Here is a 230,009-nt window from a genome sequence, read left to right on the forward strand (position 1 = left end):
CGCAGAGCGACATCGACGCGCACCTGCCGCTGGCGCCGATCGCCGATAACCGGCTGACGCACTGGCAAAAACTGTTTTACCGTTACGACGCCTGGGGCAACCTGATCAGCCGGCGCAACGGCCTGTACGAACAGCACTACCGCTACGACGCCGACAATCGGCTGGTGCAGGCGCACGGCCGCGGCCCGCAGGGCGAGTTCGAGGCGCAGTATCATTACGACGCGCTGGGCCGCCGCAGCCGCAAGGCGGTGCGCTACAAGGGCAAAACCGAACAGACGACCCGTTTCCTGTGGCAGGGTTACCGGTTGCTGCAGGAGCAGCGCGACGACGGCAGCCGCCGCAGCTGGAGCTACGATCCGGCCAGCCCGTGGAGCCCGCTGGCGGCGCTGGAGCAGGCGGGCGACAGCCGCTCGGCGGATATTTACTGGTATCACACCGATCTGAACAGCGCGCCGCTGGAGGTGACCGACGCGGCGGGCAACCTGTGTTGGTCCGGGCAATACGACACCTTCGGCAAGCTGCAGGGCCAGACGGTGGCCGGCGCGGCGAAGCGGCAGGGCGCGCAATACCAGCAGCCGCTGCGCTACGCCGGGCAATATCAGGACGACGAAAGCGGCCTGCACTACAACCTGTTCCGCTACTACGAACCCGAGGTGGGGCGTTTCACCACGCAGGATCCGATAGGGTTGGAAGGCGGGTTGAACCTTTATCAGTATGCGCCGAACCCGCTGATGTGGGTGGATCCGCTGGGGTTATCTGGAACTCGAATTCCGAGGACAAATGGCCATTGGGATGGCGTTCCTGGTGAAAGTAATTGGTATTCTTATAAGCCAGCGGTAAATGCCGTTACAAATAATCAGCCAATACCATTCTCTAATGGGCGGCCAGATTTTTCTCCATGGTCAAAAGGAAGCATAACTTTTGAAAATGGTGTTCTGGATGGTACTGAAAAAGATTTCCCTAAAGTATACAAAGCAATAGCTAAAGAGAAGGGCATTACGCAAAGTGCTGCCCAAAAATTATTGCGTAAAAATAAACTAACTCCACACCATCTTAGTAATACAGAGATAATATTGGTACCTCGTGGGTTGCATGGAAATGTACCACATATAGGCTCTGCATCAGATATGAGGAATGGAAAAAAATGTTGAAAAAGCTAGAAAAACTTGGTGCTGCTCTGAGTAAACTATCGAATGGGGTAGATGACCCTTTATTCAAGAAACTTGAAAATTACTCTGGTGCTTTACCGAGTGAATATTGTGATTTTTTGGTTAACTTTAGCCAGGGAGCTGAGTTTGACTCTTTAATCGTTTATAAAGGAGTTGAAGCCTCTCCTTGGGCAAGTAAAGATGGATATGATTCACTGGAGTATTTCTATGGATTAAGTAATTCAGAGGGAGAGGGGGATGTCTTTGAGTTCATTGAAATGTATAAGGATGATCTTGGGAGCCAATGGTTACCCATAGCATCATCAGATGGTGGTAATCAAATATGTCTTTGCCTAACGGGGAAAATGGTTGGACAAATCTGGTTCTGGGATCATGAGGCAGACCCTTTATATGATGAAAATCAAGTAATATCAGGGTTGTCACTAGCTGCTTACGATTTGAAAGATTTCATTTTCCGCCTTGAAATTGATAAGGAAGAACCTGATATATCAGGGGTAAAGAAAGTCGTTTTAGATTTTTGAATATATTTATGCTCTTTAAAAATAAACTAAAAGAGCAATAACGAAACTGGTCCTCAGGGTGTTTTTACCTAAGCCCACAGAACGACATCAACGCGTACCTGCCGTTGGTGCCGATCGCCGACAACCGGCAGGTGCAGGCGCACGGCCGCGGCCCGCAGGGCGAATTCGAGGCGCAGTACCATTACGACGCGCTGGGCCGCCGCAGCCGCAAGGCGGTGCGCTACAAGGGCAAAACCGAACAGACGACCCGTTTCCTGTGGCAGGGCTACCGGTTGCTGCAGGAGCAGCGCGACGACGGCAGCCGCCGCAGCTGGAGCTACGATCCGGCCAGCCCGTGGAGCCCGCTGGCGGCGCTGGAGCAGGCGGGTGATAGCCACTCGGCAGATATTTACTGGTATCACACCGATCTGAACAGCGCGCCGCTGGAAGTGACCGACGCAGCGGGCAACCTGTGCTGGTCCGGGCAATACGACACCTTCGGCAAGCTGCAGGGCCAGACGGTGGCCGGTGCGGCGAAGCGGCAGGGCGCGCAGTATCAGCAGCCGCTGCGCTACGCCGGGCAATATCAGGACGAGGAAAGCGGCCTGCACTACAACCTGTTCCGCTACTACGAACCCGAGGTGGGGCGTTTCACCACGCAGGATCCGATAGGGTTGGAAGGTGGGCTGAATTTATATGCTTATGGGCCAAATCCTTTAACTTGGATAGATCCATTTGGGCTGAGCTTCCTTGAGATCGTAGGTGATGCTGCTACGACAACCGGGAAAAAGTTCCAAGGTGCTGAGATTTATAAGATAACTAGTAAAGTTAAAGTTGGGGATGTGACCTTTAAAAAAGGTGATTACTTCTATTTGGATAATCTCCATAAAGATCACTATGAAACCTTCTCATCGTTGGATAAATCCAAAGGAGTGTTTAATTTGGATGGTTCTTATAATGAGGAAAAGTCAATTAAAGCTGCAAAAAGAAAAGGTCCGGGGTGTTAAAGTGGATGATAATTTAAAATATGATATTTTAAAAAACAAAGATGATTTGATTGAAGGTACATTTTGTTACTCTCTATTTGAGGATGCTTTTTTTGATGAGCGGTTACTAATTGATTTAATAGAAAAGTCAGAGTTGTTTGTTAAGGAAAATAATCGAGATGAAGATGTTTTAAATTTGCTGTCATGGGTTGTTAATGGTGTTGATCAGTGTTTCACATCCCACAATGATAAAGATGACTATTATTCAATTGAAAACTATTCTGTGAATTTGGAGAAAAAATGGTGGGAGGTGTGGCGACCTGAAGTTAATAAGATAGTCAATGGTGATAAAGATTGTTAGAGTTTTACAACAAATTTGAGCAACATTGAATATGAGATGTAAGGTAGAGGCTTGAAAAGGAGATATTAGGTTCTTTAAAAATAAAAAAAGGAAGAGTAAAAACATTAGATTGTTAGTTGCATCAAAGGCCGCTTGCTGCAACACCGCGAACCCAATCAGGGCAAACCGGGCGCGCGGCTGGTGTACGATCTGGCGGATAACCTGCTGGGCGAGCGCAGCCCGCAGAGCGACATCGACGCGCACCTGCCGCTGGCGCCGATCGCCGATAACCGGCTGACGCACTGGCAAAAACTGTTTTACCGTTACGACGCCTGGGGCAACCTGATCAGCCGGCGCAACGGCCTGTACGAACAGCACTACCGCTACGACGCCGACAATCGGCTGGTGCAGGCGCACGGCCGCGGCCCGCAGGGCGAGTTCGAGGCGCAGTATCATTACGACGCGCTGGGCCGCCGCAGCCGCAAGGCGGTACGCTATAAGGGCAAAACCGAACAGACGACCCGTTTCCTGTGGCAGGGTTACCGGTTGCTGCAGGAGCAGCGCGACGACGGCAGCCGCCGCAGCTGGAGCTACGATCCGGCCAGCCCGTGGAGCCCGCTGGCGGCGCTGGAGCAGGCGGGCGACAGCCGCTCGGCGGATATTTACTGGTATCACACCGATCTGAACAGCGCGCCGCTGGAGGTGACCGACGCGGCGGGCAACCTGTGCTGGTCCGGGCAATACGACACCTTCGGCAAGCTGCAGGGCCAGACGGTGGCCGGCGCGGCGAAGCGGCAGGGCGCGCAGTATCAGCAGCCGCTGCGCTACGCCGGGCAATATCAGGACGACGAAAGCGGCCTGCACTACAACCTGTTCCGCTACTACGAACCCGAGGTGGGGCGTTTCACCACGCAGGATCCGATAGGGTTGCGCGGTGGGTTGAACCTTTATAGATATGCTCCAAATCCTTTGGGATGGATAGATCCTCTAGGACTTAGTGGCTTAAATAGCCTTCAGCAACAAATAGATGAGATTCTATTGGAACATCTTCCTGCTATACAGAAGATAGATCCAAACGCAACCGTTGGATATAGAGGTAGCGCTGCAAGTGGAATAAGTAAGTCCCATGATCCTGCTATTGCTCGACCTATTAACATGAATGATTTCGATGTTGATGGATTTATTAAGTCGGATTACTTAGCGAGTTCACCTGAGTTTAGGAACAGACGCCGGGACGCATCTAAGCTTGAGGGGATGAAATCAATAGAGGAGTCTATCGATTCGAAGTTAAGACAGAAATTCCCAGGGTTAAGAAATGAACCATTTGGGTTTAGAGTGTTCTACACCCATGAGTTAGATGATCTGGCTAGAAAAGGCGACGTCCAAAGAAGGTTAGGGCGTTTCGGATGTTCATGAAATGGAGAGTGGCTGTGAACGAGAATAGGCAATTAGGTATTTTATTATTGGAAGATATTCCATTTGATGAGCTGCTTATTAAACTGGAAAGGGCGTTTGGTGTTTCACTTCCTTGTGAAGATGATAAGGGGCGGTATGTGGCAAAAGCAGAACTAGAAGATTATAATATAGAGGTTATAGATAGAGTTGATAGGTTGGGGGATGTTCTTTGTGATGATAACCACGTGATCGACGTGAAAATAAAATCTAATGATTTTTTTAATCCAGACTTTGAGAGAAAAATAAAAAAAATACTAAGAGATGGAGATGTGAAGTGGAAGGATGGAATTTGGACTAAGCTTCATAGGGATGAGGATTATAGAGTCGTCTATCCTGACTCTTAATATTCACGTTAACAATATAACCATTTCTAAATCTGCGTTAGAGCCGGCAATTCTCAGTCGGTTCTAAATGTCTAGAATGAAAACTATCTAAAAGAGCAGGTTTGATAATTTTGAAATATCCATCCGTACACATTGATAAATCATTTAATATTACGGTGTCTAACATGATTGATTTTAACGCGAGGATTGTGTCGGGTGTTTCTATAGGGAATGTCGTTACAAATGAAAATATTTCATTATATATTAATGAAATGCACTCCAGATTTAGCGTTAAGATTAAAAACTACTTCCTACCTGACGGGAGTGAGCGAAAGTCATATGCAGTCGATAATACCTTAACCGTCATAACTGATAAAGACGGTGTCATTTTGTCACTTGGATGTAATGCTCATTATCAAGGAGGCTACGATGGAATCATATTCCCCGGAATGAAAATAATAGATATAATCAAACTGACGACATCACAGAAAATATACAATGGTTCAATCATTATTAATGATGACTTTGGTGTTTCGTTTATCCTCCCACCTCCATATGATGAGATCGCCGATGCGGTAAACTATATTCCTGCTGGGGTGATAATAAACGAAATTTTCGTGTCTGATTTTTCATTCTGGCGTTAAATTATGGAGTATATGAGTAAGTTTAGTGGGCATGTAATTAAATTTGGGGTGAGTGATATAGTTGTCACTGGCTACTTAGATTCGGATACAGCGCCGGTTTTTCACCCGATGTATGACAGGGTTTACTTTATATCAGGTGAGACTATACTTGAATTTTACATTCATGATGATGGGGTTGTTAATCCACATTTAGTTGAAAACATCGCTCCGTGGTTTGAAGTGGATGTGGATGATCAATTTTCCATGATGTCAATCTATTTACAAGCTTTTAAAACTGAACGGGAAGTTAAAATAATTGCAGTGAATTATAGTGAAGAACCGTTCCAGTGTTCATCGTCAGGTATAAAGATGGTGACAATGAAAATTCACTGTATTTAGAGCCAAAGAGTTTTTTTGGCTTTTTGATTTCATAGAAAAAACCACGGAATGATTAGGAGTTCAATGTGAGCAAGGAATTAAAGCTTGATGTTATGAATAACAAAAATGACTTGATTGAAGGGACTTTTTGCTACTCGCTTTTTGAGAGGTCGTTCTTTGATGAAAAGCTATTAAGTGACTTAATAAATAATTCAGAGACGTGTTTAAAAGAAAACGAATATGATAAGGATGTTTTAAATTTGCTATCATGGATTGTCAATGGTGTTGATCAGTGTTTTATATCCCATAATGATGAAAATGACTATTATTCAATTGAAAACTACTCTGTGGTGTTGGAAAATAGGTGGGTGATTTTGTGGCGGTCAAAAATTGATAAAATAATTGGTGGGGCGTAAAATGAGCATCAAGAAAATACAAGAGAAATAGGAGGGCAGTCAGTTAATTGGACTGATTCTCATTACAAGTAAAAACAATACAACAAGAGAAATAAATATTTACTCTGAAGAAAGTGATGGTTTCAAAAATACTTTTAATAAGGAGTATAAAATTTCATATGGGAGTGTTATTTAGTTAAGTTCACTCATTAAGAAACGTGATTATTTGTGGTCTGAAATTCAAATAAACAACAAAGTATTGTTTCCAGATGGTGACGTTTTATTTTGCGGGGAGGGCGAAATGGGGAGTGATGGTTTTATTGTCAGAGCAGATAAGTATAATAAATTGAAATGGTTCATGTACTCTACGATCTCTAACCCATTTGTTGATGTTATCAGGGTAAACGGTCGGCTGCATATAAAATCCACGTTGGGTTTTTATCTTGACTTCGGGATCGCTGACAATGATATTTTTCTAATTGACATTATTAGTGTCAAACCTAATGATCAATGAGTTTTTAATGTGATGGAGGTTACCAATGATTAACAAAGCTAGTATGGCTGATGGTATCCTTTTTCGAGATGAGAATGACTCGGATGAAACTGTAATTTTCAATTTTTATACTTGGGTGGAAATGCTTAAAGCGATCATTGTTAAATATGCACAAAATTCTGAAAGTGACGCGGAGTTATTGGTTTTATCACCGAGTTTAGTGTGCAAGCCTATCAGAAGTTATATGGCTGTCTGTCTCAGGATCCATGAAATTGAATATCATTGGGCAATGCTGATAGCTTATGGTGAACAGTATTGGCTGAAAGGTGTAGAATCCAAACAGCCTGATGGCTACTTTGACTGGGATGTGCAACATAGGAAAGAACATAACTTGGCAGAGGAAAGCTTTGTTTTTAGCAATTCATGAATTGCGACCCGATAGGGTCAAACATCCCTCCAAATGTCCAACGCCTTCCTTATCCTACATCCCCCAAACTAAATACCCAATGTCCCATCAATCAGGGTGCGGCAGTGCCCGCCGATCCAGGGTTCGCCGTCAATAAAGCGCACGCTCACGCGGCCATCTCGATTCAGTTGGGTGCCCTGGCGCACCTGGTAGCCCTGTGCGGTCTGGCCGCCGTCGGGAAAGCGGCTGGCCTTCAATAAGCGCGCCAGGCAGGCGTTGGCGCTGCCGGTCACCGGATCTTCAATCAAGGCGCCGCATTCCACCATAAATGCGCGCATTTCGTAATCTGCCGGTTCGGCCGCAGAACAGGCGCCATAGATCACCACGCCATCCACATCGCAAGCCGTTTGCAGGCGTTTAATCGTGGCCTGATCCGGCGTCACCGCCAGGCAGGATTGTGCGTCCGGCAGGCGTACCATCAGCCAGCGAATGCCCATCTCGGCAATCACCGGCAGGGAGCATCCTTCAATCCGCGCGGGCCGTAAAGCGGCCATCAGCCGTTCTGTTTCCTCAGCCGCCATTGGGCGGAGCTCAACTTCGGGTGCGGCGAACGCCAATGTGCCTTCCGGCTGGATATCGACCGCCACCAGGCCGACGCCGCATTCCTGCATCACCGTCCCAGGCCGTTTAGGCGTCAATCCGGCCTCCAGCAGGGCGTGGGCGGTGCCCAGCGTCGGGTGGCCGGCGAAGGGCAGCTCTTTTTCGGTGGTGAAAATGCGCACCTTATAATCCGCCGCCGGGTGCGTCGGTTTAAGCACAAAGGTGGTTTCCGAAAGGTTGGTCCAACGGGCCAATGCCAGCATTTGCGCGCTGCTCAGCCCCTCGGCCTCCAGCACCACCGCCACGGGGTTGCCCTGCAGCGGCGTACGGGTAAACACGTCCACCTGTTTGTAGGCGCGGGGTGTCACATCATCACTTCTGAGCATTGGCCATCATCCGTTATCAACAAAACCTGATGATAACGATATTCGCCAATGGCTTCAAAGGGTTGAGTTTTTTTTTGGGATACCCGCCCGTCGCCATTTCAGCCCCGGCTTGGCGAACATCACCAGGTTGCCCAGCAGGATCAGGCACAGGCCCAGCACGGCGTTGAAGTGCCACTGATAGCCTTCGTAGATCGTTGAGATGGTCAGCGCCACCAGCGGGAATAGCAGGGTGCTGTAGGCCGCCGCGCCGGCGCCGATGCGGCCGAGCAGGCTGAAGTAAGCGGCGAAGGCGATCACCGATCCGAAGATCGCCAGGTACAGCAGGGAGCCGATATAGCGGCTGCTGTATTCCATCTGGAACGATGCGCCCTGCGCCAAGGCGATCAGCGCCATCAACAGCGCGCCGTAGGTCATGGCGTAGGTGTTGGTGGAAAAGATATCCAGCCCGCGGCGCTGATGGCGCGTGCTGATCATGTTGCCCAGCGAGAAGCCGTAGGTGCCGAGCGCGCTCAGGCCGATGCCTTTGAGCAGCTCCGGCGCCATGCGGGTGGCGGCCAGATCTTGCCAGAACAGCGCCACGATGCCGGTCAACCCCAGCAGCGCCGCCGGCAGCAGGTTGGGGCTGGGGCGCTGGCGGAAAAACAGCAGGCTGTTGAGGGCGTTGAACAGCACCGCCATCGAGAAAATCACCGATTCCAGCCCGCTGCTGATATAGGCCGCCGCGTGGTAGAAGCAGAAGAAGTTGAAACCGAACACGCAGCAGCCCTGCAGCACGCAGAACAGATGATCGCGCGGGGCGAGGCGGCGCAGGCGGCGCGTTAGCAACAGCACGGCGAACATCACCGCGGCGGAAATGGCGAAGCGGTAAGCGATCGAGACGGGAATGGCCACCGGGCCTTCCTGTTGCAGGGTGATCGCAATCCAGGTGGTGCCCCAAATCAGCACCACGGCGAGGTACAACAGCGCATTCATTCTATTTGTTACTCCGAAAAAACCGATGGCGCAGTATCCGCTTTGGCGCGCGGCGGCGCTTGCAGCGCTTTGCGCCCAGTTGCATATTCTTGCGTTTTTTTTGCCAAAAGCGCGGGGCGGCGGCTGGTATGCGGCGGCGCCACTCTTTACACTGTCGGCATGTCGAACAACGGGGCCGGCGATGTCCAACTATCAGGCGTTTGAAACACTGCGTGAGCACAAGGCGCGGCTGCACGGCAGCGTGCTGCTGGGCACCTGCGTGGAGCTGGCCGCCTGGTCCAACTGCAACGATCGCGTCACGCAGGAAAGCGCCGATCACCATACCCTGAGCCTGTACGTCGCCGACGGCTATGAGTGCTACCAGCAGGTGCCGGGCGGCTGGCGCAACGGCGGCGGGCCGGATCGGTTCTGCATCATGCCGCGCCAATACGCCTCCACCTGGGACGTGCGCAGCGATCTGTCGTTCGTGCACCTGTATTGCACCGACGGGCATCTGCGGCAGCTGGCGGAGCAGACCTGGGATCGCAGCCCGGCGGCGATCAACGTAGAGCCGCGCAGCTTCGGCGAAGATCCGCAGATCACGCTGCTGTATCGCCAATTTTTGCTCAACTGCGACTGGCGGGACAGCGCCAATCTGCTGGCGCTCAGCAGCGCGTCTAACCTGCTGATGTCGCATCTGATCCAGCGTTACAGCCAGCTGCAGTGGAAGCTGCCGCCGGTGCGCGGCGGCCTGGCGCCTGCGGTGGCCAGGCGGGTGCGGGAATATATCGAAAATCACCTCGATCGGCCTTTGCTGTTGGCGGATCTGGCGGCGCAGGCCGGGTTGAGCGAATACCATTTCGCCCGCATGTTCAAGCACGTCACCGGGCTGGCGCCGCACCAGTTTGTGATGCGCGCCCGGCTGCAGCGGGCGGAACGGCTGCTGCGGCACAGCCAACAGCCGATCACCGAGATCGCGCTGGCGTGCGGCTTCAGCTCCGCCAGCCATTTCAGCAACCGCTTCAAGGCGGCCTATGGATTTGCTCCGCTGCAGGTGCGGCAGGGGCGCTAACCGGGAGGGAGTGCAGCATGGATCAACAGTTTGTCGGGCTGGGCGTGTTGTTTGTCGCCGGATTTGGGCCCATTACGCGTGAGAGCGACGAGAGCAAGGCGTTTTATGTCGAGGCGCTGGGGTTGCCGCTCAAGCCGATGCCGGGCAACGAAACCTATCTGCTATCGGAGCAAGGCGCGCTGGAAGGCGTGAAGCATTTCGCCCTGTGGCCGCTGGCGCAGGCGGCGCAGTCCTGCTTTGGCGACGATCGCTGGCCGGCGGATCTCGCGCTGCCGCAGGCGTGGATCGAGTTCGACGTGGCCGACATGGCGGCCGCCACCCAGGGGCTAGTCGATCGCGGTTATCGGCTGTTGGTCGCCAACCGCGAAGAGCCGTGGGGGCAGAGCGTTACCCGTTTGCTCAGCCCGGAAGGGTTGCTGGTCGGCGTCACCCATACGCCCTGGCTGCGTTAAACGCCACGCCGTTCGCCGCCGCCTTTCGGGGGTGGGCGGCTTAAGAACAAATACGCATTAGCTTAAAGCGATCTGCGCTATAGGCCCATCAAATCTCCGAGCAGTTTCCCTTCCTGAAAGCAGAAATTCCGTTCATTGCGTAAAAACCAATGGCCAGAACGCGCTATTGCCATGCCATTCCGCGGCGATTTTTCGCCGTCTTTTTTCGCCGCCAGGTGCCTGATAGGAATAGAGATTATTCTTATATTTCTGGCCATCGCCAAGTGATGATAATGATTCTCGTTTTCAACCACGGAAAGGAGAAGGAACGATGAAAACAGTGAAGAGAACGGGCATCTCGCTGGCGATAGCCCTGACTTTCCCCCTCGCATTACCCGCCGCTACGGCGGCGCAACCCTCCCTGACAAACAGTAAGGCGGCAACGATGACGGAAAAACACGGGCAGTTCATTGCGGTCGGTAAAGTGGTGCAGGTGACCTTCGGCGATTTCGCCTTCAAGCTGGATTTTACCGATGACAAGACCATGACCTTCACCGGTATCGGCGAGGCGTCGCAGGGCATCACCGACACCGTGCAGTACACCGCGGTGGAGATCCGGCCAAAGGTCTATATGGTCTATTGGCACGAACCGCAGTCCGGCGACAACGTGACGCATATCGAGGACTTTGAGCGCGGCGAGGTGTACACCAACATCGCCGCCAAGGACGGCAGCTTCACCCATCTGAAAGGGCAGCTGAAAATCGTAGATCACTCAGGAAAATAAGGAGCAGTTATGAAAAAGGCATTGATCACCTGTGCGATCGTCGGCGGCTTGCTGGCGAGTTACCCGGCGCTGTCAACGGATCAGGCGGCGTCTGACAAATCGGCCGGCAAAGGCGGTTATCATCATGCCCAGCAGAAGCTGAAGGTGGTGGAAGATCTGTACGCGGGCTTCTTCAACCGCCACGACATCGGCGTGGCGCAGAGGCTGATTGTGGAAAACTACAAGCAGCATAACCCGTTCGTCGGCGATGGCATCAAGCCGTTCCTGGATTTCTTCAGCCAGACCTTTAAAGACAATCCGCAGTACAGCGCCAAAATATACCGCAGCGCGGTCAACGGCGATTTAGTCTATGTTCACGTCAAATACCAAAATAACCCGCAGGATCGCGGCACCGCCAGCGTGGATATTTACCGGGTGAACGATCAGGGGAAAATCACCGAGCATTGGGACGTCAATCAGGATGTGCCGGAAAAATCGGCCAACGACAATACCATGTTCTGATCCGCAAGGGCCGCTGCGGCGGCCCTCAACACGCCCGCAACACTTTATTTACTTACATAAATATTAAATGACCGCCGCGTCGAGTAGGCTACGGCCGCCTTTGGCAGTGGTGGCACGGTTGATGGGCGTCATTGTCCCACCACTGCTTGAGGCGTTTCCCCGCATTCCCCGTTATCCCGCGCGTTGATTCTCCACTTTTTTGAACTGATGGCGCAGCTGCAGCGCATTGCAAAGCACCAACACCGCCGTCACCGCGAACACCCAGCGGAACCCCATCATCGCCGAAATGCCCGACCCCAGCAGCGGGCCAACTACGTTGCCCAGGTACATAAAGGATTGGTTATAGCCGAAGATGCGCCCGGTCACCTGATCGGAGGAATACTTCAGCAGCAGCGCCTGCACCGCCGGCATCAGCGCGCCGTCGGCGAAGCCGAGCAGGAAGCGCAGAATGCCCAGCTGCAGCGGCGTATTGACCCAGGCCATCACGGCGAACAGCCCGGTGGTGAACAGCAGCGCGGCGATCAGGATGCGCGCGGTGCCGATGCGATCGCCGAGCCGCCCGAGGCGCGGCGCCGAGATCAGCGCTGCAATGCCGGGCACGGCGGCGATCATGCCGCTGACAAAGGCGATATTGCCGACGTCGCCGGACAGCTCGCGAATGAACAACGTCAGGATCGGGCTGATGGACGAGTTGGCCAACTGGATCATCAGGGTGCAAACGAACAGGGTGAGGATCAGCGTCGGATAGGGCAGCGAACGGAACACCGCCTTGCCGCTCAGCTGATCCGCTTTTTTCACCGTGATGCGCCGCTCTTTAATCAGAAACAGCGTCACCAGGAAGCTGACGAACATCAGCCCGGCGGTGACGAAAAACACTACCCGCAGCCCCAGATGGTCGGCCATCAGCCCGCCCAGCAGCGGCCCGGCGATCACGCCGGAGATCTGCCCGGTAGAAAGCGTGCCCAGCGCCCAGCCGCTTTTATCGCGCGGCACCTGCGAGGCGACCAGCGCCATGGCGTTGGGAATATAGCCAGACGTCAGCCCCATCAGGGCGCGCAGTGCGAACAGCTGCCAGACGTTGGTGGCCAGCCCCTGCAGCGCGATGACGATCGCCATGCCCAGCGAGGCGCGCAGCAGCATCAGCTTGCGGCCTTTGCGGTCGGCCAGGCTGCCCCACAGCGGCGACACCACCGCCGAGACCAAAAAGGTGCCGCTGAACACCAGCCCGGACCACAGGCTGAGGGATTGGTGATCGTTGACGCCGAGCTGTTCGACGTACAGCGGCAGAAAAGGGAGGATTTGGCTCATCGCCAGCCCGGTGAAGAAACACCCGAGCCAGACCGAGATCAGATTGACTTTCCACGCTTCCATCGGCTTACCGTACCACGTTGAATAAGGAGGGATTTATTAAGCAAAATAATAATAACACTGCAAATTAATCGGCGAGGGGCAAATGCGTGAGCAAACGTAACCCTGCCGATGCAGTGTCTTTTTTGCTATATATTAATAGCTATATTATCATAGGTAATTGGGTTAAGCCAGAGCCGCGCGATCCGGCGGTGTGAAAGCAGAGATAAACTGAACGCTAGATTGATGCCAATGAAAAAAGATCATCCTGAAGACGTGACGCTGCTGCGCACGCAGTTAATGTCGCTGGTGCGCCGTTTACGGCGCGAATCGCGCAGCGACGAAAAATCCTGGGCCCAGCTGATGCTGTTGGGGGCTATCGATCGCCACGGCGGCGAGGCGACGCCGTCGCTGCTGGCGGAATCGGAGCGCATGCGTTCCTCTAACCTGGCGGCCGCCTTGCGTGAGCTGGAGGCCGATGGGCTGCTGGTGCGCACGCCGGATGCCGAAGACAAACGCCGGGTGCGGGTGCGCCTGACGCCCGCCGGGCTGGGCCTGCTGCAGCAAAGCCGCAGCCGGCGCGAGGCGTGGCTGCTGGCGGCGATGGAGAGCTGTTTAACGGAGCAGGAGCAGGCGCTGTTGATTGAGGCGGGGGCCTTGATGGCGCGGCTGGCGGCGGCGCCGTCAGCGGAAACGGAATAATCGGCGGGGCGGCCGGTGCGCCGCCCCCGCGACGAGGTTACGGCATCGGCCAATCGACCGGCATGGTGCTGACCACGTCCACATAGCGATCCCAGGCCGATGACCAGAATTGGGTGAAAGCTTCCAGGGTGAGGTGGATGCCCATCAGGCCCATCACGAACCAGCAGGCGGTAAACAGGCCCAGGCTGCTGAACATGAACGCCATGCCGTTGCGGCTGGTTTTACGGCAAACGACGTTTAACTGGCTGGCGAAGAACATCATCACGGCGCTCAGCAACTCCCAGCGCATCATGATTAAACCGGTGGCAATGGTACTCATCGAACTCGATCCTATATAACAAAAATCCGCATCCGGCAGGGCGCCGACAGGGAAATGCGGGGGGAATATCGGGAATAGTGTGATTCAGATCACATTGTAGCATTGGGGCGAACGGCGGCTCAATGAGAAGCGCGGTGAAAAAAACGCCGACGGTAACATTCCAATATGCTGAAACAGTTATGCCATTTCATTAGCAACCTTTTCATGGGGCGGTGCGCCCGATAACGCTATGCTTGCCGGCTTTTCAGTTCCCTGATTTTGCGGGGAAATGTGACGCAAAAGGTATCGGCACCGCATGGCCCTGTTAAAAGAAACAATTCGCGACCACTCTGCGGAAGAGAGGCTGTTTATCCGCCGGGCAGGCGTGGCGCTGGCGCTGGTGGTGGTCTGTTTCGGCGCGCTGATCGTCAACCTCTACCGGCTGCAAATCCGCCAGCACGGCTTTTACCAGACGCGCTCCAACCAGAACGACATCAAAATGCTGCCGATCGCCCCCAGCCGGGGGCTGATCTTCGATCGCAACGGCACGCCTTTGGTGCGAAACGTGACACTGTATCGTATCGAGATCACGCCCAGTAAAATCAGCGACATGGCGGCGCTGCTGCAGGCGCTGACGCCGATCGTCGACCTGACGCCGGAAGACATCAGCGCGTTTCGCGACGACATGCACCACAACAGCCGCTACAAACCGGTGACGCTCAAAGCCGGGCTGAGCGACACCGAGGTGGCGCGCTTTGCCGTCAATCAATACCGTTTCGACGGAGTGACGATCGATACCTATCAACAGCGTGAATATCCTTACGGCGCCCAGCTGGCGCACGTGCTGGGCTATGTGTCGAAGATCAACGACAGCGATCTCAAACGCCTGGACAAGGCCGGGCTGAGCGAGAACTATGCCGCCGATCGCAACATCGGCAAACAGGGCATCGAGGCCTATTACGAGGCCGAACTGCACGGCACCACCGGCTATCAGGAGGTGGAGGTGGATAACCACGGGCGGGTGATCCGCCTGCTGAAGGAGCAGCCGCCGAAGGCCGGCAAGAACATCTACCTGACGCTGGATTTGCCGCTGCAGCAGTACATTGAATCGGTGCTGAAGGGGCAGCGCGCCGCGGTGGTGGTGGAAGATCCGCGCGACGGCGGCATCCTGGCGATGGTTTCCAGCCCCAGCTACGATCCCAATCCTTTCGTCAAAGGCATCGGCTATCAGGCCTATAAGGCGCTGCTGACCAACCCGGATTTGCCGCTGATCAACCGCGTCACCCAGGGCTTATACCCGCCGGCGTCGACGGTAAAGCCCTACATGGCCGTTTCGGCGCTGTTCGCCGGGGTGATCACGCCCACCACCACCTTTTTCGGCGCGCCGACCTGGACGCTGCCCGGCACCGAGCGCCGCTACCGCGACTGGCTGAAAACCGGCCACGGCATGCTCAACGTCACCAAAGCGATCGAGGAATCCGCCGACACCTTCTTTTATCAGGTGGCGTATGAAATGGGCATCGATCGTATCCACCACTGGCTGAGCCAGTTCGGCTACGGCCAGTCCACCGGCATCGATCTGAACGAAGAGTACCGCGGCGTGCTGCCGAGCCGCGACTGGAAGCTGAAGGTGCACAAAAAAGGGTGGTATCAGGGGGATACGGTTTCGGTGGGCATCGGCCAGGGGTATTGGGTGGCGACGCCGATCCAGATGGTGAAAGCGCTGACCACGCTGATCAACAACGGCCAGGTGAAAACGCCGCACCTGCTGTATTCGCTGCAGCAGGGCGACCGGGTGACGCGCTACCCGCCGCCGGCGAAAACGGCGCAGATCGGCGATCCCAATTCGCCTTACTGGGGCATCGTGCGCAACGGCATGTACGGCATGGCCAATCTGCCGAACGGCACCGGGTACAAGCTGTTCCACACCGCGCCGTATCAGATCGCCGCCAAATCCGGCACTTCGCAGGTGTTCAGCCTGAAGCAAAACCAGACCTACAACGCCAAAATGATCCCGGTGCGGCTGCGCGATCACATCTTCTATACGCTGTTCGCGCCTTACAAAAACCCACGGGTGGCGATGGCGCTGATCCTGGAAAACGGCGGCGGCGACGGCGTGGTGGCGGGGCCGACCGCGCGCGCCATCCTCGACCATATTTTTGACCCGGCCAACGCGCCGCAGCCCGGCGATGCGGGGCAAAGTAAACCGCAGTTAAACGACAGTGCCGATGTGCAACGGTGAGGCGGTTTGTTTTTACTTTCTTACAAACTGCAATCTCCTGACCATTTCCGGCAAGGTAGACTGAAATAACACCATAAACCGAATAAAAACGCAGGGTTAACACAACAGTGGCGCCATCGACCAAAAAAAGCGGTAAAACCTATTCCACAGTTCGTTTCGGCTGGATTTGCGCCGGCATGCTGGTCTGTTTTTTTCTGTTGGCGTTCAGGGTCGGTTACCTGCAGCTGCTGGAGCACCAGCAGCTGGCGGATCAGGCCGATCAGCGTTCGATCCGCACCCAGGTGGTGCCGACCAACCGCGCCATGATCACCGATCGCAACGATGAGGCGCTGGCGGTCAGCGTGTCGTCCAAAGACATCGTACTGGATCCGAAGCATATTCTCGATTCCCAGACCGACACCGGCAACGAGCGCTGGCAGAGCATGGCCAACGTGCTGAAGATCCCGCTGGCGGACGTGCAGCATCTGATCCAGAGCAACGCGCACAAGCGTTTCGTCTATCTGGCGCGCAAGGTGGAGGACGACAACGCTGCCTACATCAGCAAACTGCACCTGACCGGCGTCAGCACCGAGCAGGATTTCAGCCGCTTTTATCCGATGGGCCAGGACGCCGCCGGGCTGATCGGCATCGTCGGCCAGGACAACCAGGGGCTGGAGGGCATCGAGCTGGGCTTCAACCCGCTGTTGCAGGGCAAAAACGGCCTGCGGGTCTATCAGAAGGACGGCAGCGGCGCGGTGATCGGCGTGCTTAAAAGCGTGGATCCGGTGCCGCCGCCAAACGTGACGCTCAGCATCGACAAATTTATCCAGTACGTACTCTATGCGCAGATCCGCGACGGCGTGGTGGCCAACCAGGCCGACTCCGGCTGTGCGGTGCTGGTCAAGATCGACACCGGCGAGATCCTCGGCATGGCCAGCTACCCGTCGTTCAACCCCAACAACTATGCCGGCACCCCGGCGAAAGACATTCGCAACGTGTGCAGCAGCGACAGCTTCGAGCCGGGCTCGACGGTGAAACCGGTGGTGGTGATGGTGGGGCTGGAGCATAAGCTGATCCGGCCGGATACGGTGCTGGACACCACGCCGTATCGGGTGAACGGTCACCTGATCAAAGACGTCGGCCACTGGTCGAAGTTGACCATCACCGGCGTGCTGCAAAAATCGAGCGACATCGCGGTATCGCACATTGCGCTGGCGCTGCCGGCCACGGTGCTGCCGGCGGTCTACCGTAGCTTTGGCCTGGGGCGGCCGACCGAGCTCGGCATCGGCAACGAGAGCAGCGGCTATCTGCCACAGCATCGCGAACGCTGGGCCGATATCGAACGCGCTACCTTCTCCTTCGGCTATGGGCTGCGCGTGACGCCGCTGCAGATGGCGCGCGAGTACGCCGCTATCGGTTCCTTCGGCATTTATCGGCCGCTGTCGATCACCAAGGTGACGCCGCCGGTGATGGGGCAACGCATTTTGCCGGCGGATACGGTACGCTCCGTGGTGCATATGATGGAGAGCGACGCCTTGCCGGGCGGCAGCGGGGTGAGCGCCGCGGTGCCGGGCTACCGGCTGGCGATCAAAACCGGTACCGCCGAGAAAATGGGCCCGAGCGGCAAATACGACGGCGGCTACATCAACTACACCGCCGGCGTGGCGCCGGCCAGCGATCCGCAGGTGGCGCTGGTGGTGATGGTCAACAACCCGAAAGCCGGCAAGCACTTCGGCGGTTCGGTGGCCGGGCCGGTGTTCGGCAAGATCATGGCCCAGGTGCTGGAGCACATGAATATTCTGCCGGATGCCCAGCCGCTTAACGTGGTGTCGTCGGTCAAGGGGTAACCGAGGGCGAGCGAGATTCCAGCAGGCGCTTCAGCGCCTGCAGATCGGCGTTCACCAGCCCGGCGTCGCAGGCGAACAGCGCGTCGACCATGCCCGGCTGGCGGCGATGCTTCAGTGTAGATCCCGCCGCGTTCAGAAGTAGTAACCGATGTTCACGTTGGTGCGAAAATACCATTTATTGCTGCCGGAGGATTGGGTGCCGGTCCAGCCGGTGGCGTTTTCCACGCCGCCCCACGGGTTGGCGTTCTGCGCCCAGGTCAGATCCACCCACAGCATCACCGGCATGGCGAACACCTGAACCCCCAGCGTGTTCATTTTAGAATCTGAGCCGCCGTGCCTGTCTTTCCAGAGCACGCTGTAGTCGTTGTAGAACCGCAGCTTTTTCACCGGCCCCCAGGGTACGTCGACGTCGCGCGCCAGGTTGATGGCGGCGGTGGTGGCCTGCGACGGGATCAGATAGGCCGGCGTCAGGCCGTTGCCCCCCATCAGGATCACCGAATTGTTGGCCCCGGCCGGGCCTTTGGCGTCGTAACCGTAGCGGATCACCTGGCCGGACAAATGCCAGGGATCGTAATTCACCAGCGTATGCAGGCCCGCCGCCCAGAAGCTGCCGTTATCGCCGGTCGCCTGGTTATAGAGCCGCGAGGCCGCCAGCGAACCGCCAAACTCATTGTCCCAGCCGCCCTGGTGGAAAGCGCGCGTCAGCCGCAGGTTTACCTGATCGCGTTTTTCGTTGCGCTGCAGGTGCTGCGACGCATAGTTGGTGTTTTTCAGATCGTCGTAGCTGGCGACGTCGGGGGCGTAACGCACGCCGGTCGGCATCATGCGCGGGTAGTAGGCGGCGTCGAAGGCCCAATCGTCATGCTGATATTGGTATTTGGCGCCCAGCCCGGTGTTGACGCCAAAGCCGAGGTAAAACGGAATACCGTACGACCAGCCGAACTGCGGGTAGGGCATCAGGCCGAACGGTTTGAACGGCGCGCCAAGCTGCACGGCGGAACGTTCAGACAGGTGGTAACCGACATAGGCGCGGTCGATGGCGTATTTGCGCCGATCCTGAAACCAGAATCCGCTATCGAAAAACGCGTCGTTTATCTGGCCGGCGGCATCGATGCGAAAGGCGTCAAAGCGTAAATGCGGCGGATTCCGATAATTGCTGCTGTGCCAGTCTTCATAGCGATAATTGGCGCGCAGCGCGCCGCCGATATCAATATTCTTTTTACTATCCTCGCTTTGCCAATGAATATGCGGCAATGCCGGACGGCTTTTTTTTACCGGTGCCGCGGTGGCGGCAGCGTCGTTGGGCAATGCGGCGGTGGCCGCATAACTCACTGGTGAAACAAGGAAAAAACAAAGCGTGATCGTGCGCATGCCTGGCCCCTGATGAAAGTAGACTGTTTATTAAGGCGAGCGAGTTTCACCTGTGAACAGGGCATTCACGCTCATTGGTTTTATATTTGAGACGATTTTATTGTGCGTTTCATATATTAAATTCAGCGTCGGTTAATATATGAAACTTTGTTTCTTGTTTAATGAAAAAACTATAAATCCGGTATTGAACAAGTCAAGAAATAAAAATGAGAGTTGACGGGCAATACCGATTATTGGGGTGCCTTGGTCTCGGGGGCGACGCAAAGCAGGCTGAAATATTAGTGTCATCAATGCCCGTTAGACTCGCGGCATCCTGGTATTACTGACTAAAAATCATGAACATAAAACTGACACTGGGCCGCAGGGTAAAATCTGCGGCAGCGCTGCCGCGCGCGTTTGGCTTCGGCAAGAGCATGGGCTTATTAAGCGGCGTAATTTGCGTTATCGCGCTATTTTCTCTGCTGCAATTGTTTTCCACCGTATTTATTTCCAATATTCTGCGCGACGCCAAGGTTAACCTGGTGACGGGCGACGCCTTGCATCGCCAGCAGGCGACGATGGATCGCGCCAGGCTGTCGCTACTGACGGCCAGCGACACCCTGAACCGTGCGGGCATCTATTATCTGCAGGACAAAGCCACCGGTTCCGACGGCAGCTGGCACAGCCTGCTGGATGAGTCGTTGGCGGCGCTGCAGGCTTCAGAGCAGGCCTTTGCCCGGTTCGAGCGCTTGAGCGCGGATGCGCCGGAAGCGCCGGGTGCCCTGCAAGACAGCTATCGCCTGTTCTATGACGGCCTGAAAGAGCAGGCGCAAGGATTGCAGGGCAACAGCATCGATGCGTTTTTCGCCGTGCCGATCCAGGCGTTTCAGGCGGATTTCAACGAGAAGTATCTCGCTTACCAGGCGCTGAATGAACGGCGTGGCGATGACGTCAACGTGCGGCAGTTGGCGGCGCTGGAGCAGGCCAGAACCTTTGCGCTTGGCGCGTTGGCCGCGCTGGCGCTGATCGCCGTGGGCGTTTGGTTAGGCGTCTCTCGCTGGGTGATCGCACCGCTGCGGCAGGCGATCGCGCACCTCAACGTGCTGGCCGCCGGCGATCTTTCGCGGCCGCTGCCGCCTGGGCGCGCGTTCAACCGTGAGATGCGTCAGCTGCAGACCAGCATTGGCCATATGCAGGGCGGCCTGCAGCGCCTGGTGAGCGAGGTGCGCGATGCGGCGGGCGGGATCCTGAACGGCGTCGGGCGGCTGGCGGACGGCAATCGACAATTGACGGCGCAGTCGGCGAAGCAGGACGGCGAATTGCAGTTGGCGACCGAGCACGTGCGGCAACTGGCGGCGCGGGTGGAAGAAAACGGCCAATATGCGCAGCAGGCCAGCCAACGAACCGAACAGGCCCGGCAGTGCGCCGGCGCCGGTGAGCGGATGATGCAAACCGTCAATGTTTCGATGCAAGGGATCGTCAACCAATCGGCCGAGATGCGCGGCATCGTCGCGCTGATCGACAGCGTGGCATTCCAGACCAATATTCTGGCGCTGAATGCGGCGATCGAGGCCGCGCACGCCGGGGGTCACGGCCGCGGCTTTGCCATCGTGGCCAAAGAGGTGGGCCTGTTGGCGCAAAAGAGCAGCCATTCGACACGCGATATTCAGCAGTTGATCAACCGTTCCCTGCAGCAAATCGATCAAGGCTCGCAGGCGGTCGATCTACTGACGGGCAACCTGCGCCAAATTATCGATCTGGTGAACAAATGCAGTGCGCTGATGGGGGACATTTCCCTGGCGTCGCTCAATCAGGGGGAGAGCATTCAGGACGTGACGGCGCGCATCGCGGCGCTGAATCAGGTGGCGCAGCAAACCGGCACGGTGGTGAACGCGGTGACCGAGGCTTCGCAGCGGTTACAGAGCGAGTCGGAACGGTTAGAAAAAGCGATGGCGCGTTTCAGGCTGCCGGCGCAATAAATACTTCCGATGCAGGTTAATGAATAATAAAGCTGCGCTTAACGTTATTTATTATTTTCGTGCTCTGAGAAAGTTCAGCGGTTAAATAAAAGAACAGGCCGGCGCTTATGGGTTAAAAAAGCGCCGGCCTGCAGAGATTATTTTAACCGGATGATTAACGGCTGGTCTGGTGGCCGATAATGCCGCCCAGCGCTGCGCCGCCCAGGGTGCCCAGCGTACTGCCGTCGGTCAGCACCGCGCCGCCGACGGCGCCCACGCCCGCGCCGATCGCCGTGTTGCGATCGCGATTGGACATATGCCCGCATGCGGTAACGGAAAGCGTTGCCATGACCACCACCAACACACCTGCGGCACGTTTAATATTCATAATGAGTTCCTGGTAAATTGGCTGATTAATGGATTAAAAATAATCCGATTAACCTGCCGGTAGAAGTTGAGATGAATGTATTCCTCCGTAAGAAAATCGAACAGGTAAAAATTCTTAATTTTGCGGCGCTGAAAAGCGATTGCTCGCCGAATGCGCGGCCGCGGGTAAAATCGTGGGTCTATACTGGAAAGACGCCTCGCGGGGTGCGGGGCGTACACTCTGGAGGCCGCCATGTCCGATCTCGTTTCCGCATCCGGCAAACCGGTGAAAATCCCCGGCCCTGATCACCCGATCGCCTTGACCCGCCATCCGACGCGGGTCGTGGTGCGTGCCGGCGGTCAGACCCTGGCCGACAGCCACAACGCGCTCATTCTGCAGGAAGCCAGCTATCCGCCGGTGTTTTACTTTCCGCGTGAGGACGTGAATATGGCGCTGTTGCAGAAAAACGAGCACGTCAGCTACTGCCCTTATAAGGGCGACTGCAGTTATTTCTCCCTGGCGCTTAACGGTGGGCAGGGCGCCAATACGGCCTGGAGCTATGAAATGCCCTACAACGCCGTGGTGGCGATCAAGGGTCATTTGGCATTTTATCCCGACAAAGTGGCGGAAATCCGTGCCGAAGCCTGAGCCCCGCCGCATCCGGGCGTGGGCAGGTTGACATTCTTCTTATCCCTACTCATTATGTGTATTACCGGAAATTGATACGTTTTCCTTATGTTTTAGTCCGACATAAACGAAGCTCTGAGCAGGTGCCAAGGTGTCTACCTCTACGCGATTTGCCGTTGCCATCCATATTCTGACCAATATCACGCTGTGCCGTGGCCAGACGGTGCGTTCCGAAGATATCGCGCGCAGCGTCAACACCAACCCGACGGTGGTGCGGCGCCTCCTCGGCGCGCTGGCGGAGGCGGGGCTGACCTATTCACAGATGGGGCAAGGCGGCGGGGCGCTGCTGGCGCGGCCGGCGGAAGCGATCTCGTTGCTGGACGTGTATCGCGCGGTGGAAGATCAACCGTATTTCATGCTGCACCGTACCCGGCCTAATGATGCGTGCTATATCGGCCACGCCATTACCCCGGTGCTGGAGCAAGAGTTTGCGCGCGTCGGTCTCGCGCTGGAAGCCAGCCTGGCGCAAACCAGCATCGCCGAAATGGCCGGGCAGGTCGAGCGGCGCGCAGGCTATCCTTTTGTCCCTTGTTCGCCGCAATATCAAGCGGATACGCAATAAAAACCCGCGCCAATTCCTTCTTCGCGCAGAGCATTTTTTGCATTGCGTTAATGTAATTGTGTAAGTTACATTAGCTCGCATCAAGTGTGATGTAGCTCACGTTTTAGACTGCCTCCCCACGATACTCAACCGATTGGCCGGAAACCTTTTCTTCCGGCACAGATTCGCTGTGCTTATAAACCAGGAGAGAACGATGTTAGAAATGATTGAAAGCTTGGCCACCGTGGTGGTCCTGGTGCCGGTAATGGTGGCCGTTTTGCTCGGCGCGATTTACGGCCTGGGTGAAGTGTTCAACGTCTTTTCCGCTATCGGCCGCAAAAAAGGCTGATCGGCACGCCAGGGGGCGGTTCTCGTCCTCCGGTCCCCGCATTTTCCTTCCCATCATTACTCCATCGCGTATACCGTCTCTAGTCCCGAAAAAGCCGGGCGCTCAGCGTATCGATAAACACCCTGAGTTTTGGCGTCAGGTGTTTGCTGGAAGGCCAGAGGACTTTAAAGCTGCCGGTGTGGTGGCAATGCTCAGACAAGATCGGTTGCAATCGCCCCTGTTCCCGTGCGCGCTTTACGGCAAAATCCGGCAAACAGGCGATGCCCTGGCCGCTTTCCGCCAGGTAAATCAGGGTATCGACGGTATTGCAGACCAGCCGGGCGTTGATCCCCTCGGCGAGCAGCTTTTCCCATCCGGCGATCGGCCAGGGTTCCACTTTGCCGGTCGAGGGAAATTTGTACAGCAGGCAGGCATGGCCTTGCAGTTCCGCCGGTTGATGCGGGATCCCCATCTGGCGCAAATAATCCGGCGAGGCCACCAGCTGCAGATGAAACGTGCCCAGCTGGCGGCTCATCAGCCGTGAGTCTTCGGTCTCGCCGACGCGAACCACGGCATCAAAACCTTCTTCGATGACATCGACCCGACGGTCGGAAAAATCGGTTTCCAGCTCAATTTCCGGGTAACGCCGAACAAATTCCGCCAGCACCGGATTCAACAGGCCGCCCACCAGCGGCAAACTGACACGCAGCTTGCCGCGCGGCGCGCTGTGCGTATCGCTGATTTCCCGTTCCGCCGCCGCCAATTCCCCGAGAATGCGCTGACAGCGGTGCAGAAACAGCCGGCCTTCGGCGGTCAGCGTCATGCTGCGCGTGCTGCGGTGAAACAGGCGCGCGCCCAGCCGGTTTTCCAGGCGGGCGATGCTTTTCCCCACCGCGGAAGCGGAAATGCCGAGCACGCGCCCGGCCTCAACGAAACTCAGCGTCTCCGCGGCCTGCACAAAGACGCTTACCCCAGACAGATTATCCATTGCTTACCCCATTGCGGACGTGAATGTCCGCTATGAAAGGAAATCTAGCCTGTTTTTCCGTTAATCACCACGCTCTATGCTCGGTGGCGACAGCATGGGCTGACTACCTGGAGCAATAAAGATGAGTGAATACGGATCCTCCACCAACGCGATCGACGGCGCGCTAGAGAAAGCTTTGCGCGAAAAACGCTTGGTTGGCGCGGTCGTTTTGGTGGCGCAGGGCGGTGAGATCGTTTATCGACGCGCGGCGGGCATGGCGGATCGCGAAGCGGGCAAGCCGATGGTGTGCAATACGCTGTTTCGGCTGGCTTCGGTGTCCAAACCGATCGTGTCCACGGCGGCGTTGGCGCTGATGGCGCAAGGCGGCATGCGGTTAGACGATCCGATCACGCGTTGGCTGCCGAATTTTCGCCCGCGGCTGGCGGACGGCACCCAACCGTTGATGACGCTATGGCATTTGATGACCCACACCGCCGGATTAAGCTACCGTTTTTTCCAGCCGGAAGGGGGATTCTACGCTCAGTCGGCGGTCTCCGACGGCATGGATGAGGCGGCGGTAAGCCTGCAGGAAAATGTGCGGCGTATCGCTTCCGCGCCGTTGCTGGCTCCGCCCGGCGCGGCGTGGCGTTATTCCATCGCCACCGATGTGTTGGGCGCGGTTATTGAACAGGCGAGCGGCCTGCCGCTGGCGCAGGCGGTCAAAAAATGGGTGACCGGGCCGCTGGCGATGACGGATACCGATTTCCTGGCGGTGGACGCCGCGCGTTTGGCGGCCGCATACGCCGATCATGCCGGCGAGCCACGCCGCCTGCGCCAGCCGGATCGTTTACCGTTCATCGACGGCAGCGCCGGTTTTCATCTGTCGCCGGCGCGTGCGCTGGATCCGCAGGCGTACGCCTCCGGCGGCGCCGGCATGGTCGGTTCGGCGGAGGATTTCCTGCGCCTGCTGGAAACGTTGCGCCAGGGGGGCGGGCAGGTGCTGCCGGCTGATTGGGTGGCGGCGCTGACCACCAACCAAATCGGCGATCTGCCGATGCCGTTTTGGCCTGGGCGTGGGTTTGGCCTGGGCATCACCGTGCTGAAAGATCCCGTCGCCGCGCAAACGCCGGAGTCCGTTGGCAGCTGGCGGATGGGCGGCACCTATGGCCACTCGTGGTTTGTCGATCCTGCCCGGCAGCTCAGCGTGGTGGCGTTTACCAACACGGCGCTGGAGGGGATGTCCGGCGCCTTTGTCGGCGAGATTTGTCAGGCGGTTTATACCGCGACGGGAGCGATGTGATGGGCCTGTTGCCACCGATTTTCTTCATCGCGCTGGGGCTGTTCGGCGTTTACTGCATCGAGTTTGGCGTAGTGGGTATCTTGCCGCAGATCATCGCGCGCTATGGCATCTCCACGGCGCAGGCCGGCTGGCTGGTCGGGGTCTTCGCCCTGACCATTGCGCTGTTCGGGCCGCTGTTGGTGCTGCTGGCGTCGCGGTTTAATCGCAAACGCATGCTGTTGATCGCGTTGGCTGTGTTTGCGGCAGCCAGCGCGCTGGCCGCTCAGGCGGACAGCTTTGCCATGCTCATGCTGCTGCGCATTTTGCCGGCGTTGTTTCACCCGATCTACTTTTCACTGGCGATGGTGGCGGCCGCGGCGCTTTATCCGCCGCATCTGGCCACCAAAGCAACCGCTTATGCGTTTATCGGCACCAGCATGGGCATGGTGTTGGGGATACCGTTGACGCAATGGATCGCCGGGCAGTTCAGCTACGAGGCGTCGTTCCGATTTTGCGCGCTGGTCAACCTGCTGGCGGCGCTGGGATTGCTGTGGCGCTTGCCTGATGCGGCCGTGCAGCGCCTCAGCTATGGCAAGCAGTTGGCCATCCTGCGCAGCGGCACGCTGTGGCTGAATATCACCACCTGCGTGCTGATCTTTGCCGCCATGTTTGCCGTCTACGCTTACGCGGCCGAGTACCTCAGCCGTGAAATCGGCCTCAGCGGCGGCGCCATCGGCTTGCTTCTGGTGGCGTTCGGTGTGGGCGGTGTCGCGGGCAACCTGTTGGCCGGCAAGTGGTTGAGCCGTCATCGTGCGGTGACGGTGTTGCTGCACCCGATGGCCTTGATGGCGGCCTATGCGCTGCTGTATTGCTACGGCAGCGCGAATATCGGTTCAATGACGGCGCTTTGTCTGTACTGGGGAGCGGCGCACACCAGCGGTTTGATCGTGACGCAGATCTGGCTGACCTCCGAAGCGCCGCAGGCGCCGGCGTTCGCCACCGGGCTGTATATCGCCTTTATCAATCTGGGCGTGGCGGTGGGGTCGCTGGTGGGCGGCTGGTTTATCGCTGCCTGGGGGCTGCCGGGCAGCCTGCTGTGCGGGGCCATGTTTGCCGCACTGGCGGCGATCGCGATCGCCGCCAGGCTGTGGCTGCAACGGCAGGCTACGGTTGCGTTGCGTCAATCATCGCTATCACCTGCCGAAACATCGCGCTTTCCGCATCGGCCAGTTCGTTGACCAGCGTAAAGTGATTGCAGTGGCGATCGGCCAGCAGCTGGACGTCGAGGCCGCGCGCCAGGCAGGCGTCATAATAGGCCTGCGTCTGGTTTTTGAAGCCTTGGGTTTCCCGCTGGCCGACGTCGAGCAGGATCTGCGGCGCATGTTCTTTCGCCGGCAGCAAAAACAGCGGGCTGAGGGCTTGCGCCTGTTCGGGCGTCAGGTGCAGCCAGTCGTTGATATAGATATCGCACAGCGGCCGCAGATCGTAGAGGCCGCTCAGCGCCAGCGCGCCTTTGATCGCGTCGGGCGGCAGGCGATAGCGTTGCTGCCAGCCGTCGGCGATCAGCATGCCGCACAGGTGGCCGCCGGCTGAACTGCCGCTGACGAAAATGCGCGCCGGATCGATGCCGAAGGGCGCCCCGTGATGATAGAGCCAGGCGACGGCGCTGCGCACCTCGTGCACGATCTCCGCCAGCGTCGCTTCCGGCGCCAGCGTATATTCCAGCGTGGCGACCGCCACGCCGCGGCGGGCAAACGCGGCGGCCATCGAGCAGGCTTCCTCTTTACGCTGTGAATGCCAGTAGCCGCCATGAATAAAGATCAGCAGCGGGGCGGGCTGTGCGCTGGCCGGGAACAGATCGAGGCGCTCGGCGGCGCTCATGCCGTAGCGCAGATCGTAAATGCCCGGTGTCTGCGCCCTGGCACGCTGGGCCAGCGCGGCGTATTCCGCCATGCAGGCGTCAAAATCTTCCACCGAAGCGCGGGCGTTGTATTGCACGGCGCGCACGCTCAGGTCTGTAAACGTCAGATCGATGCTCATCACCTCTCCTGATTGTTATGCGTTATGCCCTCATCGTCGTCCCGCAGGCGAAAAGATGTTTGATCTTCGGTGCGCATCATTGCGGCTTCTCTGATGCTGTTTTCTGCTGTATATTGCTGTTTTATGCTTTTTACTGCGGAATAAACCCATGCACAAAGCGGCACGACAGCGCCATTTATTGGATTTGCTCAGCGAACGCGGGCAGGCGGCGGTGGCGGAATTGGCCGGCGCCATCGGCGTTTCGGTCGATACCGTGCGCCGCGATCTGGCCGATCTCGAGCGGCAAGGGTTGGCGCAGAAACATCACGGCGGGGCGATCGCGCTCGAACCGTCCGGCATGCCGCGCCAGGCGCGCGCGGCGCTGTTGCCGCAGGTCAAGCAGCGGCTCGGCCGCGCGGTGGCCGCGCAGATCCCGCCCGGCAGCACCCTGATGCTGGATGCGGGCAGCACGCTGCTGGCGGTGGCGCAGGCGCTGCGCGGGCCGGCCACGGTGATCACCGCTTCGCTGGATATCGCGCAGTGCCTGAGCGACAGGCCGGAGATCAACCTGATTCTGCTCGGCGGCCAGTGGGATGCGCGCCAGCGGCTGTTCGCCGGCAGCGCCACCCTGGCGTTGCTGGAACGCTACCGCGCGGATATCGCCTTGCTGGGCGCCTGTGCGGTGCATGCGCAGCTGGGGCTGAGCGCCGGCGACGAGGCCGATGCAGAGGTCAAACGCGCCATGCTGGCCAACAGCGGCGAGCGCTGGCTGGTGGCCGACCATATGAAGCTGGATCGCTGCGAACCGCATCACGTTGCGGATCTGGCGCAGATCCAACGGCTGTTTACCGATCGCCCGTGGGACAACCTGGACGAACAGTCACTGATTGAACTTTGTGTCGTCGCCGACGACCGCTAGAGGAGAACACTGATGAACGATACCGCTCGACCGTTGCAGGTGGCGCTGATTGGCTACGGCTTTGTCGGCAAGGCGTTTCACGCGCCGCTGATTAACGCGGTGCCGGGGCTGGAACTGAGCGTGGTGGCTTCGCGCGATGCCGCCAAGGTGCATGCCGATCTGCCGCACGCGCAGGTGATCGCCGATCCGCTGGAGGCCATCCGCCGGCCGGAGGTGGATTTGGTGGTGATCGCGTCGCCGAATGACACCCATGCGCCGCTGGCGCTGGCCGCGCTGGAGGCGGGCAAGCACGTGGTGGTGGATAAGCCCTTTACGCTGGACTTGGCGCAGGCGCGCACGCTGATTGCGGCGGCGGAAAAACACGATCGCCTGCTGTCGGTGTTCCAGAACCGCCGCTGGGACAGCGACTACCTGGGGGTGAAGCAGGTGATCGAACAGGGGCTGATCGGCAAGGTGACGCACTTTGAGTCGCACATCGATCGTTACCGCCCCGAAGTGCGGGTGCGCTGGCGCGAGCAGAACCTGCCGGGCAGCGGGCTGTGGTTCGATCTGGGGCCGCACATGGTCGATCAGGCGCTGCAGCTGTTCGGTTTGCCGCACAGCGTGCAGGCCAACATCGTCACGCTGCGCCCCAACGCGCAGGTTAACGACTGGGCCCACGTGGTGCTCAACTACCCGACGCACCGCGTGATCCTGCATGGCAGCATGCTGGTGGCGGGAGGTGTGTCGCGCTTTACCGTGCACGGCGAGAAAGGCAGCGTGGTCAAAACGCGCGCCGACGGGCAGGAGAGCCAACTGCTGGCCGGCGTGACGCCGGGCTCGGCGGAGTGGGGCAAAGACGACGACGCGATGAGCCTGTTTATCGGCACGGAGCCGGTGCGCACGCTGCCGACGCCGGATGGCGATCAGCGCCAGTATTACTTCCAGGTACGCGACGCCCTGCGCGGCGCCGGCAGCAATCCGGTTACCGCTGCGCAGGCGCTGGCGGTGATGGCGGTGCTGGAGGCGGCCACCCTGGCGGCGGAAACCGGCGTCACCCAAACCCTGCCGCTCACCGAGGCGGAGATCGCCGCCTGGTAACGGCTCGCGTCAGATAAGGCGTCAGACGCATGGATACAGTGCATGCCGTGCGTCTTCCGCCATTCCAACCCCTGACATAGGCTAATCCTCAGTCTATGTCAGGAGTGTTTACCATGTTATCCCATCCTTCGCCGCAGGGCGTCCGCGGCATACTGGCCGCACTGTCTCTGAGCATGCTGCTGTCATCGCTCGGCATCAGCATCGCCAACGTTGGGCTACCGGCGCTCGCCGCCGCGTTCCATGCTTCGTTCCAGGCGGTGCAGTGGGTATTGCTCTGTTATTTACTGGCCGTCACCACCTGCATCATCGGCATCGGCCGCCTCGGCGACAGCCTTAATCGCCGCCGCCTGCTGCTGGCGGGCATCGCGCTGTTTACCGCCGCTTCGCTCGCTTGTGCGCTGGCCCCGCAGCTTTGGCTGCTGCTGGCGGCGCGCATGGCGCAGGGGCTGGGGGGCGCGGTCATGATGTCGATCGCCATGGCGCTGGCGGGCGAGGCGCTGGGCACGGATAAAATCGGCCGCGCGATGGGGCTGCTCGGTACCCTGTCGGCAGTGGGCACCGCGCTGGGGCCGTCGTTGGGCGGCGCGCTGATCGCCGGTTTCGGCTGGCGGGCGATGTTTCTTATCAATCTGCCGCTGGGGCTGCTGGCGCTGTGGCTTGCCTGGCGATACCTGCCGAATGGGCCGCGCCCGGCAGCGCGCCAGGAACCGTTCGATCGCGCCGGTACGCTGCTGCTGGGCGGCGCATTGCTCTGCTATTCGCTGGCGATGACCCTTGGGCGCGGCAACTTCGGTGCGCTCAACCTGGCGTTGATGCTGGGGGCGCTGTTGGCGGGGGCGCTGTTCATCGGCGTGGAACGCCGCGCCGCATCGCCGCTGTTGGCGCCGGCGATGTTCCGCCACCCGGCCCTGACGGCGGGGCTGGCGGCCAGCGCGCTGGTGATGACGGTCATGACCGCCACGCTGGTGGTCGGGCCGTTCTACCTGTCGCGCGCGCTGGGGCTAAGCGCAGCGCAGGTCGGGCTGGTGATGTCGGCGGGGCCGGCGGTGGCGATCCTGACCGGCATTCCGGCCGGTTATCTGGTGGATCGTTTTGGATCGCAGCGCATTGGCCAGTTTGGGCTGGCGGCAGTGGCCGCCGGGGCCGCGTTGCTGTCGCTGCTTAACCGCTGGGGCGTGCTCGGCTATGTTGGCCCCATCGCGCTGCTGACCGCCGGCTATGCGCTGTTTCAGGTGGCCAACAACACCATGCTGATGAAGGATCTGTTTCCCGAACGGCGCGGGCTGGTCGCCGGCATGGTGAACCTGGCGCGCAATCTTGGGGCGATCACTGGCGCTTCGGCGCTGGGGGCGCTGTTTTATCTGGCTTCGCAGCGGGTGGTGGGCGCCGCCGCCGCCGCGGCTTACGGCATGCAGGTGACCTACGGCGTGGCGGCGCTGTTGGCGTTAGCGGCGCTGCTCATCGCCTTCGGCGGCCGCCGCCCGCGTCGGCGATGAATCCGTCTACGCCGGTGGCGATATGAACCGAACATTTCATCAGGCGAGATCGCCCCGGTACACCACATGGACCTTGTTGCCGTCGGGGTCGCGCAGGTAAGCGCCGAAATAGCCCTTGCCGTAATGCGCGCGTTCGCCGGGCTCGCCTTCACCGCTGCCGCCCGCCAGCAGGCCGGCGGCGTAAGCGCGTTTGACCTCCAGCTCATCGGCGGCGAGAAACGCCAGCATGCTGCCGTTGCCGGCGCTGGCGGGTTGCCCGTCGAAGGGTTGGTAAGCATAGAAACGCGGCAGCGTTTGGCCCGGCATCACCCAGCAGCGGGCGGCGGGGCCGCCGTCCGGCGTCACTTCCCGCCGCTGTAATCCCAGCGGCAACAGGATGGCGTCGTAGAAGGCGGCGGCGGCGTCCAGATCGCTGACGCCGACGGTAATATGGCTGAACATGGCGCTTCCTTTCCGAAGAGAGAGTATGAACGCATAAAACAGTAGCAGCGATATTGCCGAATGGACAGACCGCAACGGAGGATTCGGATTAGAGACGCGCGCAGGGGCAAAGCGCGCTTCACGGTGTGCGGGGCAGGCCGCCGCTCAATTGCTTTCGACGCGAGGATTGGCGTGAGTCGGTTGGCTGGGATAGTCCACCTGATGCTTGTGCAGATAATCGCGGATCAGCTGGCGCACCACCTGGGAAGGGGTGACGTCCTGTTGCAGGCACAGTTCCTCCAGGGCTTTCTTCTTGTCCGGGTCAATCAGCACCGTTAGCCGCGCCGTTTTCTTTTCCATCAGGATCCTCCAGAGAATGATAACTGAATGATAATACCATGTGGGCGAAGCGGCCAGCCAGACCGCGTCGCCGCCCGTCTTTAGCGGAAATGCAACCGCTCTATTTTGCGTGACAGGTAGCCGAGTTCGCAGTTGAACAGCTCGCCGCTGCTGGCGGCCAGGCTGCGCAGCGCGCTCAGCGGCAGCGTCACCTGGGCCGGCGTGGCGTAAATGATCACGTTGCCGCTGGGGGCGACGCAAAACAGTACGGTGCCGAATATTCGCTGCAGGCTGTGGTACAGCAGGCTGTTTTCGTCAGGCAGATCGTGGTAATTGAGCACCAGCCAGCCCCCGTCGTTCAGCCGCGCGGCGCAGTTTTCCAGGAAGGTCTGGGTGCCTTGCTGCGGATCCATGGCGAACGCCGAATAGAGATCGGAGAAGATCAGATCGTAGCGCGTCTCGACGGGCGGGCGCACGAAGTCCATGGCGTCGGCGGTGCGCAGGCTGATGGTGTCGGTGGCCGGCAGCGTAAAATAGCGGCGCGCGACGGCGATCACCGCAGCGCGCAGCTCGACGACGTCGAGGCGCATGGCCGGATCGAGCGCGTGCAACGCGCGCAGCAGACTGCCGCCGCCCAACCCCAAAATCAACGCCGAGGCCGGCGGTTGCCAGGCTACCGCCATCAGCATCGCTTTGATGTAGTTGTGGATCGGCTGCTCGGGGTTGCTGAGGCTCATCTTGCTCTGTTCGCAGATGCCGTCAAACCGCAGCGTGCGGTAGTCCTTGTGATCGGAAACGATGATTTCGCCCCAGGCGTCGGCTTCGCGAGCGATCACCTGGCCGCGCGGAGAGAAATCGAGGGTTCTGAGTAAGCTGTCAACCAGAGACATGGTATTCGCAGGGCTCCTTTGGCAAGCGGCCTATTTACGGGCGCACATGAAATCGGCGGTGCAAATGCGCCGGCCATCGATGCTGGCGCGGCCGGTAAAGCGGGCGATCGCCCCGCGCCGACGAACAAAAGCGACCTCCATCAGCACCTGGTCCCCGGGGCGGGCGGCGCGATAAAACCGCGCGCGCTGAATGGCGGCGAAATAGTAATGCTCCCCCTCATTCAGCGCCCCGAGATAGTAGTGGGCCAGCAGACCGGTGCTTTGCGCCAGCGCTTCCACCAACAGCACGCCGGGAAATCCGGCGAAGTGCGTGTGGCCGTTCCAGAACGTCGGCTCATTGGCGGTGATGTTCTTGATGGCGCTCAGCCGCCCTTCGGCAATGCAGGTGCCGGCGGGCAGCACGCGATCGACCAGCAGGCAGGGATAACGATGAGGCAAAATCGCCTGAATATCGTTGAATTGCAGGGGGTGACCAGTCAATGGCATGGGGGGCGTGATCCTGTCTGCGGCGAAACCGGTGCGAGCGCCGGCGTTCAGTCCATGATGAGTGTAATAACATTATAATAAAATTATCATCAGATGTGCCAGATGAAAAAAACGACGGCGCAGAAACAGGCGAAGAGAGGAGCGAGAGGGAGGCACCCGATCCTGGCGATCGGGTGTGGCAGCGCGTTTAGTGCTTGGAGCGGGTCACTTTATCCAGGTAGCCCATCACGAAGGCGGACAGCACAAAGGTAAGGTGGATGATCACATACCACATCAGCTTGTTGTCCGGCACGTTCTTGGCGTCCATAAACACCCGCAGCAGGTGAATGGAGGAGATGGCGACGATAGACGCAGCAACTTTGTTTTTCAGCGAGGTGGCATCCATTTTGCCCAGCCAGCTCAGCTTTTCTTTCCCTTCGGTGATATCCAACTGCGAGACGAAGTTTTCATAACCGGAGAACATCACCATCACCAACAGCCCGCCCACCAGCGCCATGTCGACCAGCGACAGCAGGGTCAGGATCAGATCGGCTTCGGCGACAGAAAAGATGTTGGGCAGGACGTGCAGGATTTCCTGAAAAAATTTGATCGACAGGGCGATCAGAGCCAGTGAAAGGCCGAAATAAACCGGCGCGAGCAACCAGCGGGAGGCGTACATCGCGTTTTCTAGCAAACGTTCCATCATAAAATTGTGTCAAATGCGTGGCCAAAAGAGCGCTCAGTATAACGCAGGTGGCCCGGGCGAAATCAACTGGTTGCCAATGGCTTGGAGAAATTTGCGAATGGACGCTCGCTGTGAACGGGTTCATGACAATGAGAACGCATGGGGATAAACTGCCGCGATATCTCACCTTGCTACTGTTTCGTCAAGGGCTGCTCAAAACTAAGGATGGTTATATGGTCGACAATGCGTTTATCGCGAGAACGCGAGCCGTCAACGGCTGCTTTTCCATGTTTTTGCTGATGTTCCTGATTACATTTATTCCGCTGTTCCTTGAGAACAGAGCCGCCTTGATGCGACAAGGGCTATTGCTGCCGCTGCTGTATGGAATGGAGTTCATCGCTATCTTTTCGTTATACCTGCTCTTTTTCCGCCGCAGAGAAGGATTGGGCAAAGGCGAGGTTAAACGCAACGATTTTGCACTGCTGCTGTTCGCGCTGTTGGTGATTCAGTTTATTTTCCCGCGTTTGATGGGCGTGGAGAAAACGGAAACCTGGGTGACGGAGCAGGTGACATTGCCCGGCGAGATTTTGGCGCTCAATGCCGCTTTGTTGGTTTTCGTCGTCCCCGTCTATGAAGAGATCGTATTTCGCGGCTGTCTGTTTAACGCACTGATGTATTGGTTTAACGATAAGGTGATTTGGGCCGCGTTAACCGTGTCTGTCATCTTTGCCGTTTTGCATACCCAGTACACCGATTGGCGCACATTGGCAGCCCTGGTGCTCATCTCGCTGGTGTTAACGGCCGCCCGAGTAAGATCCAAAGGGATCTATTTGCCCATTGGGCTGCATATGACCATGAATGGCGTCGTGATGGCGGTCAGCTATGCGTTAAATTGAAGCTGTGCTTGCCGCCGGATGTTCAGTGCCTGGCTTTCTTCCCGTCGCTGTGGCCGAGAGAACGATCGGGGAAGCTGTGATCGCGCAGCCGCTGCTTCAGCTGCGCCGCATCGGGGAAGCCGCCGTCAATTTTGCGATCCCAAATCATCACGCCATCGACGCTGATTTGATAGACCCCGCCGGAGCCCGGCATCAGCGTGACGGAGGCGAGATCGTCGCCGAAGGTATTGAGCAGCTCTTGCGCCATCCAGCCGGCGCGCAGCAGCCAGTTGCATTGTGAACAGTAGTGGATCGTCACTGCGGGGGCATTTTTCATCGATGATCGACCGGTAGTGGTAACGGCTTGCAATCAGCCTGAGGAACCTGCAAACGATGGTGGCCTCGTCTCGCCAAATAGTCAAGCGTCTGCAGCGGCAGGAATGAGAGGGGGGCCGAGCGCGCGTCACGGCCGCTTGCTGCCGGCAAACCATTCAACCCCACGCAGCATGCCCGCCCAATAAAATCGGGGTAAAAACCAGGCTTTCAGCCACCAGGCCAGACGGCTGGGCTGGGTGGCGTCGAGCAGCGGAAACGTGGGCAGCAATTTACCGTCATAGCCAAACTCCGCCAGCACAACTTTGCCTTTCTCAACCGTCAATGGACAGGAACCATAACCATCATAATGGGCAGTGAGAGGCGCGCCCTGAATCAGCGCCGCGACGTTTTCAGCCACCACCACCACCTGCTTGCGGGCTGCCGCCAGGGTTTTGGCATTTGGCGTCGAGCAACAGTCGCCTACCGCAAAAATATCCGGCCAATGCTTATGCTGCAGCGTCGATTTATCCACATCGCACCAGCCGGCACCATCAGCGAGGCCGCTTTGCGAAATAAACGCCGGGGCCGATTGGGGCGGCACCACGTGGAGCATATCGAAGGGCAGAGTTAACTCGCGTTTTCCTTCTTCATTTGTCTCTACGGCAAATGTCGCTTGCCGCTTCTCGCCATCAACGCGGATCAAATGATGATTGAAATTGACCTGTGCTCGGTATTTTTCCAAATACTCGGTCAGCGGGGGAACAAATTGCGGAATGCCGAAAACCGCCGCGCCCGCAAGGCAGAAATTGACGTTAATATTATTCAGGATGCCTTGGCGACGCCAGTAATCGCATGACAGATACAAGGCTTTTTGCGGTGCGCCGGCGCACTTGATGGGGAGCGGTGGCTGAGAAAATATCGCCTGGCCGCCTTTCATTTCGCGGACCAGTTGCCAGGTATATTCGGCAAGATCAAAGCGATAATTAGAGGTGACGCCATTTAATCCCAGGGTTTCTTTAAGGCCCTCTATTTTATCCCAGCGTAAAATCAGTCCGCATGCAACAATAAGAAAGTCATAGTTTATTTTCCGCTCCTGGCGGGTCTCGATGTATTTTTGACTGGGCTCAACCCTGACCACGCTATCCTGTATCCATGCGGTGCCTGAGGGCAGAACGGCATGCATGGAGCGCCGTGTTTTCGTGATATCAAAGAGCCCGCCACCCACCAGAGTCCATGCCGGTTGATAATAATGACAATCGTTAGGCTCCACTATCGTTATATCGATGTCTTTAACTCGCTTCCTTATGCTTGCCGCGATACCTATTCCGGATGAGCCGCCGCCAATAATAACGACGCTTTTCTGGGGGGTTATTTTTTCTGGTTTCATGCAGGCCTCCTTTCATAAGAAAGTAGGGGGTTGTCGCCCAGATTAAAAGCGAATTCATAGAACTTGTGGTTATATAAAAAATCACATATTCCATTTAGCTATATGTAATAACAAATCGAAATAAGTTATTTGACATTGCCGGTGAACTGATCGTTAATAAATGGCATGAGCATCATTAAGGGATTAACGCAGTGGATTTTTTCCATTTCAGTTTTTATATCGTGATGCTGTTAGTGGTCACCGGGGGAATTGTGGGATTTCTCCTGGCTCTGACCGGCGGCGGCGGCTCAATCGTCTGCGTGCCATTATTGCTGTATATGGTGAAAGTGCCGGATACGCATTTGATTATAGGGACCAGCGCCATGTCTGTGGCCATTAACGCGCTGATCAACCTGGCCGCGCACGCCTCCAAAGGCAACGTCAGGTGGCAGACCGGGCTTGTCGTTTCGCTGCTCGCCGTCATGGGGGCTCTGGCCGGCTCTCAGATGGGAAAAATCACGGACGGACACTACATAACCCTGCCTTTCTCCCTGTTGATGCTGGTGGTCGCCGGATTGACGCTGAAAAGAAATCCCCTTGCCGGCAACCCCTTGCCGTCCTCCCATGCTGCCGTTCATCCCGCCATCATATGGCCCAGCGTTCTCGCGCTGGGCGGGCTGGCGGGCTTTCTGGGCATTGGCGGCGGATTTTTGGTTGTGCCGGCGCTGGTCTGGTTTTTTCGCTTCTCGATGGTTGAGGCGGTGGCAACCTCACTGGTGGTCGTGGCGGCCATGGGGCTGTCGACCAGCGCCAGCTACGCCATGTCCGGAAAGGTGTCGCTCGCCATTACGTGTTGGCTCATCGTCGGCGGCGTTCTGGGGGGCGTGGTGGGGGTGGCGCTCGCCGAGCGCCTGAAAAAACGCGAGGGCATTATCAACGTGCTCTATGCCCTCATGCTCCTGGCGCTGGCCCTGTATATGTTATTTAAAAGCCTATGAAACGGAAGGAAACAAACATGCGCATCCGCACTTACCACCCTCAGCTCTCCTTTTCGGGCGCGCCCGAAGCGAGTGATTTCAAGGCGCTGTCTCAACAGGGCTACTGCCTTATCGTCAACAATCGGCCGGATGAGGAGCCGGGGGAGTATCTTGACCATCAGCAAGAGAAAGCGTTGGCTGAACAAGGGGGAATGCGCTACGTCTATCTCCCTTATACGTTCGATACGCTGACCTGGGAGACCGTTTACACCTTCCAGTTTCTGTTGCGGCAAGGCAAGAAAACCCTGGCGCACTGCAGAAGCGGAGCTCGCTCTGCCTGCCTTTCCCTGCTGTATGCGCTGCGCGAAGGTCAGATAGATGAAGCGCAATTTCGCCGCCAATGCGACGAATACGGCGCGGACGCCGATAAGGCGCTCAGCTGGTACTACAAGCATCGATCCGTGCGGGCCACGGCGGAAGTTCACGCGTTTTATGAGCCGGAAAGCGGCAGCCTGCAGTATGTGGTTGCCGATCCCGAGGCGCGCCGCTGTGCGATTATCGACCCGGTGCTGGATTTTGACCGCCGATCGGGCACGGTCTCGCATCAACAGGCCAACGATATCCTGAATTTTATCCATCAACGGGGGTGGGGAGTGGCCTGGGTGCTGGATACGCACCCGCACGCCGATCATTTTTCGGCCGCCACCTGGCTGGCGCAGAAAACCGGCGCCTTCACCGGCATCGGTGAAAAAATTACCGCCGTTCAGGGGCTGTGGGAAGAGATCTATAACTTAAAAGACCTGCCTGCGGCCAATACCGTCTGGGATGCGCTGTTCGCGGACGGCGACGTCTTTTTTATCGGCAACCTGCGCGCTGAAGTCCTGCTGTCTCCCGGGCACACGCTGGCGTCCGTCACTTATTACATTGCGGATGCGGCGTTTATCCACGATACGTTCTTCATGCCGGACAGCGGTACCGCAAGGGCCGATTTTCCTGGCGGCAATGCGGAAGCCTTGTGGGAGTCATTGCAGCGGATCTTGAGCCTGCCGGCGGATACCCGCCTGTTTACCGGCCATGATTACCGCCCGGCGGGGCGTGAGGCCCGCTGGGAAAGCACCGTGAGAGAGCAGCGCGAGAACAATCCCTGGGTGGTCAACATGGATAAATCCCGCTTTATTGCGCAAAGAAAGCAGCGGGACGCCACGCTGCCGCACCCGGAACTCATGCTGATGGCGCTGCAGGTCAATATTCGCGGTGGCGTGTTGCCTGACTGCGAAGACGATGGGCAACGCTACCTGAAAATTCCCGTGAATCGATTTAAGCGGTGAATCAAGCCAGAGGTGCGAGATCGTTCGCCGCCGCTGCGGTCAATGCGAATGAGATCGCGCCGTCTGTTAATTGTTTTTTATGAAATAATCATGCTGGTTCATATTTAATTATTTGTTTTTACACAAATCATGCGGCGCTTGCCCTCACCGAATACAGTCACTACATTAACAACTGTACTTCCCACTCTGCTAAGGAAAACACCATGAAAGCTGCCGTAGTGACGAAAAACCATACCGTAGACATTCAGGATAAAGTGCTGCGCCCGCTGAAGCACGGCGAAGCGGCGTTGAAAATGGAGTGTTGCGGGGTGTGCCACACCGATTTACACGTGAAAAACGGCGATTTCGGCGAGGTGCCGGGCATTACGTTGGGGCATGAGGGCATCGGCGTGGTCTCCGCCGTCGGTGAGGGCGTCACCTCGCTAAAAGTGGGTGACCGCGCCAGCGTCGCCTGGTTTTACCAGGGTTGCGGCCATTGCGAATACTGCGTCAGCGGCAACGAAACCCTGTGCCGTTCGGTGAAAAACGCCGGCTACAGCGTTGACGGCGGCATGGCGGAAGAGTGCATCGTGGTGGCGGACTACGCGGTGAAAGTGCCGGACGGGCTCGATTCTTTCGCCGCCAGCAGCATCACCTGCGCCGGCGTCACCACCTACAAGGCGGTGAAAATTTCCGATATCAAGCCGGGGCAGTGGATCGCCATCTATGGCCTGGGCGGGCTGGGCAACCTGGCGCTGCAGTACGCCAAGAACGTGTTTAACGCCAAGGTGATCGCCATCGACGTCAACGACGGCCAGTTGGAGTTCGCCAAACAGATCGGCGCCGATCTGGCCATCAATTCCAAAACGCAAAACGCCGAGGAGATCATTCAACAGCAAACCGGCGGCGCTCACGCGGCGGTGGTGACGGCGGTGGCGAAAGCGGCCTTCAACTCGGCGGTCAATGCGGTGCGCGCCGGCGGTAAAGTGGTGGCGGTGGGGCTGCCGCCGGAGAGCATGGATCTGAGCATTCCGCGCCTGGTGCTGGACGGCATTCAGGTGGTGGGTTCGCTGGTGGGCACGCGCGAAGATCTGAAAGAGGCGTTCCAGTTCGCCGCCGAAGGCAAAGTGACGCCGAAAGTGACCAAGCGGCCGCTGGGCGATATCAACGCCATCTTCGACGAGATGAAGGCGGGCACCATTCGCGGTCGCATGGTGATCGATCTCGGCATGGCGAAGTAAGCGTTGCTAAACTAAAAAGGAAGGCCACCTGCGGGTGGCCTTCTGGTTGTTACGCCCGGCTCAGAACAGGCCCAGCGGTTTGGCGTCGTAGCTGACCAGCAGGTTTTTCACCTGTTGATAGTGCGACAGCGCCGCCTTGTGGGTTTCGCGCCCGATGCCGGAGTTCTTGTAGCCGCCGAACGCGGCGTGCGCCGGATACAGGTGGTAACAGTTGGTCCACACGCGCCCGGCCTTGATCGCGCGGCCCATGCGGTAGGCGCGGTTGATGTCGCGGGTCCACAGCCCGGCGCCCAGCCCGAACTCGGTGTCGTTGGCCAGCGCCAGCGCTTCGGCTTCATCTTTAAAGGTGGCGACGCCGATCACCGGCCCGAAGATCTCCTCGCGGAAGAAGCGCATGCTGTTGTTGCCGGTAATCAACGTCGGCTGCAGGTAGAAACCGTTTTGCAATTCATCTCCATGCTGCGTGCGTTTGCCGCCGGCGAGGATGTTGCCGCCCTCATTCTTGGCGATGTCGATGTAGGACAGGATCTTATCGTACTGTTCTTGCGACGCTTGCGCGCCGAGCATGGTGTCGGTGTCGAAGGGATCGCCCTGGCGGATGGTGGCGATGCGCGCCAGCACTTTCTCCATAAACTGCGGATAGATAGATTCTTCGATCAGCGCACGTGAAGGGCAGGTGCAGACCTCCCCCTGGTTGAAGAAACCGAGCACCAGCCCCTCAACCGCCTTGTCGATGAATTCCGGCTCCGCCTGCATGATGTCGGCGAAATAGATGTTGGGCGATTTACCGCCCAGCTCGACGGTGCTGGGGATGATGTTTTCCGCCGCGCAGGCGAGGATGTGGCGGCCGATCGGCGTGGAGCCGGTGAACGCGATCTTCTCGATGCGTTTGCTGCGAGCCAGCGCTTCGCCGGCCTCGGCGCCGAAGCCTTGCACCACGTTGAGCACGCCCGGCGGCAGCAGATCGCCGATCTCTTCCATCAGCACGCTGATGCCGAGCGGGGTCTGTTCCGCCGGTTTCAGCACCACGCAGTTACCGCCCGCCAGCGCCGGCGCCAGTTTCCAGGCGGCCATCAGCAGCGGGAAATTCCACGGGATGATCTGGCCGACTACGCCCAGCGGTTCATAGATATGGTAGGCCACGGTGTTCTGGTCGATCTCCGCCGCGGTGCCTTCCTGCGCGCGCAGGCAGCCGGCGAAGTAACGGAAATGGTCGACCGCCAGCGGCAGATCGGCATTCAGGGTTTCGCGGATCGGTTTGCCGTTGTCCCAGGTTTCGGTCAGCGCCAGCATCTCCAGCCGCGATTCGATGCGATCGGCGATCGCCAATAGCACGTTGGAACGCGCCTGCACGCTGGTTTTGCCCCAGGCGTCCGCCGCCGCGTGCGCCGCGTCGAGCGCCAGCTCGATGTCCTTGGCGTCGGAACGCGGGAATTCGGCGATCGGCTGGCCGGTCACCGGCGAGGTGTTGGTGAAGTAGTTGCCGGATACCGGTTCGACGAATTTGCCGCCAATGTAGTTGCCATAGCGTTTGCGGAACGAAACCAGCGAGCCAGGCAAACCGGGGTGGACATATTTCATGTTAAGCACCTCTCTGCAGATGAAAATCAGCGCTATTGGGCTGCGCCTGTGAATGCGGCATGCCGCCGCAGCACAGAGAAGCACGGCGCGTGCCAGATTAACAAAAGGTGAGAGTGATGATAAAAAGGGCTTATTTATTAGCGTGTTAAAAAATGATGTGGCTTAGCGAATCGGGCGATTCCGCCGCCGTCGGTGTTTTTTTGTGTCCCGTGTCGCAACGCTTGGTACACATCTGTGATACATATTTGCAACACTCGCAAACGGGGGAGAAACGCATGTTGCCTGACGACCGCTTGCCCACCGAGGGCGCCAGTCCGCTGGCGGAATCCTGGCAGCGCAGCCGGGGCTACGGCCTGACGCGCGCCGATCGCCATATCCCGTTTATCAAAGCCGGACTGCTCGAAGAGCTGCGCAGCCGCAACGACTGGGTGCCGCAACGGGTACAGCCGCTGATCGAGCAGCTGGGCGCGCAAATTACGCGCCAGCCCGCCATTGTGGTGATCGCCGACGCCGACGGGCTGGTGCTGGAAACCCGCGGCAATACCGACTTTTTGCACAAGGCGTCGCGCTTTGCGCTGGCGCCGGGCAACCAGTGGGGAGAAGCGGAGCGGGGCACCAACGCCATCGGCACCGCGCTGGCGCTGGGCGCGTTCTGCGAAGTGCGCGGCGACCAGCATTTCCTCAACCAAAACGCCGGGTTGAACTGCACCGCCGCGCCGATCTATCGGCCGGATGGCCGCATTGCCGGCATACTGGATCTCTCCGCCCCCGCGCAGCGGCCGTATCGCGATGCGCAGCGCCTGATCATGCAGACGGTGCGGCATATTGAACACCGCTGGGTCAGAAGCGCGATCGCCGATCGTCACTGGACGCTGCGCCTGCACGCCGATGCCGGTCGTCTGGGCAGCGCGCAGGAGCTGCTGCTGGTGTTTCACGACGAAGTGCTGGTCGCCGCCAATCGGCTGGCGATGATGGAGTTTCAGCTCTCGCCGGCCGCATTCGGCTCCGTCGAGTTCGCCCAGCTGTTCCCCGATCTGTTGCGACAGCCCTCCGGCGCGCCGCGCCAGACGCTGGCCGGCAATCAACGGCACTATTATTCTTTGCTCGAGGCGCCGCAGCGCCGCGTCAGCGCCCTGCGTTCCACGCCGCCGGCGGAACGGCATGACGAGCAGCATCAGAAAGCGCTGCGGATCCTCAACGCCGGCCTTTCGCTGTGCGTGACCGGCGAAACCGGCTGCGGTAAAGAGCACTTCAGCCGACGCCTGTTTCAAGATAGCCGCTGGCGCAACGGCAACTTCGTGGCGATCAACTGTGCGGCGCTGCCCGAGCCGCTGATCGAATCCGAGCTGTTCGGCTATGCGCCGGGGGCGTTTACCGGCGCCAACCCGAAAGGCTATATCGGCAAGATCCGCGAGGCGGACGGCGGCGTGCTGTTCCTCGATGAAATCGGCGACATGCCGGCGGGCCTGCAGACGCGCCTGCTGCGGGTGTTACAGGAAAAAACGGTCACGCCGCTCGGCAGCCGCAGCGCTTATCCGGTCGATTTCGCGCTGGTCTGCGCCACGCACCACGATCTGCATCGGCAGGTAGAGGCGGGGGCGTTTCGCGAGGATTTGCTGTACCGCATACAGGAATACAGCCTGTGCATTCCGCCGCTCCGAGAGCGGGCGCAGCTGGAGGCCTTTATTATGCAGCTGTGGCGAGAGCTGGGCGGTGAGCGGCGCGACATTCGCCTGCTACCGGAAGCGTTGGCGATGCTGGCGCGCTACCCGTGGCCCGGCAACGTGCGGCAGCTGTTGAGTACGCTCAAGGTGCTGCTGGCGCTGGCGGACGATCATGCGGTGCTCACTCTGGACGATCTGCCGCAGTCCATCGCGGTGCTGGCGCCGCGCCAGGAGAGCGCCGATACCGGCCTGGAGGCGCTGCAGTCGGCGATCGACAGGGCGGGCGGCAACCTCAGCCGGGCGGCCAAGGCGCTCGGCGTTTCGCGCAGCACGCTATACCGCAAGCTGGGAAGGCAGAAAGCGGCGGCGGAATGACACTTCTCGATTGAGCGGCGATAAGGCCCCGCTGCGCGGAGCCTGTTGCTCTCTCAATCCCCCAGCCCCGGCGGGTTAATCTCCGAATGGGCGATCTTCTCGTCGCTCTCCGCCCAGCGATCCAGCACCTGCAGATAGCTGCCGTTGGCGATGGCGCTGTTGAGCGATGCCTGCACCGCATCCACCAGGCCATTGCCTTTCTTCAGCGTGACGGCGATGTTGGCGGTCTTCGGCCAGCCGCCAGGCACGATGCCTACCAGCCGGGTTTTGCCGGTCAGCCGCGCCTGATAAGCGCCGGAGACGTTGGGGCCGAAGGTGGCATCGGCGCGGCCGGACTGAATGGCCAGCGTGGAGGCGGCCTTGTCGGTGACATACACCGGCTGCAGCGGTGCCAGTCCCTTGGCGCGGTTCTCCTTGTCCCAGGCCAGCAGCACCGCTTCCTGATTGGTGCCGGAATCGACGATGATCTTTTTACCGGCGATATCCGGCGCGATGTTGATCTGGGTGATTTTACTGTCGGATTTGACGTAGAACCCTAGCGTATCCTGGCGATAGGTGGCGAAATCGAATTTGGTCTTGCGTTCGTTGGTTACGGTGATGTTGTAAACCGCGGCGTCATATTTGCCGGAGGCCACCCCCAGCGGCCAGTCTTCCCACGAGGTGGGCACCAGCTTGAGTTTCAATCCCAAGCCGTCGGCCACCAGGCGCGCGATGTCCGCCTCGCTGCCGATCACCGTTTTATTGTCGCGGGCGTACAGGCCGAACGGCGGGCCGCTGCCCAGCAGGGAAATGGCCACCGTCAGCGTGCCGGGTTCCACGAACCGGAAGCCGGCGGGGATTTTGGCCACGGCTTCGGCGCTCTTCACCGTGTGGATCGGCGTTTCGTTGGCGACGAGATCCACCCCTGGCGCGGCCGCGGCGGAAAAGCTCAGCAGCGCCGCCATCACAATCATCTTTTTGCTATATATCATTATGTTAATTACCTTCATTATTATGGGTGTCACAAGGTCGTTGCACTATCTCTAAAGGCGGCAGATCTGTGAACGAACAAAATCAACTATCCAATCTTGGAAATGTCATGAAGCGCCGCCGGTGGCGCTGAATCTCTCGAGGATGAACCATGCTGTCGCGTTTCGCTACGTTGGGCCGCATACCGCGCGGCGTGTGGGTATTGGGTGGGGTGAGTCTGTTGATGGACGTCTCCTCGGAAATGATCCACAGCCTGCTGCCGCTGTTTATGGCGACGACGCTCGGCGCCAGCGTGATCGTCATCGGGCTGATCGAAGGGCTGGCGGAGGCGACGGCATTGATCGTCAAGGTGTTCTCCGGCGTGCTGAGCGACTATCTCGGCAAGCGCAAAGGGTTGGCGCTGCTGGGCTACGGGCTGGGCGCCATCAGCAAACCGTTTTTCGCCATCGCGTCGTCGTCCGGCATGGTGATGAGCGCGCGCCTGCTGGATCGCGTGGGCAAAGGCATCCGCGGGGCGCCGCGCGATGCCCTGGTGGCCGACGTGACGCCGCCGGAGATTCGCGGTGCGGCCTTCGGGCTGCGCCAGTCGCTGGATACCGTCGGTGCCTTTTTAGGGCCGCTGCTGGCCGTCGGCCTGATGCTGCTGTGGCACAACGATTTTCGCGCCATCTTTTGGGTGGCGGCGATCCCGGCGGCGCTGGCGATTGCGCTGCTGTTTTTTGGCCTGAAAGAGCCGGCCGCCGCGATAACCCACAAGCGCACCAACCCGATCACCCGCGCCAATCTGCGGCTGCTGGGGCGCGGCTATTGGTGGGTGGTGGGTATCGGCGCCGTCTTCACGCTGGCGCGCTTCAGCGAAGCGTTCCTGGTGCTGAAGGCGCAGCAGGGCGGCACGCCGCTGGCGTTGATCCCGCTGGTGATGGTCGCCATGAATCTGGTCTACGCCTGCTCGGCCTATCCGTTCGGTAAACTGTCCGATCGCATGAGCCATGAAGGATTGCTGAAAGCCGGGCTGCTGGTGCTGATCGCCGCCGATGTGGTGTTGGCGCTGAGCGATCATTGGGGCGGGGTGCTGTTTGGCGTGGCGCTGTGGGGCGTGCACATGGGCATGACGCAGGGACTGTTGGCGGCGATGGTGGCGCATACCGCGCCGGCGCACCTGCGCGGCACCGCGTTCGGCATGTTCAATCTGATCAGCGGCGTGGCGCTGCTGCTGGCGAGTCTCGGGGCCGGAACCCTGTGGGAGCTGTTCGGTTCCGCCTCCACCTTCTACGCCGGGGCGCTCATCTGCGTGGTGACGCTGGTCGGCATGCAGCTGGCGCCGTTCGGCGAACGGCGGGGCACTTAACGGCCGTCGACAAGTTGCGGCATCGCCTGCAGCAGCTCGGGCACCTGCTGGGATCCCACCGCCGGGCTGAACAAAAACCCTTGGCCGATATGGAAACCGGCTTCGCACAGCGTTTGGCGCTGCTGCTCGGTTTCCACGCCTTCGGCGATGATATCGATCGACAGCTTTTGGCCGAGGATGCCGATGCTTTCCACGATCGCCAGGATCGCCGGTTCGGTATTCATCCGTTGAACGAAGTCGCAGTCCAGCTTAATGCAGTCCAGCGGGTAATCCATGATATGGCTGAAGGAGGAGTGGCCGGTGCCGAAATCGTCCAGCGCGATGCGGATGCCCATCTCCTTGAGCATTTGCAGCGCGCGCAGCACGTACTTCGAGCCGTGCTTGTTGAACGCGTGTTCGGTCACTTCCAGTTCGATCAGATGGTGGGGAATGTGGAACTTCAGCAGGCGCTGCAGGAAGGTTTCGGCGTAGTTGTCGCGTAAAAACTCGATCGGCGACACGTTCAGCGAGATGGGCCGCACCGCCACGCCGGCCGCGCGCCAGCGGGCGATATCGGCGAAGACCTTCAGCTGCATGGCCTCGCTGATCTTGGTCGCCAGTTCGTAGTCGTTGAACGCCTCGCTTACCGTTGCCGGCAGCTGCACGCCGTTGATCGGGCAGTGCCAGCGCAGCAGCGCTTCAAAGCCGACGATGCTGCCGTCGGTCAGGCAGACCTTCGGCTGGTAGCTGGGACGGATGCAGTTGTCGCGCACGATCTGGCGTGCGTAGTTGAGCTGGCTGGCGCGGGCGCGCGCTTTGTCCATCATTTTGCGGTCGAACATATAGACACCGCCGCGGCCGCCGTCTTTCAGCTCATACAGCGCGGTATCGGCGCATTTCATCAGTTCCGAAGCGTCGCGCGCGTCTTTGGGGTAGATGGCGCCGCCGAGGCTCATGCCGCAATGCAGCGTCTTGCCGCCGTGGGTGATCGGCGTCTCCAGCTGCAGCAGAAACTTGTTGGCGATGCGGAAAATATCCTGCTCGTTTTCGACGTCGCTGATCACCACGGCAAACTCGTCGCCGCCGAGGCGGGAGACGAACGAGTGCGCATTCATGCAGGCGCTGAGTCTTTTACCCAAGATCCGCAGCAGATGGTCGCCCGCCGCGTGGCCCAGCGTGTCGTTCACCAGCTTGAAGTGGTCAAGATCCAACAGCATCAGCCCGAGGGACTTGTTGCCGTGCAGGGCGCGCTTCATCTCTTGCTTCAGCTTTTTCTTGAAGAGGCGTCGGTTGGGCAGGCCGGTCAATTCGTCATATTCGCTGGCGAGCAACAGACGTTGTTCCATCACGCGCTGCGAAGTCACGTCGCGCGAGACGCACAAGATCTCGGCCACGGCCCCGTGCTCATCGCTGACCGGCGTGAGAATGTTGTCCCAATGCTGTTTTTTACCCTGCGGCGTCACGCTCAATCCGGTGAAGCGCGCATTCTTTCCGGCTCTGACGCTGCGCAGCGCCTTACTGCCGCGGCGCCGGATCTCGGGCGACAGCAGCCCCAGCCAGGGCATGCCAAACTCTTTTTGCGCCGGATCAAGGCCAAGGGCCAGGCTGCCGGAGCGGTTCATGTGGCGCAGCGTGCCGTCGTGATTGATCACTTTGATGCAGTCGACGCTGGCGTCCAGCATGTCTTGCTGGATAGAGAGCGCCTGAACGTTTTGCTGGCGCTGCAGCATTTGCGGATGGATGTCGGTCGCCGTGAGGTACCAGCTGAGCTCCAGCGCCATGCCGTCCTGCCGGGCGTTGAACGCCAGCATAAACCAACGGTAGGCGCCGCTGCGATCGCGCAGGCGGGCTTCGCCGGCGAACGAGGAAAGGGCCACGATCGCCTGGCGCCATTGCGCGGCCAGCCGCTCGCGATCGTCGGGGTGCAGGGCATCGAGCCAGTCGGCGGCGCCGTGTTCACCGGCGATGGCGCCGGTATAGTCGCGCCACTGTTTATTGAAGTAACCGCCAAGGCGGTTGCCGAAGCAAATCAGGCCGGGCAAGTCGTCAACGATTTCGCCATAGAGATCAATCGGATTTTTGTTATTGCTCTGCTTGGGCAACAGGGTCATGCGGTATTTCCTCGGAAAATTACCCATATTCTCGCTCTAGGGCAGAGCTTCTTTCAATATAGTCTTGCCAATTAAAATGGGAATAGCCAGCGGGCGCGGCTAAAAATCGGCCCGCCAGCATGGAATACATCCCGCGTGAACGCATTAGGAATACTCCTGTTATTTATAAGCATCCCTTATATTGCAGCGAAAAATAAGTAATCGGACCACGCCGCGTTATTGCCGTGAAAATTAATCATTCCTGATGTTTCTCTGTGGCCAAATGTTCAGTCGCCATGATGTACTTCCGAACGGTATTCTGCCTGCTCTATGCGGTAATACTGACAAAAACCGCAGTCCAGACGGTGATAAACGCCATTTTATGCACTCTGCAACGCCCGTCATCGCCCGTTCACTGGGGCTTAGCGAAAAAATCATGATGCAAATCAAGAAATGTTTTGTTTCATCTGTTGACACTTTACTTACGTGTGAGATAGCCTCGCGAATGATAATCATTAGCAAAACTGGATGGTGGCGCAAATGCATTCACGTAATTTTCTTCGGGTAACGGTTCGGATAACAGGCAACGGTCACAACACGAGACCACGTCTGCTGTGGTCTCTGGCAACGAGACAAGGTATCGAACGGCCGTTGTCATCCGCCCCTTTGAGCGGCATCTCAACTTAGCCTCAACGCGCAAACTCTGGAATCAAACCCTTGCCGGATCAATGCGCCTATTATTTCCGTGCATTTTGCACGGACATATCGCGATCTCACGCAGTTGCATCAGTTCTCAATCATGGGTAAGGAGGCATCGGGTAGTTAAAAGTCAATTGTAAAGGGATAGGCAAAAAGAGTGGGGCGTATCGGGTGATCGCTATTCTCAGGATCTTGATTATCCCCAAGGGACATTTCGGATGTCATAGCAATACTAGCTACTTTGTGGAGAAAGTTATGGGTAATACCATGAATGGAAACGAAACGGGTTGGGACAGTGTTAACGATCTTATTCACTACCATGAGCGCGGGAATGGCCTGACGATAAATAACAAACCGTCTTATGACATAAATGAGGCGGGGTTGCAGATCGCGCGCAGCGATAAAACCTGGAATGGCGTTCACGTCACGGGAAAAGAGGCGACGGTGACCTATTCCTTCCCGGATTGGGACTATAACGAACTGAACCTGGGCCACCGCTCCCCGGAACGTGATACGGGGCTGAGCGCGTTCACGCAACAGCAACAAGAACAGGCGAAGCTGTCTTTGCAATCCTGGGCCGATGTTGCCAACATCAAATTTGTCGAAGTGGCTTCAGGTCAACCCTCCAATATTACCTTTGGCAATTATGAGGGGACGGGACAAGCGTATGCTTTGAAACCGTTCTCATATAATGGCAATGATTACAGGGGGTTCAATTCTGATGGACAAAGTTGGTACAACATTAAGAATCACTCCGAAAATTTGCATCCTGAGCTAGGTAATTACGGCCGCTTAACCATTACCCATGAAGTTGGCCATACTCTCGGGTTAGATCACCCGGGCACTTATAATGCGGGGCAAGGCAGCCCAAATTATACCAAGGCAGTTTACGCCGAAGATACCCGGCAGTTTAGCGTAATGAGTTACTGGAATGAATCCATTACCAATGCGGATCATGGCCATTACTATGCCGCTGCGCCGCTGGTTGATGATATCGCGGCCATCCAGCATCTTTACGGTGCCAATATGACCACCCGAACCGGCGACACCGTTTACGGGTTTAATTCAAATACAGGCCGAGACTTCTATACGCTCAACGACAGCCACGACAAACTGGTGATGTCTGTTTGGGATGCAGGCGGTAATGACACCCTTGATTTCTCGGGGTATAGCCAAAATCAACGTATCAACTTGAACGAAGGCGCTTTCTCCGACGTCGGGGGATTAAAAGGGAATGTTTCCATCGCCGCTGGCGTCACCATCGAAAACGCGATAGGAGGCTCAGGTAATGACGTCATTGTTGGGAATCACGCAGACAATACGCTCAAAGGCGGCGCCGGCAACGATGTCATTTACGGTGGAGCGGGCCAGGATCAATTATGGGGAGGGCAAGGCAACGACATTTTTGTCTTCTCTGATGTGAATGACTCGCCTGTTCGGGCTCCTGATACCATTTGGGACTTTGAGTCAGGCAAGGACAAGATCGATCTGTCCTTCTTCAACCAGGGCGCTAAAGGCAGTGATTTCATTCAGTTTGTCGATCATTTCAGCGGGCAGGCCGGTGAGGCGCTGGTATCCTATGATACCCAGAGCAATCTGAGTGAATTGGCCTTCAATATCCATGGCGGTGCAAATCCAGACTTCCTGGTGCACATCGTCGGGCAGGCCGACGTCGCTGTTGACTTTATCGTGTAAAACGGCAACGGTGGGCGATGATGCCCACCGTTTCGCATGGGCCAGCTATGTGCAAATTTATTCTTGTCGGAATAATTTTCTTGTTTTCAGGAGCCTCTATGGCAAGCAGTCTGGTGTTACCTTCCGCCGAAACGCTATCCGGGCAGTGGACGGTCAGTGATAAATCAAAGTCTTGTGTTGTGCAGCTCAACGCGGAGCGTGTGGAATCGGCCGGCGGCTATAGCCTGAAATTTTTATCTGATTGCACGCCCGACGTCTTGCCGCAAGAGCCTGTGGCGTGGCGTCCTGCTCCCGATGGCATTGCGCTGTTGGACAAGGATGGGCTGACCGTACTTTTCTTCTCTCAGGAAGACGATCATTATCGCAGCCAGATCTGGGCTGAAACTGGGAAGATCCTGAAGAGAAATAACTAGCGGAAAACGCCGGCCTGACCCGGCGCTTCTGAATGCGGTTATCACGCTTAACGTCACTCAGCCTCCGCGTAACGGTGGGGGCTTTTTAATGGGCGGGCGGCAAGCCGTCGACGATGGTAATTTCTCCGGCCCTTACGCCAATCAGATCCCGGGCGCAGACATTTCCTGGGTGATCAGCATGGCGCTGACCGGCATCGCCTACCCATTGTGTTGTTCGCGACGGGCTAACTGGGCGGTGCAATTATAATTCTCCTGCATCCCGGCCAGCATAAAAGGCCGGTTTGAGTGATATGATAAAGTAATTTTTAGAACAGGATGTTTCTAATTTTTTAATTTATTAAATTAGATAATAATCATATGAAATGGCTAAATGGATTTGGGCTAACTTATGATTGTTATATTAATGTTGCTGCTCATGGTGTTTTATATATCGCTAGCTTATGAGTTTAAAAGAATGAAAAAGCGAAGAATATATGCCTGGCATAAAAGGAAAAGGAGGGTGTCGGTTAGGCGATTAATCAACATGCTGTTATTCAAGTAATTTCCCGAAGTGGTTCTTACAGGAGGGAACACGATTATTGAGATATATCTCCCCCCCCGGTTATCAGTTGTTTCGCTACGTTTATATTGCGTCGGGTTGGCTCCGACGCAACATCAGCCTGTGGCGAATAGCCGCTGCTGCCAATAGGTCAGTTGCGTCAATGTCATGGGCTCGGCGGCAATGATTGCGTGATTTTCCAGGGCGATGTCGCGGGCGCGTTGCAATGGCTCGGCGCTGAGGCGCTGCACGCTTTGCCGCAGCGCCTGTTGCGCCAGCTCCAGTTCGCCGGCGCCGAGGTGCGCCAGTTCATGGCGCATCTGCAGCAAGAATTCGTCGGTTAACTGCCGCAGCTGCGCAACGGCGAACGTCGGGGATTGCAGCGCAAACAGCAGGCCTTCGGCATCGGCGCAGCGGTGGAAGGCGCATTGCACCACGTAGCCCACGTTGCGATCCACGCGCAACCGCTGAAAATAGCGCGGCGCGTAAAGCTGGGCCAGCACGCGCAGCGCCCAACGGCCTGCCGCTTCACCGTTCGGCAGCGGGTAAAACTGCAGCAAGGCGCTTTCGGCGCCGCTTTCCGTCAGCGTGACGGGGCGATGATGCTGATATATAGGCAGCGGCGGCTCGGCGGCCACGGGATAGGGGAAGTCGTACAGCAGGTGCGACAGCTGCCGTTTTAACTCGCCATCGCCGCCGACTAAGGTGGCATGCCACTGCACCGCTGTTGCTGTCGGCGCGCTGAGCGCCGCGGGCAATTGGGCCAGCAGGCGACGAATGGCGATGTCGTTTTGCTCTTGCAACTGCGTATGGCGCAGGTTTCTCGCCGCCTCGTTGAGAATGGCCGACGGCAACGCCGCCAGCGCCCGGTTCACCTCGCTCATCCCGTGGCAAAGCAGCGCGGGGCTGCCCGCCAGCTGCAGCAGCCACGCACCCTGGTGGCGTTCGAAGCTTAAATGTCCTTCTCGATGCGCCAGTTCGGCCGCCCCGGCGCGCAGCGCCGCCTGTAAGCCGTAGGCCTGTGCATCACTGAAGGGGCTGGACGGCGTCGGCCGCAGCAGCAGCACCGGCTGCGCTTCGCCAGGGAGCAGATGCCGCAGCAGCGCCAGGCCGGCAGGCAATGTCGGACTCGGCAGCGCCGCCGAGGCGGCGAAAAAGCGGAAAGGTTCCGCTGTAGACGTCAGCGCGGCAACGGCGAAGGGGCCAAGCGCTAGCGGCAGCCCTTGAATTTCACGGGTTTCACCGCCGCCTTCGGGCCGCACGGCCAGGCGACGGCGCGGCGCGCTAATCAACGCCGCAATATGCCGTGGCCAATCGTCGTTCGGCTCCGCCGGCGGCAGCCCAAACGCTCTGGCACGCAGCTGGTCGAGCGGTGCCAAACGGTGGAAATCGCGATTTGCCAGCCGCTCGTAATGCGCAAGCTGGGCCGGTGTCAGCACCTGCAGCGCCTGCAGCCACGCCAACAACGCGCTTTCGATGCAGGCAGCCTCAGCGGTTGAACCGTGATTGACGGTAAAGATAAAACTCAGCAGCGCGTTGTTCTCGCTGCAGCGCGAATAATCGAGCCGAACGGCGTCGCACCACGCCTGAGCGCGCAGCCGGGCCAGCAGCCCGCCGGGGGCTTCGTCCAGCAGCAGGCGCTCCAGCCGCCGCAGCCAGCCGCGCGAATGGGAGCGCGGCAGGGCAAACACCAGTCTCAACTGCGGCGTGCCGGGCAGCGTCAGGGTGTAATCTTCCGCAGCGGTCAGCGGCGGAGAGCTCTCGTGCGGTGAGCCGTTGCCCGCCGGAAGCCGGCTGCCGTAGCGCTGGGCCAGCGCATGCAGCTGCGCCAGCGATTGCGGGCCTTGCAGCCACAGCGTCAGGTTTGGCGCGCGAAAATAGCGCTGATGAAACTGCCGCAGCGCCAGCTGCAACGCGGAAATATCGCGGCCGAAGGCGGCGCGGCTGCCAATATGAAAGCGATGCATTGCGTCAAGGCCGCTGAACATCTGCCGCTGCGCGGCTTCGCAGCGGGTTTCCACATCGGCGCGCAGCAGGCGATATTCAGCGTCGATGACCTCAATCTCCTGAGCGATCGCCTCGGCCGCCAGCTGCGGGGCGGCGAGCATATCGCTCAGCCGCGCCAGCCCCGGCGCCAAATGGTCTGCGCTTACTTCGAAGAAGAAGGCGGTTTGCGTGGCCTGGGTGGTGGCGTTCAGCCGGCCTCCCACCGAGGCGACCCAGGCCATCAGACCATCTTGCGCGCCGTAGTTCGCGCTGCCGCGAAACAACATATGCTCCAGCAGATGCGCCAGGCCCGGCCAGGCGACGGGCGCCTGAAAACTGCCCGCTTCAATGCGCATCAGCGCGGCGGCGCCCGCGGCGGCAGGATCGCTTATCGCCTTGACGGCCAAACCGTTGTCGAGCTGCCACGAGGCGGCGGCGGGTGTCATCGTCAACCCTTGAAGATCAGACGGGAGTTGGCCTGATTGCGAAAACGCAGCTGATCGATACCGATCTGCGAGCGATTCGCCGCTTCCCGCGCCGCCAGAATGGTGCCGTGGTGGGGCGATTTGCCACACACCGGGTCGGCGTTGTCGGCGTTGCCGGTCAGCATGAACGCCTGGCAGCGGCAGCCGCCGTAGTCTTGTTCTTTCTCCGAGCAGGAACGGCACGGCTCCGGCATCCAGTCATAGCCGCGATAGCGGTTAAAGCCGAACGAGTGGTACCAGATATGCTGCAGATCGTGCTCCAGCACCGACGGGAAGGCGATCGGTAACTGACGAGCGCTGTGACAGGGTAACGCCATGCCTTCCGGCGTCACGCTCATGAAGATGGCACCCCAGCCGCCCATGCAGCCTTTGGGGCGCTCCTCGTAGTAGTCCGGCGTGACGAACAGCAGGTTGGCCAGCTTGCCGTCGATGGCCATGCGCTCGCGGTAGCGTTTCACCACCGCTTCCGCGTCGGCGATCTGCTCGCGGGTCGGCAGCAGGCCCTCGCGGTTGAGGTGCGCCCAGCCGTAGAACTGGCAGGTCGCCAGCTCGACGTCGTCGGCGTCCAGCTGGATCGCCAGTTCGATAATGCGGTCGATCTGGCCGATATTATGGCGATGCAGCACGAAGTTGAGCACCATCGGATAGCCGAGCGCCTTGACCGCCCTGGCCATGGCCAGCTTCTGCTGAAACGCCTTGGCGGAGCCCGCCAGCGCGGCGTTCAGCGTTTCATCGCTGGCCTGAAAACTGATCTGGATATGATCCAGCCCGGCGTCGGCGAAGGTCTGCAGTTTCTTCTCGGTCAGGCCGATGCCGGAGGTGATCAGGTTGGTATAAAAGCCGAGCTCGCGCGCGGCGGCGATCAGCTCGGGCAGGTCTTTACGCACCAGCGGCTCGCCGCCGGAAAAACCGAGCTGCACGCTGCCCATCGCCCGCGCCTGGCGAAACACCTCGATCCACTGCGCGGTGGTCAGCTCTTTTTCCTGCGCGGCGAAATCGAGCGGGTTGGAGCAATACGGACACTGCAGCGGGCAGCGGTAGGTCAGCTCCGCCAGCAGCCAGAGCGGCGGGTTCACCGCCGGCGCGCGTGCTTCAGTCACGGAAGGTCACCCATTTTTGTTCGTAGGCGCGCTGGAAAAACTCCAGCACGTCTTCCGCCAGCCCTTCGGCGCCGGGGAAGCGGGCGTTCAACTGGGCGATGATGCCGTTCAGCGTGGTGTTGCCGTCGACCAGCTGCAAGATGGCGGCGGCGCTGTCGTTCAGCTTGGCCATGCCTTCCGGGTAGAGGATCACGTGGCTGTTTTGCACTTGCTCCCATTGCAGGCGGTAGCCGCGACGGAAGACGGGGGTATGTTCAGGGTTCAGCGTCATTACACCAGCCTCTGGTTGTGCCATACCCGCGCGGTGGTCACGCTGTGGTAAGGCGGGCGGTTCAGGGTATAGGCCATGCTCATGGCGTCCAGCATGCTCCACAGAATGTCCAGCTTGAACTGCAGGATCTCCAGCATGCGCTGCTGTTTTTCTACGGTGTCGCAATAGTCCAGCGCCAGCGCCAGGCCGTGTTCCACATCGCGGTTGGCCTGGCCGAGGCGGCTGCGGAAATAGTCGTAGCCGGCGGCGTCGATCCACGGGTAGTGCTGCGGCCAGCTGTCGAGGCGCGATTGGTGGATTTGCGGCGCGAACAGTTCGGTCAGCGAGCTGCAGGCCGCTTCCTGCCAGCAGGCGCGGCGCGCGAAATTGACGTAGGCGTCCACCGCGAAGCGCACGCCCGGCAGCACCAATTCTTCAGAGAGCAGGGCGTCGCGCTGCAGCCCGACGGCTTCGCCCAGGCGCAGCCAGGCTTCGATGCCGCCTTCGCTGCCGCCGTAGCCATCGTGATCCAGGATGCGCTGCACCCATTTGCGGCGGGTTTCCGGCTGTGGGCAGTTGGCCATGATCGCCGCGTCTTTGATCGGAATGCTGGTCTGGTAGTAGAACCGGTTGGCCACCCAGCCCTGGATCTGTTCGCGGGTCGCTTCGCCGTTGTGCATCGCGATGTGGTACGGGTGGTGGATATGGTAATAAGCGCCCTTGGCGCGCAGCGCCGCTTCAAATGCCGGCGGAGTCAGGGGCAGTGGTTGCGTCATGGCGGTTCCCTACAGTTCGATATTCATGCCGTCCCAGCTCACTTCAATGCCGGCGGCGGTCAGGCTTTGCCGCTCTACCGAGTCTTCATTGAGGATAGGGTTGGTATTGTTTATGTGGATCAGGATTTTGCGCCTGGCGGGCAAGGTGGCGAGCAGGGCCGCCAGCCCGTGTTCTTCCGCCAGCGCCAGATGCCCCATGTCCTTGCCGGTATTGCGGCCCACGCCGGCGTTGGCCAGCTCGTTGTCGCGCCACAGCGTGCCGTCGATCAGCAGGCAGTCCGCGCGGCGCAGCCACGGCAGTAGCGCCTCGTCCGGCTCACCCAGGCCCGGCGCGTACAGCAGCCCGACCCCGCGCGCGGTATCTTCGATAAACAGCGCCACGTTGTGGCCCGGCAGCGGGCGATCGCGGTACGGCGAATAGGGCGGCGCGTTGCTGAGCAGCGGAATGGCGGTAAAGCGCACGTTCGGGCAGACCGCCGTGCGGAACGGCTTGCCGGGCGTCACCGGGTGGTGAATCAGGCCGCCGTTCCAGTGTGAGAGCATGGGAAACACCGGGAAACCGGTGCTGAGATCGTCATGCACTTCAGGGGTGCACCAGACGTGATGCGGGCAGCCCTCGCGCAAATTGAGCAAGCCCGCGCTGTGATCGATCTGGCTGTCGGTCAACACGATCGCGCCGATGCCGGTGCCGCGCAGCACCTCGGGATTATTCAATTCGGGCGAGGCCAGCAGCTGATGGCAAATGTCCGGGGAAACGTTGCACAGTACCCAGTTTTTACCGTCGTCGCTGACGGCGATGGAGGACTGGGTGCGGCGCGTGGCGCTGATGCTGTGGTCGCGAACGCCCCGACAGTTGTCGCAGTTGCAATTCCACTGGGGAAAGCCGCCGCCCGCCGCCGAGCCGAGAACTTTTATCTGCATGTCTAAACCAGAAAAGAAGGAAAGAAATGCCCGCGCGAAAGGCGGGCAGACGGGCGATTAACGGTTGGAAATGTACAGCGTCACTTCCAGCCCCAGACGCAGATCAACAAACTCAGGTTTAGTCCAGGTAGTCATAGCGGTGCTCCTTTGCATGCATCGTAATAAGTCGAACCCAATGAGAAACGTTCGCATTCGGCCGACCCAATGTTGGCGAAATGTGACGGAGATCGCAACCTTTAAAGCGTAACCGGGTTATTCACCCCAGGCGGCAGTGAGCGCGTTCAGCCAGTTGCGCCAGGTCAGCTTCTCCAGCAACCGGTTATCGAACCCGGCCTGCGCCAGCGCTTGCGTCAGGCGCGGCAGGCCAGCGGCGTCCTCCAGCGGTTGCGGTACGTTGACCCCGTCAAAATCAGAGCCAAATCCCACGCGATCTTCACCAAGTTTAGCGATCAAATACTCAACGTGTTTAACAATTTCTGTTAAGCTGGTTGTTGCACTGTCACGTTTACCGTCCGCACGCAGGAAGGCGGTGCCGAAATTGACGCCGACCATCCCGCCGCTCTGGACGATGGCGCCCAGCTGTGCGTCGGTCAGGTTGCGCGGCTGGGGGCAGAGGGCGTGGGCGTTGGAGTGGGTGGCGACCAGCGGCGCGTTGCTCAGCGCGGCGGTTTGCCAGAAGGTTTTCTCGTTCATGTGCGAGACGTCGATCATGATGCGGCGGCGGTTGCAGGCGCGGATCAGCGCCTCGCCGGCCGGCGTCAGGCCGGGGCCGGTATCGGGTGAGCCGGGGAACGGCCCGCTGACGCCGGTGCCGAAGGCGTTCGGCAGATTCCAGAATGGCCCGATGCTGCGCACGCCCAGCCGGTAAAAGGCCTCCAGCTGCGTCAGCTCCGCGTCGATCATGCCGGCGCCTTCGATATGCAGCACCGCGGCAATTTGCCGGTTGAGGCGGCACTGTTCTATCTCGGTGGCGGTGCGGCAGATGCGCAGCCGCCCCTGAGAAGCCTGCTCCAACTGCTGCAGGATGGCGATCTGCCGTTCGGCGATCGCCAGCGGATCGAAGGCGGCCTGCGCCTCGTCCTGCGTTTGGTTGCGCATCTGGGCGATATAGCTGACCGGGGGAATAAATACCGCGAACAGTCCGCCGAAAAATCCGCCGCGCCGCATGCGGGAGAAATCGAGGTGGCCCGGCGTGACGCGGGAATAGAAGGCGGCGGCCGGATCGTCGTCGTGCTGCAGCCACAGGTTGAGCAGCAGGTCGTTATGGCCGTCGAATACCGGCCAGAGAGGGGGAAGCGTCATGAGCGTTTCACTGAGTCAGGCATCGTGAACGCTATGTTCTCCCATCGCGCGAGGGGGAACAACCCCCCCGCAGCGGGGAGATTCTGAATGCAGTGGACATACGGAGATTAACCTGAACGAAATTATTTTCGGCCAGTGGCCAAGGAAGTTTAAACGTGCGAATCAGCGTTGATTAGGCCAATTAAATTGATGATTCTGTAATATTTTAGACATTGATTCTTGAATCAAATTTTATTTATGGCAATATCGTCATCGCGTGTGTGTTGGGCACGATTCCTCCCCTAACTCACTGTTTGAAAATGAATTTATCCACCATCAATATAATAACTGTTAGTTATTTTCAATGTGATAATTAAATGTTCACAGTGTATTAAGCGTTGTTCCTTGCTTCATTTTTATACCGAAGGATTTTTCATGACCAAAAGACTACTCCTCTGCGCCTCACTGGCGAGCGCATTATTGTTAAGCGGGTGTGCAAGCATCCCCCTCGCAACAGATCAAGAATCAGCGCACGCTAAAAGCTTCCCGGCGCTGGATGAAAACAAAGCGGGCCTCTATATTTATCGTGACAGCTTTGTCGGCAAGGCGCTGAAGAAAGATGTTTATCTTGACGGCAAATGCGTGGGGGAGACCGCGGATAAAACGTTTTTCTATACCCAGGTTGACGGCGGACAACAGCATAAAATCTCTACCGAATCTGAATTTTCTCCTAACGATCTTTCCATCTATACCGAAGCGGGGAAGAATTACTTCGTAAGACAATACATTAAGATGGGGGTATTCGTCGGTGGTGCCGGTCTGAGTCAATCGACAGAAGACGAAGGCAAACGTGTTATCTCTAAAGCTGCGGTAAAACTTGCCAAGGGCGGCCATTGCAATAACTAATGCGCAGTGACCGTGGAGTTTCAGGGATATTCCTCCTGAAATTCCCATTATCTGTTTAAACCTTCGCTGTTTACTTTACGATTATGAACGGAGTGACGATGTCACTCCGTTTTTCTTTAACGACAAACGCCCAACACCAGCTGCCGCAGCCAGCGGTGATCCGCCTCGGCGTCCAAGCGCGGGTGCCACATTTGCGACACGGTAATGGGCGGCGTTTTCACCGGCAGCTCAAAGACGCGCAGCGGGCCGTCGGCCGGTTGAGCGTGCAGGAAGGAGGCGGGCAACAGCGCCAGCAGGTTCGAGGCCTGCGCCACCGCCAGCGCGGCCGGAAAACTCGGCACCACGGCGGCAATCTGGCGCGTCAGCCCCAGTTCCGCCAGCGCGGCGTCTACCGGCCCGAGAATGCGCCCGCTGCGCGAGGCCACCACGTGGCCGCAGGCGATGTAGTCGGCGGCGCCGATCTCCGGCTGCTGCGCAAGCGGGTGTGAGGTTCTCATCACGCCGACGAAGCGATCGCGAAACAGCGCCTGCAGGCGGATTTCCGGGCCCATGTCACCCAGCACGCCTATCTCCAGATCGACCAGCCCTTCACGCAGCGGGCGGTCGCTTTTCTCCGGCTTGGGCGCAAAGCGCAGCCGCACCCGCGGCGCCTGTTCGGCAGCGGCGGCGATCAGCGCCGGGCCGAAGGCTTCGACGAAGCCGTCGTTGGCGCGCAGCGTGAAGGTACGATCCAGCTCGGCAGGATCTAATGCTCCCTGCGCTGGGCGCAGCAGCGCCCGCGCTTCGAATGCCGTATTTCGCGTCCGCTCGCGCAGCGTTTCGGCATAGGGCGTCAGCACCATATGACGGCCGGCGCGAACCAGCAGGGGATCGCCGGTGGCCGCGCGCAATCGGTTGAGGGTGCGGCTCATCGCCGAAGCGCTTAAACCGAGACGCCGTGCGGCGCCGACGACACTGCCCGCCGTCAGCAGCGCATCGAGCGCGATCAACAGGTTGAAATCAGGGTCGGTCATGCGTGCGTATCCTGTGGGCTGGAAAGAGAGAAGGCGTTTGATGCAGTATATCAGCGTAAACGCTGCGTCTCCTGCGATCTGATGAGCAATAAAAAAGCCGATAACGGAGGTTATCGGCTTGAGTGGCAGACTGCGCGACGTTACGCCGGCAGCTGCTGCGCGGTTTTCTCGACCAGCGCCAGCAACAGCTTGATGTCTTCCAGCGTCACGATCGGGTTCAGCAACGTCATCTTCAGGCAGGTTACGCCATCGAACTCGGTCACGCCGACGTTGGCGCGGCCCGATTCCAGCAGGGCGTCGCCGATGCGCTGGTTGAACAGGGCGACGGCCGCGTCGCCGTTCGCCGCCAGCTGCGCCGGACGGTAGCGGAACAGCACGCTGGCCAGCTGCGGCTGCATCACCAGTTCCAGCGATTCCTGATCGGCGATGTAACGCGCCACCTGTTGCGCCAGCGTCACGCCATGATCGATGATCTCGGCGTATTGCTTCTGCCCCAGCGCTTCCAGCCCCATCCACAGCTTCAACGCATCGAAGCGGCGGGTGGTCTGCAGCGACTTGGACACCAGGTTCGGCACGCCTTGCGCTTCGTCGAACTCGGAGTTCAGGTAGGCTGCCTGATAGCGCATCAGCTCATAGTGACGCTCGTCTTTCAGCAAGAAGGCCCCGCAGCTGATGGTCTGGAAGAACTGCTTGTGGAAGTCCAGGGTAATGGAGTCCACCAGTTCCAGGCCGTTCAGGTAGTCGCGGTACTGCTCGGAAAGCAGCAGCGCGCCGCCCCAGGCCGCATCCACGTGCACCCAAATCTGCTGCTCCGCCGCCAGCCGAGCGATGTCGCGCAGCGGGTCAATGGCACCGGCGTCGGTGGTGCCGGCGGTGGCGACAATCGCCATCACCTGCTCGCCGTTGGCCTTGGCCTGCGCCAGTTTTTCCGCCAGGTCGTTCACGTCCATACGGGCGAAGCGATCGGTTTTCACCAGGGTGACGGACTGATAGCCGAGGCCCATCAGCGCCATGTTCTTCTGCACCGAGAAGTGGGCGTTTTCAGAACAGAACACCTTCAGCTTGCTCAGATCGCCCACCAGGCCGTCCTGCTGCACGGAGTGGCCCTGACGCGCGAAGAACGCATCGCGCGCCAGCATCAGCCCCATCAGGTTGCTCTGGGTGCCGCCGCTGGTGAACACCCCGGCGTCGCCGGGCGGGTAACCGACCTGGGCACGCAGCCACTCGATCAGCTTCATTTCGATCAGCGTGGCCGACGGGCTTTGATCCCAGGAATCCATGCTCTGGTTGGTGGCGTTGATCAGCACTTCGGCGGCCTGGCTAATCACCAGGCTCGGGCAGTGCAGGTGCGCCACGCACTGCGGGTGGTGCACCGACAGGCTGTCTTTCAAAAAGTACTCGATGGCACGATCGATCGCCGCCTGGTTGCCCAGGCCTTGCGGGGTGAAGTCGAGCTTGATGCGCTCGCGCAGTTCGGCCACGCTTTTGCCCTGATACATCTCGGGCTGTTGCAGCCACTGCACGACGGCTTCACTGCTCTGCGCGATCGCCTGGCGGTAAGCCTCGGCGCTGTGCGCCGAGGAAGCCAGAATCGGGTTTAACTTGGACATCGCGGTCATTCGCTCCAATCAGACTGGCTTGACGCCGGCGGCCAACAGCGCCTGCTCAAATTTATCCAGGAAAATACCCAGCTCATCGTTGGTGATCAGCAGCGAAGGCAGCAGACGCAGCACGCAGCCGTTGCGCCCGCCGCGCTCCAGGATCAGGCCGGATTCGAAGCATTTCTTCTGCAGCAGCGCAGACAGTTCGCCATCGGCCGGGTAGCAGCCCATGTGATCCTGCGCTTCGTTCGGCTTGACGATCTCGATGCCGATCATCAGGCCCAGGCCGCGGACGTGACCGATCACCGGATACCGTTTCTGCAGCTCGGCCAGTTTGCCTTTCAGCCATTCGCCCTGCGCGGCCACTTTGTCGGCGACCTTGTGCTCTTTCAGGTATTGCAGGGTGGTCAGGCCGGTGGCCATCGCCAGCTGGTTGCCGCGGAAGGTGCCGGTGTGATGACCCGGTTCCCAGGCGTCAAACTCTTTCTTGATGCCCAGTACCGCGAGCGGCAAGCCGCCGCCGACCGCTTTCGACATCACGATGATGTCCGGCTCGATGCCTGCGTGTTCGAAGGCGAACAGCTTGCCCGTACGGGCGAAACCGGCCTGAACTTCGTCGATGATCAGCAGAATGCCATGCTCCTGCGTCACTTTGCGGATGCGCTGCAGCCACTCGGCCGGGGCCGGGTTAACGCCGCCTTCGCCCTGAACGGCTTCCAGGATCACCGCCGCCGGTTTACGCACGCCGCTTTCCACGTCGTTGATCAGGTTGTCGAAGTAGTAGGTCAGCGCCTTGACGCCGGCTTCGCCGCCGATGCCCAGCGGGCAGCGGTATTCATGCGGATAAGGCATGAACTGCACTTCCGGCATCATGCCGTTGATCGCCGCCTTCGGCGACAGGTTGCCGGTGACCGACAGCGCGCCGTGGGTCATGCCGTGATAACCGCCGGAGAAGCTGATCACGCCGGAACGGCCGGTGTGCTTTTTCGCCAGCTTCAGCGCGGCTTCCACCGCATCGGCACCGGACGGGCCGCAGAACTGCAGGCAATACTGTTTGCCTTCACCCGGCAACAGAGAGAGCAGGTAATCGGAGAAACGATCTTTTAACGGGGTCGTAAGATCGAGAGTATGTAACGGCAAGCCGCTGGTAATGACATTTTGGATGCTTTGCAGGACGTCGGGGTGATTATGTCCAAGAGCCAACGTTCCCGCCCCGGCCAGGCAATCAAGATATTGATTATTCTCAACATCAGTGATCCAAACGCCCTGGGCTTTCGCAATTGCCAACGGCAATTTGCGCGGATAACTCCTAACATTCGACTCAAATTCGGCTTGGCGCGCCAAATAGGTTTCATTGTTTTCGTTTAATGAGTTTGCAACTAAAGTATCAATACGGACTTTATCCGTCATCATATCTCTCCTACAACCGAAGGTCTCAACACGCTCCGATTGAATTAATGAATTAGAAAAGTAACTGCCTTGTGAAAAGCGCGACCAATATATGGCTTTTTCGCCCGGGACTCAATAGCCGATTTTGTTTTGAATTGTTTGGTTTTTTCTTAGGCTCATCAATATGTTGTTGATTTGTTGACCGTTGGTTTGCCGGTAAAAAAACAACATATCGTTAACATGGCACAAAAATCCTTTCCGTCGCCAACCTGCAGGCAGCTTTAATACGCTTATTAATAAGGTGAATTTCCGATTAATAACATAAATAGGAAATAGCGGCTTATTTTTATCTATTCACCACCTTAAGTCCTATAGCGTTTATATACACAAAATTTGTGATGAATATAAATGGCCAACCGTTAAATTCGCAGCATCCAGATCGGTGATTTCTCTCAGATTTCACGTAGCGCGATCAAAAAAGCGCGATTTTTACGCAGCGCCGGCCGGTTCGCCGGCGCCGTTGTCGTTAACGTTGCCGTAACCAGGCGTGGTAGCGCTGCAGGATACGGCGGGTGCGCCACTGATCGACGATCAGCGTGAACAGCGGAGAATAGCGCACGCTGCGCGGCCGATTGTCACTCAGCGCGCGCATCCGGCGCTTGACCAACGCCATGCGGGCGAGCGACGCCATCGCTTTGCTGCGCCAGGTGACCGGGGCAGGCAGCGCATGGGGAGCCGCGCCGGTTTGCCAGCGCCGCGGCAGATCGGGCACTTCCGCCATGGCGGTGGCGATGCCGGCAACCGCAACGCCGCTGTCCAGCACCCGCTGCGCCACCGACGGGCGGGCGATGCCGCCGGTGGTCATCACCGGCATGCGAGCCACCGCGGCAAGATCGCGGGCGAAGGACAGAAAATAGGCTTCTCGCGCCAGGGTGCGGCCGTCCGCCGTTTCGCCTTGCATCGCCGGGCTTTCGTAGCTGCCGCCCGACAGTTCGATCAGATCGACCGGCAGATCGTTCAGCATCAGCACCACCTGGCGGGCATCGTCCGATGAAAAACCGCCGCGCTGGAAATCGGCGGAGTTCAGTTTGACCGCCACGCAAAAGCCCGGCGAGACGCGCTCGCGCACCGCACGCACTACCTCCAGCAGCAACCGGGCGCGGTTCGCCAACTCGCCGCCCCAGCGATCGTTGCGCTGGTTGGTCAGCGGCGAGAGAAACTGGGAAATCAGATAGCCGTGCGCCGCGTGGATCTCCACGCCGGTAAAACCGGCCTGTTCGGCGGCGTGCGCGCTGGCGGCGAAGCGCGCGATCACCTCGGCGATCTGCGTTTCATCCATCGCCTGCGGCTGGGCGAACAGCTTGCTGTGCTTGCCCATCGCCAGCGGGATGGCGGAGGGTGCCCACGCGTTACCGCCCATGTTCGCCATCACCTGCCGGCCCGGGTGGTTAAGCTGCATCCACACCTGCGCGCCGCCCTGGCGCGCGGCCTTGGCCCAGGTTTCGAACGGGGCGAGCGGCGTGTCCTGTTCCAGCACCACGCCGCCGGGGCCGGTCATGGCGCGGCCGTCGATCATCACGTTGCCGGTGATGATCAAGCCGGCGCCGCCTTCGGCCCAGTAGCGGTATAAGCGCCACAGCGCCGGGCCGGGCAATTGGCCCGGGGCGGCCAGATTTTCTTCCATCGCCGCCTTGGCCAGACGGTTGGATAAACGGCTGCCGTTGGGCAGTGTCAGTGGGGTAAACATCGGTTTGCGCTCCTGTCGTACGGGGAATGGCGCTATACTAGGTTTAAAGTTAACTTTAAGGTCAATAGGGCATGAAGATCGGAGAATTGGCGCAGCGCGCCGGCATGGCCGCCTCGGCGATACGCTACTACGAGCAGTTGGGGTTGTTGCCGAAGCCGGTACGCGGCGTCAACGGCTATCGGGTGTACGGCGACAGCGCGCTGGAGCGTTTGCACCTGATCCAAATCGGCCAGAATCTGGGTTTTTCGCTGCAGGCGATCCAACGGGTGCTGGCGCTGCAGGGCAGCGCTTATGAGGATGGGTTGATACGCGGCGTCGATGAACGGCTGGCGGAGATCGAGCTGATGATGGCCACGCTGAATGAACAACGAGAAACCTTGTTGACGACCCGGCTGACCCTATTGGCGTCCGGTGTGGCAGGGCTGTGCCAAGCCAAGGGCGAAAAACAGGCCGACGCATCGCCGGCCCGGCCGGCAAAGCTGGCGAGAATGCGCAATCGGATTGATACTGAGTGAGTCTATGATGGACAAGGATATTTGTCGCTGACCGACGGATAGGGCGAACGGACTCACGCCGGCTGGCTGCGCCGGATCCGTGGGTGACACAATGGGAGAGAACATGCTCGAACCCTGCTTCCCCGAAAACGAAGCCGAACGCCTGTCGGTATTGAATTCGCTGAACGTGCTGGATTCAAACTCGGTGGAAAAACTGGATCGCATCACGCGGCTGGCGGCGAAATACTTTGGCGTAACCATTGCGCTGGTGTCGCTGATCGACCGGGATCGCCAATGGTTTTTATCGCGCTACGGTCTGGATGCCCGGGAAACGCCGCGCAACATCTCGTTTTGCGGCCATGCGATCTTGCAACGCGAAGCGCTGGTGGTGCCCGATACCGCCAACGACCCGCGATTTTTCGATAATCCGCTGGTGATCGGCGGGCCGAGGATCGGTTTCTACGTCGGGCAGCCGCTGCTGTCGCTCGACGGGCTGCCGCTCGGCACCCTGTGCATTATCGACAGCCACCCGCAGCCGTTTTCCCCGGAACAACTGGCCGATCTGCATGATTTCGCCGCCGTGGTGGAGGAGTATCTGCAAAGTATTGAGCGCCACGTCTATACCGAAAACCTGAAGTCCGACCTGCAGCGCACGGAGGCCCTGTTCGAACAGACCTTCGCCCAGGCGGCGGTAGGGATGGCGCTGGTTTCGCTGCAGGGGTATTGGCTGCGGGTGAACCCGCGCATCTGCGAAATGCTGCACTATTCCGAGCGCGAACTGATGGATCGCACCTTCCAGGACATTACCTATCCGCTCGATCTCAATACCGACCTGGAAAAGCTACAACAGCTGTTGAAAAATGAAATCAGCACCTACTCGATGGAAAAACGCTATTTCCGCGCCGACGGCTCGATCGTTTGGGTGCAGCTGACGGTGGCGCTCAATCGCTTGCCGAACGGCAAACCGGACCATTTCATCTCGGTTATCGTCGATATCAGCGAGCGCAAGGCGGCCGAGGCCGATCTGTTTGCGTTGCAGCATGAGCTGGAGGAACGCGTCGAAACCCGCACGCGGGAGCTGAACGTGGTGGTCAAAAAACTCAACGAAGAGATTGAAACCCGCGTGCTCGCCGAATATCAGCTCAGTGCGGAGAAAGAGCGTCTGCGCGCCATTACCGACAACATGCCGGCCTTAATCAGCCAGATCGACGGCAATGAACGCTACCTGTTCGCCAACAGCGCCTACAAAACCTGGTTCGGTCTGGAGGAGTCCAGCCTCAGGGGGATGACGGTGCGTGATTTCATGGGGGAAAGCGTTTATCGGATAGCAAAACCGATGATCGAACGGGCCCTCGCGGGCGAAATGGTGAGTTTTGAGAATGAGCTGCAGACCCTGCAGGGACTGCTGATGATCCACACCACGCTGGTGCCGTGCGAAGCGCAGGGCTTTTACATTCTCGCCATGGACATCACCGAACTGAAGCGGCTGCAGCAGCGGCTGGAATATGACGCGACCCACGACATGCTGACCGGATTGACCAACCGCCGCGCGTTTCTGCGCCGGTTGTCGGGCACGCTGCAGGCCTGTTGCCATCAGCGGCAGATGGCGCTGCTGTTTATCGATCTCGACGGCTTCAAAACCCTTAACGACAGCTATGGCCATGACTTCGGCGACGCGATCCTGAAAACCTTCGCCACGTTGCTCAGCGCCTGCGCCGGCGAGCGCCACAGCGTCTCGCGTCTGGCCGGTGACGAGTTCACGGTGATCCTGTGGCCGTTGACGGATCCGCGGCGCGAGGTCAGCGATTTTTGCGAAAACGTGTTGGCGCAACTGGCCACAATTACGCAGATCGGGCCGCAGAAGGTACGGCTTTCCGCCAGCATCGGCGCGGCCATTTCCCCACGCGGCGATGTGACGGAGGAGATGCTGCTGACCCGCGCCGACGGCGCGATGTATCAGGCGAAATCGGCCGGAAAGGGCACTTACGCCATCTGCGAGCTGTGAGCGTGCAACCGCGGCGGTCTCAGGGTAAGCTGTTTTTCCTTTTCCTGTGAGCAGAACTCCGGACTGATTGCATGGCGTCAAATCATCAACATAAAGACTGGCTCGAACTGCGACGCGATGACGAAACCGGTATTGAGAGCGTCAACGCTCACTTTCAGGGGCATGCCTACGATCCTCACGATCATGATGAAATGCTGGTGGGCGTCACGCAGCAGGGCTTGCAGCGTTTCCATTGCCACCGCTCGCTGCATACCAGCCGGCCGGGGCGCGCCATGCTGATCGAGCCGGGCGCGGTGCACGATGGCCATGCGCCGCAGGCCGAGGGGTTTACCTATGCGATGCTTTATCTGCCGCAGCGCTGGGTCTCCGACGCGATGAGCCGCCGCGGATTGGGGGACGCTTCGGTGCTGGAAGGCGCCTTCCACAGCACGTTGACCGACGATCCGATGCTGGCGACCGCGATCCACCAGGCGTTTTTTGCGTTGCATCAGGGGGAGGGCCGGCTGGCGCGCGATCAAAGCCTGGATCAACTGCTGACGCTTTTGGCACGGCATATTCGCGTTCGGCCAACTTCCCAAAGCGATGACGCTTTAATTGAGATGAATCGCTTGCGGGACTACTTGCACGAGCACATGGCGGATAACCCCAGCCTGGATGAACTTGCTCTTCAGTGCGGCCTGGATCGTTTCCGCCTGACTCGCCAGTTCACCCGGGCTTTCGGCCAGTCGCCGCACGCTTATTTGGTTAGGTTGAGGCTGCGGGCCGCACGCTTGCTGTTGGCGCAGGGGGAAGAACCGGCGCAGGTCGCCATGCAGGTGGGCTTTGCCGATCAGAGCCATTTGGGCCGCTGGTTCCAGCGCGCCTACCGATTATCGCCGGCGGCCTATCAACGCCAGTGCACAAACGTTCTATACCGCTAACTCGCTCATCGCCGATGATGCACTTTTAATAGCACAACGGAGTAGAGCGGAAGATGTTTGATACCAAGATAGCGTTTATCGTGCGTGACGATCTGCCAACCTGGCAGCGGCTGAACGTAGTGGCCTTTCTGGCGACGGGCATCGCCGCCGCGGCCCCGGAAATCATCGGTGAGCGTTACGTGGATGCGCAGGGCAGACGCTACGGCGCCATTTCCGGGCAGCCGATGCTGATTTTCGCCGCGGATCTGCCGGGCCTGCAAAATGTGCATCGCAAAGGATTGGAGCGGGAATTAACGCTGATCCCCTATGTGCACGCCATGTTCGCGACCGGGCACGATGAAGCCAACCGCCAGGTTTTTCGCGCTGAAGACGCGGACAATCTGGATTTGGTCGGCCTGGCGCTGCGCGGGCCGAAGAAAGCGGTGGATAAGGCGATAAAAGGCCTGGCGCTCCACGGCTAGGGCTGGAAAGTGCGCCGCCCGGCGGCGAAAGCAGGGGGCCAGCCCCATGCCGTCTGAATGGCGGCATGGTGGCTTTGGCGGCAACACTTGAAATGAGGTTCGGGCATCATTAAATGATAAGAACCGCGGTTTTTTGCGCCGTCGGCGAGGCTCTTATATATTTAGTAGCATGCCTGAGGCAGGTTAGGCATGAAACGGCGGTCGGTCGGGCCGCTGCAAGTACGACAGTTAATCCGTTCGCCAAGAGGCTGCGAGCCTGTGCTTTCGGTAGGGACAGCCGCCAATCGTTTTTACGGCGACCGAAGGCGGAGCAGCTACTCACAGGTCACGAGGACACTTACCATGCATAAGAGAACACTGGCGTCACTGCATTACGAAAACATGCCTTACGATGGGGTACACTTTCATATTTTGAAACGGGAAACGCCTGGCCATACGGCGTTGCTGAAGCTGGATGCGGGCAGCCGACAACCGGCGCGTTTTCATCCGGGCTGGGTGAAACTGATGGTGCTGAGCGGTGAACTGAAGGTTGACGATCAGACGTTGCAACCCCATGAGATGTTAATCATTCCTGCCAATACCGCCTATACGGTACAGGCCATTACGGAAGTGATTTGTCTGGCGATTTCCGAGCTGGACGGTGCCGAGCTGGCCCGTTGATGAAATAACAACTCTGGATGGAGGAGAGCCTAGGCGCTCTCCCTATCCCTTCAGCATTAAGCCGCCCCCCCGGGCTGAGCTGCCTGCTGATTGATGCGTATACCTCCTGATTATGCCACCGCGCTTTCCCTATCCATCACTTTCGACCACGTCGCCCCCGCAACGAGCCGCCATTGCGCAGCGCATGCGCAACGCCTGCGTTTTACGCAGAACGATGAAATTTTGGTGTAAATAGTGAGTTTCTTCGCATAAGGCCCCTGGTGTGGCTTGCGACAGTGTCACTATATGGAGGATCATGCGGCCTCTCTATCAAATAAAAGACATTCGCGTTATCAAAAGGGACAAACGACCATGGGATTCGAAGTCGACAATGCCGAAACGAAACGCATCGACCTCAGTAGCCACGAAAACTCCTCGTTCGAGGTGACGGGGCTGGTGAAACACTATCCGGCGGGCTTTGTCATTCCTTACCACTCGCATAAACGCTGCCATTTGCTCTATTCGCAGCAGGGCGTTATGGCGGTCGAGGCGAGCAGCGGGCGCTGGATCGTGCCGCCCACCACCGCAGTTTGGTTGCGGCCGGGGGTAGAGCATCAGATCGTCATGCAGAGCAACATCTGCGTTTACGGGATTTTGGTCGATGAAATCACCGCCGCGCGTTTGCCGCTGCGCGACGGCGTCTTGCAAGTCTCACCGCTGCTGCGAGAGCTGATCGCTCAGTTGGCAACGCTGGCGCCCGAGGGGGCGGAGACCAAACGCAATACGCTGCTCAGAGCGTTGTTCCTTGAGGAGTTGAGCCTCCAGCCGCAGCTGGCGCTGCATTTGCCTTGGCCGGCAGAGGCGAGAATGGCCGAGATTTGCCGGCAGTTGGTCATCACGCCGGCCGACGATCGCGGCATTGAAGCCTGGGCCGATTCACTGTCGATCAGCGCAAAGACTTTTCAACGCCATTTCAGCCAACAAACCGGCATCACCTTCGGCCAGTGGAAACAGCGTCTGCGGCTGCTGTCGTCCATTCCGCTGCTGTTGGCCGGCAACTCGATCATCCACGCCGCCTTCGAAAGCGGTTACGAGAGCCACAGCGCCTATTCGGTGGCGTTCAAAAAACTGTTTGGCGTTTCGCCTTCGCGCTTTACGCTATAGCCTTATGGCAGGGATCTGCTTGGAAATCGATGCTGCTTGCACTCAAGTGAGCATCGACTGCTGAGCGAAGATACCCGCCATCGCGCCTTGCCATATCGCCGTGGTGACTGAGGGGATGGCGGGATTGGCCAGGTCACCGGCGGCATAGATGCCAGGCATACTGGTTTCGTGGCGTTCGTCGGTCTTGAGGACGATGCCGGTTGACGTATTGAGCGTGGCGAGGCCCAGTGCGTCATGGAGGCTTGTGGACGGCCTGGTGCGCGGATGCGCGAAGAGGATATCGACTGCGACATCGGGGCCGGTATCGATCTTGAGGGTGGCACTATGGCTCCCGTAACAGGCGATTTCGGTGATCCGCCCATCAACGAGAGGCACCTGTCGGGCCGCCAGATCGGCCCGTATGCCAGGGGGGATGTCGTGACCATTGCTGAAGACAGTCAACCTGTCGGTCCAGTCGTGAAACAGCCTGACCTGATTCATCGACTGCGCTCCAGACCAGACGAGGCCCCAATGCTGGTCAGCAACTTCGAATCCATCGCAATAAGGGCATGGGATGACGGATGTGCCCCAGCCTTCAGAAAATCCCGGAATATCAGGCATCTGGTCAACAACGCCATAGCTCAGTATCAGGCGGCGCGCACGAAGGATTTCACTATCGCCCGTGAAGACGGAAAAATTGTCGATAGTACCGGAGATGCTGTCCGCGCGGGCATTAACCATCTTGATAGCAGGGTAGCGCGCGAGTTGCTGCCGCGCCGTGGCCAGAATGTCGGATGGTGACTTGTCATCGTGGCCGAGCACACCGTGTGAGCGGCTAGCGAAGCGGTTGCGCTGAAGGCCGGTATCGAGAACAGTGACCGTGCGACGGGCACGGCCAAGCTGCAGGGCGGCGGCAAGGCCGGCAAAGCTGCCGCCGATGATGATGACATCATTGTTCATGGTGAGATGCTCCGTTTTGTTGATTAAGCGGAGTGCTCGGGGTCTCTGTATCATCCGGTGAAAAGCCTGCCAGAGTGCAGACACTCATAATGACTGTAAGTGTATTTAGGGTAAACATGAAGAGTCCTTGAGTCGAACTTGAATTGTGACCATATTACGATATGGTCACTCGTTGTCAATCAGACGTCATTGCGCTAAGATGGAAAAATGACTAAACAAATGAATGAAACCCCTTCCAGGGGACCTTCCGACCATAACGTCCGCGAGCAGGTCGTTGACGCAGCCACCGAGCATTTCGGTCACTTTGGCTACGAAAAAACAACTGTATCCGACCTCGCCAAAGCAATTGGTTTTTCAAAGGCCTATATCTACAAGTTTTTCGATTCCAAACAGGCGATCGGAGAAGTGATCTGCGCTAACCGGTTGGCGATTATAAGGGATATTGTCAACGCAGCGATTGTGGATGCTCCAACAGCCGCAGAAAAAATAAGGCGGTTATTCAGGGCTTTATCAGAATCCGGATGCGATTTATTTTTTCATGACCGTAAGTTACATGACATCGCGGCCGTTGCTGTGCGTGACAAATGGCCCTCAGCACAAGCTCATGAGCAGCAGTTACGGCAGCTCATTGAGCAGATCATTGTTGAAGGGCGCCAGGCTGGTGAGTTTGAAAGAAAAACCCCACTGGACGAGACTGCGGATGCGATTTTTATGGTTATGCGTCCCTATATCAGCCCGGTACAGCTGCAATATAATTTGGAAACCGCCCAGGCAGCGGCGGTGTTGCTACCATCACTGATCCTGAGAAGTTTGTCACCCTGATGTTGTGACCATTGACAAAATTGGTCACAAGTATAAGTATGGGTTCCTGTCCTGTTTAATTCATTAAGGGAACCCATGCTCGGGCTTAAACCTGTCACCTTTGCTGTCTGCCTGTTGCCGTTTGCCCTTGTGGCTTGCGGTGATGCTTCCGATAACAGCGATCCACGCAGCCTGCCACCTCTGGTCAGATCTGCTGAAGCGATCAATGCAACCGACTTTTCCCGCGCTTTTACGGGGGTGGTTGTAGCACGAATTCAGAGCGACCTTGGTTTCAGGGTTCAAGGCAAAATCCTGGAACGTCTCGTTGATACCGGTCAGACAGTGAGGCGTGGTCAGCCGTTAATGCGTCTGGACCCGGTTGATCTGAGCCTGCAGGTCCAGGCTCAGCAGCAGGCTGTCGCCGCCGCAAAAGCGCGTGCCAGACAGACAGCGAATGATGAATCGCGTTATCGCGGTCTGGTTACCACAGGTGCTGTGTCGGCATCCGCTTACGATCAGATTAAGGCTGCCGCAGATACGGCCAGAGCTGACCTCAGTGCCGCCCAGGCGCAGGCGAATGTGGCGCAAAACGCCATGGGCTATGCGGTCCTGGTGGCTGATGCCGACGGGGTGGTGATGGATACGCTGGCCGAGCCAGGTCAGGTGGTCAGTGCCGGACAGCCGGTTATCCGGCTTGCCAGGGCTGGACAACGTGAAGCTGTCGTCCAGTTGCCTGAGACGCTGCGCCCGGTTGTTGGAAGTGCGGCACAGGCCTCACTGTACGGCAGTGAGGCACAATCTGTTTCCGCGACACTGCGGTTACTCTCTGATGCAGCCGACCCGCTGACGCGCACGTTTGAGGCAAGGTACGTGCTCGACGGCCCATTGTCTGGTGCCCCCTTGGGATCCACTGTCACCATCCATATTGCGCAGAGCAGAGCATCGCAGCCGTTGCTGCAGGTGCCTTTGGCGGCCGTTTTTGACGCGGGCAAAGGTCCGGGCGTCTGGCGCATTTCAGGCAATCCCGCCAGAGTGACATGGCGGCCCGTACACGTCGTCAGCCTCGGGGATGATGCGGCAAGCGTGACCGGCAGCCTTAAGCCTGGCGAACAGGTCGTGGCGCTTGGCGCTCATCTGCTGCATGACGGTGAGACAGTACGACTGGCGAAGCAGAACGATGTCAGTGTCGCCGGGAGTCGGCCATGAGTAGTGGACGTTTCAATCTTTCCGCGCTCGCCGTGCGCGAGCGTTCCGTTACGCTGTTTCTTATCCTGTTGATCACCGTTGCCGGTATTCTCTCGTTCCTTGGACTGGGGCGTGCAGAAGACCCGCCTTTTACGGTCAAGCAGATGACCATCATTACGGCCTGGCCCGGCGCAACGGCTCAGGAAATGCAGGATCAGGTGGCCGAACCGCTGGAGAAGCGTCTCCAGGAGCTCAAGTGGTATGACCGCACCGAGACCTACACGCGTCCCGGTCTGGCTTTTACCATGCTCTCATTACTGGACAGTACCCCCCCTTCAGAAGTCCAGGAAGCGTTCTATCAGGCACGCAAAAAACTCAGCGATGAGGCTAAAAATCTGCCGGCAGGGGTGTCTGGACCGATGGTCAACGATGAGTTTTCGGATGTCACGTTTGCGCTCTTTGCGCTGAAGGCAAAAGGAGAGCCACAGCGGCTACTGGTGCGCGATGCCGAGTCATTACGCCAGCGCTTATTACATGTTCCCGGGGTGAAAAAAGTCAATATTATCGGTGAGCAAGCCGAGCGGATATTTGTCTCATTTTCCCATGACCGTCTGGCAACCCTGGGCGTCTCTGCTCAGGATATCTTTGCTGCCCTGAACAACCAGAACGTGCTGACACCTGCGGGCTCGATAGACACCCGTGGGCCACAGGTTTTTATCCGTCTGGATGGGGCGTTTGACAAGCTGGAGAAAATTCGTGAAACGCCGGTTGTGGCGCAGGGAAGGACGCTGAAGCTTTCCGATGTGGCGACGGTCGAGCGCGGCTACGAAGATCCGGCGACCTTTATGGTGCGTAACCAGGGTGAGCCTGCGCTGTTGCTGGGTATCGTGATGCGTGAGGGCTGGAACGGTCTGGAGCTGGGTAAAGCGCTGGATAAGGAAGCCGCCAGTATCAATGCGGACATGCCACTCGGCATGACATTCGCGAAAGTCACCGATCAGTCAGTTAACATCAGCTCCGCCGTAGACGAGTTCATGATCAAATTTTTCGTCGCGTTGCTGGTTGTGATGGTGGTCTGCTTTCTCAGTATGGGCTGGCGCGTGGGGGTGGTGGTCGCCGCTGCTGTGCCCCTGACGCTGGCTGTCGTCTTTGTGGTCATGGAGGCGTCCGGTAAAAACTTCGACCGTATTACCCTGGGCTCGCTTATCCTGGCGCTCGGGTTGCTGGTGGATGACGCCATCATTGCCATCGAAATGATGGTGGTGAAAATGGAGGAGGGCTACGACCGAATCAAAGCGTCAGCCTATGCCTGGAGCCACACCGCTGCGCCTATGCTGGCTGGTACGCTGGTCACGGCCGTCGGCTTTATGCCCAACGGTTTTGCGCAATCCACAGCGGGTGAATACACCAGCAACATGTTCTGGATTGTGGGAATTGCCTTAATCGCCTCCTGGGTGGTGGCGGTGGTGTTTACGCCGTATCTCGGGGTGAAAATGCTGCCGGACATCAAAACGGTTAAAGGGGGGCACGATGCTATCTACAACACCCGACGCTATAACCGTTTTCGTCAGTTGCTGACGCGGGTCATCGCGCGAAAATGGCTGGTCGCGGGTTCTGTCGTCGCAGTATTCACCGTTGCTATTCTCGGTATGGCGCTGGTGAAAAAACAGTTTTTCCCGACGTCTGATCGGCCAGAGGTCCTCGTGGAAGTACAGATGCCTTATGGCACTTCCATTGAACAGACCAGCGCCGTCGTGACGAAAGTTGAGGACTGGCTGAAGCGCCAGCAAGAAGCAAAAATCGTGACGGCTTATATCGGGCAAGGGGCGCCCCGCTTTTATCTGGCCATGGCACCGGAGCTACCAGATCCCTCTTTTGCGAAAATTGTTATCCTGACGGACAGTGAGGGATCCCGTGAGGCGCTCAAGTTCCGTCTTCGCCAGGCCGCAGCTGATGGACTGGCTCCTGAGGCGCGAGTTCGCGTGACCCAACTGGTGTTCGGCCCCTATTCACCCTATCCGGTTGCCTTCCGTGTGACAGGGCCTGATCCGATTGTACTACGAGACATCGCGGACAAGGTGAAAACGCTGATGCAGGCCAGCCCGCTGATGAGAACGGTCAACACGGACTGGGGCTCACGCGTGCCAACACTGCATTTCACCCTGAATCAGGATCGCCTGCAGGCGGTGGGGCTGACGTCAAATGCAGTGGCCCAGCAGCTTCAGTTCCTGCTTTCGGGTGTTCCGCTCACCGCGGTGCGCGAAGATATCCGTTCGGTGCAGGTCGTGGGACGCGCTGCCGGCGATATCAGGTTTGATCCGGCAAAAATAGAGGGTTTCACCCTGGTCGGTTCTGCAGGGCAGCGAATCCCGTTATCGCAGGTTGGCGAGGTCGAAGTGCGCATGGAAGATCCGGTCCTGCGACGTCGAGACCGTACGCCAACCATTACCGTACGGGGCGATATTGCGGAATCACTTCAGCCGCCGGATGTCTCCGCTGCGATTATGAAGCAGCTGCAGCCCATCATCACAACGCTTCCGGATGGATATCGGATTGAGGAGGCTGGCTCTATTGAGGAGTCAGGGAAAGCTACCCAGGCGATGGTACCGTTATTCCCTATCATGATAGCCATGACATTGCTGATCATTATCCTTCAGGTACGCTCGATGTCGGCGATGGTGATGGTCTTTATGACCGCACCTCTGGGGCTGGTCGGTGTGGTGCCAACCTTGCTGCTCTTCAACCAGCCCTTTGGCATCAATGCGCTGGTTGGTTTGATTGCCCTGTCAGGGATTTTAATGCGTAACACGTTGATCCTCATCGGGCAGATCCATCATAACGAGCAGGAAGGGCTTGAACCCTTTCATGCGGTCATTGAGGCAACGGTGCAGCGCTCCAGGCCTGTACTGCTGACGGCGATGGCGGCCATTCTGGCCTTTATCCCGTTAACACATTCGGTATTCTGGGGAACCCTGGCCTATACCCTGATAGGCGGGACCCTGGGAGGGACCATCATTACGCTGGTATTCCTGCCCGCCATGTATGCCATCTGGTTCCGGATAAAGAGCCCGGCTTCAACTTCGTCAGCGGAAAATCCATCCACTTCTGAAGGATTAAAAAATGTCTGAACATAAAGTCGTTCTGATTACCGGTGTTTCATCAGGCATTGGCAGGGCTGCCGCCTTGGCTTTTAAAGCCAGAGGTTTTCAGGTAATGGGTACCGTCAGAGATATCAATAGCGCTTCCCCGATGAATGGTGTTGCGCTGACAGAAATGGATATACGCAATGAACATTCGGTACAACAGGCAATTGAAAAAGTGGTAGCCAAAGCCGGACGCATAGATGTTCTGGTTAACAGTGCGGGTGTGTCCCTGACTGGCGCTATTGAGGAGTCATCCGTGGAGGAGGCCTACCATAGCGCGCTTCTCCTATAGATTGAAGCAACCTAATGACGTATAAAGCAAAGCAGTCAACCTTCGAGGCCGCTTCCCGTGATAAAAATTGTCGTGTATCTGATTCTCGCCGTGACGATCGCCATTATTGCGGCCAGAGTCATCTTTCGCTTGCCGAATATCTCCCAGCGTCTGCCGCAGGCAGCATTGCCGGCGGATCCTGCCGCCCAGCTGCCGGCGCGCGCCGCCGAACTGATGGCGGCGCATCCGGGCCTGAGCGGCGTGGTGCCGCTGGCCAGCGGGCACGATGCGTTCGCCAGCCGCCTGGCGCTGGCGCGGATGGCGGAAAGGTCGATCGACGCCCAGTACTACATCTGGCATAACGACACCTCCGGGCAGATCCTGCTGAAAACCCTGTATGACGCGGCTCAACGCGGCGTGCGCGTGCGGCTGCTGCTGGACGATAACGGCGTCGCCATGGACGAGACCCTGGCGGCGCTGAACGCCCAGGAAAACGTCGAGATCCGCCTGTTTAACCCGTCTACCGTGCGCACGCCGAAGCTGGCCGGCTACGCCTTTGACTTTATGCGCATGAACCGGCGCATGCATAACAAGTCTTACATCGTCGACGGCGCCGTGGCGATCATCGGCGGCCGCAATATCGGCGACGAGTATTTCCAGGTCGGCGACGAAAACTATTTCCTCGATCTCGACGTGCTGAGCGTCGGCAACGTGGTGGCGGAGACCGCCGAGGTCTTCGATCGCTACTGGAACAGCGCGTCGGTGTTTGGCGTTGAGCAAATTATCCGGGGCAAAGGCGACCTTTCCGCCTTCCTGGCGCAGGCCACCGCGACCGAAAGCAGCGAACGGGCCCGCAAACTGGCGGTGCAGCTTGAAACCAGCGCGGTGCGCTTTCGCGATGGCGTCGTCCAGCCGGAATTCACCCAGGTAGAGCTGGTGGCCGACGATCCGGCGAAAGGGCTGGGCAAGGCTTCGCGCGATCGTTTGATGGTGACGCAGCTGAGCAAGATTATCGGCGGCGTCGGCCGGCAACTGGATCTGGTTTCCGCCTATTTCGTGCCGGGCCGGGAAGGGGCGAGCTTTTTTGAATCGCTCGCCAAACAGGGAAAATCCATTCGCGTGCTGACCAACGCGATGAACACCACCGACGTGCTGGTGGTGCATGCCGGCTACGCCAAATACCGGCGTGAACTGCTGCAGGCGGGCGTGGAGCTGTTTGAGCTGAAGCTGCGCGCCGGCCAGCCGACGGGGCGGCAGGAACTCAAACCGCTGGGGCTGTCCGGTGCGGCGCTGCACGCGAAAACCTTCGCCATCGACGATAAACGGGTATTTATCGGCTCGTTCAATTTCGATCCGCGATCGGCGCACCTGAACTGCGAAATGGGCTTCTTGATCGACAGCCCGACGCTGGCGGCCGACACCCGCCAGCTGTTTGATGGCCCGCTCGAATACGCCGCCTACCGCCCGGCGCTGACGCCCGCGGGCAAAATGGTCTGGAACGAAGCCTTCGAAGACGGCCACACCGAGATACATCAGCAAGAGCCCGGCGCCGGCTGGGTAAAACGCATCGTTCTCATCGTGGCCGGCTGGCTGCCGATCGAATGGATGCTGTAACGGCGCGGCGGTAGGGAAAAGTGCCCCTGTCTCAGGCACGTTTCTTGCTTTATCCAGGAGTCTCCTCTTATCAGCAGGTTACTCCATGGCCCTTTCTGCTCTGAGCTTTGTACAGGCGTCGAAAAAAAGCGAAATCGCGGGTTTGCAACAGCTGTTGCAGCTGGGTGAACTGGTTGGTGCGGTCAGCCTGATGATCCACGCACTGCAACGGGAACGAGGCACCTCGAACATCTTCTTATGTTCTCATGGGAACACCTGGGGAAAGCAACTGAGTGAGCGGGCACTGGAGGTCCGGAAGGCAGAGGAGGCCGTCAGTCAGTGGCTTGCGTCTCAGGATCTTACCGGCCCCAACCTGGCGAATGCACCGCGATTACTCAGCCGCATTGCCTCGGTGTTGCATAGCCTCAGTACGTTACCGCAACTGCGTCAGCAGGTTCTTGGACTGTCTATCAGTCAGCCTGATGCCATGAATGCCTACAACGAGGTGATTCGCTCGCATTTGTCACTGGTCTTCGAAACGGCGGATATCTCCGGCGATCCGTCAATTTCACGGGCATTGCTGGCGATGTTCAGTTTTATGCAGGGAAAAGAGCTGGCCGCACAGGAGCGGGCCACGGCCGCCGCCGGTTTTGCGGCAGGGCATTTTGATGTCATCGCGCAACAGCAATTCACAGGCTTAATCGAGAGCCAGGAGCGCTGCTTTCAGACCTTCATGGAATTCGCGGCTCCCCGCTGTCTGGCAATGTGGCGGCAGCAGATGAACCAGGACAGCAGTGAATTTGAACGTTTCAGGCGAATTGCCTGCACGCGCGTCAGGCCTGGCGGTGAGACGACGGATACCGCATTACGCTGGTTTGACGTTGCGACGGCGCGAATCGATGGAATGAAAGTGGTGGAGGATGAGCTGCAAGCTGCTCTGATGGCCTCCTGCCGCCAGCGTATCCGTGAAGCACAGGCCGCCCTTGCGCTTCAGCAGCAGAATATTGACCAAATCCCACAGTCTGAAAGCCATTACGCCGCGCTACTCTCGCCGCAGCTTAGTCGTTCGGTTCTTGAGCTTGTTGAACAGCAGTCCCGCCAGCTGCAGGCGCTCGATGCCGAACTTTCTCAACTTCGCGTCACGCTGACCGAGCGCAAGCTGGTTGAGCGGGCAAAGGGCCTGCTGATGCAGCATCAGGGCTTAACGGAACCCCAGGCGCATAAGGCACTGCTTGAGATGGCAATGAATCAGAATAAGAAACTTTCGGAAATTGCTGACGCGATGCTTGCCGTGTCTGCGCTGTTAGGCAAAAACGGGCACAAACCGGGCCAATAACTGCACCTTCTGTGTGCAATTACGCTGTGCAGGATGTGCAGTTCCGGTGCACCAGAAAGGGCGTCAAAGCGACAGAATAAGGCTAACCCTCTGATTTTTTTTTGATACCGCAGGTTGGCACACAAGCTGCATTCTTTTTAATAGCAACAGCACTAAACCAATGGCGGTTTAGTCAGCATTACGGATAAAGGCGTCCGTTAGCGTTCAGGGAACTGAACGCTAACTGGACGCTTTTTTTTTTCCATTTTTCAACCTAACGGGAAGCCCTGATGACACAAGACGACAAAAAGACTCCGGGACAACTCTCCCGCCGCTGCTTTCTTGCGGGGAGTGCGGTGCTCGGCGGCAGCATGTTGATGTCAGGACTCATGAACCGGGTCTGGGCTGCCGGTTCCGACACGCCAGAGAAGAAAGAGATTCGCGTCGGGTTCATTCCCCTGACCGACTGCTCCTCAGTGGTGATGGCGGCGGTAAAGAAATTTGATGAGAAGTACGGCATTAAAATCATCCCGAGCAAGGAGTCGAGCTGGGCGTCAGTACGCGACAAACTGGTGTCTGGCGAGCTGGATGCGGCGCATGTTCTGTATGGGATGCTCTATGGCCTGCAGCTTGGCGTGTCCGGCCCGCAGCATGAGATGGCGATGCTGATGTCTCTCAACCAGAACGGGCAGGCCATTACGCTCTCTGAGCAGTTAAAGCAGGCGGGCGTCACGGATGCTGCATCGCTACAAAAAGTGGTCCAGGCCAGCGCGAAGGGGACCTATACCTTTGCGCAGACGTTCCCGACCGGCACGCACGCGATGTGGCTTTACTACTGGCTGGCAAACGCCGGTATCCATCCCTTTAACGACGTGCGCAATGTCGTGGTGCCTCCGCCGCAAATGGTCATGAACATGAAAATCGGCAATATGAGCGGTTTTTGCGTGGGGGAACCCTGGAACCAGCGCGCGATTCAGGACGGCATTGGTTTCACTGCGGTCACCTCACAGGAAATCTGGCCGGATCATCCGGAAAAAGTGCTCGGCACAACCTCTGCCTGGGTGACTGAAAACCCGAATGCGGCTCGCGCGCTGACCGCCGCGGTGCTGGATGCCTCCCGCTGGATAGACACCTCTGATGCCAATCGTAGTGAAACCGCTCAGGTCGTTGCGGCGCGGGCGTACATCAACACGCCACTCAAGACGATTCAGGGGCGGATGCTCGGCGACTACGAAAATGGGCTGGGGAAAACGTGGAAAGATGCCCACCGTATGCGCTTCTTCAACGATGGCGCGGTCAATTATCCGTATCTCTCCGATGGCATGTGGTTCCTGACTCAGCAGAAGCGCTGGGGATTGCTGGACAGCGATCCTGACTACCTCGGTATCGCCCAAAAAATTAACCGCATTGACGTCTACAAACAAGCTGCCGCCGCGGTTGGCGGGATCAATTTGCCATCCAGCGACATGCGAAGCAGCACGTTGATTGACGGCAAAGTCTGGGACGGCAGCAACCCTGCTGACTACGCCAACAGTTTTGCAATGAAACGCTAAGTGAGGCCACAGATGTCCGTAAATTTGAAAACCAATGTCGTCACGTTGACGGAGCCTGCCGCGGTCAGCGTTGAATCGCCCGCCAGCGCAGAAGTGATCACGATCGAGAGAGCCGCTCCGGTAGCCAGAACGGATACCTTTATTGTCCGGCTTCGCGCGAGCGTTCGCCGCTTCATGCAGAAAATGATCCCCGCCATTCTCGGGGCCGTCGTGCTGCTGCTCCTGTGGCAAATCGCCGCCAGTAGCAGTAAAGGCTTCCCGACGCCCGCTCAGACCTGGGAGGCGGCGAAGGTGATTTTTGCCGATCCGTTCTATATCAACGGGCCAAACGACATGGGCATTGGCTGGAATGTCCTGGCCTCGCTACAGCGAGTTGCGATTGGTTTCGGGCTTGCCGCGCTGGTCGGCATCCCGGCCGGGTTCCTGATTGGCCGCTTCAGCTTCATCGCCAGCATGTTCAACGCCATTATCTCGCTACTGCGCCCGGTCAGCCCGCTGGCGTGGTTGCCGATTGGATTGCTGTTGTTCCAGCGCGCGGAGCCCGCCTCGTCCTGGACCATTTTCATCTGTTCTATCTGGCCGATGATCCTCAATACCGCAGAAGGGGTGATGCGCATTCCGCAGGACTATCTCAACGTTGCGCGGGTGCTGAAACTCAGCGAATTCACCGTAATGCGCAAGATCCTGTTTCCTGCCGTGCTGCCGTACATTCTGACCGGGGTACGGTTGTCCATCGGTATCGCCTGGCTGGTGATTGTTGCGGCTGAAATGCTGACCGGCGGCGTGGGCATCGGTTTTTGGATCTGGAACGAATGGAACAACCTCAACGTGGAAAACATTATCGTCGCCATTCTGCTGATTGGTGCCGTGGGGATGTTACTGGAGCAGGGGCTGATGGTCGTTGCCCGTCGCTTAAGTTACGACAATCACTAGGAGCCCGCGATGAAAAAAGAAAAATCGATTATCAGCGTCCAGAGCGTCACTCAACGTTTTCCTTCAGCGAAAACCACCTTTCTGGCGCTCGATAACGTCAGCTTTGATATCGCAGAAGGCGAAACGGTCAGCCTGATTGGCCACTCAGGCTGCGGAAAATCGACCCTGCTGAATTTGATTGCCGGGCTGAGTCGCCCGACGGAAGGCGTGCTGCTGTGCGACAACAAAGAGATTACCGGGCCGGGGCCAGAGCGCGGGGTCGTCTTCCAGAACCATTCGCTGCTGCCATGGTTAACCGCTTTTGAGAATGTCGAACTGGCGGTGCGGCAGGTCTTTAAAGACCAGATGAACAAAAGCGAAATGCACGACTGGATTTTGCACAATCTCGAACTGGTGCACATGGAGCATGCGGCCGATAAGCGCCCGGGCGCCATTTCAGGCGGCATGAAGCAGCGTGTCGGTATCGCCCGTGCCTTGGCGATGAAACCGAAAGTTTTGCTGATGGATGAACCTTTCGGGGCGCTGGATGCGCTGACGCGGGCGCATCTTCAGGACGCCGTTATGGACATTCAGGCGCGTCTGAAAACCACCATTTTGCTGATCACCCACGACGTTGATGAAGCGGTGCTGCTGTCTGACCGCGTGATGATGATGACTAATGGTCCGGCGGCGAAAGTCGGTGAAGTGTTACAGGTTGAGCTGTCACGCCCCCGCAGTCGACTGGCTTTGTCGAACGAGCCTCTGTTCCACCAGTATCGCCAGCAGGTGCTGCATTTTCTCTATGCAAAACACCGGGCAGTGGCCTGATTCCATGAGGGGAGTTGTGCAATGGCTAAACCGACTCTAATCGTTATCGGCAATGGTATGGCAGGCGTGCGACTGGTGGAATATCTCTGTGAGCTCGCACCAGATCGCTACCGTATCATGATCATCGGCGATGAAAAGCACAGTGCGTACAACCGTATCCAGCTGACGCCGGTGCTTTCCGGTGAGAAAGATTTTGGCCAGATAGTCACGCATGACGCGCAGTGGTATGAGCATCACAACATCACATTGATCTCAGGCACGGCGGCGACGGCAATCGACCGTCACGCTTGCACCGTCACGGCCGCCGGGCAGATCTATTCATACGATCATTTGGTTCTGGCCACTGGCTCACGGCCATTTCTGCCCCCCCTGCCTGGGGTCGAATTGCCGGGTATCCACGGGTTCCGCACTCAGCAGGATGTCGAAAATATTCTGCAGGGAGCCTACGCAGGCCAACCGGTTGCGGTGATCGGCGGCGGCGTGCTGGGCGTGGAGGCGGCGGCGGCCCTGGCGCGGCGTGGAATGCGGGTGAGCCTGCTACATCGCGGCACACATCTGATGGATCAGCAGCTGGATGAACACGCCGGAAAACTGTTGCACGAGGGGCTCTCATTACGCGGCATCAACGTCATTTTGCAGGCTGAAACGGTGTCATTCAGCGCTGATGCCGCTGGCAGCGTCAGCAGGGTGAATCTTAATGATGGGCGCGGAATAGCGGCGGAGCGGGTCGTGCTCTCTGTGGGCGTGCGGCCGAACATCGCGCTGGCACAACGGTCCGGCTTGCCGTGCGATCGCGGTATTCTGGTGAACCCGCAGCTGCAAACCGCTGACCCGCACATCTCGGCAATTGGAGAATGTTGCCAGTGGGGCGAACTCACTTTTGGCCTGGTGGCCCCGTGCTGGCAGCAGGCTGAAACGCTGGCCTCGCGGCTGGCGGGGGGCGACAAAGCCACTTCATTCGAGGTGCAGAATGTCCCGCTGCGCCTCAAGGTCACAGGCCTGAATTTGTTCTGCGCCGGTGAATTACACAGCCGCGATGGCGCTCAGACCCATACCACCTTTGACCCGTTTGACGGGCATTATCGCCGGCTGGTGCTCTGCGACAACCAACTGAAAGGGGTGTTGCTGTGGGGCGATATCAGCGATGGCCCGCAATACCTCCAGCGGATCGGCACGCCCATTGGTCAATCGTTGCCCTTCAGCGTCTTCAGTCCCGGTAATGAGCCGGATGCCTCTGGCTTACAGCCTGTTAAATCAGAACCGTTACCCGTTGAGGTGGCGAGGAGTCATTCAATGTCGAAACCCGTATTGGTTATGGCCGGACACGGCATGGTGGGCCATCATTTTTTAGAGCAGTTGGTTGCGCGTGAGCTGCATCTGCAATACCAGGTGATTGTGTTTGCCGAAGAGGCCTCGCCCGCCTACGACCGTGTGCATTTGTCCGAATACTTCTCTGGCCGCACGGCGGAATCCCTCTCAATGGTTGAAAAGGGATTTTTCGAATCGACCGGGATTGAACTGCGTCTGGGGCACAGCATCGGGCTCGTTGATACAAAACACCGTTTTGTGGTCGATCACCAGGGGCGGCAGACGGCTTACGATTTACTGGTGCTGGCAACAGGATCCTATCCGTTTGTGCCGCCGATCCCTGGCAATGATGCGCCGGGCTGCCTGGTTTACCGCACGCTTGACGATCTTGCGGCCATTCAGGCCTGCGCGGCAAACGGCAAAACGGGCGTGGTTGTCGGCGGGGGATTACTGGGGCTGGAGGCGGCCAACGCGCTGAAACAGCTCGGGCTGGATACGCACGTGGTGGAGTTTGCCCCGCGGCTGATGGGGGTTCAGCTCGACGACGGCGGTGCCGCGATGCTGCGCCGTAAAATTGAAGCGCTGGACGTGAAGGTGCATACCGGGAAAGAAACCCAGGCCATTACTGCGGGCGAGGAGAGCCATTACCGGATGGTGTTTGCCGATGGCAGCTATCTGGAAACCGATCTGGTGCTATTTTCCGCAGGGATCCGCCCACGCGATCAGCTTGCGAGAGCGTGCGGGCTTGAAGTGGGGCCGCGCGGCGGCATTGTGATTGACGATCGCTGCCAGACGTCCGACCCGGCTATTTATGCGATCGGCGAATGTGCGCTGTGGAACGGGCAGATCTTCGGCCTGGTGGCGCCGGGTTATCAGATGGCCCGCGCGCTGGCGGATACCCTGACGGGCGGCGACGCCGTCTTTAGGGGCGCGGACATGAGCACCAAACTTAAGCTTCTTGGTGTTGAGGTGGCATCGATTGGTGACGCGCATGGGCGTACTCCCGGTAGCCAGAACTACAGTTGGGTAGACGGTCCGGCGGAAGTGTATAAGAAAATCGTGGTATCGCAGGATCGCAAACGGCTGCTGGGGGCGGTGCTGGTGGGCGACAGCGCGGAATACAGCACGTTGCTGCAAATGATGCTCAACGATATGTCGCTGCCAGCCAAACCTGAATCCCTCATTTTGCCTGCCGGGTCGGGTGCAGACAAACCTGTGCTGGGCATCGCAGCCCTGCCCGATAGCGCGCAAATTTGTTCCTGCCACAACGTCAGTAAAGGCGATGTCCGTAACGCCGTGAAGAACGGCTGCCACGATATGACGGCGATAAAAGCCTGCACCAAAGCGGCGACGGGCTGTGGGGGCTGCGCCGCACTCACCAAGCAGGTGATGGAATATGCGCTGTCCGACATGGGCGTCGAGGTGAAAAAAGACATCTGTGAGCATTTCGCGTATTCGCGCCAGGAGATTTATCACCTGGTTCGGGTGGGCAATATCCGCACGTTCGGGGAACTGATTGAAAAGCACGGCCACGGCAGCGGGTGTGAAATCTGCAAGCCGCTGGTCGGATCGATACTGGCATCATGCTGGAACGACTACCTGTTGAAACCGCAGCATTTGCCACTGCAGGACACCAACGATCGTTATTTCGCCAATATCCAGAAGGACGGGACCTATTCCGTCGTGCCGCGCGTTCCGGCGGGAGAGATAACCCCCGAAGGGCTTATCGCCATCGGCGAAGTCGCCAGGCGTTACAAGCTCTACACCAAAATTACCGGAGGGCAGCGAATCGACCTGTTCGGCGCGCGTCTGGAGCAACTGCCGGAGATCTGGCAGCAACTGGTTGATGCCGGTTTTGAAACCGGTCATGCCTACGGCAAATCTCTGCGTACGGTGAAATCCTGCGTCGGGTCGAGCTGGTGTCGCTACGGCGTACAGGACTCCACCTCGCTCGCGCTGCAATTAGAGCACCGCTACAAAGGGCTGCGTTCGCCTCACAAAATCAAAATGGCCGTCTCGGGTTGTACCCGCGAGTGTGCCGAAGCCCAAAGTAAAGATGTGGGGGTAATTGCCACGGATAAGGGCTGGAACCTGTATGTCTGCGGCAACGGGGGAATGAAGCCCCGCCATGCTGATTTGCTGGCGCAGGACATGAGCACAGAGCAGCTCATTCGTACCGTTGACCGCTTACTGATGTTCTACATCCGCACCGCTGACCGGCTGCAGCGCACCAGCACCTGGATGGATAACCTCGAAGGGGGCATCGACTACCTGCGCCAGGTGATTCTGGACGACAGCCTGCAAATTGCGGATGAACTGGATCGTGAAATGTCTGCGGTGGTGGCGACGTACCAGTGTGAATGGCAGACCACTCTGGCCTCGCCGGATCGCCTGGCGCTGTTCAGACCGTTTGTAAACAGCGAGGTCCCTGACGAAGGGGTCGTGATGGTGAGCGAACGTCAACAACTGCGGCCTGCAACGCATGAGGAGCGCAGCATGCTCGCCGTGCCTGCCGCAGAAAATACGCAGGAGCCCGCACCGGGCTGGGTGGAAGTGTGCAGCCTGAGCGCCATCCCGGCGAATGCGGGAATGGCGGCGCGCCTGGCGAGCCAGCAGATTGCGCTGTTCTATCTGCCCGGTCATCCACAGCAGGTTTTTGCGCTGAGCAATCATGAACCAGACAGCGACGCCAATGTGCTGGCGCGCGGGCTCGTGGGCGATGTCAAAGGCGAACCGGTGGTGATTTCCCCGCTCTATAAACAGCGCTTCAGCTTACGGGACGGCCGCAGCCTGGACAATTCGCCGCATGCGCTGCGAAGCTGGGCGGTGAAAGTGGAAGATGGCCGCGTCTGGGTTCAGGCACGAACGCAGGGCGTTGCGTCCACCAAAATCATTGAAACGGTCAACCTATGAAAACAGCGTCTCCGGTCGTGAAAACCACCTGCGCCTATTGCGGCGTGGGCTGCGGCGTCAGTATGCAGCCACAGGCTGATGGCTTCGCCGCCAGCGGCGACCCGGCACATCCAGCGAATCGCGGAAGGCTGTGCGTGAAGGGCAGCGCGCTGGGTGAAACGCTGGGCTTACAGGGGCGTCTGCTCCAGCCTGAAATCCATCATCAACCCGTGAGCTGGCCGCAGGCGTTAGACGCTGTCGCACAAGGGCTACAGGCGACGATTGACGAGCATGGACCGCAGTCGGTCGCGTTTTATGGCTCGGGCCAGCTGCTGACGGAGGATTACTACGTCGCCAACAAGCTGATGAAAGGGTTTATCGGGGCGGGCAACATGGATACCAACTCCAGGTTGTGCATGGCCTCCGCCGTGGTGGGCTACAAGCGGGCGTTCGGCGCCGATGCCGTCCCCTGCAATTATGATGATCTGGAGCAGGCAGACTGCGTTATTCTGGTAGGATCGAACACCGCCTGGGCGCATCCGGTGGTGTATCAGCGGCTGGCGAAAGCCAAAGCGGAGAGGCCGGAGATGCAGATTATCGTCGTTGATCCGCGTAAGACCGCCACCTGTGATATTGCCGATCTGCATCTGGCACTGCGTCCGAGCAGCGATGCGGCGCTGTTCTGCGGCGCACTGAACGAGATGGCAGCGCGCGGAAAACTGGATACCGCTTTTCTGCAGCACCACACGAACGGGGCAGAAGAAACCTTACAGACAGCAAAAGCGTGGAGCCTGGAGAAGACGGCGGACTATTGCGGGATCGCCTCCTCGCAATTACAGGCGTTTTATCAACGGATAGCCCGGAGCCAGCGGCTGGTCACGCTGTATTCGATGGGGATCAACCAGTCCAGTTCGGGCGTCGACAAATGCAACGCGATAATTAACCTGCATCTGGCAACCGGCCAGATTGGACACGCTGGCAGCGGGCCATTTTCGATAACGGGCCAGCCGAATGCGATGGGCGGACGTGAGGTCGGCGGGCTGGCAAACCAGCTGGCCTGCCATATGGGATTTACCGCCGAAGAGATTACACGGGTCGGGCGTTTCTGGCACAGCGATAACGTCGCGCAGAGCCCTGGACTCAATGCCATCGATCTCTTCCGCGCTATCGAGAAGGGAGAGATAAAAGCCGTCTGGATCATGGGCACCAATCCGCTGGTGTCACTTCCGGATGCCGATCGCGTGCGGGCCGGTCTGGCGCGTTGTCCTCTGGTTATTGTGTCCGACATTCTGCGTGACACGGACACCACCCGCGCCGCGCATATCCTGCTGCCCGCCCTGGGCTGGGGGGAGAAAAATGGCACGGTGACCAATTCGGAACGCTGTATCTCCCGGCAACGCGCGTTTCTGGCTGCACCTGGCGAGGCCAAACCTGACTGGTGGATCCTCAGCCAGGTTGCGCAGCGGCTGGGGTTTGCGGAGGCCTTTGCCTGGCAGCATCCGGCAGATATTTTCCGCGAACATGCGGCCTTGTCCGGCTTTGAAAATGCAGGCACTCGGGCGTTTGACATCAGCGGGCTGGCGCAGTTGTCCAATGAAGAATGGGATACCCTGCAGCCGATCCAGTGGCCGGTTAATGCCGCACGGCCGCAGGGTACGCCGCGACTATTTACAGATAAAACCTTTTTTCACCCTGACGGTAAAGCGCGGTTGATCGCCGTCACCCCGGCGCTGCCCGCCAGCCAGCCCACTGCGGCTTATCCGCTGATCATGAACACCGGAAGGGTGCGCGACCAGTGGCACACCATGACGCGAACCGGCAAGTCTGCTCGCCTGATGCAGCATATCAGCGAGCCGTACTGTCAGTTTCATCCGGATGATGCGCCGGGCATTCAGGCGGGTGAGTTGCTGCGTGTAACCTCATCCCATGGCTGGCTGCTGTTACGCGCGCAACCCGATCATCTTCAGCCTCGCGGCAGTATTTTCGTGCCGATCCATTGGAACAGCCATTTTAGCCGGCAGGCCCGGGTCGATGCGCTGATAGCTCCCGTTACCGATCCTCTTTCCGGGCAACCGGAAAGTAAGCATATGCCGGTCAATCTGACGAAATGGAAAGCGGCTTGGTATGCAGAGCTGTTTATTCGGGGAGAGGGGATCGCCGCGCCTGCCACCGCCTACTGGAGCCGCATCACCCAACCGGGCGTCACGCATTTTACGTTAGCGGATTCTTCGCTCCAGGAGGAGTGGATGGCGTGGCTGAATGAACATTATCCGCTGGAGGGGAAAACCTGCCAGAGCGCCCGGATGGGGGATGAGGGCTTCAACCTGCTGGTGTGGGCGCAGGGCGAACTGCAGTTGGCATTTTACGCGTGCCGAAGCCCACTGCTGCCGGACAGGCAAGCGATACTGTCTGCCTTTATCACCCCGCCGGACACGGCACCGCAGCGGCTGGCGTTACTGGCGGGCCAGGCCGGCAGCCATAAGGCCGCCACCGGCAAAATGATTTGCAGCTGTTTTTCTGTTGGCGAAGCGCAGATTGTCGACGCCGTGCGGCAGGGATGCCACAGCGTGCAACAGCTCGGCTCAAAGCTGAAATGTGGCACTAACTGCGGCTCCTGCGTGCCGGAGCTGAAAACGTTTATTGCCGGCCAGCTGGCCGCCCTGACGATGGAAGAACGCCCATGAAAACTAGCAACATGTTGCCGATAGCGCAGATTATGGCCCTGGCAGACCAACGCAGCCCGGTGCGCCGGGGTGACGTCTGGCTGGTGGGCGCAGGGCCGGGTGATACTGAACTGCTGACCCTGAAAGCGCTGCGCGTTATCCGGCAGGCCGATGTCGTGGTCTTTGACCGGCTGGTGTCCGATGCGGTGCTGGCGCTGACGCCGGACACTGCACTGCGGATCGATGTCGGCAAATCCCCGCGCAATCATCGCCTTGAACAGCATGAAATCAATATGTTGCTGGTTGATCTGGCGCTGGCGGGGCACCGTGTAGTGCGCCTGAAGGGCGGCGACCCGTTCATCTTTGGCCGGGGTGGGGAAGAAATGGCCTGCTGCCAGCAGAAGGGGATTGTGTGCAATGTTGTGCCCGGTATCACGGCGGCAATGGGCTGTGCCGCAGCCAGCGGGATCCCGCTGACGCACCGAAACCTGGCACAGTCCGTCAGGTTTGTCACCGGACATGGCTCGGAAGGGGAACCGGACGTTGACTGGTCCGTACTGGCCGCCGCGCGCCAGACGCTGGTCTTCTATATGGGGATTGCCAACAGCTCTGTTATCAGCCAGCGCTTGATTGCCCATGGCTTACCCGGCTCAACGCCCGTGGCGGTGATTGAACGCGGCACTCAGCCTCAGCAGCGCGTGCTGGTGGGCACTCTGGATGCATTAGGAAAGATCGTTGCAGAGGAGCAGGTCGAATCACCAGCCCTGGTAATTATTGGTGAGGTGGTGGGAATGTACCGGCCGATTGCCGAACTGCCTGAGAATATATTTCCGCAGATGGGCCGTTCTGAACCGGCTTTGCCAGCCAGTCTGAAGTGGCCGGCGAAAATGGACAGCATAAGCGTTATTCTGGAATCATCCTATGACCATATCTGGCACGCAAGAGACGGTCACAATAGCTAAAACATCTAATCGAACCAAGGACACGGGGATGGTTAATCCCCGTGTTTGTGGTGAGAAAGAGGCGCAGCGGCCATGGCCGCCGCGCAGGGTGTTATTGGCTAATCGATTGCTGCAGCGCCTGAACGGAAGAAACGATGCCGGCATCGACCGACATGGTCAGGTCTTCCATTTCCAGCGACACCCAGTCGTTGTAGCCCATCATGCGCACCACCGAGAAGAATTCCTTCCACCACTGCAGATCCCGCCCGCAGCCGACGGCGACATAGTTCCAGGCGCGGCCGGCCACGTCATCGATCGGTTTGGTCTCCAGCAGCCCGTTAACCTCGACGACGCCGCGCTCAAGGCGCACGTCTTTGCCATGCACATGATGAATGGCGGGGCCAAGGGCGCGAGCCACCGCGATGGGATCTGCCCCCATCCAGAGCAAGTGACTGGGATCGAGGTTCAGGCCCACCATCGGGCCAACGGCCTCGCGCAGCCGGAACAGCGTTTCCGGGTTCCACACCAGCATGGCGCTGAAGTTTTCCAGCGCAAAGCGCTCGACGCCGCACGCTTTGGCTCGGGCGACCAGCGCCTGCCAATAGGGGATCGCCACGTCATTCCATTGATAGTCCAGGCAGTTTTTCACCGTCGGCGGCCAGCTGACGGTATAGGTGATCCAGTTGGGAATGGTGTCATGCGGGCTGGCCGGCGGCAGGCCGCTCATCATGACGATCTTTTTCACTCCCAGCAGCCCGGCCAGCTCCAGCGTATTGTCGGTTTGGCGCTGATGGCATTGCCCCAGCTCGCCGGGATCGAGCGGATTGCCGGAGACGTTGAGCGCGGCGATCTCCATGCCGCGGCTGGCCAGCGCCTGCAGCAGCTGCCGGCGTTTGGCGGGGTTGGCCAGCAGATCGTCGGCATCCAGATGGGGCGCCGGAGACCAGCCGCCGGTGGTCATTTCCACGCCGCGCACCCCCAGCTCCAGCAGCCGGTCCAGCATCTGCTCGAAGGGTAAATGGCCCAGGCTATCGGTACAGAATGAAAGTTTCATGGTGCTTTCCTTATTGGTAATTAACCCAGGTGGCGCCGTTGTCGGCGGAACGAACGCAGTTTTCAATCCAGCGCACGCCTTCCAGCCCGGCGTCAATATCCGGGTAGATTAGCGTGGCCAGCGTCTGCCGATCGCCGCGCTGGCTGGCGCTGATGGCGATGGCGAACTTGAGGTAAATATTGGCCCAGGATTCGGCCAGGCCTTCGGTGTGCAGCGCGCCGAGCCGCTCTTCGGCCAGGGCGCTGTCGTCCAGATAGGGCATGCCGTGGTGCAGGATCTGGTTGGGCCGCCCCTGGATCTCATAGCGCAATTCGCCGGGCGCAGCGTCGCTCCACTGCAGGCTGGCGAGCGAACCCACCACGCGGATGCTTTGGCTGTCCATCGCGCCGGCGTTGACGGCGGAGGCCCACATGCGGCCGACGGCGCCGTTTTCGTAGTGCATCAGCACCATGGCGTTGTCTTCCAGCGGGGCGCGGGAAGGAATAAAGCTCTGGCGATCGCACAGCAGGGAGGCAATCTTCATGTCGGGCATCACCAGCTGCGAGATGTAGAAGGTGTGGGTGGAGATGTCGCCCAGCACAAAAGAGGGGCCGGCGATTTTCGGATCGACGCGCCACTTTTGCGCCTCGAACTTGTCTGCGCTTTCGTTGGCATTGAAGCCGTGGGTGTACTGCAATTCGACCATGCGTATTTCGCCGATGTCGCCGTTCGCGATCATGGCGCGCATCTGCATCAGCAGCGGATGGCCGGAGAAGCCGTAGGTTACGCCGACGACCAGGCCTTTCTCCGCCGCCAACGCCTTGATTTTTCTCGCCTCCGCCGTGGTGAAGAACAGCGGCTTTTCGCAGATGACATGCAGGCCGGCATTCAGCGCGGCGCGCGTAATTTCATAGTGGGTGCCGTTAGGGGTGGCGATGGTCACCACCTCAACGCCATCTTCGCGGTTGGCTTCTTGCTCCAGCAGCTGTTGATAGCTGTCATAGCAGCGTTCGGCGGGCACGCCGAGGTTGACGCCAAACTCGCGTCCGCGCGCCGCGTCGATATCAAAGGCGCCGGCAACCAGCCGATAGGCGGTGTTGTCGCGCAGTGCGCCGGAACGGTGCTTGTAGCCCACCTGGCTGAGGCGGCCGCCGCCGATCATCGCCCAACGCAGTGGGCGAGGGATGCTTCTTTCACCATTTAACATGCTGACTCCTGATATTGTGGCTTTGCACTCGGGTGCAAAATAGGTTGAAAAAGAGAGTGGCAACGGTTTATTTCTGATTCATCTGCGCAAATTGCGGGTAGTTTTCTCGCGTTACGGTGGCGTAAGGCACCCAGTTGTAAGGCTCGGTTTTGGCGTGATCCAACAGGGCGCGAGTCACTTGCACCGCGCCGATCGCCTGGGCTTTGGCATCCTGGAAAATGGTCACCGCCAGGTCGCCGGTTTTGATAAATTGCAGGCCGTCGGGCGTGCCGTCGATACCGGCAACCAGCACGCCATTCTTTTTGGCCTGCTTCAGCGCCATGATTGCACCGATAGCCATCTCATCGTTGTTGGCGGCGATCGCATCGATCGCTACGCCGTTCAGCAACCAGCCGGAAACCACATCGACCGCTTCATTGCGCTGCCATTTTGCGGTCTGTTTCTCTACCACTTTCAGGTCCTTGTGTTTGGCGATCACCGCTTCAACCGCGCGGGTGCGTTCGCGGGTTTCTTCGTTGGAGAGGGCGCCCATCAGGATCGCCACGTTGCCGCGGTAATTCATTTTTTTCGCCAGAGCCTCCATCTGCAGGCGGCCGCTGAGCGCCGAATCGGAGCCGACGTAGGCCGTCGCGCCGCTCAGCGGCACTTCGGGTTTGCGGTTGACGAAGATCAGGGGGATCGCGGCGCGTTTGGCGGCCGCTATCATCGGCTGGACGCCTTGCGTATCAACCGGGTTGAGGATAATGGCGTCCACGCCCTGATTAATCAGATCGTCCACCTGTTGCACCTGCAGGGCGACATCACCTTTGGCATCGACGAACTGGCCTTGCAGCTGCTGCGCAGCCAGTTCCCGCGCCATTTGGCTGCGCAGGATAGAGACGAAGTTGAGATCGAAGTTGGCCAGCGCCACGCCGACCTGGTAGGTCTTGGCCTGGGCGGTCACCACAAACAGCGAGCAGGCTAACATCAACAACAGTCTGGTTTTTTTCATTACGGTTTCCTGTTGAGAAGAGAGGCGTTGTGTAAAAACAGTGTATTTGCAACCGGGTGCAAAGCAGGAGGCAAAACGGCGATGCGTCTCTGAATGCCACCGTGAATGTCGGCCATGAATAAAATTTGGTCAACAGGGGAAAGGTGAAAACAGCGCTGGCGATCACAAACTGTTTACGTTTTGCACCCGGTTGCATAACGATTTGCAATCGGGTGCAAAAACGGGACATAATTGCAGCAGGAATGCCGGCGGGCGCTTAGGGGATCTGAGCGGGCAGGGTATAGTTTGACTTCACCGAAGCAGGGATCGACGCAACCATGATGAAACACCACAAAGCCACCGCCAGCGACGTCGCCGAAAAGGCCGGCGTCTCTAAATGGACGGTATCGCGCGCCTTTACGCCCGGCGCTTCGATCTCGGACAGCGCGCGTGAAAGCGTGCTGGCGGCGGCGGCCGAGCTGGGCTATCGGCCAAATCTGCTGGCGCGCAGCCTGTCGCAAAAACGCACGCACATCATTGGCGTGGCCATCGACGAGATGAAGAACCCGCATTCAATGATGATGCTCGATATGGTGACCAAACAGCTGCAAACCCGCGGTTATATGGCGCTGTTGCTGAACATCACCGCCGGGGAAAACTACCGGGCGGTGATGGCGATGGCCGATCAGCTGCAGGTCGACGGCATTTTGTTCCTGGCGACGGTGTTAACCCAAGAGTGGGCGGCGATCGCACAAGATCTGCATCAGATACCGCTGGTGCAGGTATGCCGCAATACGGAAAGCGAACACATTGATGTGGTCAATATCGACGGCTACCGCGCCGGCGAAGAGATCGCCGCGCTGCTGATAGAGCAAGGGCATCGGCGCTTTGGTTACATGAAGGGGCCGGACACGCAAAGCAGCCATTTGCTGCGCATGGAAGGTTACCGCGACAAACTGATGGCCGCCGGCTTTCAGTTGGATCGGGTGCTCACCGCCGGCCATTACGATCGCCAACGCGGTTTCCAGCTGATGAGCGAATACCTGCAGGCAACGCCGGAAAGCGAGCGGGTTGAGGCGCTGTTCTGCGAGAACGACGTGTTGGCGCTGGGGGCGCTCGAAGCGCTCAGACAAACGGCGCCGTCGTCTGCAATGGCCGTGGTAGGTTTCGACGATATCGACGAGGCCGGCTCAGCCAACTGGGCGCTGACCAGTTACAGCCAACGCATCGACCGGCTGGTCGAAGAGGCCTTGAATCGCCTGATCGACAATCGCGCCACGGCAGACGGCGCCTGGCGGCACGGGGAATTGCGGGTTCGGCGGTCGCATTTGGCTGGGAAACAGGCGTAAGGCTTCCTTTTTATGTGACGATGTCACTATTGAGGCTTGATGAGAGAAGGAATCCTGGGAATAGTCAGGTTTCACGAGTGTCATTCTGATGTAGATAGACTGCCGAAGTTTGCCAGATTTCACGTAGCGCGATCAAAAAGGAGGGCATTTTGACCCATTTTGCAGAGTGGCTTAGCCACATCCAGGCGCTTGAGGTTGAACTGCACCAGCCAACAACGCGCTGCGATCCGAAGCGTGTCGCGGCATTGCTGCATGAAGACTTTGAAGAGATTGGCCGCTCAGGTCTGCGTTATGACAAATGTCAAACTGTTGCGGCGCTAGATCGCGTAACCAAGCACATGAATATTTAGGGGCATCTGATTGTCTACTTGAGTAATTTATGAGTTTCTGTAACATTTAGATGCACCACAAAACCTAGTCACATCTAAATAGAGAAGAGTTCTACTAATGCCAATATTTATAAGTTACTCACATGATAATAAGGACTTCGTGGATAAGCTTGCAATTCAGTTGGTCCATAGAAATGTAAATGTATGGCTTGATCGATGGGAGTTAAGTATTGGTGACTCGATTATCGACAAAGTGCAGGATGCTGTAGATGGAGCAAGCGCACTTCTAGTCATTCTGTCAAAAGCATCCATTGCTTCCGCGTGGTGTAAAAGGGAACTTTCCTCAGGGGTTCTACGTGAGCTTGAAGAAAAACGAGTTGTTGTAATGCCTGTGTTACTGGAAGACTGTGATATCCCTCTTTTTGCCAGAGGTAAATTATACGCTGATTTTCGAACTAACTTTGATGATGGTTTAAGAACTGTTGTCGAGGGGATAGCAAAAGTAACTAGTCCTTTTCTCGCTAGAGCAAAAGAGCCGGAGTATCACGTTGATTGGTCAATCGACTGGGGTGACGTAAATGGTCTGTTCGCAATAATTCTTAACTTTGTAGAGCAAGCACAGAATCAACCATACACATGCCTCACAAATATCGAAGTATTGTGTTCACCAGTAGCAACAGAAAAATATGAAGCCAGAAAAGAATCAATTGGCGAAGAGCATGCACGAGCTTATATTGTTCGTGTGATCAATGAGTATTTTCAGGCCAGACCAGACTTTCGTCCACTGTTAGTGACCGAAAGAGAAAAAGTAGAAAAAGTCATAGTGGCAGGATCCGATGATGGAGAAGAATACCGACTCAGAATTGGGGTTCGTAGATTAGGTGAAGATACAGGACGCGATGTTCTGGTTAATACTACAACGCTCATTGCACAATCATATGAACACATGAGTTCAGTGCTCAAGCGGCCGGACTCAGAAAAAGCATAACAAGAAAAGGCAGTGGATGCTTCGCACCGCTTATTTAGGTGTTAGCTGATTTAGTGATCGGGGGGCAGGTTAGGGCGTCATGTTGACTTTCCCGCTCCAAAACGTGTTTCCTGGAATGATCCTGAGATGGCATAAACAACCTGTTACTAAATTTTGTAAGTTATCTGGCTGCTTTCTTGTGCAAATCAAATGAAACTGCACCTAACGAAAGAAACGAGAGGGAAGTCGGGAATTGATTTATCTATGTGTGGATATGAATGCTGAAGTAAAGGATCTTTGTAGTCAATTTAACATAATATACATTATGCGCACCTAGGTAATGATATGTGGATTCTGCCGTCCAGGCCTGATTATGGGCTTTCTCCTGCGGCCAATCATGCCAGCGCCGGCTGCTCATGCCGCTGAACTAAGCTGAACTAATTCGTTTTTCAACCGGCCATAAGCCCGGCGGTCTTCTGCTGCCTGGTGTTTGGGTTGCTCAGCAATACCATGATGCTGCGCAGATAATCTCTGAACGCCAACTGTCTGATCGCCTGTTCACTTGCTGCAGCAACGCCTGCCGGTAATGCCGTTCTTGCCACGCGGCGTAGGTCTCATGTCATGCATCTTGTCATTCACACCATCCAACGCCGCCAGGCTTTCAATCTTCAGCAAGATATCAATCGTTGGTTTGGCACTGCTGTACTGCCGATATGATGAATTGCCGTTAATACGCCAGCCAATATCTCGCGTAGTTTCAGCGCTGCATCTTTATAACGCGGATCATAAGGCTCGACCGTGATGATGCGCTCTGTCATTTTCCGCTCCAATAATGATGACCGGACATGATTTCAATGGCGCATCTCCGCCGATAAGGAGTAAAAAACCCCCTGCTTTTTGATCGCGCTACGTAAAATCTGGCAAACCGTGGCTGCTACGATACTGCAGATTTCTCCAAATCGCGTCATTTAAACGGGCACTATTTGTACGCTAGATGCGCATTGGCGTCCGTTTTCATCGTTTTCGGCGCCCACCACGGCGTTGGCTATACTGAATGGGGACACATCCCAGGAGCCTCCCCATGTTTGACCATGTGAAATTTGGCGTCAGCGACTTTGCCCTTAGTAAAGCGTTTTTCCTCAATGCACTCGCGCCGCTGGGCGTAAAGATCGTTGCCGAAGGCGAACCCGGCTATGGCGTCGAACTTTGTCACGATCGGGGTAACGTGTCATTGTGCCTGTTTCAAACCGATGAAAAACCGGCGCATCTGCACCTGGCATTTGCCGCAAGCAGCCGTGAACAGGTCGATGCGTTCTACCACGCCGCGCTAAATGCCGGCGGCAAAGACAATGGCGCACCCGGTTTGCGGCCCAATTACCATGCCCACTACTATGCGGCATTTGTGATCGGCCCGGATGGCCACAATATCGAAGCGGTGTGCCATAACCCGATGAGCTAGTAATTTTTCCAGCTAAAACAGCATATTAATCACGAGATGATGCACGCTATTTAACATAACGCAATTGTGACGTGGTCACTTAAAGTTACCCCGTCACGTCAATCCACTCTGCTCCGGTGATGCTGGCCAGGCGTTGTGGCGCAATTCTCACGCCTGAGTTATCGCTGCCGCCTGCCGGAAGCACTTCACCGTAGCGGCACAGGCTGCGATCGCAGTAAATTCTTACCGCTGCCGGTGCGGCAAAGGGGCAAACGCCGCCCGGTGGATAGCCGGTCAGCGACTCCACCTCCTCCGCCGGCAGCATGCGCGCCTTTACGCCGAAGAATTGTTTGTACTTCTTGTTATCGATTCTGGCGGTTCCCGCCATCACCAACAGCACTACGCCGTCGTTCACGCGAAACGACAGCGTCTTGGCGATCTGCCCGCTCTCCACGCCAAAGGCTTCCGCCGCCAGCGCCACCGTAGCGGTATTCTTTGCCAGCACCGTCACCGCCGTTTCCGGCGCGTGCTCGGCCAGAAATCGCTGAACGCGCTCTATACTCATGCCCATCCTCCCGATGTTGTAAGCCATTGATAATGCCGCAGTGAGGGTTTCGGTTTTAACATCGCATGCTAAAAATGAGAATCAAAATTGTTCAAATCGGTGAATCTGAACAAAGCTTTAAGGGGCCAACGCCCTTTTTTACCTATCATTTTTCATGGAGATACCTGCATGACCACGCAAACGACAGCAAGGCCTTCAGCGGTCGCGGTGGCCGTCTATGAATGGCTCAATCCGATACCCTACGGATTTTTCACCGCTGCGCTGATTTTCGACATTATCTATGCCTGCACGGCGAATATTCAGTGGGTCAACGGTGCCAGCTGGCTGATCGCCATCGGCCTGATTTTTGCCATTATTCCCCGTCTGATTAACCTGGTGCAGGTGTGGTTCGGCAGCGGCCGGCTGCAGGGGCCATCGGTCAAGCTCCATTTCTGGCTGAACTTGCTGGCCATCGTTCTCGCCATCATCAACGCTTTCGTGCATAGCCGGGATGCGTATGCCGTGGTGCCGCAAGGTCTGGTGCTGTCTGCGATCGTGGTCGCGCTGCTGAGCCTCGCCAACATTCTGCTGGCCGTGGGCGCCCGCGCAAAATAATAAGGAGGTTTTCATGAAGCTATCATCGATCGCGATTGCGCTTTCGGCCGTGTTGGCGCTGGCCGGCTGCGATAACAGCGCCGTCATTTCACCGGAACAACAAATGGGGCCGGATCCGACGTTGCCGGCGGCGCAAGACTTCCTGATGCCGCCGATGCAGGTGCCAAAGGGCGTCGGCTGGCAGCAAAATCAGATGCCGAAAGTGGCTGAAGGCTTGAAAATCGATAAGGTGGCGGACGGTTTGCTGCACCCGCGCCAGCTGCTTACCCTGCCCAACGGCGATGTTTTGGTGGTGGAAGCCAACGGGCCGGGCACCGAAGCGGTGAGCACGCCCAAGCAGCTGATCGCCGGTTTGGTGAAGGGCCAGTCCGGTAAAGGCGGCAAAGGGGGCAACCGGATTACCCTGCTGCGCCCAACCGCCGATGGCAGCTGGGAAAAGCATGTCTTCCTCGAAGGGCTCGATTCGCCGTTCGGCGTCCAGCTGATTGGCAACACCCTGTATGTGGCCAACACCGGCAACATCATGCAGTACACCTATCAGCCGGGCGAAACGCGCATCAGCGATGCGGGTAAAGAGCTGGCCGATCTGCCGGACACCATCAACCATCATTGGACCAAGGCCCTGCTGGCCAGCCCGGACGGTAAAAAGCTGTATGTCGGCGTCGGTTCAAACAGCAACATCACCGAAAACGGCCTGGCCGTAGAGTACCGCCGCGCCGCCGTGCTGGAAGTGGACACCGCCTCCGGCGCCAGCCGCATCTTCGCCAGCGGCCTGCGCAATCCGACCGGGCTGCAGTGGGAACCGCACAGCGGCAAGCTATGGGCCATCGTCAACGAGCGTGACGAGATCGGTGCCGATCTGGTGCCGGACTACCTGACCTCGGTGCAGGACGGCGGCTTCTACGGCTGGCCTTACAGCTATTTCGGCCAGCACGTCGATCGGCGGGTGCAGCCGGCGCGGCCGGATCTGGTGGCGAAAGCCATCAAGCCGGACTACGCCCTCAGCTCCCACGTCGCGCCGCTGGGGCTGTTGTTCTACACGGCGAACGCTCTGCCGGCCGAGTATCGCGGCGGCGCCTTCGTCAGCGAACACGGCAGCTGGGATCGCTCGCCGCTGAACGGTTATCGGGTCAGCTACGTGGCGTTTGAGCAAGGCAAGCCGGTCGGCAAACTCAAAGCGGTGGTCACCGGCTTTGTTTCCGACGACGAGAAGGAACTCTATGGCGCACCGGTAGGATTAGCTGTCGACAAGACCGGCGCCCTGCTGATTGCGGATGACGTCGGCAACACCGTTTGGCGCGTCAGCGCTAAATAACAATAGGCGGCGATCGGCGCGCCATTGCCGCAGCCGAGATCCAGCAGCCGCGCATTGGCCGGGGTGAGCAGCAAAAAGCGATCGAGCCACGGCCGCTCAAACAGCGTGGTGGGTCTGAGACGTTCCCAAGCGGCGGCATGTTCGTCATAAAGCGGGATAATGGTGCTAGCCAGTTTTTCCGTCATTAATATTGTCCCCGTCACGTGATTGGCGCAAAAAAAATAGCCTTTGGTCAGATTTAAAGCGCTTATCCGATAATATATTCATCAACAGACCGTTGACCAGAAATAAAAGGTTTTAACATTTCGACATAAACCAGTACAATTCCCTACCCTGTGTTAACCCTTTTTTTAGGTTGATTGTGTCGTTAATTCAGCGCTCTGCATCGCGAAATCGGGCCGCCGCCTGGTTAGGGGTGTTTGCCATTCTGATGTTGTTCATTGCGCCGGTGGTCTCGCGATCCCTGGAGCATGTGCGCGCCGGAAGTGCTGGAGCGACCGTCATGGCGGATTGCGGCATGGATATGCCGATGCATCACGGGATGTACTCGCCGCCGCCTGAGCCTGAGAAAGCCTCACAGCCGCTGATGCAGCACGGCGGCGGCCACCACAACATGGCGATGATGATGGACGACAGCGCCTGCGGCTACTGCGTGCTGTTGTTGCACGCGCCGCTGCTGGACGTGAGCCACGGCCCGCTGTTCTGGTCCCAGTCGCTGGCTTCGCGCCCGCCGCCGATCCACTATCTCGTCCCTCTGTTTGCCCACGTTGTTCACACCGAATTACAGCCGCGCGCGCCCCCCCATCTCTTTCCTCTGATTTAACAATAAGCCCATTGCCGTTCTCTGTATTGCCGTTGATCGTTTCAACCCGGCGGAATTAATTCGCCCAACGGTTAATCATCGAGACGACATTATTAATCCGGTTATTTCCAGGTTGATGGAATTAACCCCCGTATTTTCCGATGGTGATTTTCGCCAGGCCGCCCCACGCCTGAATAATCCCTCGGCCAAGTACGGAAAAAGTTAGCTTAAGGAAAGATGATGTTTAAACCGACTTATAAAAAGAACGCCGTCACCCGCGCCATTACCACCGCCATGCCGCTGTTTCTGCTGGCCGGCCACGCGGCGCAGGCGCATCAACACCCTGCCGGCGCACAGGTTAATGATGGCGACGTGATCACCGTCACCGCGCCGCTCTACTCCCCGCTGACCATCGTCACCTCGCCGAAAACCCCACGCCAGCCGGTGCCGGCCAGCGACGGTTCGGACTACCTGAAAACCATCCCCGGCTTTTCGCAGATCCGCAACGGCGGCACCAACGGCGACCCGGTGTTCCGCGGCATGTTCGGCTCTCGGTTGAAGATCCTCACCGACGGTTCGGAAATGCTGGGCGCCTGCCCAGCGCGGATGGATGCACCGACCTCTTACATCTCGCCGGAAAGCTTCGATCTGTTGACCATTACCAAGGGGCCGCAGACGGTGCTGTGGGGGCCGGGATCGTCGGCGGGCACGGTGCGTTTCGAGCGTGAACGCCCGCGCTTCGACAAGCCGGGTATCAAGGGCAACGCCAGCGTGCTGACCGGCTCCAACGGCCGCTGGGACGAGAACATCGACGCCAGCCTCGGCGCCGAACAAGGCTACCTGCGGGTGATGGCCAACAAATCCCGTTCCAACGACTATCAGGACGGCACGAATACGCGCGTGCCATCGCGTTGGGACAAGTGGAACGGCGATCTGGCGCTCGGCTGGACGCCGGACAACGACACGCTGCTGGAAGTAACTATGGGCCGCGGCAACGGCGAAGCGCGCTATGCCGGCCGCAGCATGGACGGTTCGCAGTTCAAACGCGAAAGCCTGGGCATGCGGGTTGAGAAATCCAACATCGGCGACGTGCTGGATAAGCTGGAAGCGCAGGTCTACTACAACTACGCCAACCACGTGATGGACAACGTCACCCTGCGCTCGCCGGGCAGCGGTGGCATGGCTGGGCACGGGGGGCATGGCGGCATGAGCATGGGGATGGGCGGCCACGGCGGGCACATGATGTCCTCCGGCATGACGATGCAGCTCGATCGCCGCACCGTCGGCGGCCGCGTGATGGGCACCTGGCAGTGGCAGGACGTGAAGCTTGAAAGCGGCCTGGACACCCAAACCAACACCCACCGCAGCATGAACCGCGGCAGTTGGGAAAAAGACGCCCAGTTCAACAGCTACGGCGCCTTCAGTGAACTGACCTGGTCCACCAGCGAACAGGATAAACTGATCGGCGGCGCGCGCCTCGACCGCACCCTGGTGGAGAATTTCCGCAGCGCCAGCGCTGGGGAACGTTCGGACACCCTGCCGAGCGGCTTTATGCGCCTGGAGCATACGCTGGCCGACCTGCCGCTGATGCTGTATGCCGGCGTCGGTTATACCGAGCGCTTCCCGGATTACTGGGAGCTGTTCTCGCCGAAGCTTGGCCCGAACGGCAGCAAGGATCCGTTCTCCAGCGTCAAGAGCGAGAAAACCACGCAGCTCGACATCGGCGCGCAGTACAACGGCAAACGCTTCAACGGCTGGGTCTCCGCTTATGTAGGCCGCGTCGATGATTTCATCCTGTTCAAATACGATCCGCACAACGCGCGCCTCAGCCAGGCCGATAACGTCAACGCCAACATCATGGGCGGCGAAATGGGCATGGGTTATCAGCTGAGCGAGCACTGGAAAACCGACGCCAGCCTGGCCTACTCCTGGGGCAAAAACACCAGCGACGGCCGCCCGCTGCCGCAGATCCCGCCGCTGGAGGCGCGCCTGGGGCTCACCTATGAGTACGGTGACTGGAGCGGCGCCGGCCTGTGGCGTCTGGTCAGCAGCCAACACCGCGTGGCGATCAACGAAGGCAACGTGGTGGGCAAAGACTTTGCCGAAAGCGCCGGCTTCGGCGTGCTCTCCGCCAACGCCGCCTACAAGGTGAATAAAAACGTCAAGCTGAGCGCCGGTCTGGATAACATCCTGAACAAGACCTACAGCGAGCACCTTAACCTGGCGGGCAACAGCGCCTTCGGGTACTCGGCCAACAGCGCGGTGAATGAACCGGGCCGCACCCTGTGGGCCAAGGTTAACGTCACCTTCTAAGCGGTTCACCGGGCGATGGGCCACCGTCGCCCGGTCAGGCGATATGCGATCCGGTTCTTAGGATATGAGTTTTAAGTTTTTCCCATTCGGTTAGGCGGCGATTACTATCATCTTCAGGTTAATCATTGCCCCGGAGGGAATATGCAAAAGATCACTCGTTTTCTGGCCCTGCTCGGCGAGCTGATGATCGAAAAAGCCGAAGACGCCGCGCCGCAGGCTGCTCAGCCTGACGATCGCGACGACGCGCTGCCACCGCGTCTCGAACGCGGGGTTCCGCTGGCCGACCGCTTCCTGTTCATGTAATTCCCCCACTCTGTTTTCATCCTGCACGCTCGTTCACACAGCACGCACGATAGATGCTGACAATCACCGCCGGCAAGTAGCCGGATGCGCACGCCCTGGCGCATCCGGGGCGTGCCGTTAATTCAGGGCGGCGAAAAATGCCTGGTAGCCCTGTGCGCTGCGATCCAATTCGTGGGATTGCAGCGGTTCCACCGTGCCGTCCGAAGCGGCCTCCCTGCCGTAAAAGGCGAAGAACGAGGCATAGTCGGCCCGCACGTAACCGGCAGTGACTTCAAACGGCCGGAAGATTTCCTCCAGCGAGTAGCGATAGCGCCCGTCGCGCGCATAATCCTCTGCGCGCACCCCCGCCGTGACCGCCAACGCCAGCTTCTTGTTTTGCATCTTGTAGCCGCTGCGAGAACCGTAGGCCCAGCCGTAGGTCAGCACGTCGTCCAGCCATTTTTTCAGCAGCGGCGGGCTGCTGAACCAGAAAATCGGGAATTGCAGCACGATGTTGTCATGGGCTTCGATCAGCCGCTGCTCTTGGGCGACGTCGATCTGCCAGTCCGGGTAGGCCTGATGCAGTTCGTGCACGGTATACCGCTCCGGATAGCGCCGCAGCTCCTCCAGCCAGCGTTTATTGACCACCGAGTTCGCCATATCGGGATGGGTCACCACCACCAGGGTTTTCATATCGATTTATCCAGTCAAGTGCCTACCGGCGCATCATAGGTTATGCTGGAACAATGTAAAATACGCACACTCACGACACATACTTACCCTGGAGAAAGCACCCAATGACCGCTGAATCCCACTGCAGCCCAACGGGCATCAGCCTTGAAGACACCGGCTATGGCTATACGCTGTCGGTGATCAACGGCAAATATAAAATGATTATTCTCTACTGGCTGGCGTTGTATAAGCCGGTATTGCGGTTCAACGAGCTGCAGCGCTGCATCGGCACCATTTCCTACAAAACGCTGAGTTCGACGCTGAAAGAGCTGGAAAAAGATCGGTTGGTGGTGAGAAAGGAGTATCCGCAGATCCCGCCCAAGGTGGAGTACAGCCTGTCCGAACGCGGGCGTTCGCTGATCCCGGTGATCGACATGATGTGTAACTGGGGGGAGCAGCACCGGCCGGAACAGCCGGTGCCGTGAGGGGTTAGTTGTCCGCTGCCGCCGAGGTTGCCGGCGCGGGCTCATCGTGCTCGACCAACGCGTCCGCCGGCCGGCACTGGCGCAGCGTGCGCACGCTGAAGGCCACCAGCACGCCGAGCGCAGCGGCGAATGCGCCAAACGACAGCACGCTCATCAACGGGGTAAACACCCTGCCCAGTACGCCGAGCCCCAGCGCGCCGATCGAATCGCCGGTTACGTCCTGCGCGGTGCCGAGGCTGTTCACCCGCCCCAGCAGATGATCCGGCGTATTGCTCTGGATCAGCATGAACTGCAGGAGCGAAGCGATGGCGTTGGCGTAGCCGTAGCACACCAGCGCCAACAGCGCCGGCGCCAGGTGGCTGAACAGCCCCAGCGAAGCGATAGCGGTAAACGCGACGATGGCGGCAACCAGGATCAGCACGCCGGGCCGAGAGAAACGCCCCACCCAGCCGCTGGTCAGCGCGCCCAGCATCGCGCCGAGCGGCACCGCGGAATACATCAGGCCAATTGAGGACGCGCCGACGTGGTAAGCGTCCTGCGCCAGCGCCGGGAACAGCACCCGGACGGCGCCGACGATGCTCATCAGCATTCCCAGCAGCACCACCGACCCCACCACCTTATTGCGCCAGACAAACTGGAAGCCGCTGGCGAGCGCGCGCAGCGGGTGTTCCGGCTCCTGCTGCTGCGGCAACAGCGTCGGCAGGCGCACCAGTGGGACAAGGGTGCCCAGCGTCCCGGCGGCGGCCACGGCGAACGCCAGCCCCACGCCGCCGAACACGATGATAATCCCGCCCAGCGCCGGCGCCAGGATCGCGCCGATGCGCACCGTCACCATGCTCAAGGCCCCCGCCGCCGCCAGGTTTTCGCGCCCGACCAGCAGCGGGATCACCGCCATCAGCGCCGTCATGCCCAGCGCGCCGAAGAAGCCGTCCCAGGCCGCCAGCAGGTAGAGCGCCCACAGCGAAGGCGCCGGGGCGAAGGCGTTCAGACTCAGGGCGACAAAGCCCAGCCCGCAGGTGCCGCGCGCAAACAGGATCAGCTTACGGCGATCGTAGCGATCGGCGAGCACGCCGCCCAGCATCAGGCCGATAAACATGCCCACCCCGTCCAGCGCCACCGCCACGCCCACCTGCAACGTGGAGCCGGTCATCGCCTGGATCTGAATCGGCACCCCCACCGCCAACATGCCGAGGGAAAACACCGACAGCATGCGGGCGCAGAAAATCGCGCGGAAATGCGCATTGCTTCTCAGCAAACTGAAATCAAGAAAAAAAGAAGGTCTGGCCATAGTGTCCTGCATATCATGTTTTAGTACGGGCCGGGACGCACGCCCCCCGGCCCGGTTGCGTTATACCAACCCGTATTGCTGCGTCAGCAACGAATGCAACAGCGGCCCGAGCGTCTCCAGCGAAGCCGGCGACAGAATGTCCGCGTGTTCGCAGCGCTGGTGATGGCAGATCAGCCCATCCAGATACGGTGCCCACACGGCGTCGATGTCCATCTCCGGCGGCAGCGTCTGGTCGGCGACAAACAGCGTCGCCGTGCCGTGGAAACGCCGGCTGCGCGCCTGGGACAGAATGCGCACCGCGTCGCGGTAGTTGGCGACGATGCTGTCGAACATTGCCGCCTTCTCCGCCATCAGCGCCGGATCGCCATGATCTTCCGCCATAAACTCGGCCTGCTCCTGCGCCACCTCTTTCTGCGCGTCCTCCTCGCTGGGGCCGGTCCAATCCTGGCCTTCCGGCGGATAGGTATCCAGCATGCCGAGGAACGCCACCTCATCGCCCTGCTGCTGCAGGCGAGCGGCCATCGAGTGCGCCAGCGTGCCGCCGAGCGAATAGCCCAGCAGGTAGTAAGGCCCCTGCGGCTGCAGGCGGCGCAGATTGGCGAGATGACGATCGACCATCTGCTCGATATCCTCGCAGGTGGCGATGGCGCCGTCCGGTCTTGGCGACTGCAGGCCGATGATGGGGTAGCTGCCCGGCAGATAACGGCTCAGCCCCGAGTACTGCCAGGCGAAACCGGAAGCCGGATGCAGGCAGAACAGCGCCGGGCCTTGGCCGGCCCGCAGCTGCAGGCATTCGCCGACGCCGCGGCTCTCGGCCGAGTTGGCCGCCTGCGCGTCATCGAGCAGGTGCGCCATCTTCTCCAGGCTGCGGGCGAACATGATCTGCCCGACGCTCAATGGCCGAGGGACGCGGCGACGCAGCTCCGCCGCCAGACGCATCGCCAGCAGCGAATGGCCGCCCAGCGCGAAGAAGTCGTCGTCGGCATACACCGTCTCGCGCCCCAACAGTTCCCCGAACAGCGCCGCCAGCAGGCGTTCGCTGTCGCTCTGCGGCATGCGGCCACTTTGGTGGCTCAGCTGCGGCCGTGGCAACGCCTTGCGATCCAGCTTGCCGCTGGCGCTGAGCGGGAAGCTGTCGGTCATGACATAGCTGACCGGCATCATGTGCGCCGGCAAACGCTGCTCCAGCGCCTGATGCAGCACGGCGGTATCCAGCGTCACTCCCGGTTGGGCGATCAGCCAGGCGACCAGCTGGCGCATATCGGCGCCGCCAAGCCCCGTCGCGCCCTCGCCCAGCTCGATGGCGTGCACCGCCGCTTGCGCTACCCCCGGCTGCGCCAGCAGCGCCTGCTCGATTTCCCCCAGCTCGATGCGCTGGCCGCGGATCTTCAGCTGATCGTCGCTGCGCCCCAAATACTCGACGCTGCCGTCTTCCAGCCAGCGGGCGATATCGCCGGTGCGATACATGCGCGCGCCGTTGCCGGCGGGATCGGCGACAAACCGCTGCGCCGTCAGCCCCGGCCGATGCAGATAGCCATCGGCCAGCTGAATGCCGCGCAGGTAAAGATCGCCGGCGCAGCCGACGGGCACCGGCCGCAGCATCGCGTCGAGAATGCTCAACTGGGTGTTCCAGACCGGTTTGCCGATCGGCACGCCGGCGCCGCTCACCGCCGCCAATGCCGCGCCGGACGCCGGTTGGTAGGTGACATCGACCGCCGCCTCCGTCGGGCCATACAGGTTGTGCAGCGGCGCGGTAACCAACGCCTGATAGCGGGAAGCCAGTTCACACGACAGCGCCTCACCGCTGCAGAACACGCGTTTCAGGCTGGCGGCGGCGCGCTGCGGCGCCCGCTCGTTCAGCGCCTCCACCCAGATAGCCAACATGGACGGAACGAAATGCAGCGTGGTCACGCCATAGTCGTCGATCAACGTCGTCAGCGCCTGCGGATCGCGGTGCGCCTCCGGCGGTGCCATCACCAGGCGCGCGCCGACCATCAGCGGCCAGAAGAATTCCCAGACGGAAACGTCGAAGCTGCACGGGGTTTTCTGCAATACCACGTCCTGCGCATCGAGCGCATACTCGTGCTGCATCCAGAACAGGCGGTTGACGATCGCCCGGTGGTTCACCACCACGCCTTTCGGCCGCCCGGTAGAGCCGGAGGTATACAGCACGTAGGCGGGATAATCGCCGTTCCCCGCCGGCAGGCGCGCAGGCGGTTCGCGCCCGCTGTCGTCCAGCGCATCGAACAGCAGCGTCGGCGCCAGCGCGGCAAAGCGGGCATCCAACGCGCTCTCGGTGATAATCAGCCACGGCTTGGCGTCCTCCACCATGTAGGCCAGACGTTCGTCCGGGTAGCCGGTGTCCAGCGGCAGCCAGGCGGCGCCGGTCTGCACAATCGCCGTCAGCGCCAGGCTGAGGCGCACGGAGCGCGGCAACGCCACCGCCACGATATCCCCCGGCTGAATGCCGGCCGCCGTCAGCCGCTCGGCCAGCAGCGCGGCCTGGCGCTGCATGTCACGGTAGCTGAGGCTGTGCCCGGCATCCTGCAGCGCGATGCGATCCGGCGTGCGCCGCGCTTGATCGGCGATCGCCTGATGCAAGGTGGTGTCCGCCACCGCCTGCCCGGTGCGGTTGACCGCCGCGATCAGCGCCTGCTCCTGCGGCGTTTGCAACTGCCAGCGCGGCAGCGGCAAATCCGGCTGGGTGATCCACTGCTGCAACAGCGCCATCAGCCGCGCGGCGAAGCGCTCAGGCTGCGGCACCGAGGCGCGGTACTCCATCAGCAGGCGCAGACGCTCGCCCGGCAGCACCAGCAGCGTCAGCGGATAGTGGGTATAGCCTTTGTTGCGGATGGCGTCGCAGCGCAGCGACCCTGCGCCGCCCAGCAGAGCGTCGTTGTCCGGGTAGTTCTCCACCACCAACAGCGTATCGAACAGCGTGCCCGCCCCGGCCAGGTGCTGAATTTCCCCCAACCCCAAATCGTCGTGCTCCAGCAGTTCAATTTGCCGGTGCTGCAGCTCAGTCAGCTGTTCCGTCAGCGAACGATCGTGCTGCAGACGCACCCGCACCGGCAGCGTGTTGCTGAACAGGCCAACGTGTTCCTCGACCCCTTCTATCTGGCCAAAGCGGCCGGAAACCGGCGAGCCGAACACCACGTCCTGCTGGCCGCAACAGCTGGCCAACTGCAATGCCCAAATGCCCTGCATCACGGTATTGAGCGTCAACCCGCGTTCGCGACACAGGGTCAGCAAGCGCCTTTCCTCGGCCGGCGGCAGCGTCATCTCCAGCTCGTGTACGCGATCGTCCTGCGCCTCACCGAACAGCAACGTCGGCCGCACGTCCTGCAGCGTCTGGCGCCAGAGGCGGCGCGAAGCTTCGGCATCCCGCGCGGTCAGGCGGCGCACGATATCGGCATAGTTCGAACGCAGCGGCGGCAACGCCTGCTCGCCTTCACGCAGGGCCAGAATCAGATCGTTGAGCACCACCGGCGTCGACCAGCCGTCGACGATCAGGTGATGCGCGTTAAGGAACAGCGTGTAGCGTTCGCTATCCCCGTGTTTGACCAACAATGCATGCAGCATCGCGCCCGGCTGGTTGAACAGATCGCGCTGCAGTTCCTGCTGCTCCAGCCGGTGCAGTGCCTGCGCCTCCTGTTCTTCGGCCAGCGGCGGCAGCGCGTGGCTGTCCAGCGGCCAATGGCTTTCCTGCGGGATCAGCTGCAGCGGCTCGCCCTCGCGGTTGAATCGGGCGGCCAGCTGCGGATGGCGGCGGATCACCGCATTCAGCGCCTGCTGAAGTTGATGCGCGTCCAGTTCGCCGCAGAGGCTCAGGCGCGTCAGCGAGTTGTAGCTGCCGCCCTGCTGCGCTGTCTGCGCATGGAACAGCAGGCCGTGTTGCAGCGGCAACAGCGGCAGCGCCGCGGCTAACGGCCCGCACTCCCGCTCCCAGGCGCGCACCGCTTCATCATCGACGCCCGGCTGGGCGATTTCGGCCGCCACCAACGTCGCCGCCGCGCGTTCGGGATGCCGTTCGGCAAACTCGCACAGTGAACGCACGGCGTGCTCGATGCCGCTGTGCAGCTGCGCAATGTCGCTCTCGCTGAAAATTCCCTCCAGCCAGCTCCAGTTAATCGCCAGGCAGGCGCTGTCGCGCCGCTCCTCGACAAAGATATTCACTTCCAGCCCGTAAGACAGCGCCTGCTGCGCATCCTGCGCCACGGCGAAGGCGTCGCGGAAGCGGGTCTGGCTGCGCTGCGGCGTCCAGTGCGCCTCATCCTGGCTGAAACGCCCAAGGTAGTTGAATAAAATCTCCGGGGCGTTGCGCTGCGCCAGCGCCGCCAGATCGTCACGCTGCGGATGCAGATAACGCAGCTGGCCATAGCCGACGCCGCGATCGGCCACCGCGCGCGTCGCCTGTTTCACCGCGCGCACCGCCTCATTATGCTCGGCGTCATGCAGTTCGATGCGCAGCGGGTACTCCGCCGTCAGCCAGCCGACGGTGCGGGCCAGATCGAGGCCGTCGTCCAGTTCGGCGCGGCCGTGCGACTCCAGAGAGAAACGCAGCGAAGCGGCCTGGAAACGGCGGCGGCAGGCCTGAGCCAGCGCGCACAGCATGATCTCTTCAACCTGGGCGCGATACCCCTGCGGCAATGTGCCGAGCAGCGCGGCGGTCAGCCGGCTGTCGAGCAGCGTGCGCCGTTCGCTCACCGAGGCGATGCGATCGGTCTGCGGTTCCAGCGCGCGCCGCCCCAAACGCGGCACGCCGTCCGCCAGCATCTGCCGCCAGAACGGCAGCTCGGCTTCGCGGCGTTCGACGTCGGCCCTTAAACGCGCGGACCATTCATAGAGCGAGGTTTCCTCCGGCGGCAGCGTGATCGGCTGCCCCTGCATGGCGCTGTCGGCCACTTGCCGCAGCTCGTCGAGCAGAATGCGCCAGGAAACGCCGTCCACCACCAGGTGGTGGATCGCCAGCACTAGCCCCAGGCTCTGCCCGTCACGCTGCAACAGGATCGCCTGCATCATGGCGCCGGCCGCCGGATCGAGCTGCTCGAGTGCGGCATCAAACGCCTGTTCCGCCGCTAGCTCCAGTTCGCCGGATACGGCCTGAACCTGCATGAACTCAGCGGTAGCGGCTTCCTCGACCACCAACTGGCCGTCGCGGATCCTGGCGCTCAGCGCCGGGTGCGCCGCGCGCAGCTGTGCCAACGCATAACGCAGCTGTTCCGGTTGCAGCTCGGCGGGCACGCGCAGGAAAACGCCGTGCGCGAAGCGGCGATGCATATCGCCCGTCTCGGCGAACCAGTGCAGGATCGGCAGCCCGTCGATCGGGCCTTGCCGCACGCTGCGTGCGGTCTGAGAGCCAACGGCCAGCGGCTGCATCACCTGCGCCATGCGCGCGGGGGTGTGCAGCGCGAAGATCTCGCGCGGCCGCAGCAGATAGCCTTTGCGCCGCAGGGCGGTGCCCAGCCCCATCGCCGAGATGCTGTCGCCGCCGAGCGCGAAGAAATCGTCGTCGGCGCCGACGCGCTCCATTCCCAACAGTTGGGCCATCGCGTGGCAAATCAGCCTTTCCTGCTCGGTGGCCGGTTCGCGAATGCTTTGCGCCAGCGTCTCCTGCGGTTTGGGCAGCGCCTGGCGGTCAATCTTGCCGTTGACGTTCAGCGGCAGCTCCGGCATCACCACCAGGATCGCCGGCACCATATAATCCGGCAGACGCTGCGCCAGCTGCCCCAGCAGCTCGCTTTGCAGCGCCGGCGAGGCGCGACGCGCGTCATCCTGCACCGAGCAGTAGCCAATCAGGCGATAGGTGGCGCCGATCGGTTCGGCGATCACCACCGCCCGCCCCACGTCCGGCAAGGCGGCCAAGGCGCTTTCCACCTCACCCAGCTCGACGCGGAAGCCGCGCACCTTGATTTGGTGATCGGTCCGGCCAATGAATACCAGTTGGCCCTCCGCGCTCCAGCGCATCAGGTCGCCGCTGCGGTACATCACCTCGCCTTCGACGAACGGGTTGGCGACAAAGCGCGCCGCCGTCAGATCCGGGCGCCGCAGGTAACCGCGCGCGATGCCCTTGCCGGAAATGTACAGCTCGCCCGCCGCGCCGATCGGCACCGGCTGCAGGCGGCTGTCGAGCAACCAGACTGAGGTATTGGCGAGGGGACGGCCGATCACCGGCTGGTCTGCGGCCGTGACCGGCGCGCCGAGGGTATCGACGGTGTATTCGGACGGGCCGTAATAGTTGTGGATCTCCACCTCCGGATGCTGCTGCATCAGGTTCCACAGCGTCGGCGTCGCCGCCTCGCCGCCGATCATCACGAACGACGGCAGCGGGAACTGCCCTTTCAGCAGACCGCAGTCCACCAGTTGCGAGAAGAACGACGGCGTGATGTCCAGCAGATCGATCGGCGTCTGCTGGGTCTGTTCCAGCAGCGCCCAGGGGTCGCGGCGCAGCTCCTCATCGAAGATAACCAGTTCGCTGCCCATCATCATGCAGAACAGCGGTTCCCAGGAGGAATCGAAAGAGAACGAGGCGGTATGGCCGGCGCGCAAGCGGCGCGCGTGGCGGGCCTCGAATTTTTCGATCGCCGGGCCGAACAGAGAAGCCTGGTGCGACAGGAACAGGTTCAGCAGCCCGCGGTGCGTGGACATCACGCCCTTGGGTTTGCCGGTCGAACCGGAGGTGTAAATCATGTAGGCGAGATGCGCCTCGTTCAGCGGCACACGCCGTTCGGCATCCGTTATCGGCGTGCCCTCGGCGGCCGCGCAGCGCGTCAGGCACGGTGCGTCGTCCAGGCACAATACCTGCGGCAGATCCGGCATGTTGGCTCGCGTGTCACTGTGGGTCAGCAACATTACCGGCCGCGCGTCGTCACACATCAGCGCCAAACGTTCACGCGGATAGTCCAGATCGAGCGGCATATAGGCCGCGCCGCTGGCCAGCACGCCGAACAGCGCGACCAGCGTGTCCACCGAGCGCGGAATGCCGATGGCGACCACGTCTTCGGCGCCGATGCCGCTTTCGATCAGCACTCGCCCCAGCTGCATCACCCGTTCGGAGAGCTGCCGGTAGCTGAGGCGCACGTCGCCGCAGGACACCGCCAACGCCTCGGGCTGACGCTCAACCTGGCGCTGGAACGCATCCATGATCGAAACCATGCCCGCCGGCGGCGTCAGCTCAGCGCCGCGCCCCCAGGCCGCGAGTTGTCTGAGTTCCCCCTCGCCGATCAACGCCAGTTGACCGTTCGGCTGGTGCGGCTGCCGCGCCAACTGCTGCAGCCAATGGCCGATGCGCTCCGCGTGGTGCTGCAAGGTGCGCGGCGAGTATTTGGCCGGGTTGGCGACCAAAGACAGCGTCAATACGCCGCTTCGAAAACCGATCTCGAACTCCAGGTCGTCGACCGGTCCCATCGCCAGCGTATGGGTGGTGGCCGCCTGACCGTCGAACGACAAGGCGCTGTGGTAGACCTTGACGTTGACCACCGGCCCGTACAGTTCCTGATGGCCGCCGACCAGGCCGAGATCGCGTTTGATCTGCTCCGCCTCATAGCGTTGATGGCGGCGCGCCTGCTTGATCTGCGCCACGGTGGCCAGGCAGACATCCGCCAGCGACATCTCCGGCGTCACGTTCAGCAGCAGCGGCAGCACGTTGACCACCGGGCCGACCGCCGCCAGCGCCTGCGATCCCATCCGGCGCATGAAAGGAAAACCGACTGAGAAGCGGGTTTCGCCGCTCATGCGCGCCAGGTACAGCGCCAGCGCCGCCGTGACGATATCGGCCGGCTGCAGCGACTGCAGCGCGCCATCGCGCAGCGCTTCGTCAAACAGCGATTCAGGCAGCACCAGCGCCTGTTTGAGCGGCCGGGCGCCCGCCTCAACCTCCCGACTCTCCGTCGATAATGACAGCGGCGACGGCAAATCGCGCAGATGCTGGCGCCAGAATTCGGCCGCCCGCTCACGTGCGGGCGAGGTTTGCCATTGCTGAAACTCTTCCACCACCTTGCCGAACGGGGTAAACGGCGAGGCCGCCGGCGCCAGCCCGTGGCGCAGCGCGCGATAAATATCGGCGATCCGACGGGTGATGGCTTCGAAGCTGAAGCCGTCCAGGGTCAAATGATGAAAGCGCTGATACCAGAACCAGCGATCGGCGCTGACGCGGATCACCGCATGGCGATAGAGCGGCCGCTCGCCGTCCGCCGGCAGATCCTGCGCCAGATCGTCGTTCATCAGCGCCAGCGCCGCCTGTTCGGCGTCCGGCCGCGCGCTGAAATCGAACCACTCCGGCGCCTGCACGCGCGCAGGATCGGCGTTCAGCGGCAAACGCTGCACCGGCTGGCCGTCCTGCGCCTCAAAGAACTGCGCCTGAACCGTATCCGCTTCGGCCAGCCCCTGACGGATCGCGCGCTCCAGCGCCGAGCGGTCGATAGCGCCGTGCAGTTCGGTGTAGTGCGCCACCGCGAAGCCGTTGCGCCGCAGCGCGATTTGGTCGGCGATCCAGATCCCCGGTTGCGCCGCAACCAGCGGATAATCCCGATACTCGACCTGAGTATCCGGCAAAGAAAGCGTTTCTGACATGGTGTCTGTCCTTTTCCTCAAACGGAATGTATCGATGTGGCTGTCTGGCGCTTAACGCGCCGCATCCGCCGCTTTCAAGGCCGCCGGCCGCATGTCCTGCCAGTGCGTTTCGATGTAGTCGATGCATTCGCCGCGCGACGCCGGCCCCATCAGCACGCGCCACCCCTGCGGCGCGTCGGCAAACTGCGGCCACAGCGAATACTGCTGCTGCGCGTTGACCAAAACGGAGAAACGGAGGCTTTCGTCATCGAACGGGTTTTGTTGTTCCTGAGTCATTTTCATTACCTGTCTGTCAAAATGTGTGGGTTATTCCATCCCGGAAAGCAGCTGGCGTACGCCGTCCACCAGGCCGCCGCGCCAGCAGAGCGCGTCATGTCCGCCGGAAAACACGCGGTAGTCGGCGCGGTGCCCCGCCGCCGTCAGCGCCTCGTGCATCTGGCGATTGACGAATTCGATATCCGCCTCCCGATCGCCGGCCTGTTGGATCACGTTGAGCGCTGGCGCCGCCGCGTCGCGTTGCCGAACCTGGCGTATCAGCCAGCCTTCCTCCAGTTCGTGGCGTTTTTCGAACTGGGTAACGAATTGCACCGTAGGCCACCAGAAGGAGCCGGACTGGCTCAGCACGTGGCCGAAACGTTCCGGCCAGTGCACACCGGCATATAACGCTGCCAGCCCGCCGTAGCTTTGGCCGGCGACGACGGTGCGCGCCCCTTCCTCGCTGAACGCTTCGCGCTTCTGCGCCTGCGGCAACAGCTCATCGATGATTGCCTGCCAGAAGGCGGCGTTGCAGGGCAGCTCGTTTTCCCGGTGTTCGCCGTCGATCGCATCGATCAGCAGCCAGCATGCGGGCGGCAGCCGCCCTGTTGCGGTTTCGTTCTCGATCACCGGCAGCAGCGCGTGCCTTTCGATCCAGTTTTGGCCGTCGAGCAATAACACCAGCGGGCGATTCGCTTTCACCGCCGCGTCGCCGCTGGCATACAGCCAGACGCGCCGCTGCGTGCCGAGCCGTTCGCTGTGCCACTGAAAACGCTGTAGCCGCGCCTCGTCCAGCGGCCGATCGGCGGCCTGCCAGGCGCTTTGGTCGTCAGCATCCGGCCCCTGGGCCAGGGAAACCGGGCGCGGACGATGCGAAGGCCCCAGCGAGAGGCGATTCAACGGATCGGCGATCGCCAGTGGAAACAGCGAAATCCACCAGGCGCGCTGCTGGCGATCGCGCAGCGTTTCGTCGTCGCTGAAGACGGGAGGAAGATCCCGGTCTGTGACGGGAATCAGGCTGTAGCTGCCGCGCCAGCGGCGCTCGATAACGGCCGCGCCGTACCAAACGTCGGTGCCGGGCAGCCTGGTCAGGCTGCTGGGGGACGTGCTGTGGTGATCGGTTATGCCGTTGATATCGGCATAAACGCGGCGAATCGGCGAGCGCCGTTCATCGCCGGCAGGATCGCGCCATAGCCAGGTCATTTTGACGTGGCGGTCATCGTGCGGCTCGACGATGGGCGTGCCGTGAGAGGCCACCTTCTGCCACCACTCGGGCTGCCCCGCCGCCTCTTCACGCAGCCACTGCGCCGCCAATCCCTCATGACCGTTGTCTGGCCTCTTTTCCGGCAAAAACTCCATAGCGCCCCTTACATAACATGAGTGATTTTTACAAAACCTGACAATCGTATTGATACTCATTATCGTTTTCAATACTATTTGTCGGATTTTTACCGTCGTGCGCACACGGCGTTTCCGTATCGACGGGTAAAGACCGCTCGCCGATATTTCGGGGTTTATCAGGGTTGCATGACACACAACGCAGGTATGCAGGAGAGAGAATGAAGATTAAAAACAAAGGGATAGACAATTCGAATGCGGAGGCGACGGCCGCCAAGCGGTTGTTGCTGGGCTCGGCGCTGGCCTTACTGCCCTTCGCGCCACACGCGTCCGCCGCGGCGGACGAGACGATTTTGGTGACCGCCGACGCGCAAAACAGCGTGACCGCGCCGGTCAAAGGGATCGTCGCCAAAGAGAGCGCCGCCGGCACCAAGACCGCCGCCGCTCTGCGCAAAACGCCGCAGTCCATCTCGGTGGTCACGCGCGAGCAAATGAACGACCAGGAACCGGCGTCGGTCGCCGACGCGCTGAATTACACCAGCGGAGTGATCACCACCTACCGCGGCAACTCCAACCGCAATGACGAAGTGATCAGCCGCGGCTTCCGCTATGCGCCCAAGCTGCTCGACGGCCTGCACTTTGGCCTCTCGAGCCAAAACGGCGGCGCCGGGCAGATCGATCCCTGGCTGCTGGAGCGCGTGGAGATGGTGCACGGCCCGGCCGGCGTGCTGTACGGCCAGGTCAGCCCCGGCGGCGTGGTGGTGATGACCAGCAAGCGCCCTACCGCCCAGAGCATTCACGAAGTCAAATTCAGCACCGGCAACCGCCATCTGGCGGAAACGGCGTTCGATTTCGGCGGCAAACTCAACGACGACAACACCCTGTTTTATCGCCTGAACGGTATCGCCAGAACCGAGCATGAGTTTGTCAAAGACAGCAAGCAGCAACGGGTGGCCATCGCGCCGGCCTTCACCTGGCTGCCGAACGAAGACACCAGCTTTACGCTGCTGACCAGCTACCAGAACGATCCGAAAGCCGGGTCGCGCAACTTCCTGCCGCGCGCCGGCACGCTGTTCTCGACCAGCGCGGGCTATGTGCCCTATGACTTCAACATCAGCGAACCCAGCTTCAACAAGTCGCGGCGCGAGCAGGCGTCGATCGGCTACAGCCTCGAGCATAACTTCAGCGATGCGCTGTCGTTTACCCAAAACCTGCGCTTCACCCACCGCGATGAAGACTATAAATATCTGGTTTATAACGTAAACTCGAAGGTCAACGACCACACCGTCACCCGCATGGCGCAGCATGAAACGCAGATGACCAACGAGTTTGGCGTGGATAACCAGCTGAAGGGGCTGTTCGACACCGGCGAGGTGAAGCACACGGTGCTGGGCGGGTTGGATTACCGCTACAGCCATATCGATTCGAAGATGTATCGCGATCGCGGCAACGACTACCCGATCGACTGGGCCAACCCGGTTCGCCCCAGCATCGATGGCAGCACGCTGGCGCTGGCTTCCAGCGATTTGAAGACGCTGAATCAGGTCGGGGTGTATCTGCAGGACCAGCTGGAGTGGAATAACTGGAACCTGCTGCTGTCCGGCCGTCAGGACTGGTCGCAGGTCAACACCCGCGATCGCACCAGCGGCGGTAAGGAGCAGACCTACAACGACGCCCAGTTCACCGGCCGCGCGGGCCTGCTTTACGCCTTCGACAACGGCATTTCGCCGTATGTCAGCTACAGCACCTCGTTCGATCCTAACCTGTACCCGAGCGCGCCGGGCGCCGATCCGCTCAAGCCGACCACCGGCAAACAAACCGAGGTGGGCGTGAAGTACCAGATCCCGGGCGGCAACACCCTGCTGACCCTCTCCTGGTTCGACATTACCCAGCGCAATGTGGCGTCTTACAACCGTCTCACCTCCGCCTACGAGCAGATCGGCGAGGTGAAATCCAAAGGGATTGAGGCGGAAGTGCATGCCCAGCCGACGCCGGAGATCAAGCTGACCGCCGCCTATACCTACACCGACGTGGTGACCAAAGACTCCAACTCGGCGGACGAAATCGGCCACAGCCCGGCGGGCATCCCGCGTCACGCGGCTTCCGCCTGGGGCAGCTACAGCTTCCTGAGCGGCGCGCTGAACGGCCTGACCGTCGGCAGCGGCGTGCGTTACATCGGCGATGCGCCGGCCGACGCCATCGGCCAGTACGATGTGCCGCACTACACGCTGTACGACGCCATGGTGAAATATGACCTTGGCCAGGCCTCGTCGGCGCTGCGCGGTGCGGCTCTCCAGCTCAACGTGCAGAACCTGACGGACAAGAAATACGTTTCATCCTGCAGCGGCGAGTACGCCTGCTTCTACGGCAGCGGCCGCAGCATCATCGCTTCGGTCAACTACCGCTGGTAACGAAAATGGGCGGCCAGCGCCGCCCATTTCTTCCGCCTTTCCCGCCGCCTTTACTCCTGCTTCAATTCTCGCAAGTGCTTGTACACCGTGGCGCGCCCCATCGACAGCACGTTGGCGATGTAGTCCGCGGCGCTTTTGGCCTTGAACGCCCCCTGATGATAGAGATCGCTGACCAGCCGCCGTTTCTGTTCGCGGCTCAGCGCGCCGAGCGCGGCGTTTTCGCGCCGCAGCCAGTCGTGCAGGAAGGTGTTGATCTTCTCCTGCCAGTCATCTTTGAACAGCTGTTGCGGCTGTGGCTGCAGCCGCGTGACCGACAGGAACATGTCCAGCGCGTTGCGGGCGTCCTCGAACATCGCGGTGCTCAGGTTGATGCACAGCAGATAGCTGGGCTTGCCCTGCTCGTCGCGCGCGGCGATGCTCACGGAACGCATCTTTTTGCCGTCCCAGTTCAGCTTCTCATAGGGGCCGGTCACGCCGGCGCCGCCATCAAGCTCGAAGTCCTCCAGCCCGGCGTCATCGCCCGGTTTGCGCTTCGACAGGTTGTTGGCCAGATAGGCAATCTTGTTGGTGGCCAGATCGTGGATCACCACTTCCGCATTCGGAAAAAACAGCGCCGCGATGCCGTCGGCGACCGAGCGCAAAAGTTCGAGTTGAGAAGAAGAGTTCGGCACGCTGGGGGGTCTCCGTATAGCCCGGTTTGGTTTGCGGTTCAGCCGCTTAGCATACCGCAGTTGCCGCCGCTTGCCGAGTGGATGGCGTTGGCGTCTCCTTCACCGACGGCTGCGCCGCAAGCGCCTTTATTGTCCTTGCCGGGGATCGGTCACCCGTCCGTTTCTGGTGAATAAGCTTTTCAGCCCACTCTTCTGCCGCAACACATTAAAACAGCCTCGAATCATGCTCCTCTTTGCCAGGTAAAACACGGCGGCAGACGGCGTTTTAACAGGATTTTAACGCTGCCGAGGGGAAACGCCATTGTCAACATGGCTGTTAAATAAAATGAAACTTTTTGATCACATTCAAGCTTCTGAAAAATAGATAAAAAGGGTTTTTATGCGCTTTACATGCATAAATTATGCATGTGCTCGCTCACTGCCGACAAAAAGTAATTAACTATTCATTTATCGCCCTGCAGGCGGCGAAAAACCGCCCGCTGGCCCGATGAGCGGGGGGCTAACAACCGGCATAATTAGTGGTAAATTTAGCGTCGCAAAGTGTTATGCGCTTGCTAATCCACGGTTAAACGAAATAAATACCTCTAATATATAAAGGTTGGTTATGGAAAAGCTATCCTACGCTTCAGACAGCAGCACCACCGCTTGGGCTACATATCTGCAACAAATCGATCGCGTCGCCCCTTACCTCGGCGAGCTGTCACGCTGGGTTGATACGCTGCGTCACCCTAAGCGCGCTTTGATTGTCGATATCCCGCTGCAGATGGACGATGGCACCATCCGTCACTTCGAAGGTTTCCGCGTACAGCACAACCTGTCGCGTGGGCCGGGCAAAGGCGGTATCCGCTTCCACCCTGACGTCGATCTGAACGAAGTGATGGCCCTGTCCGCCTGGATGACCATCAAGTGTGCCGCGGTCAACCTGCCGTACGGCGGCGCCAAGGGCGGCATCCGCGTCGACCCGTTCAAACTGTCTGAAGGCGAACTGGAGCGACTGACCCGCCGCTACACCAGCGAAATCGGCTTCATCATCGGGCCACAGAAAGACATCCCTGCGCCGGACGTCGGCACCAACGCCAAAGTGATGGCCTGGATGATGGACACCTACTCCATGAACCACGGCACCACCATCACCGGCGTGGTCACCGGCAAGCCAATCCACCTCGGCGGCTCCCTGGGCCGTGAGAAAGCGACCGGCCGCGGCGTGTTCGTCACCGGCAGTGAAGTGGCCAAGCGTCTGGGCGTGCAGATCGAAGGCGCCAAAGTGGCGGTGCAAGGCTTCGGTAACGTGGGCAGCGAAGCGGCTCGCCTGTTCGTTGGCGTCGGTGCGCGCGTCGTCACCATCCAGGACCACTCCGCCACCCTGTTTAACGCCGACGGCATCGACCTGGCCGCGCTTACCGAATACCAGGCCAAGCACAAGCAGATCGCCGGCTTCCCTGGCGCCAGCGAGATCGAAAGTGAAGCGTTCTGGTCGGTCGACATGGACATCCTGATCCCGGCGGCGCTGGAAGGCCAAATCACCCGTGAGCGCGCCGAAATCCTCAGCGCCAAACTGGTGCTGGAAGGTGCTAACGGCCCGACCTTCCCAGAGGCGGACGACATTCTGCGCTCCCGTAACATCACCGTGGTTCCGGACGTTATCTGTAACGCCGGCGGCGTAACGGTCAGTTACTTCGAGTGGGTGCAGGACATGGCGAGCTACTTCTGGAGCGAGTCCGAGATCAACGAGCGTATGGACAAGATCATGACCGACGCCATGGTCCACGTGTGGAACAAGGCCGCAGAGAAAGAGTGCAGCCTGCGCACCGCCGCTTATATCGTGGCCTGTGAGCGCATCCTGACCGCACGTAAAGAGCGTGGCATCTACCCAGGTTGATGCCCGTATCCCGGCCTGCCCCGGCAGGCCGGGTTTTCCTCAGCGCAAACAGCGCTTCAACACCTTACCGGTGCTGGTCATCGGCAAACGCTCGACGAACTCGACGATGCGCGGATACTTGTACGCCGCCAGCCGTTCCCGGCTCCAGGCGATCAGCGTTTCTTCCTCGATCGGCTCCTCCGTCTCTTTCAACACCACTACCGCTTTGATCTCTTCGCCCAGCGACGGATGTTCGACGCCGATCACCGCCACCAACGACACCGCCGGGTGGCGAATCAGCGCCTCTTCAATCTCGCGCGGGTAGACGTTGAACCCGCCGCGAATGATCATGTCCTTGGCCCGATCGACGATGAAATAGAAGCCGTCGGCGTCGCGGCGCGCCAGATCGCCGGTGCGGAACCAGCCGTTTTCCAGCACCTCCGCCGTCGCCTCGGGGCGATTCAGATAGCCTTTCATGATGTTGTAGCCGCGTACCGCGATCTCCCCCACCTGATCGACAGCGTCGACCGGCTGCCCGGTGGCGTCGAGCAGGCGCACCTCCACGCCCCAGATCGGCTGGCCGATGGAGCCGGGTTTGGTTACCCGATGGGGATGGTTAAAGGTGGCGACCGGGCTGGTCTCAGACAGCCCGTACCCTTCGAGAATGTTGACGCCGAAGCGGCGCGAAAAATCCTCCAGGATCTGCACCGGCAGGCTGGCGCCGCCGGACACCGCCATACGCAGCGTGCTGCGCAAGCTTTCGATATCCGTGTGTTCATCCAGCGCATTCAACAGCGCCCAATACATGGTCGGCACCCCGGCGAAAAAGGTGATGCCGTGCCGTTGCATCAGCGCGATGGCCTGCGCCGCGTCGAAGCGTTCGACCAGCACCAGAGTGGCGGCGGAAGCGAACCCGGCGTTCATCTGCACCGTCGAGCCGAAAGTATGAAACAGCGGCAAGGTGACCAGGTGACGATCGGGGGTCGTCTCCGAACCGTCGAACAACCGCACCGATCCCAAGGCGTTAAGCACCAGATTGGCGTGGGTCAACTCCGCCCCTTTGGCGCGGCCGGTGGTGCCGCTGGTATACAGCACCACCGCGGTGTCGCTTTCGAGCGTCGTCGCCGAAGCGAATTCGGTAGCCTGCTCGGCTATCGCCGCGCTGAAACGCTCCCCCTCGAGCGGCAACCGATCGCCGATGATAAACACCTCACGGCACTGCTCCGCGTTCGCCGCCGCCCGCAGCGCTTCCTCCCCCAGCGGCAGGCCGCTGCTGCCTTCGAAACAAAACAGCGCCACCGCCGCCGAATCCGCCAGGTAATAGTCGAACTCCGCGCTCTTAAGCAGAATATTGAGCGGCACCACCACCGCGCCGCTTTTGAGAATGCCGTAATAGACAGCCGGAAACTCCGGCCGGTTCGGGCAGGCCAGCGCCACCCGTTCACCGCGCCGCACGCCGCGCGCGACCAACAGATTCGCCACCCGGTTGGCCATCTCGTTCAGCGCCCGATAGCTGAGCGGTACATCGTCCTGTATCACCGCCGGCCGTTCCGGCCAGGTGCGCGCACTCTCTTCAAGCAAGGTAGCCAGATTCAGCATCGGGGATCCTCCCTGGGATTGAGCGGCGAGAAAAGCGCCGCAGTATCACGAGTATAGATAGGCGCTTCGAGGTTCGCATTCCCAGGGCCGCTGGGCTATACCTTAGGCAATCCCCATCCCGCAGGAGTTGTGATCATGAGCAAGAAAAAGATCCTGATGCTGGTCGGTGACTATGCCGAAGATTACGAAACCATGGTGCCGTTTCAGGCGTTGCAGATGATCGGCCATTGGGTGGACGCCGTGTGTCCCGGCAAAGCCGTCGGCGACTACATCATGACCGCGATCCACGATTTTGACGGCGCGCAAACCTACAGCGAGAAACCCGGCCACCGTTTCACCCTGAACGCCGACTTCGCCACCGCCAAAGAAGAGCACTACGATGCGCTCTTGATCCCCGGCGGCCGGGCGCCGGAATACCTGCGCCTGAATCCCGACGTGATCGCGCTGGTGCAGGCGTTTGACGCCGCGAAAAAGCCGATCGCCGCCGTTTGCCACGGCCCGCAGCTGCTGGCGGCGGCCGGGGTGTTGCAAGGCCGCACCTGCAGCGCCTACCCGGCCTGTGCGCCGGAGGTGCGGCTGGGCGGCGGCCATTATGCGGAGATCGGCATCGATCAGGCGCACGTCGACGGCAATCTGGTCACCGCCCCGGCCTGGCCGGCGCATCCACAGTGGCTGGCGAAGTTCGTCGAGGTGCTGCAGAAATAGCCGTTCAGGGGATCGCACCAGATAGCGACGACGCGGCATCCCCTTTGCAATAAACCAAAAATCGCTTGACCTTCCCAACGTTGGAAGTCGGATAACGCGGGATGAACTGCTTCCACGCAGTGAATTCCACTGTCGACTTCGGTAGGAAAGGTCAAATGATGAAAGCCAAAACCATAATCCTGATCGCAGCGGCGATAAACGGCGCTTTCGCCGTTGCCGGCTGCAAAGAAAACCCGTCTTCGGCGACACCTGCGCCGCCTCCCCGTGTTCCTGTGGCTGATGTTTTAGTCCGCCCGATAACGCCCTTTGCCGAATTCACCGGTTCGCTGGCCGCGGTCAAGCACGTTGAGTTGCGGCCTCGGGTCGCCGGTTATGTGCTGGCGGTAAATGTGCCGGAAGGTCGCCTGATAGAAAAAGGCCACCCGCTCTTTCTCATCGATCCGCGGCCATTTCAAGCCGCGCTGAACGAGGCGACGGCGCGTTTGCAAGAAGCGGAAGCCGCCTCAACGCTAGCCCAGGCCGACTATGTGCGCGCTAAGACGTTGTTCAATAAAAACGTTATCGCCCGCGATCGGTTTGATTCGGCCACCGCCATGATGAAAGCGAGCAATGCGCAGGTCAACGCAGCGAAAGCGGCGCGGGAGGCGGCAAAGTTGGATCTGGAGTTCACCCGCGTCACCGCGCCGATTGCCGGACGCGTAGGCCAGACGCTCGTCACCGAAGGCAACTATGTCACCGGCGGCGTCACACCGCTCACCACGCTGGTCTCGGTCGATCCACTCCACGTCTATTTCGATGTGGATGAACGCACCTATTTGCAATCGTTGACCGCGTGGCGCAATAAAACGGCGCCACCTGACATTCGGGTATCGGTGGCGTTGCTTGCAGACAAAACCTATTCCCGGCGCGGGCGCGTCGATTTCCAGTCCAATACCGCCGACCGCACGACGGGAACGGTGCGCCTGCGCGCGGTGATCGATAACCCGGATGGGCGACTGTCACCTGGGTTGTTTGCCAGAGTCAAGCTGGAAACCGGCGCGCCGCAGGCCAAGATCCTGATCGCCGACCAATCGATTGGCACCGATCAAAACCGGCGCTATGTCCTGGTCGTCGATGAGAATGACAAAACCGAATACCGCCCCGTTGAACTTGGCCCGGTCGTTGAAGGACTGCGCGTGATAGAGCACGGCCTGCGGCCGGGAGAACGCATCGTCGTGAAAGGGCTGGTGCGCCCCGGCATGTCAATCACGCCGCAGCCCGCCGAGATTGACGGCGCGCCTATCGAGCAATTGAACGCTGCGGGAGACGCGACATGACTTTCCCTCGTTTCTTCATTAAACGCCCGATCTTCGCCATCGTGCTCTCCATCTTGACGCTGATCGCCGGCACCGTGGCGTTATTCCAGTTGCCGCTCAGCGAATACCCTGCGGTTACGCCGCCTACCGTACAAGTGACGGCGTCTTACCCCGGCGCCAACCCGAAAGTGATCGCGGAAACGGTGGCCGCACCGCTTGAGCAAGCCATTACCGGCGTCGAAGGCATGCTTTACATGTCTTCACAGGCGGCGACCGACGGCCGAATGACGTTGACCGTCACCTTTGCCCAGGGAACGAATGCCGACATGGCGCAGATTCAGGTGCAAAATCGGGTCGCGCGCGCGTTACCCCGCTTGCCTGCAGAGGTACAGCACCAGGGAGTGGTGACGCAGAAAACCTCGCCGGACATCCTGATGGTGGTGCATCTCCTGTCGCCTGACCAACGCTACGATCCGCTTTATATCTCGAATTACGCTTATCTGCAGGTTCGTGATGAACTGTCCCGCATTCCGGGCGTCAGCGATGTCCAGGTCTGGGGAGCCGGCGAATACAGCATGCGGCTCTGGCTGGATCCGGATCTGATCGCCGCGCGCGGGCTAACCGCCGGCGATGTGATCGCTGCGGTGCGCGAGCAAAACGTTCAGGTGGCGGCCGGTTCCGTCGGTCAGGCGCCCGATTCCAATGCCGCATTTCAGGTTACGCTCAATACCCTCGGCCGTCTGGCCGATGAGAAACAGTTTGGCGAAATCATCATCCGCACCGGCAGCGACGGCCGGGTGACCCGCTTGCGCGACGTCGCCCGTATAGAAATGGGCGCCGATGCGTATGCGCTGCGCAGCCTGCTCGACGGCGAGCCGGCCGTCGCGCTGCAAATCATTCAGAGCCCGGGCGCCAACGCGCTGGACGTCGCTCAGGCGGTCAGAGCGACCGTCAAGCGCCTGGAGGGCAACTTTCCTGCCGGACTCAGTTCACGGATCGCCTACGATCCCACGGTTTTCGTGCGGGCATCGCTCGAGTCGGTTGTGACGACCCTGCTGGAAGCGATCCTGCTGGTGGTGATCGTGGTAGTGGTGTTCCTGCGCAGCTGGCGAGCCTCGCTGATTCCGCTGCTCGCGGTGCCGGTTTCGCTGGTCGGCACGTTCGCCATCATGTACTTGATGGGCTTCTCTCTTAATACGCTGTCCCTGTTCGGTTTGGTATTGTCTATCGGCATCGTCGTCGATGACGCGATCGTGGTGGTGGAAAACGTCGAACGACACATCGAAAACGGCAAAACGCCTCAGCAAGCCGCGCGACTCGCCATGAATGAAGTCACCGGGCCGATCGTCGCCATCACCTCGGTGCTGGCCGCGGTTTTCGTTCCAACAGCGTTCCTGAGCGGTTTACAGGGCGAGTTTTACCGGCAGTTCGCGCTGACCATCGCCATTTCAACCCTGCTGTCGGCGCTCAATTCGCTTACGCTCAGCCCGGCGCTGGCGAGCATGTTGCTGCGGCCTCATCCGGCGAAACCTCGCGCTCCCGGCCGCATTGGGCGCGTCTTGCAAGCCGCTGTCCGGCCTTTCCAACGCGCGCCGGACGCGTATGCCAATGCCGTGCGTAAAACGGTGCGCGTCCGCGGGATGGCGCTGGCTATTTACGGCGGGCTGCTCGTTCTGACGTTTTTCAGCTTCCAGGCCGTTCCGCCGGGCTTCGTGCCCATGCAGGATAAGTACTATCTGGTGGGCATCGCCCAACTGCCCAATTCGGCCTCGCTGGATCGCACCGATGCGGTCGTTAAACAGATGTCGAAGATCGTGCTGGCGGAACCCGGGGTGGAAAGCGTCGTGGCCTTTCCGGGGCTGTCGATTAACGGCTTCGTCAATGTGCCGAACGCCGCCGTGATGTTCGTCATGCTCGATCCGTTTAAAGATCGCGCTACGCCCGACCTGGCCGCCTCCGCCATAGCCGGTCGGCTGCAGGCGAAATACGCCGACATTCCCGATGGTTTCCTCGGCGTATTTCCGCCACCGCCCGTTCCCGGTCTCGGCGCTACCGGCGGCTTCAAGATGCAGGTGGAGGATCGCAGCGGCGCGGGGCTTGAGTCCCTGGTTGAGCACACGCGGATCCTGATGATGAAAGCCACCGAATCGGGCCAGGTCGCCGGTCTGATGACCAGTCTGGATATCAACGCGCCGCAGCTCGATGTGGTTATCGACCGCACTCAGGCGCAAAGTCAGGGTGTCAGCCTGGCGGATGTGTTCGAGTCGCTGCAAATCTACCTCGGCTCGCTTTACATCAATGATTTCAACCGATTCGGCCGCACCTACAAAGTCACCGCTCAGGCCGATGCCGCCCATCGCATGCAGGCCGAAGCTATCGGCCGGCTGCAGGTGCGCAACGCGGCCGGCGACATGCTGCCGCTGTCTTCCTTTGTCACCGTTACGCCCGGCTCCGGCCCGGATCGCATCATTCGTTACAACGGCTATCCATCGGCTGATATTTCGGGCGGTGCGGCGATGGGCGTCAGTTCCGGTCAGGCGGCTGCATTGATGGAGCGCTTGGCGAAAGAGACGCTGCCGGAAGGCATGACCGTCGAATGGACCGATCTCACCTATCAGCAAAAGCTCGCGGGCGACGCGGCGCTGTTCATTTTTCCGCTGTGCGTGCTGCTCGCCTATCTCATTCTGGCCACGCAATACAACAGCTGGCTACTGCCTTTGGCCGTGCTGCTGATCGTGCCGATGTGTCTGTTGAGCGCCATGATTGGCGTCTGGCTGCTGGGCGGCGACAACAACGTTTTCGTGCAAATAGGCCTCATTGTGCTGGTCGGCCTGGCCGCCAAAAACGCCATTCTGATCGTCGAGTTCGCCCGCAGCCTGGAGGATGAAGGCGCCAACGCGCTCGAGGCGGTGATTAAGGCCTGCCGGCTGCGATTAAGACCGATAGTGATGACTTCAATCGCGTTTATCGCCGGCGTTATTCCGTTGATCTTCGCCAGCGGCGCGGGGGCGGAAATGCGCCATGCCATGGGGGTGGCGGTCTTCGCCGGCATGCTGGGCGTGACCTTGTTCGGCCTGTTCCTGACGCCGGTCTTTTATGTCGTGATTCGCGGCCTGGCGACCCGATTCGAGCAATATCGTGCCAAAGCCAAAGCCAAAGCCAGCCGTAAGGAGCGAGTCTGATGAAAAATCTTCGTAGAACCTTGTTATTGCCGCTGAGCGCGCTCGCCTTGCTAACCGGATGTGCGGCGGTGGGCCCCGATTACTCGCCGCCCGTCGCCCGTCACCCTGCCGGCTTCGGCCAACCACCGGCTGGGTTGAGTGCCGGAAATGTCGAGCTAGCATGGTGGCGCCTCTTTGACGATCCTGCTCTCACGGATTTGGTTCAGCGCGCGTTGGCGGCGAACCATGATGTCGGCATCGCCGTCGCCCGAGTAGACGAAGCCAGAGCCCTGTTGCGTGAACAGCGGCAGGATTTCCTGCCGCGCGCCGGTGCCGCGCTGAGTTATGAGACGCGTCGACTGGGTGAAGCGGAGAAGCTGGCCGCCCAGCCACGCCATACGCAAACCTATCGCGGTGCGATTGATTCGACATGGGAAATCGATCTCTTTGGACACGTTCGGCGCTCGATTGAGGCCGCTCAGGCGCTGGCGGGAAGCCGCGAAGCGTTGCTGCGTGGCGTTCAGGCGGGCGTCGCTGCGGAAGTGGCCGCCACCTGGCTAGAACTGCGAGGTTTAGACGCCGAACTTAAGATGGTCGCCGAAATTAGCCACAGCCAGCGTGAAAGTTTGGTGCTGGTAAAAAAACAAATGAGCGCCGGCGCCGCCAGCGAATTCGACCGATTGCGCGCCGAGGCGCTATTGCGCAACGTCGAAGCGGCGACGCCAGAGCTGGAACGCCGCCGAGCCGCCGCCGTAAACGCATTGGCGACGCTGCTTGGCGAAATGCCCCAGACATTCCGCCCTCCTTCCGCCGAATGGGGAAGCCAGCCGCCAGTGCTGCGGACGATCGCCGTGGGCACGCCCGGCGCCCTGCTCGCCCGGCGCGCCGACATTGTGGCGGCTGAACGGGAACTTGCGGCAGCCACCGCCATGATTGGCGTGGAAACGGCGGCGCTCTACCCGCGCATCGAAGCGCGAGGTTCGATCGGGCTGGTCGCCGGCAACCTCGATGCGCTGACTGGCGCCGGTGCGTTCTCCGCTGTGATCAGCCCAGTGATTCGCTGGGCATTTCTCGATATCGGGCGCGTACGCGCCCGGATCGCCGCCAGCGAGGCGCGAACACAACAGGCGCTGTTGATTTACGAGCGGACGGTGCTGAGCGCGCTGCGCGAAACGGACGATGCTTTCAAAACCTATGCTGAGGCGGTCAGCACGTTGGATCTGCGGTTACTTGAGGCGGCGGCGAATCGCGAAGCGGCCCGGCTCGCCCAGACGCGTTTTGCCGCGGGCGAAGGCATTTATCTGGAGGTGCTCGAGGCAGAACGGGCCGACTTCGCCAGCCGGCGCGCATTGACGCAGGCCGGCACGCGTCAGCGGCTTGCCGTGGTGGGCATCTACAAAGCGCTCGGCGGCGGCTGGGAGACGTGCGCGGCGGCAAAAAACGATTGCCGCGGCGCGACCGGTTCGTTCATGACGGCAAAAATCGGCGATGAACCTTGACCTTCCCCCGATGGGAAGCTCTAGCCTTGCTGATACCAGCCACTCCTTTAAGGGCACATAACATGAATTCATCCAATGCCAACTTCCCCCAGCCTTCGTCCGTGCGTCTGAGTCTGCCGGTTGAAGGCATGACCTGCGCCTCCTGCGTCGGTCGCGTCGAGCGGGCCTTGACGGCGGTTCCCGGCGTGCAGGCGGCAACGGTCAATCTCGCCACCGAACGCGCCGACATCACGTTTACCGGCCAGGCGAATCCGCAGGCGGCAGCCCGCGCCATCGAAGGCGCCGGCTATACCGTGCGAGAAGAAACCACTGAGCTGGCGATCGAAAATATGACCTGCGCCTCCTGTGTCGGGCGGGTGGAGAAAGCGTTGAGCCAGGTCGCCGGCGTTACCGAAGCCAATGTCAATCTGGCGACCGAACGCGCGCGGGTGCGCTATCTGGCCGGCACCGTATCCCTGGAAGACCTCGCCGCTGCCGTCACCCGCGCCGGTTATACGCCTCGCCGCCTGACGGCGGATAGCCCCAGCGCGGACGACCAGGCCGCCGAACGGCGCGAAAATGAGTCACGCGCGTTGCGGCGCGCCCTGTTCGGCGCCGCCCTGTTCACCCTGCCGGTATTCCTGTTGGAAATGGGGTCGCACCTCATTCCCGCCATACATGAGTGGGTCATGGAGGGGTTGGGCGTGCAGACAAGCTGGTATATCCAGTTTGTCCTCACCACCTTGGTCTTATTTGGCCCCGGCCTGCGCTTCTTCCGCAAAGGCGTTCCTGCGCTGCTGCGCGGCGCCCCCGACATGAACTCGCTGGTTGCGGTCGGCACGGCGGCGGCCTACGGTTATTCGCTGGTCGCCACCTTCGCCCCCGGGGTGTTGCCGCAGGGCACCGCCAACGTCTATTTCGAAGCCGCCGCCGTGATCGTCACGCTGATCCTGCTCGGACGCGTGCTGGAGGCGCGCGCCAAGGGGCGCACCTCACAGGCCATCAAACGGCTCGTCGGCCTTCAACCCAAGGTCGCACGCGTTGAACGGCATGGCGAAACGGTTGAAATCCCTCTCGAACAGGTGGTTGCCGGTGATGTGGTCTTCGTCCGGCCGGGGGAGAAAATCGCGGTGGATGGCGAAGTTCTGGAAGGCGCGTCTTATGTCGATGAAAGCATGATCACCGGTGAACCGGTGCCGGTCGAGAAAACCGTGGGGGCCGATGTGGTCGGCGGAACCATCAACAAAACCGGCGCGTTCAGTTTTCGGGCGACAAAAGTCGGCGCGAATACCGTCCTGGCGCAAATCATTCGATTGGTGGAGGAAGCGCAGGGTTCCAAACTGCCGATTCAGGCGTTGGTCGATAAGGTGACGATGTGGTTTGTTCCGGCCGTCATGGCGGCGGCGGTACTGACCTTTCTGGTTTGGCTGTTCTTCGGGCCGTCGCCCGCGCTGACCTTCGCGCTGGTGAATGCGGTCGCCGTGTTGATTATTGCCTGCCCTTGCGCCATGGGTCTGGCGACGCCAACCTCTATCATGGTCGGCACCGGGCGCGCCGCCGAGCTGGGCGTGCTGTTTCGCAAGGGCGAAGCGTTGCAGGCCCTGCGCGATGTGGGCGTTATCGCCCTCGACAAAACCGGCACGCTGACCAAAGGCCGCCCCGAGTTGACCGATCTGGTGCCCGCTGACGGTTTCGAATACCACGAAGTACTGGCCTTGGTCGCTGCGGTCGAGACACGGTCCGAACACCCCATCGCCGAAGCTATCGTCGCGGCGGCAAGAGAGCAGAATCTTACGCTCGCCGCTGTCGACAGTTTCGACGCCACACCCGGTTTCGGCGTAACGGCGCGCATCGGCCAACGCCGGATCTCCGTTGGCGCAGATCGCTTCATGACCAGGCTCGGGCTTGATGTGGCACGTTTTCAGCCCGTCGCCGAGCGCCTCGGCGCCCAGGGGAAAAGCCCGCTTTATGCCGCCATTGATGGCCGTTTGGCTGCGGTGATCGCCGTTGCCGATCCGATTAAGGAAACAACGCCGGAAGCTATCGCTGCGCTGCATGCGCTTGGGCTCAAGGTTGCGATGATCACCGGCGACAATGCCGCGACGGCGGCGGCGATCGCCCGGCAATTGGGGATTGACGAAGTCGCGGCCGAAGTGCTTCCCGAAGGCAAGGTGGCGGCGTTGAAATCCTTCCGCAACAGCGGCGCGAAAGTCGCCTTCGTCGGCGACGGCATCAACGATGCGCCGGCACTGGCGGAAGCGGACGTTGGGCTGGCTATCGGTACAGGCACCGATGTGGCAATAGAAGCGGCCGATGTGGTGCTGATGTCGGGCGACCTGCGCGGCGTAGCCAACGCCATTGCGCTCAGCCAGGCGACGATCCGCAACATCAAGCAGAACCTGTTTTGGGCCTTCGCCTATAACGCCGTCCTGATCCCAGTGGCAGCCGGCGCGCTTTATCCCCTGAACGGCACGCTGCTTTCGCCTATTTTCGCCGCGGCCGCGATGGCGCTTTCCAGCGTTTTCGTCCTTGGCAATGCGCTGCGGCTCAAACGTTTCCAGGCGCCGATGGCCGTCGAGAGCCGCGCTGAAGCGGCGGCGGCAACCGCGCAACCCGGCGGAATATCGGCATCATCGTAACAGGAGGACAGGATGAACATCGGACAAGCAGCCCGGTTATCCGGCGTTTCGGCGAAGATGATTCGCTATTACGAGCAAATAGGCCTGATCCCGAGAGCGGCTCGCTCCGATGCGGGATACCGCCACTACGGCATGTCGGACGTGCATGGCCTGCGTTTTATCCGGCGCTCACGCGACCTGGGTTTTTCCGTTGAGCAGATATCTGCGTTGCTGATGCTGTGGCACGACCGCGAACGCGCCAGCGCCGATGTTAAAGCCGTAGCGCTATCCCACATCGCCGTGCTGAAAGCCAAGATTGCGCAACTGCAGACGATGGCGCAAACGCTGGAACGCCTTGCCGGCCATTGCCACGGTAATACGCGCCCCGACTGCCCTATTCTGGCGGGTTTAGCGCAACCGGTGGCGCTCATCGCGCCGCGCCAAACGCCGCATTTCGGGGTGATGCGCGAGCCGAAACCACGACGACCGCGTGAATCGTCATAAAAAGAGTTTGACCCTGTCACGCTGGCAAGCTTTACCGTTATCAAACACCGTAATCGACGAGGAGAGTAAAAATGATTCGTTTTCATATTCCAGCCATGACCTGCGGCGGCTGCGCCAGTTCCGTCACCCGGGCGTTGCTGAACGTTGACCCGCAGGCGCGCATTCAAACCGATCCGGCCAGGCGGGAAGTGCTCATCGAGAGTGCGTTGCACAGCGATGCCTTCGGCGCCGCGCTGGACGAAGCCGGTTTTCCTCCGGCCGAGCCGGATTAAGCGGCGCGTCAGGCCTGGCGCAGCTGTTCGATAAGAAAGTGGATATCGTACAACCAGCGTTTGGCGCGCGCGGAACGCACCAGCATCGACACGCACAGCGGCCGAGGGTGTTCTTTGCAGGCGGAGGGGGAAAACCAGCGGCCGGTGTTGGCCGGCGGCTGGAAATACAGCTCGTGGTTATAGTTGCCGCTGTCGACGCCGAAGGTATCGAAGTAGCGGCGCATCAGCGTATTGGAATCGCTGAACGACAGGTTGAGCGCGGTGTTGATCTCGGTTTCCGGGGTGATGACCACGCCCTTCTTCAGCCGCCCTGATGCGTTGAAGGCGGCGATAAGCGCGATGACCTGTTGCTGAATGTCTTCTGCCATGACGACCTCGAGCCGGTATGAATAAAAGAGGAATGCGGTTCTCTGTCTGACTCTGCCTGCCCCGGCGAGTTCTGGCCGCCGGCCGGGTTTTCCGTTTCTTTACACTTTCCATAAAAAAACCGCGCGCAGCCACACTCCCGGCGCGCGCGCGGTTGACGGTTAGCGGCTGAGCGTCGTCTTGTCGGCGATGACGCCGTCCCCCTGCCGCTCGGCGGCAACGCCGCCGCCCAACACTTTATAAAGGGTGGCCTGATTGTCATACGCGGTCTGCTGCGCGGCGATCAGCGCCTGCTGCGCCGTGTACAGCGTGCGCTGCGCGTCCAGCAGCGTCAGGTAGCTGTCAATGCCCTGGCGGTAACGCAGCTCGGCCAGACGATAATATTGCTGCGCCGCCGCCACATAGCCGGTCTGCGCCGCCAGCTGCTCCTGCAGCGTGGCCTTGCGCGCCAGCGCGTCGGCGGTTTCCTGAAATGCCGTCTGCACCGCTTTCTCATAGGTGGCGACATACAGGTCTTTCTGCGCCTGGGTATAATTCAACTGAGCCGTGTTATAGCCGCCGCTGAAGATCGGCAGGCTGATGCTCGGTGCGAACGACCAGACGCCGGCTCCGTGGCTGAACAACGAGGAGAGTTCACCGCTGCCCACCCCGCCGTTGGCGGTCAGGCTGATCGACGGGAAGAACGCCGCCCGCGCCGAGCCGATATTGGCGTTGGCGGATTTCAGGTTATGCTCGGCCTGCAGCACGTCCGGCCGCTTCAGCAACACTTGCGAAGAGACGCCGGCCGGCAGATCGCGCATGATCCCGCCGAGCGCCTCGATGCCGCTCGGCAGCAGGCTTTCCGGCACGCTTTGCCCCACCGCCAAATCCAGCGCGTTTTTCGCCTGCGCGGCGCTGGTAGCGTAGCTGGCGGCGTCCGATCGCGCCTGCTGATAGACGGTTTCCGCCGACGCCACGTCAACCAGCGACGCAATCCCGTGCTGTTGATTGTTGCGCGTGACGTCCAGCGACCGTTTGGCGCTCGCCATCGTCTGCTGCGCCACCGCCAGATTGCTGCGCTCGGCCGCCACCGCCACCCAGTCGGTGACGATATCGGCGATCAGCGTCAGGCGAGTGCTTTTCGCCGCCTCCGAGTTCGCCAGATAGGTTTCGAACGCCGCGCGCGACAGGCTGGCGTTTTTGCCGAACAGATCCAACTCGAATGCGCTGACGCCGGCCGCGGCTTCGTAGCTTTGGCTCAGCGCGGTGGCGTTGCCGCTGCCGGTCAGCGCCCGCCCGCGGCTGCCGTCGGCGGTGGCATTGATTGTCGGGAACAGCGCCGAGCGCTGCTCGCCGTACAGGGCGCGCGCCGACGCGATATTGGCGATCGCCTCGCGCAGATCGCGGCTGCCGTTCAGCCCCAGCGCCACCACCTGGCGCAGCCTGGCGTCCTGGACATAGTCGCGCCAGGCGACGTCCGGGTAGCTCAGCGCCCGGTTGCCGCCGGCTTCGCCCTGCGGCAGGTTGGCGGGCACCGGCGCCGCCGGGCGCTGGTAGTGCGGATCCAGCGACAGGCAGCCGGTCAGCAGCAGCGGTAAAGTTAACATCATGACTCGTTGCAACACGTTATTCTCCTGCCTGTGACGGCGGGTTGGCGGGCCGACGGGCAAACATGCGGCGCACCAACACATAAAACAGCGGGACGAAAAAGATCGCCAAGGCGGTGGCGGTGATGGTGCCGCCGATGATACCGGTGCCGATGGCGATGCGGCTGTTGGCGCCGGCGCCGCTGGATACCGCCAGCGGCAGCACCCCGGCGGTGAATGCCAGCGAGGTCATCAGGATCGGTCGCAGGCGCATGCGCGCCGCGTGGACCGCCGCGCCAATCAGCGTTTCACCCCGCTGGTGCATCTCCTCGGCGAACTCGACGATCAAAATGGCGTTCTTCGCCGACAGGCCGATGATGGTGAGCAGCGCCACCTGGAAGTAGATGTCGTTTTCCAGCCCACGCAGGGTGATCGCCAGCAGCGAGCCCACCACGCCCATCGGCACCACCAACATCACCGCGAACGGAATCGACCAGCTCTCATACAGCGCCGCCAGGCACAGGAACACCACGATCAGCGAAATGGCGTACAGCGACGACGCCTGGCCGCTGGTCAGCCGCTCCTGATAGGACAGCCCGCTCCAGGAATAGCTGCTGCCGGCGGAGAATGTTGCCGCCAGCTTCTCTATCTCGCTCATCGCCGTACCGGAGCTGACGCCGGTGGCGCCCTGCCCGGTGATCTCGAACGACGACAGCCCGTTATAGCGCGACAGGTTTTCCGGCCCGTAGATCCAGTGCGAAGACGCGAAGGCGGAGAACGGCGTCATGCTGCTGGCGCCCGACGCGTTGGTGCCGCGCACAAACCAGCGGTCAAGATCTTCCGGCTTGGCGCGGTACTGCACATCGCCCTGCATATAGACTTTTTTCACCCGGTTGCGATCGATAAAGTCGTTGATGTAGGTGCTGCCGAACGCGCTGCTGAGGGTGCTGTTGACGTCGGCGGCGCTCAGGCCGAGCGCCTGCAGTTTGCCGTTGTCGATCTCCACCTGCAGCTGCGGGGTATCCGGCAAGGTGTTGGCGCGCACCGCCAGCAGCGATGGATTGCTGGCGGCCGCGGCAACGATCTGGTCGCGCATCGCCTGCAGCTCGGCGCGGGTGGTCGCCCCTTTGGCCTGCAGCTCGAAGGTGAAGCCGTCGGACTGGCCGAAACCGTCGATCGCTGGCGGGCTCATGGAGAAGACCTGGGCGTCGCGCAGCGTGGCGAAGTGCGCCATGGCGCGTTTGGCGATGGCGTCGGCGGTGTTCGCGCTGCCGCTGCGCTGGCTCCAGTCTTTGAGGCTGACGAACGCCATGCCGGCGTTTTGCCCGCTGCCGCTGAAGCCGAAACCGTTAATGGTGAAAATGGTGCTGACGTTGGCCTTTTCCTGGTCGAGGAAATAGGCGGTCACCGCCTCGCTCACCGCCGAGGTGCGCGCGTTGGTGGCGCCGGCCGGCAAGGTGTACTGCACCATCACCGTGCCCTGATCCTCGTTGGGCAGAAAGCCGGTCGGCAAGCGCAGGTACATCACGGCCGCGGCGATCAACAGCAGGCCGTACAGCAGCAGATAGCGCGTCGGCCGGTGGATCACCCCGCCGACCTTGTCGGCGTACTTCTCCTGCAGCCGGTCATAGCCGCGGTTGAATTTGCCCAGCCAGCCCTTGTCGGTCTGCGCGTCGTGCGCTGGCTTCAGCAGCGTGGCGCACAATGCCGGCGCCAGCGTCAACGCCAGCACCACCGACAGCACCATCGAGGAGACGACGGTGATCGAAAACTGGCGATAGATCACCCCGGTGGAGCCGCCGAAGAACGCCATCGGCAGAAACACCGCCGACAGCACCAGCGCGATGCCGACCAATGCGCCGGTGATTTCGCGCATCGATTTCTCCGTCGCCTCGCGCGGCGGCAGCTTATCCTCGCGCATCACGCGCTCGACGTTTTCCACCACCACGATGGCGTCGTCCACCAACAGCCCGATCGCCAACACCATGCCGAACAGCGTCAGGGTATTGATTGAATAGCCGAACGCCGCCAGCACGCCGAAGGTGCCCAGCAACACTACCGGCACGGTGATGGTCGGGATCAGCGTGGTGCGCAGGTTTTGCAGGAACACGAACATCACCACCACCACTAACGCCACCGCTTCGAACAGCGTTTTCACCACCTCCTCGATCGAGATATTGATAAAGTCGGTGCTGTCTTTCGGGTAGGCCACCTTGTAGCCCTGCGGCATCGCGCTTTGGTATTCCGCCACCTTGGCCTTCACCAGCTTGGCGGTGTTGAGGGCGTTGGCGCCCGCCGCCAGCTTGACCGCGATCCCCGCCGCCGGGTGGCCGTTGAGGCGCGCGCTGGCGGAGTAGTCCTCGTTGCCCAGCTCAATCCGCGCCACATCGCCCAGCCGCACCAGCGCGCCGCTGCTGTCGCTTTTCAGGATGATATTGCGAAACTGTTCCGGCGTTTGCAGCCGCGACTGCGCCTTTACCGTGGCGGTCAGCTGCTGATCGGCGGCGGCCGGCAGATCGCCGATCTTGCCGGCGGACACCTGGGTGTTTTGCGCTTCGATCGCCGTCTGCACGTCGGAAGGCATCAGCGCATAGCTCGCCAGCTTGGTCGGATCCAGCCAGATGCGCATCGCGTATTCCGAGCCGAACACCTGCACGTCCCCCACGCCCTCGATGCGCGACAGCGGATCCTGCAGGTTGCTGACCAGATAGTCGGAGATATCGGCCATCGTCGCCTTGTCGCTTTCGTCATACAGCCCGACGATCAGCAAGAAGCTGCTCTGGGATTTCTTGACCGTCACGCCCTGCGCGGTAACCGCGCTCGGCAAACGGCTTTCCGCCTGCTGCACCTTGTTTTGCACCTGCACCTGAGCGATATCCGGATCGGTGCCCTGATCAAAGGTGACGTTGATGCTGACCGAGCCGCTGGAGCTGCTGGTCGAAGAAAAATACAGCAGGCCGTCCAGGCCGGTGAGCTGCTGCTCAATCACCTGGGTGACGCTGTTTTCCAGCGTTTCCGCGTCCGCGCCCGGGTAGGTGGCGGAGATGGAGATCTGCGGCGGCGAGACGTCCGGATACTGCGAAACGGGCAACGAATTGATCGACATCAGGCCGCACAGCATGATGATGATGGCGATCACCCAGGCGAATACCGGCCGCCGGATAAAGAACTGCGCCATATCACTGCTCCCCGCTGTGGGTTTTGTCGACCGAAACCTCAACCGGCTTCACCGCGGCGCCGATCGTGACCTTGCTGGTGCCTTCGACGATCAGGCGATCGCCTTCGTTCAGCCCGCTGCCGATCAGCCAATTGCTGCCCACCACCCGTTCGGCGCTGACGGTGCGCTGCGCCACTTTGTTCTGTTCGTCCACCACCAACGCGGTGGCTTCCCCTTTGGCATTGCGGGTTATGCCCTGCTGCGGCGCCAGAATGGCTTTGGGATCGACGCCGTTATCCACCGTGGCGTGGACATACATACCGGGCAACAATTCATGTTCGGGGTTGGGGAACACCGCGCGCAGCGTGACCGAACCGGTGGCTTCGTCCACCGCGACTTCGGTCAGCTCGAGCTTGCCGGCATGGGCATAAGGCGTACCGTCCTCCAGCTTGATGGCGACCGGCGTGACCGCGCTGCGCTGTAACGCCGCCTGCTGGCGCCGCAGTTTAAGCAGCTGGGCGCTGGACTGGGTCAGATCGACATAGATCGGGTCGAGTGCGCGGATGGTGGCCAGCGCATCGCTTTGGCTGGCGGTGACCAGCGCGCCCGGCGTCACCGACGAGATGCCGATGCGGCCGGCGATCGGCGCCCGCACCTGGGTATAAGCGAGGTTGATGCGCGCCGTCTCCAGCGCCGCCTGATATTGGGCCACCGACGCCACGGCCGCCAGATAGGCGGCTTTGGCATCGTCCGCATCCTGCTGAGAAACGCCGTTCTCTTTCACCAGCGCCGCATAGCGCTGCGATTTGAGCCGGGTGGATTGCACCGTGGCCTGGGCGTTTTTCAGCTGGGCGGCGGCCTGATCGTAGCTGGCCTGATAGCTGGCAGGGTCAATTTGATACAATACCTGCCCGGCCTTGACCTCGGCCCCTTCGGTAAACAGCCGCTGCTTGATGATGCCGTCGACCTGCGGCCGCACGTCGGATGTCATGGTGGCGTTGACCCGGCCGGTCAACTCGCTGCTCAGGGTCACTGACTGGCCGCGCAGCGTGACCACGCCGACCTCCTGTTCTGCGCCCGCGCCGGCTGGCGCACCGGCGTTTTGCCCATCGCAGGCGGCCAACAACAGCGACAGCCCGAGCACCAAAAGCGTTTTCCTCTGCATTGCAATACGATCCTGTTGAGAATGACTATTCTCAATATATCGAATGCCGACATTCGCTTCTGAAAGGGTTGCGTAAGGATTCGGTAAAATCTTGTCGAAGCGGGAAACGGTGGAGCAATATCGCTTCAGCGTGGTTTCAGCAAACTGGCGCAGCGGTTTTTAGCCAATGCAATAAAGCGTTCCACTTCAGCCGGGGGCTGCGCCACGTAGGATTTTTAGGGTTTAACCAGCCTGAACACCGTTTTGGTGTGCCAATAGTAGTCGATTGCCGCCGCGATATCCGGCATCCACCCGTCCGGCTCATAGGGCACGAAGCCGGAAAAGCCCAGCCTGCGGGCAGAGACCTGGAACCCCGCGGCGGAGAAAATGCGCGCATAGTCGGCCAGCGACCGATCCTGCACCACGGTATGGGTATCTGCAGCCACCCGTTCACGCCACTGCGGCCACAGCGGGTTGCCGGTGTGGCAACCGGTCACCGCATAGTAAACGCCGCCCGGCTTCAGCACCCGCAGTATATCGGCAGCATGCTGGGCAATATCGTCGATCAGATAGATGACTTCATGACTGAAGGCGATATCGAAATGGTCGTCCCAGCCGTTCAGCCGCGTATCGGTTTGATAAACCACCGGCAGATGCCCTTTCAGCCGGTTGGCTTCATCGACGGACCGGCGAGCGATATCAACGCCAAGCCCCTGCTGAAATGGGCGGAGCTGGTACAGCAGGCGCAGAAAACCGCCCTGATTGCAGCCGAAATCCAGCACCTTCACGCCGGACAGTTCGTTTTCCGGCACCAGGTCGATAAGATGCCGCCAGATGGGCGCATGGCCATCGGCCATGGCCTCTTCCGCGCGCGGATCCCGATACCAGGTGGGAATGGTCGAGGGTGAATCGGTCATGATTTTCTCCTTGTGTCAGCACTAAGCCAACCACAGCCGATCGTGACAAACAACCCGGTGCGCATTTTTTGAACATTGCGCGGTATTATCGGCCGTGCCTTGGCAGTTGGCTGGTCACGCAGTGAATGCCGCCGCCGCCGGCCGCGATGGCGTCGATCTCCAACTGCACCACCTTGCGCTGCGGATAGAGCGCCGTCAGCAGCGCAAGCGCCGCCCGATCCGCCTGCGGGTCGCCAAACTCCGGGGCGATCACCGCGCCGTTGATGACGAAATAGTTGATGTAGCCCGCCGCAAAATCCGGGTTGTTGCGGCTGAATCGGCTGTCGCGCGGCGCCAGCGGCGGCGAAAGCGTATGCACCTGCAGCCGGCGGCCGTCGGCGTCGCTCGCCGCCTTGAGGATCGCCAGATGTTGCTGGGTAACCGCATGGTCATAAGAGGCCGGATCGGTGTCCAGGTTGGCCACCACCACGCCCGGCCGCACGAAGCGGGCGTAAAAATCGACGTGGGCGTCGGTGATGTCCCGGCCTTTGATGCCCGGCAGCCAGATTATTTTGCGCAGGCCGAGCATCGCTTTCAGCTCCTGCTCCACCCGGTCCCGGCTCCAGCCCGGATTGCGGTTCGCATTCACCCAGCTGCTCTCGGTCATGATGCCGGTGCCGTGCCCGTCTACTTCGATACCGCCGCCTTCACCCACCAATGCGCTGCGGCGCAGTTGAACAGCGCCGTAGCGGTTGGCGGCAAACGCCGCCAGGCGCGCATCCCTGGCATGCCGCTGTTTATTGCCCCAGCCGTTGAAGTTGAAATCCACCGCCCCGAGTTCGCCGGCGCCGTTGACGACGAAATTGGCGCCGAAATCGCGCACCCAGATGTCATCCAGCTCGGTGACGACATAGCTGACGTTGTGACTGCCGCAGGTGGCCTCGGCCAATTGCCGTTCATTGCCGCGGCAAAATACCGTCACCGGCTGAAACTCGGCGATGGCGCGGGCGATACGCCCCTGCGCCGCCTGCACATCCGCCGTGAATTCGCCCCAGATGGCCCGCTGCGCGCCGAAGGCGAGAAACGCCCGCTGCTGCGGTTCCCCTTCGTCGGGCATCCGCCAGGCCGGATTAAGCGCAGCTTCTGCGTGACTGCGTAACGGAATGCCTAGCGAGGCCGTCAAACCGACCCCGGCAACGGCGGAAAGCTGTTTAATAAACACGCGACGAGTTGACATTGAAGACCTCTTTTAATCATTTATAATTCAAAATGTTAACCGAATAATTCACGGTTGTGCGGTTGAATCTTATGCTAGTCTTCCCCTGGCACCGCGACAAACGATATATTTAGCGGACATCTGATTAGACAGGCTTATCGATAATGTTAAAACACTGGCCCCCTTTGAGCGCGCTGCGCGGTTTCGAAGCGGCGGCGCGCCTGGGCAGTTTTCATCAGGCTGCCGAAGAACTGCACCTTACCCAGTCGGCCATCAGTCAGCAGATCCGCAGCCTCGAAGCGTTTCTGGAGCAGCCGCTGTTCTTCCGTACCGGCCGCAGCGTGGCGCTGACCGACGCCGGCCACGATCTTTTCAGCACCGCGCAGGTGATGCTGCAACAGCTGGCGGTCGGCATTCGCCGTTTGGATCAGTACCGCAAACCCAACCAGCTGATCGTCAACACCACCCCGGCTTTCGCCCGCCACTGGCTGACGCCGCGGCTGGGCGACTTCAATCGGCAGCATCCGCAGGTCGACCTGTGGCTGTTCACCAGCTTTGAACCGCCGAATATGGCGACGGACAGTATCGATCTGGCGATCCGCGACGATCTCAGCGCGCAGGCGGACTGCACCTTTAACCTGCTCTGCAGCGACCGGCTTTATCCCGCCTGCCACCCCAGCCTGCTGGCGTTGGCGGCGGAGCAGCGCGTGACCCTGCACGGCGAACGGGAGATGGACTGGAGCCACTGGACGGTGGCGGGCGGCGCGCACGTCGGCCAGCGCGACAGCGGGCTGAACTTCTCCGATCCCGGTCTGCTGCTGGACGCCGCCTGCAATGGCCTCGGCATCGCGTTGGTCAGCCAACTGCTGGCGCAGCACGCGCACGACGCCGGGCTGCTGCAACCGTTAACCGAGCAACGCGTGCGCGGCGCCAACTGGGCGTGGCTGCTGCACCGCGACAGCGAACACAACCCGCTCGCCCGCCACTTCTGCCAATGGCTGCAGTCGGCGCTGCCCGCCGGCGCATAACGCGCCACGTCACGATTCGCCACTCTGGTCAGGCGGGCCCGCCTGACCGCTGCTACCTTCAATAAAGCGCCGCAACAGCCCGAAGAAAACGCGCTAACCTGCTGTTTCAAAATAATTAGTTGAATTCACCTGATAACTGAACATCGCTAAAAGGATCGTCTATGTCTGCCGGTTTATTGAAAACGATAGCTCTGAGCGTGGCCCTGGCCTGCCCCCTTCCCGCCGCCTTTGCCGCCGATCTCACCGCCGGTGCGGTCGCCGCCCCGGATCGGTATGGCGCTAACGTCGCCGCGCAGATTCTGCGGGGCGGCGGCAATGCGGTTGACGCAGCGGTCGCCACCGCCTTTACCCTGGCGGTCACCTACCCTGAAGCCGGCAATATCGGCGGCGGCGGCTTTATGACGCTGTACGTCGACGGCAAACCCTATTTCCTCGACTACCGCGAAGTGGCGCCCAAGGCCGCCGGCAAAACTATGTATCTGAACGAGAAAGGCGAAGTGATCGAAAATCTAAGCCTGGTGGGCAGCCGCGCCGCCGGCGTGCCGGGCACCGTGCTGGGGTTGTGGGAAGCGCATAAACGCTTCGGCAAGCTGCCATGGGCCGAACTGCTGACGCCGGCGATCGCCTACGCCCGGCAAGGTTTCACCGTGGCGGATCAGCAGTATCAGTACCGTGAAGACGCCAACAAGCTGTTCGCCGGGAAAACCAACTTCGGCGACTATTTCGGCGCCATGAAGCCCGGCGCGGTGTTCAAACAGCCGGAGCTGGCGGCCACGCTCGAGCGCATCGCCAAGTCGGGCGCCGACGATTTTTATCACGGCGAAACCGCGCGCCTGCTGGTGGCGCAAATGCAGCGCGACAATGGGCTGATCGGCGCGGCGGATTTGGCCGACTATCGGGTGAAATGGCGTGAACCGATGCGCATCAGCTGGCGCGGCAACACCGTATATACCGCCCCGCTGCCCAGCTCCGGCGGCATTGCGCTGGCGCAGCTGCTGGGGATAAAAGAGGATCGCGCCGCCGATTTCAAGGGGGTGCCGCTGAACTCGGCGCGCTATATCCACCTGCTGGCGGAAATCGAAAAACGCGTGTTCGCCGATCGCGCCGACTACCTCGGCGACCCGGATTTCACTCACGTGCCGGAAGCGCAGCTGATCGCCCCCGACTACCTGAAGAAACGCGCCGCCGAGATCAACCCGACGGCGATCTCGCCGACCGAACAGGTGCGGCCGGGGCTGGAAACCCACCAAACCACCCACTTCTCGATCGTCGATGCCGCCGGCAACGCGGTCAGCAACACCTATACGCTCAACTGGGACTTCGGCAGCGGCGTGGTGGTCAAAGGCGCCGGCTTCCTGCTCAACGACGAGATGGACGACTTCAGCGCCAAACCCGGCGTCGCCAATGCCTTCGGCGTGGTGGGCAGCGACGCCAACGCCATCGAGCCGGGCAAACGCATGCTCTCCTCGATGAGCCCGACCATCATCACCCGCGACGGCGAGGTCAGCCTGGTGATCGGCACGCCGGGCGGATCGCGCATCTTCACCTCGATCTTCCAGGTGATCAACAACCTCTACGATTATCACCTGCCGCTGGCGCAGGCGGTGGCCGCCCAGCGCGTGCACCATCAGCTGTTGCCGAAGGACACCCTGTACTATGACAGCTTTGCGCCGCTGACCGGCAAACCGGCGGAAGAGCTGAAAGCCATGGGCTACACCCTCGAAGACCAGGGCTGGAACATGGGGGATATTCAGGCCATCCGCATCGATGGTCGCACGCCGGAAACCGCGTCCGATCCGCGCGGCCGCGGCGTCGGCCTGGTGGTGAACAAGTAACGCCCCGGCGGCCCGCCTCAGGTTAGACGGGCCGCGACTAATCGGTGCCGATCCGCCTGACGCTGAGATCCAAACAACATCGTGTAGAGGGAACTCTACAGGCCCCAAACTCTTGTCTGTTTGGGGGCCATTTTTTTATCCAGCTACGGGCATCGGCTTACTTGCCGGTGGCCAATTCGCCGTACACCACCTGGCCGCGGAAACCGCGCCGCACCTGCTGGAACAGCTCGCGGAACGCCGGGTAATCCTGCGCCTGGCACAGCGCCTCCTTGCCGCGAATGGCGTTCACCTGCAGCTGATGATTGACGATCACCTGCTGCCCGTCGCGCCGCCACGCCACGCGATAGTCGCCCGCCGCATTGCGGAACTGCCTGTCTTGCGGAATGGCGATGATCGGTACGTTGGCCGGCAACTGCAGACGGTAGGTTTCGTCGTAGCGCTGCGCGCTGCAGTAGAACGGCGTTTCGTTGCCCGGCGCCGCCGTGGTGGTGTACAGCGTGCGGAACGATTTGCCGCCGGGCGGATTGGGCAGCGTCATGCCGCCCACCACGCCGAAATCGACGTAGTCGTCCGCCTTGAAGCGGAAGCGGTAACCGAACTGTTTTTTGAGATCCAGCGGATCGCTGTTCATCGCCACCTCGCCGCTGCCGTCGATGCCGGAGGCGGACATGATCGACGCTTCGGCCTGCGCCCGGTTCTGCCGGTTGATCTGCGAGAAGTAGCCCCGCAGGTCAATCTCTTCCACTTCGCTCAGCCGACGCTCGGTTTGCCCGTGCAGATTACCCGCTTTGTCGAACACGAAATCGACGCTCAACGCGCTCTTGACCGGCTGCTCGTCGCTGCCCGGCGTGCGCGCCAGTTTGGCGTCGCGCGTCAGCAGCACGGGCGCCCCCAGATCGCCTTCCGGCAGTTGCCCGAAGCGCGCCCACGGATTGGTGGAATCCAGGTACAGTTTGAATTCCGGCACGTAGGTGATGGCGTGATTAAAGCGGCTGAGCAGCGGCACTTTAGGCAGTATCGGGCCTTCGTCCATGCCGATCAGCACCGGCGAGCTTGCAATGCCTTTGGCGGCGAGCAGCGCCTCCAGGATCACCACGTGATCCTTGCAGTCGCCGTAGTGGTTGTCGAGAATGCTCTGCGCCGAATTCGGCTCCAGCCCGCCGTTGCCCAGATACACCGCCACGTAACGAATGTTTTGCGCCACCCAGCGATAGAGGGCCTCCGCCTGCTCGCGCCGATCGCTGATGCCGGCGGTGATGTTGTCCGCCAACGCCTGGATGCCCGGCGTCACCTTCGCCGCCGCGCCGGCCTTCAGCTGGTAGGCCTTGGCCAACTGCGGCCACTCGCGGTAGGTGCTGGCCATGATGGTCGGGCTGAAGGTCCAGCTGTCCGCCGCCCAGTTTTGCGATTTCATCGGCGCGCTGCGTGAATAATGCCAGCGCCAGTGCGCCTGCCCGTCGCGGATCTGCGGCTGGTCTCCGCCCGCCACGCCGCGCGTGAAAATATGCATCGGCAGCTTGGCGGGCGCCTGCAGGGTCACTTCGGCATCGTCGAACTGATCGAAAACGCTGAACGTCTCCCACAGGCCGAAATAGTCGGGGAAATACGGCGTGTTTTGCGTGCGGCGCAGCTCATACACCACGCGCGATCCCGGCGCCAGGTTGGAGAACACGATGACGCGCACTTTACGGTCGGCATACAGCGGCGCCGTGGCGCTGGAGTAACTCTCCTGGGTATAGATGCGATCGGGCGCCACGTCGTGGCGCTGGCCGTCGGCGGTCAGCGTGTAGGCGGCGACCACCTCCAGCGTTTCCATTTTTTCGCTGTAGCTCAGGCGGATCTGGCTGAATTTCTCGACCGCCGCCTTGGTCTTCAGCAGCACTTCGTAGCTTTCCGTCTTCACGTTGGTGGCGTTGGCGTTGACGCGGTAATCCGCGCGATAGCGTACGAAGCTGAAATCGTTGTTGGCCGTGTCGTTCTGGCCCTGATCCGCCGCGGCGGGCGGTGCGACGGCCAACACGGTGGCCGGGTGCGTCGCCGTCAAACCGGCGAATAACAGCAGGGAAGGAATAGCGATTTTCATCTTCGGTCCTTGAAGGGCAATAAACAGCGACGCCGGGCTACGCGCCCGTCCCGGCGTCAAAACAGGCGGGCACACTAATATAATTGAGAATCATTTTCAATAAACGAACCGTCAACGCCCAGGTTAGCCCTGTTCGATCAGCATCACGGCGGTGGTCTCCGGCTCCAGCGCTTCGAAAACGTGCTCGCGATCGGCGGAATAGCTGATGTAATCGCCGGCGCTCAGCTCCTGCGGCTGGTCTGCCGGCCCCAGGCGCGCGCGCCCGCTGCTGATAATCACATGCTCGACGGTGCCGGGAGGATGCGGCCGGGAAAGCTTGGCTTCTCCGGGCTGCACCCGCAGCCGGTAAATGTCGCGCTGCGCCCCCGGCGGGCAGGTGGCCAGCAGCGTGGCGGCGTAGTTGCCCTGCTCCGACAGCGCCGGCGTACCCTCATGGGCGCGGATCACCTGCACCTGCCTGCTCGGTTGTGAAATCAGCCGGCTGACCGGCACATCCAGCGCCATCGCCAGCGCCCATAGCGTTTCCAGGCTGGGATTGCCACTGCCGGCTTCCAGCTGCGACAGCGTGGACTTGGCGATGCCCGCGCGCTTCGCCAGTTCGGTGACGGACAGGTTCACTCGCTCCCGCTCGCGGCGGATCGCCGCCGACAAGAGGCCGATCGGCGTGATGTTCTGCATTAGGCTATCGCTCATTGTTCGCTATACCATCCAATTGTTCGACTTGACGAACACTCGTATTCATGTTCATCATAATGTTCGATTGTTCATTTTAATGATTGCACCGCTTTGCCGCAAGTGCGGGCAGGCAACGAGGGAAACCACATGAAAACGAAAACGCGCGGCGCAGTGCAAATGATCCTCGCCATGACCATCTCCGGCACCGTGGGGTGGCCGGTGCTCGTTTTAGGGCAGCCGCCCGCGACGGTGGTGTTTTGGCGCTGCGCGTTCGGCGCGCTGGCCATGCTGGCGACCTGCGCCGCACTCGGTCAGCTGAAATCAGGCGCGATCAACCGGCGCCAGCTGAGCTTCGCCATTCTGGGGGGGATCGCCCTGGTGCTCAACTGGACGCTGCTGTTTGCCGCCTATGCGCATGCCTCGATCGCGGTCGCCACCGTTACCTACCACGTTCAGCCGTTCATGTTGGTGGCGCTGGGGGCGCTGCTGTTCGGCGAAAAGCTGACGGCTAATCGGCTGGGCTGGCTTCTGCTGGCGTTCGCGGGAATGGTGTTGATCGTCACCGGCCGGCAAAACGGCGGCGGCGATGACTATCTGCTCGGCGTGGCGCTGGCGTTGGGTGCGGCCCTGATGTACGCCATTGCGGCGGCGATCGTCAAACAGCTGGCCGCGCTGCAGCCGCAGCTGATCGTGTTGATTCAGCTGACCGTCGGCGCGCTGGTGATGGCGCCGTTCGCCGGCCTGGCCACGCCGCCTGCGGCCCCGATCGACTGGCTGCTGCTGGCGACCCTCGGCCTGGTGCATACCGGCTTGATGTCCACGCTGCTGTACGGCGCCATTCAGAAGATCCCCACCTCTCTGGTCGGCGCCCTGTCGTTCATCTACCCGGCGGTGGCGATCGTGGTGGACTGGGCCGCGTTCGGCCACCGCCTCAGCCTGCTGCAGCTACTGGGCACGCTGGCGATCCTGGGCGCCGCAGCGGGCATGAACTTCGGCTGGCGGCTCTCGCCGGTCGCCCGGCGGGCTGATAAAACCGGTTAATCCCGTCCGGCGGGCAAGCTATGCACAATAAGGCATTCGTCTTGCGCCCGGCGCGGTGTTATTTATTTACACCGTGTAGGGTAGAAGGAGTTGGCCATGTGGCATCACCGCCTGCAACGGCGCATCCGTTTCAGCTACTGGAACGAACTGTGCGTCGCAAAAAAATAAGGGAAGGCGCAAGCCTTCCCTTTTGTCATTCACCGCCCAGCTCAGAAACGATCGGTTTTCACCACCTCGTCGAACGGCAGTTTGCCGATGCGCGGATAAGGCTGCCCCGCCGCCTTGCCGATGGCGACCATCAGCGCGATCTGATAGTGCGCCGGTTTGTTGATGATCTCGCCCACGGCGTCGAAATCAAACCCGTCCATCGGGCAAGAGTCGTAGCCCTGCGCCTTGGCCGCCAGCATCAGCGTCTGGGCGAAGATACCGCTGCTGCGCATCACTTCGTCGCGCTGCACCTGCGGCTTACCGCGATAATACTGATCGACGGCCGGGATCATGAACTGCTGTACCGGCTCCGCCGCCTCGGCCCAGACGTTTTTTACCTGTGACTCCCAGCTCGACAGATCGCCGCACAGCACGACCAGCATCGACGCGTCGGTGACCTGTGCCTGCCCCCACGCCGCTTCGCGAATTTTCTCGCGCTGGGCGCGATCTTCGATCAACAGCGGGCGCCAGTGCTGCAGGTTAAAAGCGCTGGGTGCGCCCTGCAGCGCGATAGTCAGCAACGCTTTTTTCTCTTCGAGCGTCATCACGTGCTGCGCATCAAACTGTTTGGTGGCGCGGCGCTGGCGGATTGCGTCTAACGTATTCATTTTACTGCCCCTGTCCATGTGAAAGATCCTATTGTCGCCAACGCGACGCGGCTGTCCAGCCCCCGACGGCTATTTCTGCGCGGTTTCGGCGCGCAAACGGCTGACCTGCGCGGTCAGATCGGGCCACGGCGCCTGACCGGCGTAGTGCTGCCGTAGATAGTTGAGCAGGATGGCGATCTGCGCGTCATCCAGGTTATGGCGGAAGCCCGGCATATAGCCCAGTTCGGCGTTCGCCGGCCGCTGTATGCCATCCAGCACCACGCGAATGGCGTTGTCCGGCGCCTCGGCGAACAGGTTGGTGTTCAGCGCCAGAGAAGGCCGCACCCCCGCCATCTGCGCGCCCTTTTCCTGCGCATGACAAGCCATGCAGGCGCCGGAAAACAGCCGCGCGCCTTGCGAGCTCAGGGGCTCGACCTGCCGCTCCGCCTTAGCGTTCAACGTGGCCGCCGTCGCGCCCGCCGCCGTTTCAGGATGATAGCTGCGCAGATAGACGGCGATCGCCTGCAGATCCGCCTGCGGCAAGCGGGACAACCCTTCTTCGATCACCGGCGCCATCGGGCCGGCGGCCACGCCGTGGTTGGCCGAGTAGCCGGTACGCATGAAATCGACCAGATCCTGCTGCGTCCAATCGAGCGGCGCGGGCGAGCGGCCGGTCAACGCCGGCGCCGTCCAGCCTTCCGCCACGCCGCCGGCCAGGTGGTCGCTACCGGTTTTCTCGCCGAACAGCACGTTGCGCGGCGAGTGGCAGGCGCTGCAGTGCCCCAGCCCTTCGGCCAGATAAGCGCCGCGGTTCCAGGCGGCGCTTTGGGCCGGGTTTTCCTGCATCGCGCCCGGCGTCAGGAACAGCAGGTTCCAGGCGAAGATGCCCTGGCGGATATTGAACGGAAAGTGCAGATCGGTGGCCGGCGGCCGATAGTTGACCGGCGGTTGCGACATCAGGTAGGCGTACAGCGCCTGCAGATCGTCGTCACTCGTGCGGGTAAAGGCGGTATAGGGAAACGCCGGATAAAGGTAGCGGCCCTGGCGATCGACGCCGTGGCGCATGGCGCGTTCAAACGCCGCGTAACTCCAACTGCCGATGCCGGTTTCCACGTCCGGCGTGATGTTGGTGGTGTAAATGGTGCCGAAGGGGATCGCCATCGCCAGCCCGCCGGCGTTGCGCTCGCCGCCCGAACGGGTGTGGCACACCGCGCAATCGCCGAGATCGGCCAGCGTTTTGCCGCGCGCGATCTGCGCCTCGCTGAAACTGTGCGTCGCGTCGGCGGAGAGCGGCGCGATTTCCGGTTGCCAGCTGGCGACAACGCCGGCCACCACCACGGCGAGCACCGTAACCCCGCCCCACCCGGCGATCTTTTTCATCTTACTCATCTTTGCTGTCCTTGTTCGTGACGGGGATTAATGGCCGGCCTGGGCGCGCAGCGCGGCAAGCACCCGCGCCGGCGTAAACGGCACCTCGCGCAGCCGCACGCCTAGCGCGTCAAACAGCGCGTTGCCGATCGCCGCCGCGCTCGGCACCGAGGCGGATTCTCCGGCGCCCATCGGCGCTTCCTCCGGGCGATCGATCAGCTGGATATCGATCTGCGGCAGCTCGTCGAAACGCAGGATCGGATAGCCGCCCCAGTCCAATGACGTCACCCCCGTCTTGTTGAAGGTCACGAACTCTTTCAGCACCCGGCTGGCGGACTGGATGACGTTGCCGTGCACCTGATGGCGCACCCCGGCCGGGTTGATCATGCGGCCGCAGTCATGCGCCACGAAGATTTTATCGAGCGTGATCTGCCCGGAGCGGCGGTTGACGCTGAGATCGCACACCCAGGCCGCCCAGGCGGCGCCGAAGCCGGGGAATTTGCTGTGAAAATAGCGCGCATAGGCGAAGCCGCGGCCGCTAACCACTTCGGCGCCGGCGGCGCGCGAGCGGTGCGCCGGGCCGTCTTGCCAGTTCGCCTGCCGTTTCAGGGCTTCAATCAAGGCCACCGCGCGCGGATCGTTCAGATAGCGCAAACGAAACGCGATCGGATCCTCGCCGGCGCGCCAGGCCAGCTCGTCGATCCAGGACTCATGGGCGAACACGTTGGGCAGCGCCGAAACGCCGCGCATCCACGAAGCCCGCACGATCGGCGCGGCGTCCTGGCAGATCACCCGCATGTGCGGATACTCGTATTGCGGAATGGCGGTGCGATCGCCCATCTGCTGCACATCGGCCCGGTTGGCCACTTTGCCGGTCAGCACCAGCGGCAAGGTCACGGCATTGTTGGAGGGATAGCTGGTTTTCAATTCGTAGGCCGCCACCCGGTTTTGCGCGTCGAGGCCGCCGCGCACCCGAATCAGCTGGCCGGTGCCCTTCGGCTCCCAGCCGGATTCCTGTTCGCGCATCAGCTGCACGCGCACCGGCTGGCCGGTGGCCCGCGCCAGCAGCGCCGCGTCCGCCGAAACGTCGTCGGCGCAGTTGCGGCCATAGCAGCCGGAGGCCTCCATGCGGGTGATGTGCACCTGCCCAGGCGGCAGCTCGAGCAGCCTGGCGATGTCTTTGCGCAGATCGTGCGGGTTTTGCGTGCCGGACCACACCTGCGCCCGCCCGTCTTTGACTTCCGCCACCGCGCAGGAAGGGCCGATCGAGGCGTGCTGATGGTAAGGCCAGACATAGTCGGCCTGCACTTCGGTATGCAGCAATGCCAGCGCGGCGTCAGTGCCCGCGTCGTCGCGCAGCACGCGGTCGGTTTTCGGATTGGCCTCCAGCGCGGCGGGCAGCGCTTCCGGCGACAGATCCGGCAACCCGGCCCAGGGTTTCCATTCGGTTTTCAGTTGGCGCATGGCGGCGATCGCCTGCTCCTCGCGCTCGGCCACGATGCCGATGAAATCGTTGATCACCACCAGTTTCACGATGCCCGGCAGGTGCGCGATCGAGCTTTCATCCACCGACAGCAGGCCGCCGCCCAACGGCGCGCTGCTGTCGGCGCCTATGTATGGCGGGCGCACCACGCGGCCATGCAGCATGCCGGGCAAGCGCAGGTCGTGGACGTAGGTCAGCCCACCGCTGACCTTTTCCGGAATATCGACCCGGGGCACGGCGCGACCCACATAGTGGTTCTGCCGTTCGCTGTTCAGCTGCACGTTTTTATCCAGCATCACGTGCAGATTTTGCCCGCTCGCCAGCTGCGCATAGCTCAGCGATCGCCCTGGGTTCCTGGTCACAAATACCTGCCCCGCCGCCGCCGTCAGCTGTTCGGCCGGCAGTTCGAAGGCTTTGGCCGCCAGCGCCGTCAGCAGGTGCCGCACCTGCGCCGCCGCCTGCCGCAGCGGCACTGAGGTCACCTGAAGGGTGGCGCTGGCGATGGTCGGCCCCTGATCCGGCGTGCGTTGCGTATCGCCAAGGATCATCGTGACGTGATCAAACGGCACGCAAATTTCATCGGCGACGATCTGCGCCAGCGCGGTGCGAATGCCGGTGCCCAGATCGACGTGGCCGTTGAACGCCGTCACCCGGCCGTCGGCGCTGAGGCTGATAAAGCTGTCCACCCGATCCAGCGGCAGATCGGCGGGCGATGTCACCGCATCGGCGGCGAAGGCGCTCAATGGCGCAGGCAGCAGGCTGCTGACCATCACCACACCGCCGGCCTGCAGCAGCTGGCGGCGGGTCAGTTCGAGGCGGCTCATGCTTGCCTCCGCGCGGCCAGCAGATCGCGGGCACGCTCGGCGGCGTGCAAGATCTCGATATGCGTGCCGCAGCGGCACAGGTTGTAGGCCAATTCTTTCTTGATGGTTTGTTCGTCGGCCTGCGGCTCGCGTTCGAACAGCGCGACCAGCGTCATGATCATGCCGTTGGCGCAGTAACCGCACTGCGCCGCCTGCTCATCAATAAACCCTTGCTGTACCGGATGCGGCGCTTCCGCGCTGCCCAGGCCTTCCAGCGTGGTGACGGATTTGTTTCCTACGGCAGACAGCGGCATTGAGCAGGAGCGTGCGGCGACGCCGTCGATCAGCACCGTGCAGGCGCCACACTCCCCCAGGCCGCAGCCGTATTTGGGGCCGTTCAATTGCAGATCGTTGCGTAAAACGTACAGCAGCGGGGTCTCGGGCGAGATATCGCCGAGTGGAACCACCCGGCCATTAACATTGATTTCCATGGTGAAACTATCCCTTAAGCAAACGGATTTAATCCGTAACATCACTGCGATGAATAATTTCGCAGCGTGCTAATAATTATCATCAAAAGGCTTGATAATGTTAAGGGAATGTAGCCGTCATGGCTTTAACGAAAAGTGGGTATTTTCTATAAATTTCCTATAGATAAGCTCGGTTTTATGATTGCTCCCCGTGATTATTGGCGTTCGCCAATGCGGCCTCGGCGCCATAACTTTGCCGATCTTTCACTTTAGAAAGCAGAAACCGGCATTTTGCCGCCGGGATCCGCTGACTTATGCTAATCCGGTGTGATGAAACGCGTTTTCATGGCATGTCTTCCGGAACGTTTTGCTTTATTTGTTCGTCGTGAACCCTGGGCCGCGCCTGACTGGTGCGGCTTTTCTTTTTGCCCGGCAGTGCCAGCAGCGGTGAATTTTGCTATGTTAAGCCGCAGATAAGTTTCCCGTTTTCAGCCGCCGGACCGACTCATGTTTACCCATAAAGCAATCGCCGAGCTCAACGCCCTGGAGCTGATGGTTTATAACTACGTCAGCAAACACAAGAATCAAGTGATGTACATGACCATCCGCGAGCTGGCCGAGGCCGCCGGCGTGTCCACCACTACCGTGCTGCGGTTTTGCAAGAAAATGGGCTGTGACGGCTATTCGGAATTTCGCATTCGTTTCAAGCTGTATCTCGAACAGAGCGATGCGCCGCCGGTCGATTCCGGCATCGGCGAAATCCTCAGCTTTTTTAAAAGCGTCAGCAACGATGAGTTTAATCAGCTGATCGATCAGGCGGTGCAGCATATCGCCGCCGCCGAGCGAATTATTTTCGTCGGCATCAGCACCTCAGGCGCATTGGGGAAATATGGCGCGCGCTTTTTTTCCAACGTTGGGAAATTCAGCACTCACATCGACGATCCTTATTATCCCGTCAACAGCGACATGTATAAAAACGCGGTGGCGATCGTGCTGTCGGTTACCGGCGAAACCGAAGAGATCCTGCGGCTGGCCAGCCAGTTCAGCCTGCACCACTGCAAGATCATCAGCATTACCAACAACGAAACCTCTTCGCTGGCGCGGCTGGCGGACTTCAACCTCTCCTACCACGTTCCGCAGCATTTGATCGGCGGGCATCACAATATCACCACGCAGATCCCCGTGCTTTACATTATTGAAACCATCGGCAAACGGCTTGGGCATATTAATTCGGCCAAATAAAACAGGCTGTTTTTTTATTGTGACAAATCACTTTCCACGGTGATTTGTTATATCGTGACATTTCTTTCGCTCTTGCTACTCTATTCTCAACGCAGCGTTATTACCCTTCATTAAATAAACCGATGAGACATTGACGATGAAACAGTTGCCGAAGGATTTTCTGTGGGGGGGCGCGGTCGCCGCGCACCAGGTTGAAGGCGGTTGGGATCGGGGCGGTAAAGGGCCCAGCATCGCCGACGTGCTGTCCGGCGGCTCGCACGGCGTGGATCGCGTGATGACCGACGGCGTGCTCGACGGCTATCGCTACCCCAACCACGAAGCGGTGGATTTCTACGGCCGCTATAAGCAGGACGTGGCGCTGTTCGCCGAGATGGGCTTCAAATGCTTCCGCACCTCGATCGCCTGGACGCGCATCTTCCCGAACGGCGACGAAGCGGCGCCGAACGAAGCCGGCCTGCAGTTTTACGACGATCTGTTCGACGAACTGCTGAAATACGGCATCCAGCCGGTGATCACCCTGTCGCACTTCGAAATGCCTTACCATCTGGTGAAGGCCTACGGCGGCTGGAAAAATCGCCGGGTGGTGGAGTTCTTCGTGCGCTTCAGCGAGGTGGTGATGCGCCGCTACCGCGAAAAAGTGAAGTACTGGATGACCTTCAACGAGATCAACAACCAGAGCAACTACCGTTATCCGCTGTTCGGCTACTGCTGCTCCGGCGTGGACTACACCCGGGAAGACAACCCGGAACAGGCGCTGTATCAGGTGCTGCACCACCAGTTCGTCGCCAGCGCGCAGGTGGTCAAACTCGGCCATCAGATCAACCCGGAATTCAAGATCGGCTGCATGCTGGCCTGCGTGCCGTTCTACCCGTACTCCTGCAAGCCGGACGACGTGATGTACGCCGTCGAGGCGATGCACCAACGCTATCTGTATACCGACGTGCAGATGCGCGGTTACTACCCAAGCTACCTGCTGCGCGATTGGGAACGCAAAGGGCTGAAGATAGAGATGCAGCCGCAGGACGCGCAGATCCTGCGCGAGGGCTGCACCGACTACATCGGCTTCAGCTATTACATGAGCAACGCCCTGCAGGCTAACGCGGTGGACGGCAGCGACGGCATGTTCGGCTTCCCGGGCAACGTGCCGAACCCGCACGTCAAGGCCTCCGACTGGGGCTGGCAGATCGATCCGGTCGGGCTGCGCTATTCGCTGAACGTGCTGTATGAACGCTACCAGAAGCCGCTGTTTATCGTGGAGAACGGCTTCGGCGCCTTCGACAAGGTGGAAGCGGACGGTCAGATCAACGATGACTACCGCATCGACTATCTGCGCGCCCATATCGAAGAGATGAAAAAAGCGGTGATTGAAGACGGCGTAGACCTGATCGGCTACACGCCGTGGGGCTGCATCGACTGCGTGTCGTTCACCACCGGCGAGTACAGCAAACGCTACGGCTTCATCTACGTCGACAAACACGACGACGGCACCGGCACGCTCGAGCGCTCGCGCAAGAAGAGCTTCGACTGGTACCGCCGGGTGATCGCCAGCAACGGCGAACAGCTGTAACCGCACGCAGGCAATCAGGGATCCCTGCTCGCCGCACGCCGCCCATGCCTCACGGCATGGGCATTTTCGCTTATAGTGCCGGGAATGGTGCCCCGACATAATTCTCCGCCAGCATCGTCATGGCGCTGCGCGATTTCACCGTGTACTGCAATTCTGACAGTTGCAGCCGATGCTCGAAAGGCGTGTCGTCCCGACGGGTATGCAGCATGTGGGTCATCCACCAAGAAAAATGCTCTGCGCGCCAGACCCGCTGCAAAGCGGTGTCGCTGTACTCGTCCAGCCGTTGCCAGTCGCCTCGCCGGTAAAACGTCTCCAGCGCCTGGGACAACAGGCAGACATCGGCCATCGCCAGATTCAGCCCTTTGGCGCCGGTCGGCGGCACGATATGCGCCGCGTCGCCCGCCAGCAGCAGGCGTCTGTAGCGCATCGGTTCTGTAACGAAGCTGCGCATGCCGACCACGTTTTTCTGGAAGATACGGCCCTTTTTCAGCGCCCAGCCTTCATGGTTTTCCAGCCGCTGTTCCAGTTCGTGCCAGATGCGATCGTCCGACCATTGATCGACCTGTTCCGCCGGATCGCACTGAAAATACATGCGCTGTACGCCGGCCGAACGGGTGCTGATCAGCGCAAAGCCGCGCGGATGGCAGGCGTAGATCAGCTCGTCGCTGGACGGCGGCGCTTCGACCAGAATGCCGAACCAGCCGAACGGATAGATGCGGGTGTAATCCTGCCGCAGCCCGCCGGGCATCGCCGCGCGGCTGATGCCGTGGAATCCGTCGCATCCGATGACGAAGTCGCAGCGGAGCTGGCGCGGCTGGTCTGCGTGACGGTAGTGAACCTCGGGCTGCGCGCTGTCCAGCGCCTTCAATTCAACCTGCTCCACCTCGAAAAACAGTTGCCCCTGCGACGCCACACGCGCGGCGATCAGGTCTTTCAAGACTTCGTGCTGGGCATAAACGGTGACGGCGCGGTCGGTCAATCCCGCCAGATCGATGCGGTGCTGACGGCCACCGAATGCCAGCCGGATCCCCTGATGCCGCGCCCCTTCCCGCCGCATCCGCTCTCCCAATCCGACCTGGTTGAGCAGATCGACCGTCCCTTGTTCGAGCACCCCGGCGCGAATGGTCGATTCCACCGCCGCCCGGCTGCGCGTTTCCAACACCACCGATTCCACGCCCTGCAGATGCAGCAGATGAGACAACATCAAGCCGGCCGGTCCGGCGCCGATTATCGCAACCTGTGTGCGCATAGTATTATTCCCTCACAGCATTTTTATTGAGCGGCGCCGGCAGCGCCGGGTAGCCGGAAAGGTGCTTGGCGATCAACGCCAGCGCCGCGATCAGCGCCGGGATGGCCAGCAGTGTGAATATGGTGCTGAACGACAGCTGCATCTGCATCAGCGCACCACCGCTCATCGCCCCCAGAATGCCGCCAAAACGCCCGAGACCGAGCATCCATGCCACGCCGGTCGCCCGGCTCTGGGTGGGATAAAATCCGGCCGCCAGGGCCGGCATGGATGACTGCGCGCCGTTCATGCAGGTGCCGGCGATGAACACCGTGATCGCCATCAGCGGCGGGTAGCTATAGACAAAGCCGATGATGCCGACGAACAGGCCGGTGAGCAAATAGCCGACGGCCACCACCTTGTGCGGGTTCATGCGATCCATCAACCAACCGATAATCAATACGCCGAGCCCCCCGCCGAGCGGAAACAGCGCGGTGATCAGCGACGCCTGCGTGACGGAAGCGCCGGTTTCACGGATCAACAGGGGCAGCCAACTGGTCAGCAGATAGAAAATCATCAACCCCATAAAGTAAGTCAGGCACAGCATCAAGGTGCCCAGCAGATAGCGACGGGAAAAAATCATCCCCAGCGGCGAGGCCGCCTTTATCTGCCCCTCTTCCTGCAACATGAAATGCGGCGTCTTTGGCAGTGGCGCAATGCGCTTCAACACTTTGGCGATGCGTTCTGCGGCATAGCCGCGCGCAACCATAAAGCGCGCGGATTCAGGCAAGGCGGCGATCAAGACCAGCGCCAGCAGCAGCGGCATGACGCCACCCAGCACCATCACGCTCTGCCAGCCGAAATGCGGGATCAGCCAGGCGGAAGAAAAGCCGCCCAGCGATGAGCCGAGAGGAAAACCGCAAAACATCAGATTCACCATCAAAGCCCGGCAGCGCTGAGGCGCATATTCCGACATCAGCGTGGCGGCATTGGGCATGGCCGCCCCCAATCCCAGCCCGGTCAGGAAACGCAACAGCGTCAGCGTCGACAGCGAGCCGGCGAAGGCGGTCAACAAACTGAAGCCGCCGAACAGCAGCAGCGAGATCACCAGCACTTTCTTGCGCCCGATGCGATCCGCCAACGGCCCGGCGGCCAACGCGCCCACCGCCAGGCCGACCAAAGCAGCGCTCATCACCGGCCCCAGAGAGGTCTTTTCTATTCCCCATTCCTGCACCAGCGACGTGGCAATGAAACCGATAATGGCGGTATCGAAGCCGTCCAGCGCTACCGCCAAGAAACACAAAACCAGTATCAACCACTGGTAGCGAGAAAATGGCTGGTCATCGATAAACCCTCGGATTTCTACGTTGTTATCGTGTGGCATGGCTTGCTCCTCAGGGGGTGCGGCAACCCTCACCGCACAGAACAGCCGGTTGCGTACCGGCAAGAGGGTTAATTTGTGCGATTATCGGAACATAGTTCGTTAATCGACAATTAAATCAAACCACCCCACGGCGAATGCTTCAATATTGTTAAAACAATAAGCGTGCGATAAACGAACATCAGAGGACGGTAAATAAAATAATTTTATTTACTATTAATGGGATGGGGTTATTTTTTCCGTTACCACAGAATGAGGGTTTGTGATTCAATTAACATTTTAGAAACATTGGCGCTACCCTGTTTGGCGCTGACCATCGGCCTGAAGGCACAGAGGCTTTTCGAACGGCGCTCGCCCTCTAAAAAGGGAGCGAGCGCAAGAAACGCCCTTATTGACTCAGAGACGCCTGCCCGGCGGCGAGGTACTTCGCCATTTCCGCCGGCGGCACCATGCCGCCACCGGTCGCCCATACCAGGTGCGTCGCCTGCGCCAGACTCTCGGCGCTGATGCCTTGTTCGCTGAGCGCCCTCGCATGGGCTGCAACGCGCCACGGCCCGGCCATGCCGGCCAGCGCAGACGGCTCCAGCTGAAGATGCTCGTGCTTGTCCAACAGCCCGAGCAGCGCAAACATCTCTTCGTCGCTCAGGGTGTAAAACGCGCTCAACAGGCGCTCCATCGCCCGGCCGACAAAGCCGGAGGCGCGCCCCACCGCCAGCCCGTCCGCCGCGGTGCGGTTATCGATGCCAAGATCCTGCACCGCAATGCCGTCGTGCAGCCCGCTGTAAACGCCGAGCAACATGCAGGGCGAATGGGTCGGCTCGGCGAAAACGCAGTGAACATGGTCGCCGAAGGCCAGCTTGAGGCCAAACGCCACGCCGCCCGGCCCACCGCCGACGCCGCACGGCAGATACACGAACAGCGGATGCTGTGCGTCCACTACGATGCCCTGTTGGTCAAACTGCCGCTTCAGGCGGCCGCCGGCCACCGCGTAGCCGAGAAACAGGGTTTGCGAGTTTTCATCATCGATAAAGAAACAGCGCGGATCGCTCGCCGCCTGCTTGCGCCCCTGCTCGACCGCCACGCCGTAATCTTCGGCGTACTCCACCACCGTGACGCCGTTGTCGCGCAACTTTTGCTTCTTCCACGCCCGCGCATCCGCCGACATGTGGACGCTGACGTCAAACCCCAGTCGGGCGCTGATGATGCCGATAGAGAGCCCCAGGTTGCCGGTCGAACCGACGGCGATGCGGTACTGGCGGAAGAACTGGCGAAACTCGTCGGAAAACAGCCGGGCGTAGTCGTCGCCAATCTGCAGCAGCCCCGCCTCCAGCGCCAGCTTCTCCGCGTGCGTCAGCACCTCGTAAATGCCGCCGCGCGCCTTGATTGAGCCGGAGATCGGCAGATGGCTGTCCTTTTTCAGCAGCAGCTTCCCGCCAAGCCGCAGCCCATAGCGCCGGTCCAACGCCTGCTGCATGGTGGGGATCGCCACCAGCTCGGATTCGATGATCCCCTTTGTCGGCTGGGTTTCCGGGAAGGCCACGGCGAGATAAGGCGCAAAGCGCGCCAGGCGCTGCTCCGCGGCGGCGACGTCGGCGGCGGTCAGGCCGACATGGGGCAAGCCTGCGGCCAGCGTTGTCGCACGCTGATTGAACCAGGTGATAGGCTCGAGGGCGACCATTCGTTGCAACAGCGGATGCTGCGCAACCCACGGTTGAATCTGTGATTTTTGCATAAATGTCCCTGACTGATTTGGCGTTGCCGTCACCATGCCGCGAACGCCGGCGGCTGACAAATGATAAATACTGAACTTGAGGTGCAACAGATTGATGCAAGCGCGGCGCTAGCCGGCCGCGACGCCAAACCAGATCAGAATACCCGCCACGCCCGGCAAAATCGGCGCACCGCCGGTTTTCGCGGCGGTGCCGCCGGGAATGCCGAGGGAAACCAGCGCCGATGCGTTAAGTGCTGCGCTCTCGATGCATCTTTTATCCGCTAACCCCGCGCCGCCGCTTCCAGGCCGGCGATGTCGATTTTGCCCATCAGCAGCATCGCTTCCGTGACCCGCCGCACGCGGGCGGCGTCAGGATCGTTCATCAGTTCGGTCAGGCGCCGCGGCACGATCTGCCAGCACAACCCCCAGCGATCGCGCAGCCAGCCGCACTGCTCCGCCTCGCCGCCCACGCACAACGCGTCCCACAGCCGGTCGACCTCCGCCTGATCGTCGCATTCCACCATCACGGAGAAGCTGTGGTTGAACGGATCCAACGGCCCGGCTTCGATCGCCGCATAGCGCTGGTCGCCCAGGGTGAAGGAAGCCAGCTTCACGCTGCCGGCCGGGCCGCTCGGCGTATCCGCCGGCAGATCGGAAAACCAGTTCACGGACGAACCGGGGATCAGCGCGACATAGCAATTCAGCGCCGCCTCCATGTCTTTTTCAAACCACAGATGTTGCGTAATTCTGGCCATCTGCGCCTCCTTCAGGTATCGAGGATCGGCGCGAACCCGCCAAAGATCATGCGCTTGCCGTCAAACGGCATCTCGCCCAGCGCCTTCATGCGCGGATCGTTCATCATTTTCTCGTTGGCGGCGTCGCGCACCGCCTTGGAGGGGTACTCTATCCAGCTGAACACCACCACTTCGCCTTCCTGCGCCTTCACCGCGCCGCGAAAGTCGGTAAGTTTGCCGTCGGGCACATCATCGCCCCAGCACTCCACGACGCGCGTGGCGCCAAACTCTTTAAACAGCGGCGCCGCTGCGGCCGCCAACCGGTGATATGCCTCCTTATTGGCGGCCGGCACCGCCACCACAAACCCGTCTACGTATTTCATTCTGATATCCTCTTGTCTGATTAAGGACAGTCGGTTCAGCGCGGGCAAAGTAGTCCGCGCCCCCTACCAGTTTAGACGGCGGGCGCGCGGCACGGATCGGAAGTTCAGCGGTCAGGATCGTTCGGCGGACAAGATTCCGGCGTGGCGACCCGGTTACGGCCGGCGTTTTTCGCTTTGTATACCGCCAGATCCGCCAGTTTGAGCAGGTCGACCAGGCTGTGACCGGAACCACCCGGGCAGGTTACCATGCCGATGCTGACGGTGATCTGCAGCGGATGGCCAGCCGGCATGGTGATCGATTCCGCCTCAATGCGTTGCCGCAGCCGTTCGGCCAGCTGCACCCCCTGCTGTGGCTGGCCGAGCGTCGAGACGATGGCGAACTCTTCCCCGCCCATGCGGCCGAACAGATCATCGACGCTCAGATCGGCGGCAATCGCACGGGTAAACGCCATCAGCGCCTGATCGCCACCGGCGTGGCCGAAACGATCATTGATCGATTTGAAGTAATCGATGTCGAGCATCATGACGCACACCAGCTCGCCTTTCTGGTCGATCACTCGCTCGCCGCGCTGCATAAACGCATTGCGCGTCAGCACGTGGGTCAACGCATCGTGACTCGCCACGTGCTCCAGTGTGCGCAACAGCGCGTTGCGCGCATAGTTCATGCTGGCGACGGCAATCGGCCCCAGCGCCAGCAGCGCGATACCCAAACGCATCGATACCGTGTTCTGCAGCACCTTCATGTCGAGCGTGGTGCTCAGCAACCCGAAATCGATCGCCAGATGGCACCACAGCACATAAACCAGCACCGCGATCATGGTGCTGAACAGCGAAAAGGACATCGCCAGCCACAGCAGCACCGGCATGGGGAAGATTACGGCGCCGGGGCCGCCGATCAGCACGCTGCAGACCGCCGCCAGCGCCAGCAGCGCCAACACCGCCATTTTTCGCCCCGCCTGCGGCCATTGGCTGCGCTGCGTCAACATGGCGCAGGCCACGCGCAGGCGATAGCGCCAATCAGCGGGAAACACCAGAATGAACGGCATCAGCGTGACGTAGTTGGTGAATTCGGACGAGAACCACAGCGCCAGCGAGGTTAAATAGGGTCTGCCGAACAGCCACTGCGAGACTCCCGCGCCCACTACACCGGTCGCGGCGGCGGCGGCCAGGCAAATACCGAACAGATACATGCTGGAGGCGCCGCGCTGCAGCATGCGCGCCGGCGGCGACAGCCGCATGAACAGCAGATACCCCACCACCACGCCGGTCAGATTGGCGGCGTTCAGCAGCAACGCCTTTTGCAGCGAGCTGCCAGTCAGCAGATCCGCCGCCAGATACCCCAGCACCGCCATGCCCCAGCCGGCGCGCGTAGCCCACTGCGGGCAGCGCACCAGAACCGCCAGCAGTACGGCGTTGACCGGCCAGAATACCGCCAAAAATCCGACGGGACGGCTGACGATGCCCAGCAGGCAAGCCGCGAACACCAACAAAAAGACGGTGAGTGCGGGCCAGATTTTCCGGGTATCGGACAACGAGGTGGTTTGCATCTTGGATCCAGAGACTTCTGCTGTGTAAGGTGACAATCTGTTCGTGTCACAACCGTCGACGATGAGGAGAAGATAAGCGGCCGACCCGCCTATTATTGCCAGTTTTAACGGTCCGAGCACCTGTTTATTCATCAAGGGAAAATATATTTGTGTATCAATGTATTGACGGCAGTTGCTCGTTTGGCGCAGAAACTGCTGAAGCAGCCACGCCCCAGCCGGCCTGACACCGGCAAAAACCGCCGTCTTGTTCCTAAAAAGTAAAATAAGATTGGGCGATGTGCGTAATGCTGGTCAGTTAGCGTTTTTATGCAGTCGTTCGTGAGATTTTCGGTCGATAAAAGTGAGATGCCCCATGTGACTCACGCACCTCGACCGAGCCAGGAGCCGAAGGCGCGGCCCCTGGCAACCCGCGCCTTTGCCCTATCAGACGGTTGGCTTTGCCAACTTCCCTCTCTCCGCCATACCGCATTGAGGCCGGTTGCGACAGGCGTCCCTGCCTGTCTCACCTGAAACCGCCGTCCATGGCGGTTTCGCCTAATGCGCTATGCCTGCGTTCGGCGTCTTCAAGGGCGTCCAATACCGTGCTCATCTCCGATTCCTCTTCTCTGCCATAACCTCATAAAGGACGGGTTGCCCGGTAGCCGCCAGCACGGGTGTTGACCTTTGGCGCGCATCATCGGCTGCCGAGCAAGACGGCGTTGTCAGGGGCAACCGGCCAGGGAAGGCCGGTTGAGGCGAGACTAACAGGGACGTTTGTCGCAGCCGACCCGCCCGACAACGCAGACGCGGCGAGGACAAATCTGCCGGGAGCAGATTTGAACGCTGCTTGCAGCGGCCCCGAAGGGGCGAGGCCCAGGATGGGCCGAGTAATTTCCGCACAGAGGATAGACGGTGTTAAGCGAAGGCGCGGGTGGAGGGGCCGCGCCTTCGGCCCCTCCAATTGCCGTTCATTGCAGTAACAGAGAAATACGGACATTTACGGCAATTCATCCTGCACGACACGTAAAGAGACTGGATAAAAAATACCAGTCAGGCTTAAGTGACCGGCATTAGGTGATGTGCGGAGATTTTTTCCCCCCACGTCAAAGCGCCTTGCGGTACATCACAAAACCGGGGCGCTCCGCCATCTGGTCATACAGCCGCATGGCGGTCTGGTTGGTTTCGTGGGCATTCCAGTAAACGCTCGGCAACGATGATGGTTCGGGTGAGAAAGACTAAACTTCTGAGCCTGCTCTATATTGCCCCCATTTCAGTACTGAATTAACGCCGATGGAGAGGAACGGCTCCGGCGGGGTTTTATTCGGGCCCGGTGACGCCACAAGGAAGTCGATCAACTCATTGCGCTCACCGGCAATCATATCCGCCAGCAGTTTGCCGGTAGCCGTGCCGCGCGTGATACCCAACCCGTTGCAGCACAGCGCGCCGTACACGTTGGGTGCCAGCTGGCCGAAGAAACCCTCATGATTCTCCGACAGACAAATAGCCCCACTCCAGGAATAGGCGAAATCAACCTGGTCAAGCGTCGGAAAACGGCGCTCAAAGGATTTACGGTGGTTAGCGATAAAGTTCTTCAGATGGTGCTCGCGCGGACGACCATCAGGGTGGAAGCTGAAGCTGTTGCGTACCAGTATGCGGTTATCTACCGTCCGGCGTACGGTGCTGCCAAACGGATGCGCGGGGATAACGCCCCAGACCGGTTTGCCGCCCAGCCGGGTCTGCTCATCGGCGGTCAGCGGGCGGGTCAGGCTACCGTACAGGAAGGTCGGCAGCAGGCGTCCGCGCAGGAAGCCAAAGTGCGACGCAAATGCGTTGTTCGCCAGAATCAACTTATCTGCCGTGATGCTGCCTTTGTCATGCACCAGCGTCACTTTGTCGCCATAATTAATAGCCGTGATCGGCGTATACTCGTAAAGCGTCACGTTCGATGGCAGATTGTTCGCCAGCCCTTTCACCAGCGCCGACGGTTGCAGCAGGATGGTGCCGGGAATATAAAGCGCCTGTTTGTAGTAACGGGTGCCGATGTGGTCAGGTAGATCCTTGCCCGTTATCATCTGCGTTTCGCGGCCAATCTTCTCTAGCCCGCGGCGGTAGGCCTCAAGAATCGCCACGCCCTGCTCGCCCACGGCAGCTTGATATTTCCCGGATTCTGACATCTGACACTCAATTCCGTGCTCCTGCACAATAGCACGCAGATAGTTCTGCCCCAGCGTATTGAGCTGCAGGATAAGCCTGGCGGTTTTGACATCGCCGATGTAGTCCTTGGCGCCGATATCGTGCGGCACATCAATGGCAAAACCCGCATTGCGCCCGGCAGGGCCATAGCCCACTTCCTGCGCTTCAATCAGTACAATTTCATCGTCAGGAAAGTGGATCGCCATCTGGCGGGCGGCTGCCAGCCCGGTTAACCCGGCTCCCACAATGGCCCAGCGAGCGTGTTTTTGCCCCACGTGAGCAGGCCGTGGGGGGCGAGATGGGCTGGTGTGATACCACCCTGGCAGGGCGTCATCAGCAGGGAGAGAAGTGATCTTTTGCACGCTGTTTACTCCGGTTCGCTGTTATTTTTCTTTTGCGCTTAGCAGGTCAGTAAGCGCGGTATGAACTCATGTTATCCATGTCGAAATAATGAATACGTGATGAATATCTCATGTATACAACAAGTATAAAAATAGTTAAATCCAGGTTAATTTTGACGTAGAAAAGCCCCGAGCGAGTAACGCTCAGGGCGGGTTACGATTTGAAAGTAGCCCCCAAGCGAATGCCTGGGAGCACGCCATCAGGTGGGGTTATTCAGGTGACTGGATGCGCTCATCGGCCTTAAGTCCCTGCGGCGCAATAAAGATCTCCATGTTTTCCCGGGAGAGTTCCCAGTGTTCGAACACCAGATCCACTACCGCCTGCTCATCGTGCGCTTCCAGTGCGACGATAAACGCATCGTGATGATCGGCAGCCAGTTGTAAACGCCGCTCCATGTCATCATTACGTGGACGGAAAAAGGTGTGACCGATACGACAATGATCGATCAGCAAGCGTCCGAGGCTCGGTTGCAAATAGGGGTTAGCCGCCATTTCCCCCATGATCTCGTGAAAGCGGTTGTTCTCCAGAGCCAACGCTTCGACATCATGGCTCTGAACCGCTTTGCGAAAGCGCTTTTGAGTTTCTTTTAGCGCCTTCAACTGCGCGGGTTTGTAGTGCTGAGCTGCAAGGCGCCCGGTGGCCGCATAGATCATCGGTGCCACCAGGAAAAAGTTGCGCAGCGTGGCATGGCTCATGGGAATCACGCGTACGCCACGCTTTTCAACGATCTCGAGATACCCTTCACCTGCCAGGCGCTGAAACACTTCGCGCACCGGTGTCCGTGACAGGCCGTACTGAGCGGTCAGACTGGCTTCATCCAGCAGCTCATCCGGGTCGAGTTCCATCGTTAAGATAAGCCGCTTGAGATCCTCGTACAGCGCTGTCTTACCCGTTCTCATTACCGCCTCCTGAAAATCGACCCGTGATGCTTAACTATGATGCTGCTTAACCTACAGATAAAGGTAAGCTACGGCAAAATTTATCCGCAACGGCGATCACGTTCTGTGCATTTTACTGGCTGTCCGGTAAATCAGCATCAGAACCGGTTCCGGGTCCCGATCGGGCGAATGACGCAGGATCTCCCCACGCAGCCAGACAATTTCACTGTCGGCGCACTGATGGAAAGATCCCATCTCCCGAGCATTCTTTAGCCATTTAATAATAAAGGAATTTTTTTGCCGGTTGGAGGTAATGCGTCCCAGCTTCTTCGACAGCCCCACCGCCACCAGAAGACAGAAATAGAAATGGATTCTGTCTTCCAGGCCGCGAAGCACGGCTTCAGGCGTCGTCTTCAGCAACATCAACCCAGATGGTCTTCAGCTCGGTGTACTGGTCAAGCGCAAACACTGATTTATCGCGACCGCCAAAACCGGACTGCCTGTAGCCGCCAAACGGCGTGGTTGCGTCCCCCTCTCCGAAGCAGTTCACGGTCACTGTTCCGGCGCGAATAGCGCGAGAAACGCGGATGGCGCGATTAAGCTTGCCGGTATAAACCGACGCCGCCAGGCCGTATGGGGTGTCGTTGGCCAGCGTGATGGCCTCGCCTTCGGTTTTAAACGTGGTGACGCACAGCACCGGGCCGAAAATCTCCTCCCGGAACAGCGCGCTTTCCGGCGTCACACCATCGATGATGGTCGGCTGCACGTAAGCCCCCTGCTTCGTGTTACCTCCGTGCAGAATAGGTAACCCTTCCTGGCGCGCGATATCAAGATAGCGGCTCACCTTACTAAAGTGCTCAGGAGAGATCATCGCACCCAGCCGATTGCGCGGATCGAACGGGTTACCCATCGTCCAGTTACCGATTTGCTTCGCCATTTCCGCCAACAGCGCCTCCTTCACATCTTCCTGCACCAGCAGGCGCGAGGTCGCGGAGCAGTTCTCGCCCATGTTCCAGAACGCACCGTTAAGCACATGTCCGGCAACCGCAGCGATATCGTCGGCATCGTTAAACACCAGCGCCGGGTTTTTGCCGCCGCACTCCAGCACGACCTTTTTGAGATTGGATTCCGCCGCATAGTGCAGGAAGCGACGTCCGGTGGCGGTGGAGCCGGTAAAGCTCACCATATCAATATCCGGATGCAAACCAATCGGCTCGCCGACTTCTTTTCCGGTACCGGTCACAATATTCAATACCCCCGCAGGAACGCCCGCTTCAAACGCCAGTTCAGCCACGCGCAGCGACGTCAGAGACGTTTGTTCAGCCGGTTTCACCACCACCGAACACCCTGCCGCCAATGCCGGGCCAATTTTCCAAGCGAGCATCAGCAGCGGGAAATTCCACGGCAGAACGCAGCCCACCACGCCAATCGGTTCACGCACTATCAGCGCCATCGCATTATTGCCTACCGGCGCCGTGTGGTCGTAAAGCTTGTCGATGGCTTCCGCATGCCACTTCAGCACATGGATAGTCTCAGGTACGTCCACCGCCAGACACTCGCTGACCGGCTTACCGCTGTCGAGGCTTTCCAGCACAGCCAGCGATGCGAGCTGCTGTTCCATCAGCGCCGCCAGTTTTAGCAGCACCGCCTTGCGTTCGCCCGGAGCCAATTTGCTCCAGCTTCCGGCCTCAAAGGCTGTGCGAGCCGTGCTCACCGCCGCGTTAACGTCGGATTCATCGCAGGCAGCAAGATTTACGATGGCTTCACCGGTCGCCGGGTTGTACGTCGTCAAGGTTTTACCGGAACGCGCCGGGGCGAAACGGCCATTGATAAACGCCTTGTCCGGAAGCGTAAGTTCATGCGCCAAGCGCGTTACATCGTTGAGTGTCTGAAGCTGTTTCATTTCGCCCCCTTACGCCGCCGTGGCCGCAGCCACGTTGCGTTTCACCCCGGCAATCACCGCTTTCAGCTGTGCTTTCTCTTCTTCGTCCAGACTTTGCAGCGGCGCACGCACCTGGCCCGAGGTCAGACCGTTCAACTCGCAGCCATAGCGGATGGACTGCACAAACTTTCCGCCGTCGAGGAAGTTCATCAGCGGCATCATGGCGGCCATAATTTTGCGGCCTTTCGCGAAGTCCTTTTCCACTACGCAAGCCTCATACAGCGCCACATGTTCACGCGGAATAAAGTTAGAACCGGCGCACACCCAGCTGCGTGCTCCCCAAGCAAAGAACTCCAGCGCCTGATCGTCCCAGCCGCAGGAGAGCGCAATGTTCGGAAATTTACAGGCCAGCAGATGCAGATTATTGAAATCGCCCGAGCTTTCTTTAATGGCGACCACGTTGGACGAGCGGCTTACCTCGCGGAAGTAGGTTTCACCCATGGTGATCCCCATACGGCCTGGGTAGTTGTAGAGCATGATCGGCAACTGCGCGGCTTTATCCACTGTTAGCGCGTGATGGGCATTTTCCTGCTCTGTAGGCAGTGCGTACGGCGGCGAGGTCACCAGAATAGCGTCGGCTTTAATCTCGCGCGCATGCTTCGCGTAGTCCACCGCATCTTCGGTACGGATTGCCCCGGTTCCAACAATCAGCGGCAGACGGTTGCCAATGACTTGACGCGCATGCTCGGCCAGCGCCTTACGCTCTTCGGCGCTCTGGGCATAGTATTCGCCGGTTGAACCGCCAATGATGATGCCGTGAACTCGAGCTTCAATCAGGGATTCCAGCACATCCGCAAAGCGGGCGAAATCAATACTGCCATCGGCCGCGTAAGGGGTAATTGCCGGGGTGTAGATACCTTCAAATGTCAACACGATAACCTCCAGGGGGGGATTCACGACCGCGATGGTCTGTTCAGCAGCTCGAGGCTGCGTTTGTTAAGAATTTGCACACAGATGTGAAAGGGGTCAATGAACGAATATTTTTTGTATACATTAAAAATACAACGTAAATACCGATGAGTAGTAAAATCCTACACCGATGTTATTTTTAATCATTAATAATCAATAAATTAAAAATTAAATTTTGATGTAGTAATTTTATACATGATTTCAGATAACGATCACATTCCGGAATTTTTGCCTCCAGAGACATATTTACAGCACCAATACGGAGGCATAGCTTTAAGTCTGGATTTAACCAGAATTTAACAGCAAGCCGGTTCGGTTGTGATGGAAATGTAAATAGAGGTACAGGGTATGCCCCAGAAAAAAGCGACGCTCATCGGACTGATAGCCATCCTGCTGTGGAGCGCAATCGTTGGGTTGATTAAAAGCGTGAGCGAAGGTTTTGGCCCGGTGGGCGGTGCGGCGCTGATCTACACCTGTAGCGCAGTCCTGCTGTTATTCACCGTTGGCTTCCCGAAATTGCGGCTGTTTCCACCGAGCTATCTGATCCTCGGCAGCATCCTGTTTGTCTGTTATGAACTCTGTCTGTCGCTGTCGCTGGGCTTCACCCATTCCGGCCGTCAGGCCATTGAGGTCGGGATGGTGAACTATCTCTGGCCGAGTATGACCATATTACTGTCGGTTATCGTGAACCGACAAAAGACCAACCCGCTGATTATTCCGGGCGTCATTTTAGCCGTCGCCGGAATTTGCCGGGTATTAGGAGGCGAACAGGGTTTCTCTTTCACTGAGATGACCCATAACGTAATGGAAAATCCGCTCAGTTATGGCCTGGCATTTAGTGGCGCCATTATTTGGGCAATATATTGCGTGGTCACCAAAATCATCGCCAATGGCAATAACGGCATTACCCTGTTCTTTATTTTGACCGCACTGACGTTATGGGGGAAATACCTCACTTCCCCGCAACCAGAATTTATTCTCTCCTGGCATACATGGATAAGTTTATTGCTGGCCGCCATCGCCATGGGGTTTGGTTATGCCGCCTGGAACGTCGGCATTCTACACGGCAATGTGACAGTGCTGGCGGCCGCTTCGTACTTTATCCCGATTATCTCGGCGGTACTGGCTGCGGTTATGTTGAAGTCACACCTGAACATCGCGTTCTGGCAAGGCACTGCCATGGTGAGCCTGGGCTCGCTGCTCTGCTGGTGGTCTACCCGCAGTTCTGCGCCGAAAGCCTTACCTGTAATAAAAGAAAGTAAGTAAGGCCCTAATAATAAAAAACATCTTACCCGACCATCCTGCACCGGAGGAGTATTTATAATGAACGACCAAAATTAACAGAAAAAATATTCATTACGTTCGATTTAACAATATTACCTGACCTACATTTAAACCGCGATCGTCGGATTAGCGGCAATGGCTTCGTGTACCCGTTGCAGGCCGTTAATCCGACGACATCGGGGAAAGACAGGAGTTACCATGTCAAATACCATTTCTGTAGAAGACGTTCCCCTTAACCGCTTTCACCGGTTGCTGACCGTGCGTTCGGGAGGTGGATCCTTTGTCGATGGCTACGTGCTCAGTATTATCGGCATCGCCATGATGAAAGTCTCACCTGCACTAGGTCTGAGCGCATTCTGGGAAGGATTGATTGCCGCCTCGGCGCTGATCGGTATCTTCTTCGGTGGTTTTATCGGCGGTGCGCTGACTGACCGTCTTGGCCGCCGCGTACTCTATTTCGTTGGGCCGACGCTGTTTGTCGTCTGCTCTCTGGCGCAATACTGGGTGCAAAGCGGTGAAGTGCTGTTTGCGCTGCGCTTTATGAATGGCGTTGCCGTCGGGATTGAATACCCGGTCGCGACCGCTTTCCTGGTGGAATTTCTGCCGAAGAAAAACCGCGGCCCCTGCCTCGCGACGCTGACCATCCTCTGGTTCGCAGGCGCAGCCGTGGCGTACCTGGCCGGCGAAGCCATTCTTAATTTTGGTGGACCTGACGCCTGGCGCCTGACGCTGGCGAGTACGGCCGTCATTGGCGCTCTGCTGTTCATCGTGCGTCTGGGCACCCCGGAATCCCCGCGCTGGCTGTTAAGTAAAGGCCGTCATGCCGAGGCAGAAGCGATCATCCGCCGCGTTTACGGCCCTGAGTTTGGTCTAGATAACTTACCGGTACAGGCTGAAGGCAAAAACCTTTCTTTTGCCAACCTGCTCCATTCCGGTTACGGCAAGCGCATGGCGTTTGTGGCGATTTTCTGGACCTGCTCCGTCATTCCGGTATTTGCCGTCTATGCCTTTGCCCCTAAGGTGCTGGATGCGCTGCACCTCAGGGGCAACTGGGCATCCTATGGATCCGTTGCCATTACCCTGCTGTTCGTGGTGGGCTGCGTCATCGCGACTCGCCTGATTAATGTCCTGGGACGCCGTAAGCTGCTGCTGCACAGTTTCCTGTGGTCAGGCCTTGCGCTGTTGCTGCTAGGCTTTCTGCGTGATGGTCCGTCTGCGGTGATCCTACTGATGTTCGGTCTGTACGCGCTGTTCATCGGAGGGGCGCAGGTGCTGCAGTTGGTCTATCCCAATGAGATCTTCCCGACTGAAATTCGCGCCGGTGCCGTAGGCGTAGGGACGTCGCTGTCGCGCATCGGTGCAGCGGTGGGCACCTGGCTGGTGCCGCTTTCGTTGCAGAATATTGGGATTGGTCCGACGATGTATATCGCTGCAGCGATCACCTTCTTTGGTCTGATAGTGTCGTGGTTTATGGCACCGGAAACCAATGCACGCAGTCTGGAAGACGCCTCCTCATTAGAGGAGGAACTTCCGCGTAACAAGGTTTCAATGCAGGGGGTCATGCCGAAACGACACTCTCTTTGATTCACCGGGGCTGCATAACTGCAGCCCTATTTACTCCTTCACCAACTTTTCCACTTCCCTGCGTCGCTTGCGGAACGAACTCGGTGTCTCACCGTATTGCTTACGAAACCACGAAATGAGATGCGACGCGTCCGAAAATCCGGTCGCGGTGGCAATTTCGTTAATACTGTTACTTGAATCGGCCATCAGCTTTCGCGCCTGCTCCAACCGCATACTGCGCCAGTAAACGGCTGCTGAGTGGCCAGTGCATTTGGTGAATATCAGATTGAGCTGACGAAAGGTCACACCCGCAAAATCCGCCACGTCGGCGAGCGGGATCGGTGAATCAAGGTGCTGTTTCATAAATTCAATTACCTTACTGACCCGTTCGTTCTCATACACATCCGGCGCATTAAGCGGGGCTTTCTGCTTCGCCTTTCCGGCAGGTTGTGGCGCGTCCATCAGTAGATATTTCAGTACCTTCTGCGAGCGTACCAGGCCGCAATGCTGACGGATCAGATCGGCCGCCAGGTCAATTGCCATGCCGCCCGGACAGGAGATAATCCCGCCGTCTTTAATATAGGTTTTGTCGATTACCGGAATGGCTTTTGGAAAACGAAGCCGAAACTCGTCGCGGGTAGTGAAGTGGATCGCACAGTGATGATTATCCAGCAGCCCGGCGTTACCGGCAACGAACGCTCCGCTGCACAGCGTAATGATTGGAATATTGCGGGCGTGCAGATCCCGCAGCGCCTGTAACAACCATTCTGGCGGGGTGCGAGTCTCTTCGAGCAATCCGCCAGCGACCACGAAATAGTCCCAGTCTCGGGAAAAATCGAGCTTCGCAGTCGGTGATACCGGCAAACCGCAGCTGGCAGTGACCGGCCGATCGTCGCAGGTCATCCACTCCCACTGGCAAAAAATCTGCCGGCTGGAGAAGGATTCATCCGCCGCAAAGCGCAGAGATTCCACCAGGCCGGCAACCGAAGCCAGCGTAAATTGCTTCATCAGCAAAAAACCCATTGTCAGGTCGGGTTTTGGCTCGATGTTTTTTTCATAGGCGTTCTTCATCAGACTCCTGCAATCCTCCAGCTTGTTCAGAAGACATTACGGATTGGCGATGTCCCGAGTATTTAGACCAACGGCGATCGGCTTCTCGGCGCTATTGCCCAACTTTTTACTGGTCGCATAACGTTTTCCACCAGTATGGCGTACTACCCTGTGCGGTGCATTAGGTGCATTAATGGACAATCACGGAGCGATAGCAGAGAGACAGCCAGGAGCCGAATGTGCAGATTTACACACATATTGCGAACGGTACAACCGTTGTATAGCAAAGTGATCCGTCTTGTGTGTGACTCCACCCGCGGACTTATGGTCTGCTGTATCGCGTAAGTCATCAGGAGATATCAGGACACTACCGATACCGCTGTATAGATCGCACCGGCGAGCGGTGCCGTTCGCTTTCCCGACATATACTTAAGGGAGGAATCGCAATGGAGGACGGTGAGATGAAGAAGATTACTCTCGTGTTTTTGATGCTGATGCTGAGCGGGTGCATCGGCGGCGGTGGCGGCCCGTCGAATGCGCCTCCGGCCTCGCCGAATGAGCCTTATACCTGCACCAAATCCAGCGCCAACAGCGACTGTTCGCAATCGGTGGAGCCGTCGATGTACTAGCCGCATTCGGCGGGCCGTCGCTTAACGGCCCGCCGCCTCAAGGCTGAACTAGGAGGAGTGTTCCTCTTCGTTGGCCTGATATCGCGTCGCCTGCTGCTTCATAAACACCACTTCCTGCGGGCTGGACAGGCTGACACGCTGCGCGCGCAGCAGCTTGAGGATGTTGAACAGCAGTTCGCTCTTGGTCGCGCCGACCATGCGCGGGCTCGGCACATAGCCGGTCACGCTCAGGATAATGCCGTCCGGCCCCAGTTGGCTGAAGCGCACGTAAGGCGCCGGCGTTTCCAGGATGTTTTCGTATTCGTGGTAAGCGTTAAGCAGAATATTGCGCACCTGCTCCGGATCAATGTCGGTCGGGAACGTCAGCGCGATGGTCACCACCCCTTGCGCGTTGCCCATGGTGGCGTTGCGCACGTTCTGCGAGATCAGCTGCGAGTTCGGTACGATCATGGTGGAGCGGTCGCTGAGCTGGATTTCGGTGGCGCGCACGTTGATGCGCCGTACGTCGCCTTCCACGCCGCCGATGCCGATCATATCCCCCACCTTCACCGGGCGCTCGGTCAGCAGGATCAGGCCGGAAATAAAGTTCTTCACGATCTCCTGCAAACCGAAACCGATGCCGACCGACAGGGCGCTGACGATCCACGCCAGGTTGCTCCACTGGATGCCCAGCGCCGCCAGGGTGATCAGTATCACCAGCACATAGCCGATATTGCTGAACAGCGTCACCAGCGAGGCGCGGATACCGACGTCCGAGATGGTTTTCGGCAGCAGTTCAGATCCCAGCCAGCGCCGCACCGCGCGCAGAATATAGATGCCGATCGCCAGGCAGATCACGGCGTTGAGCAGGTTGCCGGGCACGATGTTGAAACGCTGCAAGCCTTCACCGGTCAGGATGGAGACGATTTTCTCCATCAGCGAGCCCGGCGTGGTGCTGCCGAACGAGCCGTTGAACAGCGAGACAATCATCAACAGCAACAGCGAACATTTGGCCAGCGCGGTGGTGATGATCGCCATCTGCTCCAAATGGCGATCCTTAAAGCTGAGCGTTTTCTTCAGCATCTTGCCGCTGACGGTCTGCGGCGAAAACAGCGCGGCGCACAAATCGGTGGCGAACAGCACCATAAAATAGAACGCCATCAGCACCAGCACCACCCAGATCAGTTGGTAGGTCAGGAAGCGGGCGAAGGCGATGTAGCCGATAAGCAGGGAAAACAGGATCACCACCGAACAGACCAGGGTGACGAGGTGCACCAGCCCGCTGACCAGCGTGCGTTTTTCCAGGTGCGCGCCCTGCTGTTCCAGCCGGCGCCGAATGCGCTGGCCGCGCAGCGGCGCCGCCAGCAGCACCATGCCGATCAGCCCCGCCACCAGGCCGTTGCCGAAGATAGTGGTGGCCAATGAGGCGCTGACGACGTTGTTGATCAGCTCCACGGTGCCGAACGCCAACGCCAGGCCGGCCAGCAGCGGCGAGAAGTAACGCAGCCCGGCGGCCACCTCGTTATCCATGGAAGCCAAGCGCCACGACGGGCGATTCAGCGACAGCGCCGCACGCCCCAGCCCGGCGATCAGCGCGCAGAAAATCCCCAGACGGTTGAAGCCTTCGGCGAAGTCCTCCAGCATCACCGGCAGCGGCTGCACGCGAACAAAGACGTAATACAACAGGTTCAGCGCGATAGAGGTGGTGATCACCGTCACCACCACGGTGACGAGCGCCATAAAGCTGCGGCGCAGACGCCCGTCCGGCAGGAAACGGATGCTGACCCAGGCGAGGAAACGCTCGGAGAAATAGCGCCCCCAGGACCAGACAATCACCGCCAGCGCCAACAACGCCAGCGTGCCGTAACGCCACTCGTCCTGCCAACTGGCATCCCAGGCCGCTTTCATCTCGGCGTTGAACTGATCCAGCCGCTGCACGTCATTTTCGGACGGCTGCAGCACCGGCGCCCAGAATTTGATGCCCAGAATGCTGCCGGTATTCAGCGCCAGCTGGGTTTTAAACGCCACCCGGCGCAGATCGCCGATCTGTTGCCCGAGCTCGAAGGCGCTGGTCTTGATGGCCTGAGCGCGTTTTACCGCATCGTCCAGCTGTTTCTTGCTGTTGTTCAGCGCGTTGCGCTGCTGGGCCACCGCCGGGGTTTCCGGCAGCGCGCCGGCCGCCGGGGCCGGCCCCAGGACGTCCAGCTGCGCTTTCAGTTTGTCCTGCTCGGGCTGCAGATCGGTGGCGAGCTTTTCCATGCTGGCGACCAGATCGTCGGTCGCCAGCCGCAGTTTGCTGAGCTGGTTATCGGTGGTCGCTTTGGAAACCAGCTGCTTCATGCTGTCCAACTGCCTTTGCGCGGCTTTCAGCTGCGTAGCGGGATCGGGCGCGCTTTCGGCGGCGGGATCATCCTGGGCGGCGGCGACGGCGCCGAACGGCGTCAGTTGCAAACCAAACAGCAATAATAACAACAGCAGGAACGGGCGAGGCTTTAACATAAATTCAGTGCTCAGCATCATTATCTGATAGACAGACGAACAGGCGGCGGATGAACCGTCGCTTAACCATAAACGCTAATTATAATAGCTGCTTAATGTCGGCCGAAATACAGTAATTATTCCCATTGTGTGCCACGCGCGCGCGCCCTCCTTAGCCTGCTGATTATTCAGGCGCTTTTACACTGGCGATACGGCACAAGGCGCTCTATACTCCAGCCACCGATTAACCTGCAACCAATAAAAGGAGACTTACTATGCTGACGTGTGAATTGTTTTTTCACTCACACTTCTTTGGTAATCGTCGCCGCTCAAGCATTACCGGTATCGTGCTGCGATAACCCAGCTTGAGCGAAGCTTACTAAAATCCGAGATCTTCCCTCCGGCTTACCGGGTTGTCGTCAGCGATGTTTGACGATAGGCATTGTCATGCCTGTAACTCTTGAGTAAGCAATGAGCACACTACTGTCTGCACAATCTGTCGGTTACGACAACGCGTTCGGCGTCCTGCTGAGCGAGATTTACTTCACCCTGAAAAAAGGCGATCGCATCGGTTTGATCGGCGACAACGGCTGCGGCAAAAGCACCCTGCTGCAACTGCTCAGCGGCGCCCTGCCCATCCACAGCGGAATGGTGACATTGTCACAACAGTGCCTGATGGCGCGCATCGAACAACACCTGCCGCCCGAGCTGCACGCCAGCACTCTGCTGGATGCGGTGTTGGCGCGGCTTCCGGCGAGCCAACACCTCAGCGAACGCTGGCGCTGTGAAGCGCTGCTCGCCGAGCTGGGGTTTGAACCGGCGAGCTGGACGTTGACCGCCGGCACCCTCAGCGGCGGCCAGCACACCCGCCTGCTGCTGGCGCGCGCGCTGATCCGTCAGCCCGATCTGCTGCTGCTCGACGAGCCCAGCAACCACCTGGATCTGCCCACGCTGCTGTGGCTGGAGCAGTTCTTGCGCAGCTGGAACGGCAGCTTCGTGCTGGTGTCGCACGATCGCTATCTGCTCGATCAGGTGACCAACTGTACCTGGATCCTGCGCGACAAAACGCTGCAATTTTTCCGCTTGCCCTGCTCCGCCGCGCGTCAGGCGCTGGCGGAACAGGACGCTGCGGACGAGCACCGCCGTCGGGCCGAGCAAAAAGAGATAGACCGGGTGGAAAAAAGCGCCAAACGTCTGGCGACCTGGGGCAAGGTCTATGACAACGAAGATCTGGCGCGCAAAGCCAAGCAAATGGAAAAGCGCGTCGATCGGTTGAAGGAAGAACAGACCACCCTGACCGCCGGCAGCCCGTGGCGGCTGCGACTGCAGGGAGAGGCGCTGGACGCCGATCGCCTGCTGGCGCTGCCGCAATGGGCCGTGCGCCCGGCGCCGGAGGCGCCGGTGCTGTTCAGCCTGGCACATCTGCGGGTGAAAAGCGGCGATCGCATCGCCATCGTCGGGCGCAACGGTTGCGGCAAATCGTCGCTGCTGCGCTTGCTGTGGCAGGCGTATCAGCAGCCCACGGAACGCCCGGCGCTCTTCCACCCGCGCGTGCGCATCGGCTATTACGATCAGAGCCTGCAACAGCTGCGCGATGAAGACACGTTGAGCGAAGCGCTGGCGCAGTTTGCGCCGCTGACCGAGGAACAGCGGAAAATGGCGCTGATCGGCGCCGGGTTCCCTTACCTGCGCCATCATCAGCAGATCCGTTCGCTCAGCGGCGGCGAGCGTTCGCGGCTGCTGTTCGTCGGCCTGACGCTGGCCAACCATTCGCTGCTGCTGCTGGACGAGCCCACCAACCACCTGGATATGGCGGGCAAAGAAGAGTTGGCGGAAACGCTGCGCCAGTTCGCCGGCGCCGTCATGTTGGTCACCCATGACCGGATGCTGATCGAACAGAGCTGCAACCGCTTTTGGCTGATCGACCAGCAAAAACTGGAGGAGTGGCACGATCTGGCGCCGGTGTATCAGCGCCTGGCGGGCGAAACGCCGGCGCTGCCGACGGCGGGCAAGGCCACCGCAGACGGCCCGACGCCGCACGAACGACTGGAAGACGAAGAAGCGCTGTTAGCCGCGCTGTTGGCCCTCGAAAGCAAACTGGAGGACGACCTGGCGCGCAAGCCCAAGCACCAGAAACCGGCGCTGCAGGCGCGCTGGCGCCGCGAGATTGCCGACATCACCGCCCGGTTGAATCTGGGCTAACCCCACAGGCCGCCGAACGGCGGCCTGTTTATTGATGTATTGATGGAAAGCCGCTTGTCGCTTTCCCTTGGTTCGCACGGCATCCCGATTGCTGGTCACTGTCGGCCAGCCAGGATAATCCGCGCGGGCGGCGATACCGGCCGTGGCTTTGCGTATGCAGCAAAGCGCCAGGATCACGTTCTCTTTGGTTATTCGGTAATGGCAGGCGGCGAATATCGCCAGGCTAAAAGAAACGCGGTGATAGCCGCTTCGGCCATCTGTTGCAACTGTTCCGGCGTCGGCCACTGGTCGGATAACAGAGCCGCCGGCAACGGATACCCCATCACCGCGCCCAGAAATGCCATAGCCTGAGGCTGCGCATCAGCAAATTGGACTTGCCCATGTTGCCGCGCCTGTTCCAACATTTTCACAAATGCCTGCAGCACCCGTCCGGCATTGCGTTCACGCAACGTGGCGTACAACTCAGGTTTCTGCAACAGCAGTTGCACCATCAGCCGCTGAAAATGCACGTTATCAACGCTGAAAAAATGCGCCTGCACCACCGAAGCGAAACGCGCCAGCACCTGCGGTAAATCCATACTCTCCTGAGCCAAAATGGCGGCGATCGGCGGCTGCATCTTCTCGATAAGATGGTTGAACGTCTCCAGCACCAGGGCGTCTTTGCTCGGGAAGTGATTATATAAGGTTTGACGGGTGGTTCCCGCCTCGTTGGCTATCTCGTCCAACGAGATATCCAAGCCCTGCTGCAAAAACAGAACGCAGGCGGTTTCCAGTATCCGTGGCCTGGCCTTCATCGGCCGTCCCGGTTGGCGGTTGATCATGCTCTCTCTCCAGCCCAGAGGCTCATTTTCGCGCCTTAAGTCGTGCCAACCCTTGTTTGGTCAGAACAAAAAACAACGGTACGAACAATAATGTCAGCAGTGTGCCAGAAATCATGCCGCCGATCACCGCAATCCCGATTTCGCGCCGGCTGGCGGCCCCGGCACCGACAGAAAGCGCCAGGGGGATCACACCCGCGACAAACGCCAATGAGGTCATCACGATGGGCCGCAGACGCATTCGCGCCCCTTCCAGGGTCGCCTGCAACAAAGCGGATCCCGCTTTGAGCCGTGTTTCAACAAACTCGACGATCAGGATAGCGTTTTTCGCCGACAGGCCAATCGTCGTCAACATTCCCACCTGGAAGTAAATATCGTTTTCATACCCCGCAAGGCGCGCGGCGACAACGGCTCCGATAATCCCGAGGGGAATGATCAACATCACGGACAATGGGATAGACCAACTCTCGTACAGCGCGGCCAGGCAGAGGAAAATGAACAACACCGAAGCCAGATACACCAGCAATGTTTGCCCGGCGGCCAATTGCTCCTGATATGAGAGCCCGCTCCACTCAAGGCGGTAGCCGTCTACACCGCCGATGATGCTCTGCATACGCGCCATCGCGGTGCCGGAGCTTTCGCCCTCGGCTGCCGTCCCCTGTAACTGCGTGGCCGACAGCCCGTTAAAGCGCTGCAGCATTTGTGGCCCTGAGAGCCAACGCGTAGTCGCGAAGCTGGCAAAGGATGCCATGCTGCCGCTTTCACCACGTACGAACCAATTATCGATATCATCCGGCGCCGATCGCCAGGCCGCGTCCCCCTGCATGTAGACCCGCTTTACGCGGCCGCGATCGATAAAATCGTTAATATAAGCGCCCCCCCAGGCGGCAGAAAGCGTGTTGGTGATGTCAGCCTGCTGCAGCCCTTGTGCGCTGGCCTTTTGCTGATCGATATCGACCTGCAATTGTGCTTTATCTTCGAGGCCATTGATGCGTACCGCCGTTAACAACGGATCTTCGGCAGCGGCGGCGATCACTTGCCTCTGCGCAGCTTGCAGCGCGTCATGCCCAACGCCGTTTTGATCCTGTAACCACAGTTCAAATCCACTGGACTGCCCCAATCCGCGCACCGCCGGCGGCGACAACACATTGATCTGCGCGTCGCGATAGCTTTTGAAATGGCGATTGGCGCGGCTAATAATCGCCAGCGCGTTATTCTCATTACCGCTGCGCAGCGACCAATGTTTAAGTTCGGCAAACGCCATGCCGACATTCTGACCACTGCCGGCGTTATTGCGCCCGACAACCATGAAGATCACATTCAGGTTGTCCCGCTCGGCGGTCATGAAATAGTCGGCGATAGCGTCAGCAGTCTGTTGCGTTCTGGCCATCGGGGCGCCTGGCGGCAGAGAAAACTGGACCATTACCGAGCCCTGATCCTCGACGGGGAGAAAACCGGTAGGCATCCGCAGATATTGCCAGATCATGAAACCGACCAGCAGCAGCGCCAGCATGCAAAAACGCCCTTTGCGCGCCATCACATGGTTCAATCCCAACCCATAACGCCGCTGTCCGTATTCCACCAGGCGGTTAAAGCCGCGAAAAAAGCGGCTGCGCGGCCGCTGCACCGACGGTTTTAGCAAACCGGCGCACAATGCCGGCGTCAAGGTCAACGCCACCAACACCGACAGCACCATCGCAGCGACGAGCGTGATGGAAAACTGTCGGTAGATTATGCCGGTTGAACCGCCGAAAAATGCCATCGGAACAAATACGGCCGAAAGTACCAGCGCGATGCCGATCAGCGCACCATTGATCTCCCGCATCGAATGCAACGTCGCCTCGCGCGGCGGCAATTGCGCTTCCTCCATCACGCGCTCAACGTTCTCAACCACCACTATCGCGTCATCCACCAACAGGCCGATCGCGAGCACCATGGCGAACAGTGTCAAGGTGTTTACGCTGTAACCCAACAGCGCCAAAATGCCGAAAGTGCCGAGCAGCACTACGGGTACCGTAATGGCGGGGATCAATGTGGCGCGCCAATTTTGCAAAAACAGATACATCACCACAATCACTAGCGCGATCGCTTCCAACAAGGTTTGCACGACGCCTTCAATGGACACCAGTACGAACGGCGTGCTGTCACGCGGATAAGCCACCTGCAGCCCCGGCGGAAACTGCGGCGCCATGCGCTCCACTTCAGCCCGCACCCGTTCAGCAACCTCCAGCGCATTGGCGCCGGAAGCCAGTTGAATCGATATGCCGGCCGCTGGGTACCCGTTGAGGCGCGTTTGGTTTTGATAGTTTTCCGCACCGATCTCCACGCGCGCAACATCGCGCAAATACACCGCCGAACCGTCGGTATTGGTGCGCAGAATAATATTCTCAAACTGCTCCGGCGTTTCCAGCCGCGATTGCGTGGTCACGGTCGCGTTCAACGCCTGGCCATCCATCGTAGGCAATGCGCCGATCTCACCGCTGGTGACCTGGGCATTTTGCGCTTCTATCGCGGCTTGCACGTCAGATGGCATCAGGCCATAACCGCTCAACTTGATCGGATTGAGCCAAACGCGCATCGCATATTGAGCGCCAAATACCGTCGTCTCCCCGACGCCATCCACCCGGCTCAGCGGATCTTGCAGCGAACTGACCAGAAAATCATTGATATCAACGCTGTCCATGCGGCCTTGCGTGTCGTACAGGGCGACTACCATTAGGCTATCGCCCTGCGATTTTGTCACCGTTATCCCTTGCTGCTGCACTTCTTGCGGCAATCGCGACGTTGCCTGATTGACCGCATTTTGCACTTGAACCTGAGCAATGTCCGGGTCGGTTTGTTGTTCGAAGCTAAGGCTGATGCGAGCCTGACCCGCCGAACTGCTGGTTGATGAGAAATACAACAGGCCATCGATCCCTTTAATTTGCTGTTCGATAATCTGAGTTACGCTGTCCTCTACCGTTTTGGCCGAAGCGCCGGGGTAATTGGCGGTCACCGTGACGCCGGGTGGGGCGATGTCGGGATATTGCTCAACCGGCAATGTCCAGAGCGCCAGTGCGCCCGCCGCCATAATGCAGATGGCCAGCACGGCCGCAAATACCGGTCGAAAGACGAAAAAATGCGCTAGCATGCCTGACTCCTCTGATTATCTCGCTTACGGATGCTTTGATGATGCATCTAATGACGCCAATTACTTTACAGTAAAGTAAATAAATTAAATCAAATCTGAAATCAAGCAGGAATCAACACCGTATTGTCATCTGACTATGGCACCCTGCACGCTAAACTTTGTTCGGAACATTGCCGCCATGACTTCACTTTCCCCACGGGACATCGAGGCGCGCTACCGCTTCGCGCGTGAGATCGCCCGCGCCGCCGCCGATCTCGCCTTCAGCTTTTATCAACGGCGGCAAAGCCTGGCTGTCGACTTCAAACAGGGGCTGCAGGACGTGGTCAGCGAGGCCGATCGCCGCGTCGAAGCGCTGATCCGCCGCATGATCAGCCGCCGTTTTCCCCAGGATGGGTTTCTCGGCGAGGAAAGCGGCAGCGCCGGCGAGAATGCCGCCTGCATTTGGGTCGTCGATCCGATTGACGGCACCGCCTGCTTCCTGAACGGATTGCATACCTGGTGTATCGCGATAGGCGTGGTGATCGACGGCGAGCCGACGATAGGCGTGGTCTACGATCCCAACCACCGCGAGATGTTCCGCGCCTGTCGCGGCGGCGGCGCCTTTCTCAATGGGGAGCCGATCGCTGTGCATGCCGGGCGCAGCGTCGCGGATGGCGTGATGGGCGTCGGGATTTCCCCGCGCGCCTCGGCGGCGGAATTCAGCGGCTTTCTCTGTCGCCTGCTGCAGGCGGGAGGGATGTTTGTGCGCAGCGGCTCCGGCGCGTTGATGACCGCCCAGGTGGCCGCCGGGCGGCTGCTGGGCTATTACGAACCGCACATGAACGCCTGGGACAGCCTGCCTGGGTGGGTGCTGACGCGCGAAGCCGGAGGCGTGGCGAATGACTTTATGCACAACGACGGGCTGCGGCGCGGCAACCCGCTGCTGCTGGCCAACGCGGCGCTCTACCCGCAGTTGGCCGAGCTGATTCATATGCCGGGCTTGATCGGCTCGACGTGCCCTATCGCGCGCGTGATGGCCGGATAAAGCGCGCGCAGCCGGCGCTCGACCCGATCGACCGCATCGTGCGCGGCGGCGATGGTGACCGCCGGCGACACCCGGCAGTGGAAGTTGACAATGATGCCGCCGTCGCTCTTGCGTGCACGCACGTTGTGTACGTCCTGCACGCTCTCTCCCTGCTCCAGCGCCGACTGCAGGATCCGCCGAATATCGGCCAGCTCCGTCGCATCGACATCCTCGCTGGTCAGCCAGTGCGGCGTCTGCGGCTCCAGGTGCGTCTCTATCTCGGTGTCCTCACCGATCGCCTGGCGCAGGATCCCCTCTATCTCCGTGGCGATGTCATGCGCCTGCGCCACGCTGGCGTTGGCCGGCACCGCCAAATCCATGCCGATCGCCATGCGCGTCGGCAGCTGCTGCAAGGTCACATTCTGTACCTGCGCGCCGTGGTTGGCGGCGATCGCCCGAATGCGCGTCGCCATGTCTTCATCGCTGCGGGTCTGCGGCACCGCGATGACGGTGAATTCCGCCCTGGCGTAGTGCTCCCGCAGTCGCTCGACGATCTCTCGCTTCAGCGCGTCGATGCGCTCCAGCGACAAGGTGCGGCACACCGCCACCGTGATCTCGACGAACAGCACCGCGCCGGCATTGCGAATGCGCACGCTGTCGCAGGCCAGCACCGCCGGAAAACGCGCCAGCGTGGCGCGGATCGCCTCAGTAGCCCCGGCCGGCGCGGCATCCATCAGTGAATCGAAGGAGCGTTTACCCAGTTTGATCGCGGCGACAAAGATAAAGCCGGCGACGATCAGCGCGGCGATGGCGTCCGCGCGGCCAAAGCCCAGCAGCACAAACACCATGCCCAGCAGCACCACGCCGGACGAAAGCATGTCGGAGAAGAAATGCAGCGCATCCGCTTCCAGCGCCGCGCTGTCGGTCGCTTTGGCGACGCGGTTGAGCGCCCGCACGCGGAAGAAATCGACGCAGATGGAAATCAACAGCACCGCGATCACCACCGGCGCGGCGACGATCTCATGCGGCTGCCCGAGCAGGCTGCTGCCCGCCTCATAGACAATCCAACCGGCGGCGCCCAGCAACAGCAGCACCTCGAACAGCGCTGCAAGGTTTTCCACCTTGCCGTGGCCAAAGTGGTGATCGTCATCTGCGGGCTTATCGCTGATGCGCACCGCCAGCCAGGTGATGCTGGTGGCGATAAAATCGGTGAAAGAGTGGATCCCTTCGGATATCAGGCCAATACTGCCGGTAAAAATGCCGGCGACAAATTTGCCCGTGGCCAGTAACCCGCTGGCGATCATCGAGTTTCTGGCCACGGCCTGTTTTTCATTCTGCATTATGCTGCTCACATTCGGACGGTGATTTATTTTTTTATTTTAGAGGATAATTGCCAGACAACGGCGATCAGCAGCATACTGCCAGAGAATGTCAGCATGAGGCTAGTAAGAAAATTGGATTTCCCGGTGGAATAAAAATAAATCTCATTAACGCCCACCGAGATCATTAAAATGGCGTAGAGCAATCCCAGAATAAGAATCGTCATTATTATCAACTCCCGTATCAGGCCGCGCGTTCGGCGCGCCGCTAAAAATCCTCCCCATAATAAATAACGGTTACGGGGAGGATGCATCTAGGCGGATCTTTTGCGTTCATCAATCATCCCATTTGGTGCTCATATAGGCCGCCAACAGGCCCAGTGAGCTGATCATTGCCAGGAATCCCATAAAAATAGTCATGTTTCCCATTGTTTTTTCCTCAGGTTAAATGTTATCGATAAAATCCCCTCGCGTTAAATATCGGGGTTGGTCGGTATCCATATTTTTTAACGCCCTCCTCTTTTTTGTCACACTCCCGCCCTTTTTAGAGCGGGAACCGTTTAAATCCCCAAAACGTACTGGGCAATTTTGAAATAAATAATCAGGCCGGTGCCGTCGATAAAGGTGGCGATAAACGGCGCCGACACCACCGCCGGATCGATGCCGAGCCGTTTCAACAGCATCGGAATGATCGACGAGACAATCGCGCTCCACACGGTGATCGCCACCAGCGACAGGCTGACCACCAGCGTCACCTCCATGCCGACGCCCATGATCCAGGCGCGCACCCAGGCCGCCAGGCCGATGGTGACGGCGATCAGCAGCGAGGTCGTGACCTCTTTGCGGATCACCGCGCCAAGATTGCGCAGGCTGACCTCGCCCAGCGCCATGGCGCGCACCAGCGTCGAGGTGATCTGGGTGCCGCTGTTGCCGCCGGTGCCGATCAGCAGCGGGATAAAGAACGCCAGCGCGATCGCCGCTTCGAGTTGCTCTTCAAACGCCTTGAGCACGTTGCCGGTGTAAGCCTCGGCGACGAACAGCATCAGCAGCCACACCGAGCGTTTGCGCCACAGCACCCACGGGCTGGTCTCCAGATAAGGCTTGTCCAGCGGCAGGCTCGCGCCCTGGCGCTGCGCGTCTTCGGTGTTTTCAGCCTCGACCAACCGGGCGATCTCTCGCTCCCCCAGCACGCCGACCAGCGTGTTGTTCGCCACGACCGGCACCACGTCCAGGCCGCCCTTGCCGAGCAGATGCGCCACGTCGTTGCGATCGTCGTCGGGTGAAACCTGAAAATAGCTGTGATCCATCATTACGCCGACCGCTTTATCCTGCTCGTCGCACTGCAGCAGTTTTTTCACCGACAGCGTGCCGCGCAGATGATAATCGTCCGCGGTAATAAATACCCGGGTGGGAATTTCGTCCGTTTTAAGCTGTGAAAGTAAATATTCCCGGGCATGATTGACCGTCATCGTCGCGGGAACGGTAATAAAATCGGCGTTCATATAGCCGGCGACCGATGTCTCGTCGAGAGTTTCAGTCGTGCTCAGCGCCGGAGAAGAATAATGTTGATGTGACTTTATCATTTTGTCAGTCCCTATTTCTGTTTTGAACTTCAACAGCGAATCGCATAGGGGCGTAACCACAGAGGGGGAGTGCAGACTGCCTATCTCCGCGTCCAGGTTTTAGCACTATACAACGTATCCGAATTGTTGCTCGGAAGTTACCTTGGGCTGAACCTTAATCCGATAAAGCCTGTCTTAACCTTGGGCATCTCTCGATGTCGTCAGATCAGTAACCTGTGTTTGTATAGGAGCCTCGCCAAACGAGATACTGCATATAAACTACCGGCGCAGTATAGGCGGTGTTTTATCCGGCGGGAAGAAAAGATTGCCCGTCGTTTATGGAGTATTTAGGATAATTTTATTAAACGCGAATCTATAAAAACGGCTGATATAAATCAGCCGTTTTTTTATTTCTCAGTGCTCGAGAAGGTAGACGTTTTTATCGTACAAAGCGCCCTGGCGGGTAAAGTCGATCCCCTTTACGTAGGGTTTAATGAGCGTGGCGTTGGCCTCGTAGTACACCGGCGCCACCGGCGTATCGGCGGCCAGCACCGCCTCGGCCTGCTGGAAGTAGCGCTGCACCTGCTGCGGCGTCTGCGCCGCCGTCGCCTGGTGCAGAATGCGGTCATAGTCCGGGTTATGGTATTTGGCGCTGTTCTCGCTGCTGTCGGAACGGAACACGTTCAGGAAAGTAGACGGATCGTTATAGTCCGCCAGCCAGCGGGTAAAGGCCACGCCGTACTGCCCGCGGTTGATATTATCCAGCGTCACTTTACGCTCCTGGCTTTGCAAGCGGGCTTCTACCCCGAGGTTCTTTTTCCACATGGCGGCGGCGGCGATGACGATCTTCTTGATGGTGGCGTCGTTGCTGTACAGCACGGTAAAGCGCAGCGGATTCTCGGCGTTGAAACCGGCCTGCGCCAGCAATTGCTTCGCCTGGGCGTGCCGCTGTTCCGGCGTCCAGCCAGCCGCAGCGCCGGGCTGCAGGCTATAGCCGCCCGCCCCCGTTGGGGTAAAGGTCCAGGCCGGCTGTTGGCCGTATCCCAGCACCTTGCCGGCGATAATCTCTTTGTCGAGCGCCAGATTCAGCGCCTGGCGCACCCGCAGGTCGTTAAACGGCGCCTGGCGATTGTTGAAGGCGAAGTAACTGGTGGAGAGCAGCGGATAGGTCACCAGCTGTTGCTCGCCGAGCGTTTTTTTCAGCTGCTGATACAGCTCCGGCGGCGTGGTATACCCCAACTCAACCTCACCGGCGCGAAAACGCGCCACTTCCGGGAAGCCCTGTATCGGCAAGAACGTCACCTTGTTGAGCACGGTGTTGGCGTTGTCCCAATACTGTGGGTTACGCTCCACCACCACCTTTTCGTTCACCACCCACTGGCTGAGGCGGAATGCGCCGTTGCCGACAAAATGCGCCGGTTGAGTCCAGTTCTTGCCGTACCGCTCCACCACCTTGCGGTTAACCGGCAAGACCGGAAAATGCACCAGCTGCTTGAGCAGGTAGGAGTTGGGCTCCGACAGCGTCACCTGCAGGGTGTGCGCGTCCAGCGCCTTGACGCCCAGCTCGCTCGGCGGCTTGCTGCCGGCGTTGATCGCCGCGGCATTCAGCACGTAGGCCGAAGCCAGATAGCTGCCGTACGGCGAGGCGGTTTTCGGATCGGTGAGGCGCCGCCAGCTGTAGACGAAATCGTCGGCGGTCACCGGATCGCCGTTCGACCATTTGGCCTGCGGCCGCAGATGGAAAGTCCAGACGTTGCCCTGATGCTCCCATTTCTGCGCCAGCGCCGGGACCGCTTCGCCGTCTTTACCGACGCGCAGCAGCCCTTCGAAAAGATCGTTAAAGATGTAGAACTCCACATTGCTCTCGGCCAGGTTCGGATCCAGCGTCGCCGGTTCATACCCGTTGGCACGCACCAATTCCTGTACCGGCGCCAGTTTAGCGCCCGCCGGCACCTCGGCCGCCTGAGCGATCGCCATGTTAAAAGCCAGGAGGATTAAACCAGCCAAATTCTTGCCATTAAATGAATATTTCACGTCGATATCCCTGTTAAGTGTTTTATCGCGTTCAATATGCAATGAGGCAGTGGAATAAATTAAATCATTAATCGCTATGAGTCATAACCAAAAGCGGTGTTGAATTTCTTTCATTATCAAAGGAATATCCCTCACCGCGCTTTTCGCTTTCAAACACAATGTGCGTTGCCGTCCTCTACTTGATGTTCACAGTCGTGATACCAAACAGCGGCAGGCCTTTAACCGGCTCTGGGCCGGGTTCCCCCCACACCATTAAGGATTTACCGCTCGCCTGTGCCTGGATCGCCAGATTTACCAGCAACTTCGGATAGGGTTCATTAGTCGCTACCGACAGCGGAAACACGTTTTCGTATAATCCTCCATCGATCGCCATCTCCACATGCACGCAATCATTAGCTACATCGATGACCACGATAGGATTGGTATAAAACGGTCCATTAGACATAGGTACCTCTCTCACGATTTCTTATTGAATATGATTCGTCATTCGCGTTGACAGCCCGTGTTATTAATACCTGAACGAAACGCTGAAGAACGATATGAAAAGACTGAAGAAAAAGAACGCCAATCGATAACAAGACGTCAACATTGCAACAGCTTAATTGCCATTAAAGCGTTGACAAGGAACTGATGTAAGTTAAATGTAAATCCACACTTACCCGTCACCTCCATGAATACACTGAGAATATTTACAAAAAAAGATAATGACAAAACAATTCAATATAAATCAACGAGATGAAATATAATAATCACTTAATCCATATTAATTAATTGGTTACAAGAAAAGGTTAACACCAAAATAATAGACAGAAGAAATCAGTAGCATTTCAATTTAAAAATAACATTAAAAACCCCTCTTGATATCGCCATAACACCTAACTACCTTTAAATGGCTTCGAGATGCACATGAAGCTACCGCCGGTTATAAAACCAATAACTGGCGAATGATTGAATCAAAAATAATTACCGAAAGAGCAAACAGGAAATATAAAAACTTGCCGTGAGGATAGGATGCAACGGTCTGCTTGCCATACCGTTTTCCTTCGAGGGCAATGACTATTTCCATTCAGATGCAATTACCTGTCTGGTGATTAACCGGATTCAGCGTGATATGCATTTCAGACTGACTCAGCAAAAATCACAGGAGTTTACCTATGCCTTCATTGCAAGATATTACGCCTGAACAGGCTAACACATTGAATAAACAATCACGTGACGCCTATAACGCGGAAGTGCAGAGCCGACAGGCGCTGCTCAACCAACATCCGCAATTGAAACCGGCGTTCAACCAGCAAGTGCATCCGCAATCCTTGTGTGGATGCGGGTGCCAACAAAATATCTGCGGCTACTTCAGCTTCCAGGGTTGTGGATGCGGGTGTGGTTGCGCGCCACATGCGGAGACCGTGCAAATTTCCGCACAGCTCGCCAATATTGGTCCCAATGCCCCATCAAGCGGTACATCGGTGCGTTTTATCGGCCAGGCCACCGGCACCGGCTCAGACGGTAACATCAACATCCCGACAATCTATTTGCAAGGCACCGTGCCCGATGCCGAAAATCTGATCGGCGTTCCGTTAACCCTGCAATTGGCCATCAACCCCGGTTCGATCGTCCTGACGCTGCTGGAGAATGGTCGGGTGCTGACCTCTTTGGTTCATCCGCCGCAGTACGCAGGCAGCATCAACGGGCAATTCTTCGGCGTCGGCAACGGTGAGTTTGTGCCGGCGTGACAAGAAGCAAGCCTGACGGGCGGCCGCCTGCGATGGCAGGTTGGCCGCTCACTGTGAGATAACACGTCCCAATTCTATTCAGGCAATCAATATAGATTATTCCAGCCGAAACTTAACTTATCCTTAAGGCAATTCATTTTGTGAGCGATCGTCAAAAATAATTTAATACGAATCGTTTTCACTATCATTATTGATGTTCTTGGCTAAAATCGGCCTGCTTGCGCTTGCCAGGCGATATTCGTTTTCCTCATTCGAACGCTAAAAAGGATAACTGCATGAAGCTGCGTATTTCATCTCTCGGCCCCGTCGCCCTGCTCGCCTCCTCGATGATGCTGGCCTTCGGCGCTCAGGCGGCCTCCGCCGACCAGGGCATCGTCATTTACAACGCCCAGCATGAAAACCTGGTGAAATCCTGGGTCGATGGGTTTACCAAAGACACCGGCATCAAGGTCACGCTACGCAACGGCGGCGACAGCGAGCTGGGCAATCAGTTGGTGCAGGAAGGCAGCGCTTCGCCTGCCGACGTGTTCCTGACGGAAAACTCCCCGGCGATGGTGTTGGTGGATAACGCCAAGCTGTTCGCCCCGCTGGACGCCGCGACGCTGGCCCAGGTGGAACCGCAGTATCGCCCAAGCCACGGCCGCTGGACCGGCATCGCCGCCCGCTCGACCGTGTTCGTCTACAACCCGGCCAAACTGACCGACGCGCAGTTGCCGAAGTCGCTGCTGGATCTGGCCAAGCCGGAATGGAAAGGCCGCTGGGCCGCCTCGCCGTCGGGCGCCGATTTCCAAGCGATCGTCAGCGCGCTGCTGGCGCTGAAAGGTGAAAAAGCAACGCTGGAGTGGCTGAAAGCGATGAAAACCAACTTCACCGCCTATAAGGGCAACAGCACGGTGATGAAAGCGGTCAATGCCGGCCAGGTCGACAGCGGCGTGATCTACCACTACTACCCGTTCGTGGACGGCGCAAAAACCGGCGAAAACAGCAATAACATCAAGCTGTATTACTTCAAACATCAGGATCCGGGCGCGTTCGTCAGCATCTCCGGCGGCGGCGTGCTGGCTTCCAGCAAGCATCAGCAGCAGGCGCAGGCGTTCATCAAGTGGATCACCGGCAAACAGGGCCAGGAGATCCTGCGCACCAACAACGCTTTCGAATACGCCGTCGGCGTCGGCGCGGCCTCCAACCCGAAACTGGTGCCGCTGAAAGATCTGGACGCGCCGAAAGTAGACGCTGCGCAGCTGAACGGTAAAAAAGTGGTCGAACTGATGACCGAGGCGGGCCTGCTGTAAGGCAGGCCGGCAAACCGAGAGTTTTTGATCGTTATGTCAAACCTGAGTACCCACGCCGCGCAGACCGCGCGGCGTTATTCTATTGCCCCCCGTCACCCGCGGCCGGGGGCGATCGTGGTGGCCAGCGCCGTGTTGCTGTCGCTGCTGGCGCTGCTGCCGCTGGGATTCGTTATCGGCGTGGCGTTTGAAACCGGCTGGCAAACGGTCAAAGCTCTGGTTTTCCGCCCGCGCGTGGCGGAACTGCTGTTGAACACCCTGCTGTTGGTGGTGTTGACGCTGCCGATCTGCGCCGTGCTGGGCGTGGCCCTGGCCTGGTTGACCGAGCGCACTACGCTGCCGGGCCGCCGCCTCTGGGCGGTACTGGCCACCGCGCCGCTGGCGGTGCCGGCCTTTGTGCAAAGCTATGCCTGGATCAGCCTGGTGCCGTCGATGCACGGCCTGGGCGCCGGGGCCTTCATCTCGGTGCTCGCCTATTTCCCGTTCATTTACCTACCGGCCGCCGCCGTGCTGCGCCGTCTGGATCCCGGCATCGAAGACGTCGCCACCTCGCTCGGTTCCCGGCCGCCGGCGGTGTTTTTTCGCGTGGTGCTGCCGCAGCTGAAGCTGGCGGTCTGGGGCGGTTCGTTGCTGATCGCATTGCACCTGCTGGCGGAGTATGGCCTGTATGCCATGATCCGCTTCGATACCTTCACCACCGCGATCTTCGATCAGTTCCAGTCGACCTTCAACGGCCCGGCGGCCAACATGCTGGCCGGCGTATTGGTGCTGTGCTGCCTCGGGCTGCTGTTGCTTGAGGCTCTCAGCCGCGGCCGCGCGCGCTATGCCCGCGTTGGTTCCGGCAGCGCACGCAGCCAAACGCCGCGTCGCCTTTCGCTGCCGCTCGCCGCGCTGGCGCTGCTGCTGCCGATTTCGCTGACCGCGCTGGCGCTGGGCGTGCCTTTCATCACCCTGGCCCGCTGGCTGTGGCTGGGCGGATGGGAGGCGTGGCGCAACGCCGACCTGTGGCCTGCGCTGTGGCAAACGCTGTCGCTGTCCGCCGTCGGCGCGTTGCTGATCACGCTGTGCGCCATTCCGATGGCCTGGCTGTCGGTGCGCTATCCAGCCCGGCTGTACCGCGTGCTGGAAGGCTGTAACTACGTAACCAGCTCGCTGCCCGGCATCGTGGTGGCGTTGGCGCTGGTGACCATCACCATTCACAGCTTCCGGCCGATTTACCAAACCGAAATCACCCTGCTGCTGGCCTATTTGCTGATGTTTATGCCGCGGGCGCTGATCAATCTGCGTGCCGGCATCGCACAGGCGCCGGTGGAATTGGAAAACGTGGCGCGCAGCCTCGGCAAATCGCCGGCGCAGGCGCTGTGGAGCACTACGCTGCGGCTGGCGGCGCCGGGTGCCGCGGCAGGCGCGGCGCTGGTGTTCTTGGCAATCGCCAATGAGTTGACCGCCACGCTGCTGCTGGCGCCGAACGGCACCCGGACGCTGGCCACCGGATTTTGGGCGCTGACCAGCGAGATAGACTACGTCGCCGCCGCGCCTTATGCGCTGATTATGGTGGCGCTGTCATTGCCGCTCACCTGGCTTCTTTATTCTCAATCTAAACGCACGGCGGGACTATGAGCACGCTCGAACTGCACGGTATCGAAAAATCTTATAACGCCATCAGGGTGCTGGAACGCATCGACCTGCAGGTTGCCGCCGGCAGCCGCACGGCGATCGTCGGCCCTTCCGGCTCCGGCAAAACCACCCTGCTGCGCATCATCGCCGGCTTTGAAATTCCCGACGGCGGCCAGATCCTGCTGCAGGGGCAAGCCATGGGCAACGGCGGCGGCTGGGTGCCGGCGCATCTGCGCGGCATCGGCTTTGTTCCGCAGGATGGCGCGCTGTTCCCGCACTTTACCGTCGCCGGCAACATCGGTTTTGGCCTTACAGGCAGCAAGCGTGAGAAACAGCGGCGCATCGAGGCGCTGATGGAGATGGTGGCGCTGGATCGCCGTTTGGCCGCGCTGTGGCCGCACGAGCTGTCCGGCGGGCAGCAACAGCGGGTCGCGCTGGCGCGTGCCCTGTCGCAGCAGCCCCGTTTGATGCTGCTGGACGAACCGTTCTCGGCGCTGGATACCGGCCTGCGCGCCGCCACCCGCAAAGCGGTTGCCGAACTGCTGACGGAGGCCAAGGTGGCGTCGATTCTTGTTACCCACGATCAGAGCGAAGCGCTGTCGTTCGCCGATCAGGTGGCGGTGATGCGCAACGGCCGGCTGGCGCAGGTGGGCGCGCCGCAAGATCTCTATCTGCGGCCGGTCGATGAGCCGACCGCCAGCTTCCTTGGCGAAACGCTGGTGTTGACCGCCGAACTGGCGCACGGCTGGGCCGACTGCGCATTGGGGCGCATCGCCGTCGACGATCGGCAACGCAGCGGCCCGGCGCGCATCATGCTGCGCCCGGAGCAGATTCAAATCGGTTTGTCAGATCCGGCGCAGCGCGGCCAGGCGGTGATCACCGGCATCGATTTCGCCGGCTTCGTCTCTACGCTCAACCTGCAAATGGCCGCCGGCGGCGCGCAAATCGAGATCAAAACCGTCAGCCGCGAAGGCCTGCAGCCCGGTTCTCAGGTCAATCTCAACGTGATGGGCCAGGCGCATATTTTCGCCGGTTGACTCACTTAAGACCGGGCCAACGCCCGGCCTTCTCAACGGCAAGTTTTATCGCGACGCGGCTTTTTCGGCGCCAGCAGATAATCCACTACGCTTTCGTCAACGCAGCTGTCGATGCCGTTCAGCGCAAGCGTATGCCCGTCGCGTTCGCGGGTGATCAGCGGGCTTTTAAAGGCGGCGGCCATCACCTGCGCGTTGCGGTACGGCGTGGTCGGATCGTAGCGCTGCGCGACGAACAGCAGCGGCGGCAACGCGGCAGACGCCACCGGCATGTGCGGCCGATCTTTGCCGCGGTACGGCCACAGATCGCACATCTCCAGCGGGTATTCGTGCAGCGGCAGATAGTGGGCATACAAAGCGGCAGTGTTGATCTCCTGCCGCTGCCTGCGCAACAGCTGCGGGTCGGCCGTCGGGTTGGCGACGTCGGCGCAGGTGATGACGTTCAGGGCGTCATCGGCATCCGGCGAATAGCTTTCGTCGATCAGATCGGAAACCTGCTGCCCGGCGATCCCGGCATCGAGCTGGCGCAGTACGGTGGCCAGCTCGTGCCAGCGCTCCGGCCACAGCAGCAGCGAACGCGTGACCGTCAGCACATCGTCGGCGGAGATTTCATAACCCGCCGCGGTGACGAACGGCTGCTCATGCAGCTTGCGCAGCAAGGCGTGATAGCGCTGCAGCGCCTGATTGGCGCCGCCACCCAGCTGGCAGCTGTCGGTTTTGCCGCAGTAGGCGGCGAAGCGCAGGAAGCTTTGCTGGAAGCCCCGCTCCTGGTTCAGCCGCTGGGTGAAATCGTCCTCCGCCAGATCCACCACCCCGTCGAGCACCAGCGCGCGCGTTTTCTTCGGAAAACGCTCGGCATACAGCGCCGCCACCTTGGTGCCGTAAGAGTACGCCACCGCCGTCAGCCCCGGTTCGCCCAGCGCGTGGCGGATCGCGTTCAGATCGTTGACCGCTTCGTCGGTGCCGATATGTTGCAGCACGTCCGCGCCGGTCTGTTTGATACAGGCGGAAATCAGGGTGCGCGTCTGGCTCTCCGCACCGGCCACGTCGTTGTCGTCCGGTGACGGGGTTTCGTCGCCTTCGGCCAGCTGGCAGGAGATTTTCGGCGTCGATTGGCCGACGCCGCGCGGATCGTAACCGATGATGTCGTAGGATTTTCGCAGTCTGGCGACGTGGGCGTCGTTGCCCAAATAAGGGTTAATGCCCGGCAGACCCGGTCCGCCGCTGATCATCACCACGCTGCCCTTTTTCGGCCCGGTAGCGGGCAGCAGGGTCAGCGCCAGCCGCACGGTCTGTTCGTCCGCCCGCGCCGCATGAGCAGGAGGCGTAGCGTACACCAACGGCGCTTCAAGGTAACCGCAGCGCAGCCCCGGCGGCGGCGGCTCATCGAACCAGCGTTGAAAGCCGCTGTTGAGACAAGATTGCCAACGAATGCCGTTCTCGGCCGCCGCGCCGTGAGCCGCAGGCCTGGCCTGGGCGGGCAATGCGGCGGCGGTCGCGGCGAGCAGCGCCAGAATACGCAGTACTGACATGGGGAGTCCTTTCAACGCAACGAATCGGTCAAAGGTTAACGGTACCCGGTTAAACCGCTAGCCAATAGAACACAAAAAACCGCGCGGGTGAAGCCGTCACCGCGCGCCCGGCAAGACGTTTCTTTGCTCAGATTGCTCTTATAACGCACAGAATGCTGCAAAAAGTGCCGTTCACCTGCTAGGCTTAAGGTTCGTTAACCCACAAGGAACAGGAGAGCAGCATGTTTGGAAAAGCGGAAGACAAAGCCAATGAAGCCGCAGGCGCGGTAGAAGAAGCGTTCGGCAAAGCCGTCGATTCGCCGGAGCATCAGGTGCGCGGCGCGGCGCGCAAATACGCCTCCCAGGCCAGCTATGCCGCCCGAGACGCAGCGGACAGCGTAAGAACCCAGGTGGAAGCCAACCCGCTGGCCGGCGTGGCCGTTGCGGCGGCGGTCGGCATCGTTTTCGGCTTCTTGCTGGGACGCAAATAACGGCGAATTCGCCGCTCGACAACAGGCCCGTTATGGGCCTTTTTTTCGCCCTCTCCTCCACCTGCTTGCTAACTTTCATCTATCACAGCCATCGCTTAAAAAAACCAACGCCTTCAACTACGATTAGTTTGTGACCAGAGCGAGGCTCTGCGATCCGGCAGATAACCCTATGAGGATTATCACCATTATCCATGCTGTTTAAGCCGCTCTCCTTCACGCGGCTAAGAAAGGTTGATTATGGCTCGCACCACCCCTATCGAACGTTACCGCAATATCGGCATCTCCGCGCATATCGATGCCGGCAAGACCACCACCACCGAGCGGATTCTGTTTTACACCGGGGTCAGCCACAAGCTGGGTGAAGTGCATGACGGCGCGGCGACCATGGACTGGATGGCGCAGGAACAGGAACGCGGCATCACCATCACTTCGGCGGCCACCACCTGCTTCTGGAACGGCATGCAGCATAATTATCCGCAGCACCGCATCAATATCATCGACACCCCCGGGCACGTCGATTTCACCATTGAAGTGGAACGCTCGATGCGCGTGCTGGACGGCGCCGTGATGGTCTATGACTCGGTGGGCGGCGTGCAGCCGCAGTCGGAAACCGTTTGGCGCCAGGCCAACAAATACAAGGTGCCGCGGCTGGCGTTCGTCAACAAGATGGACCGCATCGGCGCGGACTTTTTCCGCGTGCGCAAAATGATGATCGAGCGCCTGAAAGCCAACCCGGTGCCGATCGTCATTCCGATCGGCGCCGAAGACCACTTCAGCGGCGTGGTGGATCTGGTGCGGATGAAGGCCATCCTGTGGGACGAAGCCTCGCAGGGCATGAACTTCAGCTTCGAAGAGATCCCGGCCGAGCTGCGCGATTCGGCGCAGGAGTGGCGCGAAAACATGATTGAGGCCGCCGCCGAAGCCTCGGAAGAGCTGATGGAGAAATACCTCAACCAGGTGCCGCTGAGCGAAGAGGAGATCGTCCACGGGCTGCGGGTGCGCACCGTCGCCGGCGAAATCCAGCCGATGCTGTGCGGATCGGCGTTCCGCAACAAAGGGGTGCAGCGCATGCTGGATGCGGTGATCGAGCTGATGCCCTCGCCGCTCGACGTGCCGCCGATGGAGGGCCACGGCGAACACGATGAAATCATCACCCGCAAAGCCGACGACAACGAAAAATTCTCGGCGCTGGCGTTCAAGCTGATGACCGACCCGTTCGTCGGCCAGCTGACCTTCGTGCGCGTCTACTCCGGGGTGCTGGCCAAGGGCAGCAGCGTTTACAATCCGATCAAGGGCAAAAAGGAGCGCATCGGCCGCATCGTGCAGATGCACGCCAACGATCGTAAGGACATCGACGAACTGCACGCCGGCGACATCGCCGCCTGCGTCGGCCTGAAGGACGTCACCACCGGCGATACGCTGTGCGACCCCGGCGCCATCATCACGCTGGAACGCATGACCTTCCCCGAGCCGGTGATCGCCCAGGCGATCGAGCCGAAGACCAAGGGCGACCAGGAGAAAATGGGCATCGCGCTGCAGCGCCTCTCTTCGGAAGATCCGTCGTTCCGTGTGCGCACCGATGAAGAATCCGGCCAAACCATCATCTACGGCATGGGCGAGCTGCACCTGGAGATCATCGTCGATCGCATGCGCCGCGAGTTCGGGGTGGAGACCACCACCGGCAAGCCGCAGGTGTCGTACCGCGAAACCATCCGCAAGCGGGTGGCCGACGTGGAAGGCAAGTTCGTGCGCCAGTCCGGCGGTAAAGGGCAATACGGCCATGTGGTGCTGACCGTCGAACCGAACGAACCCGGCAAAGGCTTCGAGTTCTTCGATGAGATCAAGGGCGGCGTCATTCCGGGCGAGTTTATCCCGGCGGTGAAAAAAGGCGTGCTCGAGGCGCTGAACAACGGCGTGCTGGCCGGTTATCAGGTGGTGGACGTCAAGGTACACCTGACCTTCGGTTCTTACCATGACGTCGACTCGTCGGAACAGGCGTTCCGCATGGCGGCGATTTTCGGCTTCAAGGAAGCCTGCCGCCTGGCGGATCCGGTGATCCTTGAGCCGATCATGTCGGTGGAGGTGGAAACGCCGGAAGATTACGCCGGCAACGTGATGGGCGACCTCTCCTCACGCCGCGGTCTGGTGCAGGGCATGGAAGAGATACCGGGCGGCGGCGGCAAGGAAATTCGTGCCAAGGTGCCGCTGTCCGAGATGTTCGGCTACTCGACGACCCTGCGTTCGATGTCGCAGGGCCGCGCCACCTACACCATGGAATTCAGCCACTACGCCGAAGCGCCGCGCAACGTGGCCGAAGAGATCATTCACCACAGCAAGCGTTAACCCTCGCGCCCGCCTTCGCGGCGGGCGTCACCCCTGCTTGTCTTCCAGCGCCACCACCACCGGCTGCGGCTTGATGCGCATGGCGTACACCACGCCGGCGATCAGGCAGACGATGCCGGCCAGCGTCAGCAGCGGCGGCCAGGCCTGGCGCAGCAGAAAGGTATAGGCCAACCCCGCCAGAATTTCGAACACGATGAGCGGCCCCACCAACACCGTCGGCAGCCGCTGGCTGGCTTCGTTCCAGCACAGCGCCCCCAGCCAGGAGCAGAACACGCCGATGACCAGCATCAGTGGGATAAACACCTCGGGGCGCGGGCCGAACGGCAAGGCGAACGCCGGTTCGCTCAGCGCCAATTGGCCGCAGACCGCCAGATAGCCCAGCAGCGCCAGCGGCAGCGTCACCAGCCCTTGCGCCGTGGCCCAGGTGGCCGGCCGCTGCGTCGGGTTCTCCCGCAGCCAGCGCGAGTTGCGCAGCGGGAACCAGGTCCAGCACGCCACCGCCAACACGGCCAGCCCCAGGCCGCTGAGATAGCGCCAGCCGTCGACCGGCAGCGCATTGCCGCGCAGCTCGGCGACGTTCACGCACGCTAACCCGCAGACGATCAGCAGCAGCGCCGGCGCCAGCTTGCCCCACGCCAGCCGCCCGTCGTGCCGGCCGTAAAACAGATTGGCGCAGAGGGCGATCACCACCGGCAAGGTGCCGATGATCATGGTCGACACCGGTGCGCCGGTACGCTGAATGGCGCTGGCCAGGCACAAGTAGTACAGCAGGTTGCCGATGGCCGTCAGCTTGAGCGCCTCCAGCCAATCCTGGCGCCGCAGCTTGCGCAGGCGGCGGCGATCGAACCACGCCAGCGGCAAGGTGATCAGCCCGAAGGCCAGATAGCGCCCGGTGGACTGCAGCGCGGCGGGATAATCCGGCACCAGCAGCGGGCCGACGAAGATCAATCCCCACATCAGCCCGGCGGCCAGGGCAAACACAACGCCAATGAACATAACGACTCCGACAAACGGCCGGCGCGGCCAACCCGCCCGACAAGATAACGGCAGAGTAGCGAAAACGCGGGGAGGAATTATTGTAGCAGGTTGCTGTTTTAACCCAATTTAACCTGTTTCTGGAAACGCACAGGCGTGACGCCGTAACGATTAGCGAAGGCGCGCGTCAGGTGCGCCTGATCGGTCAGCCCCGCCGCCGCCGCCACCTGTGCGGCGGGCATGCCGCGCTCCAGCATGCGTTTGGCCTGCGACAGCCGGATCGCCATCAGCATCTGCTGCGGCGAAACGTGGTATTCGGCCTTGAACTTGCGCAGAAAATGGTACGGGCTGAGCGACACCAGCTCGGCCAGCTGATTGAGGGTCACGGCCTCGGCGAAGTTATCGTGCAGGTAGCTTTTCACCACCTCGAAACGGTGCGCCGCCTCGGCTTTTTCCCGCTGCCCGGTGCGAATATGCGGGTGCAGCAGCTCGACCGCCTCCAACAGCAGGCCGTCGAGCGTAAGCGGATCGTCGGTTTGCCACAGCGTGGCGAGAATGGCGGACAGACGCTGCGCCGCCCGCGGATCGTGGCGCACCGCGTCGGTGAACCACTGGCTCCGATCGCCGGACAACTGCTCCAGCGCCTCGGGCGCCAGATAGAGCATGCGATAACACCAGCCGCCCGGCGTTTCGGCTTCGCCGGTATGCAGCTCGTCAGGATTCATCAGCACCAGCGCGCCCGGCGCCGCCAGGTGCTGCGCCCCGCGATAGCGGAAGCGTTCGGCCCCGGTGTCCACGGTGCCGATAGCGAAGGCGTCGTGGGTATGCGGCTCGAAGGCATAGCGTTCGATATGCGCCTGATAGAGTTCGACACCGGGCAGATGCGACAAATGCCGGAACTGCGCACAGTCCTTCTCGAACGGAAACTGTTGTGGAACCCCTTGCACCCGACCTCCTCATCCGTGCTGACAATCTGCTCAGCATAGCCAAAACATCGCCGGTTGAGTAGCCGCCCTGGCGCTTTCGTGCCCCTCGCCTGGACGATCGCCGCCATTCGGCGTAGGGTTAAGGTCCCTGTCCCTTTCAGGCGCGCCGCATCGCGAAGCTCATCGGCCCCTGACACTCCGCAAACAAGAGGCAACAATGTATCCGGATACTCAACTGTATATCGATGGACAATGGCGCAGCGCACTGGCCGGGAAAACCCTGCCGGTCACCAACCCCGCCACCGACGAAGTAATCGGTCAGGTGGCGCACGCCGCCACAGAGGATCTCGATCTGGCGCTGGCCGCCACCGAGCGCGGATTTAACGTCTGGCGCGACACCGCCGCGCACCAGCGCGCCAACCTGATGCGCAAAGCGGCGGCGCTGCTGCGCGAACGCGCCAACGCCATCGCCGCCGTCATGACGCAGGAACAGGGCAAACCGGTGGCGCAGGCCAAAGTCGAAATTCTCAACGCCGCCGACGTTATCGACTGGTTCGCCGGCGAAGCCACCCGCACCTACGGGCAGATCATTCCGTCCCGCGCCCGCGACGTGCAGCAGCAAACCCTCAAGCTGCCGGTCGGCCCGGTGGCCGCCTTCACGCCGTGGAACTTCCCGATCAACCAGATCGTGCGCAAGCTGTCCGCCGCGCTGGCCGCGGGCTGCTCCATCATCGTCAAAGGCCCGGAAGAAACGCCGGCCTCGCCGGCTGAGCTGATCAAAGCCTTCGCCGACGCCGGGATCCCGGCCGGGGTGATCGCGCTGGTGTACGGCACCCCGGCGGAAATCTCGGAATACCTGATCCCGCATCCGACCATTCGCAAGATCTCCTTCACCGGCTCCACCCGCGTGGGCAAGCATCTGGCGGCGCTGGCCGGCCAGCATATGAAAAAGGCCACCATGGAGCTGGGCGGCCATGCGCCGGTGCTGATCTTCGACGACGCCGATCTCGACGCGGCGGCCAAAGAGCTGGCGCAGTCCAAGTTCCGCAACGCCGGTCAGGTCTGTATCGCCCCAACCCGCTTTCTGATCCAGCAAGGCGTTTATGAAGCCTTCGTGGAGAAATTCACCGCCGCCGTGCGTGAACTCAAGCTCGGCAACGGGCTGGAAGACGGCGTCACCATGGGGCCGATGGTGCTGGGCCGCAGCGTCGACAATATCGAGGCGCTGGTGCAGGATGCCGTCGCCCACGGGGCAAAAGCCTGCACCGGCGGCAAGCGCGTGGCGGGCAAAGGCAACTTCTTCGAGCCGACGGTGCTGCGCGACGTGCCGCTGAGCGCCCGCGCCATGTCGGAAGAGCCGTTTGGCCCGGTCGCCCTGCTGCGCCCGTTCGCCACCTATGACGAGGCGATCGCCGAAGCCAACCGCCTGCCGTACGGCCTGGCCGCCTACGCTTACAGCCGCAACATCGCCACCGTCAATGCGCTGGGGCGCGACGTGGAGAGCGGCATGCTGAGCATCAACCACATCGGTTTCGGCCTGCCGGAAACGCCGTTTGGCGGCGTGAAGGACTCCGGTCACGGCACCGAAGGCGGCAGCGAAGCGATCGAATCCTACCTGGAAACCCGCTTCGTCACCGTCGCCGGCCGTTAATCGAACGCCGGATAAATAGCCAAAAGCCCCGCAGTGCGGGGTTTTTTTTTACTCGCGAGCCAGTTCGAACAGCCGCCGCGCCGCCGGAGTCAGCCCCAGCATGTGAATGCAGGCATGTACCATGCCCGGCAACCGTTCGCAGCGTACCGGCACGCCCGCCTCGCGCAGCCGCTGCGCATACTGCTCGGCCTCATCGCGCAGCGGATCATATTCGCAGCTCAGGATGGTGGCCGGCGGCAATCCGCGCAGCGTAGCGGCGTGCAGCGGTTCGGCGCCGGGATCGCGCCGCTGGGCCAGATACTGCTGCCAACAAAATACCATCGCATCGCGCGTCAGAAAGTACCCCTCGGCAAACTCGCAATAGCTCTTCGTCGTCATCTCGCGGCTGAGCGCCGGGTACAGCAGCAGCTGGCGCTCGATGTGCGGGCCGCCGCGATCCCGCGCCAGCAGCGCAACCGCCGCCGCCAGATTGCCTCCGGCGCTGTCGCCGCCCACCGCCAGGCGCTTCGCGTCGATCCCCAACTGCGGCGCCTGTTGCGCCACCCAGCAGAGCGCCCGATAGACATCTTCCAGCGGCTGCGGAAACGGGTATTCCGGCGCCAGACGATAGTCGACCGACAGGATCACCCGGCCGGTGGCGTTGGCCAGCGCCTGACAGGGACGATCGTACAGCGCCAGCGAACCGAGGCACCAACCGCCGCCGTGGGCGAACAGCATTGCCGGCTGCGCGGCGGCGCGGTTTTCCCCCGCCGGGAGATAGGCGCGCAGCGCGATCCGATACCCATCGGCGGCAACCACCGTAAAGTCCCTGACGCCGCCGCTCGGTTCCGCCTCGCCCTGCAGCTGGCGTAAACCGGTTTCCGTGGCCGCGCGCATTTCCGCCAGCGACGCGGGGGGCGGCGCATCGGCCGATGCCGTCAAAAAGGCGGCAATGCGTTCATCGAGCGGCATGTGGCTCTCCTGCCAGGAACGGCGTAATCAGTGCAATAAATTCCTCATGACACTCTTCGGTAATGAAATGCCCGCAGCCGGCGATCGTTTCGCCCCGCAGATCGTGCGCATTGCCCCGCAGCGTCGTCAGCGGCGCGTCGCCGGTGGCGTGCTCGGCCCCCACCGTCAACACCGGCATCGTCAGGGGCGTGGCGGCGCGTAGGCGGTTCTGCCGCACGGTCTCCGGGATCGCCCGGTAATAGTCGAACCCGGCGCGCAGGCCGCCCGGCGCTGAGTAAGCAGCGATATATACCTGCGCCGCCACCCGATCGCGCCGATAGGACCAGCGATTGAAGATATAGCCAAGATATTCCCGCTCACGCCCCTGGGTCAGGGTCTCCGGCAAATCCGCCAGCTGGTTGAACATGAAATGCCACAGGAAGATGTTCTCCTCCGGCGCGACGAAAATCGGCGGAGGCGGCGCCAGCCCGGGGATCACCGCCTCCGTGAGCACCAGACGCTCCACCGCCTGCGGGAAATCGCTCGCCATGGCGTAACCGATCCACATGCCGATGTCGTGGCCAACCAGTTGGTAACGTTCATGGCCCAGTTGCGTCATCATCGCGTGCAACGCCGCACCGACGCTGCCGGTGTCGTAGCCGCCAGCGGGCTTGTCGGAATCGCCGATGCCCGGCGGATCGACGGCGATCGCCTGAAAACCGGCCGCCGCCAGCGCTTGCATCACATGGCGCCAGGTGTACCAGGTTTGCGGCCAGCCGGGGATCAGCAGCACCGGCCGCCCTTCACCGGCCATCACGCAGTGAAGGCGCCGGCCGTTGACCTGGAGATAGACGTGTTCCGCCGCGAGATCCGCCAACGGGCTCTCGTTCTGTAGGTATTGCATGGGGTGACTCCCTGAAGGATTAGGCTCAGCGAATACCGAGCAACGCGTTGATTTGCTGTGGGTTGACCGGCGCGCCGGCGAAGTCGTCGAACACTTTATCGGTGACGCGGATAATGCGATCGCGGATGAAGGCTGCGCCTTCGCGTGCGCCATCCTGCGGATTTTTCAGGCAACATTCCCACTCCAGCGCCGCCCAGCCCGAATAACCGTACTGCGTCAGGCGCGAAAAGATGCCGTTGAAATCGACCTGGCCGTCGCCCAGCGAGCGGAAGCGGCCGGCGCGATCGATCCAGGATTGATAGCCGCCGTAAATACCCTGGCGCCCGGTCGGATTGAACTCGGCGTCCTTGACGTGGAACATGCCGATAACCTCTTTATAGATATCGATAAACTCCAGATAGTTGAGCTGCTGCAGCACCATATGGCTCGGATCGAACAGCACCCGGCAACGCGGATGATGGCCGACGCGCTCAAGAAACCTCTCGAACGTCACGCCGTCGTGCAGATCCTCGCTCGGATGAATTTCGTAACACAGGTTGATCCCCTGCTCGTCGCAGGCGTTAAGCACCGGCAGCCAGCGCCTGGCGAGCTCGTCGAACGCGGTGTCGATCAGCCCTTCCGGGCGCTGTGGGAACGGGAACAGATAGGGCCAGGCCAGCGAACCGGAAAAGGTGCCCAGCTCGCTGAGCCCGAGCCGCGCCGACGCCTTCACCGCCAGCAGCATTTGCTGCCGCGCCCACTCGCCGCGCGCCTGCGGATTGCCCTGCAGCGCCGGCGGCGCGAAGCTGTCAAACAGCGCATCGTAAGCCGGGTGTACCGCCATCAGCTGGCCGAAGATATGGCTGGTCAATTCGCTGACCACCAACCCCTGTTCCGCCAACATGCCGGTCAGATCGTCGCAGTAGGTTTGACTTTCCGCAGCGGTGGCCACGTCGAATAAACGCCGATCCCAGGCCGGGATCTGCAGCGCGCTAAAGCCGGTCTGCGCCGCCCACTCGGCAATGGCGGGCAGGCTGTTGAACGGCGCCGTCTCATCGCTGAACTGCGCGAGATGCAGGCTTGGACCTTTGAGGGTTTTCATCGTAAACTCCTATTTGTTGTCAATTGACAAACAATAGGAGCAAAGCGCGATGACCGCAAGCGAAATTTATAAAGACATTGGTATTCCCCGCCGATTTAAGCGATCCTATGTCGCTGAATGACAGGCAAATTGGAGCAGCGAATGGCAGGCAGACCGCGCGAGTTCGACCGCGAACAGGCGCTCTTGAAGGCGCGAAACTTATTCTGGCGACAGGGTTACGAAGGCACCTCGATGTCGGATCTGGTGGCGGAATTGGGCATTGCTTCCGCGCGCATCTACAAGGCGTTCGGCTCCAAAGAGCAACTGTTCCGCGAGGCGATAGCCAGTTATGAAACCGAGGAAGGCGGCTTCGCCGACCGCGCCTTCGCGCAGGAAAGCGGCATTCGCCCGGCGATCAAACGCCTGCTGGAAGACGCCGTGCGGCTCTACAGCAGGCCGGATCTGCCGCAGGGCTGCATGGTGGTCTCCTCCGCCGCCAGCGTCAGTGCGGAAAACGACGGGCTCAAAGTCTGGCTGGCTGAGCATCGGTTGCAGCGCACCCAGCAGATCGTCGAACGGCTGCGGCAGGCGGTGCAAGCCGGCGAACTGCCGGCCGGCACCGACGCCGACAGCCTGGGGGACTTTTTCGCGGTCTTCCTGCACGGCCTGTCGATTCAGGCGCGTGACGGCGTCACTGAAACACGACTGTTGGCGGCGGTAAAGGTGGCGCTGACGATCTTGGACGACGGCGGGTAATCGCTCGTTACGCGCGCTTTTTATGTGGAAACGTATGGCTGCGGAGGGGATGCGTTTCTGACGAAATCCGCGACGTGAGGATTGGTATTTTCCGGATTGTGAATCAGCGCAACCTGATACGGGATCTGTTCTCCACTCAGCCGGCAAAAAGAAACGTTTACCCATCCGCTTTTTTGCATGAATTCAGGGACCAAACTGACCCCTAATCCCGAAGCAACAAGACCGACTATCGTTTCCATTTGCACGGCTCGCTGAACAACTTCAGGAATAAACCCTTCCTTTTCGCAGGCCTCAATAATAGAGCGATAGAGGCCAGGCCCTTCCTGTTCCGGAAATAATACCCACGGCTCCGTGGCCAGAGAAGAAAGCGACAGAGCGCCGCCTGTGCCGGCAGGATGTTTATTCGGCAAAACAGCTACCAGCGGGCAGCTAAAAAATCGATGGCAGGACAGTTTCTGTATGGCATATTCGGGAACAGGTAAAACCGCGATGCCAACGTCCAGCGTGTCTTCCAAAAGGCTCGCAACCTGTCGTGCGGTGGTCATTTCCTTCAACTCAAGAACCACTCCCGGGCAGGATAAGTGAAAACGGGCGATCGTTTCAGGAAGCAAATGCCTGACGGCCGTGGCCACAAAACCGATACACAAGGCCCCTGTCATTCCCTCGCCGGCACGTCGGGTCAGCAACATTGACCTTTCCATCTGCATGAGCGTCGTAGCCGCCTCCTTCTGCAACACTTTGCCTGCGGGAGTCAACGCCGTTATTCGATTGGTTCGCTCAAAAAGCCGGGTGCCCACAGCCTCTTCCATTTGACGGATCGCTTTTGTCAGAGGGGGTTGGGCCATGTGCAAACGCTCGGCCGCTTTGCGGATATTCATTGTTTCCGCTACCACAAGAAATTGGCGGAGCTGACGCAGGGTGAGCATATCGCGATACCTTAAATGTATTAAGAAAGCCCCTCGATAGTATTAGACACACCAGCAAGGCTACCTGAAGATGCTTCCTGTATATATTCGCGGAGCAGAAATAACAATGAACATACTCAGATCGTTGTCACTGACTTGCCGAAATCTAAATATGTTGCTAGCCCTTCTTATCATGTCGGCATCATCCCCGCTGGCTGCCTCAGCGGAAAAGGAATTCCTCGAGCCGATAAATCGAACAGACAGGTACATTTTGCTTACGGGCGGAGAGCAACTCCACGTCAGGGAAGTCAGCCTGAAAGCTGCGGGCAAGATACCGCCACCGCCTGTGCTGCTGATTCACGGCGCCCGGGTTCCCGGCCTCGCCTCTTTTGATCTGCCCGTCAAGGGCGGCTCTTTGGCTGCAGACCTCGCCCTGGCAGGCTTTCGTGTGTATATCCTCGATCTGCGGGGATATGGGTTATCAAGCCGACCGGCGGCGATGGATAGCCCCCCTGGCCAGTCAGCGCCGTTGATCCGCACGGCGGACGCCGTAACCGATATCGGTCACGCCGTGCAGGCTATTCAGGCGTGGAGCGGCGCCCCTCGCGTTAATCTCCTGGGCTGGGCGACGGGCGGACACTGGGCGGGAGCGTACGCGGCCCAATACCCGCAGAATGTGGCGCGTCTGGTTTTATATAACACCCTTTATGCCGGAAGTGCCCATCACCCGTTGCTGGGATATGGATCGCCGCTGGACGATCCGCAAAATTCCGGGCGCTTCAATGCAGCCAAGTTTGGCGGCTGGAGCCTGAACACGCGAGACAGTCTGTTTGTCGCCTGGGATAACAGCATTCCCGTCGCGGATAAAACACAGTGGCGCGATGAAACAGTCAAACGCGCTTACGGCGATGCCGCGCTGGCATCGGACAGCACCTCGCAGCGCAGAACGCCACACAGTTTCAGGGCGCCGACAGGCGCAATGGCCGACAGCTTTGAGCTGGCGATTGGCAGAAAACAGTGGTCCGCAACGGCCTTAGCCACCGTTCCCGTGTTGGTTATTCGTTCAGAACGGGATTTTTGGAGCCGGCCTGAGGATGCAGACGCCATCATGAAAGATGCCCCTTCAGCCGAAAAGCTGGTCATTCCTGAAGCGACACATTTCGTCCATCTCGATCGAGAGAACGCCGGCAGACAACGCTTTTTCCAGGGCGTCGTCAGATTTCTGGCGCAGCCGCAACCTAAAAACGGCGCTTAATCTCCCGGCCGATCGGCAATCGCCAGCGCGCCTTCGCCGTAATCATGCTCTTCATCCTCAATGCGGCGCGCGCCCATGCGCAGCGCTTTGATGTTGGCCGCATCGACGGGTTGCAGATTATGCCCCGGCGTTCTGAGCCGCCGCCTCACGGCGCAGCCACTGCCGCAGATTTTCGCCTTCCTGCGACAGTTCGCTATCCAGGCGAGCGCACAGGTAATAATCGCGGCCGTCGTCGATCGGCAGATCGAACATTTTGATTAACTCACCGCTCTCAAGGTAGTGGGCGATTAACGGCTCACGCATCAGCGCGCATCCCAATCCCGCCTGCACCGCCGCCAGCGTCAACAATCCGTCTTCGAACATCGGGCCGATACTGCGCAGCGGGCGTTTAACACCGGCCTGCTGAAACCATTGCATCCAGGTATTGCGCTCCTCGTCGTGCAGCAGCGGCAGCGTCGCCAGCTGATCCGGCGTATCGAGCAAACCGTGCAGTTTACTGAACGCCTGGCTGCACACCGGCACCATTTGGCCGGACATCAGCTTTTCGCTGCGATAGCCGGTCCACTGCCCAACGCCGAAGCGGATCGACAGATCGGCGGCGTCGCTCAGGTAATTGCGGTGGTTGGCGTAAACCACATTGATGTCGATATCCGGATTCTCGCGCAGAAAGCCGCGCAGCCGCGGAATGAACCATCCCATGCCGAACAGCGGGATCAGGCTGATGGTGACCTGCCGCGATGCGGACTGCTCGCGCACGTGTTCGGTCGCCTGGCGCAGCACGTTAAACGCCGAGCGGATCGAACGGTAATACTCCCGCCCCTCGCTGCGCAGCACCAGATGACGCCCCTGCCGTTCTGTCAGCGGCATCTGCAAAAACGCCTCCAGCGTTTTCAGCTGATGGCTGACCGCCGAAGGCGAAATCATCAGCTCCTTCGCCGCCGCGCTGATGCTGCCCAGGCGCGCGATGGCTTCGAACGCCCGCACGGCGCGCAGCGGCGGATCGTTCGGCAGCATCGGCAACGGCTCATCATACTGTTCTGTTTTTTTCATATATCTATTGTTTTATGGAGGTCACGGAGAGAGGATTTATTTAATATACATAAAAATCAACAAATTAAAATCACTCGTTTTTTGTATAAGAAAGTATTTTTCCGTATTTTACAATTTTTTTAAATTCTCTACTGTGAGCCTCCTGACTCATTATCTCCGGACTCTCCTTATGGATACGCTGGTACAGCAGACCGTCAACGGTTTGATGCTCGGCAGCATCTATGCGCTGATCGCGCTCGGCTACACCATGGTGTACGGCATTCTGCGCATCATCAACTTCGCGCATGGCGACGTGCTGATGGTCGGGGCGCTCAGCGCGCTGTCGGCGATCGGCGTGTTGCAGCATCATTTTCCCGCGTTACCGCCCTACGCCACGCTGCTGCTGGCGGCCCTGTTCGCCATGGCCGTCTGCGCCATCACCTCGATGGCGATCGAGCGCCTGGCCTATCGCCGGTTGCGCAATGCGCCGCGCCTGGCCCCGCTGATCAGCGGCATCGGCGTCTCGCTGCTGCTGCAAACCCTGGCGATGCTGATCTGGTCACGCAATCCCCTGATGTTTCCGCAGCTGTTGCCGATGGCGCCCATCGCCCTGACCGCAGGCAGCGCCGAACATGCGCCGGCGGTGATCACCGGCACCGCGATCGTCACGCTGGCAGTGGCCGTGGCGGTCATGGCCGGCCTCTGGCTGCTGGTCGAACACAGCCGTTTCGGCCGCGCCATGCGCGCCACGGCGGAAAACCCGCAGGTCGCCGGCCTGATGGGCATCAGTCCTGACCGCATCATCGTTCTGACCTTTGCGCTCGGCGGCGCGCTGGCGGCGGTAGCCGGCATCATGATGGCCAGCAACTACGGCAACGCCGGTTTCTCGATGGGCTTTCTGCCCGGCATCAAAGCCTTTACCGCCGCCGTGCTCGGCGGCATCGGCAACCTGCGCGGCGCGATGCTCGGCGGTTTGCTGCTGGGGCTGTTCGAATCGCTGGGCACCGGCTATCTCGGCGAGCTGACCGGCGGCGTATTCGGCAGCAACTACCAGGACGTCTTTGCGTTTCTGGTGCTGATCGCCGTACTGGTCTTCCGCCCCTCCGGGCTGTTGGGCGAACGCATCGCCACGCGCGCATAAGGACATCACGATGACCGTTTTAACTTCCACGCTTCCCCTGGCCACGCCTCGGCGCGCCAGGCTGGGGCTGACGCTGTTCATTCTCGCCCTGCTGCTGGCGCCCTGGGTTGCGGGCGCCGCCGGCGGCAACTACTGGGTGCGCGTCGTCGACTTCGCGCTGCTGTACCTGATGCTGGCGCTCGGGCTGAACATCGTGGTGGGCATGACCGGCTTGCTGGACATGGGCTTTATCGCTTTTTACGCCGTTGGCGCCTATCTGGCCGCGCTGCTGTCGTCACCGCATCTGACGCAGCAGTTCCCGCTGCTGCTGCAGTGGTTCCCCGACGGGTTTCATCTGTCGATGCTGTGGCTGATCCCGCTGGCGGCGCTGCTGGCGGCGGCGTGCGGCATCCTGCTTGGCGCGCCGACGCTGCGGCTGCGCGGCGACTATCTGGCGATCGTCACGCTCGGTTTCGGCGAGATCGTACGTATTTTGATGCGCAATCTCGATCGCCCGGTCAACCTCACCAACGGCCCCAAAGGCATTTCCGGCATCGACCCGGTCAGCCTGTTCGGCCTGAAGTTTTCCGGCATGCATGAGTGGTTCGGCGTGCGTTTCTCCGGCCTGTACCTCTATTACTACCTGTTCGCCGCCCTGCTGCTGGCGATCCTGTTTATCAGCCTGCGGTTGCAAAATTCGCGCATCGGCCGCGCGTGGACGGCGATCCGCGAAGACGAGGACGCCGCGCGGGCGATGGGCATCAACACCCGCAACTTCAAGCTGCTGGCCTTTGCCATCGGCGCCACCTTCGGCGGCGTGGCCGGCGCGCTGTTCGCCGCGTTTCAGGGCTTCGTATCGCCGGAATCGTTCACCCTGCAGGAATCGATCGCCGTTCTGGCGATGGTGGTGCTCGGCGGCATGGGGCACATCCCCGGGGTGATCCTGGGCGCGCTGCTGCTGGCCGCCCTGCCGGAATTGCTGCGCAGCAGCATGGGGCCGCTACAGCAGGCGCTGTTCGGCCAGGTGCTGATCGACCCGGAAATCATTCGCCAACTGTTTTACGGCCTGGCGCTAATCCTGGTGATGCTGTATCGCCCGGCGGGCCTGTGGCCGGCACGCCATATAAGGGGGAACGCCGCATGACGCCTTTGCTCACTTTAAATCACGTCAGCAAACGCTTCGGCGGCCTGACGGCGGTGGATGACGTCAGCATGAGCATCCGCCAGGGGGAAATCTACGGCCTGATCGGGCCGAACGGCGCCGGTAAAACCACCTGCTTCAATCTGATCACCGGTCTGTATCGCGCCGACGCGGGCGAATTCCGCCTGTCGGGCCAGCGCTATAGGCCCCAGGCGATCGATAAAGTGGCGCAGGCCGGCATCGCCCGCACCTTCCAGAACCTGCGGCTGTTCAACGAAATGAGCGTGCTGGAAAACGTGATGGTCGGCTGCCACGTGCGCACCCGCAACGGCCTGTGGGCGGCGATCGCCCGCCACCGCCGCGCCAGGGAGGAGGAACAGGCGGTGCACGATAAGTCCCATGCGCTGCTGGAGTACGTCGGCATCGGCCAATTCGCCCATTACCGCGCCGGCGATCTCGCCTATGGTCATCAGCGCCGCCTGGAGATCGCCCGCGCGCTGGCGACCGAGCCCCGGCTGCTGGCGCTGGACGAACCGGCGGCCGGCATGAACGCCGGAGAAAAAGTGGCGCTGCGCGAGCTGCTGCTGCGCATTCGCGACAGCGGCAAAACGCTGCTGTTGATCGAACACGACGTCAAGCTGGTGATGGGCCTGTGCGATCGCCTGACGGTGCTGGACTACGGCAAAGCGATCGCCGAAGGCGAACCGGCGCAGGTTCGGCGTGAACCGGCGGTCATACAGGCCTATCTGGGAGGTGGCGCGCATGTCTGAAGCCCTGCTGAGCGTTAAACGACTCAACGTGTCCTACGGCGGCATTCATGCGGTCAAAGGCATCGATTTTACGGTCAACGCCGGCGAACAGGTCACGCTGATCGGCGCCAACGGCGCGGGCAAGACCTCCAGCCTGCGGGCGCTGACCGGGCTGCAGCCGTTCGAGGGCGACATCCTGTTCGACGGCCGTTCGATTCGCGGCATGGCGCCGCACCGCTTGCTGCAACAGGGGCTGGTGATGGTGCCGGAAGGTCGCGGCATTTTCACCCGCCTGACGGTGCGAGAAAACCTGCAGCTGGGCGCCTATGCGCGGCGTGACAAACCGGCGGTACGGCACGATTTCGAACGGGTATGCGCCACCTTCCCGCGCCTGAACGAACGCCTGAACCAACCGGCCGGGCTGCTTTCGGGCGGCGAGCAGCAGATGGTGGCGATGGGCCGTGCGCTGCTCAGCCGCCCGCGCCTGTTGATATTGGACGAGCCGTCGATGGGGCTGGCGCCGATTGTGGTGGAAGCCATTTTTTCGGTCATCAAACAGCTTGCGCGTGACAGCGTCACGCTATTGTTGGTCGAGCAAAACGCCCGCCTGGCGCTGGAATCCACCGATCGCGCCTATGTGCTGGACAGCGGCAACCTGAGCCACAGCGGCCGCTCCGCCGACATGCTGGACGATGAAAAAATCAAACAGATCTATTTGGGTGAATAACCGTTGTTACCTTTAACCGCACCAGGAGTATGACATGCAGCAGAACTTTCGCATCAAGCCGTTGGCGCTGGCCGCCATGACGATGATCCTGAGCCTCCCGGCGCTGGCGGACGACACCGTGCTGATCGGCCTGGCCGGGCCGCTGACCGGCCCTTCCGCGCGCATCGGCAAAGATCTCGAAAACGGCGCGCGGCTGGCGATCGCCGACGCCAACGCGCAAAAGCCGACGCTGAACGGCAAACCGGTCACCTTCAAATTGCTGTCCGAGGACGATCAGTCCGATCCGCGCACCGCCGTGGCCGTCGCGCAGCGTTTGGTGGACGAAGGCGTCGCCGGCGTGGTCGGCCACTGGAACACCGGCACCAGCATCCCGGCGGCACGCATCTATCACGACGCCGGCATCGCCCAGGTGGCGCCGGTCGCCACCGGCCACGGCTACACGCAACAAGGCTTTGACACCAGCTTCCGCGTGATGGGCCACGACGACGACGGCGGCAACTATGCCGGGCAGTATGCGGTGAAAACGCTGAAAGCCCAGCGCATCGCGGTGATCGGCGATCGCACCGCCTTCGGCCAGGGCCTGGCGGACGAGTTCATCAAATCGCTGCAGGCCCAGGGCGTGCAGCCGGTCACCCGCGAATACGTCGACGACAAGACCGTCGATTTCAGCGCCGTGCTGACCACCGTGCGCAGCAAAAACGCCGATCTGATCTTCTTCGGCGGCGTGGACTCCCAGGCGGCACCGCTGGCACGCAAACTGAAACAGCTGGGCATGAACGCGCAGCTGATGGGCGCAGGCGGCTTTGTCAGCCAGACCTTCCTGACGCTGGCGCAGCATGAAGGCGAAGGCGTCGTCGCGTTGGAGCCGGGGCTGCCGCTGGAACAGATGCCGGGCGGCAAGGCGTTTGAACAAGCCTACCGCGACCGTTACCACACCCACATCGAACTGCATGCGCCCTTCGCCTACGACGCCACCCGGGTGCTGATCGCCGCCATCGAACAGGCCGGCTCGGCCAATCCGGCCGATTACCTGCCGAAACTGCGCGCCATCCATTATCAGGGCGTGACCGGCGCCATCGCCTTCGATGCGCAGGGCAACCTGCAACAGCCGAGCTTCACCCTGTACCGGGTAGTGGACGGCAAATGGCAACCGCAAACCGTGTTGGGCGGCGCCAAACCACAATAAATCAAGAGGAGCAAGGCGATGAGCTGTGCAAACAACGAGTTGGGCATTTTGGCCCGCAGAAAGATCGAAGCGGAGATCATCAAACCGATCTACCAGATCCTGGTGCGTGAAATCGGCAAAGCGCGCGCTCAGGCGGTGATCGGCGAAGCCATCGAGAACGCCGCCATCGCGGCGGGCAAACACTTCGCCGCACAGGAACCGAACGGCGCGGATCTGCGCAGCTTCGCCGCCTTGCAGTACCTGTGGGAAAAAGACGACGCGCTGCGCGTTGAGGTGATCAACCAGGACGAACAACACTTCGACTATAACGTCACCCGCTGCCGCTACGCCGAGATGTACCACGAGATGGGGCTGGGGGAAATCGGCCACCTGCTCTCCTGCGCGCGCGACAGCCAGTTTATCGTCGGCTATGCGCCGGAAGTCGAGCTGCAGCGCAGCCAAACCATCATGTCCGGCGCCCCCTGCTGCGATTTCCGCTACACCGCCAAAACGCCGGGAGAAGAGCAATGACGTATCGGGTCAACGGCGAGCGCCTGTGGCAAAGCCTGCACGCGATGGCGCAGTTCGGCGCCATCGCCGACAACGGCGTCACCCGGCTGGCGCTCAGCGAAGAGGATCGCCAGGCGCGCGACCAACTGCGTCTGTGGGCGCTGGAGGCCGGTTGCAGCGTGCGCGTCGATCGAATGGGCAACATGTTCCTGCGCCGCGAAGGCGCGCGCCCCGAGCTGGCGCCGGTGGTCACCGGTTCTCACGGCGACTCGCAGCCCCGCGGTGGCCGTTTCGACGGCATCTACGGCGTGCTGGCCGGGTTGGAGGTGATTCGCAGCCTTAACGATCGGCAGATCGTCACCGAACGCGCAATTGAAGTGATCAACTGGACCAACGAAGAAGGCGCTCGCTTCGCGCCGGCGATGATCGCCTCCGGCGTGTTCGCCGGGGTCTTCGAGCTGGAATACGGTCTGACGCGCCGCGACGAGCACGGCGTCAGCCTCGGCGACGCGCTGGAACGCATCGGCTACGCCGGCGAACACCCGGTGGGCGGCACGCCGATCCATGCCGCCTTCGAGCTGCACATTGAGCAGGGGCCGATTCTGGAAGCGGAGCACCTCGACATCGGCGTGGTAACCGCCGCACAGGGGCAGCGCTGGTACGAGCTGGAGGTCGTCGGCTTCAGCGCCCACGCCGGCACCACGCCGATGGATCGCCGCCGCGACGCCCTGCTGGGCTTCACCGAGCTGGTGACGGCGGTCAACCGCATCGGCTGGGATTTCGTGCCCGACGCGCGCGCCACGGTGGGCATGGCGCAAATTACCCCCAATTCACGCAACGTGGTGCCGGGCCGGGTCTTTTTCAGCGTCGAATTCCGCCATCCGCAGGAGTCAATTCTGGAACAGATGGAGCAGCGCCTGCTGGCGGCGGTAAACCACGTCAACGGCGGCGGCCTGACCGCTCGCGCCGAGCGCATTTTCCAGTATCCCCCGATCGCTTTTGATCGGGGCTGCATCGACAGCGTACGTCATGCCGCGCAAGCGTTGGGTTACCGCCATCGCGACATGATTTCCGGCGCTGGCCACGATGCCTGTTACCTTAACCGCGTCGCCCCCACCGCCATGATTTTCATTCCCTGCGTGGACGGCATCAGCCACAACGAGCGGGAAGACATCACCCCCGCCTGGGCAACCGCCGGCGCCGACGTGTTGCTGAACGCCCTGCTGGCGCACGCCGGCGCCTGATCCCCGCCCCGGTTTTTCGCCGGGGCAAAAAATATTCAACAAAACGGTTGAATATTAGCCCGCCTGTTCTATATTCAACCATATGGTTGAATTATCTTCCTCACAGCTGGACGCCATTTTTCATGCGCTGGCCGACCCGACCCGCCGCTCGATGTTACGTGCGCTGGCCGGCGGTGAGCGCAGCATCGGCGAACTGGCCGCGCCGCTGCAGATGTCGTTCGCCGGCGCCTCCAAGCACGTGAAAGCACTGGAACATGCGGGCCTGGTGCAACGCACCGTGCAAGGAAGAAACCATATCTGCCGGCTCGAACCCGAGCCTATGGCGCAGGCCATGCACTGGCTGCAAACCTATGAACATTTCTGGACTGAACGGCTGAATGCGCTCGAACAGGCGCTGCTGCAGCCCGAACAGCTTCCTCCCAAGGAGTGAACCATGAATGATTACGGCATGATTATCGAACCCGGTACGCTGCGCATCCAGCGGCTGCTGCCCGGCCCCATCGAGCGGGTGTGGGCTTACCTGACCGAATCCGACAAGCGCGCCACCTGGCTGGCGGCCGGCGCCATGACGTTGGAGAACGGCGCGCCGCTGGAGCTGGAATTTCGCAACTCCGATCTGGCGGGCGAGCACGAACCCCCGCCGGCCAAGTACAAACAGCACGGCGGCTGCGTCAGCAACCGCGGCCACATCACCTGCCTGTTCCCGCCGCGCCTGCTGAGCTTTACTTGGGCCGAACAGGATCAGGGCCGCCCTTCCGAGGTGACCTTCGAACTGACGGAACAGGGAAGCGCCGTGCTGCTGACGGTCACCCACCGGCGTTTGGCCAACCGCGACGAGATGCTCAGCGTCGCCGGCGGCTGGCACACCCATCTGGATATCCTGCTGGATCGTCTGCACGATCGGGCGCCGCAGCCGTTCTGGAGCACCCATGCCCGGCTGGAAGAAGAGTACCGCGCCCGCCTGTAATTACGACTCGTCCCTGCGCCTGAACGCCAGATAACCGGCGATCAGCGTAAAACTGCCGACCAGCAACACCAGCAGGATAAAACCGTGGTGATTGCTGGCCAGCGGGATCCCCCCCACGTTCATGCCGAAGAAACCGGCGACGATATTGATCGGCAGCGCCAGCACGGTGATCACCGTCAGCGTGTAGAGCGTGCGGTTATTCTGCTCCATCAGCTTGGCGCCCAGCTCCTCCTGCAGCAGCCGGATGCGTTCGGTCAGGCTGGCGAGATCGTTCAACACCACGGTGAACTCTTCGGTAAACTGCCGCAGATCCTGTACCACCTCACGGCTCAGCCAGGTCGGTGGCCGGTTCAACAGGCGAAACAGCGCGGCCGGCTCCGGCGCCAGCAGGCGCTGAAAGCGCAGCAGCATGCGGCGCATGCGCCCCAGCTCGGCGCGGTTGCGTTTGACGCGGCGCGTCAGCAGGCGGTCCTCGATGGTATCGACATACTGGTTGGCCTGCCGCACCACCTGTTCCAGCACGTCTTCCTGCTCTTCCAGCAAATGCGCCAGCAGTTCGGTGGACGAGGCCAGCTGCAGCGCCGTCAGGCGGCCGAGCAGCCGTTCAATGAGTCGCACCGGTTTATGGCGCACGGTCACCACCAGCCCGCGGCAGCAATAGAGCCACAGCGTCGCCGTTTCCGGGTTGCTGTCCTCGGGGTGGAAGATCACATCGTTGAGCACCGCGAACAGATCGTCGCCCTGGCGCTCGATGCGCGTGGTGTGGGAACCGTGGCGAATCTCGTGGAAGAAAAAATCGGAAATGGCGAAATGATTTTTCAACCACTTCTCCGCCGCCGCGTGGTTGAGATTGAGGTGCAGCCAGATAAAACCGTCGCCGGGCGGCAACGTCTGGTAGGCCTGGCAGACCTGCTGCGAGTTCAGGCGCCTCGGCGGCTCACCGGAACGAAACACATGGCCGTAGATCAGCCCGGTTACTTCATCATCAAAATCCAGCTTGTGCATCTTTTCCGCTAACCGTTGCACCATAACGCCCTATCCTGCCTGTTGCCGTTAACCCAAGACCGTCCCCGCTGTTATAACAATCTTTATTTATCGGCGTTAATGATTTTCGCCGTTCCCGATGATTAATATTTTCGTCATAAAAAAGCCACATTCATTCAGAATACTTTTCAGGCGACAGCTACCGCATCCAATCCTCTCAGGAAGGTCATTATGAGCGATAACAGCGCCGTTCAAACGGGCGTGCCGGCCGCCTCCAGCCTGCCCAAACTGCATCAAAAGAACAGTCGACTCACTGTTCTTTTTTTTGTGTTCTTATTAATTCTGGGGATCGCGTTCGCCGGGGTGAACTTATTTAACGACGTCAGCGACGCCGGCGCCGTCTATACCAGTTACGTTCCGTTTTTATTATTGGGGCTGGCGCTATTGATTGCGCTGGGCTTTGAATTCGTCAACGGCTTCCACGATACCGCCAATGCGGTCGCAACGGTGATTTACACCCACTCGCTTTCGCCGATGGTCGCCGTGGTGTGGTCCGGTTTCTTCAACTTTCTCGGCGTGTTGCTCTCCAGCGGCGTGGTGGCCTTCGGCATCATTTCGCTGCTGCCGGTCGAGCTGATCCTGCAGGCCGGCACCGGCAACGGTTTCGCCATGGTGTACGCCCTGCTGTTCTCCGCCATCATCTGGAACCTCGGCACCTGGTGGCTCGGGCTGCCCGCCTCGTCGTCGCATACGCTGATCGGCTCGATTATCGGCGTCGGCGTCGCCAACGCCCTGATCCACGGCCGCACCGGCACCAGCGGCGTGGACTGGGGCCAGGCGATCAAGGTGGGCTACGCGCTGCTGCTGTCGCCGGTGATCGGCTTCGTGTTCGCCGGCCTGCTGCTGCTGGCGCTGAAGCTGTTCGTCAAGAACCGCCAGCTGTACAGCGCCCCTAAGGGCAATACCCCGCCGCCGCTGTGGATCCGCGGGCTGCTGATCCTCACCTGCACCGGCGTTTCCTTCGCGCACGGTTCCAACGACGGCCAGAAAGGCATGGGCCTTATCATGCTGATCCTGGTGGGCACCATGCCGATCGCCTACGCCCTGAACCGTTCGATGCCGCCGGAGCAGATTCCCCGGGTGGCGGCGCTGGCGGAGGTGACCCAAAACCAGCTGCTGCGCCAGTTCCCGGCCGGCGGCCAAACGCCGCCGCGCGAGGTGCTGACCGGCTATGTGCGCACCAGCGAGCTAACGCCGGAGGTGGTGCCGGCGTTGGCGCAGCTGGCCGGTGCGATCGGCGATCAAATCCGTCAGTACGGCTCGGTCGACAAGATCCCGGCGCAGGCGGTGTCGAACACCCGCAACGACATGTATCTGGCGTCCGAGACCATCAAGCACCTGAAGGCAGAGCATCAGCTGCAGATCAATCCCGACGCGCAGCGCAACCTCGACGCGCTGAAGGGCGAACTCGACAACGCCACCCGCTTCATTCCCTTCTGGGTGAAAGTGGTGGTGGCGATTGCGCTGGGGCTCGGCACCATGGTCGGCTGGCGCCGCATCGTGGTGACGGTGGGCGAAAAGATCGGTAAATCGCACCTGACCTACGCCCAGGGCGCCAGCGCCGAACTGGTGGCGATGACCACCATCGGCGCGGCCGACGCCTTCGGCTTGCCGGTTTCGACCACGCACGTCCTGTCGTCCGGCATCGCCGGCACCATGGCCGCCAACCGCTCCGGGCTGCAGATGGCCACCCTACGCAATCTGCTGATGGCCTGGGTGCTAACCCTGCCGGCCTCGGTGCTGCTGTCGGCGGTGCTGTACTGGATCTTCAACCATTTCTAACACCGGGCCGATACGGAGAAAATCTGATGACCATGCATGAAGTCAACCGCGATGACGGTTTCAACCAGCGCCTGCTGCAAGAGTTTTACGACAGCTACGACGAAGAGCTGGAAATGGAGCTGGACGACCTGCGCTTCGACGCGGCAGAAGTCGACAGCGACGCGAAGAAAGCCTGGCGCAAGCAGTACTTCCGCGAGTTGCTGCGCCTGCAGGGCGAGCTGGTGAAGCTGCAGGATTGGGTGATGCGCACCGGCCACCGGCTGGTGATCATCTTCGAAGGCCGCGACGCCGCCGGCAAGGGCGGCGTGATCAAGCGCATCACCCAGCGCCTCAACCCGCGCACCTGCCGCGTGGCGGCGCTGCCGGCGCCGAACGATCGCGAACGCACCCAGTGGTATTTTCAGCGTTATATCGCGCATCTGCCGGCCGCCGGCGAAATGGTGCTGTTCGACCGCAGCTGGTATAACCGCGCCGGCGTGGAGCGCGTGATGGGCTTTTGCAACGACGAAGAGTATGAGGAGTTTTTCCGCAGCGTGCCGGAATTCGAAAAAATGCTGACGCGCAGCGGCATCCAAATCGTCAAATACTGGTTTTCAATCACCGATGAGGAGCAGGAGCTGCGTTTCCTCAGCCGCATTCACGATCCGCTCAAGCAGTGGAAGCTCAGCCCAATGGATCTGGAAAGCCGCCGCCGCTGGGAGGACTACACCGAGGCCAAAGAAATCATGTTAGCGCGCACTAACATTGCCGAAGCGCCCTGGTGGGTGGTTCAGGGCGTCGACAAGAAAAAGGCCCGCCTGAACTGCATCACCCACCTGTTGCAGCAGGTGCCTTATGAGGAAGCCGAAGGCAACGTCATCACGCTGCCGCAGCGCAAACGCAGCCCGGAATACCACCGTAGCCCGGTGCCGGACAACATGGTGGTGCCGGAAATCTACTGACCTTAGCGCAGAGAGGCGGCTACCGCTTCTCTGCGCTAATACAACGCTTTGATTTCTCTCACGCTAAGGGGCTAAACCCCATGTTAAAGTGGTTGCTTTCCATTTTGACAGGAGTCTTCCATGCGCCAGCGCATCATTGTCTGCCCGCTGATTGAAAACGATAACGCCTTCCTGCTGTGCAAAATGGCGGCGCACAAGGGCGTGTTCCCCGGCCAATGGGCACTGTCCGGCGGCGGCGTCGAGCCGGGTGAACAGATAGAACAGGCACTGCGGCGCGAAGTGCGCGAAGAGCTGGGCGCCGCGCTGATCCTCGACAGCATCACGCCCTGGACCTTCCGCGACGATGTGCGCATCAAAACCTACGCCGACGGCAGCCGGGAGCAAATCTACATGATTTACCTGATTTTCGACTGCCATGCCGCCAACCGCGACGTGACGATCAACGACGAGTTCGACGACTACGCCTGGGTGCCGCGCGAGCGTCTCGCGGACTACGATTTGAACGAGGCCACCCGCTTGACGCTGCAACAAAAGGGATTGTTGTAACAGTTTGAGCGATTATCGCCCTATTTTCTTCACATTTGCCGGGCAGACTCTTTTGATATTTTTTAATCACTTAGGGTCACTATTGCCGCCGTTATGCTTTTATCTCACGCTTTTCTCCGTCTGCCCGCCCGGCGCTTCGGCGCCGCCCTCCTGTTCAGCCTGCTGTTCGTTTTGGCGCCCGTGCATGCCGCTGCGCCGCCGCTGGTGCTGAACGCCAAATCGGTGCTGGTCGTCAATCAACGCACCGAAAAGACGCTCTATCAGAAGCAGCCGAACCGCGTGCTGCCGATCGCCTCGCTCACCAAGCTGATGACCGCCATGGTCGCCCTGGACAGCAAACGCCCGATGGGCAGCAGGCTGAAAGTCACCGCCGCCGATCGCGATCTGCTGAAGAAAACCCACTCGCGCCTGACCATCGGCTCGGTGCTCAGCCGCCGCGACATGCTGCACATCGCCCTGATGTCTTCGGAGAACCGCGCCGCTGCGGCGCTGAGCCGCAGCTATCCTGGCGGACGCAAGGCCTTCGTGGCGAAAATGAATCAGAAAGCGCGCGCCATCGGCATGAAACGCGCCCGCTTCTACGATCCGACCGGGCTGACGCCGCGCAATGTGGCGACCGCCAACGATCTGCTGAAGATGGTCAATCACGCCTATCGTTATCAGTCAATTCGCCGCTTCAGCACCGACAAGCAGCAGATCGTGCGTCCTGGCCGCGGCCAACTGGTCTACCGCAGCTCCAACGGCCTGATCAACAACCCAGCCTGGAAGATCCAGCTGCAGAAAACCGGCTTTACCGACGAGGCCGGCCACTGCCTGGTGATGCGCACCACCATCAAAGGGCAGCCGGTGGTGATGATCCTGCTCGGCGCGCAGTCGCGCTACGGCCACTACCGTGACGCCATTCGTCTGAAGGCCTGGCTCGAAGGATAATATCGCGGCGCTTTACCGATCTGCGCATATCCAAATTCGTTTTGGATCAATGGAATATCCTATCGCCAATCAGTATTAAGGCGCGCGCCGCCCGCATGGTATTTGTCAGGCATATCTGATGAGGAAAGGAGCGGGAAAATGGCTTATGCCTTGAGCATATTGGAAAAGAGTCCGATCGCCGACGGGGAAAGCGCCGCTCAGGCGCTGGCGCGCACGCTGCATCTGGCGCAGCAGGCGGAACGCTGGGGCTATCGGCGTTTCTGGCTGGCGGAGCACCACAACACGCCGCAGCTCGCCTGCCCGTCGCCGGAAGTGCTGATCGGCTACCTGCTCGGCCAGACGTCGCGCATTCGCATCGGCTCCGGCGGCGTGATGCTGCAACACTACAGCGCCTACAAGGTGGCCGAAAACTTTAACCTGCTGGCGGCGCTGGCGCCGGGGCGCGTCGATCTCGGGGTGGGCAAAGCGCCCGGCGGGCTGCCGCTCGCCACCCAGGCGTTGCAGGCCGCTCATGACCGACAAAACAAACCGGCTTTCCCGCAGCAGCTGTCGCAGCTGACCGCCTATCTGAACGACGACGCCGAGCCAGGATTGAGCGCCACACCGCTGCCGCCGCACGCCGCCCAGCGCTTTCTGCTCGGCGCCAGTAAAGAGAGCGCGACGCTGGCGGCCGAATCCGGCTGGGCCTTCGTGTTCGCCGCGCATCTTAACGGCAATCCGCAGGATATCCGCGAGGCGCTGGCGCACTACACCGCACTGAGCGGCGGCCGCAAGGCGCTGCTGGCGGTAGCGGCGATCGCGGCGCCAAGCGCGGAACAGGCCGCGGCGCTGGCGGCGGATATACAGCAATATCGCGTGCACGTCGCCGGTGAGCAGAGCGTGACCGTCGGCAGCCTGGCGCAGGCCGAGAGTTTCGTGCAGCAGGCCGGCGCCACCGACTACCGCATCGAACCGCGGGAAAGCCATATTCTGCTCGGCACCGCGCCGCAGGTGCATCAGCAACTGGCGCAGCTGCAGCAGCGGTACGGCGTGGACGAGTTCATCATCGACACGCCGATCGCCGAACCGAGCGCCCGGCTCACCTCACTGCAGCTGCTGGCGGAGGAGAGCCTGACGCCGGTCTAGTTGATCGCCGCGCTGGCCCGCATGGCATCGGCCAGATCCTGCGCCAGCGGCGCCAATTGCGCCGGCGCCACGTTGGCCAGGCTGACGCGGATCGCAGGATCGCTCTTCAGACGAAAAGGCTCGCCGCCCTGCACCAGCCACCCCCGCTGCGCCATCAGCTGCGCGGCGGCGGTTTCCGACCGCACCGGCAACCACAGGTGCAGCCCTTCACCTACCGCCAGCGCCGTGTGATTCAGCGCGTTGAGCCGTTGCACCAGTTCATCCCTTCTGGCCTGATACGCCTGCTGCGCCCGCTGCAGCTGCCCTTCCTGCAAGGCCTGCCCCCACAGCCTGGCGGCAATCTGCTGCAAGATATGGCTGACCCAGCGCTCGCTAATGTACTGATCGGCGCGCATTGCCTGCAGCAACGTCGGGTTGCCGCAGGCCAGCGCGATGCGCAGATCCGGGCTGAGAAACTTGCTCAGCGACAGCACGTACAGCCCGCGATCGCCGTCGAACGGCAGATGCAGCGGCTGCTGCGACAGCGGGCCCCAGAAGTCGTCGACGATCGCCAGACACTGCGGATTTGCGCTGAGAAAACGCCGCCACTGCTGCGCGCGTTGCGCAGAGAGCGAGGCGCCGGTCGGATTGTGGGCGCGCGGCGTCAGGATCACCGCGCCCGCCGCTCCGCTTTCCGGCAACCGCCCCCCCTGTTCATCCATCGCCAGCGGCAGCGGCCGCAGACGCAGGTGGCGCAGCAGCGTCAATAGCGGCGGCCAGCAGGGATCTTCCACCCACACCGCCGCGCCCGGCTGCATATGGCAGCACAGCGCCTTTTCCATCGCGTCCAGCGCGCCGGAGAACACCGCCGGTTCCCCCAGCGTGACGCCCTGGCTGCCGAGCCACTCGCGCCCCAGGCCGGTCAATACCGGCAGATCGCCGCTGATGTCATAGCCGTTTTGCTGCGGGAACGCCTCCGCCGCGCCCAGCGCCAACGCCGGCAACAATGCGGCATCCAGATTGCCGCTGGCCAGATCGCACATTCCCGCCGGCACCTGGCGCGGCGTATAGGCCGCACTCACCGCCGCCAGCGGCGGTTCCAGCACCACCGTTCCCGCCCGCCCACGCGTCGCCACCAGACCGGCATCGCGCAATCGGGCGTATGCGCTGGCGACGGTATTCGGATTGACCTCCAGCTCCGCCGCCAGCTGGCGTACCGGCGGCAACAGCTCGCCCGGCCGCAGCGCGCCGTCTTTGATGCGTGCGGCGATCTGCTCGGCAATCTGGACAGCGCCGCCGCCTTTTGCATACAATGAAGTCATACATAAATCCTTTTGTACTAGTTCAAAATAGATTAACAGCTTCCGCGGCCAAAAGTAAGGGGTTCCATGGATAAACATTACGTGCTCGACATTCAGTATGCAGGAAAGGCCTTTGCCCGCCTGCAGATGTTCACGCCCTGGGCGGCCGATCAGCTGGAGCAGGCGTGCGCGCTGTTCCCGGCCGCGCAGGGTTATCAGGTACAGCTCAGCCAGGTCAGCGAACGCCGCATCGTCTACCAGAGCGGCGCGCAAGGCATCGCGGTGCTGGGCGAGTCGCTGGCGCTGACGCCGTTCACCCACGCTCACGAGGTTAAACAATGAAAAAAGCCGTCGCCATTCGACACGTCAATTTTGAAAACCTGGGCATCCTCGGTTCCCTGCTCTCGCTGCGCGGCTATCAGATCGACTATTACGATGCCGGCCGCGATGATATTCGTGCTATCAATAATGAAGAGACCGATCTGTTGGTGGTGCTCGGCGGGCCGATCAGCGCCGCCCAACACTTTTCCGGCGCGCAGCGCTATGATTTTCTCGACCATGAATTGGCGCTGGTCAAACAGCGGCTGGCGCAGCGGCGGGCGACCCTTGGGGTGTGTCTCGGCGCGCAGGTGATCGCCCAGGCGTTGGGCGCCGACGTGATCTCGCTCGGCGTCAAAGAGATCGGTTTCGCCCCGCTGACCACGCTCACGGCGCAAGACGACTCGGTGCTGGCGCCGCTGGCCGATACGCCGGTGCTGCATTGGCACGGTGATATGTTCATGATCCCGGAGGGCGCCCGCTGCCTGGCCGGCACGGCGGTTTGCCCGCATCAGGCCTTCGACTATCAGGGGTTCGCGCTCGGCCTGCAGTTCCATCTGGAGGCGGATCATCGCGATATCGAACGCTGGCTGATTGGCCATGCCTGCGAACTGGAACTGGCCGGCATCGCGCCCCAGAGCCTGCGCGAACAGGCGGCGCGCCACGGCGCACAGCTGGAACAACGCGCGCGGCAGGTGTTCGCCCGCTGGCTGGATAATAACGAACCAAGGATGTAACTCATGCAACAGACTTCACCCTTGCGATCACCGCCCATCGACGTGATCAGCATTCAATCTCAGGTGGTCTACGGCAGCGTCGGCAACGGTATCGCCTACCGCGCCCTGCTGAAAAAGGGGCTGGAAGCGCTACAGGTGCCCAGCGTGCTGTTCGGCTGCCCGCCCTATTACGGCAAGCCGCACGGCGGCGTCATCTCCGGCGAGTGGTTCGGTGGTTTTCTCGACGATCTGATCGCCCGCGGCGTGATGAAGCGCGCCCGGGCGGTGATCGTCGGCTACCTGGGCGACGTGATGCAGTGCCATATTCTGGCCAACTGGCTGCAGCGGGTGCGCGCCCTCAATCCGCAGATAAAAATCTATATCGATCCGGTGATGGGCGATTACGGCGAAGGGATCTACGTGGATGAGCGCATCGTCAACTGCTATCGCTCACCGTTCCTGCGGCTGGCCAACGGCCTGACGCCGAACGGCTTCGAACTGGAGCAGCTGTGCGGCCGGCAACTGAGCAGCCAAGAGCAGACGCAGCACGCCGCGCAGGCGCTGTTGAACGACACCACCGAATGGGTGCTGGTCACCAGCGCGCCGGGCGTGGCGCAGCACGAAGACGAAGTGGGATTGATGCTGGTCACCCGGCAGGAAACGCAGTGCTTTACCCATCCGAAGGTGAAATCGGCGGTCAAAGGCACCGGCGATCTGTTCGCCGCACTGCTGGTGAGCCATCTGCTGCACGGCGCCGCGCTTGACGCGGCCGTGGTCGCCGCCGGCGGCGAAGTGTGCGACGTGCTGGCCGAAGCGGCGCATTTCGGTTGGGAAGAGATCGGCAGCCTGCGGGCGTTACAGCCGTAAGGCCAGTGGAGAGTCAGGGGCAGCGTGCCGCCCCTGATAAATATCAGCGTTTTTTCTTTTTGTTGAAATCCAGCTCGAAGGCGAACACCGCGCTTTGAATTTTGCGCTCCATCGCCAGCCCCAGCTTGAGGAAACGGCACGACAGGCGCGAGAAGTGCACCACCTGATCGTTATCGTCGGTTTCCTGATCGTCGTTGACCACCACCAGCCCCATGTTGACCTTGAAGCTGCCGTAGCTGCCCAAATCCAACTCCGCTTTCTTGAACTGCAGGCCCGGCTGGAAGAAATCCGGCAGCGGGCCGTCGAAACGCAAACCGACGCCGCCGGCGGACAGATCGTGGATCCGCAGCTCATAAGGCGTGCCGTCCGGGTATTCGCCGGTACAGAAGAATTGGCGCCAGTGCGGCGTGGTGATGCGGAACTGGCGGCGGCGCTGGATGTAAACCAACTCCTGCGGCAGCCGGGTCGAGCAGGCCTGGACGCCCTGATGTTCGGTCAGTTCCGCCTGGCCGACGGAAAACTCGATTTTGGCGTCGTTGCTTTCAATCACGATGGTGCAGGCGCCGTCGATGGCGTTTTCCGCTTCCTCACCGCTAAACACGATATTGTCCGGCCCGACGCTCAATAACAGACTTTGAAACCGGTGCTGCTGATTTTCTACGCGCAGCGGCGTGCGTTGTTTGCAAATTTCACGCAGAATCGCCAGAACTTCAAAACGCTCCCGTTTGATAAACAGTCCGTTATCGCTGTGCTCCACACGTCTCTCCTGACTTTTTTTCTAATGACGTATTACGTATTCCTTACGGTTATCATCTCTGGGAATATTCCTAAAGTCAAATTTGCCAGCGCTGCCAGGCCTGCGGCAGCAGGCGTGCGAAACGTTTCGCCCACGCCTGTTGCCCACGTTCGTCGGCGATCAGATCCTGGCGGATTTCGATGCCGACATAAGGCAAACCGCGGCGTTCCGCATGGACCGGCAACGTGTAGTCGGTGGCATCGGTCATCGCATAGGGTTCGTTGATCCCCACCTGCAAATCTCCCTCTTCGCGCAGCAGCTCGGCCAACAGATGGGCAAATTCCGGGTAGCGGTTAAACAGCAGCCCCACCTGCCAGGGGCGCGATGCCCCTTTGAACACCGGCGTGAAACTGTGCATGGCGATCACCGCCGTCGGCAGTTCGCGCAGTTGGCGTTGCCCCAGATGATCGTCGATGGCGTGGTGATACGGCAAAAACACCTCGCGCTCGCGCGCCAGCGCGTGCTCGGCGTCGATACCGATATTGCCGGGGATCGGCGTCAGCTCGGACAAATGCGGGATCGAGCTGGCGATGCCGGGCGCCCGGTTGCAGTCGATCACCAGCCGTGAGTAACGCTGGTGGATCAGCGTGGCGTCCAACTGGCGGCTCAGATGGCGCGACACGCTCAGCGCGCCGATGTCCCAGCCGATGTGGCGTTCGATCTCCCCCGGCGGCAAACCGAGGTCGCCGAGGGATTGCGGGATCGCCTTGCCGGCGTGATCGCACAGCAGCAAAAAGGGCGCTTTGCCGCGCGGGATTTCAACGGCGGCGGCAGAGGGTTCGTCGGCGGACAATAACGGCGGGATAAACGAGTGAGGCATGACGGGCTCCGGCGGTGGAAAGCAAAACGTTTATCGTAGCGCTATCCCGTCGCCGGCCCCAAGGTCGTGCTTAGATCAAAAAGGCATGAGTCAGACTGTAGTCATGCCGTCTCGGCTGGCTGCGGCTGGTGCACCGCGATATAACGCTGATACCGCGACGGCTTGAGCCGCGTGGTATCCACCAGCACCAGCCCGTCGATGCAGTTGTTGAAAGCCGGATCGGTGCCGAAGTCGATAAACTGTACCCCGCCCGGCTCGCACAGTTCGGTGTACTGCTTGTACAGCGTCGGGATCGAGCAGCCGATATTGCTGAGCAGGCTCTTCAGCCGCACCAGATCTTCCTGGTAGTTATCCCCGGCAAACTGCGCCAGCACCTGCGGCAGCGACGCCGGATAAGGCCGGCGCGATTGCGCGAAAGCGTGGTCCGGCGAGAAATAGAGCCGATAGAAGGCGATCAGCAAATCGCGCGCCGCCAGCGGCATGCCGCCGGAGATCGACACCGGGCCGAACAGATAGCGATACTGTGGGTATTTCGCCAGGTAGGCGCCGATGCCCAGCCACAAATAGTCCAGCCCGCGCTTGCCCCAATAGGCCGGCTGAATGAAGCTGCGCCCCAGCTCGATGCCCTGCGCCAGGATCGGCTCCATATCGCGATCGTAGTGGAACAGGCTGTTGCTGTAGATGCTTTCCAGCCCTTTGCGTTCGATTTGTTCGGCGGTGGGGATAAAGCGATAGGCGCCGACGATCTCCAGCTCCTCCTCATCCCACAGCACCAGGTGGTAGTAATCGTCGTCATAGCTGTCCAGATCGCGGCGGCGGCCGGAGCCTTCACCTACCGCGCGGAAGGCGATCTCGCGCAGACGCCCCAGTTCGCGCAGGATCGGCGTGCGCGCTTCGTCGTGGCGGCGATAGAGGTAGATGGTTTTACCGTCCGGCGTTACCCCCAACCGCTCGCAGTTCGCCAACGCCTTTTTCAGCTCCAGACGCTCTTCCGGCAGCGCGATCGGCGATTCGCTGGCGAACAGCCCCGGCTTGCCCTGCCCCAGGCGATACACGTGGCGGCGAAAACGCTCCGCCAGATCCTTGGCGCTGGTGTGGCCGTCGTGCCAGCTGGCGAACGGCACGCGGCCGCCGACGCGGATCTTGATGCGCCCGCCCCGCTGCTGGAACATTTCGCGCACCAGCAGCAGCGTCGACAGCGGCCGGTAGACCAGCGAGGTAAAGTAGAACAGGTTGCTGTTGCGCGCGCTGATGTGGATCGGCACGATCGGCGCGCGCGCCTTGGCGGCCAGGCGCAGAAAACCGGTATGCCAGTGGCCGTCGCGGATGCCTTTCGGGCTCATGCGCGACACTTCGCCGGCCGGGAACAGGATCAGCGCGCCCTGATTGTCCAGCTGCCGCTGCATGCCTTCAATCTGTTTGCGGCTGGTTTTATAAGCGACGTTATCCACCGGCACGAACAGGTTGCGCAGCGGTTCGATGTAGGTCAGCAGCTGGCTGGCCACCACTTTCACATCCGGGCGCACCGCCGCGACGGCGCGCAGCAGCACCAGGCCGTCGAGCGAGCCGATCGGGTGATTGGCCACCAGCACCACCGGCCCCTGGCTCGGAATGTTTTCCAGATCGCCGTCCACCAGCTCGCAGCTGAGGTTGAAGTAGTCCACCACCTGCTCGATCAGATCGAGCCCTTTCAGGTGGGGATAGTCGGCGGCGAACTGTTTGAATTCTTTTTCGAAGAGAAGGGTTCTTAGCAGGCTGCGCTGCCAGGCAGGGGTATTGCGGTGTGGAAATGCATCTTGCAACAGAGAATCCAGGCTGAACATCGCGTTATCTCCTGACGTAGTCGCTGCAAACTTAAGCCAGAGCCGTGACTCTGACGTGTCAGTTACATGACAATAAAATGAATCCATCGACTATCAGGTATAGCAAAGTAATGAAGAATTGGGAGCGAAAGACGCATTTTCGTCCCCACTTGCCCTTACATCGGCGCCGGTAGCGGCGTACGCGGAACAGCACGGTTACGCGCGCCGGCATAAAAAAACAGTGAAAGCCCGGCGATTGTCGAATTACCGCTGCGGCTTTCGTCATCGGCAAACTGAATAAATAGACGCCGAGAATTGTCGACTGATAAATAACGAATTTGCCGTTTTCACTTTGCGTTGACACCGCTTTCGCTTGCCGCTCAATCGAAAGCAAAGATAAATATAACCAACTGATAGATATAAGTATTTTTAAAATAACCGATTGCATTTCAGCGTTTCGTTTGCTGTAATTCGCCATAACTAACTGAAAGCGTTCCGGTCGGTATCGCCGCGGCTTATTAAGCCGTGGTCGGGCACGGCTACCGGTAAATCAGGAGTTTGCGTTAATGCCCAATACCGCAAAACGCCGGGAATTAATTATCGACCCGCAGCAGTGCAGGATCGGTGCTTGCCTACAGGCGCTGCACCATTGAGGGAGCGACGTGATTATCGCCGACCGTTAACCAAG

At 60.1% G+C, this 230,009-nt stretch carries 196 protein-coding genes, 4 pseudogenes and 1 riboswitch; of the genes and pseudogenes, 109 read left to right on the forward strand and 91 right to left on the reverse strand.

The window, feature by feature from the left end; all coding sequences use genetic code 11:
* The 10 genes and pseudogenes from ACK3CV_RS12370 to ACK3CV_RS12415 form a co-directional block, all read left to right on the forward strand.
* Window positions 1–1,151 (forward strand): RHS repeat-associated core domain-containing protein (locus tag ACK3CV_RS12370; protein WP_489009861.1); only part of this gene is annotated, 1,151 nt, incomplete at its 5' end.
* Window positions 1,145–1,690 carry an SMI1/KNR4 family protein gene (locus ACK3CV_RS12375; RefSeq protein WP_086579803.1) on the forward strand — a complete coding sequence of 182 codons (546 nt, stop codon included), beginning with the start codon at window positions 1,145–1,147 and terminating at the stop codon, window positions 1,688–1,690. The genes ACK3CV_RS12370 and ACK3CV_RS12375, both read left to right, overlap by 7 nt.
* Window positions 1,691–1,806: 116 nt before the next feature.
* Window positions 1,807–2,415, forward strand: a pseudogene (locus ACK3CV_RS12380) (RHS repeat-associated core domain-containing protein); the annotation flags it as partial.
* A gap of 262 nt (window positions 2,416–2,677) precedes the next feature.
* Window positions 2,678–3,016, forward strand: a complete 339-nt coding sequence (locus ACK3CV_RS12385; protein WP_139120345.1) for a hypothetical protein — start codon at window positions 2,678–2,680, stop codon at window positions 3,014–3,016.
* A 123-nt stretch (window positions 3,017–3,139) separates the two neighbouring features.
* A pseudogene (locus ACK3CV_RS12390) lies at window positions 3,140–4,411 on the forward strand (RHS repeat domain-containing protein); the annotation flags it as partial.
* Window positions 4,402–4,794, forward strand: coding sequence for a hypothetical protein (locus ACK3CV_RS12395; protein WP_164039056.1), 393 nt, complete (start codon window positions 4,402–4,404; stop codon window positions 4,792–4,794). The pseudogene ACK3CV_RS12390 and the gene ACK3CV_RS12395, both read left to right, overlap by 10 nt.
* A gap of 164 nt (window positions 4,795–4,958) precedes the next feature.
* On the forward strand, window positions 4,959–5,417 hold the full coding sequence (locus ACK3CV_RS12400; protein WP_164039059.1) for a hypothetical protein: 459 nt from the start codon (window positions 4,959–4,961) through the stop codon (window positions 5,415–5,417).
* 12 nt (window positions 5,418–5,429) lie between these two features.
* A complete protein-coding gene (locus ACK3CV_RS12405) occupies window positions 5,430–5,795 on the forward strand; it encodes a hypothetical protein (protein ID WP_239504633.1) in 366 nt (121 codons plus the stop codon).
* A gap of 65 nt (window positions 5,796–5,860) precedes the next feature.
* The gene (locus ACK3CV_RS12410; protein WP_164039061.1) at window positions 5,861–6,190 is read left to right on the forward strand and encodes a hypothetical protein; all 330 of its coding nucleotides are present in this window, start codon (window positions 5,861–5,863) and stop codon (window positions 6,188–6,190) included.
* Between the two features lie 518 nt (window positions 6,191–6,708).
* Window positions 6,709–7,089, forward strand: coding sequence for a hypothetical protein (locus ACK3CV_RS12415; protein WP_164039064.1), 381 nt, complete (start codon window positions 6,709–6,711; stop codon window positions 7,087–7,089).
* A gap of 68 nt (window positions 7,090–7,157) precedes the next feature.
* Here ACK3CV_RS12415 and ACK3CV_RS12420 read toward each other — a convergent pair whose 3' ends face one another.
* Complete coding sequence (locus ACK3CV_RS12420; RefSeq protein WP_164039067.1) at window positions 7,158–8,054, reverse strand: PhzF family phenazine biosynthesis protein; 897 nt, start codon at window positions 8,052–8,054, stop codon at window positions 7,158–7,160.
* 54 nt (window positions 8,055–8,108) lie between these two features.
* Entirely contained in the window at window positions 8,109–9,026 is a 918-nt protein-coding gene (locus ACK3CV_RS12425; protein ID WP_164039071.1) for a DMT family transporter, read from the reverse strand.
* A 181-nt stretch (window positions 9,027–9,207) separates the two neighbouring features.
* Between ACK3CV_RS12425 and ACK3CV_RS12430 the strand changes: the two genes are divergently transcribed.
* The 4 genes from ACK3CV_RS12430 to ACK3CV_RS12445 all read left to right on the forward strand — a co-directional run bounded on the left by ACK3CV_RS12430 (window position 9,208) and on the right by ACK3CV_RS12445 (window position 11,793).
* Window positions 9,208–10,077 (forward strand): helix-turn-helix domain-containing protein, encoded by an 870-nt coding sequence (locus ACK3CV_RS12430; protein ID WP_164039073.1) that lies wholly within the window; start codon window positions 9,208–9,210, stop codon window positions 10,075–10,077.
* Between the two features lie 17 nt (window positions 10,078–10,094).
* Window positions 10,095–10,529: a VOC family protein gene (locus ACK3CV_RS12435; protein WP_164039076.1), complete on the forward strand. Its 435-nt coding sequence runs from the start codon at window positions 10,095–10,097 to the stop codon at window positions 10,527–10,529.
* A 424-nt stretch (window positions 10,530–10,953) separates the two neighbouring features.
* Window positions 10,954–11,292, forward strand: a complete 339-nt coding sequence (locus ACK3CV_RS12440; RefSeq protein ID WP_164039079.1) for a MoaF-related domain-containing protein — start codon at window positions 10,954–10,956, stop codon at window positions 11,290–11,292.
* 9 nt (window positions 11,293–11,301) lie between these two features.
* A complete protein-coding gene (locus ACK3CV_RS12445) occupies window positions 11,302–11,793 on the forward strand; it encodes a nuclear transport factor 2 family protein (protein WP_033634495.1) in 492 nt (163 codons plus the stop codon).
* Between the two features lie 171 nt (window positions 11,794–11,964).
* Here the strand turns inward: ACK3CV_RS12445 and ACK3CV_RS12450 are convergent, their stop codons facing one another.
* The gene (locus ACK3CV_RS12450; protein ID WP_164039082.1) at window positions 11,965–13,164 is read right to left on the reverse strand and encodes a multidrug efflux MFS transporter; all 1,200 of its coding nucleotides are present in this window, start codon (window positions 13,162–13,164) and stop codon (window positions 11,965–11,967) included.
* 228 nt (window positions 13,165–13,392) lie between these two features.
* On the opposite strand from ACK3CV_RS12450, the gene ACK3CV_RS12455 reads away from it, so the two are divergent.
* Entirely contained in the window at window positions 13,393–13,842 is a 450-nt protein-coding gene (locus ACK3CV_RS12455) for a MarR family winged helix-turn-helix transcriptional regulator (RefSeq protein ID WP_049196729.1), read from the forward strand.
* Window positions 13,843–13,879: 37 nt separating this feature from the next.
* Here ACK3CV_RS12455 and ACK3CV_RS12460 read toward each other — a convergent pair whose 3' ends face one another.
* Window positions 13,880–14,161 (reverse strand): YjcB family protein, encoded by a 282-nt coding sequence (locus tag ACK3CV_RS12460; RefSeq protein WP_019456316.1) that lies wholly within the window; start codon window positions 14,159–14,161, stop codon window positions 13,880–13,882.
* A gap of 295 nt (window positions 14,162–14,456) precedes the next feature.
* Between ACK3CV_RS12460 and mrdA the strand changes: the two genes are divergently transcribed.
* Together mrdA and ACK3CV_RS12470 are read left to right on the forward strand one after the other, a co-directional pair.
* Window positions 14,457–16,382 (forward strand): penicillin-binding protein 2, encoded by a 1,926-nt coding sequence (mrdA, locus tag ACK3CV_RS12465; RefSeq protein ID WP_164039085.1) that lies wholly within the window; start codon window positions 14,457–14,459, stop codon window positions 16,380–16,382.
* Window positions 16,383–16,489: 107 nt separating this feature from the next.
* A complete protein-coding gene (locus ACK3CV_RS12470) occupies window positions 16,490–18,208 on the forward strand; it encodes a penicillin-binding transpeptidase domain-containing protein (protein ID WP_033634500.1) in 1,719 nt (572 codons plus the stop codon).
* Here ACK3CV_RS12470 and ACK3CV_RS12475 read toward each other — a convergent pair.
* Both ACK3CV_RS12475 and ACK3CV_RS12480 read right to left on the reverse strand, forming a co-directional pair.
* A complete protein-coding gene (locus ACK3CV_RS12475; protein ID WP_072022342.1) occupies window positions 18,198–18,383 on the reverse strand; it encodes a hypothetical protein in 186 nt (61 codons plus the stop codon). The genes ACK3CV_RS12470 and ACK3CV_RS12475 overlap by 11 nt on opposite strands.
* Window positions 18,341–19,579, reverse strand: coding sequence for a hypothetical protein (locus ACK3CV_RS12480; protein ID WP_164141088.1), 1,239 nt, complete (start codon window positions 19,577–19,579; stop codon window positions 18,341–18,343). The genes ACK3CV_RS12475 and ACK3CV_RS12480 overlap by 43 nt, the downstream gene beginning before the upstream one ends.
* A 413-nt stretch (window positions 19,580–19,992) precedes the next feature.
* Between ACK3CV_RS12480 and ACK3CV_RS12485 the strand changes: the two genes are divergently transcribed.
* Window positions 19,993–21,537: a methyl-accepting chemotaxis protein gene (locus ACK3CV_RS12485; protein ID WP_204280365.1), complete on the forward strand. Its 1,545-nt coding sequence runs from the start codon at window positions 19,993–19,995 to the stop codon at window positions 21,535–21,537.
* Window positions 21,538–21,691: 154 nt separating this feature from the next.
* On the opposite strand, the gene osmB is transcribed toward ACK3CV_RS12485, so the two are convergent.
* On the reverse strand, window positions 21,692–21,904 hold the full coding sequence (gene osmB / locus ACK3CV_RS12490) for an osmotically-inducible lipoprotein OsmB (RefSeq protein WP_004940700.1): 213 nt from the start codon (window positions 21,902–21,904) through the stop codon (window positions 21,692–21,694).
* Between the two features lie 231 nt (window positions 21,905–22,135).
* Here osmB and ACK3CV_RS12495 point away from each other — a divergent pair, with 231 nt between their 5' ends.
* The 3 genes from ACK3CV_RS12495 (at window position 22,136) to ACK3CV_RS12505 (ending at window position 23,460) form a co-directional block, all read left to right on the forward strand.
* A complete protein-coding gene (locus tag ACK3CV_RS12495) occupies window positions 22,136–22,531 on the forward strand; it encodes a DUF427 domain-containing protein (RefSeq protein WP_164141084.1) in 396 nt (131 codons plus the stop codon).
* Between the two features lie 130 nt (window positions 22,532–22,661).
* Window positions 22,662–23,132, forward strand: coding sequence for an Rrf2 family transcriptional regulator (locus ACK3CV_RS12500; protein ID WP_033634504.1), 471 nt, complete (start codon window positions 22,662–22,664; stop codon window positions 23,130–23,132).
* A gap of 193 nt (window positions 23,133–23,325) precedes the next feature.
* Window positions 23,326–23,460 (forward strand): AcrZ family multidrug efflux pump-associated protein, encoded by a 135-nt coding sequence (locus ACK3CV_RS12505; protein WP_033634505.1) that lies wholly within the window; start codon window positions 23,326–23,328, stop codon window positions 23,458–23,460.
* A 79-nt stretch (window positions 23,461–23,539) separates the two neighbouring features.
* On the opposite strand, the gene ACK3CV_RS12510 is transcribed toward ACK3CV_RS12505, so the two are convergent.
* Entirely contained in the window at window positions 23,540–24,427 is an 888-nt protein-coding gene (locus ACK3CV_RS12510) for a LysR family transcriptional regulator (RefSeq protein WP_101426899.1), read from the reverse strand.
* A gap of 121 nt (window positions 24,428–24,548) precedes the next feature.
* On the opposite strand from ACK3CV_RS12510, the gene ACK3CV_RS12515 reads away from it, so the two are divergent.
* Complete coding sequence (locus tag ACK3CV_RS12515; protein ID WP_101426900.1) at window positions 24,549–25,706, forward strand: serine hydrolase domain-containing protein; 1,158 nt, start codon at window positions 24,549–24,551, stop codon at window positions 25,704–25,706.
* The gene (locus tag ACK3CV_RS12520) at window positions 25,706–26,923 is read left to right on the forward strand and encodes an MFS transporter (RefSeq protein WP_164141083.1); all 1,218 of its coding nucleotides are present in this window, start codon (window positions 25,706–25,708) and stop codon (window positions 26,921–26,923) included. Before ACK3CV_RS12515 ends, ACK3CV_RS12520 begins: the two co-directional genes overlap by 1 nt.
* Here the strand turns inward: ACK3CV_RS12520 and ACK3CV_RS12525 are convergent.
* The gene (locus ACK3CV_RS12525; protein WP_164141081.1) at window positions 26,850–27,725 is read right to left on the reverse strand and encodes an alpha/beta hydrolase; all 876 of its coding nucleotides are present in this window, start codon (window positions 27,723–27,725) and stop codon (window positions 26,850–26,852) included. The two genes, ACK3CV_RS12520 and ACK3CV_RS12525, sit on opposite strands and share 74 nt — an antisense overlap.
* A gap of 148 nt (window positions 27,726–27,873) precedes the next feature.
* On the opposite strand from ACK3CV_RS12525, the gene ACK3CV_RS12530 reads away from it, so the two are divergent.
* From ACK3CV_RS12530 to ACK3CV_RS12540, 3 genes are all read left to right on the forward strand, one after another.
* A complete protein-coding gene (locus ACK3CV_RS12530; RefSeq protein ID WP_033655028.1) occupies window positions 27,874–28,623 on the forward strand; it encodes a DeoR/GlpR family DNA-binding transcription regulator in 750 nt (249 codons plus the stop codon).
* A gap of 12 nt (window positions 28,624–28,635) precedes the next feature.
* Window positions 28,636–29,703, forward strand: a complete 1,068-nt coding sequence (locus ACK3CV_RS12535) for an oxidoreductase (protein WP_086579821.1) — start codon at window positions 28,636–28,638, stop codon at window positions 29,701–29,703.
* A 113-nt stretch (window positions 29,704–29,816) separates the two neighbouring features.
* Window positions 29,817–31,199: an MFS transporter gene (locus ACK3CV_RS12540; protein ID WP_164141079.1), complete on the forward strand. Its 1,383-nt coding sequence runs from the start codon at window positions 29,817–29,819 to the stop codon at window positions 31,197–31,199.
* A gap of 39 nt (window positions 31,200–31,238) precedes the next feature.
* Here the strand turns inward: ACK3CV_RS12540 and ACK3CV_RS12545 are convergent, their stop codons facing one another.
* The 5 genes from ACK3CV_RS12545 to ACK3CV_RS12565 all read right to left on the reverse strand — a co-directional run bounded on the left by ACK3CV_RS12545 (window position 31,239) and on the right by ACK3CV_RS12565 (window position 34,016).
* Window positions 31,239–31,640, reverse strand: a complete 402-nt coding sequence (locus ACK3CV_RS12545) for a VOC family protein (RefSeq protein ID WP_033634513.1) — start codon at window positions 31,638–31,640, stop codon at window positions 31,239–31,241.
* 144 nt (window positions 31,641–31,784) lie between these two features.
* On the reverse strand, window positions 31,785–31,979 hold the full coding sequence (locus ACK3CV_RS12550) for a ribbon-helix-helix protein, CopG family (RefSeq protein ID WP_004928567.1): 195 nt from the start codon (window positions 31,977–31,979) through the stop codon (window positions 31,785–31,787).
* A gap of 80 nt (window positions 31,980–32,059) precedes the next feature.
* Window positions 32,060–32,848 carry a spermidine synthase gene (locus ACK3CV_RS12555; protein WP_164141077.1) on the reverse strand — a complete coding sequence of 263 codons (789 nt, stop codon included), beginning with the start codon at window positions 32,846–32,848 and terminating at the stop codon, window positions 32,060–32,062.
* Window positions 32,849–32,878: 30 nt separating this feature from the next.
* Window positions 32,879–33,334, reverse strand: coding sequence for a 3-hydroxyacyl-ACP dehydratase FabZ (fabZ, locus tag ACK3CV_RS12560; protein WP_060446029.1), 456 nt, complete (start codon window positions 33,332–33,334; stop codon window positions 32,879–32,881).
* Between the two features lie 187 nt (window positions 33,335–33,521).
* Window positions 33,522–34,016 carry a TIGR00645 family protein gene (locus ACK3CV_RS12565; protein ID WP_033655048.1) on the reverse strand — a complete coding sequence of 165 codons (495 nt, stop codon included), beginning with the start codon at window positions 34,014–34,016 and terminating at the stop codon, window positions 33,522–33,524.
* A 215-nt stretch (window positions 34,017–34,231) separates the two neighbouring features.
* Between ACK3CV_RS12565 and ACK3CV_RS12570 the strand changes: the two genes are divergently transcribed.
* Window positions 34,232–34,894, forward strand: coding sequence for a CPBP family intramembrane glutamic endopeptidase (locus ACK3CV_RS12570; RefSeq protein WP_164141075.1), 663 nt, complete (start codon window positions 34,232–34,234; stop codon window positions 34,892–34,894).
* 22 nt (window positions 34,895–34,916) lie between these two features.
* On the opposite strand, the gene ACK3CV_RS12575 is transcribed toward ACK3CV_RS12570, so the two are convergent.
* Together ACK3CV_RS12575 and ACK3CV_RS12580 are read right to left on the reverse strand one after the other, a co-directional pair.
* On the reverse strand, window positions 34,917–35,210 hold the full coding sequence (locus tag ACK3CV_RS12575; RefSeq protein ID WP_164141073.1) for an Rdx family protein: 294 nt from the start codon (window positions 35,208–35,210) through the stop codon (window positions 34,917–34,919).
* Between the two features lie 126 nt (window positions 35,211–35,336).
* Window positions 35,337–36,575, reverse strand: a complete 1,239-nt coding sequence (locus tag ACK3CV_RS12580) for an NAD(P)/FAD-dependent oxidoreductase (RefSeq protein ID WP_164141072.1) — start codon at window positions 36,573–36,575, stop codon at window positions 35,337–35,339.
* 191 nt (window positions 36,576–36,766) lie between these two features.
* On the opposite strand from ACK3CV_RS12580, the gene ACK3CV_RS12585 reads away from it, so the two are divergent.
* From ACK3CV_RS12585 to adhP, 3 genes are all read left to right on the forward strand, one after another.
* Complete coding sequence (locus tag ACK3CV_RS12585) at window positions 36,767–37,552, forward strand: sulfite exporter TauE/SafE family protein (RefSeq protein WP_080289930.1); 786 nt, start codon at window positions 36,767–36,769, stop codon at window positions 37,550–37,552.
* Window positions 37,553–37,569: 17 nt separating this feature from the next.
* Entirely contained in the window at window positions 37,570–38,859 is a 1,290-nt protein-coding gene (gene blh, locus ACK3CV_RS12590) for a bifunctional sulfur transferase/dioxygenase Blh (protein WP_060452657.1), read from the forward strand.
* Window positions 38,860–39,062: 203 nt separating this feature from the next.
* Complete coding sequence (adhP, locus tag ACK3CV_RS12595; RefSeq protein WP_033634519.1) at window positions 39,063–40,079, forward strand: alcohol dehydrogenase AdhP; 1,017 nt, start codon at window positions 39,063–39,065, stop codon at window positions 40,077–40,079.
* A gap of 60 nt (window positions 40,080–40,139) precedes the next feature.
* Here adhP and exaC read toward each other — a convergent pair whose 3' ends face one another.
* Entirely contained in the window at window positions 40,140–41,660 is a 1,521-nt protein-coding gene (gene exaC, locus ACK3CV_RS12600) for an acetaldehyde dehydrogenase ExaC (protein ID WP_041035074.1), read from the reverse strand.
* Between the two features lie 275 nt (window positions 41,661–41,935).
* Between exaC and ACK3CV_RS12605 the strand changes: the two genes are divergently transcribed.
* Window positions 41,936–43,699: a sigma-54-dependent Fis family transcriptional regulator gene (locus ACK3CV_RS12605; protein WP_164141070.1), complete on the forward strand. Its 1,764-nt coding sequence runs from the start codon at window positions 41,936–41,938 to the stop codon at window positions 43,697–43,699.
* A gap of 53 nt (window positions 43,700–43,752) precedes the next feature.
* On the opposite strand, the gene ACK3CV_RS12610 is transcribed toward ACK3CV_RS12605, so the two are convergent.
* Complete coding sequence (locus ACK3CV_RS12610) at window positions 43,753–44,670, reverse strand: ABC transporter substrate-binding protein (protein WP_164141068.1); 918 nt, start codon at window positions 44,668–44,670, stop codon at window positions 43,753–43,755.
* A 149-nt stretch (window positions 44,671–44,819) separates the two neighbouring features.
* On the opposite strand from ACK3CV_RS12610, the gene ACK3CV_RS12615 reads away from it, so the two are divergent.
* Window positions 44,820–46,016, forward strand: a complete 1,197-nt coding sequence (locus ACK3CV_RS12615) for an MFS transporter (RefSeq protein ID WP_164039119.1) — start codon at window positions 44,820–44,822, stop codon at window positions 46,014–46,016.
* On the opposite strand, the gene ACK3CV_RS12620 is transcribed toward ACK3CV_RS12615, so the two are convergent.
* Window positions 46,013–48,106: a putative bifunctional diguanylate cyclase/phosphodiesterase gene (locus ACK3CV_RS12620; protein WP_164141066.1), complete on the reverse strand. Its 2,094-nt coding sequence runs from the start codon at window positions 48,104–48,106 to the stop codon at window positions 46,013–46,015. The genes ACK3CV_RS12615 and ACK3CV_RS12620 overlap by 4 nt on opposite strands.
* 933 nt (window positions 48,107–49,039) lie before the next feature.
* Here ACK3CV_RS12620 and ACK3CV_RS12625 point away from each other — a divergent pair.
* The 3 genes from ACK3CV_RS12625 to ACK3CV_RS12635 all read left to right on the forward strand — a co-directional run bounded on the left by ACK3CV_RS12625 (window position 49,040) and on the right by ACK3CV_RS12635 (window position 51,139).
* Entirely contained in the window at window positions 49,040–50,479 is a 1,440-nt protein-coding gene (locus tag ACK3CV_RS12625) for a serralysin family metalloprotease (RefSeq protein ID WP_164039124.1), read from the forward strand.
* A 98-nt stretch (window positions 50,480–50,577) separates the two neighbouring features.
* Window positions 50,578–50,892 carry a protease inhibitor Inh/omp19 family protein gene (locus tag ACK3CV_RS12630; protein WP_086579832.1) on the forward strand — a complete coding sequence of 105 codons (315 nt, stop codon included), beginning with the start codon at window positions 50,578–50,580 and terminating at the stop codon, window positions 50,890–50,892.
* Window positions 50,893–50,980: 88 nt separating this feature from the next.
* Complete coding sequence (locus tag ACK3CV_RS12635; RefSeq protein ID WP_164039126.1) at window positions 50,981–51,139, forward strand: hypothetical protein; 159 nt, start codon at window positions 50,981–50,983, stop codon at window positions 51,137–51,139.
* A gap of 407 nt (window positions 51,140–51,546) precedes the next feature.
* Here the strand turns inward: ACK3CV_RS12635 and pqqF are convergent, their stop codons facing one another.
* The 7 genes from pqqF to ACK3CV_RS12670 all read right to left on the reverse strand — a co-directional run bounded on the left by pqqF (window position 51,547) and on the right by ACK3CV_RS12670 (window position 58,250).
* Window positions 51,547–53,862 carry a pyrroloquinoline quinone biosynthesis protein PqqF gene (pqqF, locus tag ACK3CV_RS12640; protein ID WP_164141063.1) on the reverse strand — a complete coding sequence of 772 codons (2,316 nt, stop codon included), beginning with the start codon at window positions 53,860–53,862 and terminating at the stop codon, window positions 51,547–51,549.
* Between the two features lie 2 nt (window positions 53,863–53,864).
* Window positions 53,865–55,001 (reverse strand): pyrroloquinoline quinone biosynthesis protein PqqE, encoded by a 1,137-nt coding sequence (gene pqqE, locus ACK3CV_RS12645; protein ID WP_033634533.1) that lies wholly within the window; start codon window positions 54,999–55,001, stop codon window positions 53,865–53,867.
* Entirely contained in the window at window positions 54,994–55,272 is a 279-nt protein-coding gene (pqqD, locus tag ACK3CV_RS12650; RefSeq protein WP_033634534.1) for a pyrroloquinoline quinone biosynthesis peptide chaperone PqqD, read from the reverse strand. Before pqqD ends, pqqE begins: the two co-directional genes overlap by 8 nt.
* Window positions 55,272–56,027 carry a pyrroloquinoline-quinone synthase PqqC gene (gene pqqC, locus ACK3CV_RS12655; protein ID WP_039566149.1) on the reverse strand — a complete coding sequence of 252 codons (756 nt, stop codon included), beginning with the start codon at window positions 56,025–56,027 and terminating at the stop codon, window positions 55,272–55,274. Before pqqC ends, pqqD begins: the two co-directional genes overlap by 1 nt.
* 9 nt (window positions 56,028–56,036) lie before the next feature.
* Window positions 56,037–56,948 carry a pyrroloquinoline quinone biosynthesis protein PqqB gene (gene pqqB, locus ACK3CV_RS12660; protein WP_164141062.1) on the reverse strand — a complete coding sequence of 304 codons (912 nt, stop codon included), beginning with the start codon at window positions 56,946–56,948 and terminating at the stop codon, window positions 56,037–56,039.
* Window positions 56,949–57,005: 57 nt separating this feature from the next.
* Window positions 57,006–57,083, reverse strand: coding sequence for a pyrroloquinoline quinone precursor peptide PqqA (gene pqqA, locus ACK3CV_RS12665; RefSeq protein ID WP_004937827.1), 78 nt, complete (start codon window positions 57,081–57,083; stop codon window positions 57,006–57,008).
* Window positions 57,084–57,200: 117 nt separating this feature from the next.
* The gene (locus tag ACK3CV_RS12670; protein WP_164141060.1) at window positions 57,201–58,250 is read right to left on the reverse strand and encodes a dipeptidase; all 1,050 of its coding nucleotides are present in this window, start codon (window positions 58,248–58,250) and stop codon (window positions 57,201–57,203) included.
* Window positions 58,251–58,664: 414 nt separating this feature from the next.
* On the opposite strand from ACK3CV_RS12670, the gene ACK3CV_RS12675 reads away from it, so the two are divergent.
* On the forward strand, window positions 58,665–59,135 hold the full coding sequence (locus tag ACK3CV_RS12675) for a DUF2846 domain-containing protein (protein WP_101455600.1): 471 nt from the start codon (window positions 58,665–58,667) through the stop codon (window positions 59,133–59,135).
* 116 nt (window positions 59,136–59,251) lie between these two features.
* Here ACK3CV_RS12675 and ACK3CV_RS12680 read toward each other — a convergent pair whose 3' ends face one another.
* The 4 genes from ACK3CV_RS12680 to ACK3CV_RS12695 form a co-directional block, all read right to left on the reverse strand.
* Entirely contained in the window at window positions 59,252–60,148 is an 897-nt protein-coding gene (locus tag ACK3CV_RS12680) for a LysR family transcriptional regulator (RefSeq protein WP_164141058.1), read from the reverse strand.
* Window positions 60,149–60,288: 140 nt separating this feature from the next.
* Window positions 60,289–61,758, reverse strand: coding sequence for a pyridoxal phosphate-dependent decarboxylase family protein (locus tag ACK3CV_RS12685; protein ID WP_164141056.1), 1,470 nt, complete (start codon window positions 61,756–61,758; stop codon window positions 60,289–60,291).
* An 18-nt stretch (window positions 61,759–61,776) separates the two neighbouring features.
* Window positions 61,777–63,159 (reverse strand): diaminobutyrate--2-oxoglutarate transaminase, encoded by a 1,383-nt coding sequence (locus ACK3CV_RS12690; RefSeq protein WP_164141053.1) that lies wholly within the window; start codon window positions 63,157–63,159, stop codon window positions 61,777–61,779.
* A 505-nt stretch (window positions 63,160–63,664) separates the two neighbouring features.
* Window positions 63,665–64,885 carry an NADH:flavin oxidoreductase/NADH oxidase family protein gene (locus tag ACK3CV_RS12695; protein ID WP_164141052.1) on the reverse strand — a complete coding sequence of 407 codons (1,221 nt, stop codon included), beginning with the start codon at window positions 64,883–64,885 and terminating at the stop codon, window positions 63,665–63,667.
* Window positions 64,886–64,956: 71 nt separating this feature from the next.
* On the opposite strand from ACK3CV_RS12695, the gene ACK3CV_RS12700 reads away from it, so the two are divergent.
* The 6 genes from ACK3CV_RS12700 to ACK3CV_RS12725 all read left to right on the forward strand — a co-directional run bounded on the left by ACK3CV_RS12700 (window position 64,957) and on the right by ACK3CV_RS12725 (window position 70,568).
* Window positions 64,957–65,400, forward strand: a complete 444-nt coding sequence (locus ACK3CV_RS12700) for a MerR family transcriptional regulator (RefSeq protein ID WP_033634541.1) — start codon at window positions 64,957–64,959, stop codon at window positions 65,398–65,400.
* A 103-nt stretch (window positions 65,401–65,503) separates the two neighbouring features.
* Window positions 65,504–67,384: a diguanylate cyclase domain-containing protein gene (locus ACK3CV_RS12705; RefSeq protein WP_164141050.1), complete on the forward strand. Its 1,881-nt coding sequence runs from the start codon at window positions 65,504–65,506 to the stop codon at window positions 67,382–67,384.
* A gap of 71 nt (window positions 67,385–67,455) precedes the next feature.
* On the forward strand, window positions 67,456–68,304 hold the full coding sequence (locus tag ACK3CV_RS12710; protein WP_033648316.1) for an AraC family transcriptional regulator: 849 nt from the start codon (window positions 67,456–67,458) through the stop codon (window positions 68,302–68,304).
* 53 nt (window positions 68,305–68,357) lie between these two features.
* Window positions 68,358–68,765, forward strand: a complete 408-nt coding sequence (locus ACK3CV_RS12715) for a DUF2000 domain-containing protein (protein WP_033653160.1) — start codon at window positions 68,358–68,360, stop codon at window positions 68,763–68,765.
* A gap of 342 nt (window positions 68,766–69,107) precedes the next feature.
* Window positions 69,108–69,425, forward strand: a complete 318-nt coding sequence (locus ACK3CV_RS12720; protein WP_015377878.1) for a cupin domain-containing protein — start codon at window positions 69,108–69,110, stop codon at window positions 69,423–69,425.
* A gap of 351 nt (window positions 69,426–69,776) precedes the next feature.
* Entirely contained in the window at window positions 69,777–70,568 is a 792-nt protein-coding gene (locus ACK3CV_RS12725; protein WP_164141048.1) for an AraC family transcriptional regulator, read from the forward strand.
* Between the two features lie 42 nt (window positions 70,569–70,610).
* On the opposite strand, the gene ACK3CV_RS12730 is transcribed toward ACK3CV_RS12725, so the two are convergent.
* Window positions 70,611–71,507, reverse strand: a complete 897-nt coding sequence (locus ACK3CV_RS12730; protein ID WP_164039135.1) for an NAD(P)/FAD-dependent oxidoreductase — start codon at window positions 71,505–71,507, stop codon at window positions 70,611–70,613.
* A 207-nt stretch (window positions 71,508–71,714) separates the two neighbouring features.
* Between ACK3CV_RS12730 and ACK3CV_RS12735 the strand changes: the two genes are divergently transcribed.
* From ACK3CV_RS12735 to cobA, 12 genes are all read left to right on the forward strand, one after another.
* The gene (locus ACK3CV_RS12735) at window positions 71,715–72,329 is read left to right on the forward strand and encodes a TetR/AcrR family transcriptional regulator (protein WP_086579844.1); all 615 of its coding nucleotides are present in this window, start codon (window positions 71,715–71,717) and stop codon (window positions 72,327–72,329) included.
* Window positions 72,330–72,404: 75 nt separating this feature from the next.
* Window positions 72,405–73,514, forward strand: coding sequence for an efflux RND transporter periplasmic adaptor subunit (locus ACK3CV_RS12740; RefSeq protein WP_164141046.1), 1,110 nt, complete (start codon window positions 72,405–72,407; stop codon window positions 73,512–73,514).
* The gene (locus tag ACK3CV_RS12745; RefSeq protein WP_033634549.1) at window positions 73,511–76,621 is read left to right on the forward strand and encodes an efflux RND transporter permease subunit; all 3,111 of its coding nucleotides are present in this window, start codon (window positions 73,511–73,513) and stop codon (window positions 76,619–76,621) included. The genes ACK3CV_RS12740 and ACK3CV_RS12745 overlap by 4 nt, the downstream gene beginning before the upstream one ends.
* Complete coding sequence (locus ACK3CV_RS12750; protein WP_164039144.1) at window positions 76,614–76,928, forward strand: SDR family NAD(P)-dependent oxidoreductase; 315 nt, start codon at window positions 76,614–76,616, stop codon at window positions 76,926–76,928. The genes ACK3CV_RS12745 and ACK3CV_RS12750 overlap by 8 nt, the downstream gene beginning before the upstream one ends.
* Before the next feature lie 57 nt (window positions 76,929–76,985).
* Window positions 76,986–78,521 carry a phospholipase D family protein gene (locus ACK3CV_RS12755; RefSeq protein ID WP_033653157.1) on the forward strand — a complete coding sequence of 512 codons (1,536 nt, stop codon included), beginning with the start codon at window positions 76,986–76,988 and terminating at the stop codon, window positions 78,519–78,521.
* Window positions 78,522–78,606: 85 nt separating this feature from the next.
* Window positions 78,607–79,836, forward strand: a complete 1,230-nt coding sequence (locus tag ACK3CV_RS12760; protein ID WP_041035119.1) for a nitrate regulatory protein — start codon at window positions 78,607–78,609, stop codon at window positions 79,834–79,836.
* Between the two features lie 269 nt (window positions 79,837–80,105).
* The gene (locus ACK3CV_RS12765; protein ID WP_164039150.1) at window positions 80,106–81,368 is read left to right on the forward strand and encodes a CmpA/NrtA family ABC transporter substrate-binding protein; all 1,263 of its coding nucleotides are present in this window, start codon (window positions 80,106–80,108) and stop codon (window positions 81,366–81,368) included.
* A gap of 12 nt (window positions 81,369–81,380) precedes the next feature.
* Window positions 81,381–82,301 (forward strand): nitrate ABC transporter permease, encoded by a 921-nt coding sequence (gene ntrB / locus ACK3CV_RS12770; protein ID WP_164141044.1) that lies wholly within the window; start codon window positions 81,381–81,383, stop codon window positions 82,299–82,301.
* A 9-nt stretch (window positions 82,302–82,310) separates the two neighbouring features.
* Window positions 82,311–83,108: an ABC transporter ATP-binding protein gene (locus ACK3CV_RS12775; protein ID WP_164141042.1), complete on the forward strand. Its 798-nt coding sequence runs from the start codon at window positions 82,311–82,313 to the stop codon at window positions 83,106–83,108.
* Window positions 83,109–83,129: 21 nt separating this feature from the next.
* Complete coding sequence (gene nirB / locus ACK3CV_RS12780; protein ID WP_164141040.1) at window positions 83,130–87,329, forward strand: nitrite reductase large subunit NirB; 4,200 nt, start codon at window positions 83,130–83,132, stop codon at window positions 87,327–87,329.
* Complete coding sequence (locus ACK3CV_RS12785; protein ID WP_164039155.1) at window positions 87,326–89,992, forward strand: nitrate reductase; 2,667 nt, start codon at window positions 87,326–87,328, stop codon at window positions 89,990–89,992. Before nirB ends, ACK3CV_RS12785 begins: the two co-directional genes overlap by 4 nt.
* An 11-nt stretch (window positions 89,993–90,003) precedes the next feature.
* A complete protein-coding gene (gene cobA / locus ACK3CV_RS12790) occupies window positions 90,004–90,933 on the forward strand; it encodes a uroporphyrinogen-III C-methyltransferase (protein WP_164141128.1) in 930 nt (309 codons plus the stop codon).
* A gap of 91 nt (window positions 90,934–91,024) precedes the next feature.
* Here cobA and ACK3CV_RS12795 read toward each other — a convergent pair whose 3' ends face one another.
* The 3 genes from ACK3CV_RS12795 to ACK3CV_RS12805 form a co-directional block, all read right to left on the reverse strand.
* Window positions 91,025–91,966 carry a sugar phosphate isomerase/epimerase family protein gene (locus ACK3CV_RS12795; RefSeq protein WP_164141038.1) on the reverse strand — a complete coding sequence of 314 codons (942 nt, stop codon included), beginning with the start codon at window positions 91,964–91,966 and terminating at the stop codon, window positions 91,025–91,027.
* 10 nt (window positions 91,967–91,976) lie between these two features.
* The gene (locus ACK3CV_RS12800; protein WP_164141036.1) at window positions 91,977–93,152 is read right to left on the reverse strand and encodes a Gfo/Idh/MocA family protein; all 1,176 of its coding nucleotides are present in this window, start codon (window positions 93,150–93,152) and stop codon (window positions 91,977–91,979) included.
* 67 nt (window positions 93,153–93,219) lie between these two features.
* On the reverse strand, window positions 93,220–94,143 hold the full coding sequence (locus tag ACK3CV_RS12805; protein ID WP_047567458.1) for a substrate-binding domain-containing protein: 924 nt from the start codon (window positions 94,141–94,143) through the stop codon (window positions 93,220–93,222).
* A gap of 317 nt (window positions 94,144–94,460) precedes the next feature.
* On the opposite strand from ACK3CV_RS12805, the gene ACK3CV_RS12810 reads away from it, so the two are divergent.
* From ACK3CV_RS12810 to ACK3CV_RS12820, 3 genes and pseudogenes are all read left to right on the forward strand, one after another.
* Window positions 94,461–95,471, forward strand: coding sequence for a LacI family DNA-binding transcriptional regulator (locus tag ACK3CV_RS12810; protein ID WP_164141034.1), 1,011 nt, complete (start codon window positions 94,461–94,463; stop codon window positions 95,469–95,471).
* 149 nt (window positions 95,472–95,620) lie between these two features.
* A pseudogene (locus tag ACK3CV_RS12815) lies at window positions 95,621–95,803 on the forward strand (DUF4440 domain-containing protein); the annotation flags it as partial.
* A 115-nt stretch (window positions 95,804–95,918) separates the two neighbouring features.
* A complete protein-coding gene (locus ACK3CV_RS12820; protein WP_275430299.1) occupies window positions 95,919–96,788 on the forward strand; it encodes a toll/interleukin-1 receptor domain-containing protein in 870 nt (289 codons plus the stop codon).
* A 647-nt stretch (window positions 96,789–97,435) separates the two neighbouring features.
* Here the strand turns inward: ACK3CV_RS12820 and ACK3CV_RS12825 are convergent.
* The gene (locus ACK3CV_RS12825) at window positions 97,436–97,585 is read right to left on the reverse strand and encodes a GrpB family protein (protein ID WP_080281293.1); all 150 of its coding nucleotides are present in this window, start codon (window positions 97,583–97,585) and stop codon (window positions 97,436–97,438) included.
* A 263-nt stretch (window positions 97,586–97,848) separates the two neighbouring features.
* On the opposite strand from ACK3CV_RS12825, the gene ACK3CV_RS12830 reads away from it, so the two are divergent.
* Window positions 97,849–98,226, forward strand: a complete 378-nt coding sequence (locus ACK3CV_RS12830; protein ID WP_033648335.1) for a VOC family protein — start codon at window positions 97,849–97,851, stop codon at window positions 98,224–98,226.
* A gap of 85 nt (window positions 98,227–98,311) precedes the next feature.
* On the opposite strand, the gene ACK3CV_RS12835 is transcribed toward ACK3CV_RS12830, so the two are convergent.
* Window positions 98,312–98,770 (reverse strand): YbaK/EbsC family protein, encoded by a 459-nt coding sequence (locus ACK3CV_RS12835; protein WP_033648336.1) that lies wholly within the window; start codon window positions 98,768–98,770, stop codon window positions 98,312–98,314.
* A 168-nt stretch (window positions 98,771–98,938) separates the two neighbouring features.
* On the opposite strand from ACK3CV_RS12835, the gene ACK3CV_RS12840 reads away from it, so the two are divergent.
* Together ACK3CV_RS12840 and ACK3CV_RS12845 are read left to right on the forward strand one after the other, a co-directional pair.
* On the forward strand, window positions 98,939–99,364 hold the full coding sequence (locus ACK3CV_RS12840; protein WP_033648337.1) for a DUF2231 domain-containing protein: 426 nt from the start codon (window positions 98,939–98,941) through the stop codon (window positions 99,362–99,364).
* 13 nt (window positions 99,365–99,377) lie between these two features.
* Entirely contained in the window at window positions 99,378–100,679 is a 1,302-nt protein-coding gene (locus tag ACK3CV_RS12845) for a PQQ-dependent sugar dehydrogenase (RefSeq protein ID WP_164141030.1), read from the forward strand.
* A 2-nt stretch (window positions 100,680–100,681) separates the two neighbouring features.
* Here the strand turns inward: ACK3CV_RS12845 and ACK3CV_RS12850 are convergent.
* Window positions 100,682–100,864, reverse strand: a pseudogene (locus tag ACK3CV_RS12850) (SAM-dependent methyltransferase); the annotation flags it as partial.
* A gap of 230 nt (window positions 100,865–101,094) precedes the next feature.
* Here ACK3CV_RS12850 and ACK3CV_RS12855 point away from each other — a divergent pair.
* The 3 genes from ACK3CV_RS12855 to ACK3CV_RS12865 all read left to right on the forward strand — a co-directional run bounded on the left by ACK3CV_RS12855 (window position 101,095) and on the right by ACK3CV_RS12865 (window position 104,097).
* On the forward strand, window positions 101,095–101,502 hold the full coding sequence (locus ACK3CV_RS12855) for a DUF2946 domain-containing protein (RefSeq protein WP_275430298.1): 408 nt from the start codon (window positions 101,095–101,097) through the stop codon (window positions 101,500–101,502).
* 273 nt (window positions 101,503–101,775) lie between these two features.
* A complete protein-coding gene (locus ACK3CV_RS12860; protein WP_341533677.1) occupies window positions 101,776–103,794 on the forward strand; it encodes a TonB-dependent copper receptor in 2,019 nt (672 codons plus the stop codon).
* Between the two features lie 141 nt (window positions 103,795–103,935).
* On the forward strand, window positions 103,936–104,097 hold the full coding sequence (locus ACK3CV_RS12865; RefSeq protein ID WP_016927696.1) for a hypothetical protein: 162 nt from the start codon (window positions 103,936–103,938) through the stop codon (window positions 104,095–104,097).
* 117 nt (window positions 104,098–104,214) lie between these two features.
* Here ACK3CV_RS12865 and ACK3CV_RS12870 read toward each other — a convergent pair whose 3' ends face one another.
* Window positions 104,215–104,769 (reverse strand): NAD(P)H-dependent oxidoreductase, encoded by a 555-nt coding sequence (locus tag ACK3CV_RS12870; protein ID WP_164141025.1) that lies wholly within the window; start codon window positions 104,767–104,769, stop codon window positions 104,215–104,217.
* A gap of 104 nt (window positions 104,770–104,873) precedes the next feature.
* Here ACK3CV_RS12870 and ACK3CV_RS12875 point away from each other — a divergent pair, with 104 nt between their 5' ends.
* Window positions 104,874–105,233, forward strand: a complete 360-nt coding sequence (locus tag ACK3CV_RS12875) for a winged helix-turn-helix transcriptional regulator (RefSeq protein WP_025302868.1) — start codon at window positions 104,874–104,876, stop codon at window positions 105,231–105,233.
* 4 nt (window positions 105,234–105,237) lie between these two features.
* Here the strand turns inward: ACK3CV_RS12875 and entS are convergent, their stop codons facing one another.
* From entS to fes, 4 genes are read right to left on the reverse strand one after another with little or no spacing between them, the layout of a single operon-like run.
* A complete protein-coding gene (entS, locus tag ACK3CV_RS12880; protein WP_033634566.1) occupies window positions 105,238–106,521 on the reverse strand; it encodes an enterobactin transporter EntS in 1,284 nt (427 codons plus the stop codon).
* A gap of 60 nt (window positions 106,522–106,581) precedes the next feature.
* Complete coding sequence (locus ACK3CV_RS12885; protein ID WP_164141023.1) at window positions 106,582–115,092, reverse strand: non-ribosomal peptide synthetase; 8,511 nt, start codon at window positions 115,090–115,092, stop codon at window positions 106,582–106,584.
* Window positions 115,093–115,143: 51 nt separating this feature from the next.
* On the reverse strand, window positions 115,144–115,368 hold the full coding sequence (locus ACK3CV_RS12890) for an MbtH family protein (RefSeq protein WP_033648496.1): 225 nt from the start codon (window positions 115,366–115,368) through the stop codon (window positions 115,144–115,146).
* Between the two features lie 30 nt (window positions 115,369–115,398).
* On the reverse strand, window positions 115,399–116,706 hold the full coding sequence (gene fes / locus ACK3CV_RS12895; protein ID WP_239504631.1) for an enterochelin esterase: 1,308 nt from the start codon (window positions 116,704–116,706) through the stop codon (window positions 115,399–115,401).
* Window positions 116,707–116,906: 200 nt separating this feature from the next.
* Here fes and ACK3CV_RS12900 point away from each other — a divergent pair, with 200 nt between their 5' ends.
* Window positions 116,907–119,096: a TonB-dependent siderophore receptor gene (locus tag ACK3CV_RS12900; RefSeq protein WP_164141021.1), complete on the forward strand. Its 2,190-nt coding sequence runs from the start codon at window positions 116,907–116,909 to the stop codon at window positions 119,094–119,096.
* Between the two features lie 50 nt (window positions 119,097–119,146).
* Here the strand turns inward: ACK3CV_RS12900 and ACK3CV_RS12905 are convergent, their stop codons facing one another.
* On the reverse strand, window positions 119,147–119,767 hold the full coding sequence (locus tag ACK3CV_RS12905; protein ID WP_033648347.1) for a helix-turn-helix transcriptional regulator: 621 nt from the start codon (window positions 119,765–119,767) through the stop codon (window positions 119,147–119,149).
* A 604-nt stretch (window positions 119,768–120,371) separates the two neighbouring features.
* Here ACK3CV_RS12905 and ACK3CV_RS12910 point away from each other — a divergent pair.
* The gene (locus ACK3CV_RS12910) at window positions 120,372–121,646 is read left to right on the forward strand and encodes a Glu/Leu/Phe/Val family dehydrogenase (RefSeq protein WP_033653137.1); all 1,275 of its coding nucleotides are present in this window, start codon (window positions 120,372–120,374) and stop codon (window positions 121,644–121,646) included.
* 39 nt (window positions 121,647–121,685) lie between these two features.
* Here ACK3CV_RS12910 and ACK3CV_RS12915 read toward each other — a convergent pair whose 3' ends face one another.
* Window positions 121,686–123,224 (reverse strand): long-chain-fatty-acid--CoA ligase, encoded by a 1,539-nt coding sequence (locus ACK3CV_RS12915; RefSeq protein WP_164141019.1) that lies wholly within the window; start codon window positions 123,222–123,224, stop codon window positions 121,686–121,688.
* Between the two features lie 135 nt (window positions 123,225–123,359).
* Here ACK3CV_RS12915 and ACK3CV_RS12920 point away from each other — a divergent pair, with 135 nt between their 5' ends.
* The 7 genes from ACK3CV_RS12920 (at window position 123,360) to ACK3CV_RS12950 (ending at window position 133,257) form a co-directional block, all read left to right on the forward strand.
* Window positions 123,360–123,929 carry a DJ-1/PfpI family protein gene (locus tag ACK3CV_RS12920; protein WP_033634573.1) on the forward strand — a complete coding sequence of 190 codons (570 nt, stop codon included), beginning with the start codon at window positions 123,360–123,362 and terminating at the stop codon, window positions 123,927–123,929.
* Between the two features lie 155 nt (window positions 123,930–124,084).
* Window positions 124,085–125,245 carry an efflux RND transporter periplasmic adaptor subunit gene (locus tag ACK3CV_RS12925; RefSeq protein WP_269454185.1) on the forward strand — a complete coding sequence of 387 codons (1,161 nt, stop codon included), beginning with the start codon at window positions 124,085–124,087 and terminating at the stop codon, window positions 125,243–125,245.
* Window positions 125,242–128,406, forward strand: a complete 3,165-nt coding sequence (locus ACK3CV_RS12930) for an efflux RND transporter permease subunit (protein ID WP_489009862.1) — start codon at window positions 125,242–125,244, stop codon at window positions 128,404–128,406. The genes ACK3CV_RS12925 and ACK3CV_RS12930 overlap by 4 nt, the downstream gene beginning before the upstream one ends.
* The gene (locus tag ACK3CV_RS12935; protein ID WP_060420781.1) at window positions 128,406–129,884 is read left to right on the forward strand and encodes an efflux transporter outer membrane subunit; all 1,479 of its coding nucleotides are present in this window, start codon (window positions 128,406–128,408) and stop codon (window positions 129,882–129,884) included. The genes ACK3CV_RS12930 and ACK3CV_RS12935 overlap by 1 nt, the downstream gene beginning before the upstream one ends.
* A 62-nt stretch (window positions 129,885–129,946) precedes the next feature.
* A complete protein-coding gene (locus ACK3CV_RS12940) occupies window positions 129,947–132,502 on the forward strand; it encodes a heavy metal translocating P-type ATPase (RefSeq protein ID WP_164141015.1) in 2,556 nt (851 codons plus the stop codon).
* A gap of 12 nt (window positions 132,503–132,514) precedes the next feature.
* On the forward strand, window positions 132,515–132,985 hold the full coding sequence (gene cueR, locus ACK3CV_RS12945; RefSeq protein WP_033653133.1) for a Cu(I)-responsive transcriptional regulator: 471 nt from the start codon (window positions 132,515–132,517) through the stop codon (window positions 132,983–132,985).
* A gap of 74 nt (window positions 132,986–133,059) precedes the next feature.
* On the forward strand, window positions 133,060–133,257 hold the full coding sequence (locus tag ACK3CV_RS12950) for a heavy-metal-associated domain-containing protein (protein WP_165790338.1): 198 nt from the start codon (window positions 133,060–133,062) through the stop codon (window positions 133,255–133,257).
* A gap of 8 nt (window positions 133,258–133,265) precedes the next feature.
* On the opposite strand, the gene ACK3CV_RS12955 is transcribed toward ACK3CV_RS12950, so the two are convergent.
* From ACK3CV_RS12955 to ACK3CV_RS12980, 6 genes are all read right to left on the reverse strand, one after another.
* Window positions 133,266–133,625, reverse strand: coding sequence for a DUF1493 family protein (locus ACK3CV_RS12955; RefSeq protein ID WP_164141013.1), 360 nt, complete (start codon window positions 133,623–133,625; stop codon window positions 133,266–133,268).
* Window positions 133,626–133,784: 159 nt separating this feature from the next.
* The gene (locus ACK3CV_RS12960) at window positions 133,785–135,227 is read right to left on the reverse strand and encodes an efflux transporter outer membrane subunit (RefSeq protein ID WP_164141011.1); all 1,443 of its coding nucleotides are present in this window, start codon (window positions 135,225–135,227) and stop codon (window positions 133,785–133,787) included.
* Between the two features lies 1 nt (window position 135,228).
* A complete protein-coding gene (locus ACK3CV_RS12965; protein WP_164141010.1) occupies window positions 135,229–138,366 on the reverse strand; it encodes an efflux RND transporter permease subunit in 3,138 nt (1,045 codons plus the stop codon).
* 1 nt (window position 138,367) lies between these two features.
* The gene (locus tag ACK3CV_RS12970) at window positions 138,368–139,510 is read right to left on the reverse strand and encodes an efflux RND transporter periplasmic adaptor subunit (RefSeq protein WP_049212192.1); all 1,143 of its coding nucleotides are present in this window, start codon (window positions 139,508–139,510) and stop codon (window positions 138,368–138,370) included.
* 215 nt (window positions 139,511–139,725) lie between these two features.
* Complete coding sequence (locus tag ACK3CV_RS12975; protein WP_049212194.1) at window positions 139,726–140,406, reverse strand: class I SAM-dependent methyltransferase; 681 nt, start codon at window positions 140,404–140,406, stop codon at window positions 139,726–139,728.
* A gap of 85 nt (window positions 140,407–140,491) precedes the next feature.
* Window positions 140,492–141,622, reverse strand: a complete 1,131-nt coding sequence (locus ACK3CV_RS12980) for an agmatine deiminase family protein (RefSeq protein WP_039566071.1) — start codon at window positions 141,620–141,622, stop codon at window positions 140,492–140,494.
* Between the two features lie 143 nt (window positions 141,623–141,765).
* On the opposite strand from ACK3CV_RS12980, the gene ACK3CV_RS12985 reads away from it, so the two are divergent.
* Window positions 141,766–142,629: a LysR substrate-binding domain-containing protein gene (locus ACK3CV_RS12985; RefSeq protein ID WP_033634584.1), complete on the forward strand. Its 864-nt coding sequence runs from the start codon at window positions 141,766–141,768 to the stop codon at window positions 142,627–142,629.
* Window positions 142,630–142,790: 161 nt separating this feature from the next.
* Window positions 142,791–144,464 (forward strand): gamma-glutamyltransferase, encoded by a 1,674-nt coding sequence (ggt, locus tag ACK3CV_RS12990; RefSeq protein ID WP_164141009.1) that lies wholly within the window; start codon window positions 142,791–142,793, stop codon window positions 144,462–144,464.
* A 157-nt stretch (window positions 144,465–144,621) separates the two neighbouring features.
* Here the strand turns inward: ggt and ACK3CV_RS12995 are convergent, their stop codons facing one another.
* Both ACK3CV_RS12995 and ACK3CV_RS13000 read right to left on the reverse strand, forming a co-directional pair.
* Window positions 144,622–146,547, reverse strand: coding sequence for a DUF3857 domain-containing protein (locus ACK3CV_RS12995; protein WP_103829543.1), 1,926 nt, complete (start codon window positions 146,545–146,547; stop codon window positions 144,622–144,624).
* A 123-nt stretch (window positions 146,548–146,670) separates the two neighbouring features.
* Window positions 146,671–147,240 (reverse strand): helix-turn-helix domain-containing protein, encoded by a 570-nt coding sequence (locus ACK3CV_RS13000; RefSeq protein WP_033634588.1) that lies wholly within the window; start codon window positions 147,238–147,240, stop codon window positions 146,671–146,673.
* Between the two features lie 129 nt (window positions 147,241–147,369).
* Here ACK3CV_RS13000 and ACK3CV_RS13005 point away from each other — a divergent pair, with 129 nt between their 5' ends.
* Window positions 147,370–148,263: a DMT family transporter gene (locus ACK3CV_RS13005; protein WP_094860091.1), complete on the forward strand. Its 894-nt coding sequence runs from the start codon at window positions 147,370–147,372 to the stop codon at window positions 148,261–148,263.
* A gap of 209 nt (window positions 148,264–148,472) precedes the next feature.
* Here the strand turns inward: ACK3CV_RS13005 and ACK3CV_RS13010 are convergent, their stop codons facing one another.
* The 4 genes from ACK3CV_RS13010 to ACK3CV_RS13025 all read right to left on the reverse strand — a co-directional run bounded on the left by ACK3CV_RS13010 (window position 148,473) and on the right by ACK3CV_RS13025 (window position 153,202).
* Window positions 148,473–149,078, reverse strand: a complete 606-nt coding sequence (locus ACK3CV_RS13010) for a nitroreductase family protein (protein WP_033632999.1) — start codon at window positions 149,076–149,078, stop codon at window positions 148,473–148,475.
* Window positions 149,079–149,147: 69 nt separating this feature from the next.
* Window positions 149,148–150,446 (reverse strand): c-type cytochrome, encoded by a 1,299-nt coding sequence (locus tag ACK3CV_RS13015; protein ID WP_060426130.1) that lies wholly within the window; start codon window positions 150,444–150,446, stop codon window positions 149,148–149,150.
* Between the two features lie 27 nt (window positions 150,447–150,473).
* Window positions 150,474–152,732, reverse strand: coding sequence for a xanthine dehydrogenase family protein molybdopterin-binding subunit (locus tag ACK3CV_RS13020; RefSeq protein ID WP_489009863.1), 2,259 nt, complete (start codon window positions 152,730–152,732; stop codon window positions 150,474–150,476).
* On the reverse strand, window positions 152,729–153,202 hold the full coding sequence (locus tag ACK3CV_RS13025; RefSeq protein ID WP_047567386.1) for a (2Fe-2S)-binding protein: 474 nt from the start codon (window positions 153,200–153,202) through the stop codon (window positions 152,729–152,731). The genes ACK3CV_RS13020 and ACK3CV_RS13025 overlap by 4 nt, the downstream gene beginning before the upstream one ends.
* A 486-nt stretch (window positions 153,203–153,688) precedes the next feature.
* On the opposite strand from ACK3CV_RS13025, the gene ACK3CV_RS13030 reads away from it, so the two are divergent.
* Window positions 153,689–154,423, forward strand: coding sequence for a MurR/RpiR family transcriptional regulator (locus ACK3CV_RS13030; RefSeq protein ID WP_033648369.1), 735 nt, complete (start codon window positions 153,689–153,691; stop codon window positions 154,421–154,423).
* Between the two features lie 130 nt (window positions 154,424–154,553).
* Window positions 154,554–155,990 carry a 6-phospho-beta-glucosidase gene (locus tag ACK3CV_RS13035; RefSeq protein ID WP_101426945.1) on the forward strand — a complete coding sequence of 479 codons (1,437 nt, stop codon included), beginning with the start codon at window positions 154,554–154,556 and terminating at the stop codon, window positions 155,988–155,990.
* 70 nt (window positions 155,991–156,060) lie between these two features.
* Here the strand turns inward: ACK3CV_RS13035 and ACK3CV_RS13040 are convergent, their stop codons facing one another.
* The 11 genes from ACK3CV_RS13040 to ACK3CV_RS13090 form a co-directional block, all read right to left on the reverse strand.
* Window positions 156,061–157,239: a 4-hydroxybenzoate 3-monooxygenase gene (locus ACK3CV_RS13040; RefSeq protein ID WP_164039247.1), complete on the reverse strand. Its 1,179-nt coding sequence runs from the start codon at window positions 157,237–157,239 to the stop codon at window positions 156,061–156,063.
* A 4-nt stretch (window positions 157,240–157,243) separates the two neighbouring features.
* Window positions 157,244–158,599 (reverse strand): MFS transporter, encoded by a 1,356-nt coding sequence (locus tag ACK3CV_RS13045; RefSeq protein ID WP_041035185.1) that lies wholly within the window; start codon window positions 158,597–158,599, stop codon window positions 157,244–157,246.
* Window positions 158,600–158,984: 385 nt separating this feature from the next.
* Entirely contained in the window at window positions 158,985–160,328 is a 1,344-nt protein-coding gene (dsdA, locus tag ACK3CV_RS13050; RefSeq protein ID WP_164141006.1) for a D-serine ammonia-lyase, read from the reverse strand.
* Window positions 160,329–160,588: 260 nt separating this feature from the next.
* Entirely contained in the window at window positions 160,589–161,062 is a 474-nt protein-coding gene (locus tag ACK3CV_RS13055; protein WP_033634598.1) for a VOC family protein, read from the reverse strand.
* An 11-nt stretch (window positions 161,063–161,073) separates the two neighbouring features.
* On the reverse strand, window positions 161,074–161,424 hold the full coding sequence (locus ACK3CV_RS13060; RefSeq protein ID WP_033634599.1) for a DUF1428 domain-containing protein: 351 nt from the start codon (window positions 161,422–161,424) through the stop codon (window positions 161,074–161,076).
* A 104-nt stretch (window positions 161,425–161,528) separates the two neighbouring features.
* Window positions 161,529–162,971 carry a GGDEF domain-containing protein gene (locus tag ACK3CV_RS13065; RefSeq protein WP_164141005.1) on the reverse strand — a complete coding sequence of 481 codons (1,443 nt, stop codon included), beginning with the start codon at window positions 162,969–162,971 and terminating at the stop codon, window positions 161,529–161,531.
* A gap of 1,214 nt (window positions 162,972–164,185) precedes the next feature.
* Window positions 164,186–165,505, reverse strand: a complete 1,320-nt coding sequence (locus tag ACK3CV_RS13070; protein ID WP_060430264.1) for an NAD(P)/FAD-dependent oxidoreductase — start codon at window positions 165,503–165,505, stop codon at window positions 164,186–164,188.
* A 249-nt stretch (window positions 165,506–165,754) separates the two neighbouring features.
* Window positions 165,755–166,444, reverse strand: a complete 690-nt coding sequence (locus ACK3CV_RS13075; RefSeq protein WP_033648377.1) for a GntR family transcriptional regulator — start codon at window positions 166,442–166,444, stop codon at window positions 165,755–165,757.
* A 96-nt stretch (window positions 166,445–166,540) separates the two neighbouring features.
* On the reverse strand, window positions 166,541–166,846 hold the full coding sequence (locus ACK3CV_RS13080) for a hypothetical protein (protein WP_048321600.1): 306 nt from the start codon (window positions 166,844–166,846) through the stop codon (window positions 166,541–166,543).
* A complete protein-coding gene (locus tag ACK3CV_RS13085) occupies window positions 166,824–168,326 on the reverse strand; it encodes an aldehyde dehydrogenase (RefSeq protein WP_164141003.1) in 1,503 nt (500 codons plus the stop codon). The genes ACK3CV_RS13080 and ACK3CV_RS13085 overlap by 23 nt, the downstream gene beginning before the upstream one ends.
* A gap of 9 nt (window positions 168,327–168,335) precedes the next feature.
* Window positions 168,336–169,238 (reverse strand): dihydrodipicolinate synthase family protein, encoded by a 903-nt coding sequence (locus ACK3CV_RS13090; protein ID WP_103826722.1) that lies wholly within the window; start codon window positions 169,236–169,238, stop codon window positions 168,336–168,338.
* Between the two features lie 384 nt (window positions 169,239–169,622).
* Here ACK3CV_RS13090 and yddG point away from each other — a divergent pair, with 384 nt between their 5' ends.
* Window positions 169,623–170,540: an aromatic amino acid DMT transporter YddG gene (yddG, locus tag ACK3CV_RS13095; protein ID WP_049233237.1), complete on the forward strand. Its 918-nt coding sequence runs from the start codon at window positions 169,623–169,625 to the stop codon at window positions 170,538–170,540.
* Window positions 170,541–170,756: 216 nt separating this feature from the next.
* Window positions 170,757–172,142, forward strand: a complete 1,386-nt coding sequence (locus tag ACK3CV_RS13100; protein WP_043147501.1) for an MFS transporter — start codon at window positions 170,757–170,759, stop codon at window positions 172,140–172,142.
* A 30-nt stretch (window positions 172,143–172,172) separates the two neighbouring features.
* Here ACK3CV_RS13100 and ACK3CV_RS13105 read toward each other — a convergent pair whose 3' ends face one another.
* Complete coding sequence (locus ACK3CV_RS13105) at window positions 172,173–173,192, reverse strand: GlxA family transcriptional regulator (RefSeq protein ID WP_074026598.1); 1,020 nt, start codon at window positions 173,190–173,192, stop codon at window positions 172,173–172,175.
* 440 nt (window positions 173,193–173,632) lie between these two features.
* Here ACK3CV_RS13105 and ACK3CV_RS13110 point away from each other — a divergent pair, with 440 nt between their 5' ends.
* On the forward strand, window positions 173,633–173,800 hold the full coding sequence (locus ACK3CV_RS13110; RefSeq protein WP_223181989.1) for a hypothetical protein: 168 nt from the start codon (window positions 173,633–173,635) through the stop codon (window positions 173,798–173,800).
* Window positions 173,801–173,848: 48 nt separating this feature from the next.
* Here the strand turns inward: ACK3CV_RS13110 and ACK3CV_RS13115 are convergent, their stop codons facing one another.
* Window positions 173,849–176,278, reverse strand: coding sequence for a DUF3772 domain-containing protein (locus ACK3CV_RS13115; RefSeq protein ID WP_060443560.1), 2,430 nt, complete (start codon window positions 176,276–176,278; stop codon window positions 173,849–173,851).
* Window positions 176,279–176,728: 450 nt separating this feature from the next.
* Between ACK3CV_RS13115 and ACK3CV_RS13120 the strand changes: the two genes are divergently transcribed.
* Window positions 176,729–178,459: an ABC-F family ATP-binding cassette domain-containing protein gene (locus ACK3CV_RS13120; RefSeq protein WP_164141001.1), complete on the forward strand. Its 1,731-nt coding sequence runs from the start codon at window positions 176,729–176,731 to the stop codon at window positions 178,457–178,459.
* Window positions 178,460–178,647: 188 nt separating this feature from the next.
* Here the strand turns inward: ACK3CV_RS13120 and ACK3CV_RS13125 are convergent, their stop codons facing one another.
* Both ACK3CV_RS13125 and ACK3CV_RS13130 read right to left on the reverse strand, forming a co-directional pair.
* Window positions 178,648–179,280, reverse strand: coding sequence for a TetR/AcrR family transcriptional regulator (locus tag ACK3CV_RS13125; RefSeq protein ID WP_033634603.1), 633 nt, complete (start codon window positions 179,278–179,280; stop codon window positions 178,648–178,650).
* 22 nt (window positions 179,281–179,302) lie between these two features.
* A complete protein-coding gene (locus tag ACK3CV_RS13130) occupies window positions 179,303–182,407 on the reverse strand; it encodes an efflux RND transporter permease subunit (protein WP_033634604.1) in 3,105 nt (1,034 codons plus the stop codon).
* A 178-nt stretch (window positions 182,408–182,585) separates the two neighbouring features.
* Between ACK3CV_RS13130 and ACK3CV_RS13135 the strand changes: the two genes are divergently transcribed.
* Complete coding sequence (locus tag ACK3CV_RS13135; protein WP_047567369.1) at window positions 182,586–183,431, forward strand: inositol monophosphatase family protein; 846 nt, start codon at window positions 182,586–182,588, stop codon at window positions 183,429–183,431.
* On the opposite strand, the gene ACK3CV_RS13140 is transcribed toward ACK3CV_RS13135, so the two are convergent.
* From ACK3CV_RS13140 to ACK3CV_RS13165, 6 genes are all read right to left on the reverse strand, one after another.
* A complete protein-coding gene (locus ACK3CV_RS13140; protein ID WP_060436342.1) occupies window positions 183,374–184,750 on the reverse strand; it encodes a cation diffusion facilitator family transporter in 1,377 nt (458 codons plus the stop codon). The genes ACK3CV_RS13135 and ACK3CV_RS13140 overlap by 58 nt on opposite strands.
* 26 nt (window positions 184,751–184,776) lie before the next feature.
* A complete protein-coding gene (locus tag ACK3CV_RS13145) occupies window positions 184,777–184,956 on the reverse strand; it encodes a hypothetical protein (RefSeq protein ID WP_033634607.1) in 180 nt (59 codons plus the stop codon).
* A 109-nt stretch (window positions 184,957–185,065) separates the two neighbouring features.
* Complete coding sequence (gene mgtS / locus ACK3CV_RS13150) at window positions 185,066–185,158, reverse strand: protein MgtS (RefSeq protein ID WP_004938109.1); 93 nt, start codon at window positions 185,156–185,158, stop codon at window positions 185,066–185,068.
* A gap of 131 nt (window positions 185,159–185,289) precedes the next feature.
* Window positions 185,290–186,312: a magnesium transporter gene (locus tag ACK3CV_RS13155; protein WP_164140999.1), complete on the reverse strand. Its 1,023-nt coding sequence runs from the start codon at window positions 186,310–186,312 to the stop codon at window positions 185,290–185,292.
* Window positions 186,313–186,389: 77 nt separating this feature from the next.
* Window positions 186,390–186,563: riboswitch (M-box (ykoK) riboswitch) on the reverse strand.
* A gap of 142 nt (window positions 186,564–186,705) precedes the next feature.
* The gene (locus tag ACK3CV_RS13160; protein WP_228657698.1) at window positions 186,706–188,268 is read right to left on the reverse strand and encodes an ABC transporter substrate-binding protein; all 1,563 of its coding nucleotides are present in this window, start codon (window positions 188,266–188,268) and stop codon (window positions 186,706–186,708) included.
* Between the two features lie 232 nt (window positions 188,269–188,500).
* Window positions 188,501–188,770 carry a hypothetical protein gene (locus ACK3CV_RS13165; protein ID WP_033653106.1) on the reverse strand — a complete coding sequence of 90 codons (270 nt, stop codon included), beginning with the start codon at window positions 188,768–188,770 and terminating at the stop codon, window positions 188,501–188,503.
* 709 nt (window positions 188,771–189,479) lie between these two features.
* On the opposite strand from ACK3CV_RS13165, the gene ACK3CV_RS13170 reads away from it, so the two are divergent.
* From ACK3CV_RS13170 to ACK3CV_RS13185, 4 genes are all read left to right on the forward strand, one after another.
* On the forward strand, window positions 189,480–190,055 hold the full coding sequence (locus tag ACK3CV_RS13170) for a hypothetical protein (RefSeq protein ID WP_033653105.1): 576 nt from the start codon (window positions 189,480–189,482) through the stop codon (window positions 190,053–190,055).
* 275 nt (window positions 190,056–190,330) lie between these two features.
* Window positions 190,331–191,347 carry an iron ABC transporter substrate-binding protein gene (locus tag ACK3CV_RS13175; protein ID WP_041035205.1) on the forward strand — a complete coding sequence of 339 codons (1,017 nt, stop codon included), beginning with the start codon at window positions 190,331–190,333 and terminating at the stop codon, window positions 191,345–191,347.
* 33 nt (window positions 191,348–191,380) lie between these two features.
* Complete coding sequence (locus ACK3CV_RS13180) at window positions 191,381–192,964, forward strand: ABC transporter permease (protein ID WP_164140996.1); 1,584 nt, start codon at window positions 191,381–191,383, stop codon at window positions 192,962–192,964.
* Window positions 192,961–193,998 (forward strand): ABC transporter ATP-binding protein, encoded by a 1,038-nt coding sequence (locus ACK3CV_RS13185; RefSeq protein WP_033653102.1) that lies wholly within the window; start codon window positions 192,961–192,963, stop codon window positions 193,996–193,998. The genes ACK3CV_RS13180 and ACK3CV_RS13185 overlap by 4 nt, the downstream gene beginning before the upstream one ends.
* Window positions 193,999–194,030: 32 nt before the next feature.
* Here the strand turns inward: ACK3CV_RS13185 and ACK3CV_RS13190 are convergent, their stop codons facing one another.
* Window positions 194,031–195,527, reverse strand: coding sequence for an alpha/beta hydrolase (locus ACK3CV_RS13190; RefSeq protein WP_164140994.1), 1,497 nt, complete (start codon window positions 195,525–195,527; stop codon window positions 194,031–194,033).
* Between the two features lie 221 nt (window positions 195,528–195,748).
* Between ACK3CV_RS13190 and ACK3CV_RS13195 the strand changes: the two genes are divergently transcribed.
* On the forward strand, window positions 195,749–195,997 hold the full coding sequence (locus tag ACK3CV_RS13195) for a glycine zipper domain-containing protein (protein ID WP_004938127.1): 249 nt from the start codon (window positions 195,749–195,751) through the stop codon (window positions 195,995–195,997).
* A 237-nt stretch (window positions 195,998–196,234) separates the two neighbouring features.
* The gene (fusA, locus tag ACK3CV_RS13200) at window positions 196,235–198,340 is read left to right on the forward strand and encodes an elongation factor G (protein ID WP_015377944.1); all 2,106 of its coding nucleotides are present in this window, start codon (window positions 196,235–196,237) and stop codon (window positions 198,338–198,340) included.
* A gap of 27 nt (window positions 198,341–198,367) precedes the next feature.
* Here fusA and ACK3CV_RS13205 read toward each other — a convergent pair whose 3' ends face one another.
* Window positions 198,368–199,336 (reverse strand): DMT family transporter, encoded by a 969-nt coding sequence (locus ACK3CV_RS13205; RefSeq protein ID WP_060387783.1) that lies wholly within the window; start codon window positions 199,334–199,336, stop codon window positions 198,368–198,370.
* 98 nt (window positions 199,337–199,434) lie between these two features.
* Window positions 199,435–200,262, reverse strand: coding sequence for an AraC family transcriptional regulator (locus ACK3CV_RS13210; protein WP_060387784.1), 828 nt, complete (start codon window positions 200,260–200,262; stop codon window positions 199,435–199,437).
* Between the two features lie 196 nt (window positions 200,263–200,458).
* On the opposite strand from ACK3CV_RS13210, the gene ACK3CV_RS13215 reads away from it, so the two are divergent.
* Window positions 200,459–201,892: an NAD-dependent succinate-semialdehyde dehydrogenase gene (locus tag ACK3CV_RS13215; RefSeq protein WP_060426114.1), complete on the forward strand. Its 1,434-nt coding sequence runs from the start codon at window positions 200,459–200,461 to the stop codon at window positions 201,890–201,892.
* A gap of 48 nt (window positions 201,893–201,940) precedes the next feature.
* Here the strand turns inward: ACK3CV_RS13215 and ACK3CV_RS13220 are convergent, their stop codons facing one another.
* Genes ACK3CV_RS13220 through ACK3CV_RS13230 form a run of 3 tightly spaced genes read right to left on the reverse strand, consistent with a single transcriptional unit; the run spans window position 201,941 to window position 204,807 of the window.
* Window positions 201,941–202,843 carry an alpha/beta hydrolase gene (locus ACK3CV_RS13220; RefSeq protein ID WP_033648397.1) on the reverse strand — a complete coding sequence of 301 codons (903 nt, stop codon included), beginning with the start codon at window positions 202,841–202,843 and terminating at the stop codon, window positions 201,941–201,943.
* Window positions 202,830–203,726: an alpha/beta fold hydrolase gene (locus ACK3CV_RS13225; protein WP_033648398.1), complete on the reverse strand. Its 897-nt coding sequence runs from the start codon at window positions 203,724–203,726 to the stop codon at window positions 202,830–202,832. The genes ACK3CV_RS13220 and ACK3CV_RS13225 overlap by 14 nt, the downstream gene beginning before the upstream one ends.
* A 25-nt stretch (window positions 203,727–203,751) precedes the next feature.
* Window positions 203,752–204,807: a sugar phosphate isomerase/epimerase family protein gene (locus ACK3CV_RS13230; protein WP_033648399.1), complete on the reverse strand. Its 1,056-nt coding sequence runs from the start codon at window positions 204,805–204,807 to the stop codon at window positions 203,752–203,754.
* Between the two features lie 141 nt (window positions 204,808–204,948).
* Between ACK3CV_RS13230 and ACK3CV_RS13235 the strand changes: the two genes are divergently transcribed.
* Window positions 204,949–205,542, forward strand: a complete 594-nt coding sequence (locus ACK3CV_RS13235) for a TetR/AcrR family transcriptional regulator (RefSeq protein WP_048321610.1) — start codon at window positions 204,949–204,951, stop codon at window positions 205,540–205,542.
* 20 nt (window positions 205,543–205,562) lie between these two features.
* Here ACK3CV_RS13235 and ACK3CV_RS13240 read toward each other — a convergent pair whose 3' ends face one another.
* Window positions 205,563–206,468, reverse strand: a complete 906-nt coding sequence (locus tag ACK3CV_RS13240) for a LysR family transcriptional regulator (RefSeq protein ID WP_164140992.1) — start codon at window positions 206,466–206,468, stop codon at window positions 205,563–205,565.
* A gap of 106 nt (window positions 206,469–206,574) precedes the next feature.
* Between ACK3CV_RS13240 and ACK3CV_RS13245 the strand changes: the two genes are divergently transcribed.
* Complete coding sequence (locus ACK3CV_RS13245) at window positions 206,575–207,702, forward strand: alpha/beta fold hydrolase (protein WP_077038588.1); 1,128 nt, start codon at window positions 206,575–206,577, stop codon at window positions 207,700–207,702.
* Here ACK3CV_RS13245 and ACK3CV_RS13250 read toward each other — a convergent pair.
* Both ACK3CV_RS13250 and ACK3CV_RS13255 read right to left on the reverse strand, forming a co-directional pair.
* On the reverse strand, window positions 207,699–207,851 hold the full coding sequence (locus tag ACK3CV_RS13250; RefSeq protein WP_176221819.1) for a hypothetical protein: 153 nt from the start codon (window positions 207,849–207,851) through the stop codon (window positions 207,699–207,701). The genes ACK3CV_RS13245 and ACK3CV_RS13250 overlap by 4 nt on opposite strands.
* Complete coding sequence (locus ACK3CV_RS13255) at window positions 207,820–208,752, reverse strand: LysR substrate-binding domain-containing protein (RefSeq protein WP_164140990.1); 933 nt, start codon at window positions 208,750–208,752, stop codon at window positions 207,820–207,822. Before ACK3CV_RS13255 ends, ACK3CV_RS13250 begins: the two co-directional genes overlap by 32 nt.
* A 169-nt stretch (window positions 208,753–208,921) precedes the next feature.
* Between ACK3CV_RS13255 and ACK3CV_RS13260 the strand changes: the two genes are divergently transcribed.
* From ACK3CV_RS13260 to ACK3CV_RS13300, 9 genes are all read left to right on the forward strand, one after another.
* Window positions 208,922–209,872 (forward strand): branched-chain amino acid ABC transporter permease, encoded by a 951-nt coding sequence (locus tag ACK3CV_RS13260; protein WP_033653093.1) that lies wholly within the window; start codon window positions 208,922–208,924, stop codon window positions 209,870–209,872.
* A 10-nt stretch (window positions 209,873–209,882) separates the two neighbouring features.
* Window positions 209,883–210,995 (forward strand): ABC transporter permease subunit, encoded by a 1,113-nt coding sequence (locus ACK3CV_RS13265; protein ID WP_164140988.1) that lies wholly within the window; start codon window positions 209,883–209,885, stop codon window positions 210,993–210,995.
* Window positions 210,992–211,762 (forward strand): ABC transporter ATP-binding protein, encoded by a 771-nt coding sequence (locus ACK3CV_RS13270; protein WP_164140986.1) that lies wholly within the window; start codon window positions 210,992–210,994, stop codon window positions 211,760–211,762. Before ACK3CV_RS13265 ends, ACK3CV_RS13270 begins: the two co-directional genes overlap by 4 nt.
* On the forward strand, window positions 211,755–212,468 hold the full coding sequence (locus tag ACK3CV_RS13275; RefSeq protein WP_164039298.1) for an ABC transporter ATP-binding protein: 714 nt from the start codon (window positions 211,755–211,757) through the stop codon (window positions 212,466–212,468). The genes ACK3CV_RS13270 and ACK3CV_RS13275 overlap by 8 nt, the downstream gene beginning before the upstream one ends.
* Window positions 212,469–212,544: 76 nt before the next feature.
* Window positions 212,545–213,654, forward strand: coding sequence for a branched-chain amino acid ABC transporter substrate-binding protein (locus ACK3CV_RS13280; RefSeq protein ID WP_424540208.1), 1,110 nt, complete (start codon window positions 212,545–212,547; stop codon window positions 213,652–213,654).
* Between the two features lie 18 nt (window positions 213,655–213,672).
* A complete protein-coding gene (locus ACK3CV_RS13285) occupies window positions 213,673–214,164 on the forward strand; it encodes an L-2-amino-thiazoline-4-carboxylic acid hydrolase (protein ID WP_048321616.1) in 492 nt (163 codons plus the stop codon).
* Complete coding sequence (locus tag ACK3CV_RS13290) at window positions 214,161–215,387, forward strand: Zn-dependent hydrolase (protein ID WP_164140982.1); 1,227 nt, start codon at window positions 214,161–214,163, stop codon at window positions 215,385–215,387. Before ACK3CV_RS13285 ends, ACK3CV_RS13290 begins: the two co-directional genes overlap by 4 nt.
* 82 nt (window positions 215,388–215,469) lie before the next feature.
* Window positions 215,470–215,817: an ArsR/SmtB family transcription factor gene (locus tag ACK3CV_RS13295; protein ID WP_033634627.1), complete on the forward strand. Its 348-nt coding sequence runs from the start codon at window positions 215,470–215,472 to the stop codon at window positions 215,815–215,817.
* A gap of 3 nt (window positions 215,818–215,820) precedes the next feature.
* Complete coding sequence (locus ACK3CV_RS13300) at window positions 215,821–216,354, forward strand: SRPBCC family protein (RefSeq protein WP_038880195.1); 534 nt, start codon at window positions 215,821–215,823, stop codon at window positions 216,352–216,354.
* Here ACK3CV_RS13300 and ACK3CV_RS13305 read toward each other — a convergent pair whose 3' ends face one another.
* The gene (locus ACK3CV_RS13305) at window positions 216,355–217,383 is read right to left on the reverse strand and encodes a transporter (protein ID WP_039565992.1); all 1,029 of its coding nucleotides are present in this window, start codon (window positions 217,381–217,383) and stop codon (window positions 216,355–216,357) included.
* A gap of 186 nt (window positions 217,384–217,569) precedes the next feature.
* On the opposite strand from ACK3CV_RS13305, the gene ACK3CV_RS13310 reads away from it, so the two are divergent.
* The 5 genes from ACK3CV_RS13310 to ACK3CV_RS13330 all read left to right on the forward strand — a co-directional run bounded on the left by ACK3CV_RS13310 (window position 217,570) and on the right by ACK3CV_RS13330 (window position 222,722).
* Window positions 217,570–219,180 carry an inorganic phosphate transporter gene (locus ACK3CV_RS13310; RefSeq protein WP_164140980.1) on the forward strand — a complete coding sequence of 537 codons (1,611 nt, stop codon included), beginning with the start codon at window positions 217,570–217,572 and terminating at the stop codon, window positions 219,178–219,180.
* A gap of 26 nt (window positions 219,181–219,206) precedes the next feature.
* Entirely contained in the window at window positions 219,207–220,121 is a 915-nt protein-coding gene (ppk2, locus tag ACK3CV_RS13315) for a polyphosphate kinase 2 (protein ID WP_033648410.1), read from the forward strand.
* A 120-nt stretch (window positions 220,122–220,241) separates the two neighbouring features.
* Complete coding sequence (gene nudI, locus ACK3CV_RS13320) at window positions 220,242–220,667, forward strand: nucleoside triphosphatase NudI (RefSeq protein WP_164140978.1); 426 nt, start codon at window positions 220,242–220,244, stop codon at window positions 220,665–220,667.
* A gap of 93 nt (window positions 220,668–220,760) precedes the next feature.
* Window positions 220,761–221,597 (forward strand): D-alanyl-D-alanine endopeptidase, encoded by an 837-nt coding sequence (pbpG, locus tag ACK3CV_RS13325; RefSeq protein ID WP_164140976.1) that lies wholly within the window; start codon window positions 220,761–220,763, stop codon window positions 221,595–221,597.
* A gap of 138 nt (window positions 221,598–221,735) precedes the next feature.
* Window positions 221,736–222,722 carry an MsnO8 family LLM class oxidoreductase gene (locus ACK3CV_RS13330; RefSeq protein WP_164140974.1) on the forward strand — a complete coding sequence of 329 codons (987 nt, stop codon included), beginning with the start codon at window positions 221,736–221,738 and terminating at the stop codon, window positions 222,720–222,722.
* Here ACK3CV_RS13330 and ACK3CV_RS13335 read toward each other — a convergent pair.
* Window positions 222,719–224,023 (reverse strand): aminotransferase class I/II-fold pyridoxal phosphate-dependent enzyme, encoded by a 1,305-nt coding sequence (locus ACK3CV_RS13335; protein ID WP_164140971.1) that lies wholly within the window; start codon window positions 224,021–224,023, stop codon window positions 222,719–222,721. The two genes, ACK3CV_RS13330 and ACK3CV_RS13335, sit on opposite strands and share 4 nt — an antisense overlap.
* A 66-nt stretch (window positions 224,024–224,089) precedes the next feature.
* On the opposite strand from ACK3CV_RS13335, the gene ACK3CV_RS13340 reads away from it, so the two are divergent.
* The 3 genes from ACK3CV_RS13340 to pdxY are packed head-to-tail and all read left to right on the forward strand — an operon-like array spanning window position 224,090 to window position 225,903.
* Window positions 224,090–224,344, forward strand: coding sequence for a hypothetical protein (locus tag ACK3CV_RS13340; protein ID WP_033634636.1), 255 nt, complete (start codon window positions 224,090–224,092; stop codon window positions 224,342–224,344).
* Window positions 224,341–225,057, forward strand: coding sequence for a glutamine amidotransferase (locus ACK3CV_RS13345; protein WP_164140969.1), 717 nt, complete (start codon window positions 224,341–224,343; stop codon window positions 225,055–225,057). Before ACK3CV_RS13340 ends, ACK3CV_RS13345 begins: the two co-directional genes overlap by 4 nt.
* A 3-nt stretch (window positions 225,058–225,060) precedes the next feature.
* A complete protein-coding gene (gene pdxY / locus ACK3CV_RS13350) occupies window positions 225,061–225,903 on the forward strand; it encodes a pyridoxal kinase (protein WP_049212291.1) in 843 nt (280 codons plus the stop codon).
* Between the two features lie 43 nt (window positions 225,904–225,946).
* Here pdxY and ACK3CV_RS13355 read toward each other — a convergent pair whose 3' ends face one another.
* The 3 genes from ACK3CV_RS13355 to olsF all read right to left on the reverse strand — a co-directional run bounded on the left by ACK3CV_RS13355 (window position 225,947) and on the right by olsF (window position 229,342).
* Window positions 225,947–226,660 (reverse strand): flagellar brake protein, encoded by a 714-nt coding sequence (locus ACK3CV_RS13355; protein ID WP_164140967.1) that lies wholly within the window; start codon window positions 226,658–226,660, stop codon window positions 225,947–225,949.
* Between the two features lie 76 nt (window positions 226,661–226,736).
* Complete coding sequence (locus ACK3CV_RS13360; protein WP_033634640.1) at window positions 226,737–227,519, reverse strand: N-formylglutamate amidohydrolase; 783 nt, start codon at window positions 227,517–227,519, stop codon at window positions 226,737–226,739.
* Between the two features lie 101 nt (window positions 227,520–227,620).
* Window positions 227,621–229,342 carry an ornithine lipid synthase OlsF gene (olsF, locus tag ACK3CV_RS13365; RefSeq protein WP_043147518.1) on the reverse strand — a complete coding sequence of 574 codons (1,722 nt, stop codon included), beginning with the start codon at window positions 229,340–229,342 and terminating at the stop codon, window positions 227,621–227,623.
* Window positions 229,343–230,009 lie beyond the last annotated feature (667 nt).

This window comes from Serratia sp. TSO36 (assembly GCF_057808395.1).

Excerpts from the sequence above, each read along its gene's own strand:
- ACK3CV_RS12620 (WP_164141066.1), bottom strand. The coding sequence starts at position 48,106 with ATGACCCTGTTGCCCAAGCAGAGCAATAACAAAAATCCGATTGATCTC.
- ACK3CV_RS12760 (WP_041035119.1), top strand. The coding sequence starts at position 78,607 with ATGGCCCTTTCTGCTCTGAGCTTTGTACAGGCGTCGAAAAAAAGCGAA.
- ACK3CV_RS12455 (WP_049196729.1), top strand. The coding sequence starts at position 13,393 with ATGAAAAAAGATCATCCTGAAGACGTGACGCTGCTGCGCACGCAGTTA.
- ACK3CV_RS12450 (WP_164039082.1), bottom strand. The coding sequence starts at position 13,164 with ATGGAAGCGTGGAAAGTCAATCTGATCTCGGTCTGGCTCGGGTGTTTC.
- ACK3CV_RS12975 (WP_049212194.1), bottom strand. The coding sequence starts at position 140,406 with ATGACCGATTCACCCTCGACCATTCCCACCTGGTATCGGGATCCGCGC.
- ACK3CV_RS12825 (WP_080281293.1), bottom strand. The coding sequence starts at position 97,585 with ATGACAGAGCGCATCATCACGGTCGAGCCTTATGATCCGCGTTATAAA.
- ACK3CV_RS12995 (WP_103829543.1), bottom strand. The coding sequence starts at position 146,547 with ATGAAAATCGCTATTCCTTCCCTGCTGTTATTCGCCGGTTTGACGGCG.
- ACK3CV_RS13255 (WP_164140990.1), bottom strand. The coding sequence starts at position 208,752 with ATGAAAAAAACAGAACAGTATGATGAGCCGTTGCCGATGCTGCCGAAC.
- ACK3CV_RS12510 (WP_101426899.1), bottom strand. The coding sequence starts at position 24,427 with ATGGATAATCTGTCTGGGGTAAGCGTCTTTGTGCAGGCCGCGGAGACG.
- blh (WP_060452657.1), top strand. The coding sequence starts at position 37,570 with ATGCGCATCCGCACTTACCACCCTCAGCTCTCCTTTTCGGGCGCGCCC.
- ACK3CV_RS12670 (WP_164141060.1), bottom strand. The coding sequence starts at position 58,250 with ATGACGCTTCCCCCTCTCTGGCCGGTATTCGACGGCCATAACGACCTG.
- ACK3CV_RS13120 (WP_164141001.1), top strand. The coding sequence starts at position 176,729 with ATGAGCACACTACTGTCTGCACAATCTGTCGGTTACGACAACGCGTTC.
- fes (WP_239504631.1), bottom strand. The coding sequence starts at position 116,706 with ATGGAGTTTTTGCCGGAAAAGAGGCCAGACAACGGTCATGAGGGATTG.
- ACK3CV_RS12820 (WP_275430299.1), top strand. The coding sequence starts at position 95,919 with ATGCCAATATTTATAAGTTACTCACATGATAATAAGGACTTCGTGGAT.
- ACK3CV_RS12710 (WP_033648316.1), top strand. The coding sequence starts at position 67,456 with ATGGCGTCAAATCATCAACATAAAGACTGGCTCGAACTGCGACGCGAT.
- ACK3CV_RS13110 (WP_223181989.1), top strand. The coding sequence starts at position 173,633 with ATGAAGAAGATTACTCTCGTGTTTTTGATGCTGATGCTGAGCGGGTGC.
- ACK3CV_RS12605 (WP_164141070.1), top strand. The coding sequence starts at position 41,936 with ATGTTGCCTGACGACCGCTTGCCCACCGAGGGCGCCAGTCCGCTGGCG.
- fabZ (WP_060446029.1), bottom strand. The coding sequence starts at position 33,334 with ATGCCATTGACTGGTCACCCCCTGCAATTCAACGATATTCAGGCGATT.
- ACK3CV_RS12695 (WP_164141052.1), bottom strand. The coding sequence starts at position 64,885 with ATGTTTACCCCACTGACACTGCCCAACGGCAGCCGTTTATCCAACCGT.
- ACK3CV_RS13205 (WP_060387783.1), bottom strand. The coding sequence starts at position 199,336 with ATGTTCATTGGCGTTGTGTTTGCCCTGGCCGCCGGGCTGATGTGGGGA.
- ACK3CV_RS13310 (WP_164140980.1), top strand. The coding sequence starts at position 217,570 with ATGAGCGATAACAGCGCCGTTCAAACGGGCGTGCCGGCCGCCTCCAGC.
- ACK3CV_RS13030 (WP_033648369.1), top strand. The coding sequence starts at position 153,689 with ATGTTTACCCATAAAGCAATCGCCGAGCTCAACGCCCTGGAGCTGATG.
- ACK3CV_RS13225 (WP_033648398.1), bottom strand. The coding sequence starts at position 203,726 with ATGCAATACCTACAGAACGAGAGCCCGTTGGCGGATCTCGCGGCGGAA.
- ACK3CV_RS13165 (WP_033653106.1), bottom strand. The coding sequence starts at position 188,770 with ATGTCTAATGGACCGTTTTATACCAATCCTATCGTGGTCATCGATGTA.
- ACK3CV_RS13230 (WP_033648399.1), bottom strand. The coding sequence starts at position 204,807 with ATGAAAACCCTCAAAGGTCCAAGCCTGCATCTCGCGCAGTTCAGCGAT.
- ACK3CV_RS12870 (WP_164141025.1), bottom strand. The coding sequence starts at position 104,769 with ATGAAAACCCTGGTGGTGGTGACCCATCCCGATATGGCGAACTCGGTG.
- ACK3CV_RS13280 (WP_424540208.1), top strand. The coding sequence starts at position 212,545 with ATGACGATGATCCTGAGCCTCCCGGCGCTGGCGGACGACACCGTGCTG.
- pqqF (WP_164141063.1), bottom strand. The coding sequence starts at position 53,862 with ATGACACCCGCCGCCGCCTCGTGGCAGCTCGACAACGGTTTGGCCGTC.
- ACK3CV_RS12835 (WP_033648336.1), bottom strand. The coding sequence starts at position 98,770 with ATGAGTATAGAGCGCGTTCAGCGATTTCTGGCCGAGCACGCGCCGGAA.
- ACK3CV_RS13130 (WP_033634604.1), bottom strand. The coding sequence starts at position 182,407 with ATGCTAGCGCATTTTTTCGTCTTTCGACCGGTATTTGCGGCCGTGCTG.
- ACK3CV_RS12375 (WP_086579803.1), top strand. The coding sequence starts at position 1,145 with ATGTTGAAAAAGCTAGAAAAACTTGGTGCTGCTCTGAGTAAACTATCG.
- ACK3CV_RS13175 (WP_041035205.1), top strand. The coding sequence starts at position 190,331 with ATGAAGCTGCGTATTTCATCTCTCGGCCCCGTCGCCCTGCTCGCCTCC.
- ACK3CV_RS13085 (WP_164141003.1), bottom strand. The coding sequence starts at position 168,326 with ATGAAACAGCTTCAGACACTCAACGATGTAACGCGCTTGGCGCATGAA.
- ACK3CV_RS12575 (WP_164141073.1), bottom strand. The coding sequence starts at position 35,210 with ATGAAAAATGCCCCCGCAGTGACGATCCACTACTGTTCACAATGCAAC.
- ACK3CV_RS12805 (WP_047567458.1), bottom strand. The coding sequence starts at position 94,143 with ATGAAAAAAACCAGACTGTTGTTGATGTTAGCCTGCTCGCTGTTTGTG.
- ACK3CV_RS12840 (WP_033648337.1), top strand. The coding sequence starts at position 98,939 with ATGACCACGCAAACGACAGCAAGGCCTTCAGCGGTCGCGGTGGCCGTC.
- ACK3CV_RS12910 (WP_033653137.1), top strand. The coding sequence starts at position 120,372 with ATGGAAAAGCTATCCTACGCTTCAGACAGCAGCACCACCGCTTGGGCT.
- ACK3CV_RS13240 (WP_164140992.1), bottom strand. The coding sequence starts at position 206,468 with ATGCTCACCCTGCGTCAGCTCCGCCAATTTCTTGTGGTAGCGGAAACA.
- ACK3CV_RS13020 (WP_489009863.1), bottom strand. The coding sequence starts at position 152,732 with ATGAGCCGCCTCGAACTGACCCGCCGCCAGCTGCTGCAGGCCGGCGGT.
- ACK3CV_RS12555 (WP_164141077.1), bottom strand. The coding sequence starts at position 32,848 with ATGTCTCTGGTTGACAGCTTACTCAGAACCCTCGATTTCTCTCCGCGC.
- ACK3CV_RS12400 (WP_164039059.1), top strand. The coding sequence starts at position 4,959 with ATGATTGATTTTAACGCGAGGATTGTGTCGGGTGTTTCTATAGGGAAT.
- ACK3CV_RS12845 (WP_164141030.1), top strand. The coding sequence starts at position 99,378 with ATGAAGCTATCATCGATCGCGATTGCGCTTTCGGCCGTGTTGGCGCTG.
- ACK3CV_RS12405 (WP_239504633.1), top strand. The coding sequence starts at position 5,430 with ATGAGTAAGTTTAGTGGGCATGTAATTAAATTTGGGGTGAGTGATATA.
- ACK3CV_RS12550 (WP_004928567.1), bottom strand. The coding sequence starts at position 31,979 with ATGGAAAAGAAAACGGCGCGGCTAACGGTGCTGATTGACCCGGACAAG.
- pbpG (WP_164140976.1), top strand. The coding sequence starts at position 220,761 with ATGCTTTTATCTCACGCTTTTCTCCGTCTGCCCGCCCGGCGCTTCGGC.
- ACK3CV_RS12635 (WP_164039126.1), top strand. The coding sequence starts at position 50,981 with ATGGGCGGGCGGCAAGCCGTCGACGATGGTAATTTCTCCGGCCCTTAC.
- ACK3CV_RS12970 (WP_049212192.1), bottom strand. The coding sequence starts at position 139,510 with ATGCAGAGGAAAACGCTTTTGGTGCTCGGGCTGTCGCTGTTGTTGGCC.
- ACK3CV_RS12740 (WP_164141046.1), top strand. The coding sequence starts at position 72,405 with ATGCTCGGGCTTAAACCTGTCACCTTTGCTGTCTGCCTGTTGCCGTTT.
- osmB (WP_004940700.1), bottom strand. The coding sequence starts at position 21,904 with ATGAATATTAAACGTGCCGCAGGTGTGTTGGTGGTGGTCATGGCAACG.
- ACK3CV_RS12765 (WP_164039150.1), top strand. The coding sequence starts at position 80,106 with ATGACACAAGACGACAAAAAGACTCCGGGACAACTCTCCCGCCGCTGC.
- ACK3CV_RS12940 (WP_164141015.1), top strand. The coding sequence starts at position 129,947 with ATGAATTCATCCAATGCCAACTTCCCCCAGCCTTCGTCCGTGCGTCTG.
- ACK3CV_RS12785 (WP_164039155.1), top strand. The coding sequence starts at position 87,326 with ATGAAAACAGCGTCTCCGGTCGTGAAAACCACCTGCGCCTATTGCGGC.
- ACK3CV_RS13295 (WP_033634627.1), top strand. The coding sequence starts at position 215,470 with ATGGTTGAATTATCTTCCTCACAGCTGGACGCCATTTTTCATGCGCTG.
- ACK3CV_RS12930 (WP_489009862.1), top strand. The coding sequence starts at position 125,242 with ATGACTTTCCCTCGTTTCTTCATTAAACGCCCGATCTTCGCCATCGTG.
- ACK3CV_RS13195 (WP_004938127.1), top strand. The coding sequence starts at position 195,749 with ATGTTTGGAAAAGCGGAAGACAAAGCCAATGAAGCCGCAGGCGCGGTA.
- ACK3CV_RS12580 (WP_164141072.1), bottom strand. The coding sequence starts at position 36,575 with ATGAAACCAGAAAAAATAACCCCCCAGAAAAGCGTCGTTATTATTGGC.
- ACK3CV_RS13025 (WP_047567386.1), bottom strand. The coding sequence starts at position 153,202 with ATGGAAATCAATGTTAATGGCCGGGTGGTTCCACTCGGCGATATCTCG.
- ACK3CV_RS13180 (WP_164140996.1), top strand. The coding sequence starts at position 191,381 with ATGTCAAACCTGAGTACCCACGCCGCGCAGACCGCGCGGCGTTATTCT.
- ACK3CV_RS12705 (WP_164141050.1), top strand. The coding sequence starts at position 65,504 with ATGCTCGAACCCTGCTTCCCCGAAAACGAAGCCGAACGCCTGTCGGTA.
- fusA (WP_015377944.1), top strand. The coding sequence starts at position 196,235 with ATGGCTCGCACCACCCCTATCGAACGTTACCGCAATATCGGCATCTCC.
- ACK3CV_RS13245 (WP_077038588.1), top strand. The coding sequence starts at position 206,575 with ATGAACATACTCAGATCGTTGTCACTGACTTGCCGAAATCTAAATATG.
- pqqA (WP_004937827.1), bottom strand. The coding sequence starts at position 57,083 with ATGACTACCTGGACTAAACCTGAGTTTGTTGATCTGCGTCTGGGGCTG.
- pqqB (WP_164141062.1), bottom strand. The coding sequence starts at position 56,948 with ATGCAGATAAAAGTTCTCGGCTCGGCGGCGGGCGGCGGCTTTCCCCAG.
- ACK3CV_RS13270 (WP_164140986.1), top strand. The coding sequence starts at position 210,992 with ATGACGCCTTTGCTCACTTTAAATCACGTCAGCAAACGCTTCGGCGGC.
- ACK3CV_RS12875 (WP_025302868.1), top strand. The coding sequence starts at position 104,874 with ATGACCGCTGAATCCCACTGCAGCCCAACGGGCATCAGCCTTGAAGAC.
- ACK3CV_RS12535 (WP_086579821.1), top strand. The coding sequence starts at position 28,636 with ATGAACGATACCGCTCGACCGTTGCAGGTGGCGCTGATTGGCTACGGC.
- ACK3CV_RS13135 (WP_047567369.1), top strand. The coding sequence starts at position 182,586 with ATGACTTCACTTTCCCCACGGGACATCGAGGCGCGCTACCGCTTCGCG.
- ACK3CV_RS13140 (WP_060436342.1), bottom strand. The coding sequence starts at position 184,750 with ATGCAGAATGAAAAACAGGCCGTGGCCAGAAACTCGATGATCGCCAGC.
- ACK3CV_RS13340 (WP_033634636.1), top strand. The coding sequence starts at position 224,090 with ATGGATAAACATTACGTGCTCGACATTCAGTATGCAGGAAAGGCCTTT.
- ACK3CV_RS13300 (WP_038880195.1), top strand. The coding sequence starts at position 215,821 with ATGAATGATTACGGCATGATTATCGAACCCGGTACGCTGCGCATCCAG.
- ACK3CV_RS13005 (WP_094860091.1), top strand. The coding sequence starts at position 147,370 with ATGAAAACGAAAACGCGCGGCGCAGTGCAAATGATCCTCGCCATGACC.
- ACK3CV_RS13075 (WP_033648377.1), bottom strand. The coding sequence starts at position 166,444 with ATGAGAACGGGTAAGACAGCGCTGTACGAGGATCTCAAGCGGCTTATC.
- ACK3CV_RS12985 (WP_033634584.1), top strand. The coding sequence starts at position 141,766 with ATGTTAAAACACTGGCCCCCTTTGAGCGCGCTGCGCGGTTTCGAAGCG.
- ACK3CV_RS13360 (WP_033634640.1), bottom strand. The coding sequence starts at position 227,519 with ATGCCTCACTCGTTTATCCCGCCGTTATTGTCCGCCGACGAACCCTCT.
- ACK3CV_RS13215 (WP_060426114.1), top strand. The coding sequence starts at position 200,459 with ATGTATCCGGATACTCAACTGTATATCGATGGACAATGGCGCAGCGCA.
- ACK3CV_RS12545 (WP_033634513.1), bottom strand. The coding sequence starts at position 31,640 with ATGTTCAGCCATATTACCGTCGGCGTCAGCGATCTGGACGCCGCCGCC.
- entS (WP_033634566.1), bottom strand. The coding sequence starts at position 106,521 with ATGGCCAGACCTTCTTTTTTTCTTGATTTCAGTTTGCTGAGAAGCAAT.
- nirB (WP_164141040.1), top strand. The coding sequence starts at position 83,130 with ATGGCTAAACCGACTCTAATCGTTATCGGCAATGGTATGGCAGGCGTG.
- ppk2 (WP_033648410.1), top strand. The coding sequence starts at position 219,207 with ATGACCATGCATGAAGTCAACCGCGATGACGGTTTCAACCAGCGCCTG.
- ACK3CV_RS12520 (WP_164141083.1), top strand. The coding sequence starts at position 25,706 with ATGGGCCTGTTGCCACCGATTTTCTTCATCGCGCTGGGGCTGTTCGGC.
- ACK3CV_RS12750 (WP_164039144.1), top strand. The coding sequence starts at position 76,614 with ATGTCTGAACATAAAGTCGTTCTGATTACCGGTGTTTCATCAGGCATT.
- ACK3CV_RS12625 (WP_164039124.1), top strand. The coding sequence starts at position 49,040 with ATGGGTAATACCATGAATGGAAACGAAACGGGTTGGGACAGTGTTAAC.
- ACK3CV_RS13290 (WP_164140982.1), top strand. The coding sequence starts at position 214,161 with ATGACGTATCGGGTCAACGGCGAGCGCCTGTGGCAAAGCCTGCACGCG.
- ACK3CV_RS13115 (WP_060443560.1), bottom strand. The coding sequence starts at position 176,278 with ATGTTAAAGCCTCGCCCGTTCCTGCTGTTGTTATTATTGCTGTTTGGT.
- ACK3CV_RS12800 (WP_164141036.1), bottom strand. The coding sequence starts at position 93,152 with ATGTTAAATGGTGAAAGAAGCATCCCTCGCCCACTGCGTTGGGCGATG.
- ACK3CV_RS12925 (WP_269454185.1), top strand. The coding sequence starts at position 124,085 with ATGATGAAAGCCAAAACCATAATCCTGATCGCAGCGGCGATAAACGGC.
- pqqC (WP_039566149.1), bottom strand. The coding sequence starts at position 56,027 with ATGACGCAACCACTGCCCCTGACTCCGCCGGCATTTGAAGCGGCGCTG.
- ACK3CV_RS12495 (WP_164141084.1), top strand. The coding sequence starts at position 22,136 with ATGTCCGATCTCGTTTCCGCATCCGGCAAACCGGTGAAAATCCCCGGC.
- ACK3CV_RS12965 (WP_164141010.1), bottom strand. The coding sequence starts at position 138,366 with ATGGCGCAGTTCTTTATCCGGCGGCCGGTATTCGCCTGGGTGATCGCC.
- ACK3CV_RS12615 (WP_164039119.1), top strand. The coding sequence starts at position 44,820 with ATGCTGTCGCGTTTCGCTACGTTGGGCCGCATACCGCGCGGCGTGTGG.
- ACK3CV_RS12540 (WP_164141079.1), top strand. The coding sequence starts at position 29,817 with ATGTTATCCCATCCTTCGCCGCAGGGCGTCCGCGGCATACTGGCCGCA.
- ACK3CV_RS13220 (WP_033648397.1), bottom strand. The coding sequence starts at position 202,843 with ATGCCGCTCGATGAACGCATTGCCGCCTTTTTGACGGCATCGGCCGAT.
- ACK3CV_RS12415 (WP_164039064.1), top strand. The coding sequence starts at position 6,709 with ATGATTAACAAAGCTAGTATGGCTGATGGTATCCTTTTTCGAGATGAG.
- ACK3CV_RS13260 (WP_033653093.1), top strand. The coding sequence starts at position 208,922 with ATGGATACGCTGGTACAGCAGACCGTCAACGGTTTGATGCTCGGCAGC.
- ACK3CV_RS12745 (WP_033634549.1), top strand. The coding sequence starts at position 73,511 with ATGAGTAGTGGACGTTTCAATCTTTCCGCGCTCGCCGTGCGCGAGCGT.
- ACK3CV_RS12890 (WP_033648496.1), bottom strand. The coding sequence starts at position 115,368 with ATGACTCAGGAACAACAAAACCCGTTCGATGACGAAAGCCTCCGTTTC.
- ACK3CV_RS12420 (WP_164039067.1), bottom strand. The coding sequence starts at position 8,054 with ATGCTCAGAAGTGATGATGTGACACCCCGCGCCTACAAACAGGTGGAC.
- ACK3CV_RS12885 (WP_164141023.1), bottom strand. The coding sequence starts at position 115,092 with ATGTCAGAAACGCTTTCTTTGCCGGATACTCAGGTCGAGTATCGGGAT.
- yddG (WP_049233237.1), top strand. The coding sequence starts at position 169,623 with ATGCCCCAGAAAAAAGCGACGCTCATCGGACTGATAGCCATCCTGCTG.
- ACK3CV_RS12795 (WP_164141038.1), bottom strand. The coding sequence starts at position 91,966 with ATGAAACTTTCATTCTGTACCGATAGCCTGGGCCATTTACCCTTCGAG.
- ACK3CV_RS13345 (WP_164140969.1), top strand. The coding sequence starts at position 224,341 with ATGAAAAAAGCCGTCGCCATTCGACACGTCAATTTTGAAAACCTGGGC.
- ACK3CV_RS12935 (WP_060420781.1), top strand. The coding sequence starts at position 128,406 with ATGAAAAATCTTCGTAGAACCTTGTTATTGCCGCTGAGCGCGCTCGCC.
- ACK3CV_RS12720 (WP_015377878.1), top strand. The coding sequence starts at position 69,108 with ATGCATAAGAGAACACTGGCGTCACTGCATTACGAAAACATGCCTTAC.
- ACK3CV_RS12485 (WP_204280365.1), top strand. The coding sequence starts at position 19,993 with ATGGGCTTATTAAGCGGCGTAATTTGCGTTATCGCGCTATTTTCTCTG.
- ACK3CV_RS13185 (WP_033653102.1), top strand. The coding sequence starts at position 192,961 with ATGAGCACGCTCGAACTGCACGGTATCGAAAAATCTTATAACGCCATC.
- nudI (WP_164140978.1), top strand. The coding sequence starts at position 220,242 with ATGCGCCAGCGCATCATTGTCTGCCCGCTGATTGAAAACGATAACGCC.
- ACK3CV_RS12445 (WP_033634495.1), top strand. The coding sequence starts at position 11,302 with ATGAAAAAGGCATTGATCACCTGTGCGATCGTCGGCGGCTTGCTGGCG.
- mrdA (WP_164039085.1), top strand. The coding sequence starts at position 14,457 with ATGGCCCTGTTAAAAGAAACAATTCGCGACCACTCTGCGGAAGAGAGG.
- pdxY (WP_049212291.1), top strand. The coding sequence starts at position 225,061 with ATGCAACAGACTTCACCCTTGCGATCACCGCCCATCGACGTGATCAGC.
- ACK3CV_RS12775 (WP_164141042.1), top strand. The coding sequence starts at position 82,311 with ATGAAAAAAGAAAAATCGATTATCAGCGTCCAGAGCGTCACTCAACGT.
- ACK3CV_RS13055 (WP_033634598.1), bottom strand. The coding sequence starts at position 161,062 with ATGGCCAGAATTACGCAACATCTGTGGTTTGAAAAAGACATGGAGGCG.
- cobA (WP_164141128.1), top strand. The coding sequence starts at position 90,004 with ATGTTGCCGATAGCGCAGATTATGGCCCTGGCAGACCAACGCAGCCCG.
- ACK3CV_RS13145 (WP_033634607.1), bottom strand. The coding sequence starts at position 184,956 with ATGACGATTCTTATTCTGGGATTGCTCTACGCCATTTTAATGATCTCG.
- ACK3CV_RS12915 (WP_164141019.1), bottom strand. The coding sequence starts at position 123,224 with ATGCTGAATCTGGCTACCTTGCTTGAAGAGAGTGCGCGCACCTGGCCG.
- ACK3CV_RS12980 (WP_039566071.1), bottom strand. The coding sequence starts at position 141,622 with ATGTCAACTCGTCGCGTGTTTATTAAACAGCTTTCCGCCGTTGCCGGG.
- ACK3CV_RS13040 (WP_164039247.1), bottom strand. The coding sequence starts at position 157,239 with ATGCGCACACAGGTTGCGATAATCGGCGCCGGACCGGCCGGCTTGATG.
- mgtS (WP_004938109.1), bottom strand. The coding sequence starts at position 185,158 with ATGGGAAACATGACTATTTTTATGGGATTCCTGGCAATGATCAGCTCA.
- ACK3CV_RS12690 (WP_164141053.1), bottom strand. The coding sequence starts at position 63,159 with ATGACGGATAAAGTCCGTATTGATACTTTAGTTGCAAACTCATTAAAC.
- ACK3CV_RS13100 (WP_043147501.1), top strand. The coding sequence starts at position 170,757 with ATGTCAAATACCATTTCTGTAGAAGACGTTCCCCTTAACCGCTTTCAC.
- ACK3CV_RS12680 (WP_164141058.1), bottom strand. The coding sequence starts at position 60,148 with ATGACCGACCCTGATTTCAACCTGTTGATCGCGCTCGATGCGCTGCTG.
- ACK3CV_RS12430 (WP_164039073.1), top strand. The coding sequence starts at position 9,208 with ATGTCCAACTATCAGGCGTTTGAAACACTGCGTGAGCACAAGGCGCGG.
- ACK3CV_RS13015 (WP_060426130.1), bottom strand. The coding sequence starts at position 150,446 with ATGAGTAAGATGAAAAAGATCGCCGGGTGGGGCGGGGTTACGGTGCTC.
- ACK3CV_RS13265 (WP_164140988.1), top strand. The coding sequence starts at position 209,883 with ATGACCGTTTTAACTTCCACGCTTCCCCTGGCCACGCCTCGGCGCGCC.
- ACK3CV_RS13155 (WP_164140999.1), bottom strand. The coding sequence starts at position 186,312 with ATGATAAAGTCACATCAACATTATTCTTCTCCGGCGCTGAGCACGACT.
- ACK3CV_RS12700 (WP_033634541.1), top strand. The coding sequence starts at position 64,957 with ATGAAGATCGGAGAATTGGCGCAGCGCGCCGGCATGGCCGCCTCGGCG.
- ACK3CV_RS12865 (WP_016927696.1), top strand. The coding sequence starts at position 103,936 with ATGCAAAAGATCACTCGTTTTCTGGCCCTGCTCGGCGAGCTGATGATC.
- ACK3CV_RS12505 (WP_033634505.1), top strand. The coding sequence starts at position 23,326 with ATGTTAGAAATGATTGAAAGCTTGGCCACCGTGGTGGTCCTGGTGCCG.
- ACK3CV_RS12425 (WP_164039071.1), bottom strand. The coding sequence starts at position 9,026 with ATGAATGCGCTGTTGTACCTCGCCGTGGTGCTGATTTGGGGCACCACC.
- ACK3CV_RS12475 (WP_072022342.1), bottom strand. The coding sequence starts at position 18,383 with ATGGTATTTTCGCACCAACGTGAACATCGGTTACTACTTCTGAACGCG.
- ACK3CV_RS13010 (WP_033632999.1), bottom strand. The coding sequence starts at position 149,078 with ATGAATACGTTAGACGCAATCCGCCAGCGCCGCGCCACCAAACAGTTT.
- ACK3CV_RS12715 (WP_033653160.1), top strand. The coding sequence starts at position 68,358 with ATGTTTGATACCAAGATAGCGTTTATCGTGCGTGACGATCTGCCAACC.
- ACK3CV_RS12900 (WP_164141021.1), top strand. The coding sequence starts at position 116,907 with ATGAAGATTAAAAACAAAGGGATAGACAATTCGAATGCGGAGGCGACG.
- ACK3CV_RS12480 (WP_164141088.1), bottom strand. The coding sequence starts at position 19,579 with ATGCGCACGATCACGCTTTGTTTTTTCCTTGTTTCACCAGTGAGTTAT.
- ACK3CV_RS12530 (WP_033655028.1), top strand. The coding sequence starts at position 27,874 with ATGCACAAAGCGGCACGACAGCGCCATTTATTGGATTTGCTCAGCGAA.
- ACK3CV_RS13335 (WP_164140971.1), bottom strand. The coding sequence starts at position 224,023 with ATGACTTCATTGTATGCAAAAGGCGGCGGCGCTGTCCAGATTGCCGAG.
- ACK3CV_RS12525 (WP_164141081.1), bottom strand. The coding sequence starts at position 27,725 with ATGAGCATCGATCTGACGTTTACAGACCTGAGCGTGCGCGCCGTGCAA.
- ntrB (WP_164141044.1), top strand. The coding sequence starts at position 81,381 with ATGTCCGTAAATTTGAAAACCAATGTCGTCACGTTGACGGAGCCTGCC.
- ACK3CV_RS12730 (WP_164039135.1), bottom strand. The coding sequence starts at position 71,507 with ATGAACAATGATGTCATCATCATCGGCGGCAGCTTTGCCGGCCTTGCC.
- olsF (WP_043147518.1), bottom strand. The coding sequence starts at position 229,342 with ATGTTCAGCCTGGATTCTCTGTTGCAAGATGCATTTCCACACCGCAAT.
- ACK3CV_RS12460 (WP_019456316.1), bottom strand. The coding sequence starts at position 14,161 with ATGAGTACCATTGCCACCGGTTTAATCATGATGCGCTGGGAGTTGCTG.
- ACK3CV_RS12395 (WP_164039056.1), top strand. The coding sequence starts at position 4,402 with ATGTTCATGAAATGGAGAGTGGCTGTGAACGAGAATAGGCAATTAGGT.
- ACK3CV_RS13275 (WP_164039298.1), top strand. The coding sequence starts at position 211,755 with ATGTCTGAAGCCCTGCTGAGCGTTAAACGACTCAACGTGTCCTACGGC.
- ACK3CV_RS13125 (WP_033634603.1), bottom strand. The coding sequence starts at position 179,280 with ATGATCAACCGCCAACCGGGACGGCCGATGAAGGCCAGGCCACGGATA.
- ACK3CV_RS12725 (WP_164141048.1), top strand. The coding sequence starts at position 69,777 with ATGGGATTCGAAGTCGACAATGCCGAAACGAAACGCATCGACCTCAGT.
- ACK3CV_RS13305 (WP_039565992.1), bottom strand. The coding sequence starts at position 217,383 with ATGGTGCAACGGTTAGCGGAAAAGATGCACAAGCTGGATTTTGATGAT.
- ggt (WP_164141009.1), top strand. The coding sequence starts at position 142,791 with ATGTCTGCCGGTTTATTGAAAACGATAGCTCTGAGCGTGGCCCTGGCC.
- ACK3CV_RS12610 (WP_164141068.1), bottom strand. The coding sequence starts at position 44,670 with ATGATATATAGCAAAAAGATGATTGTGATGGCGGCGCTGCTGAGCTTT.
- ACK3CV_RS13190 (WP_164140994.1), bottom strand. The coding sequence starts at position 195,527 with ATGTCAGTACTGCGTATTCTGGCGCTGCTCGCCGCGACCGCCGCCGCA.
- dsdA (WP_164141006.1), bottom strand. The coding sequence starts at position 160,328 with ATGCAAAAATCACAGATTCAACCGTGGGTTGCGCAGCATCCGCTGTTG.
- ACK3CV_RS13105 (WP_074026598.1), bottom strand. The coding sequence starts at position 173,192 with ATGAAGAACGCCTATGAAAAAAACATCGAGCCAAAACCCGACCTGACA.
- ACK3CV_RS12570 (WP_164141075.1), top strand. The coding sequence starts at position 34,232 with ATGGTCGACAATGCGTTTATCGCGAGAACGCGAGCCGTCAACGGCTGC.
- ACK3CV_RS13000 (WP_033634588.1), bottom strand. The coding sequence starts at position 147,240 with ATGAGCGATAGCCTAATGCAGAACATCACGCCGATCGGCCTCTTGTCG.
- ACK3CV_RS12440 (WP_164039079.1), top strand. The coding sequence starts at position 10,954 with ATGACGGAAAAACACGGGCAGTTCATTGCGGTCGGTAAAGTGGTGCAG.
- ACK3CV_RS12565 (WP_033655048.1), bottom strand. The coding sequence starts at position 34,016 with ATGGAACGTTTGCTAGAAAACGCGATGTACGCCTCCCGCTGGTTGCTC.
- ACK3CV_RS12810 (WP_164141034.1), top strand. The coding sequence starts at position 94,461 with ATGATGAAACACCACAAAGCCACCGCCAGCGACGTCGCCGAAAAGGCC.
- ACK3CV_RS12435 (WP_164039076.1), top strand. The coding sequence starts at position 10,095 with ATGGATCAACAGTTTGTCGGGCTGGGCGTGTTGTTTGTCGCCGGATTT.
- ACK3CV_RS12920 (WP_033634573.1), top strand. The coding sequence starts at position 123,360 with ATGAGCAAGAAAAAGATCCTGATGCTGGTCGGTGACTATGCCGAAGAT.
- exaC (WP_041035074.1), bottom strand. The coding sequence starts at position 41,660 with ATGAAATATGTCCACCCCGGTTTGCCTGGCTCGCTGGTTTCGTTCCGC.
- ACK3CV_RS12955 (WP_164141013.1), bottom strand. The coding sequence starts at position 133,625 with ATGGCAGAAGACATTCAGCAACAGGTCATCGCGCTTATCGCCGCCTTC.
- ACK3CV_RS12515 (WP_101426900.1), top strand. The coding sequence starts at position 24,549 with ATGAGTGAATACGGATCCTCCACCAACGCGATCGACGGCGCGCTAGAG.
- ACK3CV_RS12685 (WP_164141056.1), bottom strand. The coding sequence starts at position 61,758 with ATGTCCAAGTTAAACCCGATTCTGGCTTCCTCGGCGCACAGCGCCGAG.
- adhP (WP_033634519.1), top strand. The coding sequence starts at position 39,063 with ATGAAAGCTGCCGTAGTGACGAAAAACCATACCGTAGACATTCAGGAT.
- cueR (WP_033653133.1), top strand. The coding sequence starts at position 132,515 with ATGAACATCGGACAAGCAGCCCGGTTATCCGGCGTTTCGGCGAAGATG.
- ACK3CV_RS13160 (WP_228657698.1), bottom strand. The coding sequence starts at position 188,268 with ATGGCGATCGCTCAGGCGGCCGAGGTGCCGGCGGGCGCTAAACTGGCG.
- ACK3CV_RS13330 (WP_164140974.1), top strand. The coding sequence starts at position 221,736 with ATGGCTTATGCCTTGAGCATATTGGAAAAGAGTCCGATCGCCGACGGG.
- ACK3CV_RS13060 (WP_033634599.1), bottom strand. The coding sequence starts at position 161,424 with ATGAAATACGTAGACGGGTTTGTGGTGGCGGTGCCGGCCGCCAATAAG.
- pqqD (WP_033634534.1), bottom strand. The coding sequence starts at position 55,272 with ATGACGCTGAACCCTGAACATACCCCCGTCTTCCGTCGCGGCTACCGC.
- ACK3CV_RS13170 (WP_033653105.1), top strand. The coding sequence starts at position 189,480 with ATGCCTTCATTGCAAGATATTACGCCTGAACAGGCTAACACATTGAAT.
- ACK3CV_RS13065 (WP_164141005.1), bottom strand. The coding sequence starts at position 162,971 with ATGCAAACCACCTCGTTGTCCGATACCCGGAAAATCTGGCCCGCACTC.
- ACK3CV_RS13285 (WP_048321616.1), top strand. The coding sequence starts at position 213,673 with ATGAGCTGTGCAAACAACGAGTTGGGCATTTTGGCCCGCAGAAAGATC.
- ACK3CV_RS13235 (WP_048321610.1), top strand. The coding sequence starts at position 204,949 with ATGGCAGGCAGACCGCGCGAGTTCGACCGCGAACAGGCGCTCTTGAAG.
- ACK3CV_RS12630 (WP_086579832.1), top strand. The coding sequence starts at position 50,578 with ATGGCAAGCAGTCTGGTGTTACCTTCCGCCGAAACGCTATCCGGGCAG.
- ACK3CV_RS13080 (WP_048321600.1), bottom strand. The coding sequence starts at position 166,846 with ATGTTGCTGAAGACGACGCCTGAAGCCGTGCTTCGCGGCCTGGAAGAC.
- ACK3CV_RS12860 (WP_341533677.1), top strand. The coding sequence starts at position 101,776 with ATGCCGCTGTTTCTGCTGGCCGGCCACGCGGCGCAGGCGCATCAACAC.
- ACK3CV_RS13045 (WP_041035185.1), bottom strand. The coding sequence starts at position 158,599 with ATGCCACACGATAACAACGTAGAAATCCGAGGGTTTATCGATGACCAG.
- ACK3CV_RS12735 (WP_086579844.1), top strand. The coding sequence starts at position 71,715 with ATGACTAAACAAATGAATGAAACCCCTTCCAGGGGACCTTCCGACCAT.
- ACK3CV_RS12830 (WP_033648335.1), top strand. The coding sequence starts at position 97,849 with ATGTTTGACCATGTGAAATTTGGCGTCAGCGACTTTGCCCTTAGTAAA.
- ACK3CV_RS12675 (WP_101455600.1), top strand. The coding sequence starts at position 58,665 with ATGACCAAAAGACTACTCCTCTGCGCCTCACTGGCGAGCGCATTATTG.